Genomic DNA, 230,686 nt, shown 5'->3' on the forward strand with positions numbered 1-230,686 from the left:
GGTAAGCCAACTTGTTGTTTTACCCAGTTTTCCAAGAACGGCTTGGCGGTTTTCCATAAATCAAGTTGCGGATAGAGTTGTCGGCCTAAACCTTCAATATAAAGTAAGGTTTTTTGAAGTAGTACTAGCTGTGGTTGCACTTGCATGTCGAAGCGTCGCGCGGTATTAAACAAATTAAGTAACACATGACCAAAAGATATTTCTGCCAAAGGTTTTTGAAATATTGGCTCGCAAACTGTACGAATTGCACTTTCAAACTCTTCTACTTTGGTATGCGCCGGTACCCAGCCAGAGTCGACGTGTAGTTGTGCTACTTTTTTGTAGTCTCGATTAAAAAACGCGACGAAGTTTTCAGCTAAATAGCGTTTATCTTCCGCATTTAAAGTGCCAACAATGCCGCAGTCGATACCAATATATTGCGGGTTTTCTGGCGTGTTTCGCGAAACAAAAATATTACCTGGATGCATGTCGGCATGAAAAAAGCTGTCGCGAAATACTTGTGTAAAAAACACTTCTACACCGCGCTTTGCCAGTAGTTCCATATCGGTACCTTGAGCTTGCAGCGCTGCAATGTCCGATACTGGAATGCCATAAATCCGCTCCATAACCATAACGTTGGGACGACTGTAAGCACTGTAGACAAAAGGAATATACAGTGATTCAGAGCCTTCAAAGTTACGTTTTAGCTGAATAGCGTTAGCCGCTTCGCGTTGTAAATCCAGTTCATCTAAAATAGTTCTGCGATATTCAGATACCACTTCACGTGGCCGCAGCCGTTTGCCATCGGGTAAAAAACGCGCCGCCGCTTCGGCTAGAGTATCCATGAGTGCTAAGTCAGCTAAAATTTGCTGCTTAATATCAGGGCGTATTACCTTGATAACGATATCTGCAAGACTACCATCATCTTGTTGCAATTTAGCACAATGCACTTGGGCGATAGATGCGGAGGCGAGCGGTGTTTGCTCAAAGTCGATGAACAGCTGGTCAATGCTAGTCAGTTCTAACGCTTGTTCAATGAGGTATTGCGCCTGCGCACCATCAAACGGCGGTACTTTATCTTGCAGTTTGGCAAGTTCATCGGCTAAATGCGCTGGGAAAAGGTCGCGTCTAGTTGAGAGCATTTGGCCAAATTTTATCCAAACAGGCCCTAAGCTTTGTAGCGCTAGGCGCAAACGTACACCTATTGGCTGGTCTGGATGACGATTGCGTAACCAAAATAAACTGCGGCGAAATAACCTAGCGTACCAAGGCTGCCATTGCGCAGGAATTAACTCATCTAAGCCGAATTGCAGTAAGGTTTTCTGAATATGATAAAAGCGACTAATACGCACTAGGACTCCTGAAATGTATGCAGTTTTTGCTGCAATACATCAACTTTAGCGGCAAGTTGGCTAACGTCGTTACTAAATTGTGCCATTTCTACTGAGCACGGCGTTAGCTTTAGTTCGTCTTGGGCAAGTTCAGTGTTCATTTGACTTAGTGTGGCGCTTTTTTCATTAAAATATTGTAGAGCTTGCTGTAGGCCTATGGCTATTTTGTGCGCGGTGCTATCACCAACATAATTTGATAAAGTTTGTTGCCAATCAGGGCTTAACTGCTCAAAGAAGTGACTGTATTGTTGTGCTACTTGAATGTCACCGTCAATTTGTAACACATCGGCCTTAATTAACTTGGTTAGTTGGCTTGGCTCTCGTAGTAAACGTAAACTGGCAATATTGGTTTGAATTGCGCAGTCTACTGGCTCATCGTGCTGGTTAAATAATATAGCATCGCTGCTTGCGCTAATTACCAACGTGGTTGGCCACTCTTTAAGCCGAAACGATAATTGCTTACCGCGCAGACGTGCCAGCCTTGATTCAGCTTCTGGGTCCATAGCAATAAGTTTTGCCAGCACTTTCTCTGCAACAGCACAAAACAGTTGAGGCAGTAGTGGAAACATCAAAATTTATAGCCTCGATGCAGCGCGACAATACCACCGGTGAGGTTATGGTAACTAACTTCAGCAAAGCCCGCGCTTTGCATCATGGTTTTTAAGGTTTCTTGATCCGGATGCATGCGAATAGATTCAGCTAAATATTGGTAGCTTTCTTTATCGTTAGCGACAAGTTGCCCCATCATTGGCAGCAGTTTAAATGAATAGAGATCATATACTTTGCTTAGCCATTCTTGTTCTGGTTTTGAAAATTCTAGCACTAGCAGCCGACCACCCGGTTTTAGCACGCGAAATATAGAACGTAGTGCAGCATCTTTATCGGTAACGTTGCGTAAGCCAAAACCAATACTAACAATATCAAAACTATTATCAGCAAAGGGTAGAGCCTCAGCGTTGGCTTGCACGTATTCAATATTGTTAACCAGCCCTAGATCTCGCAGTTTATCGCGGCCAACATTCAGCATTGAGGCATTAATATCAGCTAACACTACCTTACCGGTGCTACCAACCCGCTTAGAAAATAGCGCGGTAATGTCGCCGGTGCCACCTGCAAGATCGAGTACCTGCTGACCCGGACGCACACCACTGCAGTCAATGGTGAACCGTTTCCATAGTCGGTGTACGCCCAATGACATTAAATCGTTCATTAAGTCATATTTAGCTGCAACCGAATGAAATACGTTAGCTACCATAGATACTTTTTGTTCGGCGGCAACCGTTTTGTAGCCAAAATGCGTGGTGTTTGAATTTTGATCAGTCATACAGCGGGCCCGTTGGCAAGAAAATATGCTTAGTGTAAAAGATAACAGCGCTCAGGCCAACTTATCTGTTGGCTTTATCCATCGAGTTAGATTGCGAGCATGGTTTCGTTAGCGACTTGGTTACGGCCGCGCTGTTTAGCCAGTAGCAGTACTTCAGCCGTTCTACCTAAAAACTGATACCAATTTTCTGTTTGCTGATAGAGGGACACGCCCAACGAGATGGTTACCTTAGGTAGCGTTTTTTTGGTGCGAGAGGAGACAAAACGCAGCTTTTCAACGCCGCGGCGCACTTGTTCGGCAATTTCGCTGGCGCTACGTAGGTCAACATCCGGCAGTAGAATCAGAAACTCTTCGCCACCCGATCGCACAGGCAGGCCGCTATTTTGCACGTAACTGCTAACTTTACGCGCCACTTTAGATAAAATAACATCACCGATAGTGTTGCCATACTCTAAGTTAAAACGGCTAAAATGATCAAGATCTACGGCAATAGCGGCAATACGACGGCCCGGCTGCTCACTAAACCAAATATCCAACTGATTTTGCATCGCAAGTCGATTATATAAACCAGTAAGTGGGTCGAGTAGGCGTTGCTGCTTAAGTTGTTCTAATTCATGGCGTAATTGATGGCTTTGCTGATTAGCTAATAATAGCTGTTGTTGCATCTGCTGTTGGCTAAGCCGAAACTCTGTAGTGGAATGTTGTAACTGGTTCACAATATTTAGTAATGGCGTATCAGTACCTAAGTTTTTTATCTGCAGCATACTGCTATCTAATTGCTGGATATAGCTATCTAACTGCTCCGCAGCGACATCAGAGTATGCAGCCATGCGGCTAACCATGCTTGATGCTTCTTGTAGTAATTGTTCCTGTTGTGGATTTGCCGCTGCTAAAAAACGAATATATAGCTCAGCCATAACAAAATCATCAAGCGGTGCTTTAGCTAATAATTTATGTTCAATAATGTGACAAAGCTCAGAATTATAGCCACTTATATATTCATAGCTGACCGCATAATTAACTGGGTGTGCCGCAAGATTAGTGCGTTGAAGGAATAATTTAACCTGAGCTGCCTTATCACTGGCTTGTTGTAGTGAATCCTGATATTTCATAAGGCCACACAAAACTCCGGTTATGTTGCGGTTTGGATTTATCTTAACGAATGTTAATGCTTTAAATGCAATGTAATAGTACGCGAATATAAGCAACAGACAACAGCAGTAAGGAAATCGTTAATTAGTAAATATAAAATTACCGCATATCGACGAATATATAAGCATCAGTATTACTTTACTACAAAGCGACTAACAGTAAGTGTTGTCAGTTGGGCTTACTGTATTCTGTGTATGAATTGATTACAATCGACTAGTCTTTTTATTTGTGGAAATAATTAAAATGAAAATAATGCCTAACACTAAATTAACCATATTGAAGATTAGTGTAATTATATTGTTATCAGGCTGTGCGGTAAGTAATAATAACGCTGACCAAGGTTTTACCAAATTAGCCGAACAGTTATGGCAAGCAGAGCAAAAAATAAGTAGGGCCGGGCCTGGGCAGCTTACTGATATGTCGCCAGCAGCGTTAGAGCAGCGTCAGCAGCAGCGTTTGAGTTGGCAACAACGGTTACAGCAAGTTAATGTTAACGCTTTATCAGAGCAAAACCAGATTAACCACGCCATTTTAAGTTATCGCTTAGCCGATGATATTGATGAATACCGCTTTGGTGCTCACTATATGCCGCTAACGTCAGAATCTGGTTTTCACGCTAATTTAGGCTTTTTACCACAACGAGCGCAATATCGTAGTGCAAATGACTATCAGCTTTATATTCAGCAATTAGCCGCAATACCGCGCTATATGCAACAACAAACGGATTGGATGAAACAAGGTATAGCAAAAGGTGTAACTCAACCTAAAGCCGTATTAACGGGTTTTGAGCAGGGCATTATTTCGTATGTCATAAATGATCCGCGTCAAAGTGTATTTTTTCAGCCTTTCCTATCACAGCCGTCGTTTGTCAGCACCGCGGATTGGCAGCAATTAAGCGATGAAGCCGCAGAGAAAATTAGCAATTTAGTTAACCCTGCTTACCAAGCCTTTTATGATTTTATGGTAAAAGAATATCTGCCAGCCGCGCGCGATACCATTGCAGCCAGTGCGCTACCTCAGGGTGCTGAATACTATCAAAATCGGCTGCAACACTATACAACGCTGAAGCTAACACCCGCCGAAGTGCATCAGATAGGTTTAGATGAAGTAAAGCGGATCCGAGCTGAAATGCAGCAAGTTATCCAAGCGACAGGCTTTAACGGTAGCTTTGCTGATTTCATTCAGTTTTTGCGTACCGATCCGCAATTTTACGCCAAAACCCCAGATCAGCTAATGCATTATGCTGCCTTTTTAGCCAAGAAATCAGATGCGCAATTACCCAAGTTATTTAAAACCCTACCGCGCACACCTTATGGCGTAATACCAGTGCCATTAGAAATAGCGCCGAAGTACACTACCGGCAGATATTCAGGCCCATCGCGTGATGATCAAGCTGGCTTTTATTGGGTTAACACTTATCGATTAGATAGACGGCCCTTATATGAAATGGAAGCCTTGACGTTACACGAAGCGGTACCCGGGCACCATTTACAGGTTGCGTTAGCACGTGAACAGAGCGCATTGCCAGATTATCGCCGTAGCTTTTACACGTCAGCATTTGGTGAAGGTTGGGGCTTGTATTCAGAGTATTTAGGGTTAGAAATGGGTTTCTATCAAGACCCTTACAGCAACTTTGGCCGGTTAACTTACGAAATGTGGCGTGCTGCTCGCTTAGTCGTGGATACCGGCATGCACAGCATGGGCTGGAGCCGACAGCAGGCGATAGATTTTCTTGCCAGCAACACCGCATTGTCAATGCATAACGTTACTACTGAAATAGACCGTTACATTAGCTGGCCGGCACAGGCGTTGTCATACAAACTGGGTGAAATTACCATTAAGCGGTTGCGTGTTGAAGCAGAGCAGGCATTGGGTGATCGCTTTAATGTACGAGAATTTCATGACGTAGTATTGGGCAATGGCAGTTTGCCGCTAGCGGTGTTAGAGCAACAAGTGCGTCGTTATATTGCTGAAAAAAGTACCACTGAAAAAAATAGTAAAATATAAGCACAAATAAAAAAACAGCAGCCAATTGGCTGCTGTTAATGTCTTATCGTTACTCTAGGTTCAGTATTAATTTGGCCTTCAATATCTATTGCTGCCATTTTGCTACCCGAACACAGTACGGCCAAACTGCCGTTGGCAATATGGCGTACAAAAAGTAGGTCGTACCCAAAGCGTTGCAGCTCAGCAACTGAAAATTTTTGGGCTAGATTCAAATCATCCCAGAAAAAATGTATATCCTTATCCAACTGGCGCCTTTCGTTTGACATAACTGGCTCCAACCACAAGGGATCACAGGCTTTTATTTCATCAGCTATGTTAGTTATGCAACCCGTTCTCGCTCTGCATATTGTTACAGACATAACCAATATTTAATTACTGCACTATAAAATAATGCCCGTAAAGCTTAGTTGAACTTTTAAATTTGTCTAGTGTAATTATCTTTGTCAGCCTTAAACGCACAGTATCAAATTAACAGTCGCGCAAACTCCCGCTTTGAACACCAAAAGCTACTTTGCTGATCGCGGTTGTTTGCGGCAGAATATCGTTGTACTTTAGGCAAGCGCAATATAAGGAGCTGCAATGAGTCAGGTATTACAAAATTTGCTCGCGTTATTAAAATTAGAGACTATCGAGCAGGGCCTGTATCGCGGCCAAAGCCAGGATTTGGGCTTTAAATCGGTATTTGGTGGCCAAGTAATGGGACAGGCGCTATCGGCTGCGAAAGAAACCCTGGCTGAAGATCGTAAAATTCATTCTTTTCACTCTTATTTTTTACGGCCTGGCGATGCAGATAAAGCCATCGTCTATGAAGTGGAAAATATCCGCGATGGTAAAAGCTTTAGCACGCGCCGTGTAAGCGCAATACAGTTTGGTAAGCCTATTTTTTATATGACAGCATCTTTTCAAGCTGACGAGCAAGGTTTCGAGCACCAAGACATTATGCCAGATGTGCCTGCGCCAGAAGATTTAGTCTCAGATTTAGAATTTTATCAGCAGCACGCTGATTTAATACCCGAGAGCTTACGCAGCAAGTTTATCTGCGAAAAAGCTATTGAAATGCGCGCTGTTGATTTTCAAAACCCGTTTAAAGCAGAAGTTAGCCCAGCAAAACGTTATGTTTGGTTTAAAGCTAACGGGCCAATGCCGGACGACTTACGTGTGCATAAATACATGTTAGCTTATGCGTCTGATTTTAACTTTCTACCAACAGCATTGCAGCCACATGGCCAGTCGTTTATGGCGCCTAATATGCAAGTTGCGACTATTGACCATGCCATGTGGTTTCATCAAGACTTTCGTTTTGATGATTGGTTGCTATATGCCGTTGATAGCCCAAGTGCGTCAGGTGGCCGCGGGCTCGTTCGTGGGCAGTTTTTCAATCGAGCGGGTAAACTGGTTGCGTCTACCATGCAAGAAGGTGTTATTCGCGCTTACCCTACCAGCCGCTAAAGCGTGCTGGTAGGAACAATATTATGGATACTTTGTAATACATCATTACGCAATAGCATACTTATGGTGGTATTGAGTTCAGATAGTTGTGGTGTAGTAAGAACGCGATTAGTCTCGTCAGTGCGAATATAAGCACTGTCTTTCAGTGCGTTTACTAAGGTGGCAAACAGCTGCTTGTCATTATATTCTGGTGCGGTTATGCCGTGTAAATTGAGCATTCTCTGTGCCAGCTCGTGGCTTTGCTTTTCTAAGTCAACCCGGCTTTGTGGCCCTTGGCTTTCTATTAGTTGTAATAGCATGGCATAGCGTTGCAGTGTGTGTTCGGCGTTATGAGCCAACAGGCTTAACATAAAATAGCCTTGGCTGCGCTGAGTGGCTGAGCGATAGTTTTCGCCATACTGCTCGGCAAGGCCGGTATCAACAAAATAGTTTAGCAAACTGGCGCAGTGCGCGTCTAAATCGGCAACAGCTAAAAATAACTCTTGTTGTAGCAACGGATAAAGCTGCCGCACTATGCTGATTAGCTGAGCTTGGTTTATTTCACGTTGATGTAGCAGTGCACTAGCAACAATGGCGGGCAAAATAAATAAATGTAGTATGTTATTGCGATAATAACTGAGCAAAATAGCGTTATCATCGGTTAGGCTAACTAGTTGACCAAAGGCATCGGTTTGCTGCTGCACTTTTTGTAATGTAAGCGCATGTTCAATTAGCTGCTCAGCACTTTCGTTAGGTAACGTTACTTGCGCATGGTAGGGCACACTTTGCTGCAGGCCAAGATACAACTCGATTTGTTGTGTTAACTCGGTACGCGTTAGGGCTTTTTTATCGGTCGCTAACAAGCATAAGGCGATAAGATTAATGCTATTAATGGCAGCCGCTTGGTTGATGCGCTGCATCATAGTGTCTGCCAATGTAGCAACAACAGGATTAAGCCACTGCGGTTTTTGCACTTCTATTGGATCAATGTCTTGTTTCCAATCGGGCACGTGCTGATTCAAATAGCTGTTCAACGTAATGGGCTCGCCAAAGTTCACATGGCCATAACCATAATCACGTAAATTACGAATCGCTTTTAACACGCCAAGCGCCGATTCTTTTTGTTTGCCAGAACCTTTTAACTCGCGCAGGTAAGTGTTCACTTCCATTACATGCTCATAACCTAGATAAACGGGTACTAAGGTTACTGGACGATCAATGCCTCGCAGCATCGATTGCAAGGTCATGGCTAGCATACCGGTTTTAGGTTGTAGCAGCCGGCCGGTGCGACTTCGTCCACCTTCTGTATAGTATTTAATTGAGTAGCCTTTACTAAATAACTGACATAAATACTCACGAAATACCGCGGAATAAAGCTTGTTACCACTAAAGCTACGCCGAATAAAAAAGGCACCGCCGCGGCGAAAAATTGGCCCAGCGGGCCAAAAGTTTAGGTTAATACCCGCAGCAATATGTGGCGGAGCTAAGCCTTGTTGATAGATAACATAGCTTAGTAGCAGGTAATCCATATGGCTGCGATGACAGGGTATGTAAACAACCTCATGGCCTTTTTGTGCAAGCTCGCGCAGCATATCTGCATTATTTACTTTAATGCCGGTATAAAGTTTGTTCCATAACCAACGTAGAACCCTGTCGCCGACGCGTAATGTAGATGCGCGGTAATCTGCTGCTATTTCAAGTAACAGTTTCTTAGCTTCTTGCCGAGCTGAAGCGACCGAAATACGTTTCGCTTTGGCTTCATCTTCTATTACTTTTTTTAACGCGGGCGAGGCGAGTAATGAGTTAAACAGTTGCGCCCGATTCGCTAGTTTAGGGCCAGTAGCTGCCAAACGTTGTCGGTAAAAGTGAAAGCGCGACATACGCAATAACTTGTGTGCGGTTTCTGCCTCAGCACCAAATTGTGCGGCCATTTGTCGTAGTTCGACCGCACGACTAAAGCGTACTAATGTATGGCGGCCAGAAATTAATACTATAAGCAGCTTGGCCAACCAATTTGGTGCATGAGCTTCACCTAGCAGCCATCTGATACTGTTTTCTTTTCCCGGTGCGCGGCCCCACAACAATGCTATAGGTACTAGTTGTGCATCTAGTTGCGGGTTATCTAAATGCGCTTGTAGTAACGCTCTACCTTGAGCTAATGCTTGGGTTTTGCCACGTTTAAACACTAAGGTATGTGGCTTTTCCAGAAAGAGCGTACGTAGGTACGTCTTACCGTTTAGGTTAACGTCATCTGCCGGATCAGGCAGGCCTAATTTTTTACAGGCACGGCGAATGGCGGCGAAATCGGCAGGTGATTCGGTAGCGCAAATATAAAAAAAAGGCCGGTTTTTATCTAACCCAAGCTCAGTAACCGGTTGCTCAGGGACAATTTTGTACTTCAACAGTGGCAACATTGGCCATTTTAATAAGGCTGCAAATAATTTTATCGGCCGAAACATCGCCATCTCACCCTAAGCAAAAAAGGGGCATAGCATAACATGGCAACGCAGTGCAGAAAATTGCGTATAACCAGAAACTTGCAATTGCAATACGCCTGTATATACTCACAGTATTCACTGTACAGGTAACCAGCACTATGAGACCACTAACGCCAAGACAAGCAGAAATCCTGCAACTGATAAAAACCTATCAACAAGATAGCGGAATGCCACCAACACGCGCCGAGATAGCGCAGCAGTTAGGTTTTAAATCAGCAAATGCGGCTGAAGAGCATTTAAAAGCACTGGCAAAAAAAGGCGCGATAGAAATGATGCCTGGCACGTCGCGAGGTATTCGCTTAATTGACACTAATGAACCTGAACAGTTAGGTTTACCTTTAATAGGTAAGGTAGCCGCCGGCCAACCTATTTTAGCTGCTGAGCACGTGCAGGAGCATTATCAGGTTGATGCTAACCTGTTTAAGCCGCACGCCGATTTTTTATTGCGGGTGCAGGGCATGAGTATGCAGGATATTGGTATATTAGATGGTGACTTACTGGCAGTACATAAAACTAATCAAGCCCAGCCGGGGCAAGTAATTGTAGCTCGTGTTGACGAAGAGGTAACGGTAAAGCGTTTCCAACGTGATGGCAGTACTGTGTTGCTACAGCCAGAAAATAAAGATTTCGACGTAATTAAAGTAGACTTGCGTGCACAGCATTTTGCCGTTGAAGGTTTGGCTGTAGGCGTTATCCGCAATGGCTCTTGGCTATAATTTATACTAGAGTCAAAAGGTTATTTTCAAAGATGCGCTGGTATGACCTCATTGGTTTGCCAGCGTTTTTTTGTTTTTGGGGTTTACACTTCGCGTAATTTGGACAATTCTTAAGCTGAAACTGATTAAAAAATAACAATAGGGTCAGTTTTGGTTTCGACGACAATCGTCAAACCCATAATAACAATAATTAGCTGATGAAACTTAACGCATAGATTCGGTGTGGGTGTTTAGGAACCGTGAATTACTGTGTACTTAGTTTCTGCAGTTTGCTTTGCAAAATGACAGAGGAGAAGTCCAGTGACGAAAACGCGTAGTCTTCGTTGGTCGCTGCCAACCCTGCTTTCAGCTGTTTCCCTTAGCGCTAAAGAAATGCCCCTTAATATGACACAAGGGGCTACAGAAATAAGTCAGAAGGTTTATACCCTACACATGACAATTTTCTGGATTTGTTGTGCTATTGGAGCAGTGGTGTTCGGGATCATGTTTTGGTCTATCGTTCGCCATCGAAAAGCACGTGGTGTGCAGCCGGCTCAATTTCATGAAAGCACCAAAGTAGAAGTAGTCTGGACCGCAATACCTGTAGTCTTGCTCATTCTTATGGCCATTCCGGCCACGAAAACATTAATTGCCATGGAAGATACCTCTGAAGCGGATATCACTGTGGTGGTTACTGGTTCGCAGTGGAAGTGGCATTACAAATACCTTGAACATGACGTTGAGTTTTATTCTTTGCTGGCAACGCCCAAAGAACAAATTTCAAACCGCTGGCAAAAAGGCGACAACTACCTATTGGAAGTTGATCGTCCATTAGTGCTGCCGACTGGCAAAAAAGTACGCTTTTTAATGACCTCCGATGATGTTATCCATTCTTGGTGGCTGCCTGCCTTTGCGATAAAAAAAGATGCTAACCCGGGTTTTATTAATGAAACTTGGGCACGTATTGATGAACCCGGAGTTTATCGTGGCCAGTGCGCTGAGCTTTGCGGTAAAGATCACGGTTTTATGCCAATTGTAGTGATTGCCAAAACGCCGGCCGAATTTGACATCTGGCTTAATGCTGAAGCTGAACGCATTGCTAAAGCTAAGGCAGAAGAACAAGAACTTTTGGCCATGAATATGAGTTTAGAAGAGCTGATGAGTGTGGGCGAACGCACCTATGTTGGCCATTGCGCAGCTTGTCATCAACCGAATGGTGAAGGTCTGCCTGGTATATTCCCAGCGTTAAGAGGCAGTGCCATCGCCTTAAATGATCAGCCTGCCCATATTAATATTGTACTTCATGGCAAGGCCGGTACTGCAATGCAAGCTTTTGCTAAGCAATTAAGTTTAAAAGAAATTGCAGCGGTAATTACTTATGAGCGTAATGCTTGGGGTAATAGTACCGGTGAGCTGGTACAGGCTGCGGACGTGTATGCGGTTATGCAAGGTAAAGGGGAATAACGGATGAGTGCAGTAGTGACAGATCACGAGCATGAGCATCATGACCATCGACCCAGTGGCATAAAGCGCTGGTTATATACCACAAACCATAAAGACATCGGCACCATGTACTTAGTATTTGCGCTGATTATGTTTTTTATCGGTGGCAGTATGGCAATGGTGATCCGCGCTGAATTGTTTCAGCCAGGGTTGCAGTTTGTAGAGCCGAATTTCTTTAATCAAATGACCACCGTGCATGGTTTAATTATGGTGTTTGGTGCGGTTATGCCCGCTTTTACTGGCCTAGCCAACTGGATGATCCCTATTATGATTGGCGCGCCAGATATGGCATTGCCACGGATGAATAACTGGAGCTTCTGGATTTTACCCTTTGCCTTTTTAATTCTACTTGGTTCGTTATTTATGCCAGGTGGCGGGCCAAACTTTGGTTGGACTTTTTACGCTCCACTATCTACCAAATTTAGTGGTGACAGCACCGCGTTGTTTGTGTTCTCAGTACATATTATGGGTATATCGTCCATTATGGGCGCCATAAACGTAATTGTTACTATCTTCAATATGCGTGCGCCCGGCATGACCTGGATGAAAATGCCAATGTTCGTCTGGACTTGGTTAATTACCGCATTCTTGCTAATTATGGTGATGCCAGTGTTAGCAGGTGCAGTAACTATGGTGCTGACTGATAAGTACTTCGCTACCAGCTTTTTTGACGCGGCAGGTGGTGGTGACCCTGTGCTATTTCAGCATATCTTTTGGTTTTTTGGTCACCCTGAAGTGTACATCATGATTTTACCGGCCTTTGGTATTGTTTCTAGCATAGTACCAACCTTTGCGCGTAAGCGGCTATTTGGCTATTCATCAATGGTTTATGCCACCGCCAGTATTGGCTTATTGTCATTTTTGGTTTGGGCGCACCATATGTTTACTACCGGTATGCCGGTGTTTGCTGAATTGTTCTTTATGTACTGCACCATGCTAATTTCGGTGCCAACTGGGGTAAAAGTATTCAACTGGGTTGCCACCATGTGGCGTGGTGCCATGACCTTTGAAGTACCTATGATGTTTGCGCTCGCCTTCGTGGTGTTGTTTACCATCGGCGGTTTTTCGGGATTAATGTTAGCGATTACACCTGCTGACTTTCAGTACCATGACACCTACTTTGTGGTAGCGCACTTTCACTATGTACTGGTAACAGGCGCCGTGTTTTCCATAATTGCCGCCGCTTACTACTGGTTGCCGAAATGGACCGGCTATATGTACGACGAAAAGCTAGGGCAGTGGCATTTTTGGTGCTCACTTATTTCAGTTAACTTACTGTTCTTTCCTATGCATTTTGTTGGCTTAGCCGGCATGCCTCGCCGAATTCCAGACTACGCACTGCAGTTTGCCGACTTTAACGCACTTATTAGCGTTGGTGGTTTCTTGTTTGGCGCATCGCAACTGATTTTTGTCTGGGTATTAGTGAAATGTGCTCGTGGTGGACAAAAAGCAACGGCACGGGTGTGGGAAGGCGCGGAAGGTTTGGAGTGGGAGATACCCTCACCGGCACCGTACCACACTTTTGATACACCGCCAGAGATTAAGTAGGAGCAACGTATGGCACTGAAGCACGCACCATTAACACTAAAACTGGCCATTGTTGCCTTGGGCATGTTTGGTTTTGGCTTCGCTTTGGTGCCGTTATACGACGTATTTTGTGATCTTACCGGTATTAACGGCAAAACCGCGACTACGGCGGCAACAGCTGAGGCTGCGGTGATTGATCTTAGCCGCGAAATTGTCATTGAGTTTATTGCTCGGCCGAATAAGCAAATGCCATGGCTGTTTAAGCCCGAAGTTACGCGGATGAAAGTGCACCCCGGTGAAATTCATATTATGAATTACTTAGCCGAGAACCCAACCCAAAGGTTGATTATCGGCCAAGCCGTACCGTCGGTTTCGCCAGGTCAGGCCGCGTTATATTTTCACAAAATAGAATGCTTCTGCTTTACCCAACAACACTTAGCTGGTGGTGAAAACATGTTGATGCCATTACAGTTTTATATCGACCCAGCACTGCCTAGTCAATTTTCGACTATTACGTTGTCGTACACTTTGTATGATGTCACTAGTGCTTGGGAAGGCACAGCGGCTTCAGCACAATTAGGGGAATAACATGAATAAAACCTATGAAAAATATTATGTTCCCGCGCAAAGCCCTTGGCCGATAGTCGGCGCCGTGGCCTTATTTTTAATCGCAGTGGGTGCTGGAAACTTTGTCAACGAGGTAACTAAACAACAGCCGGGTTTTGGTGGCTACATGCTTACTGCCGGCTTTGCTGTATTAATACTAATGCTGTTTGGTTGGTTTAAAAACATTATCGATGAGTCGATGAGTGGCATATATAGCGATCAAATGGACCGTTCGTTTCGCTATGGCATGAGCTGGTTTATTATGTCAGAAGTGATGTTTTTTATGGCGTTTTTTGGTGCTTTATTTTACGGTCGAGTTATCGCACTGAACTGGCTAAGTGGTGGCAGCAATAATGCCATGACCTTTGAGTTACTATGGCCAGAGTTTGAAGCGATGTGGCCGTTGTTAAAAACGCCAGGCGGCACTGAAACTCAAGCGATGCCGGCATTTGGTTTGCCGCTAATTAATACGGCAATACTGGTTATATCGTCTGTTACGTTGCACTTTGCGCATGTTGCACTGGAGCAAAGTAAACGCGGCACGCTAAAGCTGATGATGTTTGTCACTATCGTATTGGGTATTACCTTTCTTAGTTTACAAGTATATGAATATATTCATGCTTATACTGACTTAGGTCTAACCTTAGCTTCAGGTTTTTACGGTAGCACCTTTTTCTTACTGACTGGTTTCCATGGCATGCACGTTACGCTGGGCACAATTATCTTAATTTTTGTGTTTTTGCGGATATTAAAAGGACACTTTACGCCAGAAAAGCATTTTGCCTTTCGCGCCGGTGCTTGGTATTGGCACTTTGTTGATGTGGTGTGGTTGTGTTTGTATGTGTTTGTTTATGTACTGTGACGTTTAGTATGGTCTGGGGTTGGGCTCTATCAGCCCCATAGCCTGCGCAATAAAAAGTAACAACAACAAAAGGGCAGAAAACACGACTCGCCAACCAATAAAACGCGACATTTTAACATTGGGCTGATCCTGTTTAAGCATGGCCAGTCCAGCACGAACTAAATTAATAATAATAAAAAGTAGTAGCGCGATGATAATTAATTTAATCAACATAGGTTACAAACTCCAACGTGGTTGTCATGCAAGTTAAGCTGGCAAATCATTGCTTTACGCTTAATCCGCTGTGGTCTGGTCTCACTTTGACCGCTTTTGTTATTTTAATCAACCTGAGCTTGTGGCAGCTAAATCGCGCTGAAGAAAAAACCCAGCAGCTAGCAAGGTTGGCCGTGCTACAAACTGCAGGTGCACTGTCGCCATCACAACTTGAAACTATTAATAGTGCCGACCGAGATGGTATTCCGGTACAAGGATCAGTGCGTTGGCTAGCGCCAGCAATTTGGCTGCTAGATAACCAAATTGTTGATGGGCGGGTAGGTTACGACGTAATTATTCCGGTACAAGCGGATGGTTTAGCCCAACCTTTATTAGTTAATTTAGGTTGGCTGGCAGCAACAGCACAGCGTGATGAGTTCCCCCAACTGACGATCCGGCCGGAATTTACGCTATCGGCTTTGTTACGAACCAAAGTAGATGGCCTAATGCTGCTTGGCCAAAATGCAGAACAAACCGGCAGCTGGCCAATGCGTATTCAACAAGTTAATTATGAAGAGCTGTCTGCGATGAGCCATTTGTCGTTATATCCGGCGCTGTTATATCAGCAAAATAATACCGATTTTATACCGCATTATAAGCCGGTGGTATTACTACCAGAAAAGCACCGGGGTTATGCACTGCAATGGTTTTTGTTGGCAGTTGTCGTGCTGGGCGTGGCTCTAGCCGCTAGTCATCAAGGAAAAGCAAAACATGAATAAAAACAAATTTTTGCTATTATTTTTACTCTGTTGTGGCTTGCCATTATTAGCCGCTAAGGTGGTATTGGCAATGGGCTGGTATAACGGTGGCGCCTCTAGTAATGGGCAGTGGCAGCAGTCTGATGTGTTTTTGCTTGACGCCACCAAGGATCAAGCGCATTGGCGCTTGGCCGTTACATCAAAAGCGCAGTGCAACGAACATTGCTTGCAGGCACTATTTACATTAAAGCAGCTTTATATTGGTTTAGGCCGTAAGCAAGACCAAGTTCAGCCAGTGCTAATTAGCCAACAAGCTGTACCTGACGACTACGCGATGTTTGTATTAAGTGCGCCACGCCAAGCTGTACCTGCCGCACTTGAACAGCGTATTTTATTGATCGACCAACAAGGCTTGGTGCTACTTAGCTACCCGATGCCAGAGGCGGAGAGTGAAATGGCACTAACAGCCAAGGCCATTCGAAAAGACTTACTTAAATTACTTAATTACGACCGGACTAGCGCATGAGAACACAACAATGGCTGGCAGGTATCGCTATTTTTCTTACTATGGGTGTTATTTTATTAGGTGCATACACTCGGCTTACCGATGCGGGTTTAGGTTGCCCCGACTGGCCAGGTTGTTATGGTTTTTTAAAAGTCCCAGAGCTGCAGCATCATATTACTGCGGCTGAGCAGGCATTTCCTGAGCGACCGGTGGTAGCACATAAAGCTTGGAACGAAATGGTGCATCGTTATTTTGCTGGTAGCTTAGGTTTGCTGATCGCTGCTATTTTTTTCAGCAGTATATTTAGCAAGCATAGCGGCAAAGTAATACCCAGTGTGTTGCTGGCTTTGGTGGTGTTTCAAGCCGCGCTTGGCATGTGGACAGTTACGTTAAACCTGTTGCCATTAGTGGTGATGGGGCATTTATTGGGCGGCTTTAGTATTTTAAGCTTACTTGCCGTGCATTGGCTAAAATTGCATCCAGAATATCGCGTGTTTGAACCTAAGCTAATATCCCTACAGCCCTTTGCTTTGCTAGTAATAGCGATATTAATTTGCCAAATCGCTTTAGGTGGGTGGACTGCAGCAAACTACGCGGCTTTGGCTTGCATAGAGCTACCGGTATGTGAGCAAGGCTGGTTGCAACGCCTAAATGTCAGTGAAGCTTTTTCGTTACACCTTGGCCATGACGATTACGAATACGGTGTGATGTCAGCTGAAGCCCGGCAAACCGTGCATGTGTTTCACCGCTTTGGCGCAGTAATAACCTTGTTAGTGCTGGCCAGCTTTTTGCTACAGGTATGGCGCCGAGCGACAAGCAGCACTTTAAAACGCCTGACCTTAGCCGCAGCGCTATTATTGCTGCTACAGTTTAGTTTAGGTGTGTTGAACGTGGTATTGCATTTACCACTAGCTAACGCTGTAGCGCACAACTTTGTTGCGGCAAACCTGTTAATGCTGCTGGTGCTAATTTATATGCAATTGCGCCATAGTAATACCAACGTAGGCAAGGAGACACTATGACTGCAGTACTAAAAGCAAGAGCCGCCAATAACCGGCTACGTGACTATTTAGAAATAACTAAGCCTAAAGTTGTAGCGCTACTGGTATTAACCGCGTGGGTAGGCATGATGCTAGCCGTGCCTGGTTTACCTAGTGTGCAAACATTGTTTTTTGCTACCTTAGGCATAGGTTTGCTGTCGGCGGCGGCGGCGGCTATTAATCATGTGGTAGACCAGCGTATTGATGCCCAGATGGCGCGTACTTATAGCCGGCCAGTGGCAAAAGGGCGCATTAGTACTACTCAAGCAACCAGTTTTGCAATAGGTTTGGCGGTTGCTGGTTTTGTTGTGCTGTATGTTGTGGTTAATGCGTTAACTGCGTGGTTAACCCTAGCCAGCCTATTTGGTTATGCCGTGGTTTACACCATGTTTTTAAAGCGAGCTACACCACAAAATATTGTTATCGGTGGTTTGGCTGGCGCAATGCCACCATTATTAGGCTGGACTGCTGTGACCGGCGAAATTCATGGCCACGCATTATTGCTGGTGATGATAATTTTTGCTTGGACGCCGCCGCACTTTTGGGCTTTGGCTATTCATCGACGCGACGACTATGCCAAAGTAAATATGCCAATGTTACCGGTAACCCATGGTATCGACTTTACTAAAAGTGTGATTTGTCTTTATACCGTTATCTTATTCTTGGTATGTTTAATGCCATATTTAGTCGGTATGAGTGGTGCAATTTATCTAGTCGGCAGCGCTCTGCTAAATTTCCGCTTTATGCAATACGCATGGAAATTGAAGTTTAATGCTGATACCGGCACCGCAATGGCGACATTTAAGTTTTCAATTGTGCATCTAATGGTACTATTTCTGCTGTTGTTAGTTGACCATTACTTTAAGGTGTCGCCGATCTATGTTTCGTAACCTAACTTACGTTTTATTATCAGCTGCAGCGCTGGTTGTTGGTGTTATGTTGTACCAGCTGTCGCAGATGAATAACGAACCCAAGCTAGCATTAGTTTATCCGCAACCTAGGGCTTTAGCCGACTTTAATTTAACCGATCAGCATGGTGAGTTGGTTAATCGTGAGCGATTATACGGCCAGTGGACACTGGCTTTTGTTGGTTACACTTCCTGCCCCGATATTTGTCCGCTTACATTGGCAAAGCTTGCTGGTGCGCAACCAGAATTAGCGACTTTAGTAAAGCAGCCTTTAAAAATATGGTTTATTTCTGTTGATCCAAAACGTGATAATACTGAGCAGCTTAATCGTTATGTTAATTACTTTGACCAATCAAACGTACTAGGCATGACGGCAGGGCATGATCAGTTGTTTCCTTTTGTGCGTCAGTTAGGGCTTATGTATGCACTTAGTAGCACTACTGCAGAAGATTACTTGGTTGACCACAGTGCATCGGTTGCGCTTATTAACCCGCAGGGCCAGTTAGTGGCAATGTTTAAACCGCCAATGCAACAGGGCGAATTGCCGGTTATTAATGTTGAGCAGTTGCGGGCTGATTTCCCTCTGGTGTTAAACAAGCTTAACGCTAATTAAGCCAAGGTTGAGAGTACCAGTAGTAATAGCCCGGTTTACTTAATGCTGGCGCCGTGCAGTTATACCTGCTGCGGCCTTTTGCTAAGGTTTTTGTTGCGGTAACACTAAAGGTATTATCATTTAACCAGCTTGGTTTCATTAATTCACTACCGGAAAAACACTGCAATTGCTGTGGTTTAAAGTCTGCAGTATTCAAAGTAACAGTCAGTGTGGGCGGGTTTTGCTTATTAACTGGGTTAACGCCATGATAGTCGCTAATATGAAAAGGTAGCGTGCGTAGTTTCTGGCTAAGGTTAGTTAGCTCGGCGTACTGGCCTGCCGCTGGGTAGCGCGGAATACTGCTTAGTGTCGTATTATTACCAATTGCGCCAGAGTGTTGACCAATACCAATAAAACCAAGATCTAATACTAGTTTTTCCAATTCAGCACTGTATTCGCCGTAAGGATAAGCCAACCATTGATGACGTTGCCCGGTGTGCAGTTCAATGCTTGCTTCTGCACTTAAAATGCTTTGCTTCATTCGGTCAAGCCACTGTGCTTGGCTTTCGCCAGCGTCTGGTTTTGCCATATGTTCATGCCACATAGCGTGGTTGGCTACGAGTACGCCATCATCAGACATTTGCTTTACTTGTTGCCAGTTTAATAGCGGGCCATCACCCTTGTCGATGCTGCCAGGACTAATAAAAATGGTGTACGGGTAACCAAACTCTTGCAGTATTGGGTGTGCAGTGGTGAAGTTGTTCTCATAACTATCGTCAAACGTAATAACCACTGCATTATCGGCAATAGGCTGGTTGTTTTTCAATTGACTGATAAGTGTATCTAAGGCGACAACCTGAAATTTATTGTCTTTTAAGTGCTGTAGATGCTGGCGTAGCTCGGTTGGCGTAACGCTAGTAACTCGTGGCGTATCGGTAGCAACATGGTGATAAATTAACATTACAGCCGCCTGTGCCGGCAACAAGGTTAATAGCAACAAAGGCAGAATGAAACGTAGCATCACAACCTCAATATAACAAAAACCAGCTATTTATTATCCGTAAATAGCTGGCTCTTTTTAGTCAGGGTTACCGTTCGGCTTAGTAGTAAGAGTGCTCACCGCGTTCGTGTTCGGTAACGTCTTTTACGGCCGTTAGCTCACCAACAAAGCGATTGAGCAATTCTTTTTCAATGCCTTCTTTTAGTGTTAAATCAACTTGAGCACAGCCGTTACAACCACCACCAAACTGCAATACCGCAACACCTTCTGGTGTCAGCTCCATTACAGATACACGACCACCGTGGTTGGCTAGTTGTGGATTTATTTCACTATCGATAACGTATTGCACGCGCTCCATTAATGAGGCGTTGTCACTCACCTTGCGTACTTTGGCGTTCGGCGCTTTTAATGTAAGCTGAGAACCCATTTGATCGGTAACAAAGTCAATTTCCGCGTCAATTAAAAATGGTTTACTTTCGCTATCTACTACCGCATTAAACCCGTTAAAGTTTAAGGTTAAATCAGCTTCTTCCACAGCGTCTGGTGGGCAGTAAGATACGCCGCACTCCGCTTGGGCCGTGCCTGGGTTAACAACAAACACCCGAATATTGGTGCCAGCTGCTTGCTTAGATAACAGCTTGGCAAAATGCTCTTGCGCCTGTTCAGAAATCATAATCATAAGAGTACCTGACTAAATTACTAGGTTAATGGCTATGATACTCCTCCTGTTTCGGTGATGCCAGCCCCGCTTGAGTTTTGCGTCTGTTCTCGCTAATTTAGCCGCAGCTTAGAGGATATCAATTATGAAAAGTTACACCTTATTAGCGCTACTTGCGCTTAGTGCTTACAGTGTTGCAGATACTAAATATGTGCCCAGTGTTGAAAATTCAACCCTGCCATCACCAAACCAAGTGTTGGGCTATAACGTTGGCGACTGGCATGTGCGCCATGATCAAATTCAGCGTTATGCCGAGCAGCTTGCTGCCGCGTCAAAGCGAGTGCAGTTTGAAACTATTGGTTATACCCACGAACAGCGGCCGTTACTGCAGTTGATTATTTCTTCAGAACGAAATTTACAGCGCTTAGAACAAATTCGTAAACAGCATATTGATGCGGCACGCGGCGGCGAAGAAACCGCAGCCGATGCGCCGGTTATTATTTGGTTGGGTTATAGCATTCATGGTAACGAACCTAGTGGTGCTAATTCTTCGTTATTAGTCGCCCAATATTTAGCTGCGGCACAAAATGATGAGGTGCGTAATTGGCTAGATAATGCCGTTATTATTCTTAACCCGAGTTTAAACCCCGATGGTCTTGACCGCTTTGCGCATTGGGCAAATATGCACAAAGGTGCAGCTGCAGTTGCCGACACCCAGCATCGCGAACATAATGAGCCGTGGCCAAGTGGTCGCGCAAATCATTACTGGTTTGACTTAAACCGTGACTGGTTGTTATTGCAACATCCTGAAAGTCGTGCTCGCATTACGCAGTATCAAAAATGGTTGCCAAATATCGTTGCCGATTACCATGAAATGGGTACTAACAGCACGTTTTTCTTTCAGCCGGGCATTCCTAGCCGCAATTATCCGCTAACGCCAAAACGTAATTTTACGCTAACTCAGGAGCTGGCTAAATTTCATGCGGCAGCGTTTGATCAAGCTAAGCAGCTGTATTTTACCGAAGAAAGTTTTGATGATTTTTATGTCGGCAAAGGCTCAACTTACCCCGATGTTCAAGGTAGTGTAGGAATTTTGTTTGAGCAAGCAAGTAGCCGCGGCCATGCACAAGACTCAATTAATGGTTTATTGAACTTTAGCGACACAATTCAAAACCAACTGACAGCGTCTTTATCTACCATTCGCGGTGCGGTAGCTAAACGTGCGGATTTATTGTCATACCAGCACGATTTTTATAAGTCTGCTGCTAGCCAGGCAAAAAGCAGTAAAAACAAAGGTTACATACTGACCGAAACGGCTGATAAAAGCCGTATGGCATCGCTGTTAGAGTTGTTGCAGCGCCATAATGTAGAAATTTATCAACTAAGCCGCGACTGGCAAGAAGGTGATATTACCTATAGCGCTGGCAACAGCTACTATATTCCGTTGCAACAGCCGCAGTACCGGTTAATAAAGGCCATGTTTAGCACCGAGAAAAGCTTTAACGATAATACGTTTTATGACGTATCGGCTTGGACATTACCTTATGCCTTTAATATTCAGTTTGCTGCAGTTAACCGTGAACCTGCTAAAGCACAATTAAGTGCGTCGTGGCAGCTTAATGCTGAAAAAAGCAAGCCATTAACCGCCGGTGCTTATGCTTATGCCTTTAACTGGCAAGATCAACAGGCGCCGTTATTGCTGCAAGCGTTATTAGCAGAAAAACTGGTAGTGCGTGCCGCAATGGCCGATTTTGCCACGACTAGCAATGATAGTGAAATAAACCTAAAAGCTGGCGCCATGGTGTTGGCTGCGGGTTTACAAACAGAGTTAGATTGGTTTGCGCGGTTACAAAAAGTACAACAGCGGTTTGCGCTACCTATTTATGCTATTCGCACTGGCTTAACGGCTAAAGGCAGTGATTTAGGCAGTAGCCAGTTTGTTCCAGTGACTATGCCTACCGTACTATTGCTGGCGGGAAATGATGTTAACTCGATTGAGGCGGGTGAAACCTGGTACAACTTAGAGCGACTTGCGGGCATTTCACCGTCCTTAGCCGAACCGGAAAAGCTAAGATCTTTAGACTTGAGCCGTTATAGCCATATTGTGTTACCGGATGGCAATTATAATCAATGGCAAGACAAAGAAATAAACCAGCTAAAAATTTGGACCGAGCGTGGTGGTGTGCTGTGGGGCCATAAGCGCGGCGCAGCTTGGTTGGCAAAAGTAGGTTTATTGCAAGCTGGTGTGTGGCAAGGCGATGAAATGACAGGTTTAATACCGCGTAATGATCTTAGCTACCAAGATAAAGAGTTACTCGCGGGTAAACAGCGTATTGCTGGAGCAATTTATCAGGCTGAACTAGATTTAAGTCACCCACTTACGTTTGGTTTAACCCGCAATACGCTGCCGGTATTTAAAAATGGCACTATGTTATTACAACCTAGCGACACGCCGTTTGTTAACGTAGCTTTATACAGCAGTGCCCCGCAATTAGCCGGCTATACCGCAGCAGAATATGTGCCGCGCATTAGCCAAAGTGCAGTAATGTTGGCACATAATCTTGGTAAAGGCCGAGTAATAGCGATGAGTGATAACCCGGTATTTCGCGGTTACTTTTATGGTTCAAGCCGGTTGTTAGTTAATGCGATGTACCTAGGCACAGCGTTTAGTGCGTCAGCGCGTTAGGGCGCTGGCGTTACTGCTACTGTCCATAAGCTGATATGTTCTGCGCCATGGCGGCGCAGAATTTTACATAGTTCATTGGCAGTAGCTCCTGTAGTTATTACATCATCAACCAGCGCAATGCGCGCTGGTATCACTGAATTAGGCAGCAGCACAAAGGCATTGCGTAAATTTTGCTGGCGCTGCTTGCGGTCTAAACCTACTTGCGCTTGTTGACGTTTTGGCCGTGTAAGCAACGGTAAAAGTGGAATGTGTAATTGTGCCGCCGCGGCCTGAGCCAAAACCTGTGCTGGATTAAAACCCCGTTTGCGCTGCTTACTGGCGTGCATAGGCACAAACATTATCGCTTCCGGTAAGGTATTATTATGTTGTTGGTACTGCCTCATTAGCGCAGTAAATTGCTGTTGTAATAAATCACCCGCCGCATAGTCTTGACCAAATTTCCAACGCTGCAGCCAATGCTGGTAAGGTTGTTGATAATAACCAACACTAAGCAAAGCATTAAAACCGGGTTTTGCTAAACCGCGCGCTACACTGGGTAACCACAGTAAATTATAATGGCATAGCTGATAAGGTAATTCTGGCAAGGCGTGTTGGCAGGCGTTGCATAGCTGGCGCTTAAAATGCTGAACCGGTAAACTGCACCACAAACAAGGTGTCGGCAACAGCCAATGCCAGATTTTTTGCAGCCAAACAATAAAATGGTGCAATAAATTAAGTCCTTTTAATTTACAATTTAACAACTATGGCAGCAAGAATGAGTTCTGACAAACCAACACTGGTGCTTCTGCACGGCTGGGGGCTGAATCAAGGCGTGTGGCAAGGCATTACGCATCTGTTGGGTAATAAGCTACAGATACTTACCCCTGACTTACCTGGCTTTGGTTTAAATAGACCGTTTCCTAAACCGTATCAACTTGATGCTGTTGTTGAGCAATTAGCACAAGAAATACCGGCGGACAGCTATGTCTGCGGTTGGTCGCTAGGTGGCTTATTGGCTATTGGTTTGGCTAGCCGTTTCCCAGAGAAAGTACTGCAGCTAGGGCTCGTTGCTGCGTCACCGTGTTTTATGGCGCAGCCGTCGTCTATTGAGCTATCTGTGCCTTTTGAGCCACAATGGCCTGGAATGGCACAGTCGATTATGCAGCAGTTTGCTCAGTCTTTAAGTAACAACTTAACACTAACTATCGAGCGGTTTTTAGCGATACAAGCTATGGGCAGTAACACGGCACGGCAGGATATTAAAGCGTTAAAGCAAACGATAATGGCTTACCCAACACCGGAATTAGCAGCCATTGAGGGCGCGCTACAACTACTGAGAACTGATTTACGAGACGAATTTTCTGCACTGACTCAGCCTATTGTTGGTCTTTATGGTCGGCTTGATGCCTTGGTGCCTGCTAAGGTAGTTGAACGGCTGCAGCAACTGCAGCCGCAGGCGCAGTTTAGCGTGCTTGAGCATGTATCCCATGCGCCGTTTATTTCTGCGCCAACTGAGTTTGTAGCATGGCTTAATGGCTGGCTACAACTGGATAAATTAGCGGTTAACGGCGGTGAACACAGCTAAATTGCTGCTGCCCTTTCATTTAGTCTCATTATGGTTAATAATTAGACAGTATTGCTAAGGTTGCAGGAGTTGTAGTATGAACATTCAGTCGGCGTTATATTCTGGTATGCAAGGTTTCTCGCGCGCCAGTGCGGGCGTTACCGATGCAACCTTAAACATTAATCAACAAACTCAAGTTAATCGAGCAGTAGAAACTGACCAAGCGCTGACGCAAGCAGACGCACCAGATCAGGCACGTAGTTTGCGCGCGCAGCAACCAGTATCGCTAACCAATAGCTTAGTGCAGTTGGGCCAAGAAGAACGCAATGCGCAGGCAAACGTAAAAACCATCCAAGCAGCCGATGAAATGCTTGGCACTGTGATTGATATTCGAGTGTAGATAAATGCTGGTATCTAATTATCCTAACGTTAGCATTAACACCGCCAACCCGCCGACCGAAATGGCGCGGAGCGATTCGCTACGTCAGAATTTATTTACGCCAGTAAAACAAGTAGAGAAATCCGGCGCAGAAAAACCGGTAGTTAGTGATGACAAACCCCGTTCTAGCAGTAATAGTTCCTCTACCGGCGGCTTGTACGATGCTAAGGGTAAAGAAACAGAAACACAGCAAGCTATTGATGGTCGCGGTGAGCGTGAGCCAGACCCAGAACAACAGGGTGATGACGCCAAACGCGAAGAAGAGCAAGCAGCACAGCGCGATACACAACAGCAACAAGCAGAACAGCAAGAACAACAGAAAATTCAACAGCTAAAAAGCCGTGATCAAGAAGTGAAAATACATGAACAGGCTCACGCAGCTTTAGGCGGTAGCCATGCCGGTTCGCCAAGTTATTCTTACGAGCTTGGCCCTGATGGTAAGCGATATGCGGTAGATGGCGAAGTGCAAATAGACATTTCACCGATACCGGGTGATCCGCAAGCGACAATACAAAAAATGCAGCAAGTTAGAGCCGCCGCTCTAGCGCCAGGCGAGCCATCATCGGCCGACCGACGTATTGCTGTGCAAGCCGCGCAGCAACAAACTCAGGCACAGGCTGAACTTGTAAAGCAAACTAGCAGTATGGGCAAAGGCCTACCAGAAATCGAGCAAGACAGTGGTTCTGACTCGGCCGCTAATATGGCTGACGACGACGCTCAAAGTGACATTACGTTAAAAAGCCAGGTACGACAAACCTTGGCTATGCCTACGCAAATGCAAGTAAGAAATGGTGTTATCGCAAGTTTCTATCAGCGCGCAACTGAGCCCTTAGTGCGTCAATCACTACACCAAGTTTAAGCTTTAACCCGCCACGCTAAATATTCTTTCGCACTGCCCCTAATAGAGTGAAAAAAGATAATAAAACGGCCGAAAATAGTGCTGCCGCCACCGACTGTCGATTGTTCCTGCAGTAGTCTTGCTGCATGCTGCTTAAAACAGTCTCGCATTAACTGTTTGCAGTGCTCAGTTATTTTATTGACTATATAGGAAAAAACTATGCTTCAACCGTTAACCAATACGTTTATCGCTTTATCGGTGCTTATACTTAGTGGGTTGTTCAGTAGTCATCAGGTTATAGCTGATGACGGCCCTTACGTATTTTACAGCGATAATAAACAGCAATTGAAGGTGCAATGGGTGTGCACTGTTGAAAAAATTCAACCGATAAACCAGGTTATTAAACCGGTATGTGGTTATTCGAGAGATATTACACTTCGTCAGCATAAAGCGGTTGATCCCAAGGTGCAATTTACCGCTGATAGCCTGGCTGTACTTAGTGATATTCACGGCCAGTATGGTGTTATGACAACACTACTGCAGGCTAATGCGATAGTCGATGCCGATTTTAACTGGTCGTTCGGTAGTGGGCATTTGGTGGTAGTCGGTGACGTTATGGACCGAGGACCTCAGGTAACAGAAATTTTTTGGTGGTTGTATCAACTAGAGCAGCAGGCTGAAGCTGCTGGGGGTAAAGTGCATATGTTGCTGGGTAACCATGAAACGATGGTGCTATATAACGACTTGCGCTATGTAAATGAAAAATATACGAAGGTTGCGGAGCAGTTAGGCACTGATTATACCGGGCTGTATGCTGAAAACACTATTTTGGGACAATGGCTGCGCACTAAGCCTGTTTTGCTGCAAGTTAACGATATGCTGTTTATGCATGGTGGTATGCACCCTGATTACTTAGCTTTAGGCTTATCGTTGGCCGAGGTCAACGAACAGTTTAGACAATCTCTTGGTATGGCTAAAGATGCATTAAAACAGCAACCGATGCTTAATTTCTTGTATGGCTCTTTAGGCCCGCTGTGGTATCGCGGTTATTTTCGCGAAGAAAATAGTCTCACGGAGACTGAGTTAACACAACTGTTAGCCCGTTTGAATGTGAGTAAAATAGTTGTTGGACACACCTCGATGGACGGTGTGTTTTCGCATTATGGCGGCAAGGTTATCTCGGTTGATAGCAATATTAAGCGCGGTAAAGCTGGCGAGATTTTGTTATGGCAAAAGGGCGAGTTACGCCGCGGCACAATTTTAGGTGAAAAACTGCCTATGCGAACACTGCAATAAGTTAAGTTAGCCTTAATTAGCTAATTTTCTCACCAATAGAATTTTAATGTAAGTTGTTGATTGGTAGCCAATAGATATTAAATAGAGTTATAACTGGTTAAGAAAGGACTTAGTGGTGATTGTGCTGATGCACAGCAGAGAGATAAACCTAGTGCTGGTAAGTTAATAGCTTTCAGCTAACAGGGTGTGCTTGGTACTGCACGATAAATACTAACGATTAACTCAGCGATAATACTTGGGACTATAATAATGAATAAAAACACACCAGTGGCGCTGGCCATTAAGGCCGCAATATTAACAACAGCGTTTGGCAGCGCCGGTTTTACTGCCTCCATTTATGCACAAGATAATACCGTCGCCCCGCTTGAACGTATTGAAGTTACCGGCTCACGCATTAAACGCACCGACTTAGAAGGTGTTGCGCCTGTTACTGTTATTACGGCATAAGAAATAGAACTAAGTGGTTTTAGTAATGTAGAGGAAATATTACAAGCTTCTGTAGCCAATGCTGGCCGTACTATTGAAGGTAACGAAAGCAGCTGGACGCAGGGCGCAAGCACTATCAATTTACGCGGCATGGGGGCTAACCGTACCTTAGTATTAGTGAATGGTAAGCGGGTACCTCAGTATCCGGCAGCTACGGGCGGGTCTTCAAATTTCGTCGATACCTCAACCTTTCCTACCAGCGCGGTAGAGCGCATTGAAATATTAACTGGCGGTGCATCAGCTATTTATGGCTCAGACGCTATTGGTGGCGTAGTTAATATCATTTTAAAGAAAAGTTATGACGGTAGCACAATAAACGTACGACATGAAAACCCGCAGCACGGTGGCAGAGATAAAACCAAGGCATCATTAACCACGGGTTTTGAAACCAAGCTGGGTCAAACCATGGTTGTGTTCGAGTACAGTGATGCTGAGATTTTACGCGCTGGACAGCGTGACTTTACTACAGTAGGTGGCCCCGATGGCACTGAAAAACATAGCTCTACTTCTGCATTTATTCGTGATTACGGTAAAGTATTTCATAAGCAAGATTATGTTATGGCGAATCAGCAGCAATGTGATGAGTTATTTGGCGATAACGCCGTGTGGGATGGCAGCGAAAGTCGTTATAAATGTCGCTATGAACTATATAATCAAGATGGCCTACATACGGCAAAAACCGAATATAACCTTGTACTAAATCAGTCAGGTGATTTAAATGAAAACTGGCAATACAGTATGTTATTGCAAGGTAGTGATAAAAAAACGGTGAAGGGCAATAGTCAAAAGGGCGTGACACCAACCTTCTATATGAATGCGGATAACCCTGGCGAGTATAGTTATGACGCTACCGACTTTGCTAACACCAAAGAGTTTCGGATGTACCGCCGGTTAGATGATTATGGCCAAGTACGAGATTACGTTGGTGAAGAGAAAAATTTAAATATGTCACTTGGTGTTGCCGGTAACGTAGGTGATTACGGTTTAGAAATTAACTGGGCTTATGGTAAAAGTCGTTTTGAGCGTACCGGCGTTAACCAAATGCGTGCAGACCGTTTGTTAGATATTATCAGTTTTAACCCTGCTGATTCTGCTAATGCCGATAAATGGTATCCAATGGATAAGATGACAGCAGCACAAGCAGATTACTTGTATGCTGAAACACTAACCGATGCCGGCTCTGGCATGAACCAACTGCAAGCGGTACTAACCGGCGATTTAATTGATACGGCGAATGGCCCAGTGCAATTTGCACTGTCTGCAGAGTGGGCACGTGATTGGTTTTTCGACGTTAAAGATGAAGACACCCTAAGTGGCAACTTAATTGGCCAAGGTGGTACCCAAGGACGCGGAGAGCGTAAACGTTATGCTCTGGCTGGCGAGGCCGCTATTCCATTGCTAGAAGCGAGTTCTGGCTATGGCAAAATGGATGCAAGCATCGCGGTGCGTTACGATAAATATGATGATAAATCTGAAGTGGGTGGCGCGTTAACACCACAGATGGGAATTACCTATCAGCCGCATGAAGACATCCTATTAAGAGCCAACGCAGGTCGCAGTTTCCGTGCGCCAGATCTGCAGCGAATGTATGGTGGTGTTAGCCGCAGTTTCAGCAGTACGACGATAAAAGTTGATCCTAATTATCCAGATGGCATTGATGATAACTTTGAATCAATTAGTGCCGGTAATATCAAGCTAGCAGAAGAGAAAGGTAAGTTTTGGAACCTAGGTGTTGTTGCGCAAATAACCGAAGGTTTAAGCTCTAGTTTAGATTTTTGGCGTATTTCGTTAGAAGGTGCAGTTTACACTGAAACTGTTGATAGAATATTAGGCAACCCCGCCTATGATATGACAGGTCAAGCAAGTTCATGTAACGATTTAAACTCGATTGGTTACATTATGCAGCAGTTACCAGGGCAAGATTATAAAGATATTTTTTGTGTGCGCCGTGGCACCATTAATAGTGCGTATGAATCTTCGCAAGGGGTAGATGGTGAACTAACCTACAACTTGAATTTAGATCAGTTTGGTAAGTTTCGTTTAAAAACCAACTTATCTTATACCATGGAAAAAACCTACCAAGCTTTTGCTGGTGGTGAACGGTTAGAAGAAACAAAAGATGACTACTTGCCGATTTGGAAAAGCACCGTTTCGTTAAACTGGGCCTTTCATGGTGTTAGCACTAACTTAAGCTGGTATTACCTTGGCACCGGCGAAGGTAGCGATATTTGGAACCTAGTTGATGCAGCAGGTAAAAAATATCAAGAACGAGTATGGAGCAAGGTTGCTGCGCAGCAACGTTTAAATTTAAACAGCAGCTACCGTTTTGATTTTGGTACTAAGTTAACGCTGGGTATCAATAACTTAACGGATACGACGCCGCCATTGTTTACCGAGGGGCATCCAGATCGCAATAGCCATCCGTATTATCCGACCAATATGGGATACGACGTTATTGGCCGCACGTTCTATGTCGCTTTAGAGCACCGTTTCTAACTTGTAGATTAAATTAAGCTCCGATTTCGGAGCTTAATTTTTTGGGTAGCTTAATGTTTCGTTTAATTATTAGTATTATTTTATTATTGCCATGCTCTTTGCTGGCGTTGTCGTATCAACAACCCGATACCCGCTTGGCCCAGCTTGTTGCTAATAGTAGCCAACTACACTGGCAATTATCAGCCAATAACAACTGGTTAATACAAACTGAAAATGCCGACCGGCCAGATCTCGCCGAATTACGCTATGCCACAGCAGAGCTTGCGGGTTTACGTATTAACCTTGAGCAACTGAGTGTTGGTTTAGGCAATGGTTATAAAAAAATTAGCTTGCAGCACAATATTACTGCACAGCACCTTGAAATTAATGCGCTAGCTAAGCAACGCTTATATGCGCCTAAGCTTTCGCCAGATGAAAATTGGCTTAGTGTGGTAATGGCCGAGCCACGGGGCTTGTTTATTAAGTTTATAAATTTAAAAAATGGCAAGCAGCGCCAAGATAAGCAGCGCTTAAATGCCATTTTTGGTATTCAATATCAATGGTTAGCCGATAGTTCAGCAATCGTGATGCTGGCAGAACATCAAGCCGACACGAAGCTAATAGCCACTGCGTTACCCAGCGTGTACGAAAGTAACACAGACAAAGAACCGCAACGTACTTATCAAATGTTACTTAGCTCACCAAATGATAACATTCAGTTTTCTCAATTAATTCAATCACGTTTAGTGCAAGTGTCCACGAATTTACGCAGTAAAACGTTATTACAATTACCGCTATATCGCTTTGCCTTATCGCCCGATAATCAATATGTGTTAGTTGACCAAATACTGCAGCCATACTCTTATCTGGTGCAAGCGGATAATTTTAGCCGTAGCCAAGATATTTACAGTATTAGCGGAAATAAAATAGTTAATTTACAGCAACAAGGTGTACATGAGAGCCGTAAAACTCGGCCCGGATTAAAGCATATTGCCTGGCGCGCGGACCAGCCGGCAACTTTGTATTGGGTTGCCGCACATACCAATAAAGCTTTTAAAGAAGCGCTATGGCAATGGCCAGCGCCCTTTAAGGCTGAGCACGAGAAGCTTCATGATTTAGCTTGGCGGTTTAGCAAAGTACAGTGGTCAAGCAACCGGTTAGCCGTGCTGTATGAAGCCGATAGCAACACAAAGCAAGAGCGGGCTTGGTTTTTTCCTGACGGCCTTGCTGAGCCTGGCCGCATTTGGTATCAGCGACACACTAAAGACCAATCCGGTTTACCGGGCCGTCTACTGACAACAACTAACCAATATCATCGGCAAGTACTTAAACAAACTGCACGTGGCGAGATGTACTTGTTGTCAGATGATAATGAGCTGCAACCGCAAGAGCTTAATATCGTGTCATTAACCACCGACAGTAAAACCTTGTTATGGCGCGCCGCGTCAGATGCACAAGATAGCTTTATTGATCTTATTGATGATGGCAATATTTTTTATTCGCAACAAAAATTACAGCAACCAGCAGAGTTATATCAGCAACTCGCCAGTAACGTGGTTAAGCGAGTGAGTGTGGCTCATCCGGCACCGAGTTATCAGCACGTAACCCGACAACAGGTTAACTATCAGCGTGCCGATGGTGTAAAACTCAATGGCTGGTTATATTTGCCAGCAGGCTACAATAGCGCAATGGGGCCGTTACCTGTACTTATGTGGGCATACCCACGAGAGTACGATTCTGTTGCCATCGCCGAACAACAAACAGCGAACAGTCATAGGTTTATGGAGTTATCTGCTTCAGGAGCCCAGGCCTATGTCGCTTTAGGCTATGCGGTATTTGCGCAGGTTAGTATGCCAATTATTGCTGATGAAGACACCGCACCCAATGATACGTTTTTACCGCAGCTAATTGCTAATGCTGAGGCAGCGATTAATACCTTAGTTAAAATGGGCGTGGCTGAGCGCGGCAATATTGCCATAGGCGGGCATTCTTATGGCGCATTTATGGTAGCAAACTTATTGGCCCATACTGATTTATTTGCTGCAGGCATTGCGCGTAGTGGTGCCTATAACCGCAGTTTAACGCCTTTTGGTTTTCAATCAGAAAAGCGTAATTTTTGGCAGCAACCGCAAATATATACTGATATGTCGCCGTTTTTTCATGCTGATAAAATTAACGCCCCGTTATTAATGATCCACGGCCAAGCCGATGCAAATTCTGGTACTCATCCAGAGCAGTCATTACGCATGTTTAATGCATTAAAGGGGTTAGGTAAGGTATCAAGGCTCGTTATGCTGCCGCTAGAAGGGCATCATTATCAAGCTCGGGAATCGGCATTACGTTTGTTGTGGGAGCAACAACAGTGGTTGGCACAATATCTTAAAGCAACACCGGCTATGCAGCAAAATTCGACAGAATAGCCAGTAGCATGTGCTAATGCGCGTTATTAACTATTCACTATGGTAGTATTTGGTAACAGAGCCATAACTTGTTACAACCAATTGGTAGTTTTTAATTATGCAGCAGACATTTTCTTTAGCTGGGTTACTTATTAACCCAGCTGAATTAACCATTTCTAATTCAGAATTACAGGTTTCTGTGCAGTTAAAACCAATGGAAGTGCTGGTGTATTTAGCGCAGCACTATCCCACTTTGGTTAGTCGCGAACAGCTGATAGATAATGTCTGGTTAGGTAATAATTACGTTGGCGAAAAAGCCCTTACTAATGCAATCTGGCAGCTGCGTAATATCTTACAAAAGTTTAATGCTGCTGATTTAATTACTACGATCAGGAAAAAAGGCTATCGCCTAGCCGAAGCTCCGCAGTACAACGCGACAATTAGTGAAAACACTAACCAAGGCTCAACCAAGCAACGCTCATGGCGTAAAGTGTGGTTTGGATTAATGTTTATCATTGCAGCAATAGTCATTTTGGCCGGTCAGCATTGGGTTTTCTCTGAAAAAAGCCTAGCGGCGCCAGTTATTAGTAAAATAACCAATAGTGTTGGCCGAGCATTTTTTCCGGCATTATCACCTGATGGCCGCTATTTAGTTTTTACTTGGCGCAAGCTATCTACACCTTCTGATTTATATCTTATTGATTTACAAGACGCGAACTATACGCCTAAGCAGTTGACGTTTAGCAGTAACGACGAAAGTAGTGCGCTGTGGAGCAAAGACAACCGCACGATATTTTACTCAAGTAAAACCGAGGTGTATGGCGAATGCCATATCATGCGACTAGATACGCTAACTTTAGCTACCACAGAAATAGCAACCTGCGGCCGGCATAGTAAGGTATATATGGATGAGTCGGTAGATGGCAGATACTTGGTTTATAGCGGCAAGGTGGCGCCAGATGGTACAAACGTCTATTTGCTCGATTTACAAAACCCTGAGGCCGAGCCTAAACTGTTGCCTTGTCATGCCAATTGTCAGTATCGCGTGCGTGAAGTAGCCTTTTCGCCCGATGGCCAGTATTTAGCCCTAACGCGTCGCGCGCATCGTTTATCAGAAGATATTTATTTATTAAATTTGGCTACCAATGAAGAAGAAAAACTGACAGAAGATCAAGAAGATATTTTAGGTGTATCTTGGCACCCTGATAGCAAGCGATTAGTTTATGCCTCTGTGCTGCATGGTAAGCGCCAAGCCTTTATGTTTAATCTTACCGATAAACAACATTACAACTTAGATATTGATAACTTTGCCGAGCCAAGCAAAATAGCGGCAAATGGCGACGTGTATTTTTTCAGTAGCACTTATGTACCTCAGTTAGGTTATTTACCCGTGAACCAAGGCATACCAGCCGCTATAGTACGCTTAACAACGGCAGACGAACGTTATGAGCATCCTAACTACAGCCATGCAAAAAAAGCTATTGCTTATGTGAGTAACGAGTCGGGAAACATGGAAATATGGATGTCTGATCCTGACATGGTACAGCGAACTCAATTAACCCAGTTAAACGGTATGGTTAAGTATCCGCAGTGGTCTTATGATGGCCGCTTTATTGCTTTTGTTGGTCGTTTACCTGAACAGCAAAATGATAAGCTAATGCTGTTAGAAGTGGCAACGGGTAAATTAAGTCAACTAGCAACGGGGGTAAGTTGGCATGGCCAGCTTAGTTGGTGGTATGACGACAGCGCTATTATTTATAGTTATAACAACAATTTATTTAAGTTTGAGCTGAAAACTAACGCTGTTAGCCAGCTAACCACTAATGGTGGTGTCTGGGCACAAATGCCTGCAAAAGATCAGTTTTATTTTAGTAAAGGTCGTAATCGTGGTTTGTGGCAGTTGCTACCAGACCAAACCGAGAAAATGTTACTACCTAGTCATATTTTTAGTGCCAGAATCGCTTGGGCTTATGCGAATAACGGTATTTATTTTTTGCAGCAACAGTCACAAAAAATGCTGTTGAGTTTTTATAATATAAAAACATCGACCACACAGGACATGATGCTGTTGCCAATTGATATGCTGAGCTTACTAACGGTAATGAGCTATGACCCTGATAATAATCGGTTATTTTTAGAATTACCCATGCAGCCGCGAGCAGATATTTATAAGTTAAGCCACCCATTATTACAATAAAACGCCAGTTACTAACGGTAATAACTGGCGTGGACGGGTAGTTTATTTTTTCAATTTAGCAAAAGCATCGGCAAAGGCATTACCCATAGCCGCGTTGTTATCTACCGGCTTTGCTGGCCGTGGTGCCGCGGCTCTGGCGCTTTGATGACGTTGGGTTGGCGCTTTGTCTTGCGATTTAGGCTCTGGTTGTTCATCCATACGCATCGTTAGTGCAATACGTTTACGCTCAACTTCAACGTCGAGTACCTTCACTTTTACTACGTCACCGGCTTTTACTAACTGATGTGGATCACTAACAAACTTATCGGTTAATGATGAAATATGTACCAAGCCGTCCTGGTGTACGCCAATATCAACAAAGGCACCAAAGTTGGTTACGTTAGTTACTACGCCCTCAAGCAGCATACCTGGCTTCAAATCTTTTAAGGTTTCTACACCGTCTTTAAAGCTGGCTGTTTTAAATTCAGGCCGTGGGTCGCGGCCCGGCTTATCTAACTCTTTTAAAATATCGGTAATAGTAGGTACACCAAAATGCTCATCGGCAAATGCTTTTGCATCAATATCTTTTAAAAAGCTGCTATTACCAATAATTTGCTCAACCGTTTTTTGGTGTGCGCTCAGAATTTTTTCAACTAGTGGGTAAGCTTCTGGGTGCACCGACGAGGCATCTAGCGGGTTAGTACCATTGTTAATTTTCAGAAAACCCGCTGCTTGTTCATACGCCTTTGGCCCTAGTCTTGGTACTTTTAATAGTTGTTTGCGTTCGTTAAAGCGGCCATTGGTGTCGCGATAAACCACAATATTCTGTGCCAGTGTTTTGTTTAAGCCTGCCACTCGTGCTAATAGCGGTGCTGATGCGGTATTTAAATCAACACCGACGGCGTTTACGCAATCTTCTACCACGCCGTCTAATGACTTGGTTAGCAAGCTTTGGTTAACGTCGTGCTGATACTGGCCAACACCTATGGCTTTAGGTTCGATTTTTACTAGCTCTGCTAGTGGGTCTTGTAAGCGACGGCCGATAGATACGGCACCGCGTAATGACACATCTAAATTTGGGAACTCTAGCGCGGCAAGCTCGGATGCGGAATACACTGATGCACCGGCTTCTGACACCATCACTTTTTGAATTTTATGCTGCTCAGGTAATAACTTCATCACCTCAGCGGCCAGCTTGTCAGTTTCGCGTGAAGCAGTGCCATTACCGATAGCGATTAGCTCAATTTTATGTTGTTGGCATAGTGCGGCCAGCACTCGTACCGACTTATCCCATAAGTTTTGTGGCGCGTGCGGAAATATCGTGGTTTGGCTTAATAGCTTACCGGTTTCATCAATTGCCGTTACTTTAACACCCGTTCTAAGGCCAGGATCGAGCGCCAATGTATTACGCATGCCGGCTGGTGCCGCCATTAATAAATCTTTTAAATTACGCGCAAACACTTTAATAGCTTCTTGTTCCGCCTTTTCGCGCAGCTCGCCTAGTAAGTCGTTTTCTAAATGTAAATGTAGTTTAACTTTCCACGTCCATTGCACTGCAGTGCGTAAAAACCCATCGGCGGCACGACCTTCGTCTTTTATTTGAAAATGGCTAGCGACCATTTGCTCGCACAAACTATGTGCAGTTTCTTCATTAGCATCAGGAATAAGTTGTAACTGCAGTACGCCTTCATTACGACCACGAAACATAGCCAATGCGCGGTGCGATGGAATGTTTTTCCAACTTTCGGTATGGGAAAAGTAATCGCGGAACTTCGCGCCTTCTTGCTCTTTACCTGCTACTAGCGTGCTTTTTAGTACCGCATGCTGGGCTAAATGCTGGCGCAAACGGGCTAGCAAATTGGCATCTTCGGCAAAGCGTTCCATTAAAATGTACTTAGCACCATCTAGTACGGCTTTTTCATCAGCAAAACCAGCATCAACGTTGATATAGGCCAGTGCTGCTTGTTGAGGGTTGAGTGTGGGCTGTTGCAGTAGCGCATCGGCTAATGGTGCAATGCCGGCTTCAATAGCAATTTGGCCTTTGGTACGGCGCTTAGCTTTGTAGGGCAGGTATAAGTCTTCTAGTCGGGTTTTATTATCTGCTGCTAGTATGTCTTGTTTTAATTCAGGGCTTAGTTTGCCTTGCTCGTCAATGGTTTTTAATATTACCTGACGACGGTCTTCAAGCTCGCGTAAGTAGGTTAAACGCTGTTCAAGATGGCGTAGTTGCGTATCGTCTAGGCCGCCAGTAATTTCTTTACGGTACCGAGCAATAAAGGGTACGGTTGAGCCCTCTTCTAACAATTTAATAGTTGCAGATACCTGCTCGGGACGCGCGGCAATTTCTGCTGCGATCTGGTTAACAATCATAGACATAAAAAGAAAATTCCTGAATTAAAAAGTACCCGTAGGCGAGAAACGTCAGACTAAAAGCAATAATATAAGCCGATTGTCACCTTTGTGCGGCAAAAAATCCAATTTGTTGTCGTTTAGCTTGCCGTATTGTTGTAGCGGATGCTGGTAATAAACCAGAGTTTATTGCCGGTAGGCGTGGGCACTATAGCTTCGTCGTCTACCGATTTTTTCAGCAGCGCACGTGCCATGGGTGAATCTATCGAGATGTAATCATTACGACCATATATTTCATCTGGGCCAACAATACGGAAGCTTAGCTGCTCATCTTGCTCGTTTTCAACGTCGACCCAAGCGCCAAAAAACACTCGACCGTCTTGTTGCGGCGAGTATTCAACAATTTTAACGGCTTCAATACGCTTACGCAGAAAACGTATACGTGAATCTATCTGGCGTAATAAGCGTTTGTTCTCTTTGTAATCTGCGTTTTCACTACGGTCACCAAGGCTAGCCGCCCAAGCGACTTTAGCCGTAACGTCGGGGCGCTGTTCACGCCATAAATAGTTAAGTTCGTGCTGTAGAGCGTCATAGCCCTCGCGGGTAATTAAATTGGTGCGCATAGTTCATTAAAGCTAAATAAATTTGCTGCTGATGGTAGCAGCTTTTGCCAAGGTGCAGTAACAAATGACATAAATACCGAGCTGATTTTGCCGAAGCTGTATTTTTGTTTATAGTACAGCGATATAGTAACACGATAGAACATATCAAAGAGTATGGAAGCTTTATTATGGCAAGTTTAGAAACCCCGAAAATTCTCGTTGTTGACGATGATGTGCGTTTGCGTAACTTACTTGAACGCTACTTAGTTGAGCAGGGCTATATTGTGCGCAGTGTCGGTAATTATGAGCAAATGCAGCGCTTAATGGAGCGAGAGAATTTTCATTTGCTAGTATTAGATTTAATGTTACCCGGCGAAGATGGCTTATCGATTTGCCGTAAGCTGCGCCAGCAAGAAAATGAAATACCTATTATTATGCTTACGGCAAAAGGCGATGAGGTTGACCGTATTATTGGCCTAGAAATGGGCGCCGATGATTACCTACCAAAACCGTTTAATCCGCGCGAGCTGTTAGCACGAATTCGTGCAGTAATGCGCCGTAAAAGCAAAGAGTTACCGGGTGCACCTAGCCAATTAGAAAGCACGATTGAATTTGGCCCGTTTAAGTTTAATTTAGCCACCCGCGAGATGCGTAAAGGTGATGAGCTATTGCCACTTACTAGCGGCGAGTATGCGGTACTAAAGGTGTTGGTTAGTCATCCACGGGAGCCATTATCTCGGGATAAATTAATGAACCAGGCTCGCGGCCGCGACTATTCTGCGATGGAACGCAGTATCGACGTACAGGTATCACGCTTGCGACGTATGCTAGAAGATGACGCCGCCAGCCCACGCTATATTCAAACGGTGTGGGGTTTAGGTTATGTGTTTGTACCCGATGGTAACGTTACCTAAATGCGCTTGTTGCCCCGCAGCGCCTTTGGTCAAACGGTTTTTTTAATTGGCTTTTTGTTGCTAATTAACCAACTAATGTCGTATTTGTCGGTAGCATTCTACGTTATTAAACCCAGCACCCAACAAATTAACCACTTAATTGCCAAGCAAATTAAAGTAGTATTTATTGATAGTAACCAAACCGAGCCACTGCTTTCTTCCGAGCTTACCGAGCGCTTTCAACACGTTACTGGTATTGAAGTGTATTCTGAGGCGCAAGCACTACAGAAAGGTTTGGCGCAGGCAATTTATTACAAATACTTTTCTGACTTAATGTCGCGCGAGCTAGGTGGCGCGGCAGAGGTGCGGGTAGCGCAAGGTGACTCTTATGCCTTTTGGGTGCAGCCACCGCAAGCGCCAAACTATTGGATAAAAGTGCCATTAACCGGACTAGACGAAACTGATTTTTCACCGCTAACTTTTTATTTATTGATAATAGGCGTGCTAAGTGTGGTTGGTGGTTGGCTGTTTGCTCGGCAGTTAAACCGACCTTTAAAGAGCTTACAGCAGGCGGCTTTACAAGTTGGGCGTGGTGATTTTCCACCGCCGCTGGCGGAAAATAAAGGCTCAACCGAAGTTATTGCCGTAACCAAGGCGTTTAACTATATGGCGCGTGGCATTCAGCAGCTAGAACAAGATCGCGCCTTGTTAATGGCGGGTGTGTCACACGACTTGCGCACGCCGTTAACGCGTATTCGCCTAGCGTCAGAAATGATGCAAGAACCGGATAACTGGATCCGCGATGGCATTGTTAGCGATATTGAAGATATGAATGCCATTATTGACCAGTTTATTGATTATTTGCGCCATCACAAAGAAGAACCCGGACAAAAAGAAAGCCTAAATACGCTAGTGCATGAACTAGTGCAGGCTGAACACTTGCAGCAGCGTAGCATTACCACCGAGTTAATGGATGACTTGCCTAAAGTAACCTTGCGACGTGTGGCAATGAAGCGAGTGCTAAATAACCTGCTAGAAAATGGGCTGCGTTATAGCGATGGTGATATCACTATTAGCACTGGTTTTGAACGCAACCGTAAGCGTGTGTACTTACAAGTGCGTGATCACGGGCCTGGTATTCCTGAGGAGCAAATGAAGGCGATGTTTGAACCCTTTACTCAAGGCGATGTAGCCCGAGGTAGTGGCGGTTCTGGTTTAGGTTTAGCGATTATTAAAAAGATTGTTGATATGCATCATGGCGATATAACCTTGCATAATCATGCCTTTGGCGGCCTAGTGGTCACGGTATATTTACCTCTGCGTTAGCGCATGATTATTTAGATTTAATTAATAGTCGTAATCGAGAAACAATAGCTTCGAGCATAGTTTTATCTTGCCAGTATTGATTATGCGATAGCGGGTTCCAACTTGCTGATAGCCACCCCCAAAAGCCCGCACTGGCATTTATTTCAATATCGGTTACCAAGTTGGCATACTCGGCCGACAACTCAGCAAGCGGCCAACCGAGCACATCATCTTTATCATAGTAATTGTGCCAACTAAAGCTGGGGTTAGGCTTGGTAAAGGGGATAATTTGCTCCATTGCATGCGCGGCAACAAAAATAGGAATATTGCAGCCGGTAGTAATAAGTGCCACCATTGCATCACCGCGTATAAAGGCAATATCTTCATCTGTTAATGGCGTGTCACCACTAATACCTGCTTGGTAACGCTTTATATCACGCCAGATCCCCGCTGCAGGTTTGCTGCCGGCCTTAGCTTGTTGAGCGTCCCATAAATAGCATGACAGCACATGCCCACCTAGCGAATGCGCTAGCATTACCAGCTTACCGTCGTTTGTTAGCTGTTGCTTGGCTCGGTACAGCGCTCGAGCAATTTTAAGCTGGGCATAGTGATACAAACTATGTGGCTGCTCTTTTCTATGTTCTAACGCTGCGGCATCGGCAAAACCAAACAACATAAAGCGACGCAGCACACGCCAACGTAAACGCGAACCTACTGCTTGCCATACCCGTTGTTCGTTATATTGCAATAAGTCTTGGTAATACACATTGTTGTAATACAGCTGTTCTGCGGTCGTGCCGAGTGTGCGTTGTAATTGAGCAAATAATCTATCTGCATAATCGGGTGTAGTTTCACCCATACCATGAATAGTGACTAAAGCTAATGCCTTCATTGTTTTGCTCTTTTTGACCTAGGTTTACGTAAGTTTCAATAGCTTAACGTTAACATTGTATAGCTGAAACCGTGTAATTTGTCACACTTGAAACGTGATTGCAGCTTTTAAGTGCGCTGGCGCACCGACAGCTTAGTTACAGTCGCCTAAAGTGTGTGGGTAGCCAATGCAGTGTTGCAACGGCCTTACTAGCAACGAGGTTTATATGAACAAGTATAACGAACCACAAAAAGCTGACCATACCGATAAAGCGGATACGAAAATAAAAGCTGACGCCAACATGCAACAGGATGGCCATGCTAAGACTGATGTAACCGCAAATAAAACCAGTATGGATGTAAAAGCCGATAAGGCAACACAACCGGCTGCTGGCCAAAAAAAATGGCCACAACAAGTTAAAGCTGCAAAAACGCAGTGGGGTAAACTTAGCGAAGCAGAGATTTTAGGCAGCGACGGCAATCCGTCACAACTGTCTGGCTTAGTGCAAAAGCACTACCACATTGCTAGCGATGCGGCCGACAAACAGGTAAAAACCTTTTTAGATAGTTGCCGCCACACAGCATAGCCATAAAGGGTTGCCGGCACGACAATACTTGTTACCGGTGTACGCTGTTTCTTCATTAAAGGACTATAAAATGAATACGTTAAATGCAAAGTTACTGCTAGCAGCGGCGGTGTCGTTAGCTCTTAGCAGCGGTGCAGTGTATGCCGATGATAAGGATCAAGCTGGGCCGGTGGTTAATGCGCGGCAAGAGGCACAAATTTGGACGACATATGCACTTAGCCCTTATTTACGGGCTACCGATCTTAGTATTAGTGTTGTAGACGGCAAAGCTACGCTAACAGGTAACGTGGCAGAAGATGTGCAAAAAGATTTGGCTGAAGCCATTGCCGAGGGCGTTAACGGCATAAAAAAAGTAGATAACCAAATTAAAGTCGAAGCCGACTATAAGGCACCAAACCGCAGTAATACGCGCGGTTATGCTGATGTTGTTGATGACGCCACCATTACGTCAGCGGTTAAGTCGAAACTGCTATGGAGTAAGTATACCGAAGGTATGGATACCAAAGTAAGCACTAACAATGGCAAGGTAGAGCTAACGGGCAGTGTTACTTCGGCAGAGGCTAAAAAACATGCAGAAACTTTAGCAAAGAATACCAAAGGTGTACGGTCAGTTGATAATCGAATCGTAATTAGTGATAAAGCGGCCAACGGTAAAAGTTACAGCAAAACCAGTGCTGAAGGCGGTTCAGTCATTGCCGATAGTTGGATCACAACTAAGGTAAAATCGACTTTTATGTATTCGAGCAACGTTAATAGCTCCGATATTTCAGTTAATACCGATAAAGGTATAGTTACCTTAGCGGGCAACGTTGATAGTGGTGCAGAGCAAGCATTAGCCATTGAGTTAGCTCAGAATATTAGAGGTGTTAAAAGTGTTAATGCTAAACAGCTGATATTTTAAGCGCCGTATTATCTATTACTGATAATAGGTATTGATATGGGTTATTCGGGCTAGGTGTTCATTATTTACTTAGCCCGATTTCTAGTTATAGCCGTGTAAATGTGAAGAGTGCATTATGATTGAATCACAGCAAGCTAAGCCACATTCGTATTACTTGGCGCAGCAATTACACGTTGAAGCGCTCAGTGCTGATATGGTGCAGTTGCGCTGTAATACCTTATTACAGCAGAATATATGGCAGCAACAACGACGTCAGTTACAGCACTATAATCAACATTTACTGCTCAATTTGTGGCATGCCGCTATGCAACATGCCAGCATGCACGCTGAGTTACAGCAACTTAAGCTTGATAGCCAATGTGATGGCTTAACGCAAACTGATCTGTACCAGCAACAGTGGACACTTCACTAAGCACTGTTCTTCAATTCAAAATTCTCTGGGCTAAGATAGCCAAGGGCACTATGCCTTCTGGTCTTATTGTAATCAACTTCAATGTATTCAAAAACGTGTTGGCGCATTGTTTCACGATCCATTATCGGCTCATCCTGGATTGCTTCAACCTTCAATGAGTGGAAGAAGCTTTCCGCACAGGCATTGTCCCAGCACCAGGCTTTACGGCTCATGCTTTGCACCAGTTGGTGCTTGGTAATCAAGTCACGGTAATCATGCGAGCAATATTGGCTGCCGCGATCACTATGAACGATCACCTTTTTCGGGAAGCCGCGACGGAACAAAGCCATGTTCAATGCGCTGCACACCAGATCTGCTGTCATACGGTTGCTCATCGACCAGCCAATTACTGCACGCGAATACAGATCAATGATTACCGCCAGATACAGCCAGCCCTCGCTGGTCATCAGGTACGTGATGTCACCGACCCATTTCTGGTTCGGGCCTGTTGCGCTAAAGTCCTGCTCAAGCAAGTTTGGGGCGACTGGCAGCGAATGCTTGCTGTCGGTCGTCACTTTAAACTTGCGGGCAGCTTTAGCCACTAAACCCTGGCGCTCCATGCTGTTCAGTATGGTTTTGATATCCGGTTTCTTGCCATGCTCAGCAAGGTCAACCTGAATGCGCCTGGAACCATTACGCGCTTTGGAAGCGTCAAACGCTTCCTTTATCAGCACATCACGCTCGGCACGTTTCACCGCCCTTGGACGCGGCGTCAGGCCGCTTTTACGCCAGGCATAATACCCACTACGCGATACCTGAAGCACCGCCACCATTCTGATTAACGAGAGCAGGTGCTGATGCTCCAGAATAAACTCAAACCGGGCTACTTTTGGTTTTTCGCGAAGTAGGTGGCCGCCTTTTTTAAGATGGCCAAGTCCTCTGCCTGCTCGGCTAATTGGCGCTTCAGACGGGCAACTTCAGCAGCAAGCTCCGACTCTCGTTCACTGGTGGTAGACTTTTTCTCCGCCGCAGTACGCCAGTTATATAACTGAGATTCATGCAGTTTTAATTTTCTGGCGGTGGCTGCAACACCAATCTTATCTGCCAGTTTCAGGGCTTCAGCTTTAAATTCAGCGGTATGTGTTTTGCGGATTTTCTTTGTTGACATTATTCACCTCGTTAAGCGATTGTACTCGCTTAGCAAAGTGTCCAAAAGTGTTGGTACGGATCACTACTTTATAGCGATAACTGGAGGCATTATTTTGACATAATGCCTTTGCCTACTCTGATACGTGGTGGCATCGCTAACGCAAAAACCGTTGCACGTAAGAGCAGCTGGCATGTACCTGATATTGTTGTGTGTTGGCCCAGGCCAAACCGTGACGCACAAGCTTTTCGGCTAAGCCTTTGCCACGAAATTCGGGTGGTACAAAGGTGTGATGAAAATTAATACTGCTGCCATTTAGTGTGTAGTCCAGCACGGCTTCAGCGTTGCCTTGGGTTAGCACAAAGCGTTGTTGTTCCGGCTGGTGGCTAATTGTAAGATCGGTCATGCGTCATCTCCAAGCCATGGGGTTTCTGGTAGTAATGCTAAATGAGCAACATAGCGCTCTAGGTTAAAGTCTTGTTGGTGCTCTATTACATCAATCATTTCTGGCGCCAAAGCGCAGGCAATTAGCTCTATGGCTTGCTCTCTGCTGTGGCTTTTCATTCTTAACCGCATTAGTGTTTCAGTTACTTGTTTTGGGTAATTGTCGGCTAATTGGTTTTCTACCACTTCAAATAGCATTGCTTGGTCGAGTAGCTCTTCGCTCATGCGAGCCTCCTAATTATAGTGCGTGCACCAGTATGGAATATCTGGCTGAACTTGCCAATGCTGAACAGAAAAAACCGGCGCTGGATAGTATTTAGCTAAGGCTTTCGCTAAGCTGGGGCACAATAGAAATACTCTTTTAGTGATAACCCGATGCAAGCAGCAATACCAGTTTGGCGCAGCCGCATTCAAGCACTTGGCCCTGGCATTTTAATGGCAACCGCCGCTATTGGTGGCTCGCATTTAGTGGCATCTACTCAAGCTGGCGCGTTGTTTGGCTGGCAGTTGGCGTGGCTAATTTTATTAGTTAATGTGCTTAAATACCCGTTTTTTCGCTTTGGTGTTGAATACACGCTAACGCGGCAAGAAAGCCTATTAATGGGTTATCAGCGCAAAGGCCGGGGCTATTTTTATAGTTTTATTGTGTTAAATATTATTGCCGCGGTGGTTAATACTGCCGGCGTGTTACTGCTTACCGCGAGCTTGTTGCAATATGCGCTGCCGGGTAATTTATCAGTGGTTTTATTATGCTGGTTAATCTTAGGCAGTTGCTTATTTATTTTGCTGCTGGGCCATTACAAAGCACTAGATAACGTGGCCAAGGTTATTATGCTGCTGTTAACGGTTAGCACCGTTATTGCTGCCATTATTGCGGTATTAAATGGCGCGCAAGCACCGGTTGGTTATATTGGCCCGTCGCCATGGACATTAGCTGGTTTAGGCTTCTTAGTTGCACTAATGGGGTGGATGCCTGCGCCAATCGAGATTTCTGCTATTAGCTCGTTATGGTTACAAGCCAAACAACGAGATATGCCTATTAGCCGTAAACAGGGGTTGCTCGACTTTAACTTAGGCTATTGGCTTACCGCTGGATTGGCGTTGGTATTTTTATCGCTGGGTGCGCTGGTGCAATATGGTAACGAGCAAAGTATTGCCTTGGCGGGTGGTGCTTTTGCCCAGCAACTTATAGATATGTATGCCAGTACCATTGGTGACTGGGCACGGCCATTAGTTGCGTTGATCGCTTTCTTATGTATGTTTGGTACTACTATTACCGTATTAGATGGTTATGCGCGCACCTTACATGCGTCGTTTTCGCAGCTAGGTTGGATAACGCATAAGGCAGCATTACACTATTGGTTACTGGCACAGGCGGCTTGTGGTATGGCGGTGATACTATTTTTTAAAGCTGCGCTGGCACCAATGCTAACCTTTGCTATGACTTTAGCTTTTTTAACCACGCCGATATTTGCCTGGCTAAATTACAGTTTAATGCGTGGCAACGGCGCAATAACGCTGAGCTGGCCACTTAGGTTGCTCAGCTGGGCGGGCTTATTGTACCTAAGTGGCTTTGCGCTGCTATTTTTACTGTGGTTTAGCGGTGTAATTTAGCTAGCCAATATGCTGAACTAAAGCGCTAGCGTTTTCTCACCCCGAGTAATACCAGAGGCAGAGTTACCACGACTTTACATCAGGTTTAATAAGGGTTGCAAAGGTGCACTTAAGCCCACATATTGCTAAGTAATAGGTTTATTAGCTACTCAGTACAGGATTTGTTTTATGTCACAATTTATTGTTGATGTGTCGCTTAATAATGCTCGCGAAGTGCTAGATATTTCTATGCAAAAGTTGGTGTTATTTCAGTTTTGGTCAACGCGTAGTGAGGGCTGCTTGCAGCTAAGCCCAGTACTAGAGCGAATAGTGCAGCAGTATCCGCAACAGCTGTTATTAGCCAGAGTCGACTGTGATAAAGAGCCTGATTTAGCCATGCAGTTTGGCGTGCAATCGTTACCAACAGTAATGATGATTAAAGACGGCAAACCAGTTGATGGCTTTGCTGGCGTAGAAACTGAGCAAGCTATTCGTGCTAAGTTGGCCGCGTATTTACCCAAACCAGAAGATAACTTGCTGGCTCAAGCTGAGCAGCTATTGGCGGCTCAAGATTATGCTGGCGCTTATCCGTTACTAAAAGAAGCATTAGCTCTGGCACCAGAACGGGTTGAAATAAAGCTGTGGCTAGCTGACACCTCAATTAGTTTGGGTCAACTAACGCAAGCTGAAAACTTATTAGGTGAAATTAAATTAGCCCAGCAAGATAGCTTATATAAGTCGGTTGTTGCCAAGTTAGAGCTAGCAAAAGAAGCGGCAGATACGCCAGAAATTCAAGCGTTAGAAGCAGCGTTGGCGGCCACGCCAGATAGTAATGAAGTAAAAGAACAATTAGCCGTGCAGTATCAGGCGGTGCAGCGTAGTGAAGAGGCGCTGGCATTATTGCTGAGTATATTGCTACAGGACCTTAATTTTGGTGCCAGTAAAAAACTGTATTTAGATATTTTAGCGGCGTTGCCCAAAGGGGATGCTGTAGCTAGCCAATATCGTCGTAAGTTATACAGTTTGTTGTATTAACCGAGTTAGTGGTGAAAGTCGGCCCAAATCTGGCGAATTTGGTCTGACAATGTCATTGGGTCAAATGGTTTTACTAGCACAGCTACCGCTCCAAGCATTTTATACGATGCTATTTCAGCGTCTTGCACTTTTGCCGTCATAAATATTGCTGGTACTTTGCTTAAATCATATTGCTGTTGCAATTTTTGTAAGGTAGTAGGGCCATCCATGCCAGGCATCATTACGTCTAGCAAAAGAAGTTGTGGCGTGATTAATGGATATTCGGCTAATGCTTGCTGGCCGCTGCTACAAGTAAAAACGGTAAAGCCGCCAACGGCTTCTAAAGCAATTTTTGCTACCTGCTGAATGGAAAGGTCGTCCTCTACGTGCATAATACGTTCTAATTTTGTCATGTGTATTCCTGAGTACGAGCAGCGGTAATAAATTGCTGGTGTGGCTGGCGGTATAAACTATCATAGCACTGTTACAAACGGCCTTACTATAAAACTCAAGCTTGGCGTTAACAAAATGGTGACAGTTATTTATGGCTAATTCTTTAGTGCAGCAGTTTCAGCAATTAAGCGCTGTGCTACAACAATATAAGCCTTATTGGCAGCTGCTACCTTTTACTTGTGACGTCTTACCATGGCAGCAGCCAGACTTAATACAGCGCTTGTTGTCACTTAATGCCGAGCAAGTTAACGCAATTGATCAAAGTAGCCAATTACAACAGCAATACTTTGCTGATCTCTTTCCACAGTTGTATCAGTTAGCTAAGTTGCCTAGCTTACCAAGTAATGATACTGCACTAAGCGCAATGCCTTTTTGGTTAGAAAATGGTATTGCTGGGCGCAAGCTAGAGCAAATTGATGCCGTGTGTCGGCAATGGCGTCCTAGCCAATTACCTGTGCTGGAGTGGTGCGCAGGTAAAGGGCATTTAGGCCGTATGCTGGCACATCGCTTTGGCCAAGCAGTTACTAGCATTGAGTGGCAACAACAGCTCTGTGATGACGGTGCCGCGCTGGCAGAAAAACACCACATAGCGCAGCAATTTGTTTGTGCGGATGTACTAACAGCGCCGCTGAATAACGTACTACATAGCCAGCAGCACATTGTTGCGCTGCATGCTTGTGGCCAGTTACATATTTCCATGCTGCAACAAGCAGTACAGCATGGTTGCCAACAACTGCAATTAGTACCTTGTTGTTATCACTTGATTAGCGAAGTGCAGTACCAGCCAATGTCCAATATTGGTACGCAGCTTAATTTGCAGCTAAGTAAAGATGATTTAAAGCTGGTAGTACAAGGCCAAGTAACGGCGGGTGAACGGATTGAAAAGTTAAGGTTTACCGAGGTGCTGTGGCGCCTAGCTTATGACGAGTTACGCGCCGATATTAGCGCTGATAAAAAGTATCGCCCGCTAGCGTCAGTGGCTAAGCATTGGTTTAGTGGCGAGTTTGCCAATTTTGCCGCATGGGCGGCGCAGCAGCATCAATTGCGGTTGCCAGCAGAGGTTGATTGGGCACTATATTTACAGCGTGGCACAAAACGCGCTGCGTTGGTGCTGCGCATAGAATTAGTAAGGCATTTGTTTCGCCGCCCATTAGAACTTTGGCTGGTATTAGATAGAGCCTTATATTTGCAGCAACATGGCTATGATGTCAGCGTGACCCAGTTATGTAACTACCAGATCACGCCGCGTAACTTGCTGCTTAGCGCTACAAAGCAGCGTTAATGCCTTACTACCATTTCTTGCCGTGAGCTAATGCGTTGGAATACCGCTAAATCAAATACCGGCAAAATAGCAAATAACCGATCAAAGATATCGGCTTGAATGCCCTCATAGTTTGCCCATTGCTTATCAGCACTAAAACAATATATCTCTACCGGCAAGCCTACTTCTGTTGGTTGTAACTGGCGTACTATTAAAGTCATTTCTTGGTTAATGTTTTTATTTAAGGTTAAACGCCAACGCACATAATGCCGGAATAAGGCAATGTTAGTTACGTCGTTGCTGTGTAGCAAAGTTTTAATATCGGGCAGCTGAAAAAAATCTTTCAGTTGTTGCTGTTGGCCTAGTTTTTCTAGCTCTTCGGCATTAATAAAGCGAATGGTATTAATATCAATGTTAATTGCTCGCTTAATCCGTCGGCCACCTGATTGTTGCATGCCGCGCCAGTTTTTGAACGAGTCAGAAATAAGTGCATAAGTAGGCACGGTAGTGATGGTTTTATCCCAGTTTCTAATTTTTACAGTGGTTAAGGCAATTTCCACTACGTCACCGTCGGCACCGTATTTAGGCATTTCAATCCAGTCGCCCACATTTACCATGTTATTAACCGCAATTTGAATACTGGCTACAAAGCCGAGAATGGCGTCTTTAAATACCAATAACAGCACTGCAGTTAACGCGCCTAAACCGCTTAACAATAAAGTAGGCGACTTATTTAAGGCGGTACTAACAATTAAGATACCAAACAGCATAACGCTTAATAATTTTAATAACTGGGCGATGCCTTGATAAGGAATAGTGGGATTAGTTGCTAATAATGAGTAGGTTTTGGCAATAAAGTCGATTACAGCAGCAACTACTAAACCAATAAACACATACAAGTACAACCAGATTAGTACACTTAGCCCAGCAGATAATTGTGGATACTGGGTAAAGAGTAACGGCATTAGCATTTGCAATACCAATGGTGGCAGCAAGTGTGCGATATAACTGGATAGCTTGCGTCGCTCTTCTGCGGTTTCATGCGTTAAACGACCGTCTAGTTTATCTAAAACGTGTGCCAGTATCGGTTTTATCCACATACGGCCGAGTATAAAACTAAGAAAAACGACAGTAATGGCAATAATAATATTACAGCTAAAAATAAAGGTGTTATGCCACTGCTCAGGCAGCATAAGCAGCTGTGCTAGTGTAATTAAGAAATCGTTTAACATGGTAATTGCTCCGAAGGTTCCCTTGTGCTATTAGCTTGATAATAATGCGTGATCCACAGCTCTTTGCGCTGCCAGCGCTGATTAAGCCAGAGTTGAAAACGTTGACGAAACGATTCGTCGTTAAAATAGTCACCAATAACATTTTCATCTATTGGTAACGTATCTACATGCACCACAATGCGTTTTAGCTTGCCCATTAGCATGTCCAGTGCAGCGTGCTGCTGATTATCGGGGTAAAGGATAGTGAAATCTAACAGAGCATCGAACTGTTCGCCCATACTTGCCAAGGTAAAAGCAATACCGCCAGCTTTAGGCGGCAGTAAAAATTGAAACGGGCTGCGTTTGTGTAATTTCTTATGCTCGGTAAAACGGGTGCCTTCAACAAAGTTGATAATAGTTGTAGGTACTGTTTTAAATTTTTGACACGACCGTCGCGTGGTTTCTATGTCTTTACCTTTTAACTGCGGTTTTTTTGCCAATTGCGCTGCGCTGTAGCGTTTCATAAATGGCATATCGAGCGCCCAACAGCCTGTGCCTAAAAAGGGCAACCATTTAAGCTCGTCTTTTAAAAAGAATTTTGGTTCAGGGATCCGTCGATGTGCAACGCGACTCACTACTGGAATATCTAACCAACTTTTATGATTAGAAATAAGCAAATACCAGCTGTGCTGATCTAAGGCTTGAGCGCCCTGTATTTGCCAACTAACGTTGTTAAATACATTAATTAAAGCAGTGTTAAATAGCGTCCAGCCGCGGTAGCAGCCTTTGCCACCAAACGCAGTTAGGCGGCGCACTATTTTAAATGGTAGCACGAGTTTAATAATACCCAGAGGTGTAACTAACAGTCCCCATAAGGCTAAATTTAAAGCGAATAAACTTAAGCTAAAAGGTAGTAATAACCAACTAGGTAAAAAACTTAACATTACCGCTTAACTCCCGGTTTTAATTCTTGTAGTTGCTGATCTTTACGCTGCCATAGTTGGTTGATCCACTGCTGAAACCGTTCTCGGTACTGGCTGTCATTGTAATCACCTAATAGCTCTGGAGTAATGGGAATAATATTAATTTGGACAGTGATATCGCGAACTTTGCCGGAGATGTAATCCCAAAAACTGGGCGTACCTTTAGGATAACAAATAGTAATATCAAGAATTTTATGCAATTGCTCACCCATTGCACCCAGCACAAAGGCTGCTCCGCCGGCCTTAGGTTTTAGTAAATTTGTATAAGGTGATTGTTGCTGTTGATGCTTTTGTGGCGTGTAGCGAGTACCTTCGACAAAATTCATAATCGCTGCAGGCTTAAAGGCAAATTTACGACAAGCGTTACGAGTAGTTTCAATATCTTTGCCATGCAAATGGGGGTTACGCTGTAAAAAGGCTTTGCTGTAGCGTTTCATAAATGGGAAATCTAACGCCCACCAGCACAGGCCTAAGAAAGGCACGTAAATTAATTCTTTTTTCAAAAAAAATTTAATAAATGGAATTTTACGATTAAACACATTTTGTAATACTAAAATGTCAGCCCATGATTGATGGTTTGCCAACACCAAATACCAGTCTTTTCGTGACAGTTTTTCTAGCCCAGATACCTGCCAATGAATTCGTGTAAATAGGCGAGTAGTAAAGTTATTAACACTGATCCACGCGACTGCACAGGCATCTAATAGATAGGTCATCCAGCTTTGCCAGCGAGTAATAGGTGGCAATTTTAATAGAGCTAACAGCATAATTGGTACAAACCAAAATAAAGTATTAGCAATGTAAAGCAGTAATGACAGCGTACCCGTAACAGGGTGGGGTAAGAAATTCAGCATAATAATACCTGATATGTGTAACCGCTATAAATTACGGTACCGTAAAAATAATAACAGCAGGCAAGCCTGCTGTTAACACATCGGATCAGTAATTAGTTTACCTTAATCTTCAAAATAGGTGTAACCATAAACGCCAGCTTTTAATTCATCTAACAGTTCATCTTTTTTGCTGTCGGCCATATCTAACTTAGCTAGCTGGTTAGTGTACGATGCAATCAGTTTTAAAGCGTCAAATTGCACATAGCGCAGTACATCTGCTACGGTATCACCTTTAATACTATTAGTAAGCTTATAGCCACCGTCTTCGGTTAGTTCAACGTGCACTGAGTCAGTGTCGCCAAATAAGTTATGTAGATCACCTAAAATTTCTTGGTACGCGCCCACCATAAACATACCAAGCAAATATTGCTCGTCTTCTTTATATAGTGGTAGTGGCAAACTAGGTTCTATACCGTTGCCATCGGCATAACTTTTAAGCTGCCCGTCTGAGTCACAAGTAATGTCTTGAATAATGGCGCGATGATCAAGCGGCTCGTTCATGCGCTCTAATGGCATGACTGGAAACAGCTGATCAATACCCCACGCATCTGGCATTGACTGAAATAGTGAGAAGTTAACGAACAACTTGTCCGCTAACTTTTCATTCAGTTCATCATGAATTGAGCGATGTGACCGTGCGGTCATATCTAGGTTAGCTTTTACTTTGTTAATAGTGGCAAAGTAAATTTGCTCTAGTAGCGACCAATCTTTTAACGTAAGTAAACCATGTACATACTGCGCATGGGCGTCGGTAAAGTAATGCACTGCATCATGATAAGCTTCTATCGCGGTGCGCGGTGTTACATTTTGGTAAGCTTCCCACAAACCTAAAATTACCATTGGCGAGTCTTCGCTTGGCTCAGGTAAATTTACTAAGCCGGGTGCACGTTCAATATCAATCGCATCCGTTACTAATACGGCATGGTGTGCTGTCATGGCGCGGCCAGACTCAGTAATAATATTCGGGTGTGGTAAGTCGTACTCGTCGCACACTTCTTTTAAACCATTCACTACGTTACGAGCATATTCGTACATCGTGTAGTTCATTGAACAAGCTGAACGCGATTTCGACCCTTCGTAATCAACACCTAAACCACCACCAACGTCCACCGTTGTAATAGGCACGCCTAAGGTACGCAATTCGGCATAATGGCGAGCGCACTCACGAATAGCATTATGAATATCGCGGATATTGGCAATTTGTGAGCCAATATGAAAATGCACTAACTGCAATAAATCCAACTTATTGGCATCGCGCAGTATATCAATAGCTTGCAGTACTTGCGTGGCAGTTAAACCAAATTTACCTTTTTCACCACCGGTATTTTGCCATTTACCTTTACCAACTGAATTGAGGCGAATACGAATACCAATGCGTGGTGCAGTGCCTAGGTTATCAATTTCGCGTAGTAAAGTTTTTAGTTCTGACAGTTTTTCTACTACCACATAGACAGTGTGCCCCATCATTTGACCAATGGTTGCTAAGCGTAAAAACTCACTGTCTTTATAGCCGTTACAAACAATTTGTAGTGGGGTTTCGGTCACGCCCAAAATAGCCATTAGTTCCGGTTTACTGCCAGCTTCAAGGCCTACTTTGCCGCTCTCGTGGCTAATTAAACGTTTTACTACAGAAAACTGTTGGTTAACTTTAATGGGGTAAACCGCCGTATACTCGCCTTGATACTCTTTTTCGGCTTTCGCCAGTTGAAAAGACTTAATTAATGTATCTACACGGTGCTGCAGAATATCAGTAAAGCGTACTAGCACCGGCAGAGTTAAGCCTTCTTCTTTAAAGCGCGCGGTAAGCTCAGGAAAGCTGATGCCTTTTTTGCTATGATCCATATCTGGATAAGCAACCAAATCACCATCGGTGTTGACGTCAAAATACCCTTCACTCCATACCGCTACGTTATAGATAGAGCGTGCTTTTTCAGTACCCCAGTCAGCCATTGTTGTTCCTTAAAAATTAATATGGGTATAGTTTAAAGTTTATATAGCTAAGATACAGCAAAAAACACGAAATATTTGAGTGTCACCGCAGTAAAAGGCACAATACGCGCCCTGTAACCGTAGGGGTAAGAAATATGTCTGGTTTTAATAACAATTGGTACACTGAAATTTTTGCTGCCAGTGGCAGTGCTTTTGGCCTGCAAGTCACTAAAAAGCTTGATGAAGTGCAGTCACCATTTCAAAAAATTGAAATGTATGAAACCACACATTTCGGTAATCTTATGGTTATTGATGACGTAATAATGTTAAGTAGCCGAGATAATTTTTTATACCACGAAATGCTTAGCCACCCTGTGTTGTTTACCCACGCCAAGCCAAAAAATGTGGTTATTATTGGTGGTGGTGACTGCGGCACCTTGCGCGAAGTGTTAAAACACCCAGACATCGAACAAGTAACGCAAATTGATATTGATGAGCAAGTTACGCGCATGGCAGAAAAGTATTTTCCTGAGCTATGCCAATCTAATAACGACCCACGTGCAACCTTGGCTTTTGCTGACGGCATTAAGTTTATGCGTGAAGCTGCGCCTGAATCTATCGATGTCATTATTGTTGACTCTACTGATCCTATTGGCCCCGGCGAAGGTCTATTTAACTGCGCATTTTATGATAGCTGCCGTAAAGCCTTGCGTCAGGGTGGTATTTTAGTGCAGCAAAGTGAGTCACCGCTTATTCATATGCCACTGCTTAAAGCGATGCGCGATGCCATGCAAGACGCTGGTTTTGCAGCCTTACAAACCTTACTGTTTCCGCAAATGGTGTATCCATCGGGTTGGTGGACGTGCACTTTAGCGCGTAAAGATGGTGAATTTACTGGGTTTCGCGAAGCGGATGCTGCCGACGCGCCATTTAGCACCGAATATTACAACGTAGATATACACAAGGCCGCGTCAGCCTGGCCTAACTTTATGAAAACGGCTTTACATAAATAGCCGGTAAAGCAATAAGATTAAGCTAAAGTTCAAAATAAGTGCGATGGTTGGCTTGCGAAGCCGGCAAGCTTTCTGTACATTTACTGTTCATTAGTGGGGTAGTAAATGATGAAATTTAGTTACTTATTGTTATTTGGTGTGTTTTCGGCTCAAGCAGCGGTGTATAAGTGTGAACAAAATGGCGTAGTCGAATTTAGCCAGTTTCCTTGTGCCGATGAAGCTGAGCAGGTAGATATGCGCCCAATTGGCACCGCGATGAGTGGTACGCGCGGTGAATTTAAGCAACAAGTTGACGCCATTAAACGCCAAAGCCGCTTCGTTGAGTTTCAAATAACTAAGCTTGAACAAGAAAAACAAGAACGATTAGAAGAGCTTAAAGTAGATTTGTATAAACTGCGTCGCAGCTTTCCCAAATCTGAAGAGTTGGTTGCACTGCAGCAAAAAATCGATCGGTTAACGGAACACTATGATGAGAAAATTGGTGCTGAACGGTTAAGTTTGGCGAGCCTAAAATCAAAAGCTGTTACGCTTGAGCGCCAATACGCGCAAAATTAATAAATTTGTATAAAAAAAAGCCCCGCATAGCGGGGCTTTTTTGTTTAATTCAGTTTAAAGTAACTTTTAGGTTATCGTTGTGATAACTTTAAAACCGAACATGTTAAAAATAAGAAATGGTGCTACAGATACACTGTAGAAAACAGTGAGTAGCAAATACATAACAAGAAAGGATGATTATGAATAAGTCATTTAAATATTCTCTTTGTGCGCTAGCAGTAAGCTCGCTGTGTTACAGCCAACTAACATTGGCTCAGCAAAGTGATGACCAGGCAAAAGCACAGCAAGTTGAACGAATTGAAGTTACCGGCTCGCGTATTAAGCGTAACGATTTAGAAGGCGCTGCGCCTATTGATGTTATTAGTCGTGAAGACATCGCTAAGTCAGGCTTTTCTAATTTACAGCAGTTATTAGAGCGCACTCCGGTTGCAGGTACAGGCACATTTTCTACACGAGGTAATAATCAAGACTCAACCGCTAACGGTGGTGCGGCGATCAGTCTGCGTGGTTTTGGTTCAGACGCAACGTTAGTGCTAATTAACGGCCGCCGTGTTGCGGTAAGTGCGTTTGCGGAAAATATCGCTAATTCCTTTGTTGATATTAACTCGATTCCGGTTGCGGCTATTGAGCGCATTGAAATTTTAAAAGACGGCGCGTCGGCAGTGTATGGTTCTGATGCTGTAGCTGGTGTTGTTAATATTATTATGCGTAAAGACTTCGAGGGCGCAGAAGTTAGCCTAAGTCATGGTGGCACCACAGGACCAAGCTATGATGAAACCGCAGGTAGCTTTGTTTGGGGCACCCAGGGTAAAGATTCGAATGTTACTCTAATTTTGGATTATTTTAAAAACACCTCAATAACGGCAGGTGAGATGGGCCGTTTTGGCACGGCGAACCAAGAACCCTATGGTGGTGATGACAACCGTTCATCACGCGGGTTTCCGGGTAACTTTGTGGTTAACGGTGTAACAACGATAGATCCAGGTTGCCCTGCCGGTAGCGCAGCCGGCATTAACTGTTTGTTTGATTATGGACCTTACGGTTATGCCGTTCCGGCAGCAGAACGTTTAGGCGCAATGTTGCAAGCTAGCCAGAATTTTAGCAATGATATGCAAGGTTATATCGAGTTGGCGGTGCAGCATAACCGTTCTGAAGCTATGGGCGCACCCACACCTCTAGATGCTGATGCCGGTCTCACTGTGCCTGCGGCACACCCTAATAATCCGTTTGGTGTCGACGTTGGTATTAATCGTTTCCGTACCGTTGATGCTGGAGCGCGACAATGGAGTATTGAGTCTGACACCTTGCGACTGGTAGTTGGCTTGCGTGGTACAGTCAATGATTGGGATTGGGACATTTCTGCGCAAAAAGGCCGCAGTGAATCAATGCAAACGGGTAGCAAGCAGCAAGGCTGGGTGCGGACAGATTTTCTGCAAGAACAAATTAACCTAGGTAATTATAACCCCTTTGGTGGCGCTTATAACTCTCCGGAGGTGATTGATGCAATTACGACGTCGTTAGTGCGTCGGGGCGCGTCGCATTTAACCTCATATGATGCGAGCATTAGTGGCGAAGCCTTTGCACTAGGTAGTCAGATGGTATCGATGGCTGCGGGTGTGGAATACCGAAAAGAAGATGCTTTCGACCAACCCGATGACCAATTTCAACGCGGCTTAATTTTTGGTACTGAATCAGTATCAGCGCAGGCGGAGCGCGATCAGTATGCCGCTTATGTTGAGTTCTTGGTGCCCATATCAGATGCGCTTGAATTCACAGTGGCCGGTCGTTATGACCATTACAGTGATTTTGGCTCAACACTTAACCCGCAATTAACGATGCAGTGGCGTCCGCTAGATAACTTTACGCTACGCGCGTCATTTGGCCAGGGTTTCCGCGCTCCGTCGTTGGCGCAAATTGGCTTAGGCCCATCACAAGAGTCGTTGTTCTTTGTTGACACTTATCGTTGTCCAACTCCGGATGCAACTAATCCAGGTTGTGCCTCTACTGACTACACCATAGTGTTTGTCGGCGGCGAAGGCTTACAGCCAGAAGAATCTGAAACCTATAACTTAGGCGCGGTGTGGCAAGTAACCGAAGATTTTGACATTACTGCGGATATCTGGAGCATCACCCAAGATAATAAAATCGATAAAAACGATTATCAAAATGTCTATAACGCAGAGTGTAATAACCAAAATAGCACGATTTGTGTGCGCTTACCTGCACTGCCTGGCCAAGCTTTAGGCGATTTGTCGCGTTTGTACAACAGCTATGTGAACATTAGCTCGCAAGAAGCGACCGGCTTAGACTTATCGACATCGTATCGCTTAACGCTGCAAGATATGGGCTTGGTTCGGTTTAGCTTAGACTGGTCTTATATCAATAAATTTGAAAAAAATGGCATAGACTACGCTGGTGAGTATAACTATCCGAAAAACCGTTGGTTAGCATCAGCTGATTGGAGTTACGGGGATTGGGGCGTTACGACAAGTTTGAGTTATGTTGGACAGTTCGAAGACTATGCTCCGCCTAGCGAGGTTGAGTCAACTAAAACGCGTAGCATTGATGCACAAGTATTGTTAGATATTCAAGGACGTTACAATGTCAGTGAAAAACTACAATTAGTATTGGGTATGAACAACGCATTGGATGAAGACCCACCGTTTGTTATTGGTGATGGTGATGCCGATTTGTACGGTTATGCGTCAAAAGTGCATAATACCCGCGGTCAATATATTTACGGTAAAGTAACTTACCGTTTCTAATCGCTAGCCGATAAAAAACAGCGCCTAAAGGCGCTGTTTTTGTTTGAGCTTTGCAGTCACAACTTTAGTTAACAACAGGCTCAATATGAATTTCTACGCGGCGGTTTAATGCACGGTTGCCCTCTGATGTATTCGGCACTATTGGGTAATTAGGGCCGTAGCCTTGAGTTTCGACCCGGACTTCTTGCACACCTTGCGCCAGTAAATACTGTTTTACGCTATTGGCACGAGCCTGCGATAAATTCATATTGTACTGATAGGCGCCGGTATCATCTGTGTGACCGGCTATAACCAGCATGGTTTTTTCGTAATCGCGCAATACTTTGGCAATATCGTTAAGTACGGGGAACAGGTTAGAGCGAATATCTGAACGATTAATATCAAACGTTAGCTGTGCAGGAATGTCTAAACGTAATTTATCACCGTCACGAACAACTTTAACACCAGTGCCGCTAAGCTCATCATTTAAGGCTTTTTCTTGCTTATCCATATAGCTACCGACAGCGGCCCCGGCTAAAGCACCTACTGCGGCACCAATAGCTAAGCGCTTGTTTTTATGATTGCCTGTAGCCTTACCTGCTACCGCACCGGCAACAGCACCAATGGCTGCACCCTTACTGGTATTTGAGTATTCGGTTGAGGCACAACCCGAAAGAACAAGGCCTGCTGAAACTAATGAAACGAGTAAAATTGAGCTGCGCATATATGTAACTCCTAGCAATATTTAGACACTACTTTAGTAAAGTCTACTGAATTTGCGCTGAACTATATCAGCAAGTGACTTTGTCGCTGTTAATCTTTGTTTATTTCTAATGCTTTCGTTCACTTTTTAACGGTTTTTCAGTATTGTACATGAGTTTAGTTATCTGTCAGTGCTGCCAAGGTGGGAAAAGGATTTAGCAATGAACAAGTTTTTAGGCTTAGGCATCGCCTTAAGTGTAATTTTTATGACCAAGCCAGTTTTGGCCGACGTCTATAAGTGTACCGACGCAGCTGGCGAGGTTGTGTTTCAAGGTGAGCCGTGCCGCGAAGGTGACGAAGTAAAACTAGATATCCGTTTTGCTGAGAACTCGAAAGGCGCTGTCGATAACTTGATTTCAGGAAGTTGGTGCGAAGTAGGCACGTCCAACGTTGCAGATGGACTAGTGCAACAAGACAATGCCCTACGTAAAACCTGGATTTTTAGCGATCGACAGATGGTGCAGCATATTACCCAAGGTCAGCGTTTAGATACCTTTAAATATCAAATCAGGCAATCACCCGGCTCTTTTGTTATTGATCATCCGGCTTTTGGTAGTGGCCAAGTAAGTTGGCAGGTGAAAAAATTAACCGAAGATAAGCTAGTTATTGCCGCTTATGGTGGTTTTACTCATTTAACCGCGGGCAATTGTGAAATTGCTATGGCAAGTACAACGAATTAAATAGACACACCTAAAACTACGCTCTAAGCTGCTGCTACAAGGGTAGCATTTAGGTGTGTTATGTTAAATTCTGGCTGGCGGCGTATTGTTATTAAAGTTGGCAGTGCGCTAATTTCTCCTACCGCAAAAGGCTGTTCGACTCGTTATTTATTAGCTATTGCTCGCTTTATTAGTGAATGCCGCCAGCAAGGCATCGAAGTAGTGCTGGTGTCATCAGGTAGTGTTGCCGCTGGTCGGGGCGCAATAGCATTTCCACATCAACCGTTGCCGATTAATATTAAGCAAGCTATGGCCGCGGTTGGCCAAACAGAAATGATGGCAACTTGGAGCCATTTATTTGATTTTCGCTGCGCGCAAATTTTGCTTACCCATGATGATCTTGCTAACCGTCGACGTTACCTAAATATTGATAATACCTTGCGTACTTTGCTTGCTAACGAAGTGCTGCCGATTGTTAATGAAAACGACAGCGTGGCAACGGCTGAACTAAAAGTGGGTGATAACGATAATTTGGCTGCGATGGTAGCGATAGTTGTTGATGCTGATGCATTGATTATTTGTTCTGATATTGACGGCCTATATTCGGCAAACCCGCGTACCACGCCAGATGCACGTTTTATCGCCCAAGTAGCCCAAATTAATGCCGATATATATGCCATGGCAGGAGGTAGCCACCATGCTATTGGCACTGGCGGCATGCTAACAAAAATTCAAGCGGCCGACAAAGCGACGCGCCAGGGTATCGATACGTTAATAGTAAACGGGCAAAAGGCAGATAGTTTTGATGCGTTGTTGCATGGCAAACCAGCCGGCACCTTGTTTATGCGACAACAGGACCGGCTAAGCGCGAAAAAACACTGGCTATTACACAGCCTTAAAAGCCAAGGCAGTATTATGCTTGATACTGGCGCAACCCAAGCACTATTGCATAAAGGTGCCTCATTGCTGGCTAAAGGCGTAGTGAGCATTGATGGGCAGTTTGATAAGGGTGATGCAATTTGGTTATGCGACAATGCCGGTAAGCAATTAGCCAAAGGCATCAGCCAATATAGCGCCACTGAACTGCAGTTAATTAAAGGTCTGCACAGCCAAAGAATTGCAGACGTTTTAGGTTTTTGTCCCAGCGAAGCCGTGGTGCATCGAGATGATATCGCGTTAGCTAATTAAGGTGGGTTGCCAATGAAAATTGCAGTTGTAGGTGGCGGTATCAATGGTTTAAGCAGTGCGTGGCAACTGGCTTTGGCAGGGCATGACGTTAGCCTATTTGAACGAGACAAGTTAATGCAGGCCACTAGCCGAGCCTCGTCTAAATTATTGCACGGCGGTTTGCGCTATTTAGAGCAGGGAGAGTTTCGTTTAGTGCGTGAAGCGCTGCAAGAGCGGCGCTGGTGGCTAAAAAAAGCGCCACAGCTTACCCGCAGGCTGCCAATCTTATATCCGTTATATCAAGATTCTCGTCGTGCCCGTTGGCAACTAAAAATAGGTTTATGGTTATACGACAGTTTTGCTGGGCGCAAAGGTATTGGTCGGCATCGTTGGTTAACGCCGCAACAAGCACTGCGCTGTTCACCGCAGTTACAGCCTGAGGGGTTGAAGGGTGCCTACTTATTTTTTGATGGTCAGATGGATGACGCCAAGCTAGGTTTGTGGATGGCGGAACAATGCACTAAAGCGGGCGCAATGTTATTTGAACATAGCCCAGTACTGCAGGTAACAACAGAGGCAAAAATTCTGCTAGCAACCGGCTGGCAGCAGTTTGATCGCGTAGTAAATGTGGCTGGCCCTTGGAGCCAGCAGTTATTACAGCAATCTTCGTTACCGCAACAGCCTTTAGACTTGGTGCGCGGCAGTCATCTGCTACTACCCGCAATAAGCCGTTACGGCCATATGCTTGAAGTGCCAGGAGAGGCGCGCATTGTGTTTGTGTTACCTTATCAAGGTAAAACCTTATTAGGTACTACTGAAGTGCGTCAACAGCTAAATGAGCCGATACAGTGCTCTGCAGCAGAGCGAGATTACTTACTGAAGGTATATAACCACTACTTTCAACCCCAGCAACAGACTGAAGCGGTATTGGACGATTTTGCTGGTGTGCGGCCTTTACTTGGTGGTAGTGCCGACGCAAGCAGAGCCAGCCGTGAATACCAACTAAACTGGCAAGGCCAATTATTAACCGTATCGGGTGGCAAATGGACTACAGCACGGGCACTGGGTAAAAATGTCGCCGTGCAGGTAGCTAAAACGCTGACTAAATAACTACAGGGTAATTGCTAAAATTTTTGAACGGCGTTGATAGTTATACAGCTGCTTTTTTTGTGCGGGTAAATCTTCTACTGTTAGCAATTCAAAACCCTGCTCTAAAAACCAGTGAATACTGCGCGTGGTAAGAGCAAATAATTTCTCATACTTGCGTTGGCGCGCTTGCTGAATAATGCTTTTTAGTAACAAACTACCACGATCGGCATCACGGTAATCTGGGTGCACGGCTAAGCAGGCAAATTCGCCGACATTATCATCTGTAAAGGGATACAGTGCGGCACAACCAATAACTAAGCCATCACGTTCAATCAAGGTAAATTGATCAATCTCCATTTCTAGTTGCTCACGAGAGCGGCGCACTAACAGGCCTTGCTGCTCTAGAGGGCGAATTAAATCTAAAATACCGCCAATATCGGAAATAGTAGCGGCGCGTAACTTTTCTGCCGACTCAGTGACAATTTGTGTGCCGATACCGTCGCGAGAAAATAGTTCTTGCAGTAAGGCACCATCTTCGTCGTAACTTACTAAGTGACAGCGCGGCACACCAGCGCGGCAAGCGGTAATAGCGGCATGTAAAAATGCCATAGTGCTAGGGCAATCAATCGGTTGCTGCTGCATATTTTGTAATATACGCTCAGCGGCATTTGGCATTAGTTCAGCCGTTATTTTTTCATTTTCATCTAAAATACCGCCAATTTCACTAAAGCCAATCATCTTCTCGGCTTTTAGTTTTATTGCGACATGGGTGGCAATATCTTCGGCTGTAAGGTTAAAGCTTTCGCCGGTTACGGACGCTACTATTGGCCCCATTAACACTATGCCGTTATTGTCCAGCTGGCGGCGAATACCTGCCGCATCAATCCGGCGTACCTTGCCGCTATGATAGTAATCTACCCCTTCATCTACTCCTAACGGCTGGGCAATGACAAAGTTGCCGCTAACCACGTTTATTTGTGCGCCCTGCATCGGTGTGTTGCTTAAACTCATAGATAGCCGTGCGGTTATATCAAGCTGCAAAGCGCCGGCAACCTGTTTTATTAGCTTAAACGAGTCGTCATCAGTAATTCGTATCCGATTATGGTAAGCCGGCTCAAGCCCCGCTTGTAGTAACGCGGCATTAATTTGTGGCCTTGCGCCGTAAACCAGGACTATTTTTATACCTAAACTGTTTAGTAGGGCAATGTCGTTAATAATGCTGCGAAAGCCAGGTTGAGTAATGGCTTCACCACCCAACATAACGACGAAGGTTTTGCCGCGATGCGCGTTAACATAGGGGGCGGATTGCCGAAAACCGGAAACAAGTTCAGTAGTTCGCACGGGTAGCAGGTGTCCTTTTAGCAAAGAGAGTTGGTTTGTAAGATATAAAGATGGCAGCTTGAAGCAAAAACGCCAACGTTAACACCAGTATAGTTTTTGCATTTTAAAATACGGTTGGTTTTATATCCATGCTTTTCGCATAAATATGCTGTTTTAAGTTGTAGGGAAATAAGAAAAGTTATCGTGGTTAGCCGTAAACAGCAGGTTAAAACAACCTGCTGTCTCAGATAGTTAAGGTTAATCGAGAATAATATGTGGTAAAAACCGCGAACTGTCTTTGGTAATTAAGCTGTTATCTTCGCGAATGCAAATGCCGGCGGCACTGTCGCCAACTACCCAGCTGCCAATTAGCGCATAACTATCAGCAAACTTTGGTAAAGGCGCTAACTCTTGGCGAATATAGCCGCTATCGGTATAAGGCCCGTCTTGTTTGAATAATTTTCCACTGTTGGTTACTAATTCGATATTGGCCCCTTCGCGTGAGAACAAAGGCTTGCGCACCCAGCCATGTTTTAATGTGCTGCCGTCATCGAAAAATGTTGGTAATAAATTAGGGTGGCCTTGATACTTTTGCCACAACATTGGCAGTATGCCTTTATTTGACAACAAGCATTTCCATAGCGGTTCTATAAACTGGGTTTGGCTGCTGATAACCGTGCTGGCAAACTCTTCTTGCAGCATAAATTCCCATGGGTACAGCTTAAACAAACCTTGAATAGGAAAGCCGTCTAAATCGACCAATTGGCCGTCAATGTCGCCTAGTTGTTCCAGCTGAATGTAGCGGCAATTTACGCCAGCTTGTAGCGCAATATCCATTAAGTAATCAACAGTGCCTCTATCTTCGGTACTGTCGGCGACGCTAGCAAAGTAAAAGGGTTGTGCCAGATTAAGCTCGGCAAAGGCCTGCTGTAGCTTGTCTTGTAATGAATTAAACTGATCTGCACCCTGAGGTAGCGCGCCGCGCATTAATTGATCTTCTAGCCATACCCACTGAAAAAAGCCCGTTTCGTATAACGATGTTGGCGTGTCGTAGTTTAGCTCTAGCAACTTAGCTGGGCCGTTGCCATTGTAGCTAAGGTCCATGCGGCCGTATAAATGCGGTTGCTGATTTTGCCAACTGTCACGCACTGCCTGCCAAAATTGTTCAGGTATAGCGAGCTGTTGTAGCTGTTGCTCGCTAGTAACAATGTCGGCAACCAGATCAAGCGCCATCTGATGTAGCTCTTCAGTTGGCTGTTCTAAATCGTGCTCTATTTGTTGCAAACTAAACTGATAGTAAGCACTTTCATCCCAGTATGGCTCACCGTCAAAAGTATGGAAATTAAAGCCAACACTTTCGGCAAACGCCTGCCAGCCAGGGCGTGGGGTGCTGTTTACTCGTTTCATCGCTAATTAACCACCTGTGCTACTAGCACTGCGCTTGGCTGCTTGAGAGCCAAAACCACCACGTTTTGCCAGTGTTGCCGGTTTAGGTTGTACCGCAGATGGGCGCACACTAGTGGCACCGGGTTTTGACGCTACAGCAGTATTACTTGCGGTGCGAAAGGTATTGCGGTCGTCACGAGATTTATATAGCGGCTGTGTTGCGACAGCGCTGCGTGCTGCACTGGCTGTTGGTTGCGCTGGTGCGCTTGCCATTCCGCCACGGCTTAACATTTGCCCAGCCATAAAGCCCATCATCATCGGCATAAAGAAACCGCTGCTTTGCTGACTTTGTGACCGCTGCTCAGTATTGTTTGCCGCCAGTACGGGGGCATTTTCACATTGGCCAGTGCCAAAATCTGTTTCGCATTCTTGCTGGCTGGCGTAACGCGGTGCGACCTGCGGGTGCAGAGTTTGTGCTTCGTCAAAAGCGGCTTTACATTCTGCCGGCGGATTATAATAGGCTGCACATTCGTCAGGGCTATTAAATACCTGCACTTCTACCTGCTTTTCACTGCAACCGGCTAATACTAAACCGGCTGCCGGTACCATCATAATTAAGCGGGCTGCTTTACTGCGTTTAAATATGTTGCTCATCAAAGACTCCTTAATAGCTTGGTGGGATCCTGCGCAAAAGGCGACAGTAATACAAGTGAATTAGTGCAATATTATGGAGTTTATTTAATACTTTGTTTTGGCGTAAGTTATTGGGTTTGGTGCTTGGTTCCATAAATTTTGATGTGTGCTTTGGCTAAAAAACTGCTGTGGTTGCCAGCAGCGCGGTAAAAACCGTCGAATCTGGCCGGGCTCCCAGTCGGCGCTAAGCTGCATTAAAATTTCTTTTAAACGCGCAGTGGGAATAACTGATAGCCGATCACGTGCGGGTTTAAAATATAAATTATGCGCAAGGCTAACCTGACAATTATGGCCGCCGCGGCGATATTGTAAGTTGCGGCTGACAATGCGGCATAAGGGTTCAGCTAATTTGGCTGGGTATAGCTGGTTTACTATTGCTAGCTCGTATTTTTCTGCGTAGCCGCTGTCATGCTGAGTAGGTATAAAAGCAATACCATAACCTTGCGGAAAGATACCGACGATATTAATCAGCTGCTGAACCCAGTTAGCTGGAAATTGGCCACGATTGACCCCATCTTTTAATAATAAGCTGGCTTTAGGTAGCGCTTCATATTGGTAGCGGTCTCTACCTGGCAGCACAATAGAGCTGTACACCTGAGGGAGACTAAGTAAAGGGGCTAGTGGGCCATCCGAGTTAATGCTCTGGCTTAATAACTGTTTAATAAATTTTATATTATTTTGTTGTTGCAGCTGATGCAGTTGTTGTTCTCGCTTACTGTTACCGCGATAGGGCACAAGTTGTAAAGCCTCATCCAGTAATCGAGCCATTGCCACCTTACTCGTTGCAAGGTAGCGCTGTCGTTCTTGGTGTTGCATGCTGCGGTTAGCGTCATATTGTCCAGCATAGCCAGTAAGTAGCGTAATAGCATCAATATCCAGTTGGCCACAATCTAGTAGCATCACCGCTATTATTAGTGGTAGCTGCACGTTTACACGAAAGGGGCAGGTATCGTCGGCAAAGCGGCGAGCAGTATAATGGTGCAATAACGTGTTATCGGTTAGTAGTTTATGCTCAAGCGCATGCTCAAGTAAACGCAGTGTTAGCGCCGCACGGTATAGTAGTTTGTAACCAAATTGCAGTTCGCGCCAACGTCTCGGTGAGTCTGGAGCGGTTAATTGCAGACTACCTAATAAACGTGCCGAGCGCACTAAGGTGTCAGCTTGGTTATTACCTTCGCTTAAGCGCAACACCTTTTCAGCTAAAAAAGTTAATTGCGGCATTAGTTCTGGTTTTGCGATCACGGCATCACTAACCGGCATATTATTAGTCATGCGAATAAAGTGATGCATATCATTAATTAGGCTGACTAAGCTATCCGCGTCAGCTACCGAAGTAAGTGCCTGTAGCAAGCGTTTTAATTCGCGCATAAAACTGCTGTCAGCAGACAAAGTTGATGAACGCAAGCAGGCGTCTCCGCGATAAGTTAGGTGCTTACAATACCTGATCTTAGTAGTTGAATAAAGCGACCTGTGTTTTAGCTAAGCGGTGGCTGTCGTTGCGCATTATTGTCGGGGCAATAACAAAAAAAGCCAGCAAGCTGGCTTTTTTTGAGCTAATTAGATTAGCCGAAAATTTTACGACGGCTAAGGCCTAATAAACCTGCACCTAATAATAATAAACTCGCCGGTGCTGGCACTTGAGTTGGGCGATTAGACGTGCCAACTACAATGTTATCAAATTCAGCAGCGACGCCGGTTGAAGTGAAACGGAAACTGGTAAAACCCGTGCCGGTAAAATCGATATTTACATACACGTTTGAACCCGGTGCGATCTGATTACCACTGACACCACCGTTATTGCCTAAAATTTGTGGGCCAGTCAGCGTATCCATTAAATCGCCATTACCATCAAAAAATTCTAAATAGTTATAAACGTCGATAGAACCAAAGTACACGCCTAGGTAATTAATACCTGCGCCAGAGGCAAGAATGCTGCTGTAATCAATAGTAATTGATGACGGTAAGCTGCCACCTTCGGCTGGTGTATAGCCAAAACAGGTGTTGTCGTTAGCTGGTGCAGCAGCATAACCGGCAGAACCCTGGCGAGTGTTAAAGGCATCTGAACCCGACATTGACACTTGAATTGCTGAGCCAGCAAATAATGAGTTGACCGCACAGCCGCTTTGGCCGCTTTGTTTAACGTCATTATAGGCGGTGCTGCCTGCACCAAAACCTACCATTTGCGTAGCGCTGTCAAAGGTTTCAATAAAGAAGCCATTAGCAGGATCTAATAAATTACTTGGGTCGATATAGTTGCTGGTTAAGCCAGAGCCATCAGTAGCGGCTTGGCCACCGTAGGTAACCATTAATGTGGCTTGCGATGAAAAGCAGGCTAAGGCAGCTGTTGTTAGTAAAATCCGTTTAAAGCTTTTCATATAAACCTCGGTATAAATTGTGATGCGTTGTGTATTCTAAGCGTGATAGAGCATAATTAATGCCAGAGTTTTAACTGGCTGTATTTTCTGGTTTTGCTTAACTTTCGTGCCTTACATTTAAATACAATTGTAAACAAAGTCGACAGTGTAAAGTTGGTGCTGGCGTAATGGTTACTCGCAGTGTTCGCACATTTACTGTAAGATACGCGCCCTCTGTTTTAGAGACAACTGCAGCTGCGGCAGATATATTTCGCAGCAATAACTGCGGGATATCGCATGCAATTTACTGATTTAAACCTAGCACCAGCACTGTTAAAGGCCATTGCTGAAAAAGGCTACACTACACCTTCTCCTATTCAGCAGCAGGCTATTCCTGCGGTGTTAGCTGGCCGAGACTTAATGGCTGCCGCGCAAACCGGTACTGGCAAAACTGCTGGCTTTACATTGCCATTATTACACTTATTAAATGACGGCCCTAAAGTGCAGCCGAACCAAGTACGGGCATTAATTTTAACGCCAACGCGTGAGCTTGCCGCGCAGGTTGCAGAAAGTGTCGCTGTATACGGTAAATATATGCCGTTAAAAAGTACGGTAGTATTTGGTGGTGTAAAAATTAACCCGCAAATGATGGCGCTGCGCCGTGGCGTTGATATTTTAGTGGCAACACCAGGCCGTTTATTAGACTTGTATCAGCAAAATGCAGTGCGTTTTACGCAACTGGAAGTGCTGGTATTAGATGAAGCCGACCGTATGTTAGATATGGGCTTTATTAATGATATTAAAAAAGTGCTGGCTTTGTTACCAAAGAAGCGACAAAACCTGCTGTTTTCGGCCACGTTCTCTGCGGACATTCGTAAATTAGCCAAAGGTTTAGTAAATGATCCGCTGGAAGTATCAGTTAGCCCAGAAAACACCACGGCGGAGCGCGTAGAGCAGCTTATTTATCCGGTTGATAAAAACCGTAAAGCGGCATTAGTAACCAAGTTAATTCTGGATAATAACTGGCAACAGGTGCTTATTTTTACCAAAACTAAGCATATGGCGAATAAACTTAGCCTGCATTTAGAAACTGCCGGCATTAATGCTGCGCCTATTCATGGCAATAAAAGCCAGAATGCGCGCACCAAAGCCTTAGCTGATTTTAAAGCTGGGAAAGTGCGTGCCTTGGTTGCGACTGATATTGCTGCGCGCGGCTTAGATATTGATCAGCTGCCGCAGGTTGTAAATTATGAATTACCTAACGTGGCAGAAGACTATGTACATCGTATTGGTCGCACTGGTCGTGCTGGTGCAGCCGGGCATGCTATTTCGCTAGTGTGCGCCGATGAAACCAAAGAGCTGGTAGGTATCGAGCGCTTAATTAAGCAACATATTCCACGCGCGCTGTTAGAAGGTTTTGCGCCGGTAAATACCGTGCCTGAAATAAAGCTTAATACCAAGCCGTATAAACCGAAGAAACCCAAGGTAGCCAAACCGGGCCATCGCGACGGACAGCGGCCGCTGGCACGTTCAAGCTAATACACATACAGCATCGGTTAGCTGGCTCTGGTATAGTAATATTTTACGCAGCCAAGGAGCCAGTATTAATGCAGTTGCAGGTATTAACCTTTAACGAATTAAACATTTACACGCTATATAGCTTATTGCAACTACGGGTAGATGTGTTTGTGGTAGAGCAAAATTGCCCTTACCCCGAGCTGGATGACAAAGACGTACATCCACAAACCCAGCATATTATTTTGCAAAAAGGCGATAAAGTTCTCGCCTATTCTCGCGTATTAGCACCCGATATTGGTTTTGCTGATTTTCCTGCTATCGGCCGTGTCTGTGTTGCGCAAACCGCGCGTCGTTTAGGTTTGGGCCAAGTGCTAATGAGTGAAAGCCTAAAGGTGGTAAATTCTTTATGGCCCAATACCGATATTCATATTTCTGCGCAGTGTTACCTGCAACAGTTTTACCAAGAATTGGGCTTTAAGCCTGCCGGCGAGCCTTATTTAGAAGACGATATTCCGCATTTAAAAATGATAAAACCGGTTAACATTAGCTAACCGGTTTTGTTGTGCTGCTATTTCTGAATTAAAACTTATAACTTAATGCTAACCACAGGCTGCGTGCTTTTTCTGTTGTATTGTAATCGGCGGTGCAGTTATAAGTGTCTTGGGTGTCGGCCAATAAACAGGTACGGCTAGATAAATCATCGTCTAACAGATTATTAATACGCGCGCTAAAGCTTAACTGATCTGAATACTGATACTTAGCACCTAGGTGCAGTAATTCATAAGATTTGTAATACAGGCTTATGGTTTCAGGGCCAGTAGGGCCGCTGATATTAGCGGTGCCGCGAAAACGCTCACCACGCACTTCAGCAATCAGTTGCATGCTGAACTCGTCCAGCAACTGCCAGTTAACTGTAGCGTTAAGCATGTTTTTTGGTGTGCTAACTAAGGGCAAGCCAGCATCACGGCCACTTTTAACTTCACTGTCGGTGTAGGTGTAATTGGCCGTTAGGCTAATACTGTCGGTAACGTTAAGCTTACCTGATAGCTCAACGCCGCGCGTTTCTGCTTTGTCCACGTTAGCCGCTTGAGTAAAGCTGTTGTAACCAAGCTCTGCCCAGCCTGGGCCTATATCCACGCAAGGTGTACCTGCTGCGGCCGTTTCGCAGTTTGGCAGGTTGTCTTGATTAATAATTTTGTCGCTAAAATCGTTATAGAACAGCGTAATATTACCGCTAAACATATCATTGCTGTAGTAAGCGGCTAGCTCATAGTTTACGCTGGTTTCAGGTTGTAAATCGGGCGTACCAACAAAAGGGCTAACGCCTTGGCCACCAAAACCGGTAATACCAGAGAATAGCTGGTTAGGCTTAGGTGCTTTATAACCGGTACTTACGCCACCTTTAACCGTCCATTGTTCAGTTGGTCGGTAGTTTAAGTAAGCACGCGGGCTAAATTGATCACCAAAGATATTATGGTTATCAAAGCGAGCACCTAGGGTAGCGGTAAACTCAGGATCAAACTCCCAGCTATCTTCAGCAAAAACGGCTACTTGACGATGGGTTTGGCTGGTACCATCGCGAAAACCGTCGCCATACATACCAAATACACCATCTTCCATTTCGGCGTTAAAGTACTGCGCGCCTAGCACAAAGTAATGATCTTGGTATTGCGACTCCAGTTTGGTATCAATAATTAAGTTATCAATTTGCAGGGTACGGGTAGGGCGCGGTAAAAATTGCGTCTGTAATTGCTCGGCTAATGCTGGCGTTAAAGCGGGTTTACTCTTACCTTGAGCAATAACTTGCTGGTTCCATATTGTTTGCAGCTCACCGCGCTCTTCTACGGTAAGCGGTAAAGAGCGGCCAAAGTTTTCACTGCGGCTTTGTGTAATGCTGCTGGTTAGTGTACCAAAATCAAACCGGCCAACGTGTGCCAGTATCCATTGCTCTCGCTCTACGCGCTGGTATGGCGTGTAGCCCACCCGAGGTTGGATCACACCTGCACCGCTAGCACGCCATAAACTAGTTGCACTGTCTAAGGTGCCGGTTTGACCTTCAGTGTTATCGTAACGTTGTTTGGCAATATCGTATTCAAGGCTAATAAATTGTTGTTCGCTAAGGGCGTAGTTTAACGTGCCGCCTAGGTTCCAGTTTTTTGCTGCAACAATTTTTTTATCGCCAAAGCTACCTTCATCTACCCAAGTAGAGCCATCAGGCAAAGGCAAGTTTGCACTATAGGTTGGCGCACTTTCATCGCGGTCGTAAATACTACCACGCAGTGCATAGGTTAAGCTGCTCGCGCCAGTTGGGCCAGTTAGATAAAGGTCAGCTTTTTTGTCATCACCGTATTGGCTATCTTGCTGTAGGTTGCTACTAACGGTAATACTGCCGTGGGTGCTATCTAGCTGTTTACGCGTAATAATATTAATAACGCCACCAATAGCATCAGCACCATACAGTGTAGACATTGGCCCACGTACTACTTCAATACGTTCAATTGCTTCAAGCGGTGGCATATACATAAACTGACTGTTGCCAAAGTTATTTGGCCCAATATCACCTACGTCGCTTTGCCGGCGGCCATCAATTAATACCAGCGTATAATCAGACGGTAAACCGCGCATAGTAATACTAATGTTGCCGTTTTTATCTTGGCCACTGCCGACGTCTATCCCTTCAATATCGCGTAGCGCATCAGCTAAGCTGGTAAAGGATTTATTTTGTAAATCTTCACGTGTTACTACTGACACACTGGCAGGGGCATCAACCAACTTTTGTTCATAACCTGACGCTGTTACTACAATAACTTCTATATTGTGATCCGCTGCTGCCGCGCTGGCTGCAGTTACGCTTTCTGCTTGGGCAAAGGGTAACGAAAAAGCTGCAGCAATGGCACAAGCAACTGTGGTTAAACGAAACAACATGGAAACTCCTTGAGGGAAAGGTTTAGCTTAAAGCTGAAATAAATCGCTATGTAAACAATGTGGCGAATGATAATTATTACCATTGAGTAAAGCAACAACAATTGGAATTAATCGTTGAATAAGTAGTGAATTACAGTGGGTAGTTAATTTACTGAAAAATAGGTAGGAATTAAAAGGCTGGCTGTTAAGTGGCCAGCCGCCGCTTTAGGCTGTTGCTGCGCCGTAAATTTGCTCGGCGTGGTTAAATAGAATCCAGCTGGTAAGAATGTACTTATCGTTTGATATGGGAATGCAGCCACGGTGGGTGTGGGTGAAGTAGGCCGGCGCAATTACCATGCGGCCTGCTTTAGGCTTAATCGACTTTTGCTGGTAATAAAATTCGGTTTCGCCACCTTCGGCCACGTCGTTTAAATAAAACATAAACAATAGGGCACGATGCAATGGCTCGGTGCTGCCTTGTTGCGGGTAAACTTCGCTGTGCCAGTAACCATAGTTGCCAACACCGGCTTGGTATTTTTGTGCCTGTATTGGCCCTAACCGATACAGTGCGCGCATAAAATCAACCGCTTTATTTGCCCCCAGCTCTGCATAATTATCTTGAGTAATAGCCACTGGTTTTCCGGTTTGCGGATGACTAATGGTTAAGCCGACCGGGCCTATTAAGGCAAAATGGTATTTCTTGAAATATTCAGCGGCGTAATGGGTAGTGGCCTGCAAAACAATCTGTAGTAATGACTGATATTCGGCATGCTGAAACAGGTATAAGTCGGTGCTGTTTTTTTTTGTTAAATCTACACCGCCACCGGTACGACCTTGGGTGGTATGTGGGCTGGTATCAAAGGTGTTGATCAGTTGCTGACAAAAATCAGTTGATAGGGCGTTGTCATAAATTTCAATAAAGTCGGTCATTGCAGTTACTCAGGACTGATTTTTAGCAAGCTAGAGCGCAGAATAACATAAAAGTATAAAGCGCAGTGTGCGTTAATGGCCTGTTACCATACTGCATTCTGCGCTTGGGTGAAAGTGGCCTAACTTGCTATTTAATCTCGTTTTAACTTTGTTGCCGCACCAGTTGCTGCAAACTACGAATGTTGTCAGCAATGTCTTGGCGTTGTGGGGCTAATTGTCGTACCTGTTGTAATAAGCGCAGCGCAATTTGATATTGTTGCCGATTAATTTCCAGTTGCGCTTGCCGTTGTAATGCTGACAATTTTACTTCGCTAATGGTAGCGGCACGGCTGTAGTTAATGCTGGCTAATTCAATATTGCCCTGAGTTTCGTACCACTGGGCTAAAGCCAATATGGCATCACCGGCTAGTGGGTCTAACGCTACCGCTTGCTGTAAGGCCTTTAGCGCTTGTTTAGGTTGTTTATCTGCCGTTGCTAGCTGTGCTTGTACCAAGGCTAATTGTGACTGTTGTTTTACCGTTAAGCGTTCAGCAGGTAACGCTGGTTTTTGTAGCAAGCGCCGTAGGGCAGGCCATTGTTGTTGGTAAGCTAGATACTGTACGGCCTGCAATAATGGCGTATGCCACGCATCGCTTTTGTTACCACCAGCGATAATGGCGCGTTGTAATAAGCTAACACCATGCTCGGCGCTACCGTGGGCAAGGTGTAGTTGCGCCGCTAATAGCAGGTTTTCTGCGCTGTTTTCACCTAAACGCAGCGCCACTTCAATACTGCTTAAAGCTTGGTTTGAATTACCCTGGCTGAGCGCCAGTTGGCTACGCTGCAACCATAGCGTTTTATTGTCAGGCTGTTGCTGCAAGAGTTGTTCAAGCATCGCTTGTGCTTGTGGCCACGCTTGGCTTTGAATTAGCGCATACAGTAAACCTTGCTGCCATTGGTTGTTATCGGGTTCAAGCATTAGTGCTTGTTGATAGCCCGCGACGGCGCTGGCCGGCTGGGCGGTTTGTAGGTTAATAAACGCCAACTGGCCATACACTTGGGCATCGGCAACGCCTAAATTAATGGCCGCGACTAAATGTGGTCGGGCTTGGGTATATTGCTGCTGTTGCATAAACACTAAGCTAATGGCTTGATGTGCTAGCGCTAAATCTGGCTGCTGCTTTAGTGCGGCTTGCAGGGCCGTTACGGCGTCGTCATAACGCTGTAGCGACAGCAGTACTTGGCCACGAAGCACTTGCAGTGCGGCGCTATCAGTTTGTAGCGGGCGCTGGTTAAATAGCTCGGCAATGGCTTTATAATCTTTTTGCTGTAATAACGGTTGTAGTTGGCGCGAAAAACCAAGTTCCACTGGGCTAACTGCGGCAGTGCGTTGAGCAATAGCGGTATTATTTAGCATAAGCTGCCAAACCGGCTCGGCCAGTTTCACTTGTAAAGTGTTAGCCCAGCTTGAACTGGCAAATATAACCAAACCCACTACTGCTGTTTTTAATACTTTTGTATTGAATACGGCGATTTTATAAAAAGATGTCATCGTTTAACCATTCCGCAGTTAAGGTTTAAATTCTACTGGCCAAATAAACCGAGCGCTTACCGCTTCGTTAGCTTTAGTTGGCATACTAAAACGGCTATTGCGTACAATGCGTTCAATTTCAGGTTTAAGTTCAGGGTACGGGTTTTCGACAATATCAAGCAGGGTGATCTTGCCGTGCTCATCAATCAGTATATCTAGTTTTACGCGAGCGTTTTTTACGCCCTGTCGGCTTAAACTACGTGGAAATACGGCATTAAGCGGCGTTTGTAGCACAGGCAGTGCATCTAGTTGATCAAGGCTAAAGGCATTTATTTCCATCTGTAACGATTGCCATTGCAGCTGCTGCACCTGTGGTTTGGGTGCGTTGAGCTCTAATTGCGGTTTCGTTAGCGTAATATCCGGTGTGGGTATTTGCACGGCGCTATGGGTATTTACTTGCACATCCAGTACTGGCGAAGTGGTAACCGGTTGTGGCGGGCTGGGTGGCGGCGGTGGTGGTGGTACCGGTAGGCTAGCAAGATCAATTGGCCGCACCAGTAACTTTTGTTCGGCTAATGGCTGAAATTGGCGGGAATACCACATCATGCCGAGCGCGGCTGTTAGTAATAAAATACTTAAACCAAAGGCGATTAAACGTATACGCGAGTGCATCTTACTCGGCTACCGTGGCTAGGCTTACTTGGCTGGCACCGGCAAGTTTGGCGGCATCAAGTACTTTCACTAATAAGTCAGCGGGTACGGTTTTGTCTACTTGCAGCACTACGGGGCGGGTACGTTCACGTAACAGCTGCTCAACGGTAGGTTGTACGCCGTCTACACCAATATTGCTGCCGTCATAATATACTGCGCCCTGATCGGTAATGGCGATCAGTATGACCAATTGCTCAAGTTGACTGGCTGATACGGCTTGTGGCTTATCAACGTCTACACCGGTTTCACGCACAAACACCGTAGTAACAATAAAGAAAATAAGCAGAATAAACACCACATCCAGCAACGGCGACATATCAATGCCCTGCTGCTGTTGCTCTAAACGCTGGCCTAATCGCTGCTGCATTAGGCCTCCTGCAGGCACAGATGATTAATGCGCGCGCGGTTTAATTTGCTATTAACCGATGACTGCAATAGCCAAGCTGGAATGGCGCAAGTTAAACCCAGTTGCGTGGTAAATAGTGCCTCGCCAATGCCTGCACTTAAATCAGCGGCACCGCTGCCACCCGATGCCATACCAGCAAATACACTTAGCAAACCAACAATGGTGCCAAGCAAACCGCATAACGGCATACTCGCAATAAGTACGGTATTAAATTGTTGCCATTGCCCGCACTGTTGCCAGTTACCTTGGCGCAGCAATAGCCATTCTTGTAATAACAGCTGATAGCTGCCTAGCGCTGCGGCTAAAATTAGCCAACAAACAAGGTTGTCGAATAACATTGAGATCATGCTGCGTGCTCCTGAGTAATGGCGGACTGAGGTAACGGCTGTTGCGATAGGCTTAAGGCTAAAGCTTCAAGCTGGTGGTAATAGCTGCGGGCTTTGCGTGACAGCAGCGCATGTAATACCAGCGCCGGTATGGCTACTACTAAGCCGAGTTCGGTAGTAATAAGCGCTTGGGCAATACCACCCGATACTACTTGCGGGTCGCCAGAGCCAAACAACGTCATCATATTAAAGGTTTCAATCATGCCGCTAACCGTACCGAGTAAGCCTAATAACGGTGCCACAGCCGCGGTTACGGCAATAGCACCCAACCTCGCATCTAACGTTAACCGGCTGTGTTGCAACACGGCAAATAGCGCGTCGTCACGTTGCTGGCCAATCGCATGTTTTTCGCTACAACTGGCTAATTGCTGGGCAAAACCACTGCTGTGCTGTACGCGAGCATTAGGTAGGCTTGCGCTTTGTACAGGTGGTAAGCGCCAAAGTTGCCACGCTTTATGCAGCGCAATAACTAAGGCCACCAAGGCAAAAGCTAAAATAGGCAGCGCCCAAACGCCGCCTTTACTAATATGACTAACCGCTGATTCATGCTGAGTGCTTTTCAGTAACGCCTTGTTTAAACTGGGATCAAACATCAGCTCGGCGCGTGATTGCTGTTGTAATTGCGCTAGCGCCGAGTTATCGCTAAATGGCAGCGCAACGGTAGGTACTTCTGCATCATTACTGCGATGAGCTAATAAACCGCCCTGCTGTTGTTGTGCTAACCAGTACCAACTAATGGGCCCAGCGCTAAGCACCTTGGCATTAATTAATTCACCATTTGGCTGAATAATATCGCGGCTTTGCCATTGTGGATAAAGGCTATGTTGTAACTGTGCCGCATAAGCGCTGGCAGCTTGTAACTGGTTATTCAGATTAGTATCGGTAACGGCTAAATGATGCTGACGAATAAAGCTGGCCAGCTGATTTTTCTGATACTGCTGCTGATCTTGCCAACCTTTTAAGCGCTCAGTTAGCTGGTTTAAGCCTAACGTGCTTTCATCTTCAGCCCGTCGCGCCACTGCGGTTTTTTCTCTAAGTTGCTGCACTTGCTGCTGCAACGCTTGATATTGCGTAGTGAGCTGCTGTTGTTGCTGACTAATTTGTTTTTCTGTGCTGCTTAATGTTTGTTGGGCTTTTTGAATATCGGCTAGTACTGAGGCATTCACATCGGCTGCCGCTGCAGTTAGCGTTGTTGTTGCCAGTAACGCCATACCGGTAAGGGTAATAATCTGTTTTATACTAAGCAGAAAACGGCTTGGTTTCATGGCGTTTTCTCCTGTTCGGCCGCGCTGGTAGGAGCAGATGTTTCGCCAGAAAGCTGAATAGGTAGGCTAATAAGCTCAGCTTGGGCACGCTTTTCTAGTATGGCAATGGCACTAAGTATTGGTGCGCTATCTATGCTGTTATCAAACTGCCAGGTCCAGCCGGTGCTGGCTGGGAAACCTATGCCGGTGTAGCTGCCATCAGCGCTACTAAACCAAGCTTGGCTGGCGCCTAAATACAGCTGGCGCACCCGTACTTGTTGGCCCTCTGCGGTAGTTAGCGTCATATCATCTAGGCTAAGCCGCTGTTGAAACTCGGCTAGCTTACCCAGTAAAAATAATGCCCGTTGTAATTTAATTGAGCTGTCAGCGCTATCTGACAAGCTATCTAGCTCTTGCTGCCATAACTGTTGTAACGGTGGCGGTAATTGCGGTTGCATTACTTGTACTTGTTGTAATAACGCCGCAATTTTTTTTGTGCCTTGCTGTTGCTGCTGTTCTAGTTGCTGCTGCTGGGCGAGCAGTTCGTTGCGCTTTTCGTCAACGGCATTGTTTTGCTTGTTGTTACGCTCAAGTACTTGTTGCAACTGCTTTTGTTCTGCCTGCAGTAAACTGATGCCCTGTTGCAGGCTTTGCTTACGCTGCTGGCCGTCTTGTTGAATTTGTAGCTGTTGCTGCTCTAAGGCTAACCATTGCTGCACCAACGCATCTAATTGCTGAACAGCTTGCGGTGTAGTCGCGGCGCTAGAGAGTGGATATATAAGAAAAATAGCTAATAAACAATGCTTTAAGGCGATATTTTTCGAGTTTTGATAAAGTTTTTGCATGTTTTGCCAGCGTTTGGGTCGTGACCACAAGGTTAACAGATGGTGCATTATGTCAAAACCGTGCATTGAATGCAACTGATAATCTTTCTCATTTACATTGCATTATCGCAGTGCTAGCATATTCGCCGATAAATAAATGCCGGCATACAACCGTCCGGATTGATGCGCTATTCGAGCGCTAGAACGACAAAAACATGGAGCAAAACATGACATTAAAGGCTGATTCTGCCAATAACGGTACCAAGTTTAATAAGGCGCCTCTGGCCCTAGCCGTTACGCTAGCCTGTGCTGTACTAGCTGCGCAAGCTCATGCGCAACAAACCGAACCGGTACAAGAGCTGGCCGTAGCTGAAGCAAAAACCAGTACTGAAGGCGACGTAAAAGTTGAACGTTCGGCTAATTTCAAACTTACTCAGCCATTACTAGACACTGCAAAAACCATTACCGTTATACCTCAAGCGGTTATGAAAGATCGTTCAGTTGATAGCTTGCGTGATGCGCTGCGTAACGTGTCGGGTATTTCACTAGCGGCTGGTGAAGGTGGCGCGCCAAGCGGCGATAGCATGTCAATTCGTGGTTTTAGTGCTAGCACCGATATTTTTGTTGATGGTATTCGTGATATTGCCGGTTATAGCCGTGACACCTACAACTTAGAAAGCATTGAAGTAGCAAAAGGCCCAGGTTCTGCGGTGTCTGGCCGTGGCGCGACAGGCGGTAGCATCAACTTACAATCAAAAACTGCTAAATTAGACCAATTTACCGATGTTAGCCTGCGTTTAGGCACAGAGTCTGATTATCGCGCGATGCTTGATAGTAATATTGCTGTGGGCGAAACCACGGCCCTGCGGCTTAACTTATTATCGGACGATATTGACGTTGCTGGTCGCAACGAAGTGTTTAATAGTAAAAATGCTGCGGCATTGTCATTGGCAACCGGTATTGGTACCGAGCAGCGTTTTAGTATTAATGCTGAATATCAAAAACAAGATAACTTATCTGACTATGGCTTACCTTGGGTGTCGGATGCGGCAGCAATACCTGCGTTGGCGCCCTATATTAATAAAGCACCACCGGTAAGTTTTGATAATTTTTACGGTAACGTATTTCGTGATTACGAAGATATAAAAGGGCAATCGCTAACCGCGCGGTTTGAACAAGATATAAGCAATACAACAACCTTGCGGGTTCAAGCACGGGTAGGCTCAGTCGCGCGTGAAAGCATTGTTACCGCACCGCGTTTTATTAATCAGAAAACCAGTACTGACGTGCGGCAAAGCGATGAAAAAACTCGTGATACGAAAAATTCATTATCGGCAGTGCAGTTTGATCTAATTGGTGAATACCAAACCGGCAGCGTAAAACATAACCTAGTCACTGGTGTCGAGTGGGCTAGTGAAACCTTTAAGCGCTGGAATATGGTTGATTTAGTGGACGACAATTTAGATAGCACACCGGTATTAGTCGATTTATATAACCCAGACCCACGTAAAGCCTACACCGGCGTTTATGGCCGTGACGGCACTAGTACCAAAGCTAAAGGCAAAAGTACGGCATTATATGTGTTCGATACCATGACACTAGATCCGCAATGGGAGCTGACCTTAGGTGCGCGTTGGGACAACTTTAAAACTGATTATCAGTATAACTACGCAGATCCTACGTTAACGGTTGATACGAAAGATTCTATTTTAAGTTGGAACGCCGGCGTAGTGTACAAACCTGCAGCTAACGGCAGCATTTACTTTGCCTACGGTAATTCGTTTAACCCATCGGCTGAAGGCTTAACGGTATCAGCTACTGGCAATATGTCGGAATTAGACCCAGAGGAAACCCGTAGTATTGAACTTGGTACTAAATGGGACTTGCTAGATGGACGCCTATTAACTAGCGTGGCCCTATTTAGAACCGATAAAAACCATGCGCGCACACCAGATCCAGACTTTAGCGGTGAATATACGCTAAATGGCGAGCAGCGAGTGCAAGGCCTTGAGCTAAGTGCAGTAGGTTATTTACAGCCTAACTGGACAGTTATTGGTTCTTACACCTATCAAGACAGCGAAGTAATTAGCGCAGAAGGCAGTGCTGCCAACCAAGTGGGAATGGAGTTGGCTCGCACGCCTAAACATTCGTTAAGTGTTTGGAGCCGTTACGACTTTAACGACCAACTGGCATTTGGTGGTGGTGCGCAATACGTGGGCGAGCGTTATAACGGTTCTACCGCAACGCGCAAAGTTGCCCCAGGTTACACCAGCTACGATATTATGTTGTCGTACCAAGCCACAGAAAAGTTAGGCCTACAGCTAAACGGTGTTAACTTAACCGATAAACGTTATATCGAGCAGTTAGGTGGCGGGCACTTTATTCCTGGTGCTGGGCGTTATGTTAGTGTAACCGCAAGTTACAGTTTCTAAATACACGCGAGTGTTAAGCCCCGCTAGCAGCAATGTGTGCGGGGTTTTCTCCGTTAAATACCACGTTAATTTTCACCGGAGTTGAAATGCTGTTAAAAATTCCACAGGTATTAAATAAAGCGCAGGTAGCTGCTGGCAAAGAGTTATTGCTAGCAGCTGATTGGGCTGATGGTAATGTTACTGCCGGTTATCAGTCGGCGCAGGCCAAACATAACTTACAACTGCCAGAAAGTAGCCGTGAAGCTAAGCAATTAGGCGATATGGTGCTTCAGGCGCTGGCGGTAAATAAACTATTTATGTCCGCCGCATTACCGCTAAAAATATTTCCGCCATTGTTTAACTGTTACCAAGGTGGCCAGTCGTTTGGCGTGCATGTTGATAATGCTATTCGGCAAGTGCTGGGCACACCGGTAAAAGTACGCACCGATTTATCAATGACGTTGTTTTTCTCTGAACCGGATGAGTACGACGGTGGTGAATTAGTTATTGAAGATACCTTTGGCGCGCACAAAGTAAAACTGGCCGCCGGTGATATGGTGTTGTACCCGTCAACCAGCTTACACAAGGTGACACCGGTAACGCGAGGGCGACGTTTAGCCTCGTTTTTTTGGTTACAAAGTATGGTAGCCAGTGATGAAAAGCGTAGCTTGTTATTTGATATGGATATGGCCATTCAGTCGTTACGCCAACAAGTAGCCGATAGCCAAGAAATAGTGCAGCTTACCGGTGTTTACCATAACTTGCTGCGGCAGTGGGCTCAAACCTAGCAATATTATTTGTCTAACCGGGTTACTTGTATCGAGTTTAATGCTGGCGCATGATAATCGTCGAATTTATATCTAGCGATTTATAGGACGATATTATGTTTAGTGAAGTACTACAGCCACGTTTTTCTGATACCGATGCCTTAGGCCATATTAATAACACGGTATTTGCCGTGTGGTTTGAAGGTGCGCGCCAAGGCGTATTTAAAATTTTTACGCCAGAGCTAAACCTGCAGCAATGGCCGCTTATTATTGCCAGTATTAAGCTTGATTATCACGCCCAAACCCAATACGGCGAGGAGGTTGAAGTACGCACCTATATTAGCCGTATTGGCGGCAGCTCGTTCGATGTGTACCAAGAAGCCTGGCAAGACGGGGTAAAAACCGTATCGGGTACAGCAGTGATGGTGCAGTTCGATTATGTTGCCAATACAGCAAAACCGCTCTCAGTTGAGCAAAAACGTTTACTTAATCAGCATTTACTGTCGGTATAACTACCGCAATTAGCCATTATTTGGTCGTAAAGTGATGGCGGCTTTGCCACTTGCCACGTAGTGTCATTAACACACTCATGTTAGGAACCCTGCTATGAAAAGCCTTATTGTTGCTGTTGCTGCCAGTGTTGGCTTGGCTGTTGCTGGCCAAGCGCACGGTTATGACCGAATAACCGGTGCTGATTTTGCTAGCCGCTCTGAAGTTATCGCCCCTACTGCCATGGCGGCAACCAGCCAGCCACTTGCGACACAAATTGCCTTAGACGTAATGAAACGTGGCGGTAATGCTATTGATGCCGCTATTGCTGCCAACGCGGCATTAGGCTTAATGGAACCCACAGGTAACGGCATTGGTGGCGACCTATACGCCATTGTTTGGGATGCTAAAACGCAAAAATTACACGGCTTAAATGCGTCTGGCCGCTCGCCACTTAGTTTAAGTTACGACATGCTGGCACATGAGCTTAAAACGCTAAACCGTACCAGCTTGCCGCCACATGGTATGTTACCTATTAGTGTGCCGGGTGCGGTAGATGGTTGGTTTGCGCTGCATAAAAAGTTTGGCAGCCTGCCAATGAGCGATATTTTACAACCGGCTATTAGCTATGCTGAGCAAGGTTTTCCGGTGAGTGAGCTCATTGCCTATTACTGGGATCGCAGTGTGCCAGTGCTTAGTAAACAACCGGGTGACTTTAGCGGCACTTTTACCATTAATGGTAAAGCACCGGCTAAAGGCGAAATGTTTAAAAACCCTGCGCTAGCCAGTACGTTAAAAAAATTAGCAAAAGAGGGCCGTGATGCGTTTTACAAAGGCGATATTGCGGTAGAAATAGACCGCTTTATGCGCGCTAACGGCGGTTATTTACGCTTTGCCGATTTTGCTAACCACCACTCCGATTGGGTAGAGCCCGTGGGTGTTGACTACAAAGGTTATACGTTATGGGAATTGCCGCCTAATGGCCAAGGCATTGCTGCGCTGCAAATGCTACAAATATTAAAGAATTTTGATTTAAAGGCGGCAGGCTTTAATACCGTAGAAAGTTTACATTTATTAGTTGAAGCAAAAAAACTGGCGTTTGAAGACCGCGCCAAGTTTTATGCCGATCAAGACTTTAATAAAGCGCCTATAGCCGGCTTAATTTCTGCAGAATATGGCCGCGAACGCGCAAAATTAATTGGCGACAAAGCCGCAAAACGAGTAGACGCCGGTAACCCTGCGTTGTATCAAGGTGATACTATTTATATGACCACCGCCGATAAACACGGCAATATGGTGTCGCTCATTCAAAGTAACTACCGTGGTATGGGTTCAGGTGTAGTAGTGCCGGGCTTAGGTTTTGTCTTTCAAGACCGCGGTGAAATGTTCTCGATGGATAAAAAGCACGCCAACGTATACCAACCGGGTAAGCGGCCATTTCAAACTATTATTCCGGCCTTTGTGACTAAAGATAACAAACCCCTTATCAGCTTTGGCGTAATGGGTGGCGCAATGCAGCCGCAAGGCCATGTGCAAATTTTAGTGAATATGGCCGATTATGGCATGAACTTACAAGAGGCCGGAGACGCTGCACGTTGGCAACATTTGGGTAATACCGAGCCAACCGATAACGCCGATATGTACTTAGACAATGGCGGTTATATTGAAGTGGAGCGCGGTGTGCCCTATGAAGCAGTGCGCGGCCTAATGCAAAAAGGCCATGATGTTCGCTACGGTTTAGGCGGTTATGGTGGTTATCAGGCCATTATGCGCGATCATAAAAATGGCGTATGGCTAGGTGCATCAGAATCACGTAAAGATGGTCAAGCAGCCGGTTACTAACAGTAAGTAGGCAAAACAGCACGGATAGTGGCCGCCCCGTGCTGTTTTAGGGTTAATTTTGCGGGTAGCTATTAAGGCAGCTGCACCTGAGCGCCAAAATCTTGGGTAATTTTGTCTATGGCTTGTTGCATGTCGCCATCAAAATCGGTGCAAAGTTCAGCATAGCTTTGACGTAGTTTTAAACGCTGCGTGGTTTTTACAAAGCGCAGCACTTCTTCTTTGCTGTTTAAAATTAGCCGGGGCACTCGCGCATTGTTGCCCTGTTCGTCTTTGGCGATCATGGTGAAATATGAGGAGTTACAATGCTTTACCTTGCCGGTTTGAATATTTTGCGCTTCTACGCGAATACCCACCACCATAGAGCTATTACCGACAAAAATAACCATGGCTTTTAGCGTGACCAGTTCACCCACTTCAATGGGGTTAAGAAAATCTACCCGATCAACTGAGGCAGTAACGCAGTATTTACCACTATATTTAGAGCCACAAGCAAAGGCAATTTGGTCCATTAGCGACAGCAAATAGCCACCATGAATTTTACCGCTAAAATTAGAGTGTGATGGCAGCATTAACTGCGACAAGGTAACCCGCGAACTACTGCTTTTTTTATAGATATCGCTCATGTTGTTATACTGCTCTGCTAGGCGTTAATTTAAGGTGTTAGCTAACGGCTTATCTTGCACTAATATCCACGGTGATACCACAGCAGCCCATAGCTCGGTTTGTTGTTGATACCACATATTGGCATGTTGCTCTGAAGTGCGCTCGACTAAACCGCTTGCTAACCAATTCGCCACGGCATTTTTATCATCACGGTTAAAGGCAAAAGCCACTTCAACTAAATCTAAGTTTGGCGCTACGGTAATAACCGAACCTGCAGCATAAAACTTTTGCAGTTCTCGCCAGTTAATGCGTGCGGTTTCGCTAATAATTTTCGCTTTTATTAGCTCTGGGTTGTGTTCGTCATCAATTAGATGTGCGTCAGATGGGGTAATAGCAGTCATCAATATTACTCAGCTTCATCGTTTTGTTCAGTTATTTGCGCGGCACTAAGCTCATGCTTTTTCAATAACTTATAAAAATCGGTACGGTTGCGCCCAGCCAGTTCTGCGGCCCGGGTTACGTTACCTTCGGTCATCTGCAAAACCCGAACTAGATATTGGCGTTCAAATTGGTCACGCGCTTCGGTTAGCGTAGGCCAAAAGCTACTGTTTTGCGATAACGCTTGTTCTACCTGCGCCGCTGCAATAACGGGGCTATGGGTTAAGGCCACACATTGTTCGACGACGTTGACCAGTTGGCGCACATTACCTGGCCATTTTGCAGTGGCAAGCAATTGCATGGCATCGTCGGAAAAACGGGTAACATCGACCTTATGCCGGCGTACGCTTTGCTGTAATACGTGGCGCGCCAGCAGTGGAATGTCTTCTGGTCGTTTTTCTAATGACGGTAGCTGTAAATTAACCACATTTAAGCGGTAGTATAAGTCTTCACGAAAGCTGCCATCTTGCATAGCTTGTTGTAAATCGCGGTGGGTGGCCGACAGCACACGCACGTTAATAGGAATGGTTTTTGCGCTGCCAACCGGCCGAATTTGTCGCTCTTGCAAGGCGCGTAATAATTTAACTTGTAATGATACCGGCATGTCGCCAATTTCATCTAAAAACAGTGTGCCGCCATCGGCTTCACGAAATAACCCGCCATGCTCGGTAACGGCACCGGTAAAAGCGCCCTTGGTATGACCAAACAGTTCAGACTCGAGTAAATGCTCTGGTAAGGCGCCGCAATTTATCGCAACAAAAGCATTAGCCGCACGCGGGCTAGCTTTATGAATGGCCTTAGCGAGCAATTCTTTACCGGTACCGCTGGCACCGGTGATCAATATGCTAACGTCGCGTTGAGCTACGCGGTAGCTTTGCTCTAATACCTCTTCCATTAAGCGCGAGCGCGTAATAATTTCTGCACGCCACTCGGCTTGTTCTGGCACCGATAAGTGCACCGCATTTTGCAAAATGTCGCGCAGCTCTGCGGTATTAAGTGGCTTAGTTAAGAAGCCAAATACGCCGCGTTGGGTTGCGGCAACAGCCTCTGGTATCGAGCCGTGTGCCGTCATTAATACCACAGGTAAACCGGGGTAACGCTTGGCAATTTCATCAAATAGGCTCATGCCGTCTAACCCAGGCATGCGTAAATCGCTTAGCACCACATCTACACTGTGCTTAGTCAGCAGCGGCAAGGCCGCTTCAGCACTGTCGGCGCTAATTACCTGATAACCTTCGCCTTCTAGGCGCAATGTTAACAACCGCAGCAGGCTGGGGTCGTCGTCTACAAGCAATAAGCGGGGCTTAGGGCTGGCCATTATGGTCCTCTTGCAGTTTGGTTGACTGGTTTAGCTGGGCTTCAATTTGCGTTAGCGCATCTATTTTCTTTTGTAGCTCTTTATTGGTTTTTTGTAAGCGTTCAATATTGTCGTGCTGCTGCGCATTTAGCCGAGTAAGAGCACTAACGGCAGACTCTGCTTCTAGCAGCTTTTGGTTAAAAGCCAGATCCCAGCTTAGTAATGCGGCTAAAGGTGCGGGCAAGGCGGCTAGTTGTTCGGCCAATTGCATTTGTATGCGTAACCGAGTTAAGTAGGGCGTATCAGGGTGTAGTTGCAATATAGTGCGCTTTAACTGCCATACGTCGTCTTGCACGCTGTCATTTGCCAGCAGTTCTCGCTCTTCGTTCATTTGGTTTAGTATGCTGGCGCGGTAATTTATCCAAGCTTGTAGTGTCAAAGCGTCGTCGTGCAAGCTAAGCGGCGTATCAACCGGCACGAGTTCTGGTGGATGGCTTACGGTTGGTTCTATTTGTGGCAGAGCTTGTGGTGCTGTTTCAGGTGCCAAGGGTGGAGTTAGCTGACAGCCGGCTAACGTTAGGCTGAACAGGATGATGAGTCCGGTTTTCATGCTGATTTTTCCTCTAACAGCGGTAATTTTACCCGAATACAAACGTCGGCATAAATTACATCAACAATGTCGGCATGGCCACCTAGTAAGCGGGCGCAGTCGGCGACAATAGATAAACCTAAGCCTGAGCCTTGCACTGCGTCAAACCTAGGTGTGGTGCCACGTTGAAATGGCTCAAATAGCTTTTCCCGCAACGCGGTAGGTATCGGGTTACCATTATTAGCAACATCCAAAATTAATTGGTGTTCTTGCTGATACAACTTAACCCATACCGGGCTGCCTTGGCTACCGTAGGCTTGGGCATTGTTTATCAGGTTATCTAGTATACGCCGGAATAGCGTCGCGTCGGTGTAAATTGTGCTTAGTGGGCAATTTAGCTCAATAGCCTGACCACGTTGCTGTAACGACAGGGCGTGGTCGTTAAAGCAATCGCTTAACATCTGCTGTGGCGAATGCCAGTCAGGCTCAGGCTTAGCTTGCTGTAACAGTCGGTTGTAATCGAGTAACTGCTCGGTTAGCACGCTTAGGCGATCGGCACTGCCATTTAATAAACCGACCACTTCGAGCTGCTGCGCATTAAGCGGGCCAACTAACTGCTCGCTTAATAGCGAACAACCTTCACGAATGCTGGATAACGGTGTTTTTAATTCATGCGAAGCATGGCGCAGCAAAATAAGCCTTAGGGCCTCTAATTGCTGTAAGCGCGAGCTAAGCCAGCGTAATTGTTCACCAAGTTCTGTAAGCTCGCGCGGGCCAGTAAGCTTTTCATCAGGAAACTGATGCTGCTGACCTATAGCCCGGATCATTTTATCAAGTTTGCGCACTGGCGCGGTAATGCGGCCCGATGCCCACAATACTAATAGCAAAGTTAAAACCACTAACACAACCGTTTGCCAAGCTAATAGCTGCTGGCTTTCAACCACAAACTGCTGCTGATGCTGTAAATTTTGTTCTAGCCTTAACCAAATTTGCTGGGTTAATTGCTGCTGCTGTAAACGAAACTGCTGCATTATCGGCTCGAGTTCTTTGCTGTTAAGCGCACTAAAGGTGTCGAGTAAAATACTTAATTGATATTGCTGCTGTTGGCATAATTGTGGTTGGCCGACGTTGTCACACACTTGCTGTAGTAAGGCTTGGTAGTTATTTAGATGCGAACGCGCTACTCGGGCCAGCGCATCAGTTTTGACAACGGCGTGCTGGCGCACTGCACGTTCAATATCGACCACGAGATTTTGCATGTTTTCTGCACGACGCACTGCGGCAATAGACGATTCTGCCTCGGTTACGGCATTTTGGCTGACACCGTTTAACGCGCGGTGGCTTTGCCACATTAATACCGCCACTGGGATCAGTGCCAGAAAAAAGCTTAATAAAACCAATTGACGCAACGATGCAGTTTGTATTGAAAAGCGCATAAATATCTGTCGTAAACACTGGGCCAGTAAGCATAACCCATTTTGCTGATTAAAAAAAAAGGCCAGTGGGGTACTGGCCTATAAAATCAGCACAAAGGCTGAGTTAACGGGAATATGTAACGAGTGCTAAGCAGCCTTAGCTAAATAAGTGGCTTGATAAGCGTGTGCTGCTAGCTCGATAGTTACTGGTTGAGCAGTAACGGCAAACTGAGCGTGCTCCCAAGCTAATACGCTATCGTTGTTCAGGTTTACCCGGCGTAACATGCTAACTACAACAGCAACGTTGGCTAGCAAAAACAGCATTGTACCCAGTAAGAAAAAGTCCATAACAACCTCCGATAAGTGCAGCCTGCTTACTTTAATGCGCTGCGTTAAGACAGTTCAAAGGAGAATGTGGCAAAGGCACCTGAGCTTAAAACTCTGAGACTTGCACTTGCGACATTCTCCTGTAACGTCGCTTATCTTTACTAATGCAAAGCGCAGGCCAACTCTGAAATTTATTTTTAAGTTGTTTAATTACATTGGGTTATGTTTTGTTGTTGCTAGGCTGGGTTAAGATAAGCAGATTAACTGTTGCTGATTTGCGACAGTTAATCTGGCTTGTAAATATATGCTATATATTTCAGATGGTTACAGTGTATGCTTTTTGCGACACTGTGTTTAAGTTGTTGTTTTTATTAGGTAAGATTGTGTCGCTTTGCAACGAGATCAAAATATTCTAAACAGCGTTTAGCATATTCACGCTTTTCTACATAGCTGCCAGGGAAAAAGCTTTTTTTAAAACCGTAAGCAACAATATCTTTTAGACGCTTAAGTGGAATATCAAAGTTATCTAACGCCAGTTGGTATTCTTTGCAAACTGTAGTATTCGAGACTAGTCGGTTGTCGGTACAAATAACGGTGGCAATGCGATGCTCAAGCATATCTTTAAATTTATGCTTTTTGATATCGTCAAGCGCGGGGTTGGTTTGTAGGTTACTGGTTAAGCACACCTCAACCGCGATACGCTTGTCGGCAAGATAGGACGCTAGGTTACGGATATACGCTGCTTTATCGGTAATACTTGGCTCGGTAATCATCTCTGGAATAAACATAGAATAACCATGGCCAATGCGATCGGCGTAGCATTCAGTCAGCGCTTCAAATACGCTTTCTGCACCGTAAGCCTCACCGGCATGCAGGGTTTTTAGTAAAAAGTGTTGATGAGCATATTCATAAACTTCTTTAAATTTGCTAGCGGGATAGCCCGATTCTTGTCCAGCTAAGTCTAAGCCAACAATTGGAATACCCTCAGTGTCGCGTAAGCGTACACTGGCACGTACTAATTCCATGGCCGCTAGCTTAATCACGTCCATAGGCGCAAAGTCATGCATTAATTGAAACAAATTAGTGTAATAAGGTGAAAAGCCTTTATCAGCAAACATGCGCATAGCGCAGTTAATAATGCCATAAGCAAATGGCGGCTTGTGGCCGTTTTTAACGTCAGCGCTTTGGTTATATTCTTGCATTGCGCGTTTTAAGCCATTATTTACCGCATGCATTACCTTGTCTAAGTTAATACCCTTGGCAAGGTCAATCAGCAGCTGTGGTGCAAAGCGCACTTCAATATAGTTAACGCCTTCTAGCTGGTTATCAATAGCGAGCTCGTAAGCGGCACGCTCTAAATTATCCATATCGCGCAGCACCGCGCAGGTATATTGGAAGCAATGTAAGTATTCGCCAAGGTTTTGATATTTATCTTTAAATACCAATTTTTTTAAACCGGCGACAGTATCGGCAGGTAATTGCACACCACTGCGTTTTGCCATTTCAATAAGGCTTTCTAAGCGCAAACTGCCATCTAAGTGCAGATGTAAATCCGACTTAGGCATGTCTTTGATAAATTCAGCAGAATAATGTGGCATAAGCGCTCCTTTTTCGTTGTGCAGTGAATAGTGTATCGCAAATATGCTGGCTTTCGTCGGCTAAAAATAATAATCACCTAGTAAGTGGCTTATGTGTTAAAAAATACTGAAACAGAGGCACCAAAAGGCTTACGTGATGCTTTAGCTACCGGTAATCGTTGGCTGGCATTTAGTGCGCTAACGGTTAGTCGTGCTGCGTTTATACGTTAACAGGCACAGCTATTAGCCCAACACTACAGGCACCTTATGAAAGCCACCTACAGGCGCAGTTTCTCGCTCTACTGGCTGGTTAAGCGCAAAGCTAATACTTTGCGTGCTATCCAGTAGTGCTTGTAGCGCAATGCGCAGCTCCCAAGTAGCAAGTAGTCGCCCTGGGCAAACGTGTTTGCCTATACCGTAAACAAGGTTGGCGTCGGCATTGCCAGACGGATCAAATTTGTTGTTATTAAAAATAGACTCATCGCGATTGGCTGACGTCCAATTTAATTTAACCTTAGCACCACTGGGAATAGTTTGACCGCCAATATCAACGGGGCAGGTAGTAATGCGTCGGTTTGAGACAAAGGGGTCGTCAAGGCGTAATATTTCATCAATAAACGCATCTATCTGGCTATTTGTTGCTGTGCGAAGAGTAGGAATGCATTCGGGGTTCTGAGCAATATGCGCGACAATAACCCCAACACACAGCGCAATAGAGCCCAGATCGCCACCGGTCCAATTGCGTAAAATAGACACTAGTTCAGGCTCGCTTAATAGGCGGCCATCAATGCGTTCTTGACATAGTTTGCTGGTTACGTCGTCGTGCTGGTGGTTCGCTAGCTCACGCCTTGGCATAATGACTGAGCGAATAATATTATCAAACTCATGGGCAACATCAGCCATCTTATTGTGATCGGCTGAGCGGGTAGCGGCATGGTTTTTCGCCATCCAGCCCAATAATTGCGGTTCTAGCTCTGCTGGCCAACCCAACCACGCACATTGCGCACGCACCGCAAATACCGCGCCAATATCTTGTACTGCATCTAGCACTACACCTTTAGGCAGTTCTGAAACTAATGTGGCGGCCACCTGTTTAAACACGGGTATAAAGGGGGCTAAAGCCTCATGACTTAGATGGCGGTCAATTATGGCTCTATATTGGGTATGCTTGTCGCCATCTAAACCATTAGGTATTTGGAGAAAACGCGACGCATTGCTAGAAAAGCGCTGATGATCTAACGCCGCAGTAACGACGTCGGCATGCCGCAGCAGCACCCACTCGCCATACGCATTTCGCACCACGGGATGTTTAGGGCGCAATTCATCGGTATAGGCGCGTAAGTCACGGCCCATAATAGATAAATCATCAGGCATATGGTCGGTCATCGGGGCTCCTACAGTGGGGTGGCGCAATTCAGCTTACAGCTGGTCTATTTTGCCGTATCGCTTTGCCGCTGGGCAATACTGCAAAATAAGTAGCCTTACCTACTCTGTAGTGCTAATAATGAGGACAAAAATCGACAATGTGTTGCTTAATTGTACAATTGGCGTTAGCTTTAATTTGTTAACGCGGCCTAGGTTAAAGGTAATAACCAGCAGATGAACTTAAGAATCATGCTACTCACTTTTTTAGTGTGTTTGCCAGCCCAAGCAGAGCTATTAAAGTTATGCCAAGAATCTGCCGCAGAAGACCCCTTTCTTGCCGAGTTCAAAGTAGATAACCAATCTTATTTTGGCCAGCATTCAGCGATAACAGCACACGCGTTACAACAGCAGGGCATCTCGTTTTCTCTTGTTCGTTTACCTTGGCGTCGGTGTGTGTCGGCGACAATGAATGGCGAATACGATGGCGTAATTGGTATGGGCTGGGACGAAGAGCGTAGTCAAAACCTCATTTTTCCAACCGCAGATGACAATAGCGTCAATGCGTCTTTAAGGCTGTATTTTGTCAATTATCCAATTTATACCCTGAGAACCAGCGCTTTGACCTGGGACGGCGTTAAGTTTGACAATGTAAAATATGGCTTGGCCGCACCCAAAGGTTTTGTCATAGAAAGCAAACTAAAGACGTTAGGGGTATTACAACCGATACAAGATGGTGTTAATGCCAGCGTATCGTTACTTGGCAGTGGTAGAGTAGACGGTGTGGTGTTAGCCGAAGAAGTCGGTGATAAAATGCTCGCGCAGCAAAGTCAGGCAAATATAAAGAAGTTAGATATTATGTTCTACAGTCAGCCAATATTTTTCGCTATAAATCGTAAGCAAAATAAGCTAACCACAGCACAGGTTCAGGCGGTATGGGAACAGATCCCAAGCTCGCGCTTAGCCATTCTAGGTAGTACTGATTTATAAAGAGTTTGATTTGTTGTTACATGGAAGATAAATGGTGCCCGGGGCCGGACTTGAACCGGCATGCCCTTTCGAGCGAGGGATTTTAAATCCCTTGTGTCTACCGATTTCACCACCCGGGCAGAGTCGCTGTCGCGTAAATACGCTTGGTAAGACGGCGCGCATCTTATGCAACCTTTTCATATTATGCAAGCACTTTTCGTCAAAAGCTGCAGTTTTTGTTCTGGTGCTGTTTATTTTGTTGCAATGTATCAAGGTGTTATTCGTTATTTTTTACTGTAACCATTGCTTAATCTGCGCGTAATGCTACAACTTAATTTTGCTGTCTGCATAAAATGGAGCTGTAATGCAAAAGTTTAAGCTACGTACCGTATTTATTGCTTTTGTTGGTTTGGCACTGGTGTTACTTACCTTGGTTTCAACCTTAATTAATATTAACCAATTTTCTGGCTTGTATTACGAGCAAACCGCCAACGAATATTTACCCAACAGCGTAGGCCGTATTGCTGAGCAAACTCGTGCTGAGCTGATGCCATCAATAAACCTATCTGAAAATTTAGCGGCAAATAGTATGCTACATAATTGGATGAAAGAGGGTGAAACCACCGCGGCAAATCATGCTCAGGTTATGGCATATTTTAGACAGTTACAGCAAGATTCTGGCGCATCAACCTTATTTTGGGTATCAGATTTCAGTAAAAACTACTATACCGATGCCGGCTTATTTAAAACGGTGTCTGCTACTGAACCGCGTGATGATTGGTTTTTCTCGATGCTAAAAGGCAATACTAAACGCTCATTAAGTTTAGACCCCGACGAGCGTAGCGGTAAGTTAACTTTGTTTGTTAACGTGAAAGTTATTGTTGATGGTAAAGCCGTTGCCGTAGCCGGTTTAGGCTATGACGTATCCACCATGGCTAGCCTTATTACTAGCTATAAATTGGGTGAAAATGGCTTTTTATTTTTAGTTGATGCTAACGGCATGATTGTTGTGCATCGCGATTTATCACTAGCAGAAAAAAATATTCAGCAGTTACCGCAGTATCAAGCTGTGGCGCAGCAAATGCAAAAGCACAGCACCGGTTTTAGCTTACAGCAGACCGAGGTGTCAGGCCAAGATATGTATATTGGTATTCAAGATATTCGCGATACTGGGCTTAAGTTAGTCGCCGTGTTGCCGTCGGCGGAAATAAGTGGTGCCATTAATAGCGTTATTTTATTTTCTGTCATTGCCAGCCTTTTACTTACGTTAGTCTTTATAGGCTTAACGGTAGTGTTTGCTAATTCGCTGAGTAATTCTATTCGCCAAGTGGGCGATAATTTACTTGAGATGTCGGGCGACGGTGGTGACCTAACTAAGCGTTTAGATCAAAGCCACGACAACGAGCTGGGACACTTGGCTAAAGGTTTTAATGCCATTATTGGTAAAATTCGCGAAATGGTTGCTGAAATTCAACAAACCGAAGTAGCCATTAAGGTGCAGATAGAACAGCTTGTACAGCTGGCAAATGACACCTTTAAATCTACTGAATTACAGCGCGCACAAACGGATCAGGTTGCCACTGCTATTACTGAAATGGGCCAAACTATTTCAGAAGTATCGGGTATTGCGCATAACACCGCCGAAGACACTGAACTTGCGGTACAAGATACGCATAAAACTAACGATAACATGGCGTTAACGTCGCGTACTATGCAGCAGTTAACCAGTATTATGGGTGATATAGAGCGCACTATTGTTGATTTCGCTAATCAGGCGTCGTCGATTAACTCGGTAGTTGAAGTGATAAACGCTATTTCTGAACAAACTAACTTACTGGCGCTTAATGCTGCGATTGAAGCGGCTAGAGCGGGTGAACAAGGGCGTGGTTTTGCCGTAGTTGCTGATGAAGTACGAAACCTAGCAAAACGCACGCAGGAGTCTACCTTAGAAATACGCGACCAAATTACCCGCTTACAACAAACTGCGAATCAATCTACGGCAGCAATACAACAGGGCACGGCCAGTAGCCGGCAAGTTGCCGATAGCACCGAGCTCTCGGTCGCGGCGCTAATTAATATTAAGCAGAAGTTTGAAGCCATTAGTGCAGGTAACCATCAGGTTGCGGCAGCCACAGAAGAGCAGGGCACAGTAGTAGAGCACATTAATGAATCGGCACATTTAATTTCTGACAGCGCATCTAGCATTCATAGTAATGCAGAACAACAGCTTAAGGCGATTAGTGTGTTGCAGCAACGCGCAGAGCAACTGCGTCGGCTTGTTACTCAATTTAAGGTATAAGCCATGCGGTCATTGTTAGTTATAAGCACAATGCTGTTGGTGTCGGCGCAAGCGCAAGCGGATATGTTATGGCAAGACGCTAGCCTAACCTATTTAAATGGCAGTAACTATCGCGTAGACGGTGCCAAGCAGCAGGTGCTTACATTTGAACATGCCGCTGGTGCGAGTTGGGGTGATAGCTTCTTCTTTCTTGATCATTTACGCGGTAAAAACGGTGAGCGTACCAACTATGCAGAATGGTCGCCGCGGCTAAGTTTTAGCAAATTTAGTAGCAACGACTGGCAATTTGGCCTGATAAAAGATGTGCTGTTTACCAGCACTATAGAGATGTCGGCACTGCAAACTAATGTTTTGTATGGTATTGCCACCGATCTCAACCTACCGGGTTTTAGTTATTTAAACCTAAATTTTTATCGGCGTAATAATGACGGCGTGGCCGATAACTGGCAACTTACTACCACTTGGGCGTTGCCTTTTGCTATTGGTACCCAGCAATTTGTTTACGACGGCTTTATTGATTGGGCTAGCAGCAGCGTTGACCAACGGGCAAATCTTAACTTTACCTCACAGCTAAAGTGGGCGCTGCACCCGGTTTTAGGTTTAAAAAATAAACTCTATCTTGGTGTTGAGTACGTGTATTGGCTGAATAAATACGGTATTGCCGACACCCCAGGGTTTCGTACCAACGAGTCAAATGTGAATTTATTGCTAAAGGGTCATTTTTAGTGTTTTAGCCATCTGTACTGTTGCAGATAAAAATTAGCCATGTTATTACTATTAGCGCTTTGCTAACTCGGCTGCAATTGATCAAACCTATTTGCAGCATTAAACCATAAGAGCAATAAATGAATTTAACGCGTCGCATTTTTACTATTAACCTCCTCGTGCTCCAAAGCGGTGCGCGGGGCTGTGCTTATTGGTAAAAATGTAACCAAACCGATACAGCAAAACCCCGTGCCATTGGCCGGGGTTTTTTGCATTTAAGCCCCGCCACCATTGTCAGCTGCAACCACACCGAATTAACGGAACAGGATACACAAGATGAGCGGCGATAATAGAATTTGGATTTTCGATACCACCTTACGCGACGGCGAGCAGGCATTGCGTGCCAGTTTAAGCCAGAAGGAAAAAATCCAGCTGGCACAGGCCATAGCTAGGCTTAATGTTGACGTTATGGAAGTGGGTTTTCCGGTATCTAGCCCGGGTGATTTCGATTCAGTGCAGCGTATAGCTCGCGAAGTTAAAGGGCCAATTATTTGTGGCTTAGCCCGCGCAGTTGCCGCAGATATTGAAGCCTGTGGCGAAGCCTTAAAAGCGGCCGAGCGGCGGCGTATTCATACCTTTATTGCCACTTCACCTCTGCATTTACAGTATAAGTTACGTAAAACGCTGGCCCAGGCCACAGAGCAAGCGGTTGCGGCTATTAAATTAGCCAGCCGTTATACCGATGATATTGAGTTTTCTTGTGAAGACGCTGGGCGCACCTCGATTGATGATTTGTGCTGGATTGTCGAGCGCGTCATAGCCGCGGGTGCCACCACAATAAATATTCCCGATACGGTCGGTTACACCATTCCTAATGAGTTTGCCGCCATTATTACTGCGTTACGGCTTAAGGTGCCCAATATCGACAAGGCGCGCTTAAGTGTGCATTGCCATAACGATTTAGGCTTAGCCGTGGCCAATAGCATTAGTGCCATTCAGGCCGGTGCACGGCAAATAGAATGCACCGTAAACGGCATTGGCGAGCGTGCCGGTAACTGCTCGTTAGAAGAAGTAGCGATGATTATTAATACGCGAAAAGATGTTATGGCGCCGTTGTTTACCGACATAAAAACCAGCGAAATATACCGCAGCTCTCACTTGGTTAGCCAAATTTGCAATATGCCTATTCAGCCGAATAAAGCTATTGTCGGTGAAAACGCCTTTGCTCATAGCTCAGGCATTCACCAAGACGGCATGTTAAAAGCGCAAAATACCTATGAAATTATGTCGCCAGAACAAGTGGGTATTCGCCAAAGTGAGCTGAATTTAACTTCGCGCTCAGGCCGGCATGTTATTCAACATCGCTTGGCCGAGCTGGGCTATAGCCAGCACGATTACGATTTAGAAGCGGTATACAAAAGCTTTGTTGCGCTGGCCGATGAAAAAGGCCGCGTATTTGATTACGACTTAGAAGCCTTGGTATTTTTTCAAAACTTAAAAGAAGCTGACGATTATTATCAGCTAGAGTTTTTAAGCTCATCTACCCATACCGGCCATGTTGCCAGCGCCACTGTCGGCTTAATGTGTAACGGCGAATTGCTAACCGAGGCGGCAACCGGCAATGGCCCCGTTGAAGCGGCATTTAATGCCATAACCCGTATTAGCAAGTTACAGATAAAAATGGTCGATTTTAACTTACAAGCCAAAGGCAGTGGTGAAGACGCCTTAGGCCAAGTAGACATTACCGCCGAGCATGAAGGCCAGCGTTTTCATGGCGCGGGTTTAGCTACCGATATAGTACGTAGCTCGGTACTGGCTTATGTGCATGTGCTAAATATGATTCAGCGGGCACAGCGCATCTTTGTTCATAAGCAAGCGCATAAACAAGTACATAAACAACAGCAGCAACCCGCTTCGCCGGCACCATTAACTAGCGCAGCAGGAGGCGTGTAATGACTAAACACTACAATATTGCCGTGTTAGCGGGCGATGGTATTGGCCCAGAAGTAATGGCCGAAGCCGTAAAGATATTAACGGCGGTAGCCGAAAAATGTGGTTTTAGCTTAAACCTAAACACGGCCTTAGTGGGTGGTGCAGCAATAGATGCGAGCGGTGAGCCATTGCCCGCAACCACCTTAGCACTGTGTAAAACCAGTGATGCCATTTTGTTTGGTTCGGTTGGCGGGCCAAAATGGACCGGCTTAGCGCCTGATCAGCAACCTGAGCGCGGTTCATTGTTGCCGCTGCGTAAAACCTTCGACTTATTTTGTAATTTACGCCCCGGGCATATTTACCCAGAGTTTGCCGAATTATCGCCATTGCACCCGCGCATTAGCAGCAAAGGCATGAATATCTTGTGCGTGCGCGAGCTAACGGGCGGCATATATTTTGGTGAAAAAGGCCGCACTAGCACTGATGCCTTTGATACTCAGCGTTACAGCGTAACCGAAATTGAACGCATTGCCCGAGTTGCGTTTGAAGCGGCAATAAAACGTAATAACAAGGTTACCTCAATCGACAAAGCTAATGTGTTGCAAACCAGCGTGCTATGGCGCGAAACGGTGCAGCGCGTGGCTCAGCACTACCCTAGCGTAACCTTAGAGCACATGTATATTGATAATGCAGCAATGCAGCTAATTCGTAGCCCGCAACAGTTTGACGTATTGCTGTGCGATAACTTATTTGGCGACATTTTATCTGACGAAATTGCCGCCATTGCCGGCTCGTTAGGTTTATTACCTTCTGCCAGCTTAAACGACAGTGGTTTTGGTTTGTATGAGCCCGCCGGTGGCAGTGCACCCGATATTGCCGGTAAAGGCATTGCTAACCCGATAGCGCAAATATTAAGCGCAGCGTTAATGTTGCGCTTTAGTTTTGGCCAAGAACAGGCCGCACAATTAATTGAACAAGCAGTGCAGCAGTGCCTAAACCAGCGCATTGTAACACCAGATATAGAGCCAAATTCTAGCTACAGCACCGTCGCCGTAGGTGATGCGGTAGTTGCCGCCATACACTATTTGTCAGTAAACAACATGCCAGTGCCAACCGTAGGATCACACTAATATGAGTCAAGCTAACATGGGTAAAACGTTGTTTCAAAAAATTTATGCCAGCCACATAGTAGGCAAAATAAACCCCAGTACCGACTTACTGTATGTTGACCGGCATTTAATTCATGAGGTTACCTCACCACAGGCATTTTCGGGTTTAAAGCTGGCTAAGCGCAACGTGCGCCGGCCCGACTTAACCTTCGCCACTATGGACCACAATGTTTCTACGCAAATACGCACTTTAGAAGCCGCAGGCGACATTGCCCGGCAGCAACTAGAAGCGTTAGCAAAAAACTGTGATGAAAACCTAATTGAACTGTTCGACCTTACTCACCCAGATCAAGGCATAGTGCACGTTATTGGCCCAGAGCAAGGCTTAACTCAACCGGGTATGATTATTGTGTGTGGCGATTCACATACCTCAACTCACGGCGCTTTTGGTGCCTTAGCCTTTGGTATTGGCACCTCAGAAGTTGAGCATGTATTAGCTACGCAAACTTTGCCGCAACAACAGGCAAAAACGCTAAAAATTGAAATTAACGGCAAATTAAGCGCCCATGTTACGCCGAAAGACATTATTTTAGCGGTTATTGGTAAGCTAGGCACCGCTGGCGGTAATGGTTATGTTGCCGAGTTTTGTGGCACAGCCATTAGCAGCATGAGCATGGAAGGGCGCATGACACTGTGCAATATGAGCATAGAAATGGGCGCCAAAGCCGGTTTAATTGCCCCGGATCAAATAACCTTTACTTATCTAAAAGGTAAACCACATGCGCCCAAAGCCGAACACTGGCCAAGTGCAGTGCAGTATTGGCAAAGCCTGTATTCAGACGACAACGCCGTGTTTGATAAAGCTATCACCTTAGACGCTGCTAGCGTTTCGCCACAAATTACTTGGGGCACTAACCCCGAGCAGGTTATTGCCGTAGACCAAGCCGTGCCAGCACCAAGCAGCTTTGCCGACGCCAGCAAGCGCGACGCGGCCGAACGCGCGTTAGCTTATATGGGGCTAAAGGCAGGACAAAAATTAACCGACTGCCAGGTCGATGTGGTGTTTATCGGTAGTTGTACTAATAGCCGCATTGAAGACTTACGCGCTGCCGCCAGCGTAGTGCAGGGCAAAACCGTTGCCGCCGGGGTGCGGGCATTAGTGGTGCCGGGTTCTGGCGTAGTAAAGCGCCAAGCTGAGCAAGAAGGCTTAGCCCGCATTTTTCAACAGGCGGGTTTTGAATGGCGCGAACCCGGTTGCAGCATGTGCTTGGGTATGAATGACGATCGCGTTGGCGCAGGCCAGCGCTGCGCTTCTACAAGCAACCGTAACTTTGAAGGCCGCCAAGGGCGGGGTTCACGCACGCATTTAGTTAGCCCAGCTATGGCCGCCGCTGCCGCTATTGCCGGTAAGTTTGTCAACATTGCCGCCATTGAACAACCACAAGGAGAGCCAGCATGAGCCACTTTTTCGCCCAAGGCTTAGTCTGCCCATTAGATAAAAACAACGTCGACACCGACCAAATTATACCTAAGCAGTTTTTAACTAGTGTCAGCCGCGACGGCTTTGCCAAGGCGCTATTCTATGACTGGCGCTACCTAGCCGACGGCAGCGCCAACCCTAGCTTTGTTGTTAACCAACCCGAATATAACGCGGCCTCTATTTTGCTAACTCGTGCTAATTTCGGCTGTGGTTCTAGCCGAGAACACGCGCCGTGGGCTATTCAGCAATTTGGCTTTAACGTTATTATTGCACAAAGCTTTGCCGATATTTTCTTTAATAACTGCGTAAACAACGGCATGTTATTAATTCAATTAAGTAAAGCCGATATTGAACTGCTATTTAACCGCTGCGAACAAGGGCCACAACAGTGGCAAGTTGACTTAGAAAACCAAGAAATACTGTTCGGTAACAATGCCGCTATGGGCTTTAATATCGACCCCGATATTAAACAGCGCTTGTTATCAGGGCTAGATTTTATCGGCAGCAGCGAGCAGTTAAACCCACAAATAGCCAGTTACGAGCAACAGCGTAAAGCCAATCAGCCGTGGTTAGGCTAATACCTACTTTTTAACGTTTTTTCTTATATACAAAAACCAGCTGGTGTAAATGCTAGTTGGTTTTATTTCTTACTGCTTACATGTTAAAGCGTTAATTGCGACAACGGGCTTTTCACCGCATTGCCGCCTTGCTTTAGTACATGAGTATAAATTTGTGTGGTTTTAACATCAGAATGGCCAAGCTGCTCTTGCACAGTGCGAATATCCATACCTGCTTCTAAAAGATGCGTGGCAAAGCTATGGCGCAAAGTGTGGCAGGTTACGTTTTTGGCTATGGCAGCTTTTTTCGCAGCAGTGCGTACGGCCTTTTGTAAACCTGACTCATCAATATGATGCCGCCGCAAACAGGTTGATTGCGGTTCAATACTTAAGCGCGCTGACGGAAACAAGTATTGCCAGCCTAATTCTTTTGGTGCGGCGGGGTACTTACGCGCCAACGCAAACGGTAACCATACCCCTGCAAAGCTATCCGTTTGCATATCCTGTTGATAAAAGGCGTCGACCAGACTAATTTGCCGGCGTAGCGGTTCTATTAATTCTGGCGCTAGCGTAACCCTGCGGTGTTTACCGCCTTTACCATGCCATACCATTAACGATAAATAGTCAAAATCAATGGCATTTACTCGCAATCTAATAGCCTCCATTAACCGCAAGCCACTGCCGTATAGTAGCTGCGTTAATAGCAAATACTGCGGATCAATAGTAGCCAATAACCGCTTAACTTCGGTTTGGGTTAACACCACGGGTAATTTTCGGGCTTTGGTAGACTGATTAAAATTAAGGTTCAACGCCAGCGGCCGTTTCAATATCTCTTTATAAAGAAAACTTAACGCATTAAGTGCTAAAGCTTGAGTTTGCACCGCAACGTGTCGCGTTACGGTCAAATGAGTTAAAAATTGCTCTACATGCTCATTAGACAGATCTTTGGGGTGCTGCTTTTTATGGAATAAAATAAAAAATTTAATCCAATACAAGTAAGTTTCTATAGTGCGTTTCGCATAACGACGAGTATGCATTTCTTCTGCAATATATTGTAAGAATGGTGACGACGCAGGCATAACTTCCCTCCTAAGATATACTGTTTAAATAAACAGTATAGTTGAAAGTGTTACTTGTGCCTTGTTAGATGGAAATTTCCGTATTTCACACCAAACAAAGTTATTCTAAGCATTTAATCTATTGTAAATTCGTAAATTATTACGTAATGTTCCACACAATAAATTTACAAAAACGGAAAAGTCCGTGTTTAAATACGGATATTTCCGCCCAATAAGCGTTAGGGCAATAAGGACGTTCAGTGAATAAATCAAATCTACTAGTAGTTTCGGCGCTCTTTGCGCTAAGTGCCTGTTCAACAGTAAATCAAACAGTTGTAACGGAATCTCTAGATTTAGTTGGTAACAAAGAAGCCGTTGAAAAGTATTGGGTAGTTGAGCGTAAAGTTGCTCCAGAATATCCGCTGGCGGCTGGCAAAAATGGTATATCGGGTTGCGTGGAATTTAAGCTTTTAATTGATGGTGACGGTAAGCCTCAAAATTTGACGGTAATTAAAAGTTTCCCTGGTTCAACCTTCAACAAAAAGGCCTATGAAGCAATGAGAAAATGGCAGTGGACACCCGCTGCTAGCAATACTCAAAAGCAGCCAGTTCTGACAACGATACAATTAGACTTCACTACTCAAAAGTCAGTTAATCATGCTGAGGCCTATGCAGCATGCAAAATTTAAATTGCCCTAACAAACAAATTTTATCGCCAGCAAAAAGCGCTGGCTGCGACGTCAACCCGCTGCGCGGCTTTCCGCGCTAAATTTGGGCGTTATGTTTTAAAGGAAATGACATGGATGTAATCTTCGACTTAGAAAAAGAAAATGCTGATTGGGCTTCTGAAATAAACAACGAGCTTCAATCGTCATTCCCTGAATTTTTTACGGAACACCCTCACATTGGCACCTCTGAATGGTGGGCTTCATTGTCGCCGGATATCTCAAAGGGCAAAATTACGCATGTTGGCCCATTCGTCGAAGATGGCCAGCTTTACGACATTGTTTCAATCGAGCCTTTGGATGACGATCTAAATGGGGCTCAACCTGGCGCTATCGGACAACCTGAGTTTTCTTTGGCAAGAGAAGATTATTGGCTTTCTGATAGTGTTCGTGAAGGTAAGTTTGTTCAGATTGAGTCAGTCACTTTGCTGCCTACTGGTGAGCTGGATGAGCATTCAATCTACATCGAGACAAAGGTATCGGTGTGGTAAAACATAACAATCCGCGTCATTCGGGGCCTGCGTCCCCTGCGACGCTCACACGTTCGCGCGCATGCGCGGGGCGTTATGCCTAAGGAAGTCAGTTGAATCGTCGAGAAAGGATTTTCAGAGTCGTCTTAACGTTAATATTCGTTGCAGCGGGGCTGCTTTGCCTGAATCAAAGTATGGCCTCGTTTTGGGTTGCGGGCGGGCCGCCAACCGACTTTCCAAATGCTTGGTATCAAAACGGCATCATTTGGGGCTGGCGTGGGTTAGCGTTACTGGTTTTCGGTATATTTTTGCAGTTTAAATGGCACAGCTTACGCTCCAGTTGGTTAGCCAAATTAATAACAGCAATTGTAATTTTGGGTATGCTGTATCCCTATGCAAGGGAGCAGCTTTTAATCGATTCGTGTCTTGATGGTGGTGGTGCATGGTCAACACAGCACTTCGATTGCAAAAAGTAAGGCATAACAAGGCGCTGTTGTCGCCACTGTCGTGGCTGGGACGGCTTACGCTACGCTCCAGCCGCCCCAAAGCTTTGCGTTAGGTGCACATGGGAGCTTAGGTGAAATTATCGATTATATTTATATTTTCATTCTTGTGTTTATTTGTAGTTAAAGCTGAAGATAAGCATGGGTTGGTTAATCTTTCAGAAAAACTGCCAAAGATTACAGTACGCCCTCTTGAACTCTCTGAAAATAAAGAATTCAGCCTTTATCATCACCCCTTTAATTCTGAGGTATATTGGGTTGTAAATGATTCTCTGTTTGACTCATCACTAGATCAAGTTACAACATATGGCTTTAGTATTTCTTTACCTTCCGCGCAAACAATTAAGTCGGTGTTTGATGGTTTAGACAAATCAATAAGATTCACAACGCATTCTTTTGGTAAAAATAAGTACTGCAAATTTGGCTACATAAACGAATCCAAGTCTAAAGTTATTATCAAGTTGTACTTTAATAATCAATTGCTTGTTGTTTCTGGTAATGAATTTTTTGTTAAACAAAACGTAGATCTAGCTTATTATTGCAACAGGTGAATAGTGCACCTAACAAACCACTGTAGTCGCCCGCAAGCGGGCTGGGACAAATACACGTAGGCTCAGTCGCTTCGCTCCCATTTTAGCCTACGTGTATTTGCCCCTAAGTGGGGCGTTATGTGACTCTCAGCATCAAGCTGATCTTTAAAAAAGGGTATCTAAATGGATTTATATTTTAATAGTTTAAACTCAGGCCAAGTAATGGCGTTTGGCTTTATGTGGAATATATTGCCAATTATAGGTGCTATCTTAGTTCATCTTGCTTTCAGTGCTGCAGTATTTAACGACGCCAACAAATTACAAAGAGAGCATGGATCTCTAGCATTTGTAAATTCTTGGTTGTGGTCTTTGGCTGTTTTAGTTGGTGGTGTATTTGTTGCTTTAGCTTATTGGGTTATGCACCATTCAACAATTGCTAAACATTAAATGTCACATAACAAATTACTAAATTGCGTTCCGGCCACAAAAAGCGTGGCCTCCACGGGACTGCCTACGCTGCGCTGCGGCAGCCCATTAGTAATGCGTTAGCAGGTTTTCGGGTTTTAACGGTTTTAGTTTGTAGTTCTATTTTGGCTTTGCTCGTGTTTAGTTTTCTTAGCGGCAGCGCCAAAAGTTAACGTGCGCCAGTTTGTTGGTTTGGTGCAATCTTTGTTGGCACAGCGGCGTTGTTCTTTGTGGCTTCGCTTAAATTGTTTTACAGGTTCCAGTTGGCGCACCGTTTCGCAGCTTACTGGTTTAGTTTTAATTAAAAGCAGTTTGCCATTGTTTAGGTTTGCCAGTGCGGCAAGCCGCGCAAGTTTGGTGCAGGCTGCTAACAAACAAAGGCACGGCGACGCGTACCGCGCGCTTGCTTTGGGCGTTATATTTTTTGAGTAGTCATGAGCACGATAATTAGAACTGTATCAACGTCACTACTTTTATTTATGTTGCCGATAACCGCTTATCAGGCATACAAAATATTGCTTATTGGTAGCTGTGATCCAAAATTTGGCTGTTGGGGCACCTTCGAACTTAGCTTGTTAATTGGCTCAGCGTACGGTTTTATATCTTTAGTTGCACTAATCACGGTTCAGTTGGTATCCAAAGTAAACATGCTCAACGGACTAGCTGTGCTGGTAACACTGCTACTCGGAGCAGCACATTGGTTTGTGCTTTCGATTGAGCTTTTAGATTCACTAACCATGCAAGTGCTATTTTGGCTGGCGTTGTCAGGTGTGTTTTATTCACTTGCAGCTGTAATTTCAAAAAAATATAACAAGCAAAGCCAGCCGACGCGTACCGCGCAGCTGCTTTGAGCGTTATGCATGAGTAAGACCGTGGCATCAATGGATATAGCTAGAAGAGTACAGATCGCAATGCTAGGCGAGGTTCCTCATACACTTCGCTTTCTTTACGTGTCGCTAATTGATAACAAGTTGAGTTTCCATGCGGTTTTTACTGATGATGCAACAGACGATCATCTTGAATCAGCAAGTTGCGTGTTAACGGAAATAATTGCTAGTTGTCCACGTAATGTAGTTCTCAATGAAATTATTGAACGAGATAGTAAAAAGCGATGGAAAATAGGTGGCGGTGACAATCTTATGTATTTAAGGTACGGAGAGTTAAGTCATGCATAACAAGGCGCTGTTGTCGCCACTGACGTGGCTGGGACGGCTTACGCTGCGCTCCAGCCGCCCCAAAGCTTTGCGTTAAGTGTCATGGAGAACATGAGATGGATATGAAAGTAATCGACGGTATTATTGTCGGCGCTTTTGGCGGCGCAGCAGCAGGAGTTGTTGTTTATGCTGTCCAATATTTTCATCAGAAAATAGTTTTCTTCGTTGAATGTCGTCGAGTCCATAAGTGGTTGGCGGAGCACACAACATTGGAACTAGGGAAAGAATTTAGGTCTACTAGAACAATTGCCAGTTGGAATAACATTACAGAAGACCGCGCTCGTTTTATCTGTAGTGCCCACAAAAAAATATACCTTTCGACTGGCCCAAAAGAAGACATGTGGGGCATTCATTTAAAACAGTTTCCGCGGAAAGATTTTGGCAATGACACTTAACAAGTTGCTTAATTTCGTTCCGGCCACAAACAGCGTGGCCTCCACTGGACTGCCTACGCTGCGCTGCGGCAGCCAATTAGCAAAGCGTTCTGTCTCGCCGGAAGCACGGTTAGATTCAAATGTAATTTAAAGGTTAATTGTTAATAACGAAATCGGATTGAAGAGTTTGTACTTTTATGCAACGCTTGAAGCGCTTGCGTCGCAGCTGATGCTAGCATGCAGTCGGACAAAGCCAGCCAGCTTCAAGTAAGGTTCAAACTGTCACGTCCCCGGCGAGTCGTTCCCAAGAGAACGATCTATTCGCAAAACAACAAGGAAAGTTGCAGTATGTTGTTCCGAAACGAATTAACACAGAACAAGACGCTACAACGGACGCGCCAAGCCGCGCCGTTGAGCTAAGCGTTATGCGTAAGTAATTATGAAGCAAATCTATAAAATCACTTACTTAGCTACGAATAAGATTTATATCGGCAAAGTTGCTTACGAAAGCTTTCGTTATTTTGGTAGCCCGGATATTGAAGTCGTAAATGAGGACTTCAGTAAATTGCCAATAGAACAACAAAAAGATTACACCGTTAGAAAGCAAATATTATGGGAATCTGATAGCTGCACAGATGCAGAGCTAGCTGAGAAAGAAATTGAATTCATAAGACTGTACCAGTCAAACAACCCTGAGATTGGCTATAACAGGTGGCCTAAGTTTAATGTAGGTAGCGCATAACAAACGCCACCAAAACGCCGCTTCGCGGCTCGACTCGCAACAAGTTGCTCGCGTTTGTGGCGGGCGTTATGTTGTTAGAGAGAGTAGCGAAATATGCAACATTTGAGAGACTTAAAATATTGGTCGAAAGGATTAGCAATATTTCTATGGTCACTTTATTTGACAGTTTATTTATTTCTTTTTAAGCAAATTGAACCTGAAGAAACTAATAACTTAAAGACCTTCATAGGTCTTGCAATATCAGTTTTGATTGGTGGTACGTGGTGGAACTTTATAACCAACTTGTATAACACACCACGAAACTATTATGACCATAAGTATTTTTTTGCTGCATTATCGGCATTGCTAATTCTGGGAAGCGCAATTTGGGTTTTAAGCTTATTTCCGCTTTATAACGGCTCAGATAAAGAGCTTTATACAAAATTTACAGCGGCGTTTGTATTAGTGCATATGGCATGTATATTTATTGTGCCAACTTGGATGATGACTAGAAAATAATATGTACAACCACATAACAAGTTGCTTAATTTCGTTCCGGCCACGAAAAGCGTGGCCTCCACTGGACTGCCTACGCTGCGCTGCGGCAGCCAATTAGCAAAGCGTTAGCCATTCACAAGGAGAAATGCAATGAAGAAGTTCATTTTACATTCAGTGGTATTGATAACAGGAATTTCCATAGGCTATGCCCTTAATTACATTGGCGATAGTGGCTCTAAATTAAACAGTTTAGAGCAAAAGGATATTTCCTTTTATGTCTACGAAATAAAGTCTCAGCTATCTGAGGATTTTGAAAGTTTTAACGAAAGTGCCGCAAGGACATATCAGCTTTCAGATGGGAAAGAGGTTGATGTCAAATTTAGTACATCAATTGATGACAAGACCAAGATGCCAATCGTAAAGGTCTATGTTGACGATGAAGCAATCAATATTGACCGCAATGGAACAGCTGTAATCGATAACGTCTTAGTAAGTCTGATAGATTTAGATGCTTACTCCAAAATAAATAAAGAGTACATCGCTGGTGCAAATAATGGCTAACAATACGCATCACTCGCGGCCTATGGCCGCTGGGATGCCAACCCGCTTCGCGGCTCGCCGCCCGTGTGCTTAGCGTTAGCAGGTGTTCGGGTTTTAACGGTTTTAGTCAGTGGTTTTGTTCGGGCATTGCTCGCGTTTGGCTTACCAAACGGCACTGGCAAATAGTCAAAGCTCGCCCGTTTGTGGGTTGGCTGCAAAAGGTTAGTAAGTTTGCGTTGTTCTTCGTGGCTTCGCTTAACAGTTTTACAGGTTCCGGTTGGCTCGCTGCATCGCAGCTGGCTGGTTTAGTTTTTAATTAATAGCAGCTTGCCGTTGTTCAGGTTTGCCAGTGCGGCAAGCCGCGCAAGTCCGGTGTAGGCTGCTAACAAGGCCAGTCAAGCGACGCCAAACAGCGTCGCGCTTGCTGGCAGCGTTATATGACTCGATAAGATGAAATTACCAACAAAGAGTGAAGTCATTGTAGGGTTTATATTTATATCCGTTGGTGTTCTGACGCTGAGTTTCTTTCCAGCGTTTGTAACATCCGGCTGGTATGCGATACTTTTTGGTGTAGGCTTTTTTCTTTTTCCTGGGCCTCAACTCAGAGAAAAATACAAACAAACTGAAGAAACAAAAGAGCGTTGGCGGCAGAGTGCCAAAGTTGAAAGTTCAAAAAGCTTAAGTTGGTGGGCGTCTCCGTTTCCGTGGGCTTTATTCGTCTGTTTAGTAGTGGTGGTTGTTTTTGCAATCGTCACATAACAAACAAATATTAACGCCAGCAAAAAGCGCTGGCTGCGACGTCAACCCGCTGCGCGGCTTTCCGCGCTAAATTTGGGCGTTAGCAGGTTTTCGAGTGTTAATGGCTTTAGTTTATCGTTTTGTTGCGGCTTTGCTCGTGTTTCGTTTTCTATAGCAGCAAAACCAAGCCATTAAAGTTCGCCAGTTTGTTGGTTTGGTGCAATCTTTGTTGGCACAGTGGCGTTGTTCTTTGTGGCTTCGCTTTACATATTTTTAAGTTCCGGTTAGTGCGTTGTTTCGCAGTTAACTGGTTTAGTTTTAATTAAAAGCAGTCTGCCGTTGTTTAGGTTTGCCAGTGCGGCAAGCCGCGCAAGTATGGTGCAGGCTGCTAACAAACAAAGGCACGGCGACGCGTACCGCGCGCTTGCTTTGGGCGTTATGTGCTGGGAGGCATTTTTGCGCAACAAAATTAAATATTTTACTTTTGCATTCTTTATTTTATCTGCATTATTCCAATCCACAGTACACGGCAAGGAAGAGCGCATGTCAGGGCCAGCGCAAAACGGTGTTCTTATCTACTCTGGCGATTTGAGCAACCTATCAGAGTTTTATGAAAAACTTTTTGGTATGCGAGTTGTTCGCAAAACCAATGATTTTATTAGCTTAGAAACGAATGGCTTCAACTTAATCATTCATGTGCCACCATTCGATATTCCGACTAAAGCCTTCAGCTCCATTAAGCTTTTCCTCACGGTAGATGATATGGCTATGTCGCGTGAGGAGGCTGTTAAATTAGGTGGTCAAGCATTTGAGGGCGAGTGGAGCAATCCAATATTTAAAGTATCAAACATCGCAGATCGTGATGGTAACCACATTCAACTTCGTCAATTTAATAAATGATAAAAAGTACGTTATTGGCAATAGTAATGGTTAAAGCACATAACAATGCGCTGTTGTCGCCGCTATCGCGGCTGGGACGGCTTACGCTGCGCTTCAGCCGCCCCAAAGCTTTGCGTTAGCAGGTTTCCGGTGTTATCGGTTTTAGTTTATCGTTTTGTTGCGGCATTGCTCACGTTTGGTTTTCTTAGCGGCAGCGCCAAAAGTTAACGTGCGCCAGTTTGTTGGTTTGGTGCAATCTTTGTTGGCACAATGGCGTTGCTCTTTGTGGCTTCGCTTAAACAGTTTTACAAGTTCCAGTTGGCGCGTTGTTTCGCAGTTAACTGGCTTAGTTTTAATTAAAAGCAGCCTGCCATTGTTTAGGTTTGCTAGTGCGGCAAGCCGCGCAAGTTTGGTGCAGGCTGCTAACAAACAAAGGCACGGCGACGCGTACCGCGCGCATGCTTTGGGCGTTAGCAATCATAGGGAATGCGAAATATTATGGTAAAAGTGGCGGCAGTATGGGTGGCTCTATTGCTATCTTCGTGCGGGTATGCGCAAGACGATACGACACGTTGGCAAGAGGATGTTGACGTTTACGCAAAAAAACTGATCGAAGGGCATATAGATCCTTTTCACACACTTTCACAAGAACGCTTTGATGATGAGATCGTAAGGATTAGCGAAAACATACCTCATAAAACAGAAAACGAAATACTGATAGAGCTCATGAGGCTAACCCGGAAAATTAACGATGGGCACACCTCTTTTCCGCTATGGGGGCTGGAGTATGACAGCTTCCCTCTAGAGCTGAAATTATTTGGCAATGACTTATATGTACTAAGCACAACAAGCCAACATAAAGACCTTCTGGGATCGAAGCTTGTCTCCATCAACGGCGTGCCTTCTCTCGATGTTATCCGTCTCTTGTCAGAAATAACGCCTTTCTCTGAAAACGAATTCTCCACTGCCGTAAGATCTGCTAGCTATTTCCCCAATGCTGCCATTCTAAGTGGGCTTGGAATAGTTGAGAATGAAGACGATGTAAAATTCGTATTCGATGTTCAAGGAGAAAAAAGGGAGACTAACCTTGAATCCAGCCGTTCACCAAAGCTTAATGCTCGAATATCACACTTCAACGACGCAATATTCTCTGCTGATGAGAAGGTGGATAATAATCTTTGGTATGGATCTTCATCAGATAATAAAACCGTATACGTTAAATTTAGAAGATACACATCCATTCCCAAAATGGAACATTTTTCGAGGGAGCTGCTTGGCTTTATTAACAAAAACAAATCTGAGAACCTCGTTATCGACCTTAGAGACAATTATGGTGGAGATTTCTTCGTAGGCCTGAAATTAGCACAACAGCTGGTACTCGCAGATACCATCAACTGGAAATCGGGAGTTTACACACTAATCGACAATGTTACATTTTCCGCAGCAATGAGCAATGCGGCTCAATTTTCACAAATTTTAAACAGCAAGCTGGTGGGATCACCAACGGGTGCCAGACCCTCTGGGTATCAAGACATGGGGCAGTTTACACTTCCGAATTCTGGACTTGAAGTCACCTTTTCGAAGCGGCTGTATAGCTTCAAAGACACTCAACGAGACGCGCTGTACCCTGATGTCCACATCGAAACATCAATTGAAGATTACAAAAATGCATACGACAGGCAGTTGAGGTGGGTGTTGAGCGATATAAAAGATAGAGGTAGCCATGATAACAAAACATTGCAGCGGACAAGCCGCTGAATGCGACGTTAGCAGGTGTTCGGCTTTTAACGGTTTTAGTCAGTAGTTTTGTTCGGGCATTGCTCGCGTTTGGTCTTCTTAGCGGCAGCGCCAAAAGGTTAAGTTCGCCAGTTTGTGGGTTTGCTGCAAACGGTGGTGGCGGTGGCGTTGTTCTTTGTGGCTTCGCTTAAATCAGTTTTACAGGTTCCGGTTGGCTCGCCGTATCGCAGTTGGCTGGTTAAGTTTTTAATAAAAGCAGCCTTGCCGTTGTTTGGGTTTGCCAGTGCGGCAAGCCGCGCAAGTTCGGTGTAGGCTGCTAACAAACAAAGGCACGGCGACGCGTACCGCGCGCTTGCTTTGGGCGTTAGCAGTGCAATTAACCTCAACCTTAAAAGGAAGTAAAAAATGAAGAAATTACTACTCAGTGCAGTTGTTTTAGGAATGAGTCTAGCTGTTTCAGCGGAAACCTATGACGTTTCCGCTTCTTACAGTGCCGGTACAGAATACTCCGGCGAGCTAGTTTTCCGTGTTGATGAAGGCAAAAGTGCATCTTTTTCAAACGAGCAAGTGCAGAGTTTTGCGGTTGTAGTGAGTAAAAAAACAGATAGTCAGGTTCTAGTTAACTTTGATTTTGCAGGTGGGGCTTACAAAAGCGAAGCAGAGGTTGTCTTAGAGCTTGACCAACCAACAGAATTTAATTTTAACGATCAAAAATTTACTTTTTTAGTTAAAAAGCATTCCAGTTAAATATTTGTGGCAGCACACGCACTGCTAACAAGGCGCATCACTCGCGGCCTTCGGCCGCTGGGATGCCAACCGCTACGCGGTCGTCACCCGTGTGCTTTGCGTTATGTGAATCTTTAAGAAAGGAGTTTTTGTGAAAAAATTATTTATCTGTTTGGCTGGTTTTACGTTTTTCAGTGCAAGTACTTTAGCTGATGATTTTGACTATGATGCCTTCGTTAAAGCGTATTACCATGCAGAAGTGATGACTCAGCAACCGAGCGCAACAAAGGAAGACCTTGAACACTATTTGTCTTTTCTGACGGAGGATATTGGATATCAGCATTTTCCCAATGCACCTGATGATTCGCGTGAACCAGATGGCAAAGCCATGATGCGTAAAGGCATGAGCTACTACCTTGGTGTTCACACAGAATACAAATCGGAACTCATCGACTATCAATATGGTTACAATGCAGTTTCTATCAAGCACAAATTCTCAGCAAAAGGTAAGCGGTCAGATGGTTCAGACTTTAGCTACAGCAAAGTCGCTCTGGATGTTCTTGAACTTGAAAATGGCAAAGTTTCTGTTATCCGTCGGTACAGTGAATAATTCACATAACAAAAAAAGCCAGCCGACACCAAACAGCGGCGCGGCTGCTTTTGGCGTTATGCCAAATAAGGGTATATTCGAGCAATGAATTACAGATTGGTCGCAGTGGAAGTGGGGGACTTGCTTAAATACGATACGTCTGTGAATCAGATTAATCGAATTGGGCAGGCTCTATTTCGGTTTCAGCGGGAGAACTTTCCGAATGATTCGATTACTTCTGTAAGGGCTCAAGCTATCCACGATTGGATTCTTTCGCTTGCTAAGCAGCAAATGGAGAACGACAAGAGGAATGATCTTCTTGTGACATTCTGCAGGCAAATATGTCCTGATCAGTTCTCCCGCGAAATTGAAAATATTCTTGATAAAGCAGGCATAAACTCGGCTTCTGTAAACAAAGAGGCATTAGCAGAATTCATGGGGCGGTCTTATCATTCTGAGATAACTAAGCACTGCAAGACGCTATTCCTACAGTCACATTATTTTCATGCAGTGTTCGAGGCGTGCAAGGTATATAACAAGCTTGTTCAGTCAAAATCACTTTCCCATAAGGACGGGCAAGCATTAATGCTTGAAGTTTGGGGTGCCGATAATGGCGTTCTTAAAATTACTCCTTGTCAAACCGACACAGACAAAAACACTCAAAATGGTATAAAGTTTTTATCTGCTGGTCTAATGCAGGCAATTCGAAATCCTACTGCACATGAGCCAGCCATTGACTGGCCTGTAAGCAAGCAAGATTGTCTTGACCTATTGGGCTTTTTGTCTTTTTTGTTTAGGCAGCTAGATAAAGCCGTGTATTTCAAGGCATAACAAGTCGTTCAAGCCGACAGCGCTCCGCGCTGCGGCTTAACTCCGGCGTTATGTTGAAAAAGGAATTTAGATGGTATTTCCATCACTAGAAACTGATCGGCTATTACTTACAGAACTTTGTGTTGATGATGAAGCTGATCTATTCAATTTGTTTTCCAACCCATCTGTGGTCGAATACTACGATTTAGATGTGTTTCGCGAACATAGCCAAGCAGCAAATTTGATTAGTCTTTTTAAATCAAGATATGAGGAGCAGCAAGGTATCAGGTGGGCTATCCGGTTAAAGTCATCAGGTCGATTGATAGGCACCTGCGGCTTTAATTCGTGGAGCAGCAAAATGAGTAATGCCGTTATTGGTTATGATCTGCTGCCTGAGTTTTGGCGGAAAGGGTATTCCTCAGAAGCTGTTCGCGCCATTATTAGTGCTGGATTTGCAGGGATTCTTCCCTGTGGTGAATTGCATCGAGTCCAAGCTGATACAGTTCCAGGCAATCGTGCCTCTGAATCATTGCTGCGTCGGCTTGGATTTAAAGAAGAAGGGCTTCGGCGTGAGTGTGGTTATTGGAAGAATAAGTTTCATGATCTCAAATGTTTCGGTTTGCTCCGTTCAGAGTTCAGTGCAACATAACAATCCGCGTCATTCAGGGCCTGTGGCCCTTGCGACGCTCACAAGTTCGCGCGCATGCGCGGGGCGTTAGCAGGTGTTCGGGTTTTAACGGTTTTAGTCAGTAGTTTTATTCCGGCTTTGCTCTCGTTTGGTTTTCTTAGCGGCAGCGCCAAAAGGTTTAGCTCGCCAGTTTATGGGTTTGCTGCAAACGGTGGTGGCGGTAGCGTTGCTCTTTGTGGCTTCGCTTAAATCAGTTTTACAGGTTCCGGTTGGCTCGCCGTATCGCAGTTGGCTGGTTAAGTTTTTAAATTTGCACAGTGGTGCATTTGTTCAGCTTCGCCAGTGCGGCAGTGCCGCGCGGGTTTTAATTTAAGCTGCTAACAAGGCGCATCACTCGCGGCCTGCGGCCGCTGGGATGCCAACCGCTACGCGGTCGTCACCCGTGTGCTTTGCGTTATATGCAAAGGATGTTCATGCTCAGGTTCTTAGTTTCTAGTTTTATTCTGGTGGCCTCAATTTTTTCCGCTCAGGCCAAAGGTGACTGCGATATTTCGGGTATTTGGAATCATTCAGATAAGCCTGCAAAACTATTAATCGACTTAAACAAAGCTGAAGCCACAGTCTATTCCCATGACAACCATATGAAAGCCGTTGGATTAGTTGTTTTGAAAGCTGTAAAGCCAGCATCACATGCTTCGTTATGGGATGCGCAGATGTATAGTGCAGAAGACGATTCATTTGTTGATGTTCAAATAACTTCGAAAGACTGTAATCAGTTAAATGTTGTTTATCAGGGCGACAAGGTTCTAAATCTTGTTAGGTAAATTTGCATATAACAATCGCCATCAAAAGCGCGCCCGTTGGGCGCTCGACTCGCAACAAGTTGCTCGCGTTTGTGGCGGGCGTTAGAGCTAAGGAAAGTCATGAGTATCACACTGGAAGAAGTTACTAGTTCAAATTATGAAGCGGTTTGCGACTTGGATGTCACAGATGAGCAGCAGGAGTATGTTGCCAGCAATATGTGGTCGCTAGTTGAATCACATTATTGCCAAGGCCATACCTGCAGAGCAATATACCAGAACGACATCCCTGTAGGTTTTTTTATGTGGGTATCTGAAACGCCTGAGAAAGTATCTATCTGGCGTTTTATGGTTGATCAGCGCTATCAAAAAGCAGGGATTGGTAGAGCGGCTTTAAATTTGGCTTTAAATGAAATCAAAGCTTGCGACAAAGTAAAAGAAATAGAAATTTGCTATGACCCTGAAAACCCAGTGGCCAAAGATTTTTACTCAAGTTTTGGCTTTCAGGAAGTGGGTTTGGATGAAGATGGTGAAGATATGTTGGCAATAATCAAGCTGTGAGCTCTAACAATCGCCAGCACAACGCGCCTGCGGCGCTCGACTCGCAACAAGTTGCTCGCGTGTGTGGCGGGCGTTAGGCTTAATGGAGTATTTAGAAAGTAATGGATTTATTTCTGGCTAATGTAATCACCGTATTTTTCTTTGTTTCAGCGTATTTGCTGGTGAAAAAGTGTCGCTTAATCAGGCAGCGTACTTCATATCTTTCCGCATTTTCTGTTGCTGCTGGACTTGCTGTAGCGCTCTTATTGGTAAGCTTCTGTTTCGCTTTAATTTTAGGTGCGGCGCTACCTGATATTTATGTAAAAACCTTTGCTTATAAAGCTGTATTTGTTTGGCTTATTCTGGCAATAAACTGGTTTTGGCAAATGGTTAAGCAGCAATCGGGTAGTAATTATGCCTAACAAGCGCCATCAAAAACGCGCCCCTTGGGCGCTCGACTCGCAACAAGTTGCTCGCGTTTGTGGCAGGCGTTAGCAGGCATTCGGGGTTTTAACAGTTTTAGTCAGTGGTTTTGTTCGGGCATTGCTCGCGCTTGGTTTTCTTAGCAGCAAAGCCAAAAGGTTTAGTTCGCCAGTTTGTGGGTTCACTGCAAACGGTTGTGGCGGTAGCGTTGTTCTTCCGGGCTTCGCTTAACAGTTTTACAGGTTCCGGTTGGCTCGCCGTATCGCAGCTGGCCGGTGTAGCTTTAAATTTGCACAGTGGTGCACTTGTTCAGCTTCGCCAGTGCGGCAGTGCCGCGCGGGTCTTAACAAGGCGCATCACTCGCGGCCTGCGTCCGCTGGGATGCCAACCGCTACGCGGTCGTCACCCGTGTGCTTTGCGTTAGCATTCTCCTATTAAGAGGATCGTGATGAACACTAAACCTCAAATATTATTTTTGTCTCATGGCGGCGGGCCGATGCCACTTCTAGGTGATGTTGGGCATAAAGAAATGATTGATTGCTTGCAAAAAATCTCATCTATTTTGCGTAAGCCATCAGCCATTTTAGTGGTAAGTGCGCACTGGGAAGAAAAAATCCCAACCATTACTTCGGGCGCCAACCCTTCCCTTATTTACGATTACTATGGATTTCCAGAAAAGTCTTATAGTATTACCTATCCTTGTCAGGGAGAGCCATCACTGGCGGAGCAGACCTATAAGCGGCTGGAGCATTCAGGTATTTCCGCAAAACTTGATGAGCAGCGCGGTTTTGACCACGGTCTATTTATTCCTCTGAAAATCATGTACCCGGAGGCAGATATTCCGTGCATTCAGCTCTCTCTTGTCGATAATCTCAGTCCAGCAGCTCATGTCGGGATAGGGCGAGCAATCCAAGACTTGGAGTATGAAAATTTACTTATAATTGGTTCTGGTTTCTCCTTTCATAATATGAAAGCATTTTTTTCATCTGAAACCAGTGAATCAAAAACTTTAAATGAATCTTTTGAAGCGTGGCTGCTAGAGACTTGCACTAACAGTAGTATTACTGAAGAAGAAAGAGAACAAAGATTTATCCAATGGGAAAAAGCCCCCGGTGCTCGTTACTGTCACCCAAGAGAAGAGCATTTATTGCCGTTGCACGTTTGCTATGGAATAGCTAATAGTGTTTGCACTAAGTCGTTTGAGCTAAAGATTCTAAATAAAAAATCGAGCATGTACATCTGGTCATAAAATGCTAACAAACGCGTCAATTAGGACGCTCGCAAGCTCTCGCCTATTACCCGGGCGTTAGGCATATAAAAAGGTTTCTGAGTGTTATTCGAAAAATCATCAAAAAATAAGAAAAAAAGGTATGAACTCGTATTTGATTTTTTTGCTTACGGGTATATTGCTCTTATTTTTATTATATTGTTCTCTTTAGCTTTAACAGCAATAGCTTCGATAACTGGTGATAAAATTAAAGGTATAGATGTTTTAAATTCTTTAGCGCAAATAGCAACTGCGGCTGCATTCATTTTTGCCGTATACCAATACAGAAAAAATGGGGATAAAGAGCGTCAAAATATTATTGCGGCTGAAGCAAAATTACTCACAACAAGAATGGCAACGGTAGCTGACAAATCTAAAGAAAACACAAAATACACAATTGAAGATATCAACGATTTCATAGCTTTAATGTCGAACTTAGGTACTGATTTTATGGCTCTTTATGAGGCTTTGACTGATGATATTCATAAAGCGATGGTTAGGATGAGGTGGCAAGATATGCACTACAATCATCTTTCTAAAGCCTTACAAGTATTCACCATCGATCAGCTTTTTGAAAACTTGAGTCTCGAAAAAGACTTTAGGGGGTATTCTTTTTATAATTCACGTTTTGATCATTCAATCACTTCAAAGCATAAAATTTTTCAAGAGTATTTTTTCTCATTAAAAGTGTTAAATGAGATGAGTATAGGTGAGGAAATCACGCCAAAATTTGAAGGTTTATTATTATTTGAAACATATTTCTTTGACGCTAAAGAAACAAATGATCTTATGTATGGCTTACTTTCGCAATTAGATTTAAGAGCTACAGCTCCTTTACTTGCAGCCATTAAAGAAAAGCAGAAAGTGTATAATATGCCTAACAAGCCAATTAAGCGGGACTAAAAACAGTTTGCTCGGTTTCGCTTCGCTACACATTTTAGCAAACAATTTTTAGCCCCTTATTGGGGCGTTAGGCGTCCTCCGTGCTAACCATATAAAGATATTCGAGTACACCATGATCTTTGTCGAACCTGTCACTCTCACTGCGCGCGGCTTAAGGCTCGTGCCGCTCGAACTCAATCATGAAGCCGGCCTGCGATCCGCCGCCGCGGATGGAGAGTTGTGGAACCTACGCATCACATCGGTGCCAGCCCCCGATGAGACACGCGGATACATTGATACTGCCCTGCAAGCCAGAGAGGAGGGCCATCGTATGGCATTCGCTGTTATCGAAGAGGCTAGCGGTGCGGTGCTTGGATCCACGAGCTACCACGATATTCTGCCTGCCGTAAAACGAGTGGAAATTGGCTACACTTGGTATGCAAAGCGTGTTCAGCGCACCCATGTCAATACCACCTGCAAGCTATTGCTCTTGACACACGCTTTCGACACGTTGGGCTGTAACGTGGTCGGCTGGCGAACCGACAACTTCAACTACGTCAGCCAGCGTGCGATCGAGCGTCTAGGCGCGAAGAAGGACGGTGTGATACGGGGCAACGTACTTCGCCGCGACGGCACCATTCGGGACACGGTGATGTACAGTCTGCACAAGGGCGAATGGCCTGAGGTTCGCGCACAACTCAATTATTTGTTAAGCCGGCCAGGCGTTCAATGAGGGAGATTATGCGCTTGGTTGGCAAAACGCCTAACAAGGCGCTCAAGACGGACGCAATAGACTCCGCGCCGGTTGCGCATGGCTTCGCCATTTTATGCACAACCGGTGCTCCGCTATTGCGCCGCTTAGCTTGGCGTTAGGCATTTTGGAGAGTTCATTGGCAGTTTATGAAGTTAAGTGGAAAGAATTAGCAAAGTATATGACGCGTCAATTGTCTATTACTTTGGCGGTTGGTTTTGTCGTTCTAATGCTTATCAGGTACGTATCTACGGGTTTTAGCATCGAAACAACATTTGAGCACATACATTTGAATCACATACCTTTCGTATTTTTAGGTATTTTCCTTTTTAGTCTCACGTTTGCTTTCTTAATAAGTGCCTTATTGCGATGCGCTCGAGTTACCATTAGTAATGAAACTATTTCGGGTAGAAACTACTGGCTTTTTAAAAAAGAATTCAAATTGGAAGATATTGAAAAATCTTTTCTTTTTTCGAGTAATGGCATGCCTGTTGTAGTAGTTGATGCTGGTAAGAACGGGGATATTTATATACCTATTCATATTGAGAATTCTGAAGAGCTATTTTCTATCTTGGATAAATATCAGAAAAGTGCCTAACAATCGCCATCAAAAACGCGCCCGTTGGGCGCTCGACTCGCAACAAGTTGCTCGCGTTTGTGGCGGGCGTTATAAATGTTTAAAGGTTAAACGTCAGCTTCGGATAGATTGCGGTATTTACTTTTGAATTATGTGCTAGCTTTCAAAAGCCCGTAGCGTTGTTCCGGTGCCGTTAGGAAGTTTTGTAAAAACCCACTTCGCATTGTGGGTTGCTAATAAGAAAGGTCGTTGCCATCATCGGCAGCAGTAATTTAAACGGGTGCAACGGAATAGCATTTGTATTCTTAGTAAATTCATTTCGTGCATTTATAACAAATCGCAGCAGGTTCGCACGCTTCGCGTGCTGGACAGTTTGTAAGTCGCGTCTTTGCGGTTTTGCTACGCAAAAGTAATCCGCAAAGCCACAACTTACAAACTGCCCCCTGTGCTCAGCGTTATATGACTCAGGAAGAACCTAGTGCTTAAATTCTTAGCAGGTGTTTTGTTTATACCTTATGTAACTTTTGCTGACACGACAGTAAGCCCAGATAGGCTGGAAATTATCAGTAACCTGAAGCAAGAAATTGCTAAACAATATGTCCTCGAGGACAAAAACCCTGCGATATTAGATTCATTAAAAATATTATCTTCATCTGAAGAGCTACAGCTTGTTTCGGGTGATAAAGAATTTGCAGAAGTAATTGATAGTAATCTAAAAAAGTTTGATAAGCACTTTAGCTTTTCATGGAAAGCTAATGAAAAAACAGGCACCAATCAATCGTCAGAAAGTTATTGGGAAAAACTTGAGCGTAAAAACTCTGGATTTAGTAAAGTTGAAATACTGGCAGGTAATGTTGGTTATATTGATTTTTGGGGTTTTGATAAAGTAAACAGTAATTCAACAGAGCGTGTAGCCAATGTAATGGCGATGGTTTCTGATGCTAGCGCTGTTATTTTCGATCTCAGGAATAACGGTGGCGGACATCCAGAGATGTCACAGCTAATTAGTAGTTATCTATTTAAAAATAGGACTCATCTGAACAGTATTTATTGGCGTTATTCTGGTGAAGTTGATGAGTTTTGGACCTTCAGAAAGGTTAAAGGAAAAAAGCTTGTCGATGTTCCCATATACATTTTAACAAGCAACAAGACGTTTTCCGCCGCTGAAGATTTTGCTTATAGTCTACAGAGCTTAAAACGAGCTGTAGTTGTTGGTGAAGTTACTGGCGGCGGTGCTCACCCTATGCGCTTTTTAGACTTTGGCAATGGTTTTGTTGCAGGTATCCCATACGGAAAAGCAATCAATCCGGTAACTAAAACAAATTGGGAATGGGTTGGTGTAAAACCTGACTTAATTTCATCGAAAGAAGACGCTTTTAATCTCGCATATTTCACGGTGCTGGAAAACTTAGTAAAAGCAGAATTGAGCTTTGCCGCGAAGAATGAAATAGAGAATAAAGTAGAAGAGTTGGCTATGGCTCTGCGAGATTGAGCGATGAGGTTTAAACCGTCATATAACAATCGCCATCAAAAACGCGCCCGTTGGGCGCTCGACTCGCAACAAGTTGCTCGCGTTTGTGGCGGGCGTTATGTGCTTGGAGGCATCTATGCGCAACAAGTTTAGTTATTTTGCTTTTGTATTATTTGTTTTATCTGCATTATTTCAATCCACAGCACACGGCAAGGAAAAGCACATGTCAGGGCCAGCGCAAAATGGTGTTCTTATCTACTCTGGCGATTTGAGCAACTTATCAGAGTTTTATGAAAAACTTTTCGGGATGCGAGTTGTTCGTAAGACCAATGATTTTATTAGTTTGGAAACGAATGGTTTCAATTTAATCATTCATGTTCCACCATTCGATATGCCGACCAAAGCGTTCAGTCCTATTAAACTTTTCCTTACGGTAGAAGATATGGCCATGTCGAGAGAAGAAGCTGTTAAATTAGGTGGCCAATCATTCAAGGGTGAGTGGAGTAATCCAATATTTAAAGTGTCAAACATCGCTGATCGTGATGGTAACCATATCCAACTCCGTCAATTCAGCAAGTAAAGGCATATTAAATTACGACAATGGTTAAGGCACATAACAATACGCTGTTGTCGCCACTATCATGGCTGGGACGGCTTACGCTGCGCTCCAGCCGCCCCAAAGCTTTGCGTTAGCAGGTTTTCGGGTTTTAACGGATTCAGTTTGTAGTTTTATTTTGGCTTTGCTCGTGTTTCGTTTTCTATAGCAGCAAAACCAAGCCATTAAAGTACGCCAGTTTGTGGGTTTAGTGCAATCTTTGTTGGCACAGTGACGTTGTTCTTTGTGGCTTCGTTTAAACAGTTTTACAAGTTCCGGTTGGCGCGCTGTTTCGCAGTTAACTGGTTTAGTTTTAATTAAAGCAGTCTGACGTTGTTAAGGTTTGCTAGTGCGGCAAGCCGCGCAAGTTTTGGTGTAGGCTGCTAACAAACAAAGGCACGGCGACGCTTACCGCGCGCTTGCTTTGGGCGTTATATTTCAAGGAGGATTGGTGAAGCATTTAGTTTTAGTTTTTTCTTTTCTGGTCGTTGGTTGTACTAGTTTAAATAATGCTGGTGAAAGTAGCCAAAATGCTGAAATTTATGTTGGTATCAAAAACGGAAATCTCATTTATCAGGGCAAAATAACTGAGGCTTCAAATAACGCAATTTTTTCATTACTTAATGATGCTGAATTAAAACCAAGTCGTCTTGTTATAACCAGCAATGGCGGTGAGATAGGTGCGGGGATGGATTTAGGGCGTTGGGTCAAAGATAACAAGTTGGATGTTGAAGTTAATGGCGTATGTGCATCATCTTGTGCAAACTACGTATTTCCAGCTGCTCATACAAAGTACTTAAGAAAAGACTCGGTTTTGGTATGGCATGGGAGCGCTTGGCAATCCGATTGGGATGTTGAAGAAGAATTTGTCGACATGTTTAATACTCACATAACTTTAATGCGGAAGCAGGAAACTAAATTTTATTCAGATATCGGCATTGATAATCTAGTTACCATCTATGGTCAGACCAAATTTAATTTCTGGGATTATATTCAGAATTTTTTGGGCAAGGGAGCGGTTGGGTATGACTACTCGTTGGCTGACTTGCAGAAATTTGGACTTACTAATATCGTACTCTTAGATGGCGAATGGGATTGGAGAAAATATCGGCCTGATAGAGCAAATCTGGTTAAGCGTATCAAGGTTGACGATAATTTTGAGTTTGAGCTCCGTAGATTTGAAATATAACAAAAAAATTTTATCGCCAGCAAAAAGCGCTAGCTGCGACGTCAACCCGCTGCGCGGCTTTCCGCGCTTGCTTTGGGCGTTATACATTTTGGAGAGTTTAGCGTGAGCAATATAGCACCCGCTCAGAATCCAGCTCTTGCAGTTATTTGGCTTGTACTCGGGCTTGCTGTTGTTTCTGCTGCAATTGCAGCGCTAATGGGTAACGGGCCTTTTATTGCTCCGGCGCTACTTGTGATGTCAGTAATACTATTTATGTTAAGCGCGCAGCGGACACAGCGTTTTGCGATGGAGCCAACTAAATTTCAAAGGCGTATGCGGTTTGTCGCATTTGCTACGGTTATTCTGAGTAGCCTTTCAATTGTGTTTAATTCAGCGGTGCAGTAAATGTATAACAAGTCGCATCACTCGTGGCCTGCGGCCACTGTGACGTCAAACGCTAACGCGTTTTTCCGCCCGTGTGCTTTGCGTTAGCTGGAATTGCCTTACCTGCAAAGTGATACTATAGTGTCACTTGAAATTTAGAACAGGGTGAACCCATGAAAGTTGAGCTAGTTACGAACCTCAAGCGCCAAGCTACAAAGATTCTCGCAGATCTGCACTTGTCGAAAGAGCCCGTATTGATTACGGAGCATGGCCAGCCATCTGCATACCTTGTTGATGTGCAAGATTATGAATTCATGCAGCGTCGGCTTGAGCTGCTTGAGGGGCTCTCTCGGGGAGAGCGTGCTGTACTTGAGGGAAGAACGTATAGCCAAAGTGAGGCCAGAGAGAAAATGAGTAAATGGCTGAAGTAATCTGGACAGAGCCAGCCCTCCAAGAACTTGATGCTATTGCTGAGTATATTGCTTTGGACAATCCTGCTGCCGCAAGCGATCTCGTTAAGGAAGTTTTCGGTAAGGCAGAGCGTTTGGAAAATTTCCCCAAATCGGGGCGAATTCCTCCAGAGCTCCCGGATTCGGTATACAGGGAGGTAGTGGTTCCACCGTGTCGCATTTTTTATCGTGAGGATGAGCAGCGGGTTCTCGTCCTCTATGTCATGCGAGAGGAGCGGCAACTTCGTGCGTTCATGCTTGGAAACAGCTAACAATCCGCGTCATTCGGGGTCTTCGACCCCTGCGACGCTCACAAGTTCGCGCGCATGCGCGGGGCGTTATAGATTAAGAGCGCAGGGAAAAATATATGCTTTTATGGTTAATCATAGGTTGTGAAATTGGCTTCTGGCTATTTCTCTTTTTGGGTTTATTCGTTCGCTATATCCTTGGCTCGCCTAAAACTGGAAAAGTAGTTCTATTGTGTGTTCCTTTGCTTGATCTTACTCTTCTACTCGCAACTGCAATTGATCTTCATAATGGAGCTGTAGCTGAATTTGCACATGGACTCGCTGCCGTGTATTTGGGTTTCACCGTTGTTTATGGCCCAGAAGTAATTAAATGGCTAGACCGTTTAGCAGCTCAAAGATTTAACAATACGGAAAGGGTTGTGGACGTCGAACGTTATGGCTGGGATCACGCCCTTTACGAGTGGCGCCAATGGTTAAAGGCTGTTTTGGCTGGTGTCATATCATCTTTTTTGCTTTATGCAGCCATACTATACGTTGGAAACTCAGTGAGAACCGCTCAGCTTAGTGAGTGGTTAAGCTATATTTTTTGGGTTCTTTTAATTTGGCTGGCATGCTGGCCGTTGTGGCATACGGTATTTCCAAAGAAACAAGCAAAACTATAACAAGTTGCTCGCGTTTGTGGCGGGCGTTAAATTGCTTTGCGAGCCCTTGTTAACTACAATGTATTACATTGTTTTTGTTTGAGAGGGGTGTCATCATGAGTGTTACCACAGTTCGCTTACAGGCAGAGGTTGAGCAACAGTTAGAAGCTATTGCGAGCAGGCTTGAACGGAGCAAAGGATGGGTGATCAATCAAGCCTTATCGGAATATATTGAAAAACAGCATTTACAGCAAGAGCGCTGGAAACAAACCTTGGATGCGATGGAGTCAGCTGCTCAAGGAAAAGTGGTTGACGCTAGTGAAGTGCACAACTGGTTAAACAGTTGGGGTGCAGAAAAAGAGCAGGATGCTCCGAGGTCTGGTAAGTGAAGCTAGTGTATACCAATGATGCAATCGAAGATTTAAAGCGTTTGCGAGAGTTTATTGCAGTTCATAATCCAACCGCAGCTAGAAGAATAGCAGCAGAATTGATCGCAAAAATGGAGTTGTTGCCAGAATTTCCAAGGCTGGGCACGCCGGTTCAGATGGCTCCTGTTCCAGATGTCATCCGTGATATGGTTTTTGGAAAATACGTTGTTCGCTACTCTATTCACACCAGTGCAGTCATTGTTCTTCGAGTATGGCATGAGCTTGAAAGTGCGCGATAGCTGTGCCAGTTACCTGTTAGGGGATGATCAACATTTTTGGATGGTAGAGTTTCACCGCGTTATTCAGGGCCTGTGTTATCCATATTAGGCGAGTAGCATGAACATAAAAAATAAAATTCCCCCACCTGCTGTCGCGTTATTTTTTGGCGTGGTGATGTGGCTTATATCCGCTGGCATACCAGATTCAGTTAGTACGACGAGAATTTTTGGCGTTGCTGTGTGTTTGCTTGTAGGCGCATTTTTTTCATTGGCTGGCATTGCTTCATTTCGCAAAGCCAAGACAACGGTTAATCCCTTAAAACCTAATCTTGCTACAACATTGGTAGTGTCCGGGATATTCAGCGTGTCACGCAACCCTATGTATGTAGGTATAACCTTTATTTTGTTAGCATGGTCTATATATTTAGGGGTAGTGTGGGCGCTGTTGGGTGTTATTGGTTTTGTTATTTTTATTAACCAATTTCAAGTGATCCCAGAAGAAAAGGTAATGTTGGCTTTGTTCGGTGAAGAATACGTCAGCTATTCAAAGAGAGTGAGACGTTGGCTATGACGCGCAGCTTGTGCTGCAAATTGTTGTTATTTAGGATGCTTTTATGAGGGCAACATGCAGGCCTATGATTAGAAAGATGAGAATTTCGTTTCTACCCATGGTTTCACTACTTTTTATGAATACTCTTATGGCATGTGCGCACCACCAGCGTACCAAAATTGGGGATCCTGAAAGTTTCTTCAGAAAATGATTTAAAAGATTCAAAACAAGATAATATCGTGCGCACCCCAGACCGATAGCCGGCATGCACGAATTGTTCGCTCGGTTGCTAAGCGTTAGGCAGATATAATGGATCAGAAAGGTTTAAGGCCAATCGCAATATTTGAGGCATTAAAAGGCGTGCTGGCACTATTGGTTGGCCTGGGCATGCATGAGATGTCGAACGCCAGCATTCAGCAAGGTGCTGAATATTTGGTTTCACACTTACATTTAAATCCTGCAAGTCACTATCCCAGTATATTCATAAGCTCAGTTGGTAAGCTTGACAGCTCAAATATGGAAGTTAAGTTTTCAGAAAATAATGCTGGTTATGTCGCGGTATTTGACGATGTGAAAAGTACCTAACCAAGAGATATAAGCTGAGGATAGCTTGGCTTAATTTATTGGTTAGATGTTTCGCTGGTAATATAGCCTTGTTACTCTAGTATAAGAATTTAATGCGAAAAATAGGAATAATAATGAATTTCAGAACCGTTTTTGTGCTGTTAGGTTTGGTGTTTCTGGCGTCGTGTAGCGCGTTAATCAGTGATAATACCGGCAAGAGAACGCAATCTAGTAGCCTTATCGATTTTCTCTACCCTAATTCACAAAGCCGTGCTGAGCATAAGCCTGAAATACCGTTATTAACCTTGCCGGTTAAAGTTGGCGTGGCCTTTGTGCCGAATAATAATAAATATAACACCGGCATTAACAACAAAGATCAGCTTGAATTGCTGGAAAAGGTGAAGAAAGCATTTGTTAAGTATGATTATATTGACCGTATTGAAATAATACCCAGCACTTATTTAGCTGGTGGCGATGGTTTTGCAACGTTAGAGCAAGTAGGGCGGTTGTATGATGTTGATATTATGGCGTTGGTGTCGTATGACCAAGTAAGCCAATCGCTGGAAAATAATGCCGCGTTACTTTATTGGACCATCGTGGGCATGTATCTTATTCCGGGTAACGACAACTCGGTGCAAACCTTTGTTGATACTGCGGTGTTTGATATAAAAAGTAAAAAGCTGCTGTTTAGGGCTCCGGGTATTAGTAAGCTTGAAAAAAGAACAACCGCAGTAAGTATTGATAGTGTGTTGTCGGAAAAGTCGCTGGAGGGCTTTAGTTTGGCTGTTGCTGATATGACCACAAATTTAGATGCTGAACTGGCGCAATTTAAGCGAAGAGTAAAAGAAGAAAATATTGCCAAAGTAGAGCAACGTGACGGTTATAGTGGTGGTTCAAGTGGCCAATACTTTTTAACGTTGCTCCTAATTATGTTTTTTGCCAAGTTAGGCTTAGGCAATAGTCGCCGAGTATAGCCAGTAGGTTGCAGGTTTTATTTCACTTTAAAAGGACGTTTTAGTGTCGGCATTGCATGATGATTATTTAGTTTATGTGAAAGAACATGAATTAAGCGCATTTTCAAAAATTAAAAAACTGGTTTGGCTGTTAACTAAAACGACATTTCCAATTGTACTGTTTTATCGGCTTGCGCATCATAACGTAAGTCTAGTCAGATATTTATCTATTCCTGTGTATAAAATTGTGCGAATTATATCGGGTGTACAAATTCCTCGCGGCACGATTATTGGTAAGGGCCTGTTTTTACCTCATTTCGGTATGATAGTGCTAAATAAAAAAGCCGTGTATGGTGAATTTTTAACGATTTATCACGGCGTAACCGTTGGTGCCAAAGGCGGTGCTAGCGGCGATGTTAAAAGCCCGGTTATTGGCAATAACGTGCGACTATCAACCGGTTCTATCATTCTTGGTGATGTAACCATTGGCGATAATGCAACAATAGGCGCCGGTGCAGTTGTGGTTAAAAGTATTCCGGCAAATTGCGTTGCAGTTGGCAACCCAGCAAAACCCTTAGTGGTAAATAGTTAATGTTGCGAGCGGTAGCGTTGGTCTAGTTACACTAAGCTGTGCAGAATATAAAAGCACACTGTGATCAACACACCGCGAAAAACTAGGCTTAGCATGTTATTAATACTAATGTTTTTACGTTAACCAACTTAACGTATTAGAAACCGAGATGCCTTACAGCGGTAAATGCGGAATCTGCAGAACGGGATGCCGAGTTGATTGTTGCGGCACAAAGTATTGCTGACGGTTTAAGATGGTGTTGAGTAAATGGATAATCCTCTAGGGGTTTATTTTAGATCTGCTAAGCCGTTTAGGCATTGTTAGGCGCAAATAGTATGACTGAAGTGAAGGGCTTAACTGTAGGTGAGGCGTATTTATGCACCCGATTTTAATTTCTATTGGGCTACTTATTATCAGCAATGTGTTTATGACCTTTGCTTGGTATGCGCATTTAAAAGAGCTGAATAATAAACCCTGGATTATTGCTGCCTTTGTTAGCTGGGGTATTGCGCTGTTGGAATACCTGTTCCAAGTGCCGGCCAATCGTATTGGCTTTACCGTACTATCGGTTGGACAATTAAAGATTATTCAAGAGGTTATTACACTATCGGTGTTTATCCCATTTTCGGTTATGTACCTTAAAGAACCATTAAAACTCGATTATTTGTGGGCAGGTATTTGCTTGTGTGGTGCAGTGTATTTTATGTTTCGTGGCAATTAATGCTAGGTAGCAATGTTTTCGCCGTGTTTGGTACGGCTGCTAGTATTAGCACTGAACAACATCAGTTAAATAGAGGGCACGATGACGCAGGCTACTAAGCTACTTAACGAGGTACGCGATTGCACACTATGCGCCAAATTTTTACCGCTTGAGCCAAAACCTATTTTACAGTGGCAGCCACAAGCGCGTATTTTAATTGCTGGGCAAGCGCCAGGGCGTAAAGCGCATGATGCTGGCGTGCCATTTCATGATGCAAGCGGTGCTAGGTTACGAGCTTGGTTAGGTATATCGGCAGAGGTGTTTTATAACCCCCAATGCGTGGCTATTTTACCTATGGGTTTTTGCTTTCCTGGCACGGGAAAATCGGGTGACTTACCGCCACGGCCAGAATGCGCGCCGGCATGGCGTGAACAGTTATTACAGCCACTAACGCAATTAAAGTTAACCTTAGTGATTGGTGGGTATGCACAGGCCTATCATTTACCTAATGCGGCAAAGACGGTGACTGAACGGGTAGAAGCGTGGCAAGAGAGTTGGCCAGAAATAGTGCCATTACCACACCCAAGCCCACGGAATAATATTTGGTTACGGCGTAACCCTTGGTTTGAACAAGAGTTACTGCCGAAGCTGCAAGCGAGGGTTGCAGCAGTCTTGAGTAGCAAAAACTAAAACTGCCTAAAGCTTATAACGAACCAATTAGTTCGTTAGTTTGCTTTAAGTTGTAAGTTAGCAAATTCAATAAAGGCTTCTGGCGAGCTTAACTGCAACATTAACTCACCGTTTTGCACTTTGGCAAACTCTAGCGGCTTTTCAAAGCTAAAGCTTAATTTTAGTTTTTCTGGTTTGGTGACAAACTCAGCCAAGGCATCTTTCATCTGCTGAGGTAAGGGTTCTAACATTGAAATATTCAGCAGTGCCATGCCTTTTATTGCTTCTAAATCAGGCGTTTGGCCTTGTTTAGCGGTCATGGCTAAGGTGCGTTCTATAAAACCATTGTTTTCAATCGATAGCTCGCCATTACTTAGTGCCGCAGTAATGAGTTTAGCCATAATTTGTTCGGCATAACCTTCGTCGTTTACTATTGCCTGTTGTTGTTCTGGCGACAATGCAGAGAACTCGCGCATGTACTGCCAAAATTGCTGCATTTGAGCAAAAGTAAAGTCGTAGCCAAGACTAAACTCATCGTTAATGCGGGTTTGTTGCTTAAACAATAACGTGCCGTTATCTTTATATTCGTAGCTGTAGTCGCCGTGCAACGCTAAACTTTTTACAAATTCACTCGCATCTGGTGGTAACATTTGCAGTGCTGCGTCTGTCGCTTTTGCGCCACTAAAGTGCATACTGCCTTTGTCAGACAGTTTGCGCGGGTTAACATCTTTGGCGGTTATAAGCTCGATCGTAGCAACACTGCCTAGTTCTGCTACTGAGACATCTAAACCGCTAATGCTATAGGTGGACGTAAGCACGTTAGCTGAAACAGCTTGATAAGACATAGAAATTAATGGCATTTCGCCATTAGCAGCCATATTGCGATAGCTTTGATTTGCTTGTTCTAATTGTTGTTTAATGGCATTTTCGGCCTGAGTATTGGCATAATATACGCCACCCGCGGCAACTGCGGCTATTACGACCAATGCTATCACTGACTTATTCATACTAATCCTTTATCGGTAACTGTTAAAAAAAACGCTAAATGTTAACATAAGCGGCCTAAAGGTAACAGTAAACTACGCTGATTTTTAACCGCTGTTGTAAGTGTGGGTGCACATAATATGGAACTGTATTTTCATTGGTTTGATTTACTAGGTATTGCGGTGTTTGCCGTTTCAGGCACCCTCGCGGCATGGCGTAATCAAATGGACGGGTTTGGCGTTATTGTACTGGCCAGTGTAACTGCCATTGGTGGCGGCACTTTGCGCGATGTTATTTTAGACCTACCGGTTATCTGGATAAATGATAACTCGTATTTTTATGCCATTGTGGTGGCCGCAGTTGCAACTATTTTATTGGTGCGCAACCGCTTAACTATTCCGCATAATACCTTGCAGTTTTTTGATGCACTGGGCTTAGCCTTTTTTGTCATAATGGGCACACAAAAGGCATTAGATCACGGCACATCCACTATGGTAGCGATATTGTTAGGTACAATGAGTGGTGTGTGCGGTGGTATGATCCGTGACGTGCTGTGCCGAGAAATACCGATGGTGTTTCGTGGTGAACTGTACGCGGTAACCTGCATTGTTGGTGGTGTAGTGTATACCAGTTTATTAGCGTTTGGCGTTAGCCAGCTGGTGGCTATGCTTTGTGGCATGGTGTCGTTGCTACTGATGCGCCTTGCGGCACTTAAATGGCAAATTACCGTGCCGGTATTTGTAAAACACCATAATGAATTAAATGAGCCTTAAGACAGGACACGCTATGTCACAACTTCTTCGTATTGTGTTAATACATACTCATTTGCCGGGTGTGGTAGAGCTACAGTTAGATCAGCATACTAATATTTGTGGCACCAATGCTTCAGGCAAAACTACATTGCAGCGTTTAGTGCCAGTATTTTTTGGTGAGCAGCCCAATCGTGTAGTACCTAAAACCCGTAAAAAGTTTGATGAGTTTTACCTACCGTTTTCTAATAGTTATATTATTTATGAATATCAGCGTGACAGCGGTGAGCTGTGCCAAGTCGTGTTAACTCGCAAAAGCGAGGGCGGGGTAGATTACCGTTTTATTAGCGCACCCTATGTCAGCGAGCACTATTTACAGCATACCGAAGAGGGCGTTAAAGCCTATAGCTACCATGACTGGGCCGCTGCTATGCGTAGCATACCCGAAGTGCAGGTATCAGCTAAAATTGGTGCCACTAGCGAGTATCGCAGTATTATTCAAAACGATGCTGGCGCACTGCGCGGTAACAGCGCGGACAACGTTAAGCTACGTCGGTTAGCGGCTGGTTTTAGCTTGGTAGGCAGTGGCCATAAATTACGACATATAGAAAAGCTGGTTAGTGCCGTGCATGCCAAAGAAGGCAAAATGGATACGCTAAAGGCTATGCTGGCAGCTATTTTTGAAGAAGACGGCGTTACTTTACCTACCACCAAAGTTAAAAATACCAAAGCGCGCGAATGGATCCAGCAAATGCGCCAGTCAATGCGCTTAGATAAACTGCAACAAGATTTTGACCGTCTAAAACAATTGGCAGTGCAGCTTGATGGCAGCGAAGCAACATTAGCCGCGCTGTTACCTTTGTTACAACAAGATGAGCAGCAGCAAAGCCAGAAAAAGGCCGATAGCGAACAGCAAGTGCATGCGCTACGCGGCCAGTTGCAACAGCTTAAGCAGCAGTTTGAACAACAACAAATGCAGCACAATAGTACGTTAAGTAAAACTGAAGCCGATTTAAACGAAACCAGCGCTAGGCTAGATCAGTTACAGCAACAATACGATAGCTTTGAAAGCCGTGATTTAAGCAAGCTACAGCGCGATTCAGATGCTTTGCCATTATGGCGCGATACGCTACAAGACGTGGTTGAGCAGTACCAGTTAATGGTAGAACAGCATGGCGACATGGAGCGCCAACTTGAACAGCGCAAAATTAAACTGGCCGAAGCCTTTAACCGCTTAAGCGAGCAGCAGCGGGTTAAGGCTAAGCAACTACAGCAGCAAAAAGACAGCACCCGCGAGCAGCAAGATAACAAACTGGCTGCGTTAGAAACTGCGTTTCAGCAGCGTTTGCAGCAACAACAGCAGCGATTTGCCGAGCAGCTAACCTTAGGCAGCAGCACTATTGCAGTATTACAAAGCCAAATTAATGCGTCGGCGTTAACCGATGGTGAGCATGATGAAATGCGCCAAGCTACGCTTAGGTTAGAGCAAGCGCAGCAACAGGCGCAACAACAAGCAAAACAAGTTCAGCAAGTGCAGCAGGAATGGCAACAAGCTAGGCAGCAACGCGAGCAAGCCGATAGCCAGCTAGAACAGGCACGTAAAGCACAGCACCAAGCCGAACAGCATTTGCAACAGCTACACCGCCAACTTACGCCAGAACAAGGCAGCCTGCGCCATTATTTACGCTTGCATTACAGCGGTTGGGAGCAAAAGCTAGGCAAGGTACTAGATGAACGCTTGTTAGAGCGCCATGATTTACAGCCGCATATTAGCGATTTAACGCAGAATTTATATGGCCTACAGCTAGATCTCGCGGCGATAGACACGCCTTATTACGCGCAAGACGAAGCCGCTATTCGCCATAATATTCACAGTAGTGAGCAGCAGTTAGAGCAAGCAACACAGCATAAGCTGCAGGCAGAGAGGCAGCTGCAAGATGCGCATCAGCAAGCTGAACTAGTGCGTGCGCGGCTAGAGCAAGCACAGTGGCAATATACCCAACTAGAACAAAATATTGATTACGCCCGTGATGCAAGTAGCCGTTTAGAGGCTGCGCAGCGCGAACTAACGCAACAGCGCCAAGCCAGTGCGCGTGCTGAGCTTAGTTTGCAACAGCAGCAGTTAGAGTTATTAAATCAGCAACAAACGCAAGATGTACAGGCGTTAACCGCCGATCATCAAGCGCAGAAACTAGAGCTAAAAGCTGACTGGCAAGCTGAGCTACAAATATTTGATGAGCAAATAGATGAGCTAGACCGGCAACTTGAACACAAACGTGACGATAATAAAAATCAGATTAAAGAATTACAGCAAGCGTTTAATGACGAGCTATCAGCCAAGGGCATTGATCCACGGCGTTTAACCGATTTAAAACAGCGCCAAGAGCAGCTGAAAACTGAAATTAAAGCAGTAGAAAATCGTCAAGATGAATTAACGCAATGGCAGCGTTTTATGCAGCTCGATTGGCAACAGCGCCGTCCGCAGTTGCTTGAGCAAGAAACCGCACTAAAGCAGCAACAGCGTGAATTGACGCAACAGCTTAGCCAATTAAAAACCGACTTTAATAGCAAACAAAAACAGTTAGATGAGCAAAGGCGACAGTGGCAAGACAGTATGCAGCAAGCCGAGCAGGCGCTAAGTCAGTTAAAACAGGCGTTAAGTAAACTGGCTGATATACATTTAGCCACAGTAACGCCGACAGTGCTAAGTGGCTCGGCAGATTTAACCGAACGTTTAGCGCGTAGCCATGAAGCACTAGAGCAGCGCAGTAAGCTAGATCAGCAATTAAAACAGCAGTTAGAGCAGTTTGAAGCCAGCTTAAGTAAAGATGCTGGCACGGAGTTTCTGGATCGCTTAGAACATGAAAAGCGTAAGTTGCCAGACTATGCAGGCAAACGGCAGCAACTGCCTATTTTAGTAGATTTACTGCATATTTTGCATGACCAGCAACAACAGTTATTGGAAATGGGCGAAAATATCGGCGGCGATTTAAAGAAATTCTTTACCGTGTTTAGCGATATAAACCGCCGTATTGCCGCGCAAAGCAAACGTTTAAGCGAAGCGGTGGCAGATGATCTGGTGCTAGATGGCATTAGTAAATCAGAAGTGCGTATTTTATCAACCATTGATGAGCTAGGCTTTTGGTTGCCGTTAAAGCAATTTGCCAAGTTATACGATGATTGGCGCGCATCGGGTAAGGCGTTGCCATCAGAGCACTATCTTAATGCGTTAGCTGATGTGGTAGAGCTGCTGCGTGCTGATGAACAATACAGTATTGAATCATTGCTGCGTTTAGAGCTGCATTTAAGTGAAGGCGGCTCGGAGCTAGTGATTAAAAATGACCGTCAGTTATTAGAGTCGTCTAGTCACGGCATGGCTTACCTTATTTTATGTAAATACTTACTGGCGTTCACCCGATTATTGCGCGGCGATGCTAAGGTAGCTATTCACTGGCCAATAGATGAAATTGGCACTTTAGCCTATCACAACGTTGAAAAACTGTTTGCTGCCTGTAGTGCCAATAATATTATTGTTGTTGGTGCCTTTCCTAACCCAGAATCTGATGTATTAATGCTGTTTAAACATCGTTATTTAATTGAAGCCAGCCAACAACACCCGAACCAGCGCCAGTTAAAACGCATTCAACCTAAAGTAAGCCGACTCGCCGAACGGCTAGCACAACGTCAGCAGGAGGTAAGCTAATGTTGCAACACGGCGCCTTACTAGAACGGCTATTAGCCGGCAGCTTTATTTGCCAAATTACCGATGAAGACGGTTTTCGGCATTTAAGTAATGAACAAACCCAGCAAGATATTAACCATTACTTACGGCCGTTAAACCGGCGTTTGGTGTGTAATGATGATAACAGCGTGTATTTCTTGGCGTATCACGAGCTAAACAAAACTGCGCGCGAGCACTTAAGCAGTCAGTTTACGCTAACGGCACAGTCGTTATTGCCGCTACTAGAATGGTTGCAATTAGTGCAAGAAACGCTGGGTCGTGACAGTGCGCTAACTGCGGGTGACACCATTAAGTTACAAGAATTTGTACTGCGCACTGAAGATAACCAAAGCCTACGTCAGCGTTTAAACCAACTAGCGGCAGACAGGTTTTTTAATAGCCAAAGCGATGCGTTAGATAATCAGGTAAAGCTGATTTTTCGCCGTTTAAAAGAGCATGGTTATTTACTGCAACCACACACCGATCGGCAGTACTATATTGTTACTGGCAAAATTGACCACCTAATTGACGTGATCCGCTTTATTCGTGATGAAGAACACTTGCCAGTAGAAGATACGCCAATGCAGGATGAGCTAATTTAATGGCGGCGTTTGATAGCAAAACTGGGTCTAACTTATTTAGTATTGGTAGCGAGCGGCTTGCCTTACTCGGTAAGCACCATAAAGCGCTAATGCAAGGCTACCTGGATGGCTTTGTTGATGAAACTGCGTTCAGTGATATTGCGTTAAAAAAACTGATTAACGCGCGCATTTTATGGCGACCAGACGAGCAGCAACCATTAGCACTAAGGCCGCTAGTCAGCGAATTAATTGCTAGTATGGTTGCCGATGAAAATCGTCGGCAAATTAATGCTGACGTAGCCGAAAAGCTCGAGCAAATTCGTAATCGCGTACAGGCCTACCGTGATTCACAGTTTAAAGGTGATTACAGCGTAGCTGAACTGCAATTGCAGCGCCTTACTGAGCATGTGCATGATTTAAGCGGCCAGTTTGAAGAGGCGATTGATAGCCTGTGGCATCGATTAAATAGCGATTTTGGTTTTGTGAGCAGCTTAGACGATAAAATTCGTGAAAATGAGCGCGCACAAAAGCAATTACGGCGTTTACTTGATGGCTTAGATTTACTCGATTTTACCGAGCTAATTGAACTAGCCGAGGGTAATAGCCATTTACGCAAGCTGTTGGTTAGCCAGTTGCAAAGCCAACTTAGCTCGCACCATAGCAGCTTGCTAGAAGTGCAAAAGCGTTTAATTGAGTTATTAGCTAAGTTTCGTCAGCAGCAATCACGCTCAATGTTAATTGCCAATATGGCGGCTTTTTTACGTCAGCACCCAAAGTATCACCCAGCAGATTATGCCAACCGCTCTGAGGTGCCAAACTTACTTAACCAAGCTGTGGCTATAGTGCCGCAAGCGGCTATAGCGCTAGATCGCAGCAGCGAACGGCAGCTATTAGCGGAATTAGTGCTAAGTTTGCCGCGATCGGTAAATAGTAGTTTGCCTGATCAACACAGCGCCAGTTTTGCTGCACCGTTTGTAGATGATGCAGTAGCCGCAAGGCAACAAGCATTACAACTTGATGTAGAAAATTTTTACTTGCGCGTAATTGATCACGGCAGCAGCCTAAGCGCACTTGATTATTTAGCGCAGCAGCAACTCGCGTGGGATGGGGAAATTTGGCTGTATCAAATTATCGCGGAATACCAAGCGCTGCCGGTAGATGAAAAGCAGATGTTTGTTATGCTACGCGACGAAGCCCCAGCTAGTGCAATGAATAGCTTACTGCTAATACAGGATATTAGTATTAGCTTGCAGGCAGCTTAATGTTACATTTATTAGCTAAATTTCTTTTGCCAGTTAATTACGTAACACTTGATATTCAAATAATATAAGCCATAGGTTTATTTTTCATATAACAGTTTTCATAGGCGAATCAGTATGAGTAATCAATTTAAAGAGTACAAAGTTTTGCATATTGTTGAAGGTGGCTGTGGCACTATTTTTCTTGGTTCATCAGGGTTGCCATTGAAAAAAATAGAAGCAGAGCTTAACAGCCAAGCTGCGCAAGGGTGGCAAGTAGTTTTTCAGGTTATTGAACAAAAACGTTTCTTTTTATTTTGGCAGCGTGAAGCGATGATTGTCACTTTAGGGCGTTAATATGCAGCGTTTTCTGCTGTATATGATTGAATTATATCGTGCAGCTGGTGGCAGTAAACGTTGGTTTGGTATTGAATGCAATTTTGAACCAACGTGCTCGATGTATACGGCAGAAGCAATTCGCCAATATGGTGTAACTAAAGGCTGTGGGATGGGTTGGAAACGGATTCGAGCTTGTAATCAGCCGGATGCTATTTGTAAGTGCATTGATCCCGTGTTAGCTCGGAGTGAGAATGTTAAAACAAGAACACGTTGATGCTGAAGAGGAACGCATACGGGCATGTGTCGCCGAGCTACCTGATGCGGCTAGAGTAATTTTTTACCAGAAATTAACCCGAGAGTTGAAAGATCCCGACACTTATGCCGTATTGAACTGGTGCTTTCTAATCGGCTTTCATCACTTCTATTTAAAACAGTGGTTACGTGGCTTGCTAAATATTGCCGTGGCTATAGTTGGCATTAGTATACTATTTACATCGAGCTGGTTGCTTGGTGTAATCTTGTTAGTGATCATTGCGATATTTGAAATGGCCGGTTTATTTCGTTCACAAATTATTATTCAAGATTATAATAACCAATTAATGCAAGCGCTGTTAAATGAGAATTTGGGTCTACTTTAAAACTTTCTGCTGATATTCACCATTTGCTAAGCTATCAAAATAGCGTTTATAACGACCGCTTCGTTTAAACCGTAACAAGTGCTTATTAAATGCCGCCATTAATTGCGCGCTGTTTGCGCTGTGTTTTGGTAGCATTAAAAAACTTTTATTAATTAATAATGGTGTGGGGTGATGAGTTACTTTGTCGGTAAGCTCAGGTAGATGTTGCCGTAACGTATAATAGCCAACGCTTATTTCTTCAGCGAACACGTCAATACGCCCAGCCGCCAGCAAGCGGAAGTTATCCTCGGTGGTAACGGCGCGCGATACTTTAAATAGGCCGCTTTTTAGCGCGTTGTCAAATGCTGGGCCGTAGCTATAACCAACACCAGCGCCTATAACTAGGCCGCGTAAATCACTGAGTTGTTGCCAGTTAAATGTGCGCTTTTTTTGATGAAAAAATACAAACTTCTCATCTAGCACTGGCTCGCTAAATATGAAATCAGCAATTCTATCGTCGCTGAACATCCAAACCGCGGTAGCGTCATATTTGCCATGTGCGGTGTCTCTGTATGCTCGGCCCCAAGGTAAAAAAGTAAAGTTAACTTTGTAACCTGCCTCAAGAAAAATATCATGAATAAGATGCGCTATTACGCCTTGCTTGGGTAGCTCGGCACTGAGAAAGGGTGGCCATTCGCCAGCGCTAATTTTCAGCTCGGTTAATGGCTCGTTTTGAGTGGTTGGCGTTGCATGGGCGAAGCTATAGCTATTCAGTAGTAATGCAAAGCTAGTTAGCAATATATGACGTAATAACTGAGCTACTAACATAATGTATCTCCAATATTGCCGTCATCAAAGGCAGGCAACGCCGGGCAAGCATTTGTTAAGGTTAGCTTAGTTTTACCGCAACGTCCGCTGAGAATCCAGCCGTTTAATTAACCAACAATGGTTAGGCTTGCGTGATTTCTGGATAACAATTTTCTGTACCAACAAACTAAGTCGTTTGTTTTACTATTGACGGGCTTTAATCGTCTTGTTCTGCCGCGCGCTCTTTTCGTGCTTCAGCTTCAGCAAATGCGGCTTTAATCTGCTCTAATACTGAATCTACGTCGGCTTCATGGGTATCGGCAACAAACTCGCCGGTTAATTCTGAATCTGGGGTTAACTCGCCAGCTTCGTAGAGTGCCCATATTTCGGCGGCGTATTGTGTGCTGAGCAATTCTGGCGCGTATTGGCCGTAGTAATCACGCATATTATTTACATCGCGCTCAAACATCCATTTGGCATTATTGTTCGCCGCAGCGTCTACGGCTTGTGGTAAATCAATAATTACCGGGCCGTGATCGTCGACTAAAACATTAAACTCTGATAAATCGCCATGCACCAAACCCTCACATAGCATAAGCACAATGTAGTGCAGCATAGTAGAGTGATCGGCTATGGCAAGCTCAGCGTCCATTGCTACATCGGCTAAACGTGGCGCAACCATGCCCTCGTCATCGCAAATGAGCTCCATCAGTAATACGCCTTCGTAACAACCAAAAGGTTGTGGTACGCGCACACCGGCTTTGGCCAACTTAAATAAGGCGTCTACTTCCGCATTTTGCCAACTTTCTTCTTGTTGTTTACGGCCGAATTTAGAGCCTTTTTCCATAGCGCGCGCACGTCGAGTACTGCGCACTTTTCTGCCTTCTTGGTATAGCACCGCTTGCTTAAAGCTGCGTTTATCGGCTTCTTTATATACTTTGGCGCAGCGAATGTCCTCGCCGCAGCGCACGATATAAACAGAGGCTTCTTTACCGCTCATTAGCGAGCGCATGACTTCATCCACTAAGCCCTCATCGACCAGTGGCTGAATACGTTTTGGTGTTTTCATTGCGCCGTTATACCTTAGTTGGCGGCGGTTATAAATAGCTGTAAGTTCGTACAGAATGAAAATAATCTGCAAATGCAGCCGTAAGACAAGAAATACTGTGTTTTGCCGAAAAAGTGTGCAATATCGGTACTTGTCAGGTATGTTGGTAAAAAAATATTAAATGCAAAATTAGGTATAACGCTACATGGCTTATTTTCGTCTAGCTTGGTTCTATAGCGTCATTTTTACCAGTATTTTACTGTGCTTGCCCGTAACTGCGACTGACGTTGATACTAAGCTAGAACAAGCACTGGATCGTTATATTCAACTTACTGATAAAGATGATGAAAAAGCTGCACATACCTTATTACAGCAGTTAGCTGAAACTAATAGTGATACCCCGGCAATAAAAAGCCGTGTAAGACTATTAAGCTATTTACTTACTGAGGCCTTTGATCTTAATGACAATACAAAGATAAACGTATTGTTGCAACAGTTGTTACAGCTGAGTGAAGTAACCGAAAACGCAAACGCTTTAGCAGAAATTTATGCTACGGAGCTGGAGTTATTATTACTGCAGAATAAGCTTGATGATGCCATTATTAAAGCGGATTTGCTTGAGCGCGTACTGCTAAGTGCAACAGATTTGCGCCAGCGTTACTACGGCCATAATGTATTAGGTCGGTTATACAAAGCTGATAGTCAATATGAACAAGCCTTGCAGCATTTTATTAGTGCTATGGATATTGTGGCACAAACTGACGATAGTTTTACGCTGCGTCGCCGAGCTTTTCTTAATTTCAACATCACACTCGTACACGCCGAGCTAAAAAACTGGCCGCAGGCTGCGCAGTTAGCTGAAGAGTTAGTAAATGATGCGATTAAATATCAAAATGTTAACTTTCTTCCAGAACTCTATTTATTACAGGGTTATATTGCTGGTTCAGCGGGCAAATATGACGATGCCATTAGCATTAACAAAAGAGGCTTAGCCGCTGCGTTAGAAATTGGTCGTGAAGGAACGGCTCTAACATTTGAAAATAATATGGGCGCCGGTTATATCGAGCTTAAGAGATACGACGAAGCGAAAGTGGTTTTACTGCAAGCACAGCAACGCGCGGTTAAATTAAAGGATGAATCTAGCCAACAGCTTATTAAATTAAATTTGGGCTTTATTCTTGTCATGGAAGGACAGCATAAGTTGGGATTAGAGCAGATGCAGGCTAGCATGCTTTATTTTAGTAAGCATGCAGCAAAAGTAGAATACGAGCCCAATTATACGGTATTGGCCAGAGCTTACGCTGCCGCGGGCTTATATCAACAGCAAGCTGAAACACTGGTTGAGCAAATGGCGTTGCGTGAAGAGATCCGTTCAACCGATAGAGAAGCTCGCCTGAACGAACTGCAAAATCGTTATGATACTAAAGCCAAAAGCCAGCAAATAACCATTTTAGAACAAGAAAATAGCTTAAAAGCGCAACTGATTGAAAATAAGCAGTTACAGCAAAAACTCATGTTTCTATTGGTGCTGCTAATTCTCTTTGCTGCGGTTGCGCTATTGATGTTGTATCGCAAGGTGCGCCGGTCAAATCAAAAATTATATGAAACCAATAAGCAGTTGGCATTTCAGTCGCAGCGCGACCCGCTTACTGGGCTATATAATCGGCGTGCGTTGCAGCAGCACATGCAGCTGCGCAGCCAAAAGCGGCGAGACCAAGATGCTAGCTTAACAGGCTTGCTGTTACTGGATATCGATTTTTTTAAGCGTATCAATGACCATTATGGTCATAGTGTTGGCGATGCAGTGTTAATTGAGTTAAGCCAGCGCTTGCTAAAAATATGCCGAGAGCATGATCTCGTTGTGCGCTGGGGTGGTGAAGAGATTTTACTGGTATTAGAACACTTAGTACCTGATCAATTATCGAGTTTTATTGAGCGTATCTTACAAATAATCACAGCGCAGCCAGTAATATTTGAACAGCACAGTATTAGTGTGACCGCTAGTGGTGGTTTTATTCATTTACCCTTTGCTGGGGTAAGTGAAGAGCAGCTGGGTTGGGAAAAGGTAATGCAGATTGTTGATATGGCACTTTACTTGAGCAAGGCGAATGGCCGTAATCAGGTGTGCATGATAAATGGTTTAAAGGTGAGCTTTAGCCAAGCCGAAGCCTTGTTAAGTAGCGATTTAGGCGGAGCTATTCGAGCCGATATGTTAGATATAACTAGAGTTTCAGGCCCTGGCGGTGCGGTAAATTAGTTATGCCATTGTTTTATATCTATTATATTCAGCTCTAACCAATGCTATTGCTGCAGTAATGGCTTTCTGCTAAATTTGCCGTCGAATTAAAACTTAACAAATAATTATTATATTAATTTCTTATTTGCAATTTGGAGTGGCGAAGGTGTTTTTAGCAAATAAAGCCATATTAACTGCGGCAATACTGAGCCTGCTACTTGCTGGATGTGGTGGCGGTGGTGGGCTCAATAATGATATTAACAACGGTTCTGGTAGTACGGGTAAAGTTACTTATGTCCCCGGAGTGTATGGCCCAGAAGCTGATTTTAAGAATTTTTGTGCGATACCAAGAAAAGGTATAGATCCCTATACCAATGCGGCATACCCAGATAAAGCCGGCTCTAAGTTACACGAGCAGTTATGGCTGCGCTCATGGAGTAATCGCACCTATTTGTGGTACCGGGAGTTGAGCGATGTTAACCCTGCGGGTTATGGCGTTATTGAATACTTTGCTCAATTAAAAACCAGCGGTTTAACCGACTCTGGCGCACAAAAAGATAAATTTCACTTTGCAGAAAATACGGCTGACTACTTACAACAAACTGAAAGCGGGGTGGAATCAGGTTATGGTATTAGTTGGTCTTTAACCAGTAACGTACCGCCACGTAAACTGACAGTCGCCTATATTGAGCCCAATTCGCCAGCAGCGGTTGCAGGCGTAAGCCGTGGTGATGAAGTGCGCTTTATTGATGGCGTGAGCTTTGTTAATGAAAATTCGACAGACGCACTCAATAAGTTGATTGCGGGCTTATACCCTATGTCTGCCGGTGAGCCACATCAATTCGTCATGGAAAAAGTTAATGGTGCCAATGTTACGTACAATATGGTGTCGGCTGATGTTGAAATTATGCCGGTACGAAATGTTTCTGTATTAAATACCGATATAGGTAAGGTGGGCTATTTGGTATTTAATAGCCATATTGCCTTAGCCCAACAACAATTGATTAGTGCGGTTAAGCAATTTAGTGAAGAGAACATTGCCGAGTTAGTTATAGATTTACGCTACAACGGCGGAGGTTTGTTAGCGCTCGCCTCGCAGCTTGGCTATATGGTTGCCGGTGATAACGTTATTCAAAACCGGTTTTTTGAAACAATGCAATTTAATGATAAATACCCAAATACTGATCCTATTACGGGGGCAAGATTACAGCCAGTACCGTTTTACGACGTAGTTATTGACTATGACCGAGGTGTAACTACGCCTCAAGCACTGCCAACGTTAGGTTTAAGTCGAGTATTTGTTATTACTGGTGACGGCACCTGTTCTGCCAGCGAAGCCTTTATGAATGCGTTACGCGGCGTCGATTTAGAGGTTATTCAAATTGGTGAAAATACCTGTGGTAAACCCTATGGCTTTTACCCAGTAGATAACTGCGGCACAACATTTTTTACCGTACAGTTTTCTGGTATTAATGCCAAAGGCTTTGGTGACTACGCTGATGGCTTTACACCAACTGAAACTCCCTTGTACGAGTCGGATATTAAAGGCTGCGCGGTAGCTGATGATTTTAGCCATGACTTAGGCTCGCAAAGCGAAGCGCGTTTAAATACAGCGCTGTATTATGCTAAACATGAAAAGTGTCCCGTCGTTGCGTCAGTTACCCAGCTGAACCGCAGTGGCGCTTATCGTCTGTTAGCCACATCAAGTGCAGAGCCCGTGGTCGAATTTAAATTAAAGCCGCGTAATCAATTATTAGATAATCGTATTAACATGCCAATTAAGCCTTTGGAGTAATGATGAAAAAAATCGCATTAGTCAGTGGTGCTATGGTAATACTAGGCTGTCAGCATCTGAGCTTACAGGCAGAGCCTGCGGTGCTAAGTGCGGTGAATGCTGATGTGAAATTGCAATTACAGCAACGCATTATTGAGCTAATTGGCGGCGCACCGGTTAAGTTGTCTGATACCGTACTAACGCGTAATAACATATTAATTATTGAGCAAGCCGTACTGCGCGATAATGCTGGTTTGCCCATTATGGGACGGCATCACCAGCTGTCTAACCGCTTTAGCTTGTGGTTAGATGCTGACGGCTGTTGGTTGCAACACGATAGCAGTGAAAAAAGGGTAGTATTAACTGGTGTAAGCTGCACGGCGCTGCAGAGTAAATCTTAATACTAGTCATTGCCGATGTTAATCGGCAATGACTACACCATAACCGCTATTTTGATAACCTAGATACCATTCTTTCTCGCCGCTAACAAAGGGATTGTTATGCTGCATATCTTTAGCAATGCGTTGGTTTAATTGGGATTCTTCAGCAGTTACTGGGTCTAGTTTATGCCAGGCTAACATTAGTTTTTGCTGGCTATGTGATAACGATAAGTTATATTTATCGGCCATATAAAAATAGATGCGGGCAATATCACCGCGAATATTGGCACTGGGCTCAAACACTTTTTGCTTAAAATCAACTTTAATAGGGCAAGCGCCGTGCTGTGCCGCCGCGCTAGGTAACATGCTAAAGCGGTAGTTGCTGCGGTCGCCATTTACTTCGCCAATTGCTGGTTTTAGGTTATATAAGTCGGCTTCCATCGCGCGAAATACGCTATCCGTTTTCACGCAATTTTTACGGCCACCATTTTGCCAGCATTGGCGCTGGTGGCCAAAGTGGTAAGCGGGCATCACATGCTCCCATTCAACCCGATTTGCACGGTCAGTATTTTTACGTACTTGATAACCACAACTGGTTAAATCGAGCACCGCCTTTTTACTCTGCCAGCTAATATCACAGCCGCAATAAAAGCTTTTGGTGGTAGGGGAGTAAATTAATGAGGCTAATTTCTTGGCCTGAGCAAAATTTATTGGCGCACCAATGCTGGCGCTAACAAAAAACAGCATTAAGCTGCTAAATAACAACGATAATAATTTCATTCACTACCACTTACGTCAGTGAAAATACCTTTCGATAATGTACAGGCTAACGCTGAACAAACGCTGATTTAATGCATTTTTCCGGCTATGTTTTCAATATCTTGCTGCAATGCTTTACGTAAACCGAGTTCGAAGCCTAGCTCTGCTACGATAAATAATGGGCCAACAATAAGGCCAACGGCGTCATCTACAAAAGCAGGCTTTTTGCCTTCATAGTAATGACCAATAAATTGCAATATCCAGCCAATGGCAAACAGGCTAATGGCACTGATAAGCCAACTATTAAACGGCTGAGCTGAAATATAATACGCGATGGCTAAACAGAGGCTATTAAATAGCAACATGGCGAGGCCAAAGCGCAAATCGAGGCGAAAATAAAATAAACTAGTGGCTAGATATAAAAGTAATGCCGGTGTAATAACAACGCTAGCGAGAGTTAGTAACGGGATACTAATAAAGCTGTAAATCGCCACCACAATTAAGGGAATACCAATATAGTGGGTAAGTAGGTTGCGCTTATCGCGATGATAACGCGCATATTGGCCTAAATGTTCAGTTAAATTTTTCATCAATTACCACCTGCAACGTTAGCCCAATTAAGCATAATATAGAGCCTAAGGTGTGTGTGGCTGGCGGTCAATGAGACACTTTGTTGCTGGTGTATATAAAATGTAGCTTATTCTGCGCTAAATAATGCCAGTAGATCTTCTGCTTTACCCTGCCATGGTTGGCCTTGGCCTCCAGCAAACAGCTGATCGGCCAGTTGTTGCTTATGTTGCTGTAGTAATTGCACTTTTTGTTCTACAGTATTGCTGGCAATTAATTTGTAAACAAACACATTTTTCTGTTGGCCAATACGATGTGCGCGGTCGGTAGCTTGCGCTTCTGCTGCTGGGTTCCACCACGGATCATAATGAATAACCGTGTCGGCGGCGGTGAGGTTTAAACCTGTTCCACCGGCTTTTAAGCTAATTAAAAATACCCGAGTCTCACCATTTTGAAAGGCATCAATCTGCTGCTGGCGGTGTTTAGTTTGGCCGGTTAGTTTGCTGTAGGAAATACCCAGTGCGTTTAACTCGTCTTCTATTAACGTTAGCATGCTAGCAAACTGGCTAAATAATAGTATGTTGCGACCTTCTTCTAGCATTTCTGGCAAGGTGTCGCGTAGCCATTGCAGCTTGGCATTGCTGCGTACTGAACGTGCATGTTCAACTGGCACTAGGCGGGCATCGCAGCACGCTTGGCGTAGCTTTAATAAGGCGTCAAGAAACAGAATTTGGCTAGCGGCAACACCTTTTTGAATAAATAATTCGCGTACTTTAGTTTCCATAACTAAGCGGATGCTTTCATACAGGTTACGCTGATCGCTTTCTAGTTCTAATAGCTGAATAATTTCGGTTTTATCTGGTAATTCAGCTGCAACTTGGGCTTTAGTGCGGCGAAGCATGAACGGCGCTATTCTTGCTTTTAGCGCGTTTGCTCGTTCGGTGTCGCCGTGTTTTTCTATCGGTTTGCGATATACCTGATTAAAGTGGGTATCGTTGCCGAGCAAACCTGGTAATACGAAATCAAAAATCGATTTTAGTTCGCCTAAATGGTTTTCTAGTGGTGTGCCTGATAACGCCAGTTTAAATTGGGCTTTTAATTGGCGCACCGCTTTGGCCGCTAAGCTACCGGCATTTTTAATATGCTGAGCTTCATCAAGAATAATCGCGCTAAGTGGCTGACTTTGATAATACTTTTGATCGCGGACTACTAGTGGATAACTGGTAACAATAACGTCGTAATCACCAAGTTGATTAAACAGCGGCTGGCGTTTATTGCCATGTACTTGCAATACTCGTAGCTGTGGCGTAAAGCGTGCCGCTTCTACTAACCAGTTACCTAGTACACTGGTTGGGCAAATAATTAAGGCGGGTTGCGTGAGCTCGCCGCGTTGCTTTAATGACAACAATAAACTTAATGTTTGTAGCGTCTTGCCCAGCCCCATATCGTCGGCCAGAATGCCTCCAAGACCAAATTCACGCAAAAAGCTAAGCCAACTTAAACCTTGTAGCTGATAATCACGTAACGATGCTTGTAAACCATCGGGCACATTACATGGCGTAATGCCGTTAAAGTTATGTAATGAAGCACTTAAACGCTGCACCCGTTGAGCATTTAAATATTGAATATCTTTTGCTGATTCTGGCGGTAATAAAGCGGCTTTAAATGCCGGCAAATCTAAACTGAATTGTGGTTTGTTCGGGTTTAATAGCTCAACAATGGTATCAATAAACGGTTGAATAAGTTTTAGCGGTAACGCAAGTTTGCCCTGTGGCAAAGATAGCCAAATAGGCTTGTTTGCATCCGGTAGGCCATGCTGGCGCAGCCATTGGCTGATCAGTGGCAACAACGGTACCTGAGTGCCATCAATATCTACTTGTATTGCTAGGGCAAAGCCACCAACCGCGTTGTCTTGTACTTGCAAGTACGGGTTATGGCTAAGAATATCGAGGTTAAAGTTGTCATCTTTCGCAATATGCCAGCCTTGCTGCTCTAAAGTTGGTAAAGCGTCTAGCAGCGGCTGCCACAGGGTTGGGTTATCTGGGCCTTCTCCTACGCCAAAACCACTATGCTCGCTATAAGGTGGGGCTAATTGCGGCAACTGTATTAGCTGCAATGCTAATAGGTGCTCTAATGCCGTTACTTCAGTGGTGCGGTTACGTTTTACAAATACCGTAATACCGTCTTGCTGCAGTTCGGTTTGTGCTGCGGTTAAATTTAGCGGCAGCAAATAACTTTCATATTGAAACTGCAAGATAGCGGTGGGCTCGCTGCGCCCACGCACTTTATGCGGGAGCATTTTTAACTGTAGAACTGGTCTCGGCTTGGTTTTAACTTGCTTTAAGCCAGCGGCTGCTGGCAATGGCAGACTAGTTTGGTTAAACAGCTGTTGTAAACGGCTAATACTTGGCATTAATGCTTGCTGTGGTATTGGCGGCATTTTATTCAATAGCTTAAGCTGTTTGCTGCTAAGGTTGGTGTCTAGCTCGCCGAGTTCGTAATAACTGGTATCTAGATAATATGGCGGGTCGGTATACACCAGCTCAAACTCGCGCTCGCTATCATCTAGTTGCCAAATTAACTGTTGGCCTGCTTTGCTTTCTTGCCAAGCAAATTGCAGGGCTCGTTTGGGCCCCTGCTTTACCGGATAGCGCGCTTCAGAAAAAAAGCAGCGCCCGCTAGCGAGTAATTGTTGCAGTAATTGATGGCCCCAATCACCCTCTAATAGTGGCAAATCGCGTAAGCTTTGTGCGCGAAAATAGCTGAGTAAGCGGTAGTCTTGTTGTTCTATCCAGTGCGGAATAACCGGCGATACTAAGTCGTATTTGCCGATACTAACGCCCTTGGTGTAGCCGCCTTTTTTGCTATTTCGTACTCGGCGAGGGCTAAGTTGTAAGCCTGCCTGACCATAAGACAGCAGATAGAGTACGACATCTTTTTCGTCCTGTTCTGGTGTCATGGCTTGCTGAACTTGATCAAACCATTGGTTTAACTGCCGCACGGGTTGTTGTTCTAGTTGTAGTTTATTTTGCTGATAGTCGCGCTGCAGGCGCAATAATACGGCGAGTACGTGTTTACATAGCGCGCCAACTGGGCAGGTGCAGCGATTTTGTAGCTGCCAACCATCATTGCTGGGTTTAAGGCTAATAAACTGGCGGTATGGCGTAAAAGCAGCGCCCCAAACTTGAGCACTGATCTCAGATAAATCACTGTTATATTCTAACTTAACCACTTTGCCGGCTTGTAAATAAGCCTGTGCACGATGAAAGGTTACAGCGTCAAACCAATGTTCAAGCTGTTGCTGGCTAAGTGGAAACGCAGTATCGATAGTCATAACGCCTAGATGCTAAACACAAAGGCGTAATGCTACCGTAGTTTTGCCTTAAGCTATATGCACAGCGCTAAAATAAGCTGATTTTCTGTAATTAATTGACGGATCGACTCTTACTCGCGGTAATTAAAAATAATAGTCGATACTAAGCTGCAGGTAGTCGTCGTGCCGAATAAAGTAAAGTGCCTCTGTGGGCTGTTGGCTTTGAAATAGCCAAGCATCAAACCTTAGTCTAAGGTTGCTAGTTAGACGCATTGCAGCTTCAATTTTCGCACTTCTACTGTCGCTATTATCTAAGTCTTGTACTAAGCCAAGTAGAATTTCGCTACCCGCTACGTCGTTTGCAGCAAGGCGGGCACCTAAAAACAGATCGTTTTGTCCCAATACCGGTGACAGTGTATTTCGGCTGTCATATTGGTATTCAGCTATCCAGCCAACATCCCAGCTACTCTCAAATAAACCAACTTGTGTGTATTCAAAGCCAAGCGTACTGGCGATAAAATCTTGCTGTCGTGTTTTACGGTATATAGCTTCAAGCTTCCAAATCCAGCTACCGCTAATCAGCTGAGTTTCCAGCCCTAACTGTTGCATTTGCAAGTATAAAGGCTGCAGCTGGCCTTGCGCTGTGGGTGTAAATAAGGGCTCGCGGTTATTGCCCTCAAAGTAACTTAACGCAATATCTAACTCGTCAAATTGTCTGGTCCAGCGCAGGGCAAAATCGAGATTTTTCTCGGCTTGCGCTGACTCGTATTCTGTATGCTCAGTAGCAAAAGGCAACGGCGGCCTTAGGCGACCGTCAACACCGGCTAAGGTGCGCTCACGAAAATAAGGCAATAGGTAGAACGACAGCGTGCCAGCGTCACCATATAGGTTCCAATTTAGCATCGGCTGACCTAGCTTGGTTTCGCCATCAATAGTCGCGACTAGGTCAGTTTGGTTAATAACATCAACTAGATGCTGAGATTCCGTGACACCCCAAAACACAATATCGACACCGGCTTTAACATCGAAACCGTCGCCAGCGTATTGCCAATAAGCTTGGCGTACATCAATTAAATTGCGCTTATTGTCAGTTTGATCCCAGCGCAAAAAAGGCTCTAGTACTAGCTGATGCGCGCGGTCATTACTTTGCCAAACCCATTCTGCACTTAGGGCCACGCTGGTATTCGTGTTACGTTGCCCTTGTTCGCCTGATGTGGGGTAAAAGCGCTGTTCTAGGCTTAGCGTGTAAGCTTGGTTTAATGCGCTAAGCCAATGCTCTGGTGCAGGTTTAGTCTCTGGTGTGTTTAAGACTGGCGAGATAGGGTATATCTTGTTAGCTAAGCTTTCAGTTTGGGGTTTTGTTGATGAAGTCGCGGCTGTAGCGGTTGTTTGCTCGTGAGCTGGTGCCGGCAAAATTGCTGCGGTATCAGGATTTTTTGTTGTGTAGTTATTTGCCTGAGCTAATGTTTTAATGCTTCTGCCTGGTTTAGCAGCAATGGCTTGATGGTACCACTGCCTAGCTTTAGCCTCAGATATTGCCAGCATTTGGCTGCGCTCTGGCACTGTTAGCTGGTTACCAAGGCGCAGTGCATTAATATTTTTATCAGTAAAAGCGTCGGGGTTAGCCTGCCACAGTGCATACACTACCTGCACCATAGCCACTTGCTCATCGGGCCTGGCTTGAGTGGCAAGCTTCCACAACGTGTCTGCAGTTTGCACTGGTGCTAACTGTTGCGGTGCGGCATTAGTTAGCGCGGTAATAAAAGCCAGACTAGAAATGAGTAAACGCATAAGTTAATCGTCCCGAAACTAGCGTGCCCGCTGCAGTGCGTTAGTATCAAAATCGGCAGCGGTGCGGCCTGTGTTAAAGCTGATTTTATGAATGATTAAATCAGTACTTTTAGCGGTTTGATGATTAACCATTCTCAGTTTATGCGGCCGCCAGTATTTATCTAGATAGAGTTGGTAATCTTGTAGCGTTAGGGTTTTTAGCAGGCTATGCTTTTTATCATAAAATTCAATTTTTTCCGGCTGATAATATTGCTGATTTAGCCATACTACACTTTTGCTATAGCCCGAGTATTCGTCAGCGGGCGTTTGTTCGATGACAAGGCAGGTACTATCGCCGCACGCTTCGTCACGCAAATAGTTAAAATGAAACTTAGCTATTTCAAACGAGCTTAAATCTTCATAAGCAAACTCACTGCCCATAAAGGGGCCAGATTTATTGCGTGACGCAATGCGTTTTACTCGTTTTAATGCGGGTAAGTATAACCATTGATCATCTTCGCTTGAGGGATGTGAATGGTTTAAAAATGCCGTACCGCGCACATCGCGCGGCTCATCAAAAATAGTTAAGCCTTTATCACCATCGTCTGGCATTTCTAACGCCGCAGTGCGCATTTCTCGCTTACTTTCTGCACCGGCGGCATTGCGTAGCACCATAGTAGTAAGGCTTTCACTGTCGCCCCAACCGGCGTCGCGGCTTTTGCGCTCTTTGGCAATAGCGAGTCCTTTACCATCGTCGGCGCTAGCCAACGGCGTGAGTAAACTTAGCGCTAAACTTAGTAGCACCAGAGGTGTAATAATGGCATTACGCATAGTTTTTACTTTCCTTAGTATCAAATTTGAGTAAAAAGGCCGGCAGAAATAAGAAGTCGACTACCAGCGCAGCAAAAATAATAATGGCCGTTAATAAGCCCATATCGGAATTTAGATGAAAGCTAGATAACATTAGCACACTAAAGCCGATTACCAGCACAGCGGTGGTGATCCACAGTGCGCGGCCGACGGTGTTAAAGGCATAACGCACCGCTTGTTCTGCGTTTTGACCTTCTTTGCGCGCATATTGGTACTTGGCAAGAAAATGTACGGTATCGTCAACTACAATACCCAAGCTTAAGCTGGCGACGATAGATAAGCCTAAGTTAACCTCACCGGAATACCAACCCCAAATACCAAAACCAATAGCGGCAGGCGCAATATTCGGCAGTAAACTAATAAAGCCCATACGCCAAGAGCGCATACTAAATACGAGCAACAACGAAATAAGCACTAATGCCAGCGGCAGGGTTTGCAGCATTGAGGCCATATTGCGCTCGCCAATATGACCAAATATCAGTGCGGTACTGGCGGCGCTAGCTGAATATGCTGGATAATGCTCTGCTAGGTAGGTGAGTGCATGCTGCTCAAAGGCAGTAATTTCTTTACTACCGATATTTTTTAATGCCACCGTAATGCGAGTGGCGCTTTTATCCACATTCAGCTGGTTGTTTAAATCTAGCCCATACGGTAGCGACATTTCATACATAAGCAGGTATTGCGCGGCTTCGTCTTGGGCGGTTGGCACCCTATAATAGGCGGGGTCGCCGCCATGCATATTTTGATTTAAGCGTTTAAAAGTATCGCTAATACTATTAACGTGCGCCACTTCCGGTTGTTGCATTAACCACTGGCCAAATTGGTCTATTGCGTTAATAAATTCGGGCTGATTAACGCCGCTGCTTTGCCCGCTATTGATCACAAAATCGATTGGCATAGACGCCGCGAGGTGCTGATCAAGAAAGTCGATGGACTGACGAAATTCAGTTCGTGTAGAAAAGTACTTTACGGCTTCGTCATTTACGGTATTTAGGCTAATTAGGCTGGCAAAACCGGCCATTATTAGCAACATGCCGGGGAAAAGTACATTTTTTCGACGAATAACAAAGCTGGCTAAAGCGTTCATGACAGTGTCTTGCTGTACTGTTATTTTTCCGGCTTTAATTGGTAGTACGTATAGCAGTGCCGGTAATGTCACAATACTAAATAAGCAAGCCAGCATCACACCAACCGCGGTCATGTTGCCAAGGTCGGCCAGTATTGGCACTTCAGAAAAATTTAGCGTTAAAAAACCAATAGCGGTAGTCGCGCTAGTAATAAAAACCGGCCCTAAATTACGCTGCATGCTAAAGCTAATGGCGTCTTTTTTACTGTCACCACGACCAAGTGCAAACTGCATTGAGGCAATAACGTGTACACAATCGGCCACCGCCAAGGTCATTAAAATAGTAGGTACGTTAACGGTTGCCGTACTTAAAAATATACCCGCCCAACCGGCTAAGCCCAAGGTGCTGGTAATGGCGATAACAATAACAATAACGGTAGCCAGCGCGCCTAACGCCGAACGCAGTAACGCTGCCAGCATAATAACAATAACAATAAACATAATGGGAATTAGCGTTTTGGCATCATGCTCAGCTTCATGGGCAAAGGCATAATTCATGGCAATAACGCCAGATAAGTGAAAGTTTATCTGTGGATAGCGCGCACTAAAGTCAGCCTTTAGCTGCTCGGCAAACTTATAGGTATCAAATACTTCTTTATTTTTGTCTAACTCTGGTAGCTGCACGGTAATGTTAATTGCCGCAAGCTGGCCATCTTTGGCAATTAGGCGGTTAACTAAAGTAATTTCGTTTAAGGCAACGTGGCGAATAGTGGCGATTTTAGCAGCATCGAGCTGGTTGGTGTTTAGTAGCAAATCTTCTACTAGTAAGTCGTCTTCATCTGCTTGGGTGTGTTGAAAATTAGTTATGGAGTCAACACGAATAGAATAGGGGGTTTGCCATGCTGCATCGGTCATTTGTTTGATGAGAGTTAACACCTCTTTATTAAACATCGAACCTTCAGCAGGTGCGATGCCTATTAGGATGTTGTCAGTTTTATTAAACTCGTCTTGCATCCGCTCAAAAGCCAACAGCTGCGGGTTATCGTCGGCAAAAAATATGCGAAAGTCACCGCGAAAATACAGTTGGCTTATACCGCTGCTCATTAGCACGACGAGTAATAGCGTGCTAAGTAATACCCACCACGGGTGCTTTAGCACCAAGCCTAACCAACGTTCTCGCATAGGTTACTCCAAAACTTATTTTCATTAGCCAGACCAGTAGCTTAGCTTAAGCTAACGGCAACCATATACTGTGTTATCCAGTGTAGTCTATCTATTTAATAGTCGATAAAACAATTATCTAACCTTGCCAATAATTAACATTATGCTAAACATTAGTTATTATTTTTCATCTTTACCGGAGGCAGGATGTCATTAGCTGTTGTGTTTAGCCGTGCCCGGCATGGTTTAGAGGCACCTTTAGTTACTGTTGAGGTACATATTAGCAATGGTTTGCCGGCGTTTCAGTTAGTGGGCTTACCAGAAACCTCGGTTAAAGAATCGCGTGACCGTGTGCGTAGTGCCATGGTTAACAGCGGCTTTGCTTTTCCCGATCGAAAAATAACCGTAAATTTAGCGCCTGCCGATTTACCTAAAGAAGGTGGCCGGTTTGATTTACCCATAGCGCTAGGCATTATTGTCGCATCGGGGCAGTTGGCGGAAAAAAGTCTGCAGGGTTATGAGTTTTGTGGCGAGCTGGCACTGTCGGGTGAAATTCGCGTGATAGTAGGTGAAATACCGGTGGCCATTGCTTGTCGTGACGCCGGCCGCGAGATGGTACTACCTATGCTTAATGCGCAGCAGGCCCAGCAAGTACCTAATGTAGCAGTGCATGGCGCTGATCACTTATTGCAAGTGCACAGCTTTTTACTGGCGCAACAAGCGTTACCCGCTATACCGCCTTTACCGCAACGCGAAGTTAAACAACAACCTGATTTGGCCGATGTAAAAGGCCAAGCGCATGCCAAACGAGTATTAGAAATTGCTGCTGCCGGCGAGCACAATTTATTAATGCTGGGCCCTGCGGGTACCGGCAAGTCGATGTTAGCGCAACGCTTGCAAGGTATTATGCCGCCATTAACCGAGCAAGAAGCCTTAGCTACAGCGGCTATTTATTCTATCGCCGGTTTACAACGTAATTTAACCGATTGGCAGCAACGGCCGTTTCGTAGCCCGCACCATACCAGCTCCGCCGTGGCATTAGTGGGCGGCGGCTCAGTTCCACGGCCGGGTGAAATTTCCCTGTCGCATCACGGCATTTTATTCTTGGACGAGTTGCCAGAGTTTCCGCGAAAAGTGCTAGACGTGTTAAGAGAGCCTTTAGAAACTGGTGTGGTGCATATTTCTCGTGCCGCCAGGCAAGCCGAATTTCCAGCGCAATTTCAGCTGGTGGCGGCATTAAACCCCAGTCCGACTGGTCATCATCAAGATGGTCGCGCTACACCAGAGCAAGTTATGCGCTATTTAAACCGCTTATCAGGGCCGTTTATTGACCGTATAGAGCTACAAATTGAAGTGCCGTTACTACCCAAAGGCATGTTAAGCCAGCCCACCCAAGAAGAAAGCAGTGCCATTGTGCGAGAGCGAGTGCTAGCAGCAAGACAGCTGCAGTTGGCGCGTCAAGGCAAAGCCAATGCGCGTTTAACCGGTTCAGAGCTAGCTGAGTTTTGCCCCTTGCAGCAAGCGGATGCGCAGTTTTTAGAAGATACCATCCATCGCTTTAAACTGTCGGCACGAACCTATCATAAAATTATTAAGGTAGCACGCAGCATTGCTGATCTGCAGCAACAGCGGCAGATCAGCCGCGCGCATTTAATGGAGGCACTCAGCTACCGCGCCTTAGAACGGCTGCTGAGTTATTTGAAAAACTAAACGAGTTTCCAGTTTAAGGTTTCGCCAGCATAAAACGGTACTATGGGTTTACCGTTAGGTAGCGTAATGTCAGTTGGTACCTGCCATTGTTGTTTTTGCAGCGTGATAGTGCCTGTGTTGCGTGGTAAACCGTAAAAGTCAGCGCCGTAGTGGCTAGCGAAGCCTTCTAGCTTATCTAGACAACCTAAGTCATCAAATACCTGCGCGTACAGCTCAATTGCACTATGGGCACTGTAACAACCCGCACAGCCACAGGCTGATTCTTTACGATGTTGCTCATGGGGTGCAGAGTCGGTGCCTAAGAAAAACTTAGTTGAGCCAGACGCTACTGCAGCGCGCAAGGCTTCTTGATGGCTGCGACGCTTTAATACCGGTAAGCAATAGTTGTGTGGTCTAATTCCACCCACTAACAAATCATTGCGATTAAGTAATAAATGCTGTGGCGTAATGGTGGCGGCGACATTGCCTGAACTACTAGCAACAAAACTAGCGGCATCAGCGGTAGTAATATGTTCAAACACGACCTTTAGTGTAGGTAAGCGCGAGACGATATGCTGTAAATAACGGTCGATAAATATTTTTTCGCGATCAAATATATCGATATCGTGATCGGTTACTTCGCCGTGCACTAACAGCAACATGCCGTGTTCTGCCATTGCCTCAAACACCGGATACAAGCTGTCTAACGCACTGACTGCGTCGTTAGAATTGGTAGTAGCGCCTGCAGGATATAACTTAGCGGCAACTACGCCTGCCGTTTTGGCGGCAATAATATCGGCTTCACTGGTTTTGTCGGTTAAAAATAGTGTAATTAACGGCTGAAATTGGCTGTTGGCTGGGCGCGCGGCTAAAATTCGCTCGCGGTAAGCCACGGCCATAGCTGCATTAGTTACTGGCGGTACTAAATTGGGCATAACAATAGCCCGGGCAAACTGGCGAGCAGTGGCCGGCACGGTTTCTAATAGCATATTGCCATCACGAAAATGTAAGTGCCAATCGTCTGGAGTCTGAAGGGTTAGGCTGGTCATGCATAGGCTCCTGCGGGCTATTAAAAATAAAGTTAATAAACAAACGTATTGTAGCAATTAACTGCAGCGGGCGAAATTGGCGCGTGATGTATTCGTGAGTTTTGCTACACTGTGTAGCGACTAATTAAAAGCATACAACTTAGGAGTGTAAGATGAGCGATTTCGATTTTGACCTTGAGCATTTAGATTTTGCCGCCGCCGAGCAAAATGTAGAACGCCAACAACAAGCCGAATTTGAACGCGTCGACGCACCACAGTTTGGTGACGAAGACGACGAGTGTAGTGGCGGTGCTTGTAAAATTTAGCTCGCGGCGTTGGCTTGTGCTTTTACGATAGCTTTTTGCCAGAACTGACTTACCGCAATGCATAGCACGCCTACTAGCATAAGTAATGAAAAAGGTAGTGCTGTACCGTTGTCAAATAACGCCAACAGTGGTCCTGCTAAGGCGCCAATACCAAAGCGTAAGGTGCCAATAACTGCAGTAGCCGTGCCGCTATTTTGCGGGAATTTCATGATGATCATCGCATCAGCATTAGTGGCAATTAAGCTTAAGCTTGCCATCAGTGGCGCGATTGATAGCACAGTATAAACCAGCGAGAATTGCCAAAAATTAAACAAGGTTAAAGCGCTTGCACTAATAATGGCTATCACTAGGCCAATACGCAGCATATGTTGTGGCCCGCGCCGAGTAACTAGCCTGCTGTTAATGAAATTAGCTAACATTAGCATGGCCACGTTAAAGCCAAAAAGTAGGCTAAACTCTTGTTCGTTTACGCCAAAAAATTTGATGTAAACAAAGGGTACAGCGGTAAGAAAGCAAAAAAATGAGAATGACGCAAACATAGAAGTGGCAATGTCTGGCCGTGCAGATTTATTGGAAAATACTACTTTATAACCAGACAAAAAGGTCGGCTTTGCCACCGTTTTGTCGCGCGGAATTTCTGGCAAATAACGCCAGCTCATTAGCAATACTATTACACCATAACCGGCAAGTGTGACAAAAATCATCTGCCAGTTTGCCACCCATAGTATACCGCTACCTATGGCCGGTGCTAATAGTGGTGCTAACATCATAATCATCGACACGTAGGACATACCTTTGGCGGTATGTTCTTGGTAGATATGCCGAACTATGCCGGGCACAACCACGGTTGCTGCTGCGCCGCATAAAGCTTGCACCGCACGTAAGGCTAAAAACCATTCGATAGAATTGACTAAACTTAGTGCGATACTGGCTAATACAAAGCCGGTTAGGCCGAATATAGCCAGAGGCCGACGGCCTAAGCTATCTGCCAGCGGGCCGCACACCAGCATGCTAACACCAAAAAACGCGAGAAAAATGCTGAGCGACTGCTGCACCATACCGATGTTGGTATTTAACTGTTCGGCCATAATTGGCATAGCAGGTAGGTACATGTCTATTGCTAGCGGCGTGGTAGCAACAACGGCGGCTAATAATATAATAATCCAGCCAGCGGGTTTGTTGGGCATTGTCATAGTCTCTTGAGTTGCTGGCGCGTCATGATACGCGGTTTTATCTATCGCTGCTAACTAGTAGCGGTAAAATGTAGGCAAAATAGCGTTAACATGCGGATTGCGCGTATACTAAGCTTAATCAGGAAGTTGGAAACCGATCATGAAAAAAACCAAAGTTATAACCACCGACGAAATATTGCTTACGCTGTGTCAGTCGGTAAGTAGGGTGCTGTCTGGAGCCGGTAATAGTAACGTTGCTTACTCGCCAATGGTTCAGAAAATACAAAAAACTTGTTTACGGCCTGATCTGGGTTGCTTCGTATTATTTGATGGCGGCTTTTCAGGCTTAGTCATTATCAATTTTACGGCACAAGCCGCGATGGAAATTTATAAAAAATACCTAATGAGCATGGGTATGCCAGAACATGAGCTAGCCCAGTTTCATACATCGGACGAAGTTGGCAACGTGATGGGTGAGTTGATGAACCAGATTGTTGGTGATTTTACTAATACCGTTCGTTACGAATTGCAAACGTCTATTAATCAAAGTCAGCCCAAAATGATGGCGATTAATAAGCAGGTACAAATTTTAATTAATACTCAGCTCGATCAGCCACAGGCAAGACGAGTAACCTTTAGTACGCCCGAGCACAATATTTTTTATTTAGAACTTGCTATGGATAAAACTGAGTTTATTCAGTTACATGAATTCGACAAAGTTGAACAAGAACATCCCGATGATATTTTGGCGAATGCGCAGCAATATACCCCAGCAAATACGGTGACGGCGGATGCTGAAGTGGATGATGATTTTCTTAAAACCTTAGGTTTATAATTAATGACTAATATGGCGCTGCGGCAGCAGTAACACAAAACGTGCGCCGCCCAGTGTCGAGTTGGTAATGCTAATTTTACCCAGATGCCACTGCGTTACTCGCGCAACTATGGCTAAGCCTAAACCAAAACCACCCGCTTGTTTATTACGACTAGCATCAATACGAAAAAATGGTTTAAGAATATCTTGGCGCAGTTGCTCGGGTATTCCTGGGCCGTCGTCTTCTACTTCAATTTGCCAATACTGCTTATGTTGGCTTAGTGTTAAACTAATGTGCTGCACAGCATATTTTTTGGCATTAACTAGCAGATTTTGCAACGCGCGCTCAATATAATGACCATCACCATGCAACATAGCTTGGGCTGGCAGCGTTAAATAAATGGGTGCGCCGGGTAATGGGGTGAGCTTTTCTTGCACGTTAGTAATTAATTCGGTTAAATTAATTTGTTGCATCTGTAGCGGTAACTGTCCGGTTTCTAAACGCGCATAGTCTAAGATCTCATCGACTAAATGTTGTAACTCTTTAACATCTTGCAGCATGAGCTGCTTTTCTTGTGCGGGTAACTGCTGTGCCATTTCTAGTGCAAAGCTTAACCGTGCAATCGGTGTTCTAAGCTCATGTGACACCGCTTGTGTCATTTCTCGTTGTAGTTTTAATAAGTCGCGAATTTGCCCACTCATATACTGAAAACTATCGGCAATGGGCGCAATAAAAGACCGTGCCGGTAAATATAAGTTGGTATCAGTGTTAGTGCTAAATTGCTGTAGGCTATGCTGTAAGCGCCGAATATCGCGTGCTACCGGCCATAGCCACAGTGCTATAGCGACGGCAAGTAGTATAAAAAATAGTAGAGTAAACCAGGTAGCACCATCGTTTTGTATCAGCGGCAATGGGCCAAGCCGCCATAACTGATTATTAGCAAGATAATAAAAATACACTTGTTCTTCTTCAAACAAGCTCACTACTTTACCCTGTTGTAATAGGCTTAACTCTGCTGGTAGCCAGCTAATACTGTCAGTTGGCAATGCGATGATATTTAGCGAAACTGTGCTTGGCCAAGTAGCAACCGGTTGCTGTAACTGCTGCTGCAATAGCGAGGTATAGCTTGTTAACCAAGGCGGCTCGGCTGCAGGTTGCCATTGTTGCCACAGTTGTTCTACGGCCCAACCCGCTGCCAGCAGCACGATAAAAATAAATAGATAAAAATGCCAGAATAGGCGCTGCATAATTAGCTGATCTTACCAAGCATCAGCGACAAACAAGTAGCCTTTGCCCCACACGGTTTTAATGCGAAACGGTGTTTCTGCATTATCATTTAACTTACGGCGTAAATGTGAAATGCGTACATCTACCGTACGGTCGAGACCATCGTATTCCCGACCAATTATTTGTTGGTGAATAGCTTCGCGTTTTACCGTTTGCCCAGCGTGCTTGGCTAGCATCCAAATTAAGTCAAATTCGTAGCTCGTTAAATCTACCCGCTCATGATCTAACCACGCCTCACGTGAGCGTTGCTTTAGTAGTAAGCGATTAAACTGTAGTTCTTGTTGGTCGGTTTTAGTGTTGCTTTGGGTGCGGCGTAATAGCGCATTAATGCGGGCAACTAGCACTCTTGGCTCTACTGGTTTTACTACGTAGTCATCGGCACCCAGTTCAAGCCCTAATACTTGGTCAATATCGCTTTGTTTGGCCGTTAATATTAACACTGGGCCTTTGTACCAAGGGCGAATTTGCCGACAGACGCCAAAGCCATCTAAGCCAGGCAGCATTAAATCGAGCACGATAAGATCGGGTTGAAACTGGCGACAATGCTCAGCTACAGCGTCACCATGGCTTTGCAGCTGCACAATAAAGCCGTGTTGCGCGAGATAACTCTGCACCAGAGTCGCTAGACGAATATCATCTTCGACCAGTAATATTTTAGCCATCAGAATATACTCCATGCACTGTTTAAACGGCGTCTAGCCGGTTTTCGGCTTTGTACCTGTAACTCGGTTTGCAATAAAATAGTATTATCGCTGCTGCGCAACGTCAAATCGGTATTTTGCCAGCTAAGTTGTTGTTGCCAGTGGCCCTGATTGGCGTCTTGCCAACAATACAGCTTTTCTTCAGCAATAAATAAGCAGGTATTTTGCGTGGTGTTACTACGCCAATGTAATTTTAGCTTGGCTTGGCAATGTTGGTTTTGTTGCTCGGTAACGCAAATTTTTGGGCTGACGTCCCAGCACAGCTGTGCTGCACAGTGTTCGGGCAGGTTTGGTTGTGCAACTAGCGTATTTAAAGCCAGTAATAGCCAGAGCTCATGCATTAAAATAGCCGATAACTTACGCCAAAGAACCAGGTTACAATATTGTCGGTTCGCACCAGAGGGCTGTTAGTCATTGCATCATCCAGATGTAAGTAACGCAAGAATGCCAGTAACGCGAAGTCTTCTGACAACGGCTGCTGCCAGCCTAGGCGCAGTTCCGGTTGCCAACTTGCTTTACCATTATAACGGCTTATATAAAACGGCTCATTATTATCAATACCGTAATAAGTATCAATAAGTTTGGCGCTTTTCCAATACAACGTAGTATTTAATTGCCAGTTACCAAAGGACGTTTGCCAATGGCGACCTGCGCTGATGCTGGCGTGCTGTCCGTTATAGGCGTTACTGATGTCTTGCCAGAATAGCGTTTGTAGGTGCCAGTCGTTATCAAACCAGTCTAGCTGCAAGCCCAGATCAACCGCAGTGGGGCGTTTGCTAACTTCACCAAGTGATAACTGCCGTGGTGAGTTAAGATCGTTAAAAATTGAGGAGTGGCTATAGCTTTGATTAAGCTGAAAAACATTACCGCCAAACCATTTTTGAAAATAGCCTTTTTCGGGGTTTAGCCGACTAATGAGACTTAGCTGCCACTGGTCATTTAGCTGCCAGCTACTACCTAGCTTGCCGTTATCAAAAAACCAATTTTCGCCGTAATAGTAAATATCAGGCAGCAGCACTAACGGCAGTTTTTCACCGTCGTATAATGGATTACTGCGCTGACCGTAGCCTATGGCAAGGCTTAAATGAAATTTTTGCTCGGTAATGCAGGACGTTTCATCGGCACAGGATAACGCGGCTTCAGCATTCGCTGCTATGTTAAGCAAAAAAATTAGCAGTAGGCCGTATCGCAAGTTACACCTTTATTTTTGATAGAGTCAGACTACATTAGTCTAACAAGTTGCTGTGCTACGCATAAGGTGGCATAACAATGTTTCACAATTTACTGCGATTAATAACAGTAAGCCTAGAATGCTGCCGCTAGACTAACAAAAATAGCATGGGGTAGCTTATGAAATTTAGCGCCAAAATAGTCATAGTAACATCGCTTTGTTTGTTAATTGGCTGTGTAGAAAACCTGACCGCCGATGATGCTGCAGCATATCGCTACCTGGCCCGGGGTGATACTGCGCAGAATGATGATAAATTAATTCAAATTATTAGTAATCAGAGTAGTTTTGATCAGGTGTTTTATCAGCTACTTAATCGCAGCAGCACACCAGAAACCATTAACTTTTCTGAATACCAAGTACTGCTAGTAATGGCGGGAGCACAGCAGAACACACTAAAACTGGAAGTAGAAAAGTTTAGCGGCCAGCCAGACCAAGTACATATTATACTCAGTAGTGAATACGCTGGCGCGAATTGCCCAGCACCAGCAGTAGTGCGCCAACCATGGATGCTGGTGGTGTTTCCTCGCGTTGCGCAGCCCTTAGCTATTCAAGAGCAAATAAAAGTTACTAAGTGTTAGTCACTGTTAAGAGCGGGCTGTTGTAATAGTTCTAAAGCTTCACGCAAGGTTGGATAAAAGCTAAGTTGGCCTTCTATCGGTTGCACGCCCGCTTTGGCTAGCGTTCTTAGTGGCTGAAACTGCAATTCGGCAATCATTAAGCTGGTTTTGCTTTTGGCACATTTACTAATTAGTTTATTAAGTGCCGATAAACCACCCGCATCCAGTAACGGCACGCCATCCATATACAAAATAATGCCTTTGCTATGTTCGCTCAAACGGGCAATATCAGAAAAAATACGATCGGCAGCAGCAAAAAATAATGGGCCACTAATTTTTAATACTTGCCAGCCGTTGGGTACGGGGTGCTCAACTTGTTTACGGTTGCTACTAATGTCGGTTACCTTGCTCATTGCGGCAATTTCTTTAACAAACAGCAACGCCGCTAACAAAATGCCAGCAGTAATGGCAATAACCATATCGAACAGCACAGTAAGTGAAAAGCAGGTAATAAATACCCATATATCGCTGCGCGGTGCAGTTTTTAACAGCAGTACTGCTTTGTGGGCTTCGCTCATATTCCAAGCGACAATAATCAGTAGTGATGCTAACGCTGCCATGGGTACATAAGATAGCAGCGGTGCTAGCAGTACCAAGCCGAGCAGCAACACTATAGCGTGGATAATTGAGGCGATAGGTGATTGTGCGCCGGCTTTAAGGTTAGCCGCGGAACGCGCCAGCGCCGCCGTTGCGGTAATGCCGCCAAAAAATGGTGTAATAATGTTACCAATACCCTGACCCATTAATTCACTATTTGCACTGTGACGCCGGCCAGACATACCATCTAATACTACTGCGCAAAGTAACGATTCGATAGCTCCGAGCATGGCCATGGCAAAGGCGGCGGTTAGTAAGTCTTTGACCAGTTGCCAGCTAAAATTGAGTAGCTCACCATCCGGACCAGGGCGCAGCCATGGCCAATCAAAGTAGGGTAAATAGGGCGGAATGCCATTGCCCAAGCTGCCATCGTGATCAAGATAACTAAAACGTGAACCGATAGTGTCAACTTCAATACCTTGTTGCAGCAGTACTAAGGCCAATGCAGTACCGACAAACAGCGCCGGCAAATGCGCCGGAATAATGGTTTTAAACTTCGGCCAAACCAGCATTACCGCTAAGGTAACTGAGGCTACCAATAAACTTGGCCAAGTTAATTGCGGCAGATGTTGTGCCAGAACCGCAATTTTATCGATGTAATGCTCGGGTAGATCATTAATGGGTAGGCCAAAAAAATCTTTTAGTTGCAAGGTAGCAATAACTACGGCAATGCCACCAGTAAAACCTAGGGTTACTGACTCAGGAATATACTCAATTAATCGACCAAGGCGCATTATTGCCATGAATATTAGCAGTACACCAGATAGTGCAGTGGCAATAAGCAAGCCGCTTAAACCATATTTAATGGCAACTGGATATAAGATAACGACAAAGGCTGCGGTGGGGCCAGAAATGCTATAACGAGAGCCGCCAGTAAGCGCAATAACAAAACCAGCAATAATGGCGGTATAAAGCCCATATTGCGGTGCAACACCACTGGCTATTGCCAACGCCATGGCTAGCGGTATAGCAATAATGCCTACGGTAATACCGGCCAGTATATCTTTGCCAAATTTTTTGCGGTTATAGCCTTCGGCCAATACTTCACGCAGGGCGTGGCCTAGGCGTAAAGAAAACAGATGGGCACGGTCTGGCACGTTAACCTCACTTTGGCAAAATATAGCCGTTAGTTTAGCAAACTGAGCATACTATTACTTTATAAGCTTTTCGTTGGCGGTAAAGCAACGTTAGCAAAAATAAGCCCAGCAATTAATGACATAAAAATTAAAAAAGTTTGTTGACCAATACCGGTAGACACGACAAATTCTTGACCTGAGATTAGCGAATTTAAGCCAATATAGGTTTTACTGCCGGGCACTAATACAATAAGCCCATGCATAGCAACAATAACCGCTGGTGCCTTAGCTAACCGAGTAAAGAGGTTACTGTATATACCCACGGCAAAGGCACCAAGAAAAGCGCCTAATGTATAATCAAATAAGTTTGCGCCAGCAATACTGACGCCATAGGCAATAAAACCTGAAGCCAGTGACCACAGTGTGTATTTACCTCGGCTATTAAATAGAATAATTAGCGATACACCTAAAATACCTACGGCTAGCCAAGCGAAACTTTGAGGAATAGGCGGAGGTTTGATGAAGTCGACAGTGCCGAATAAACGAAACCCTACTGCGATACCTAAAAATGCACCAAAATACAGCTTAAACAACAGCATCATGGCGTCCATAATTCTGGCATTACCCGATACTAAATGGCGCGCCGCCAGCTCGGCTAGGCCTAGCGTTAATGCTAAGCCGGGTATAAAGGCAATAATGGCAGATAACACGGCTAGACGAATGTTAATGCCCGGGTCAATATAGCGACTAATGGCACAGGCAGCCACGGCAGCCACTAGCGCGACTAAGGGCTCGAGCATATAAGCGATACGGGCAGAACGTGCTGCCCATAACATAAATAGGTATACCAGTAGCGATAACAAGCACGACCAAAGCACGTCATTCCAGCTGGTTGCCATTAACATGGCAAAAGCGCCACCCGATAGCATCATGGCAACACCACAAGCTAACTTACTGTACGAGCTAGGTCGCATATCGATAGCATCTAATAAGGCATCAGCTTCGTTTAGGCTAACTTGGCCTTGCAGTACTTGATCTGCCAACTCATCGGTACGCGATAGCGCACCTAAATCCATACCGCCGGGGTCAACGCGGGCAGCGTGGGTATATTCTTGTTCATGGCCTTCGCTCCAAATAACAAAGGTCATTGCCGTTGGCGAAATAATAAATGAAGCATTCAAGCCCAAATGCCTTGATAGTTGACTAAGGTGAGCCTCTAATCGAGACGCTGGCGTGCCGTACTTATGTAGCATTTTGCCAAGCTTAACAATAAACTTTCGTTTTTGGGTAAAATCACCGCTATACACACCCGCTTCCCATTAGTGCACTTTAACTTGCTTATTGTAATGTAAAACCGTGCTTTGGCATAAATACTATTATTGCGCCTTCTTTTAACTATAATTTGCGAGCCGCACAGGCATTTGGAGTTATAAATTATGGCCTTATAGCGCTTTCTTTTATTAGTGGCTGCACTATGATGTAACAATATCAACATTGTTTATGTTGTCATCTGGAGTGTCGTTATGTTCAAGTTGTCGCTTAAAAATAAAATGTTACTACTAGCCGTATTACCTATGATGGCAATAGTATTGGCATTAATGTTACTGATTTACAGCCAGATGCGCGCCATGGGCACAGAACAAATTAATCAGTTTCGTGTTGATATGCTGCAAGAAAAGCAAGATGCCTTAAAGAATCACGTTGCTATTGCCGCCAGTGCAATCGCACCTTATTTTACGACGAATAATCCTAGTGTTGAGCAGTTAAATGCCGCAAAAGCAATGATTCGCGCGATGCGCTTCGGTGATGATGGCTACATGTTTGTTTATGATTTAGACGGCGTAAATATAGTACATGGCTCTAATTCTAGCTTAGAAGGTCGTAACCTAATTGATTTAAAAGATCCTAACGGTGTGCCACTGATCCGTGAGTTAATTGACGCGGCTAAAAAAGGCAGTGGTTTTGTTACCTATATGTGGGATGAAAAAACGCGTGGCGGCTTAACACCCAAACTAAGCTATGCCGCAACGATGAACAGCAACCGCTGGGTTATAGGTTCGGGTTTCTATATTGACGACATTGACCGGCGCGTAGCGCAAAAACAACTGCAAATTGATGGGCTTATTCTTAACACCTTATTGCTGGTCCTAGGCGGTGCGGTGCTAATGTTGGTAATCGTGGTTTTACTGGCATTGTTTGTTGCTAACTTAGTGGTTCAGCCACTACAAAAAGCCTCAGCAGCACTAATTAATATAGGACAGGGGGAAGGCGATTTAACCCAACGATTACAAGTAGAAACCGCGGATGAAGTAGGTGAAGTTGCGCGAGGTTTTAACGAATTTGCCCAGAAAATACAACAGCTTGTGACTGAAGTAAAGCAAGCTGTACAAGCCCTTAGCCATAGCGCTAGCGCGATGCAAAAAATAGTTAACCTAACTGACCAAGATGCTAATACGCAAAAGGCTGAAACGACTCAGGTAGCGGCAGCGGTATACCAAATGTCGGCTGCGGTGCAAGAAGTAGCAAGTAGCGCAGGCTTAGCCGCTAGCGCCGCGCAAGAGGCAGATAAAGAGGCGGTAGGCGGCCAGCAAAGTGTGGCGCAAACCATAAACTCAATAAACAAACTGGCTGAAGAAGTAAACACGGCAGGCGATACTATTGAAAAACTAGGTGCCGACGCCGACCAAATAGGCCAAGTGGTCAACGTTATTCGTGGAATTGCTGAGCAAACCAATTTACTGGCGTTAAACGCGGCGATAGAGGCGGCAAGAGCCGGCGAACAAGGCCGTGGTTTTGCTGTGGTTGCTGACGAGGTGCGTACTTTAGCTACCCGTACTCAGCAAAGTACCAATGAAATTCAGCAAATGATTAACCTATTTCAACAGGGTACCAATGATGCGGTGCAAGTCATGCAACGCGGACGTGAGCAGTCAATACAAACGGTAGCCCAGGCCGACCGCGCCAGTGAGTCTTTGCAAACTATTACTAAATCCGTAAGTACTATTACCCAAATGAATATTCAAATAGCGACCGCCGCCGAGCAACAAACGGCAGTAGCCGCCGATATTAGTCGCAGTATTCATGAAATAGCGCATTTGGCAGACCAAGCCGCAAATAATGCGGCTGAATTAGCGTCTTCCACTAACGGGTTAACCGAGCTAGAGCGCCGGCTTAGTGCATTAGTGCAGCGCTTTAGAGTTTAAGGCGCAGCTATAGGCGTATTGGGTAAAACCGACAATGGCCGACGGACAAACCAACGGCCTAAGTGCCACAATAGCCAAAGTGATAGCAGAGGAAAAACCAATGTTTGCAGGCTGTATACCACAATAAGTTGGATTAGCTTTTCTACCATCGTATCGGAGAAGCTTTTTACAGCAGCAAACATATCGTTAGCTTTTCCTGCCAGCTGGCGCAGCCAGGCAAATGAGCCTTCATCGGCACTTTGCAGCGGCTGATCAACCAGCTGCAGCGCCTGAGTTTCGCCACTTAACGCGGCCTCTGCTGCTATGCGTTGCGGCTCTAGTACCCAGTCAGATAGCTCGGCAACACCAAACGCCGCAAGCGGCACACCAATACGGATTACCAATAACAAAGCAACAAAAGCGCGCAATACATAGGTGCTATTAGTGCGCCAGCTGACAGGGCCGACGAGCAGTATAATAGCGGATAGCACAATACCTGTACCAAATAGAGGTAGTGCAGCCAGTTTGCCGAACTCGAGTAAAAATAGCTGTAAACCAATTGACGTCATAGCAATAACCATCAAATCTGAATAGCGCACCGCCATATCTTGTAGTGGCTTTAGTAATTGCCCCGGTTTAACACTAGCCACGCCAACACCGACTTCGGCTTCGGAAACAAAGGCAATGCCACGGTCAATTAAGCGTGCGGTTGCAAACGATGCACTACTGAGTAGTAGGCTATGTTGCAGGGCTGAGTGCGCTTTATCATCTAGTGGTGCCAGTGCTGGGTTAACTATGCGCTGCTGCAATAACCCGCTGTATATACCTGTTGCTAGTGCAATAACACAAAGTAATAACACCAACAGACGTTTTATTGGGCTAAGTTTGACAAGTTGTAGCTTGGTACGTTGTTTCATTGCAGCCTCCACAGAACAGCATCGCTTGTTTAGCTGAAGCCAGTATTAATGATAAAGCTTGTGCTGTCAGTCTTTTAGCAAGATTAATATAGTTCCTAATAGCGTAAGTAGCGCACCAAGCCAAGCACCAACGGCAGGGCTGCGCTTATATACCAGCCACAATAACGGCAAGATCATTACTGGACTCACGGATGACAAAATAGCCACTATTCCGGCATCGCCATATTTTAATGCTTGCAGTATTAACGTCATACCTAACACCATAGATAACGCCGCATTAACTAACACCAGCATAAATACTTTAGCTGTTAATGGCCGATAGGCTTTAGCCACTTTAAAGCCAAGCATAAAAATAAGCTGGTGCAGTACAAAAGCGCTAGTCATACGCACCGCAGAAGCGGCAACGGGGTCAATGTTGGTTGTCATTACCGGTTTTAACATCAAAGTAGATATTGCTTGGCATAGTGCTGCCAGCAAACCTAAGGCAATGCCGCTGCGTAATTGAGTTTGGTTAGTTTCCCATGCGTGCAATTCAGTTTTGCGTTTACCAAATAAGATGGCAATCATTACGCCGCTTATGAGTAAACTGCTGCCGATTAAAGTCCAGCCCCACTGGGTTTCACCGAGAAAAAAATACGCTAGTATTACAGAAAATGACGCATGTGTAGCAAATAATACTCCTGCTCGACGTGGGCCAAGCCGGTTCATCGCGGCAAATAATGCAGTATCGCCAATAAAGATGCCAATAACACCCGATAGTACTAAAACAGTGCTGCTCGCTAGTGCCAAACTATGCCAGCCACCGGTTATAAACACTATGAGCCAAAGCATTACAGCGGCACACAGCATGCGCCAACGGGTAAAGCTAAAGGCACCTAAGTGAGTAGAGGCTTGAGCCGATAATAAACTGCCAATAGCCCAGCATGCGGCTGCGGCCAGGGCGAGATATTCGTATGACAAGGTACGTTCTGCAAGGACGAAAACAGGCAGTATATACTGTGCCGGAGTAACAGCAAGCTAGCGGTTAATCCAATTAGCTATTACTTAACCGCAGTAAATTATCACAAATTATGGCTGCGGCTATGCCAACGTTTAATGATTCGGCGTTGCCAAAGGCGGGTATGGTAATTTTGCGGTTGATATATGCACTAAGCTCTGCACTAATGCCATTGGCTTCATTACCTAGCACAATAAAACCGCCTGGCTGTTTAAGCTGCAGTTGATGCACCGACTCACCACCAAGATAAGCGCCGTACACCGGAAGCGGGCTGTGCTTAAATAGCTCGGGTAAGCTTTGGTAATGTAAATTAACGCGTAAAAAGGAACCTTTAGCGGCGGCAATAACTTTGGGGTTAAAGCAATCAGCAGTATCTGGCGAGCAAACAATATCAGTAATACCGTACCAGTCGGCGATACGAATAATAGTGCCAAGATTGCCAGGGTCGTTAATTTGGTCCAGCACTAATACCCAAAGCGCAGGCAGTTGCTGCGAAGCCAAACCTACTGAAAATAGCTGTTGCTCCGGTATTTTCACTACGGCTAATGCGGCATCGTTACTGGCAAAAGTACCTACTTTTACTAGCTCGTCGCTGCTGCATTGCTGTATTAAATCGGCCTTTTTTACATCATTAACATAACGCTGTAAAAAAGGCTCGGTAGCAAATACGGCTGTTACCTGCCAGTTAGAGGCTAATACTTCTAGTACGGCTTTTTCGCCTTCAACAATAAATAGTTGTTCGACTTTGCGATATTTTTTTTGCTGGAGTGAGCGAATTAGCTTACCCCATTTTTGGCTAATCATTTACTAAAGGCCTGTTTACCATTTACAAAGGTTTTTTCTACCGTAACTTGCCATAACTGCTCTGGTGGAATTTGATAAATGTCGCGGTCTACCAGAATAAAGTCGGCCCAGCTACCCGGCGCTAATGTACCCATGCTGTTTTCTTGAAAGGCACCATAAGCCGCATCTATTGTAAACGAGCGCAGTGCTTCGGTTAGTGTTAAACGTTGCTCCGGTAGCCACCCGCCTTTAGGTTGATTCTCATGATCTTGTCGAGTAACTGACGCGTGAATACCATGAAACGGCTCGGCCAGTTCTACCGGAAAGTCAGAGCCGCCAACAATAATGCTGCCTTGGTCAATAAAGCTGCGCCAAGCATAAGCACCACGCAATCTAGCAACGCCTAAGCGATCGCCGGCCATATTTTTATCTGAAGTAGCATGCAACGCTTGCATGGCGGGTATAACATGCAAACTAGCAAAACGTGGAATATCTTTTGGTGAAACAATTTGCGCATGTTCAATACGATGGCGGCTTGATTCACGTTTATCTTTGGGAACAAATTTCTCAAACCGGTCAAGCACTAAGCGATTAGCGAGATCACCAATAGCGTGCACGTTGGTTTGAAAACCCGCATCAATGGTCATTTTCATAATTTGGCTTAATAGATCCGGTTGCGTAACCAATAAGCCGCTTTGGCTTGGTTGGTCGCTATACGGTTCTATTAACGCTGCGCCGCGGCTACCCAAGGCACCATCGCCATATATTTTTACCGAACGAATATCTAAATAATCAGTTGGGTCATCAATAATGCCCGCTGCCAGCCATTTCGGTAATTGTGAATCATCGGCCGATAACATCGGGTACACACGCATAGGCAGTTTGTGCTCTGCTGCCAATTGTTGGTAAAGCTTAACTGTGCTTGTGTCCACGCCAGCGTCATGCACGCTGGTAATGCCTAGCGCTAATAAGTGCTCAAAAGCAGCATTTAGTGCATGTAGTTGGTCGGCATCGGTGGCGGATGGAATATGTTGCTGCACCAACCCCATCGCGTTATCAACTAAAACGCCAGTAGGATTGCCTTTGGCATCGCGAATAATTTCGCCGCCTGCTGGGTCTAGAGTTTCACGGGTAATGCCAGCCAAAGCGAGGGCTTTACTGTTTGCCCAGCCAGCATGGCCGTCTACCCGAGTTAACCATACCGGCTTATTATTAACGGCTTCATCTAAAAGCGCCGTCGTGGGGAAGTTTTTTTCTGGCCATAACACTTGGTTCCAGCCGCGGCCGCGTAGCCATGGTAAATCGGGGTGTTGTTTTGAAAACTCAGCGACACGTTGCACGGCGTCTAGCTCGCTACTGCTACCACGCAGTTCTATTAGCGATAAATTTTGGCCTAAGCCTAGTACATGGCCGTGGCCATCAATTAAACCCGGTAATAGGGTTTTACCTTTACCGTCTAGTTTGCTGGCTTCTGGATATTGTGTGCTAACTGAAGCGTCGCCACGAGCCAGTACTTTGCCACTGCTGTCGTCAAACACTAGAACGTTAAATTGTTGCAACTGACGATTGTTGTCAAAACCATAACCTTGCACATTAGATAAAACCACTGGTGCGGCACTGAGGCTGGTTACGAATAAAGCCGAAACAAGGCTGGTTAAACGAAACATAGAGTAGGGTCCTAGTGTGATGTTGTCGGCCACTATAACAACAAAATAGTGCCAGAGGAATCTGGCGCTCTAATGTAATTAGTCGCTAATATTACCGCCCTTACACAAGCGGGCAGGGTTTAGCAGTTGTTCAAGTTCGGCTTGGCTGTAGTTAGTTTGCTCTAATGCAATGTCGAGTATTGGTCGCTTTTCGTGATACGCCTGTTTGGCTATTTCAGCTGCTTTAGTGTAGCCAATTAGTGGATTAAGCGCTGTCACTAGTATTGGGTTTAATGCTAAGGCTTTACTAATATTGTCTTCGCGCACAGTAAAACCGGTAATAGCGTTTTGAGCCAAGGTGTTGCAAGCATTGCTTAGTAGGCTAATGCTTTGTAGTAAGTTATGCGCTATTAACGGCAGCATTACATTAAGTTCGAAGTTACCTGACTGCCCAGCTAGGGTAATACTGGCATCGTTACCTATTACCTGAGCGCAGATCATGGCAACAGCTTCTGGGATCACCGGATTAACCTTGCCTGGCATAATAGATGAACCGGGTTGTAATGCGGGTAATTCAATTTCACCTAAACCCGCTAGCGGGCCTGAGTTCATCCAGCGTAGGTCATTGCTGATTTTCATTAAGCTAACGGCTAACATTTTCAAGGCGCCCGATGCGGCAACCGCAGTATCTTGCGAGCCTATAACACTAAAAAAGTTAGCGGCGGGGCGAAACACCAAACCGGTATTTTGATTTAACTGTTGGCAAAACTTGTGTGCAAAGGCGGGGGCGGCATTAATGCCAGTGCCAACTGCTGTACCGCCTTGGGCTAGCGCTTGTAAATGATGTAGCTGCATCTGTAGTTGCTGCTCAGCTAAATTAAACTGAGCTTGCCAACCGCCTAATACTTGGCCAAAACTCACTGGCATGGCGTCCATTAAATGAGTGCGCCCGGTTTTGACCAAGTGACCGATTTGTTCTGCTTTGGTGGCTAGCTGTTGTTGCAATTGTTGTAGTGCCGGTAGTAGTTGCTGTTGTAAAGCTAGGGCGGCACTAACATGAATAGCGCTGGGAATAGTGTCATTACTGCTTTGGCCTAAATTAACATGGTCGTTAGGGTTAACGCTTTGCTTTAGGGTACGACTTGCTAAAGTCGCCAGCACTTCATTTACATTCATATTGGTGCTAGTGCCTGAGCCGGTTTGAAAAATATCAAGCGGATATTGCTGCATATCGGTATTGGCAAGTTGGCTATCTGCGGCCTGACAAATAGCTTGGCTAATACTTGCATCAAGCAAGTTTAGCTGCTGATTAGTTTGTGCAGCGGCTTTTTTAATCTGTAACAACGCACGTATAAAATTAGCGGGTAAGGTGAGACCGCTTAGCTGAAAATTTTGCACGGCACGCTGTGTTTGTGCTTGATATAGCGCTTTAAGGGGTACTTGTAATTCGCCCATACTGTCGCGTTCGGTACGTGTTGCCATGTGCTCTCCAATAAATTGTTGGTAGTCGCTTGCTGTGTTTAGTTTAGACGCTAAACGCGGTGGCTAAAAAATTAGTCTAATATCTTGCGATAGAACTTGGTTTTCCTGCGGCAAAAACGCAATGTAATCACAGCATTACCGATTGTCATTTATAGACTTTTCGCACATATAACGGTATAAACAATGCCATTAATAGCGAAAATACGGTTCACTTTATGAAGGACGCGTGCCAGCCATGACACTACTGTGGATCTTACTTCTGCCGATGTTAGGAAGCTTAATACCAATAATAACAGCTAAACGGCAGCGTAGTGCCTGTGCGTTAGCAACAGCGGTAGCACCAGCGGTAGCTTTGGTGTTGTTGGTGCTGAATGCAAAGCCAATATTTGCTGGTGAAACGCTGCGTTTCTTTTATGCCTGGGTGCCGTTGTTGGGGCTGGATATTACTATTCACTTAGATGGTTTGGCGTTTTTATTCTCGTTATTGATTTTAGGCATTGGTTTACTCATTATTTTATATGCGCGGTATTATTTGTCCGAGCGCGATTCAATGCCACGTTTTTATGCCTACCTAATGCTATTTATGACTGCGATGTTAGGGATAGTGCTATCGGGCAATCTATTACAACTTTGGTTGTTTTGGGAGCTAACCAGTATAAGTTCGTTTTTACTGATTAGTTTTTGGTGGCATAAACCCGAAGCGCGGCGTGGTGCGCGCATGGCGCTAACGGTAACTGCAGCAGGTGGTTTGGCGTTATTGGCGGCATTTTTACTGATAGGCGAAATAGTTGGTAGTTACGATTTACAACAGGTGCTATTGAGTGTTGATTTGATTAAGCAGCATAGTTGGTACCCAATATTGTTAGTGTTGTTTTTATTAGGTTGTTTTACGAAATCTGCACAGTTTCCGTTTCACTTTTGGCTGCCTAATGCCATGACAGCACCAACACCGGTAAGTGCTTACTTACACTCGGCTACTATGGTAAAGGCCGGTATCTTTTTATTAGCACGGTTTTATCCAGTGCTGTCGGGTAGCGAATTATGGTTTGTATTGGTAAGTGTTACCGGCTTAATAACCTTACTCGTTGGCGCATACCTAGCATTATTTAAGCATGATTTAAAAGGCTTACTTGCTTATTCTACTATTAGCCATTTGGGCTTAATTACCCTGCTATTTGGCATGGGTACCGACCTAGCTGCGGTTGCAGGTATCTTTCACATTATTAACCACGCCACGTTTAAAGCCTCGTTGTTTATGGCCGCGGGTATCATTGACCACGAGTCTGGCTCGCGAGATATGCGTAAATTAAATGGTTTATGGCAATTTATGCCGATTACCGCCACCTTAGCGATGGTAGCTGCTGCGGCAATGGCGGGTGTGCCTTTACTCAATGGTTTTCTATCCAAAGAAATGTTTTTTGGTGAAACACTAAATCAACAGTTATTAGGGTCGTTATCCTGGGTTATTCCGGTGTTGGCAACCTTAGCGGGCGTGTTTTCAGTAGCCTACTCGTTGCGCTTTATTCATGATGTGTTTTTTAATGGTCAACCCAAAGGTTTAAGCAAAACGCCGAAAGAGCCACCACGTTATATGCGCGTGCCAGTAGAGTTTTTAGTGGCGCTCTGTATTTTAGTGGGTATTTTTCCAGTATACCTAATTGGTGATTTACTCGACGCGGCCGCTTTAGCTGTGCTTGCCGGTGACGTGCCCGAGTACAGTTTAGCTATTTGGCATGGCTTTAATTTACCGTTACTGATGAGTGCACTGGCGCTATTGGGCGGTACACTGATTTATGTATACCGTAAGCATTTGTTTGAATTTCAAAACACGCTGCCAGATGTGGACGCACTAAATAGCTTTGAACGAGGTGTAAAACAATTTGCAGCGCGCTGCCATCGGTTTTATCAATGGCTAGATAATGGCTCGTTACAACGTTATATGACCTTGGTATTACTTAGTTTTGTGGTATTAGCTGGTTTGCCGCTACTTGATTTGGCAACCCTATGGGGGGGGCGACAAGAATTACCGATAGATGCGGTAAACGCTACTGGCGCCGCTATGCTGTTAATTGCCGCTTTTGCTACCGTATTGTGGCATCGTAAACGGTTAATTGCGCTGTTGATGATTTCGGTAGTGGGGCTAATGGTATCTATTGCCTTTACTCGGTTTTCAGCCCCGGATTTAGCACTTACTCAGTTATCCGTAGAGGTTGTGACTATTATTCTGCTTATGCTGGCGCTATTCTTTCTGCCGCATAAAACACCTAAACAGTCAGAATCGTCGAGGGTGGTGCGTGATCTGAGTATAGCTAGCATGGTCGGCGTCGTTGTTGGTAGTTTAAGTTATGCGTTAATGACGCGACCATTTACCAGCATTTCAGATTTCTTTATTGCTAATGCCAAAACGGGCGGTGGTGGTACTAACGTCGTTAACGTTATTTTGGTCGATTTTCGTGGTTTTGATACCTTAGGCGAAATTACGGTGTTGGGTATAGCATCATTGGGGATCTTTAAGTTGTTAACTCGCATTCCGTTATTTAAACCCAGTAGTGACGGTGAAGGCCGGCCTTGGGCGCTGCAGCGTAATTCATTATTGCTGTCAACGGTTGCACAGAGTTTGCTGCCACTAGCTATTATGGTGTCAATTTATATTTTCTTCCGTGGCCATAATATGCCTGGCGGTGGCTTTATTGCCGGCTTGATAACTGCGGTGGCGATTATTCTGCAATACATTGCTCAGGGTGTAGATTGGGTAAAAGAACGGATGAACGTTGAATATCAGCGTGTTGTTGCCATTGGTTTAATGATTGCGCTACTTACCGGGGCCGGTAGTTGGCTGTTTAATCGGCCGTTTTTAACCTCGTGGTTTGCACATTTTAATGTGCCTTTACTGGGTGACATTGAGTTAGCCAGTGCTATAGCCTTTGATTTGGGGGTTTATATTACGGTTGTTGGCTCAACACTGCTTATCTTGGCTAATTTAGGCAAGATGACCACATCGCATCGTCCAGTGCATAAGGAAGCTATTTAATGGAAACCCTGTTCGCCAGTTGTATTGGTTTTCTTACTTTTTGTGGCGTTTTTTTAATGCTACGCGGCCGGACTTTCCCAGTAATGTTGGGATTAACCATGCTGTCTTACGCAGTAAATCTGTTTATTTTTGCTTCTGGCCGCTTAACACTGCGCGGTGCTGTGGTGCTTGGCACTACAGAGCACTATGCTGACCCGCTACCACAAGCGCTGGTATTAACCGCGATTGTAATAGGTTTTGCTATGACCGCGTTTTTAGTGATCCTCGCGATTCGCGCCCGAGCTGATTTAGGCAACGACCACGTAGATGGTAAATTACCCGATGCAGATGGTATGAAAAGGGAGAGTCGTTGATGTGGCATTTAATTACGGCGCCTATACTGCTGCCAATGCTTACGGCTTTGCTTATTATGCTGCCGCCAATACATTACTCACCGGTACGGCGACGTTGGCTAAGTATTATTTCCAGTGCAATACAGCTGGTTTTGGTAGCAACTTTATTACTAAAAGTACAACAAGATGGCGCAGTACATTACGCTGTTGGTAACTGGCAGGCGCCGTTTGGTATTATTTTAGTAGCTGATACCTTGTCTATGGTAATGGTGTGCTTAACGTCATTTTTGGCGTTCGGGGCTATTTGCTATGGTAGCGCTGGCGATGACGAAAAAGGTTCGTTTTTTCATCCGTTATTTCAGTTTCAAGTAATGGGTATTAATGGCGCGTTTTTAACCGGCGACCTCTTCAATATGTTTGTGTTTTTTGAGGTATTGCTTATTGCTTCCTATGCCTTACTTATTCACGCCGGTGGTAAAAATAAAACTAAAGCAGCGCTGCACTACGTCATATTAAATTTAACCGGCTCAGCAATATTTTTATTTGCCTTAGCAGTATTGTACGGCACGCTGGGTACGCTAAATATTGTTGATATGGCCGCTAAGGTGGCGTTATTGCCAGCAGCAGATGTGATGCTGGTCAAGTCAGGCGGCTTAATGCTAATTATTGTCTTTGCGCTTAAAGCCGCGGTGTTGCCGCTACAATTTTGGCTGCCTGCAACCTATTCATCAGCTTCTGCGCCAGTGGCTGCATTATTTGCGGTAATGACCAAGATAGGGGTATATGCACTGTTGCGAGTTTATACCACTATATTTGGTGCTGAGGCTGGTGCCTTAAGTGGTATGGCCGGTAGTTGGTTGTTGCCAGTCGGCTTGGCTACCATAGTTCTGGGGTCGATAGGTGTGATCGCCAGTAACGATTTTCGTAAACTCGTGGCCAACTTAGTGTTGGTATCGGTTGGTACTTTGGTAAGTTTAGTGGCGCTACAAACTGAGCTGACCGCCGCCGCCGCAATTTATTACACAGTGCATTCAACCTTAGTTGCAGCGGCACTGTTTTTAATTGCCGATTTAATTGCCAATCAACGCGGTAAGGCGGGCGACCGTTTGGTATCTGGGCGTCGAGTTTCTCAGCCGGTGTTATTGGGTATTATGTTTATGGTGGGCGCGATGACCGTTGCCGGCTTGCCACCATTTTCGGGTTTTATTGGCAAGCTAATGTTGTTACAAGCGGTGGCCGAACCAAGCAGTAAATTGCTGCTCTGGAGCATAGTACTAGTATGTAGTTTACTGGTTATTGTTGGCTTGTCGCGCGCAGGAAGCACCTTATTTTGGCGAGTAAGTGGCAGTGATGCTGGTGAGGGTAAGGCGGCGCCGTTACAAGTGTTTGCCGTGTGTTGGCTGCTAATAGCTAGCCCATTGCTAGTGATATTTGCGGGACCTTTTACTGAGCTATCACAGCACGCTGCGGCACAGTTATACCCTAGCGGTGCCAACGCGGTGTCCAGGCACGCGCTTGCTCCTGAGTTGGAGGTAGTGCCATGAGATTTAAACCCAAATATCGCTGGCTGCCAGCACCTTATCGTAGCGTAACCTTATTTATTGTTTGGTTGCTATTAAACCAAAGTGTGGAAGTTGCGCAACTCTGTTTCGCTTTGGTGTTAGCAATACTACTGCCATTATTAACGTCACGGTTTCGTGAACCGCAGCCATTAATTTTAAAACCGGTATTAGCGATACGTTATATGTTGTTGGTACTGGCCGATATTATTACTGCTAACGCGCAAGTTGCAGTACTTATTTTGGGACCGAAACGGCGTTTAAATCCGGCATTTGTAAGAGTACCGCTAGACTTGAAACATGATTTGCCGATTACTATTTTGGCAAGCACGGTGTCGATGACGCCCGGTACGGTAAGTGCGGAGATTTATCCAGATATTACGCTAATTGAGTCGGGAGCGCCGATGCCGCAGCGCTGGCTGCTAATCCATGTGCTGAACATGACTGATGAAGCTGAGCTTATAGCATCAATAAAACAACGCTATGAAGCACCGCTAAAGGAGATTTTTCAATGCTAGATAACGTGATTATGCTGGTGTTTGTTATGATCAGTATCGCGCTGCTATTAAACGTGTGGAGTTTACTACGAGGACCAAGCTTACCCGACCGCATTCTAGCGTTAGACACCATGTATATTAATAGCATTGCGCTAATCATTTTATATGGTTTGCTGATGGCGTCGCCGTTATATTTTGAGGCGGCGTTGTTAATTGCCATGCTAGGTTTTGTTAGCACGGTTGCTGTGTGTAAATTTTTATTGCGCGGCGATATTATAGAGTAGGGGCAACTATGCAGCATTGGCTTGAGTGGGTTATTGCGTTTTTTTTATTATTAGGTGGTAGCTTTGTTTTAATTGGCTCTATTGGTTTAGCGCGGATGCCTGATTTTTTTATGCGCCTGCATGGGCCTACTAAAGCCACAACTTTGGGGATGGGGGGGATTTTACTTGGCTCGATATTGTTTTTTAGCTTAACTGGCGTAGTAAGCTTGCACGAGCTATTAATAACAATATTTTTGCTAATTACGGCGCCTATTAGCGCACACATGCTAATTAAGGCAGCATTACATCACAAGTTAGCGGCGATTGAAAAAACTCAAGGAATGAACAATATTCCACCGGCGCAAACTAAAACTCACGACCGTAATTCTCAGTAATAGCTTAGTTTTCGTCAAAGCCGTTGTTAATCAGATCAACCACCGCGCAAAGTGCTTGCGCGGCATCTTTACCTTCTGTGTGTACTTCTAGGGTTTTACCTTTGCTGCTTGCCAGCATTAGCAATGCCAGCACACTGCTGGCATTGGCAGTTTTATCGTCTTGCACCAACTCAATACTTGATACAAATTGCTGGCAAAGCTGTACTAGCTTTGTCGCAGCTCGAGCGTGTAAGCCTAACTGATTAACAATGGTAACGGTTTGGCTGCATTTCATGAATTACCGTTTTTGTTATGGTGCCTTACTAATTCACGGTGCCGCAGTTGCACATCGTCTCGTAAACTACGGAAGCTCTCGGCCAAACATTCAACCATATACACAGAGCGATGTTGGCCACCGGTGCAACCAATAGCAATAGTAAGGTAGCTACGATTATTGCGCTCTAGGTGCGGTAACCATGTGCTAATAAAGCTATTAATTTGCCAGATATATTTACCAACGATGGGCTGCGCGGAAAGGTAATCCTTTACTGGCTGGTCTTGTCCGGTTAAGGGTTTTAAATTGGGCTCCCAGTGTGGGTTAGGTAAAAACCGAGCATCAAACATAAAATCGGCGTCTTTGGGTATGCCGTATTTAAAACCAAAAGATTCAAACAAAATAACTAATCTACCGGTTTTTTGGCCTAAAATTCGCTCTCGTAGCTGCTCCGCCAACTGATGGATATTTAGCTCTGTGGTATCTATATATAAATCAGCGCGGCTAGAAATAGGGTCGAGTAAATGCTGTTCACGAGAAATGGCTTCATCTAACGACATTGCTTGATGCGACAGTGGATGCAAGCGACGCGTTTCGCTAAAGCGTTTAATTAGGCTGGAATGATCGGCGTCTAAATATAAAATCGTTAGATCAAGTTTACGCGGTAAATATGACAGTATTTCGGCTAATTCATCTGGGTCTTCTGGTAGGTTACGCACGTCAATACTTACGGCAACGCGCTCATATTGCCCCATTACTGTGGTAGCTAATGTTGGTAATAAATTTACCGGAATATTATCAACACAGTAGTAGCCTAAGTCTTCCATTACGCGCAGTGCAACTGACTTCCCTGAACCGGAACGACCGCTGACAACTAGTAATTTCATTTCGCTATTTCCGTTGCACTATAATCGAGTAATAATTGATACAGCTGCTGATTAGTTTCTGCATGCCGTATTTTGCGGGTAAAGTCTTTTTGGCTAAACATTTTTGCCATGCTAGCTAGCGTACTTAGGTGCGCTTGGCATTGATCTTCTGGTATTAGCATGGCGCAAAATATATCTACCGGTTGATTATCAATAGCGTCAAACGCGATGGCTTCTTTGCTTACGACAAACACTAAAATGGGCTTAGTGACTACTTTTAGTTTGCCGTGTGGAATGGCAATGCCGCCGCCTATACCCGTAGAGCCGAGCTTTTCTCGTGTCATTAGCGCTTCAAGAATGCTGTATTCTGATATATCAGGTAACTGCTGATGTGCCAGCTCGGCGATGTATTCAAGAATACGTTTTTTGCTGTTAAAAAGAACTGCACTTTTAGTGCAGTTCTCGGTAAGCATTGAAGTTAAGTTCATCATCTTCTAATTAATGTCGTGCAGTCTTTTCTTTATGCTTAATTACCTGGCGATCTAATTTGTCGATCAACAGGTCAATTGCAGCATACATATTCTCGTCTTCTGCTACTGCAAATACTTCAGCGCCATTTAGCAGTAACTTAGATTCGGCGATATGTTTCAATTTTTCCACGTTTAGAGTCACGTGTACATTGTTTATCTGGTCAAAATGCCGTTCTAGCTTTGCAAATTTAGTATCAACGTATTGTTTTATAGCTGTTGTAATTTCAACATGACGACCAGTTAACGTGATTTGCATAGACATGTTCCTTCTTTTGGGCTTAATTTACAGCAACGTTTTGCGTTGATTTGATGGAGGTATATACAGTGATTCGCGGTACTTTGCAATTGTACGGCGGGCCACATTAATACCCTGTTCTAACAGAATGTCCGCCATTTTGCTATCGCTAAGTGGCTTAGTTGGGTTTTCTGCAGCGACTAACTTTTTGATAAAGGCTCGAATGGCTGTAGATGAACATTCACCTCCCGTTTCTGTGCTTACATGGCTAGAAAAAAAGAATTTTAGTTCAAAAATGCCTCTAGGTGTGTGCATATACTTTTGGGTGGTTACGCGCGAAATTGTTGATTCATGCATACCTACCATTTCAGCAACATCATTTAACACCATAGGTTTCATTGCCTCTTCGCCGTGCTCAAAAAACGCTTGTTGCTGCTGTACAATACAGTTTGATACCTTTAATAAGGTTTCGTTACGACTTTCTAAACTTTTTAAAAACCACTTGGCTTCTTGTAAATGCGAGCGAATAAATTGAGTATCGGCGCTATTTTTTGCAGTACGCGACATTGACGCATATTGTTGATTGATACGTACTTTGGGCATTGCATCTGGATTAAGTTCAACTTGCCAGCGGCCTTTAACCTTAGTTACGCTAACATCAGGAATAACATACTGTTGTTCTTCACGAATGACATCAGCACCTGGCCTAGGGTTTAAACTTTGTATCAGCTGCATAACCTCTTTTAATTCGTCCTCTTTGAGTTTAGTCACTCGCATTAAAGAACGAAAGTCGCGATTGGCTAAAAACTCAGTATGCTCTCGAATCATACTTTGCGCTTCGGCTAAATAGGGCGTGTCTGCTGAAAATTGGCGCAGTTGCACCAGTAAACATTCTTGCACTGAGCGTGCGCCAACACCGATAGGGTCAAATAACTGAATACGTTTTATCACCGCTTCAACTTCGTCAGCTTCAACGTAGTCTAAGCCAAGCGACTCAAGAATGTCGTCACAACTAATGGTTAATAAGCCATTGCCATCGATAGCTTCAATAATAACTTCGGCAATAATGCGATCGGTCGCGGAAAATGGGGTTAACTGCATTTGCCAGCGCAGATAGTCTTGCAGTGTTTCAGTGGTTTCGCCTTGATAAGCTAGGTCTTCTTCACCACTATTGTTACCTGCCGTAACTGGCGCAGCACTTACTAGGTCATCCCAATTATTGTCGAGCGGTAAATCTTCCTGAATATTTTGTTCAGTCATTGATTCGCTGCTGTCGGGCTCTGATGGCTCATAGTTTTCATCAGACGCGTGCTCAGCTTCGTAGTTACTTTGCTCTGAGGTGTCTGATGCGTCTTTGGGATCGGCAGAAAAACTGTCGTACTCGTCTTCTGCTTCTAGCAGTGGGTTAGCATCCAGCGCTTCCTGAATTTCTTGTTGCAACTCAATGGTCGACAACTGTAACAAGCGTATAGCTTGCTGTAGCTGCGGCGTCATGGTGAGTTGCTGTCCTAAGCGAAGTTGCAAAGAGGGCTTCATCTACTTCTACCGTTATCCTGAATGATCCGCTGCAATGGTTTTTTATTTACTATAGCCTGAATTGCTCGCCGAGGTATACATCGCGTACCTTCTGATTTGCTAGTACGTCTTGTGGTGAGCCTGACGCTATCAGTTCTCCATGACTAACAATATAGGCAATTTCACAGACATCAAGGGTTTCGCGAACATTATGGTCGGTGATAAGTACTCCGATACCGCGTTGGCCAAGATGCTGAATAATCTTTTTGATATCTAACACGGATATTGGGTCAACACCAGCAAAGGGCTCGTCAAGTAAAATAAATGCTGGGTTAGCAGCAAGTGCTCTGGCAATTTCTACCCGTCGGCGTTCACCGCCAGACAAGCTCATACCTAGGCTATGTTTAATATGGCCAATGTGAAATTCTTCTAATAAATCGTCTGCGATTTCCGCTCTTTTAGCATTATTTAGCTCTTTTCGGGTTTGTAGAATTGCCAGTAAGTTGTCATACACCGATAGTTTGCGAAAAATAGAACTTTCTTGGGGTAAATAACCAATACCTTGGCGAGCACGAGCATGCATAGGGTCAAAGGTTATGTCCTTATCGTTTAGGATAATATGGCCTTTATCTGATGGCACCAGACCAACAATCATATAAAATGTTGTGGTTTTACCTGCACCATTTGGCCCCAATAAACCAACAATTTGGCCCGCACTTACTTCTAAGCTAACATCTTTTACGACCTGTCGACCCTTGTAGCTTTTGGCTAGATGTGATGCAACTAACTTCATGGGTTATTTTTTTCCTCAGGGGTAAAAATAGTGGTAACACGCTTAGTCTTATCACTTTCTGCGCTTAATTGCTGTTTTTCGACGTTATATTTAATACTAGAGGCTTTAACAACGCTGCCGCTTTGTGTCAGCTCGGCGTCTCCGGTTAGCGTTAGTGTGCGGCTTAAGGGTTCATAGCGCATTTCAAGAGCTTGTGCGGTTACGGTTTTCCCATCTGCCAGCATCTGTGAATAAGTTACCGGTTTACCTGTGGCCAGATAAATTTCCTTACCTTTACCGGCTCGGGCATTAATTTCTAGCTGGTCGGCCTTCATCTGCATCGAACCTTGAGTAATAACAACGTTACTACGATAGGTAAGTACGTTTTCTTCAACTGATACCAGGTTATCTGCGTCTATTTGAATTTTTTGTGTGTAATCGGGTGCGGCGGCCATTAAGCTTGAGCTGCATAGCAGTAAAACAAACATAAAATTAGTCTTCATTGTCATATACCGTTTGCTCATGTTGTACCAATTGGAATGTTTTTGTTGTTAAGTCAGCTTTAATGCCGCTGCCTTTGATATAGAAACCCTTACCACTAATTAATACTGGCTGATTATTTTGTAATCGATTATCAGGAAACAGCATTTCTAAGCTCTCGGTTTCGATATGCTCGATTAATTCATCGTGCTGTAGGCTGTCAATTTTTACTTGTTGTTCTAAAATGATTTTATCCTGAGGGAACCACACTGCATACTGGCTACTGCCTTGCCATATTGGCTGATGTTGTTCGTTATACAGGGTATATACTGGCTTTTCAAATTGGGTGAAACCTAGTAGCTCAAAATGCTCTAAGCGCTTTGCACTAATACTATCAACCAAATAACCGTCGCTGTTAAAAATACGCCGAGTAACATTTTGTGCTACGTAATCGGGTAGTAATTCCTGATCCGTTTGTAACGCATTGTTGTTGTCAGCAGGCTCAAACCATAAATAGGCTGCGGTACCTGTGAGTATAATAATTAGTAAAGTAAATAACTTTCTCATGCGCTGCTACCATCAAACAGGCCAAATTTGTGCTGACTAATAAGTAATAGATCGCATAACTCACGCACTGCACCGTAACCACCATTAAGGCTGGTAACAAAATGTGATTGTTGCACTAAGTACGGGTGTGCATCTTTTACTGATACCGCTAAGCCACAGTGTTGCATTACCATCCAATCTGCTAAGTCGTCTCCGATGTAGGCAATTTGCGTTGGTATAAGTTGCAGTTGTTGTTGTAATTGAGTAAATGCGGCGAGTTTATTTTCTTGGCCTTGATAAATGTAGGGCACAGTTAATGAGGTCATACGCTGTTGCACTATGATTGAATTACGGCCAGTAATAACGGCCACTTCAATACCTGCTTGGCGCAGTGCTTTAATGCCATAACCGTCGCGGGTATGAAACGCTTTTAGCTCTTCGCCGTTATTGCCAAGGTAAATGCGACCATCAGAGAAAACCCCGTCGACGTCACAAATAAGCAGTTTAATTGCGCTTGCCTTGGTTAATATATCTGCGGAAACAGGCTGGTAGAGCTGGCTAAATAAACTCATTTATAGCACTCCGGCACGCAGTAAGTCGTGCATATTCATGGCGCCAACCGGTTTGCCATCGGCATCAACAATAATTAAGCCGTTCACTTTCTTTTGTTGCATAATTTGTAGTGCTTCAGCGGCGAGCTGCTGCGCGGTGGCGGTAATGCAGCGAGCTGTCATTACTTCGGCTATTAAGCTGCTATGAATGTCGTAGCGTTGGTCCAGAATGCGACGCAAGTCACCATCCGTAAACACGCCAGCCATTTTCCCGTGCTCGTCAATAATGGCGGTCATACCCAGACCTTTTTTCGATATTTCCAGTAATGCGTCTTTTATCGTTGCTGTTTTCGCCACTACCGGCATTAGCTCGCCGCTGTGCATAATGTCTTCTAAACGCAGCAGTAACTTACGGCCCAAACTACCGCCGGGATGCGATAGCGCAAAATCGTCAGCGGAAAAACCTCTGGCATCAAGCAAGGCAACAGCAAGCGCATCGCCCATAACTAAGGTTGCGGTAGTGCTCGCGGTAGGCGCTAAACCCAGCGGGCAAGCCTCTTGCTCTACTTTTACACAAAGATGCGCATCAGCTAGCTTTGCCAACGTTGAGTTGGGGTTGCCGGTCATGGCAATAAGCTTAATGCCTAGCCGTTTGATTACAGGAATGATGGTTAATACTTCGCCAGTTTCGCCAGAGTTTGAAATAGCAATGACGATATCGTCTTTAGACAACATACCCAGATCACCATGGCTAGCTTCCCCTGGGTGAACAAAAAAAGCGGGTGTTCCTGTAGAGGCCAAGGTCGCCGCAATTTTACTGCCAATATGGCCAGATTTTCCCATACCGGTGACAATGATTTTACCCTTGCTGTCGAAAATAAGCTGGCACGCCAAGTTAAAGTTAGTGTCTAAGTATTGGCTTAATTGCTCTATTGCTGCAGCTTCAATTCTAATTACTTCGGCTGCGCGCGTACGAAAATCAATGCTCATATCTATATCCTAACAGTCAGAGTGTGGGTGAGGTAAAAAGCATATATTGATAGGCAATAAACCCGCACAGTAACAATACACCTTCAATTCGGTTAATACGTTGCACTTTTCCTAATCGTAACGACATTAACAGCATTACAACCGTAGCACCGATCATGACGTAGCTGTCTCGGCTGCCGGCCATTGGATCTAAGGTGCCTGGGCCAATTACGGCACCAAGCCCCAATACGGCTAGAATATTAAAGATATTTGAACCAATAATATTACCCAGTGCTAAATCATCTTCACCTTTTAAAATAGCAATTACACTAGCCGCAAGCTCAGGCAAGCTGGTGCCCACAGCGATAATAGTTAAACCAATAACTAAATCGCTTAAACCAGCATAGCGGGCAATAGTCACTGCCCCGTGTACTAATAGCTGTGAGCTAGCGAGTAACAGTATCAGGCCAACGCCAACCCACACTAACGCCCGAACTAATGAAACGGGTTCATGTTCAGCTGCGTCATTATTAATTTCTGCAATAAGAGGGTCGTCAGTTTTTGCATTTTTACCCCAATAAACTAATAAAGCTAAAAATCCGATAAAAGCGACGAGTAAAATTACACCTTCGGTGCGCGTTAAGTCGCTATCGCTAATAAAGTAATAGCCCAATAACAGGCATGCTAATAACAGTGGGTATTCGCGTTTTAATGTGGTTGATGATACGGCAATAGGTTTTAACAATGCGGCGACACCAATAACAAGCAAAATATTAGTAATATTAGAGCCAAGCGCATTGCCTACGGAGGTATCAAGCATACCCTGCCAAGCTGCGCTGGCTGAAACGAGCATTTCTGGCGCCGACGAGCCCATTGCAACAATAGTTAGGCCAATAATCATTGGCGAAATGCCAGCGGAACGTGCGACGGACGACGCGCCGAAAACAAAACGGTCTGCGCTCCAGATCAATAACACGAGGCCAACCAGAACGAAAAAAATGGCTAATAACAACGGTGACAAAATTTTTCCTTAGCAGAAAATAGATAACAGCAATTATTTTCCAGCTTATTGGCAACAAATGCAAAAAAAAGCTGCCACTTTGGCAAAGTATCTATTTTTTCGCACAGTTAGTTAGGGTTTTTGCTAACGACTTTAATGGTAAAGCCGTTTACAATAATACAACTTTATACGCAGTATAATTGAAAACATACAAATATGTATGTATATTGCGAACCGGTTTCAGTAATGCCTTTAGGTGGGCAAAGAGAGCTAATTTGTCAGAGATATTAATAGACATACAGCAGCTGAGTTTCAGTCGCGGTGAACGTGTTATTTATCATGATATGAATATGCAGTTTGCCCGCGGCAAGGTTACCGCCATTATGGGGCCAAGCGGCATTGGTAAAACTACGCTGTTGCGCTTAATTGGTGGCCAGTTAAAACCCGATAGCGGTAAAATATTATTTGATGGCGCCAATATACCTACACTATCACGCAGTGCGCTGTACCAAGAACGTAAACGCATGAGTATGCTGTTTCAAAGTGGTGCACTGTTCACTGATATGACGGTATTTGATAATATTGCCTTTCCAATCCGAGAGCACACGCGCCTACCGGAATCTCTTATTCGACTTATTGTTTTAATGAAATTAGAAGCCGTTGGTTTGCGTGGTGCACGAGATATGATGCCAGCCGAATTGTCTGGCGGTATGGCACGACGAGCCGCATTAGCCAGAGCCATTGCGTTAGACCCAGAATTAATTCTGTACGACGAGCCGTTTGCCGGGCAAGACCCCATATCCATGGGGGTAATTGTACGGCTAATACGCTCTTTAAATGATGCGCTTGGCTTAACCTCGATTGTGGTATCGCACGATGTTAATGAAATAATGAGCATTGCTGATTACGTTTATGTGATCGCCGAAAAAACCGTAATTGGCCATGGAACACCGCAGCAATTACGTGAAAGCGCTTCGGCATTAGTGCAACAGTTTTTAAAAGGCGAGGCAGATGGTCCGGTACCGTTTCATTATAAAGCTGCACCTTATGAGCAAGAGTTATTGGAGTTGGCCCGGTGATAGCAGATAAATTACAGCAACTAGGGGCGGCAACATTTAAAAGCATTACAGGGTTTGGTCGGGCCGGCATTATGTTGTTTGGTGCCTTGGTTGGTAAACCTAATTTTCGTAAAGGTTTTCCGCTACTGATTAAACAACTATATGTTATTGGTGTTTTGTCATTGTTAATTATTTTGGTATCAGGGCTGTTTATCGGCATGGTGCTATCGTTGCAAGGCTACACGGTATTAATTAAATTTGGCGCTGAACAAATGCTTGGCCCTTTAGTGGCTTTAAGCTTGTTACGCGAACTTGGGCCAGTAGTTGCGGCGCTGCTGTTTGCCGGTAGAGCCGGTAGTGCGCTTACTGCTGAAATTGGCTTGATGAAAGCGACTGAGCAGTTGTCTAGCTTAGAGATGATGGCGGTTGACCCTTTACGCCGCATTATCGCACCGCGCTTTTGGGCTGGTGTAATTAGCTTGCCCTTACTGGCACTTATTTTTACTGCGGTGGGTATTTTAGGTGGTCACTTAGTAGGTGTTGATTGGCTAGGTGTCGATGGCGGTGGTTTTTGGGCGGCAATGCAAGCCAACGTTGATTTATATGAAGATGTATTTAACGGTATGATTAAAAGTGTGGTATTTGCTTTTATTGTGATTTGGATTGCTTTACACAAAGGCTATGACGCCGTGCCAACCTCTGAGGGTATTAGCACAGCAACAACGCAAACTGTAGTAACTGCATCTTTAGCTGTACTAGGGTTTGACTTTATTTTAACTGCAATAATGTTTGGTGGATAGCATGCCAGGGCGCAAAATTGAAATTCTAGTTGGTGGTTTTATCGTATTAGCCTTAGCAGCATTTTTAATGTTGGCGTTAAAGGTAGCGAATAGTGGCGTTGGGGTAAGTAGTGAAACCTATACTCTAAAAGCTAAATTTGAAAACGTTGGTGGTTTAAAAGTGCGATCGCCAGTGAAGGTAGGTGGTGTGGTTGTTGGTCGGGTTACTGCGATTGAATTAGACACAACGTATTACACGCCAGTTGTCAGCTTGGCCATTAACGCTAGCTACAATAATTTTCCAGAAACCAGCAGTTTGGCAATTCTAACCTCAGGTTTGTTAGGTGAGCAATACTTAGGGTTACAGCCAGGTTTTGTTGATGAAACTGTTGAAATTTTAGGTAACGGCGACTATATCGAAGATACCAAATCAGCTTTGGTGTTAGAAGAATTGATTGGTCAGTTTTTATTTAACCGCGGGAATTAATTATGAAATTATCTACTTTTCTTCTAGCCGCCTTATTAATATTCAGTTTTTCGCTAAAAGCGGCTACTGAAACTGCAACCTATACTGACCCGTATAAAATGATGGAAGTACTGGCTGATAATACGTTTAGCCGTATTGCCAAAGAGCAGAGCAATATTGCTGCAGACCCAGAGGTGTTGCGAGTTATTGTTAACGATGAATTAGTGCCTTACATTGACAGTCGTTATGCCGCGCTGCGCGTTATTGGTAATAGCGCCGATCTGAAAAAAGTTCCTCGTGAAGATATACTCGCCTTTGTTGACGCATTCCAAAATTACATGGTGGCCACCTACGCTGGTGTTTTTACGCAGTATCGTGACCAAAAAGTGATTATAGAGCCTGGCGCTGGCGGTTTAGAAGAACAGAAAATTATTACGGTCAGAACGCGAGTTATTGACCCTGGCAAGCCAGATATAAAAATTGATTTTAAATTACGTCGAGGCAAAGATTCAGAGACTTGGTTGGTGTTTGATATGGTAGCTGAAGGCATTTCTCTTCTTGATAGTAAAAGGGCAGAGTTAGGTAACCTGATCCGCCAGCAGGGCTTAGTTAGTGTAACTAATCTGTTGCGAGAAAAAGCCAAAGCGCCAATCACCTTGCCGGAGGCGAAGTGATACTAAGTATCGAGCTACGCGGTGACACTTTACATTTTACCGGTATGTTAAATCGTGATACGTTAATGCTGTATTCACCGTTTAAGTTATTAAATAACGTTTCTGGTGCGATAAATTTTGATTTTACAGCACTGGAGAATATAGATACTGCGGGTTTAGCGTGGTTACTACAGCAGTTAACTAGGGCTAAAGAGCGCGGGTTGTCGATAGCATTATGTAATGTGCCAAAGCAACTGTTATCATTAGCCGAAGTTACGGCGGTGCGGCCGCTATTGCCAATTAGTAATTAAGGTTTCATTTTGGATATCAAGCAAATAGAGCAGCTGCTGTTAGAGCAATTGCAATTAACAGAAGTTAGAGTTGGTATGGACGGTACGCACTACGCTGTTACAGCGGTTGGTGACTGTTTTGCCGGTGCTAGCCGAGTTAAGCAACAACAAATGATTTATGCGCCACTTATGAGCGCTATTGCCGATGGCTCAATTCATGCCGTCAGCATTAAGACCTTTACGCCTGAACAATGGCGTAGAGAAAAACTTTTTAATCCTCCGATGTAGTATTTTATGCAGCAATTTCTTGTTACAGGTGGCAAGCCGTTACATGGTGATGTAATTATCTCCGGGGCTAAAAATGCTGCTCTTCCTATATTATTTGCTAGTTTGCTGTCGGAAAAGCCGACCGTAATTAGCAATGTTCCGCAATTAAAAGACATAGAAACCACACTTAAGCTGTTAGAGCTGTTTGGTGCGCAAGTAAGTTTTACGGATAACGTAGTGCAGGTGGATGCAGGTAAGGTATCTAACCAGTTTGCGCCCTACGAACTAGTAAAAACTATGCGCGCTTCTATTTTGGCGTTAGGCCCGTTATTAAGCCGGTTTGGTCAGGCTGAGGTATCGTTGCCTGGTGGTTGTGCTATTGGTGCTCGGCCAGTTAATTTACATATTGATGGTTTGCGCAAAATGGGCGCAGAAATAGTTGTCGAAAATGGCTACATTAAAGCCAAAGCCTCACGGCTTAAAGGCGCACATATCATTATGGATATGGTAAGTGTAACCGGCACAGAAAATTTGATGATGGCGGCAGTGCTAGCCGATGGCATTACCACTATCGACAATGCTGCTCGTGAACCTGAAGTGGTCGACTTAGCTATTTATCTTAATACCATGGGCGCGAACATTACTGGTGCTGGTACCGACAGTATTGTTATTGAAGGTGTATTGGCGCTGAAAGGTGGTAATCATAACGTTCTACCCGACAGAATAGAAACGGGTACGTTTTTAGTAGCCGCCGCAGTGAGTGGCGGTGATGTAACTTGCCGTAATACGGATCCGGCTGAGCTTGAAGCTGTGCTAGAAAAGTTACGTGAAGCGGGTGTTGATGTTACTACTGGTCCAGATTGGATCCGAGCGAACATGGTAGGCCGCCAGCTAAAAGCGGTAAAAGTAAAAACAGTGCCACATCCGGGTTTTCCAACGGACATGCAAGCTCAGTTCACGGTATTAAACGTGGTAGCTGAAGGTGTGGGTTTTGTTACTGAAACCATTTTCGAAAACCGTTTTATGCACGTACCAGAGCTACAGCGTATGGGGGCAAAAATAAGTTTAGAAGGCAACACCGCCGTATGCCAACACACTGAACAGCTTATGGCTGCACAGGTAATGGCTACAGATTTGCGCGCATCGGCAAGTTTGGTTATTGCTGGGCTTGTGGCAACGGGTGTTACAGTAGTAGACCGTATATACCATATTGATCGTGGTTATGAACGTATAGAAGATAAGCTGAAACGGCTTGGTGCAAATATAGAACGTATTGACGCGGTGTAAGCCGCGTTTTTTATCGTCTTAGTTCTTTAGTTATTGCATCTACGATTAGCTGTTGCCCATTGCGGTTAATCGTAAGAGCTAACGTACTATTGGGTTCTGTTTCTGCAATCATATTTAGTGCTTGTTGTATGCTATCAAAATGCTTACCGTTTATTTCAAGTAAGATATCACCTACTTTTAAGCCTGCATCTGCAGCTGGGCCATTAGCATTTACTGCACTTATGCTTAGGCCATACAGTGGTTGGCCCGTTGAGATTAATCGCTCACCAGCCGCATTAACTACCGCATCTCCAGCAACACCAAGATGACTGCGGGTAACCTTGCCATGCTTAATGAGTTTTTGCATTACGTTAAGCGCTAGCTGATAAGGTATGGCAAAAAATATCCCTTGAATATCTTGGTTCTCTAGTTGGAATGCTGCGGCGTTAATGCCAACCAGTGTGCCATTACTGTTAACCAGTGCACCGCCAGAATTACCTTGGTTTATAGCAGCGTCCATCCGCATAAAATCAATATAGCCCCGTGAACTTAGCCCAGTGTTACCGTTAGCGCTAATAATACCTTGAGTGATAGTTTGGCCTAAGTTAAGAGGGTTACCTATGGCAAGTACAACATCACCCACTTGAGGTTCTAACTGCGGATCTTGTGGGATCACCGGTAAATTGTCGGCTTGCACATACAATACCGCAAGATCAGTTAGTTCATCTTGGCCGATTAACAGCGCTTCTAAGGTACGACCATCTTGCAGAGCGACTTCGATATAGTCAGCACCATACACAACATGAAAATTAGTTAAAATGTAGCCGTGTGCGCTCATAATAACGCCGGAGCCGAGCTCTTGTCTTTCAATAGTGCGCGGGCGAAGTGAACGCGGGTCAACCAAGGTACTGCGTGTATACACATTGACTACTGCTGGTGCTGCACGTCGCACGGCTTTGGCGTAACTTACAGGTTGATGCTCATTACCTGCTTCAGCACTACTAAACAGCGGAGCAGATAGATGACTTATCGAAGGAAAAAAGAACATTAGCATAAAAGCTAATGCCAAGCCGTAGATAATACTTTTAAGTAGGAAATACAGAAATTTAGCCACGGGTTTTGAAAGGTCTACAAAATACGGATTGTGCAAGCATAGCACTAATATAAGCTAAGCAGTAGCGCTAGGGCACTGCTTAGCTTAGTGTTATTAACGAATTAGTACGTATAAACTTGCATTACCGCGGCGGATATTTAATGCAGCAACACCCTCGCGGTTTTCCAGCATTTTGCGCAGCTCTGCCAAATTGGTTACCCGCTGCCGATTAATGCCGATAATAATATCGTCAGGCATTAAGCCAATTTGCGCTGCAGCAGAATTGTTAGCAACAGACTCAATTTTAACCCCACCGCCCTCGGCGTTAGACAGCTCTGCACCATCAAGCATTGGATGCATTTGGCTGGCAGCAACCTGAGTTGTTGATAGCTCTTTAAGTTTGATGGTTAGCGTACGTTCCTTGCCGTCACGTAATATACCAAACTTAGCTTCTCGGCCTGCGCCTAGTGTACCAACCTTTGCACGAAGCTCTTGAAACGAGCTGATTTTATTACCATTCATACTGATAATAACGTCACCCGACTCTAAGCCTCCTTCAGCCGCCGCGCTGTCGGCAATAACTTCGTTAACAAAGGCACCACGACTCACATTTAAGTGCATAGCTTCGGTTAGGTCGGAAGTAACATCTTGGCCGCGAATACCCAAACTGCCACGGCGAACTTCACCATGCTCAATAATTTGGTCAACTAGGTTTTTCATCATATTGGCTGGAATAGCAAAGCCAATACCGATATTGCCGCCATTTGGGCCCAAAATGGCCGTGTTAATACCTATCAGCTCGCCGTGAAGATTGACCAAAGCACCACCAGAGTTACCACTGTTAATGGCTGCGTCGGTTTGAATAAAGTCTTCAAAGCCTTCGATACCAAGGCCGCCACGACCTAAAGCGCTGATAATGCCTGAGGTAACGGTTTGCTCTAAGCCAAAGGGGTTACCAATTGCTACGGCAAAGTCGCCAACACGGGTTTTATCTGAGTCGGCAAGTTGGATCTGAGTTAGTTTTTTCGCTTCAATTCTTAGTAATGCAATATCAGTTTCTGGATCGGCACCAAGCTTGGTCGCTTTAAACGTGCGGCCATCTTTTAAGCGAACTTCAATGTCGGTTGCATCCTGGATAACGTGGTTATTGGTGACGATATAGCCTTTATCAGCGTCAATTATTACGCCCGAGCCTAAACCTTTAAACGGCCTTTCTTCACGGTATTCAGGTTGACCGCGTTGGCCAAAAAACTGACGAAACGCGTCAGGTAGGCGCTGGCGAACCTCGCGGCTACCTGCTACTGAAATGTGCACTACCGCTGGTGTGGTTTGCTCCAGCATAGGTGCTAGAGTAGGTATTTCTTGGGTATTGGAAAAGAATGGGATTCGAGCCTCTGCTGGAGCGGGTTGAGCTAGCAATAAACCCGCAGCAACAGCAGTAGCAAGCAATGATAACCTTTTGTTCATAGCATCTAAGTCTCCTGTTACAAGTTGCGCTTAAGAGTCGTAGATTAAAAAAAAAGTTCAGTACTTTTGTTCAGTTAATTAACCAAATTATTCAGTTTCTTTTATTGGCTTACTGGCTTTGATTAGGCCGCTAGCTCCGTCTGAGTAATCACGAGGCTGTTGTTCTGTTGCCGAGTGCACTCGACGTTTTTCATCTATTTGGTGAATAGACTGTCGAATATAAGCCGCAGCATCGCCAGTTAAATAGTTAATGTCAGGCCGAACTGATTCTGTTGGTCGCTCGACTAGTTGCATTTTAGAATCAGAAATATGGCGAGCAATACGGGCATAGTTATCTTGTAACTGCGTCATAAGGTGGTTTGTTGTTTCAAGATGGCTAGAAACGTCTTGCCGATACTGAACCAACTGCGCTTTGCTTTCGTTTAACTCAAGCTGCAGCTTGTGCTGGTTTAGCTGCTTTAAGGTTATTAGGCGAGCAACAACAGCACCAATAACTAAACCAGCGCCCAGCCAGGCGGCGGCATACATATAGTCCATAACAACTCCTGAGGGTAATATCTGTTGATAGTGTAACCTAACTTCTTATCCAGAGTGGTAAGGCATGTTACTATTATTACCGATATTAAAGCTTTAATTAACCCCCTTTCAAGTAAGATGCAAATGACGCCATTACAAAAGTATCAACAAGATTTAACCAGAGATGATTTTCAGTACGACGTTGCACAAGAATTTGCCGTTAAGCAGTTACAGCGTTTGTTTGACGATTTTGTTGCAAACCAACCTAGTAAACCAACTCTGTGGCAGAAATTGCTCGGTAATGCTGATACTTCGCGACCATTAACGGGGCTATATTTTTGGGGTGGGGTAGGCAGAGGTAAAACCTATTTGGTTGACACTTTTTATGATTGCTTGCCTACAACAAGAAAATTAAGAATTCACTTTCATCGTTTTATGCATCGGGTGCATGAAGAGCTAAAGCAATTAAAGGGAATCAGTGATCCGTTAGAAAAAGTGGCCGACTCTTTTAAACAAGAGGCCGACATTCTGTGTTTTGATGAGTTTTTTGTCTCAGATATTACTGATGCAATGATCTTAGGCACCTTGATGCAGGCTTTGTTTGCTCGTGGTATTACGTTGGTAGCAACCTCAAACATTGAACCTGATGGCTTATATCGTAATGGCTTACAGCGCGCTCGATTTTTACCGGCAATAGCCTTAATTAAAAAACATACGCAGGTCGTTAACGTCGACAGCGGTATTGACTATCGGTTACGAACATTAGAAAAAGCCGAGATTTATCATTTCCCGCTAGATGCACAAGCAGAAACTAATTTAAGCCAATACTTTAATGCATTATCGGCCGAGCCGCGCCGACAAGATGTGCAGATAGATGTTGCCAACAGAAAGCTAAACGCACGTTATGATGCCGATGGTATTGTTTGGTTTAACTTTGCTGAGCTTTGTGAGACGGCACGTAGCCAATATGATTACATGGAGCTAAGTCGCTGTTACCACACGGTTTTGCTATCGGGAGTTAAAGTAATGGGCCGCACTAACGACGACGTCGCTAGGCGTTTTATTGCGTTGGTTGATGAGTTTTATGAGCGTAATGTAACACTGATTATTTCTGCGCAAGTTGCGTTAGAAGCTTTATACACAGATGGCATTTTAAGTTTTGAATTTAAGCGTTGTATCAGTAGGTTACAAGAAATGCAGTCGCGTGAATATTTGGCGAAAGCACATTTGCCATAATTATTTGCTAAATAAGACAAATTTTATGCGTAGGGTGCTGATTTTTAAAGTTGGTTAATATATAATCCGCGCCCGGCCTACGTTACAGCCTAATACTGCCGTTAGCCCGGTGGTTTTTGTACTCGAAGGGGTACGCTAACGACACAAGTTGCAACAGCCCTGCACTGTGTCAGGTGTAACTAAGTTATTTTTGGATAAATGAATGAAAACTTTTACCGCTAAGCCAGAAAGCGTAACACGCGACTGGTACGTTGTTGATGCGACAGACAAAACACTGGGCCGTATCGCAACAGAAATCGCTTCCCGTTTACGTGGCAAGCACAAGCCAGAGTACACTCCGCACGTTGATACCGGTGATTACATCATCGTTGTAAACGCAGAGAAAGTAGCTGTTACAGGTGCTAAAGCGCAGAACAAAATGTATTACTCTCACACTGGCTTCCCAGGCGGCATCAAGGAAATCAGCTTTGAGAAATTGATCGCGAAGAAACCAGAAATGGTTCTGGAACTTGCTGTTAAAGGCATGTTACCAAAAGGCCCACTGGGCCGCGCTATGTTCCGTAAGTTGAAAGTTTACGCAGGCGCCGAGCATCAGCATGCTGCTCAGCAACCGCAAGTATTAGATATTTAATCGGAGCATATCATGGCACAGAATCAATATTACGGAACTGGTCGTCGTAAAAGCTCAACGGCCCGTGTATTCATTAAAGCTGGTACTGGTAAGATTACTGTTAACCAACGCGAATTAGCCGAGTATTTCGGTCGCGAGACAGCTTGTATGATTGTTAAACAGCCATTAGAGCTAGTTGAAATGGTTGAAAAGTTTGACTTATACATCACTGTTAAAGGTGGTGGTATCAGCGGTCAAGCTGGCGCTATCCGTCACGGTATTACTCGTGCACTGATGGAGTTTGACGAATCATTGCGTCCTGCACTGCGTAAAGCAGGCTTTGTAACGCGTGATGCACGTAAAGTTGAACGTAAGAAAGTGGGTCTGCGTAAAGCACGTAAGCGTCCACAGTACTCAAAACGTTAATCGTTTTATTACAGTACAGAAACCCGGCACATGTTGCCGGGTTTTTTATTTGCAGCACCAGAGCTAAACAGCGAGTAAACTAACGGTTATACCCTGTTATACAACGCAAACAGTTAAGATAATAGCTATTCACATTGCCTTAATCCTTGTGTAAAGCAAGGCTTTTCATTATGATCTACCTCATTTTACAGTTATAATAATTGCTGAAATTCAGCCGCTTAAATTTTGTTTAAGTGTTAACGTGGAGACGAGTGGATGAGCAACGCGCCCGTAGATCAAGGTCGCCGCCGCTTCCTTACCATTGCAACCTCGGTCGTAGGGGGTGTAGGTGCTGTCGGAGCTGCTGTACCTTTTATAGCTTCGTGGAACCCAAGTGAGAGAGCTAAGCAAGCTGGTGCAGCAGTAACTGCTGATATCAGCAAATTAGAAGAAGGCCAGCTAATACGTGTTGAATGGCGCGGTAAGCCAGTTTGGTTAGTAAAACGCAGCCAAGTATCACTAGATCAATTACCTCAGCTAAATAGCATGTTACGTGATCCTGAATCAGCAGATGAGCAACAACCTGCTTACGCGCAAAATATTTATCGTTCGAAAAAGCCGGAGATTTTTGTTGCTGTAGGTATTTGTACTCACCTTGGTTGTTCACCAACCTATATCCCTACCGACTTTGACGCCCACGTTGAGGGTGTACACTCTGGTTTCTTCTGTCCATGTCATGGTTCTACTTATGACTTAGCGGGCCGCGTGTTCTCTGGTGTACCAGCGCCGAAAAATCTACAAATTCCACCTTATATGTTTATTGACGACAATACTTTAGTAATTGGCGAAGATGAGGGGACAGTCTGATGTTTAAAAATCTGATGAACTGGATTGAATACCGTCTGCCATTTATGGAAAAGATGAACCTGCATGTTATGCAGTATCCAGCACCAAAAAACTTTAACTTCTGGTACTTCTTTGGCTCATTAGCCATGCTGGTATTAGTTAACCAAATTCTGACCGGTGTTTGGTTAACCATGAACTATGAACCCAGTGCTGAAGGCGCTTTTGCATCCGTTGAGTACATTATGCGTGATGTGGATTACGGCTGGTTGTTACGCTATATGCATTCTACTGGCGCGTCAGCGTTCTTTGTTGTGGTTTATCTGCACATGTTGCGCGGTATGATGTACGGCTCTTACCAGAAACCACGCGAACTGCTGTGGATTTTCGGTATGCTAATTTTCTTAGTATTAATGGCTGAAGCCTTTATGGGTTACTTGCTACCATGGGGACAAATGTCTTTCTGGGGCGCTCAGGTTATTATCTCCATATTCGGTGTAATACCGGGTATAGGTGACGACCTGACATTATGGATCCGCGGCGATTATGTTATCTCTGGCGCAACCCTAAACCGTTTCTTCGCCTTACACGTTATTGCGTTACCATTGGTGTTGGTTATATTGGTGTTTTTACACATTATGGCATTACACGAAGTGGGCTCGAATAACCCAGACGGTATAGACGTAAAACGTGATAACGATGGTTCAGTTGAACAAACTGAAGCAGACAAGAAGTTTACTTTCCACGAGTACTTCACCAAAGGTGGCAAGAAAATCATTGTTGATGCTATTCCATTCCACCCATATTACACGGTTAAAGATTTAGTCGGTGTAGCTGGCTTCTTATTAATATTTGCTTGGATAATTTTCTTTATGCCAGAAGGCGGCGGTTTCTTCCTTGAACCACCAAACTTTGAAGCAGCAAACCCAATGAAAACACCAGAGCATATTGCACCAGTTTGGTATTTCACTCCATTTTATGCAATTTTGCGTGCGGTGCCTGATCAATTATTTGGCGCAATTTTTATGTTCTTAGCCATTATTGCATTGGCATTATTACCGTGGATAGACCGTGGTTCGGTGCGCTCAGTGCGCTATCGTAGCGGTTTACATAAAGCTAACTTAATCTTGTTTTGTATTAGCTTTATCGCACTAATGGTATTAGGTGTGCTACCGGCAACACCTACGTACACCATATTGGCCCGCATCTTCTCGTTTACATATTTTGCTTACTTTATTTTACTGTGGATATACAGTAAAAATGAGACAACCAAACCGTTACCAGTGAGGTTAAGTTAATGATTAAGCATATTTTCTCAGCAGCCTTACTATGCATATCAGCTAGCGTGTTTGCCTCTGGTGGCGGCGTACATTTAGATAAAGCACCGATTGACCTGACCGATAAAGCGTCGCTGCAAAACGGCGCTCGTATGTTCCAAAACTATTGCTTGGGTTGTCACCAGATGCAATATCAGCGCTATGCCAGAACCTTCCGCGATTTGGATATTCCAGAAGACGTTGGTATGGAAAACCTGATGTTTACTGGTAAAAAAGTGGGTGACCATATAAAAAACAATATGGCAACTAAGGACGCAGAAAAATGGTTTGGTGCAGCGCCACCTGACCTAACTAACGTTGCTAGGGTACGTGGGCCAGATTGGCTATATACCTACTTACGCAGTTTTTATGCTGACCCATCACGTCCGTTTGGCGTGAATAATGAAGTATTTCCATTGGTAGGTATGCCGCACGTACTGCAAGAGTTACAAGGCACACCTTATAAAGCATACGAAACACGCTTAGTTGATGGTGAGTCAAAGGACGTTTATGCTGGCATTAAAACTGACGGCAAAGGCGAACTTACTACTGAAGAGTATGATAGAGCCGTCGCAGATCTGGTAAACTACTTAGAATATGTTGGCGAGCCGTCAAAATTAGAAGCAAAAGCACTTGGAATTAAAGTAATGGTATTTCTGCTTATCTTCTTTGTCGTTGCTTACCTACTGAAGAAAGAATATTGGAAAGATGTACATTAACTAGTTAAATCAACTAGATATGTTTATGGGGGCCTTAGCGCCCCTTTGCTGTTTTTTATTTTACTGGAGGAAGACATGGCTATCACTGCCAATAAACGCCCTGTAATGACGTTGTTCTCAGCAGCTGATGATATGTTCAGCCATCAAGTACGTATTGTACTTGCTGAAAAAGGCGTAACTGTCGATATTCTTCAGGTCGCACAAGATAATTTGCCGGAAGATTTATATGAAGTAAATCCTTACGGCAGCCTGCCGACATTGCTTGACCGTGAATTGGCTTTGTATCAAGCCAATATCATTATGGAATATCTGGACGAGCGTTTTCCTCATCCTCCGTTGATGCCTGTGTATCCAGTTGCACGTGGCCAAGCACGGTTAATGATGTACCGTATTGAAAAAGATTGGTATCGTTTAGCCGCTTCAGTTTTAAATGGCGATGAGAACGCAGCAACTGCCAGACAAGAACTAAAAGAAGGTTTATTGTCAATTGCTCCGTTGTTTAATGAAACGCCGTATTTTATGAGTGAAGAATTTGGTTTAGTTGACTGTTATATGTCAGCTCTACTTTGGCGCTTACCAGCATTAGGTATTGAGCTAATTGGCCCAGGTAGCAAAGAACTGAAAAACTATATGACACGTATTTTTGAACGTGACGCATTTCAGGCATCTTTAACTGATGTTGAGCGCGAGATGCGCAGAGGAACGAAGCTGTAATGAAGATGACACCAAACCGCCCCTATTTGCTTAGGGCGTTTTACGAGTGGATTGTAGATAACAACTGTACGCCATATTTAGTGGTAGACGCGACCGTAGATGACGTGAAAGTACCAACCCAATTTATCCAGAACGGACAAATTGTGCTAAACACCGCACCGTCAGCCGTGGGTAATCTGCAGTTAGGTAACGATGCTGTTACCTTTAGCGCTCGGTTTGGTGGACAACCGTTTGCGTTGTATATTCCGGTAACCGCCGTTTTAGCTATTTATGCTCGCGAAAATGGCGCTGGCACCGTATTTACACTGGAAGAAGAGGAAGATGAAGCAGAGATTTTTGATGAAGATCTGAATCATGAACCAGAACCGCCAGAACCAACCAAACCTAAACGCGCTTCGCACCTGAAAGTAGTTAAGTAACATTAGCTACCGCTAACTTAATTTTTAGCGGTAGCAACTTGCCAAAATGCTTGAATAAGTGGCTCATGCAGTCGCTTGTTTAGCATACAAACGCCAAGATCAAATGGCTCAAACCGATAATCCAATTCTATATTCCGTACTCTATCTTTTACAGGGCTGTTAACTACTACCGCATCTGCAACTAATGCAATGCCCGTTCCCAACGCTACCATTGATACCATAGCTTCGTGGCCATCTACTTTGGCAACAACTTGAGGTACAACCGCCATTTGCTGTAGCCAGTTGTCAAAGCGACTACGTGCAGGGCCATGCTCAGGCAAAATCATTGGGATTTTCTGCCAAGGAACGGGCGTTTGTTGTAGTAAATCATTCACTTTGCAGGGAATGTTAGGTGCGATTAGCTGCACCGGAAGGCTAGCAATACTGCGAAAGGCTAAATTAGTGGGTAACTGCAATGGGTGAGCAGCTAGCGCAATATCAACTTCGCCTAAGCGCACTTTTTCAATAGCCGATGCTGCGTCACCTGTTGTTAGTTTTAGTTCTGCCTTTGGGCATATTAACCTGAAACGATCTAAGATCGTTGGTAAGTGACTATAACTTGCGGTAACGGTGCAAAATAGCCGAATTTCACCAGTAAGCTCGGCACTGGCCAGTTGTAAATCTACCTGTAACTGATGCCATTCATCTAACCATAATCTTACGAACTGTTGAAAACGCAGGCCAGCAGCCGTCAATTTTACCGAGCGTTTATCACGAAAAAATAATTCGGTTGCTAACTCTGCCTCTAACCGCTGGATCACGCGAGTTAATGTCGGTGGGCTAACATACATTTGTTCGCTGGTTTTACTAAAATTTAAACTGCTAGCAAGGTGCAGAAATAGCTGAGCGCTGCGTGTATCCATAATAAGTGTATTGCAAAAAGTGAAATATAGACTTGTTAATATATCACTTCACGCAATTAAAACCAGTAGGTAGTATCAACCTATTCAAGCAAGCCTTAGCTGGCAGCTGTTAATACCCATTTTAGGATAAGTTGTATGGCTAATTACTTTAATACACTGAATTTACGCCAACAGTTGGCTCAACTGGGCCAATGCCGTTTTATGGATAAAGCTGAGTTTATAGAAGGCTGCGAACTAATAAAAGGTTGGAATATCGTCATTGTTGGTTGCGGTGCTCAAGGCTTAAACCAAGGTTTAAATATGCGTGATTCCGGCTTAACAATTCGCTATGCGCTGCGGGCTGAAGCGATTACCGAACAGCGTGCATCCTTTATTAAAGCGACGAGCAATAATTTTGCTGTGGGTACCTACGAGCAGTTAATTCCTAGCGCAGATTTAGTCCTGAACTTAACACCAGATAAGCAACATAGCGCAGTAGTTGAAGCCATTATGCCATTAATGAAGCAGGGCGCGACGCTAGCCTATTCACATGGTTTTAATATAGTGGAGGAGGGTAAGCAAATTCGACCGGATATCACGGTAATAATGGTAGCACCTAAGTGCCCAGGTACCGAAGTGCGCGAAGAATATAAACGCGGCTTTGGCGTACCAACATTAATAGCCGTGCATCCAGAAAATGACCCCAATGGGCAGGGATTGGCTATTGCTAAGGCTTATGCTTCTGCTACAGGCGGCGACCGTGCCGGTGTATTACAGTCGTCATTTATCGCTGAAGTTAAGTCAGACTTAATGGGCGAGCAAACGATTTTATGCGGCATGTTGCAAACGGGGGCAATTTTAGCCTTTGATAAAATGATTGCTGATGGCATTGAAGCCGGTTACGCGGCCAAACTTATACAATACGGTTGGGAAACAGTAACCGAAGCATTAAAGCACGGCGGTATTACTAACATGATGGACCGTTTAAGTAACCCCGCAAAAGTTAAAGCCTTTGAGTTAGCAGAACAACTTAAGCAGACATTGCGGCCGTTATTTGAAAAACATATGGACGATATTATTAGCGGCGAATTTTCGCGTACCATGATGATCGATTGGGCTAATGACGATAAAAACCTATTAACATGGCGAGAGCAAACCCGAAGTAGCGGTTTTGAGCAAGCGCCGGTGTCTGCAGAAACTATTGCTGAGCAAGAATATTTTGATCATGGCACCTTGCTTGTTGCCATGGTGAAAGCCGGCGTTGAGTTGGCATTTGAAATTATGGTTGATGCCGGTATTGTAGCTGAATCCGCCTACTACGAATCGTTGCATGAAACACCTTTGATTGCTAATACCATTGCGCGTAAGCGGTTGTATGAGATGAATGTTGTTATTTCGGATACCGCAGAATATGGTAACTACTTATTTTCGCATGCGGCAGTGCCATTATTAAAAGATACGATTAATAACTTAACTAGCGACTACATAGGCCAAGGTTTAGTCGGCCGATACGGTGTTGATAACCTAAAGTTGATTGCAGTAAATGAGGCAATTAGGCAGCATCCTGTTGAAGTTGTAGGTAAAAAATTGCGAGGTTATATGACTGCTATGAAGCGTATCGTCGAGCTGCAGCAATAGAGTGATGAATGAAGTGGTTAGTAGCCTAGCAAGTATAGCAAAGCTGCTATGCCAATAACGGTGTTACACGTGGACCTTGGTTGTTTTGCCCTGCTATGCGGGGCTTTTTTTAGCAAGTAACTTAAACCGAGCATAAAATGTAACTCGTACAAGTTAAGTTAGTTATTGACGTGAATTACCGAAAAATATTGAAGTTAGTGTGCTGAAGGAGTTGGCCGCAAACTGCGCGGCCTCTCTAATATTCTTTCGTCATCCTGACGATACTGTCCGTAGTAGCTCTTCCTTGGCCCCATCCTAGGGTGTTCCTAAAGCGTCTTGCTTGTCCTGCTATCCTTAAGCATCGTCATCCTGACAATGCGCTCTCATCCTAAGAGTTCCTTTATCTTTCTCGCTACTTCCAGCGCCAGTGATGAAACTGAAAAAAGCATACTCTTCCTGAGCGTGTCCTGTTATTCATCCTTGTGCTATCCTAGCAATCTACTGCATCCTGCAGCTGTACCCTACATCCTGTTGGGTCTATCCGTTGACAAAGCTATTATCAACTTTTCAGCTTTGTTAAAGCAGTGGTTTTTTTGAATTAACTTGCTGTAAGAATAATGTAATTTGTGAAATTTAATTTTTAATTGTTTAATTTCATTATGTTACGGTGTTTACTGCTATTTCATCTTAATGTGAATAGCGCTTAAACTCAGTCATTTGTGAGATATATCTCACAAAGTGGCAGGCTTAAAGGTTGTTTTATCTTACAGAAGAATTGGACTTAGTGATTTAAAGGAATAGATGTGGCAAGAGAACAGTTGGGAATATGTGCTGAAGCAAATTTACATGGTACTTATCTGCTATTAAATGCTTTTGAGGGCCATGAAAAGGTATTGCGTTATAAGTTAGCACGTATCTCGCAGTTGTTTGATCGTTTGGCGGGGCATTTTTCTGAGGCGATGTTAACGGGCATGGTTGCTGTAGGCAGTAATTATTGGGATGTGCTTTATCCTGATGCCAGGCCCGCCGCCTTAAAAACCTTTCCAGAGATAGATGCGAATGATATTGGTATGGCGCCAGTACCTATAGATCTATTGATCCAAATTCGTTCAGACCGGCTTGATGTTAATATTATTGCTTGTCAGCAAGTATTACAGCTATTGCAAAGCCACGTTGAAGTGCAAGAACAGCTGCAAGGTTTTCGTTATTTAGATGGCCGTAACCTTACTGGTTTTATTGATGCACCTTATAATCCTGGAACACGAACTAGACGGCCGGTTGCGTTAATAAATACTGAGCAACAACCTGTTTTTGCTGCAGGTAGTTATTTATACCTACAATATTTATGTTTTGATCAGCAAGCATGGCAACAATTAGCGGTAGTAGACCAAGAAGAAATTATGGGCTGTTATAAAGTATCTGGTAAGCCCTTACCGGCAGAATTGTTGCTTGCAGATAGCCATTTTGCCGTTATGCAAAAACACGGCGAACAAAATACCATGGTACTACAACAAAATATGCCGTTTTATCAGCTAAAACGTCAGGGCTTAATTCAAATGAGTTTTGCCGCTAGTCCTGAAGCATTGAATGAGCAACTATATCAACGTTTAGGTATAGCAGAGCATGCGGTGGGGGCAGACTTACTGCTGGCTTATCATCATATTGAATTGAGTGCAGCGTTCTTCGCACCCTCTATCAGTTTTCTTGAGTTATCAGCCACAGATTAAATTTAAGCTTTAATTACACTTTCTCAAATAATTCAGTAACCTTAGTAAGCGTAAAATCTATATTTTTTACGCTTATAGGAGCAATGAAAATCGTATCATCACCCGCGATAGTTCCCAGTACGCCTTCCGCTTTGCCTACCGAGTCAAGTAATCGTGCAATAAGCTGTGCTGCACCAGGGCTAGTACGAATAATGATCATCACGTCGTTATGCTCAATATCTAATACTAGCTGTCGCAATGGGCTTTTAGTGGTTGGTACGCCTAATTCTGATGGCAGGGTGTAAACCATATCTTGTCTGGCGTTACGCGTGCGAACGGCACCGTATTTACTTAACATGCGTGATACTTTTGACTGGCTAATATTGTCAAAGCCATCGTTTTTTAACGCGTCAACAATTTCACCTTGAGAACCAAAGCTTTCAGTTTTTAATATTGATTTAAAAGCCTGAATTAACGCTTCTTGCTTAGCTTGTTTAGTCATACCGTGCTCATTTTTGTAATTTATTGCCACTATCTTAACAAAGTTCGTCGCTGGCGACACTTTGTGAAGTAAACTAGATTAAAATTCGCTAAAATGCCTAAACTTTAAGCTTAAGCTATTTGTGTTTTTTACGCGGTTTCAGTATTGTTGGCGCGTTTTTCATTCAATCGTTATCGAGGGAAATAATCATGAAAGTAGCCGTTTTAGGTGCCGCCGGTGGTATTGGTCAGGCATTATCATTATTACTGAAGCTAGACTTGCCAGCAGGTACAGATCTCGCATTGTACGATCTAGCGCCAGTAACACCGGGTGTTGCGGTTGATTTAAGTCATATCCCTACCGCGGTTAAAGTAACTGGTTATGGTAAAGAAGATTTAAACACGGCGTTAGCCGGTGCAGATATTGTTATGATCCCTGCTGGTATGCCACGTAAGCCTGGCATGGACCGTTCAGATTTATTTAATATTAACGCCGGTGTAGTAAAAACGCTTGCTGAAGCTATTGTACAGCAATGCCCTAAAGCACTAGTGGGTGTAATTACCAACCCAGTAAATACTACGGTAGCAATTGCTGCTGATGTATTTAAAAAAGCGGGTACTTATGATGCGCGTCGCTTATTTGGTGTAACCACGCTTGATGTTATTCGTGCTGAAACCTTTGTTGGTGAGTTAAAAGCTAAAAACCCAACTGAAATAGCTGTGCCAGTAATTGGTGGCCATAGCGGTACTACTATTTTACCTCTGTTATCTCAGGTTGCAGGCGTAAGCTTTAGCGATGACGAAGTTGCGTCATTAACGCATCGTATTCAAAATGCCGGTACTGAAGTGGTAGAAGCTAAAGCGGGTGGCGGTTCAGCGACGTTATCAATGGGCCAAGCTGCAGCGCGTTTTTGTCTATCTTTAGTGAAAGGTTTACAAGGCGAAAAAGTAACTGAGTATGCTTATGTTGAAGGCAACGGCGAACACGCTCGTTTCTTTGCTCAGCCAATAACCTTAGGTAAAAATGGTGTGGAAGCGTTGTTGCCGATAGGCACATTAAGTGCTTTTGAGCAAAAAGCGATGAACGATATGCTAGGTACCTTGCAAGCAGATATTACGCTTGGCGAAGAATATGTAAAAAATAATTAAGTTGGTTTTTGCATAAAAAAAGGCGCTGATGCGCCTTTTCTATTATATACACTTAACTGCGATTAGTGCGTTCTGGATACGGCAATATCGGCTAGTGCCAGTAGAGCTTGTTTGTAAGCAGATTCCGGCAGCGTTGCCAGCGCTTGACGCGCTTTCTCTGCTTCTTGTTCAGCAAGGTTGCGCGTGTAGTGAAACGCTTTGGTGTCGTGCAGTGCTGTCATAATGGCATCAAGATGCAGCATGCCATTACCTTGCTCTATCGCTTCACTAATTAGCGCTTTTTGCTGTGCCGTGCCGTGTTTTAGTGCATGAATAAGCGGTAAGGTAGGTTTGCCTTCAGCTAGATCATCACCGATATTTTTACCTAGCTCTAAGGCGTCAGCTTGATAATCTAAAACGTCATCAATTAACTGAAAAGCAGTACCAAGGTGCATACCGTATAATTTCATACTGTTCACTACAGCTTCAGGTTGCTGTGTAATAATGGCGGCTAATTGCGTAGCAGCTTCAAACAGTTTTGCTGTTTTGCAGTAAATAACCTGCATATAGCTTTGTTCAGTGGTATCTGGATCGTTAACGTTCATCAGCTGTAGCACTTCGCCTTCAGCGATGATGTTAGTTGCGTCAGCTAGCACATGCATAATACGCATGTCATTTAATGACACCATCATTTGGAATGAACGGCTATACAGAAAGTCACCAACTAGTACGCTAGCTTGGTTACCAAACACTGCGTTAGCTGTTTGTTTACCTCTTCGCAGCGTAGATTCATCTACGACATCGTCATGCAGTAAAGTTGAGGTATGAATAAACTCAATAATGGCCGCAACGGTAATGTGGGCGCTGCCTTCATAGCCAAGAGCTCTAGCCGCTAATACCGCAAGTAATGGCCGTAAGCGTTTACCACCACTATTAACGATGTAGATGCCTAATTGATTGATCAAGGCAACATCGGAGTTTAGTTGTGAAAAAATATGTTTATTAACCGCAGCCATATCGGCAGATGATAACTGCTGGATCTGTTCGAGCGTCATGAAAAACAACTGCTTAAGCCAAAGAATGGCTGCAATTCTACACCATCAGGCACAGAGTCCCAACTCAAAACTAGATCCTTTTCTAACATCAGTGATCTTTTTTATATTACTACTTGCGGGGGTATAGGAAATTGCGTACAATTCGCGCCCTGTGAATTGAATTAACACGCCCCTTAAAAAAGCGATGGCGTGCTTTGTACGGAGTTAACTATGTACGCGGTTTTCCAAAGTGGTGGCAAACAGCACCGTGTGACGGAAGGTCAGACTCTACGTCTTGAAAAATTAGACTTAGAAACCGGCGCAACAATCGAATTTACACCAATGATGGTCGCTAATGGCGAACAAATCAGCATCGGTGCACCTTTAGTTGAAGGTGGTAAAGTAGTAGCGGAAGTGGTCACTCATGGCCGTGGCGATAAAATTAAAATCGTTAAATTCCGTCGTCGTAAGCATTCACGTAATCAGATGGGCCACCGTCAGTGGTTTACTGAAGTGAAAATTACCAGTATCAGCGCGTAACAGGAGTATCGACACATGGCAAGCAAAAAAGGTGTAGGTAGCACTCGTAACGGTCGTGATTCAGAAGCTAAACGCTTAGGTGTTAAACGTTTTGGCGGTGAGTCTGTATTAGCTGGTAGCATCATCGTGCGTCAACGTGGTACTAAATTCCACGCTGGCACTAACGTTGGTATCGGTAAAGACCATACTTTATTCGCTTTAACCGAAGGTAAAGTGAAATTTGAAGTTAAAGGTGAGCACAATCGCAAGTTTGTGAGCATCGTCAGCGAATAAGCTGAAAATCTTCAAAGAAACCCCGCCTCGTGCGGGGTTTTTTATTAAATAAACTGTGATATAGGTGTCGAAATGTGTTTTTCGGCATGTTTTAATAACCTAAGTTATACTTGTTCTAGTTAGCAATTGGCTAGAATTAAACTGATTAATCAGGACGCACCCAATGAAGTTTGTAGATGAAGCGATAATTCGAGTTGAAGCCGGTGATGGTGGCAATGGCATTATCAGTTTTTTACGTGAAAAATTTGTATCAAAGGGTGGTCCTAACGGCGGCGACGGCGGCGACGGCGGCGATGTCTATCTGGTTGCAGACGAGAACCTGAATACCCTAGTTGATTTTCAATTTGAAAAATTTCATCGCGCCGAGCGCGGTGAAAATGGCGCTAGTGTTAACTGTACGGGGAAGCGCGGCAAAGATTTAACCTTACGTGTACCTGTAGGTACTCGCGCAGTAGACGTTGATACCGACGAAATATTAGGTGATTTAACCCATATTGGTCAACGCCTGTTGGTGGCAAAAGGTGGTTGGCATGGTTTGGGTAATACCCGTTTTGCTAGCAGTACTAACCGAGCGCCGCGGAAAAAAACCAATGGTACGCCCGGTGAAATTCGTAATTTACGTTTAGAATTATTGTTATTAGCTGATGTAGGCTTGCTCGGTTTACCTAATGCTGGTAAATCGACACTTATTCGCGCTGTCTCATCGGCAAAACCCAAAGTTGCTGATTACCCGTTTACTACTTTGGTGCCTAATTTGGGTGTGGTTCGTGTTGAAGCGCACCGTTCTTTCGTTATCGCTGACATACCTGGTTTAATTGAAGGTGCGGCTGAGGGCGCAGGTTTAGGTATACAGTTTTTAAAACATCTCGAAAGATGCCGTTTATTGTTACATGTAGTTGACGTACTACCTGCGGATGGTTCAGATCCTGCAGAAAATGCAGTTACAATAGTGCATGAGTTGGCAAAATATAGTCAAAAGTTAGCCGGAAAACCGCGTTGGTTAGTTTTTAATAAACTTGATCTCGTGATGGCTGATGAGCTAGAAGAAATTATTGCCAAGGTGACGTCTGCGCTTGAGTGGGACGGGCCAGTATTTAAAATTGCTGCCGCAGGGCGGACAAACACCGATAGGCTAGCTGCAGATATTCTTAATTATATAGAACTATTACCTGTAGAAGAGCCAGCAGACCCAATAGCTGATCCTGTAACATTTAAATGGGATGATAGTCCAGTTGATATTCAGCCTGTTGCCGAAGATGAAGACGACGACGATGATGACTTTGATGAAGACGACTACGATGTAGAAGTAATTTATCAACGTTAAGGTATCTGTAAATGATAATTTCGATGATAGCAGCTATGGCAGACAACCGGGTAATTGGTAAAGATAACCAAATGCCGTGGCATCTGCCCGCAGATTTAAAGCATTTTAAGCGCCTTACTCTAGGTAAGCCTGTGGTAATGGGGCGGAAAACTTTTGAATCTATAGGTAAGCCCTTGCCAGGTCGACGAAACGTTGTCATCAGCCGTACTGCGCCATTGGATAATCGTGGCGCCGAGTGGGTAACCAGTTTGGCGCAAGCGTTCGAATTATTAGCAGGGCAAGCTGAGGTAGTGGTTATCGGTGGTGCCGAAATTTATAAGCAATGCTTACCAGTAGCACAGATTTTATACCTGACTAAGATTGATTTAAATGTAAGCGGCGATGCATTTTTTCCGGATTATCAATCGAGTAGTGCAGGGGCTTGGCAAGTAATAGATGAATATGAGCAGCCTGCTGATTCTGCTAACCCTTATGCATGTCGTTTTGTTACGTTACAACGAGTAATTTGATTTTGGCTTAATTTGCACCAGCACAAACATGTTGTTAATATAATTCATGTGATGTTCAGCGAGGAGTAGTGAATGAGATTATTGCCAACTATAGTTTGTGGTGCTGCGGTAACACTGTCGTTATTAATTGCACCGGTTGCAGTAGCCGATGATCAGTTAGCTGTGTCAATGTGTGACTATGTAACTGCAGATGATAAAAACCGTTTACGTAAGGTACTGAGTGATTATCGACTGCGGCTACGCAATATTTATGATGGTGTGCTGTGCAATGGCGATAGCTTGCTGCGTCATGCGTTTAAAAGTAACGCAGTAGACGTTGGTGAGTTTATTGCTAAGCAGTTACCAGGTACGGCTATCGCAAACGCTGGAGATATAGCTTGGGCCGAAGCCAATGGGTATTCTGCGTCGCCATTGTTAGCGGTATTAAAAGCTCGCGCCGGTGAAGGTGATTAAGTTAGACGTTTATATTACTGACAACCTCATTTTAACTGAGCAATAAAAAAACCGCGTATTCGCGGTTTTTTATTGCTGTTACAAATTACATTATACTTTAAATTGCTCAACTGATACGCGCAGCTCTTCTGCTAAACGTGCTACTTCATGACTAGATTCAGAGGTTTGTTCTGCGCCTGATGCAGTTTCTTCAGCGATAGATACAATAGATTCCAATAGTTTACTGATCTCATGCGATACATGGTTTTGCTCTTTAGCAGCATCAGATATTTGCTCACTCATATCGTGGGCTAAATGTACCGCTTGAGTAATTGAGTCAAGTGCCAACGTTGCTACTTCAGTTTTATCTACGCACTCTTCTGCTTGTTTTTTACCTTTATTCATTGCTTCTACTGCCGCCTGAGCGCCACTTTGCAATACTTGGATCATTGCTTGAATTTCTTGGGTAGAGGCCTGAGTTTTACTGGCTAATGAACGGACTTCATCTGCAACTACCGCAAAGCCTCGGCCTTGTTCGCCTGCGCGCGCAGCTTCAATTGCTGCGTTTAATGCCAGTAAGTTAGTTTGCTCTGCTATGCCACGAATAACGTCTAAAATGCTACCAATTGATGCACTATCTTTATGCAGTTTATTGATCACCACTGAGGCTTGGTCAACTTCGCGTGATAGTTGAATAATAATTGCTTTGTTCTCAAGAGAAATACCTCTAACACGTTCAGCTTCGTTGTCGGCATTTTTAATTTCAGCCAATGCGTCGTTAGAACTTTGCAGCACGCCTTGAGAGGTACTGCTCATTTCGGTGGTTGCAGTTGCCGCTTGGGTAACCTGAGATTTCTGTTCGCGAATGGCTTGAGTTGTTTGCACGGTAATGGCTGATGTCTGCTCTGATGCTGCAGCAAGCTGAGTTGAGCGAGAAATAATACCTTGTATTAGCTGTTGCAAATTGCCAATTACGGTATTGCAGTTACGTGCTAAGTCACCAAACTCGTCTTGTGCGCTATCATCGAGTTTTTGTGTCATATCGCCCGATGCCACCACGCTTAAAATCTGGTTAACTTTGGTCAACGGTATTGAAATGCTGCGCACCGTTAATGTAGCAATAATAATAGAAAATATAATTGAAAGTAGTACCACTATGAATATAGTAGTAATAGCATTTGATACGCCAGTGGCAGAATCGTTTTGAATCATTTCTGCAGCTTTACTGGCTTGATTTAATAGCCGAGCAAGGCTTGCCATACCATTGGTGGCTTGCTCTTCAGCAGAGGCCAGTAAAGCGGTTGCATCGGCAGTGCTTTGCAAACGCTTAAGCTTAATATTGGGGATGCCATTATTTTCATTTAATAGTGTGTTTATTTGGCTTATTTTTTCTTGTAATTCATTTACTAGATTAACCTTACCGTTAGTCTCGGTTTGTATTACTGCAAATTGCTCATTTAATTCTTTTAAACGAAAAGCAATTTCATTGTTGATGGTATTCGCGGTGGCATCAGATGCCGTACGGTTTAAATCAACTACGTTACTGATCAGGGTATTAATACCGGTTTCAATACTGGTAGCGGCTTGATAAGAGCGAGGAAAACGTTTTTGTACATCCCGGGTGTCGGTGAAATCTAGAATAAGTGAAGCCATATCATCGGCGTGTGTTTCTAAGTCTACCAACTTATTATCAATGTCATCACGTAAGCGAAGGCTATTATTTAGTTGCTCAAATAAACGTGTTGCTGCTGGCGTAAAGTTGCTATATGACTCATTGACTGCAGCTGCGGCTGATTTCAGTGTTGCTTCATCTTGCACTGCTGTTGCTAGTCGTTTAGCCGCTTGCTGATAGCGTTCTTGTTCGGCATCAAATTGGCGCCGTAGCTGCTCAATTTCAGATAGTGTAGTGGCGTTAAAGGCTTGTAAGTTAAGTTTGCTCATTACTACAAACTCACTTTGCATTGCGGCACTGTTCTCTAATGCAGGGATAGATACTTTATTTACTTCAGCGGTTGAGGTACTGATACTGCTTAAACTGCCGTAAGCAGTTATACCAATAAGTAATAGCAGTAGCGAGATAATACCAAATCCGCCTTTAACTTTTAATGCAACGGTTAACTTCATAACAACTCCCACTTTTTGCATTAGTAATGCACCTTAATTTAAGATGCTAAGCTGAACAAGTTTGCACAACGCAATTAATTATACTGTGTCGGTTTAAAACCTACGACACTATAACGTTGTTGGGTTTCAATACAATATGCGGTGAGAGTATTTCCCCAAACACAGCCAGTATCCAGTGCATGTATATTAGTAACGGGACTATAACCATTTAACGACGCCCAGTGGCCAAAAAATAGCTCAGGTTGCAGTTTACTGCGCCAGAATTCATACCAAGGTATTAACTTTAACTGATTTCGCGGATGGCCCTTTTCTTTTAACTGTAACGAACCGTTGGGTCGGCAAAAACGCATTCGGGTGCAGCTATTAATAGTGAATCGCCAACGCTCTTGCTCCGTTGTGATATCTGCAAGGCTATTAGGTTTATTTCCATACATATGCTGCAATAGAAGCAAAGGTGCAGTACGAAGTTGATGCTGTACTTCCTGTGTCATTTCAATGGCCTGTTTAACTGACCATTGCGGTGATAAGCCGGCATGCACTAGCATATAACGCTGATCTTCACTGATGTGAAGCAGCGGCTGTTGGCATAGCCAGTGAATCAGATCGTCCAGTTCTGGGCTAGCAAATACTGGCTGGAGTAAGTCCTGTGCTTTTACTTCACCGACACCATAGTAACAAGCAATTAGATGGAGATCATGATTGCCTAATACAGTAACAGCAGAGCTGCCGAGACTTTTAACAAACTGTAGACATTCTAAGGATTGCGGACCTCTTGCTACTAAATCACCACAAAACCAAAGTTTATCTTGCTGTGGCTGGTAATTAATATGCTGTAGCAACCGTTGAAGGGCATCATAGCAACCTTGCAAATCGCCAATGACGTAGGTAGCCATTAATTAAGAATATTAGGCATGGCTAGTCTAAACAAGGGTATGGCGGCATGAAACCGCTCCATTTGTTCGGTGGCCATTTCATAATGCCCTTGCATGGTGCCAACCGGTGTTTCTAGTATTGCGCCGCTGGTATAACGGTAGCTGCTACCTGGTGCTAAGTTAGGTTGTTCACCAACAACGCCGTCGCCTTCTACTTCAGTTTGCTTGCCATTGGCATCGGTAATAAGCCAGTAGCGGCGCAACAGCTGAAGAGGCTGGTCGCTATGATTACGAATGGTAATTGTGTAGGCAAAAACAAAACGCTCTGCTGCCGGATCAGATTGCGCAGCAATATATAATGTTTCTACTTCTACTGGCACATTAAAATGAGACGTCATAAACCAGACTCTTGTTGCTGCAGCCATTGTGCAATGTGTATAAAATCATTCACGCTTAGTTGTTCAGGTCGTAATCCGGGGTTTAAGCCAAGCTGCTCTATCTGCTCCGCCGTCGCAAAGTTGCTAAAACAATTGCGCAGTGTTTTACGGCGTTGATTAAACGCTTCTAGGCAAACACGGTTTAATACTTCTGCCGCCACTGGAGCTCGGCTTGCAATGGCCCTAGGAATTAAGCGTACGACTGCAGAATCTACTTTTGGCGCAGGTTTAAAGGCGCCGGGGCCGACTTGAACTACGGGGATAGCCTCACAGTAGTACTGTGTCATTACACTTAAGCGCCCAAAAGCTTTACTACCATGAGTGGCGGTCATGCGCTGCACAACTTCCTTTTGTAACATAAAATGCATATTTTCAATTAAATCAGCATATTGAAAAAGGTGGAACAATAAAGGAGTGGAGATATTGTAAGGCAGATTGCCAAACACTTTCATTTTTTGGCCATTTTTTACCAAGCTGGTGAAATCAAACTTCATTGCGTCAGCTTGGTAAATCGTCAGTTTGTCTGCTAATTGTGGGTGTTGTTGTAACCGCTCGGCTAAATCTCTATCCAGTTCAACTACAGTTAAGTGCCTAGCTATTTCGGCGACAGGCTCTGTTAGCGCGCCAAGGCCTGGGCCAATTTCAACTAAAACATCGTTAGGTTTAGGCGCTATGGCTTTAACAATACGGCCTATAACCTGAGGGTCATGTAAAAAGTTTTGGCCAAAGCGCTTACGGGCGCGGTGCCCTTGGTGTACGTTATCAGTCATTTATCGTCATCGTTTTAGTGGCCATTATAATTGCTTGGTTCACAGCATGAAATAAGCTACCGGCGTCGGCTTTGCCTGTCCCCGCTAAGTCCAGAGCAGTACCATGATCTACAGACGTTCTTAGTAAGGGCAGGCCTAAACTAATATTTACTGAACGACCAAAACCCATGTGTTTTAGTACGGGTAAGCCTTGATCATGGTACATAGCAAGTACGGCGTCGGCGTCGTTCAAGTATTTGGGTTGAAACAAGGTATCGGCGGGTAGAGGACCAATTAAATTCATACCTGTCGCGCGCAGCTTATCTAGGGTAGGAATAATAATATCGAGTTCTTCACGGCCAAGATGGCCATCTTCACCCGCATGTGGGTTTAAACCGCAAACATAAATTTTTGGTTGCGCTATAGCAAATTTCTGTTGTAAATCATGATGCAAAATACCAATAACCTTGGTTAGGCGTTCAGCGGTAATAGCTTTGGCCACATAAGCTAGAGGAATATGGGTTGTTGCCAAAGCTACTCGTAGTCCTTCTGTAGCCAACATCATTACAACATAGGGGGTATTAGACTGTAACGCGAAGAATTCAGTATGGCCGCTAAAGGGAATTCCCGCCTTATTGATAATACCTTTGTGTACTGGGCCAGTGACAATAGCGTCAAATTCACCACTTATAGCTTTTTCGCCGGCAAAGGTTAGGGTTTGTATGACGTAGCCACCGTTGGCCGCATTAAGCTGCCCAGTGATCACTGGTTCTTCTAGTGCGAAATCAACTATCGTTAGGCTACCTGCTTGCTGTGCTTTAGGGCTGATTGTTGCATTGTAAGGTAGCAACCGTAACGGCAGTTGTAGCTGCGCAGCGCGCTCAATTAAAAGTTCGGCATTGGCACAAACCACCAGTTCAACCGGCCAATCTTGCTGCGCCAGTTTTATTACCAGATCAGGGCCTATGCCTGCAGGTTCTCCCGGAGTAATGCCAATGCGTAGTGTCATTTATTTCTCCGACATGACTTCAATATGCGCTTCAGCACGTAATTCGCGTAGCCAGTTACTCGCTTCTTCGTTGTAGCGGCGATTAAAAATCATTCGGTACACTTGTTCGCGCTTTTTATCAGCTGTAGCGTCTACGGTGCGTTTATCTAATACTTGGGCGATATGCCAACCATGTTCAGTGCGAAATGGCTCACTAATCTCATTTATTGCTAATCTGTTTAGAGTGTCTCGAAATGCTGGTACAAAAATACTGGGCTCACTCCAGCCTAAATCACCGCCGTTTAATTTAGAACCCGGGTCTTCAGAGTGCTGCTTTGCTAACTCTGCAAAATCTGCCTCGCCAGAGCGAACTTTTGCGGCAAACTCTGCCAACATGCTGCGGGCACGGTCTTCGCTAACGATAATTGACGGCTTAATAAGTATATGACGAGATTTTATTTCGTTGATGTCGGCTACGTTTTCACCGCGAATATCAAAAATTGTGAGGATGTGAAAACCAGCACCAGAACGCAGTGGCCCAATAATATCAGTTTTTTTACGGCCGCGAATAGCTTCAGAGAACAAGGTTGGCATTTCGTTAATATTCATCCAACCAAGGTCACCACCTTCGAGGGCGTTAGAACCTGAAGACGATGCTATTGCAATGCGCTTAAAGTCACTGCCGTCGCGTAAAAGTTGCATAACTTTATCTGCACGATCTTTGGTCTCAGTAATATCTTCTGCGGTTGCTTGGCTTGGAATAGCAATAAGAATATGACCGATATTGTACTGCTCGTTACTCGCGCCCTGATCTTCCATCAGCTTTATTAAGCTATCGATTTCTTGAGGGCTAATATAAATACGCCGTTGCACGTTAGCACGCACCACTTCGCCGGTAATCATTTCATCGCGAAGCCGCTCACGAAACCGCTCGTAATTACCTTCTTCGTTAATAACTTGTTGACGAAAAGCATCTAACGATAACTTTTCATTTTGGGCGATATTACGGATAGTATCGTCCAACTGTGCATCACTTATTTGCATGCCCATACGCTGAGCCATTTGCAATTGTAAGCTGGTAAGAATTAAACGTTCGGTTGCCTGAGTGCGCAGAGCAGCGTCAGACGGTAACGTTTGGTTTTGTGCGGCGGCATTGCGTTTAACCCGCTCAACAATGTCTGCAATATCACTTTCTAACACCACACTGTTATCCACTATGGCGGCAACGCTGTCTATTTCACGTTCAGTAGCGAAACTGCTAATACTGACACAACACAGCAGTGTTGCAGTGATAAGTCGAAATAACTTCATAAATTCCTACATCAATTAGTTAGTAAGTACGGTCGGCGATAATTAAAAATGCCGTTTGAAAGCATATCTGTCACACCAAAACCGGCGCTGTCGCCAAAACCTTTGAGAACAAACTGTATGCCTACACTACTGTCCAGTTGGCTTGCTTGGGCAAAATTACCAACTGGCAGATTAAGATCGGTCATAACCTGCCGCTTTGCAACCAGTCGCACGGCCCAGCAACAGGATTCATACTGCATACCAAAGCTCAGATCTATCATACGACGATTTGTCAGATCACGATAGTAACTACCGACCAGCTGCCAGTTATCGGTTACTGGCATCGTGCCAAGCACACCGAGTTGTCGAATTTCCACTCCTGAGACTGCACGGCTGAACCTATGGTTCAACTGGAAAAGACTTTTATCACTTGCTCGGTAGTCTAGCGACGCACTGCTTTTCATCACTTCGTTGCTATCAACATCATACTGTACTGCTGAGCTAAAGTACCATTTACGATACCAATGCCAAATAAGCTCTGCTGCCAGCATAGATTCAGATGAGCTAAAATCTTCCAGCAGGTCTGCGGACATGCTCGGTTGTTTTAAAAAGAAGATTTGGCCTAAACTAAAGCGAAATAACTCGTTATCAACATTATCATAAAATCGGCTGGTCCAGCCAACAGTTAGCTGGTTGGCTTCGTTAATTCGATCTAAACCAGAATACCGGTTGATACGAAACAGGCCATAATAATCGTCTTGCAAGCGGGTGGTATCGTACAAGCCAATCGGGCTTTGTTCACGATACGGAATATATAGATATTGAATTTGTGGCTCGAATGTTTGTAAGGCCGGTGCACCAAACCAATCATATTCACGCTCAAAATTTAATCGAGAGTGTAAACGAATTTTAGGTACTGTACGTGTCACTGATGGATCAATCTCTAAGCTATTGTCGCTAGTATGCTGCTGATAATAGGTATAAAGCAGACTCGCTTCGGCAGTAAACTCGAATGCCGGAGTCACAAAGGGTAGGCTGATACTAGGTTCAAGGTGCAGACGATTAGCACGATCTATGGCAGCTTCGTCATTGTAAAAATGCGCATACTGCGCTTGCCAAGCAAAATTAATACCAGGAAACAGGGCTACTGGTTTTGCCGAGGTGAGACTTAGCTCTGGTAATGAGCTGTAAGCCTTGTTGTAATTACCCAAGATCTCGAAGCTTTGTACTCTAAGCTGCGAATGTACTTGTTCGCCGTAATAGTTTAATGCTGCTTCGCGTAAAAGTTGTGTGTCACTTTGGTTGCTATAATCTGAGCCCAGCTCACTAATATAAGCATCATCACTTACGTCGGTAACATCAATAAAAGCCCGGAGCCTTGGCGTTAGATCACTTAAGTGGCTAAAGTGGCTAAGATAACGCGCGCCAAAATCATTATCTTTCTCGTTGTCAGAGTTCAAGTACTCAAGTTGCAAACTGCCTTGATGGGCTTCAGTTAGGTAACGAAACTCAGATTTTAGCTGTGCGCCGCGTTTACTCATGTAGCGCGGTGTTAACGTTAGGTCATAATTAGGTGCCAAATTTAGATAATATGGCAGTTCAAAATCAACGCCTAATTTTTGTGAGCTGCCAATCTTCGGCAATAATAGGCCGCTACGTCGCTGTTCGTTTACTGGAAATGTAATATAGGGCAGATATAAAACAGGAATATCTTTAATTCTAAATATGGCGTGGTGAGCTTCCCCCCAGCCTTCATCAGCTTCAATGTTAATTTCTTTGGCGTGTAGTGCCCAACTATTATCGTTGCTGGGACAAGTAGTAAATAAAGCCTGCTCAAGTACTAGCTGGTCTTCAGATGCGGTTAATTGTTTTGCATAACCTCGGCCAGCCTGGGCGGCAAATTGATAATTTGCGTCGTCTAAACTAGCTTGGTTGTGCGCTAAGTCGGCAGTAAAACGGCTGGCACTGACCTGCAGTACTTTATTGAAATAAGTTAAACCGCCATCAGCAGTCATATTCTGTGCGGTGCTACTAAAATTAGCTCGAGGTGCTAACAACAAAGTATCACGATAGGTTATTTCAACATTGCCAATAAAATGCGCCTGCTGATTATCTGTAAGGGTAACGTTATCTGATGAAATACTGATCGTTGGGTCGGCGGCATTTAACTGGGCAAGAATTTTCGGTTGCTCAACTGGCAGATAACATACCTCAGAAGAAACGGTGTCAGCATGCGCTACAGATAAGGTTTTGAAAACCAATAGAAAAAAAACCACCGCTAACCCATGTTTCATGCAGTTACTCTTGCCTTACTTGTATTTAAATAGCGTCATTGTATTGCGAGCTTGCTATGATAAATCAATTTTAGAAATCCTGCTAATCCGATATAGTATTAGCGGCATGTAGCGGCGTTATTATTGCGTTTGTATTGGTTGTTGGTTTAAAAATAAGGGTGTGATGTGTGGGGTAAAATTCTTGGTGCATTATTCGGTTTGGCGTTACTGAGGCTACCAGGATTAATTATTGGCCTTTTGCTCGGGCACTGGTTTGATAAGGCGTTTCGGCAGCAGTTTGAGCAAGGTGGCGGCTTTAGCGGTTTATTTAGAGACAGTGCTGATGAACAAGGATTATTTCATTACACTACATTTTCTACAATGGGGCACATTGCTAAGGCCACAGGTACGGTAACCTCGGTGCATATTCAACATGCAACCGCCTATATGAACCAGTTAGGTTTAAATAACCTTCAACAAAAAGAGGCTCAAGCTGCGTTTCGTGATGGTAAAGCGGCAAGTTTTCCGCTAAGGCAACAGCTACAGCAGTTTTATTATGCTTATCGACGACATAAGGATGTGCTGCAGTTATTTCTTGAAATTCAATTAAGTATTGCTTGTATTGACGGTAATATGACGGCCAGCCAATATGGCTTACTGCAACAGGTTGCGGGTTACCTTAACTACAGTGCTGCGCAGTTAGAGCGATTATTGCAGGCACATCAGGCACAAAGCCGTTTTTCTTCACGTACTAATTTTAGCCGTGGCCAAACCGCGAAAGATACGTTGGCAGATGCCTATCAGCTATTGGGTGTATCCGCGGATGTTAGCGATAGCGTATTAAAGAAAGCATACCGTAAATTGATGATTCAGCATCATCCTGACAAGTTGATGGCCAAAGGGGTACCTGCAGAAATGTTAGATGTTGCTAAACGCAAAACTCAGGACATTCAGTCTGCCTATGAACTTATTAAACAGCAGCGACATAATAGATAAACTACAAACCGACTGAGCCAAGCCAGCCGTATATTTCTTGAAACACCCATTGTTGCACATCCGCATTATAGCCAGAGCCATTAACTAAACGCTGTCGGTATAATGCTTTTAAATGTTTATTTGCTAACTGACGCCTAAGCTTTAATTGGCTTGTTACCATAACGTTATCTTGTTGGCTGCTAATATCTAGTGTGGGCACCTGATGTGTTGCTAGTGCTTTAGCGATGTTACGATTTAATGTTGCCTCAGGAAGAAAAGCGCCAAGCATAATAAAGGCGGCGGGTTCAGCTAGCTGATTTGTGGAAAAAAGTTGGTTGAGTAGCGCTGCGCTAGTGCCTTGGGCAATAATAATGGTAACACCACTATGCAATTGAGCTTGTTTTTGAGCTGCATTCAATCGTTGTAATAGCGCTTGTTGGTAGCTATCTAGGCTTTTTTCATTTAATTCAACGGGTAATGTAGGCGGCATTATTGCTAGCGTGTACCAGCCGTAACTGTTTAGCTGCTGGCGCAGTAGATCTATGTGCTTGGGGCTTGCTGCATGCTCATTACCATCAGGTAATAAAATTGCAGTGCCCTTAGTATAGCTGGTTAAGGTTTCACGCTGCAGCGACATAAAGGTTTGTTGCTCATCTATGTTTAATGCTACAACTTCATCTGCTGGCAACTGACGTATTATGTCTGCAGCATAGTTTTGTTCAGTAGACGGTACCGCTAAAATGATTGATGACATTGTCAAACAATACATTATGAGTAAATAGCTAATAACGTTTTGTCGCATACTGATGATCCATAGCTCGGCTTAACAGGCTATCGGCAGCGCAGCGGTTTACTTTAACTGTTATTAGCAGCTACGGTTGTTGTGATAATGTATTTTCGAAAGGTGTATAGAACTTGGGATTTATAGTCAAATTTAATATAGTTTGGCTGCTGCTCGAGAATTGTTACATCAGCTGAGTCGGGCAGAATAAAACAAAATTTGGTAGGTTTAAATTCAACTAGTGCTTTAGCCATTTCCTGTAAATGTTCATTTTCAGCTAAACGCGCTACTTCTGATTCGGCATTGCAAACATGAGAGTTTGCGCTCAACGACACCAGTGGTGTTTGCTCAGCTGATACCGAAAAAAGCGCAAATAAACTTGCTACATTTAGCAGATAATGGCATTTAGACATTGTAAACTCCAAGCACGCTATTAGATCAAACTACATTATTGTAATACTACATAAGGTTAGCGGCGAGCGATGATGCTAGCATAATTAGATTATGCAGAGTTAGCAAAAATATTAATTACCATTAATTTAGGCTAAAAAAAAGCCGCTGTTTGACAGCGGCTTTGAGTTAAAACAATTGCTTAGCGTAATACTGGCTCTTTAATTTTAGCCGTTACTTTAGCTTCAATGCGCTGGTTAGCTGCGTGTGCTGCACGAGTCGAACCTTCAACGCGAGGACGTGTAACACCGTAGCCTACTGCGCTGATACGTGATGAGTCGATGTTGAAGTTTTTCTTCAGCATGTCTGCAACTGCATTAGCACGACGCTCTGATAAACGCATGTTATATGCTGGATTACCAATGTTTGACGCGTGACCTTCAATTTTTACTGTTGATTCAGGGAAGCGCTGCATAAACGCACCTAAGTTTTCAACATCAACGCGCTGGCTTTGTGGTACTACTGCTGAGTCGAATGGGAAACGAACTTCAATATCAATATCGCCTACTGATGCCATCTTCTCTTGGTAAATAGTACAGCCTGTTGCGTCTACTTTATGGTTCGCCGGTGTATTAGCACATTTATCTACGTTATCTAATACGCCGTCAGCGTCTGAATCTAGTTGTGCAACTGGTGCTGGAGCAACTGGAGTAGGCGCTGGTGCTGGTGCTGGAGCGGCTGCTGCCGTACCAAACACATAAGTCATACCCAATTTTATTCCCGCGTCAGCATAAGACTTATCGATACCTTGGAAACGATTAGCTTCAGCAAACAGTGCGAAGTTTTGATTAAAGAAATGCTTGTAACCAACACCTAGGTTTAATGCCGTTGTGTTTCTTACTGCATCAATGCGATTTAAACCACCTACGATATAAACTGACGGCAGTTGAGCTAAATGGTACATTGCGGCGATACCCAGACGTTTACCATCAGCATCTGAACCATCTAACTTTGAGCTTAAGTCTAACTTGGCATACTCAGCACGTAATGCCCACTGTTCCGTTAGGTAGTAACCTAACTCTAAACCGTAGCCCCAGTCTTTTTCCATGTAATTCCACGCAGCAGATTCAGTTTTATCTGTATCTGGCATGTAGTATTCTGCGAAAATTGAACCAAATACGCGTTCTTTTAAATCTGCAGAACTTACAGCGTCGGCCATTACTGCACTACTAAATAATGGCACTGCTGCCGCTACTGCTAAAAACGTTTTATTAAGTTTCATCCATTTCTCCTTAGGCTCATCTTGCACTAAAGTGCATTATCAAATGCGCTTCGTACATATCATTTAAATAATTTAAAAACATTATTGAACTTATTATACATCGATTATATGAACGGTGGGTTAATGTTGTAGTACTTTTTTAAATTAAAAAGGGCAAGCAGCAAAACATATTAAGGGCTGTCCCGTATCTGGGTGGTAAAATGTCAACTTTTCAGCATGCAACAATAAGCGACTGGCGGCTTGATAAGAGATGTCATCGGCGTAAAATTTATCACCGAGGATTGCGTGACCTAACCACTGCAAATGCACTCTTAGTTGATGTGAGCGCCCAGTAACTGGCGTTAATTTAAGTCGTGTTGAACTTTGATCACGCTGCAGTACCTGATAATGCGTTAATGAAGGCTTGCCATATTGATAGCATATTTTTTGTTTTGGTCTATTTGGCCAATCACAAATTAATGGCAAATCAATACTGCCTGTATCTGCTTCTACGCTACCTTTTACTCGAGCTATATAATGCTTTTCGGTTTCGCGTTGCTGAAATTGGCGATTAAGTTCGCGCTGGCTAGCAGCGGTTAACGCCATTAATACTACGCCTGAGGTGGCCATATCTAACCGATGAACAATACGAATGCCAGGCCAAACTAACCGAGCACGATATTCTAGACTGTCTTTATGTTCGGGCGCTTTGCCAGGCACAGTAAGTAAGCCACTGGGTTTATTAAACACCACCAGCACATCATCCTGATATAAAATATCTAAATAAGGCGACATTGGTGGTGCATAATGCAGCAACATAATTAATCGTGGCTTACAACAATTAGCCGAATAGCATCTAGCTTTAACCGTGCTTTGCTAATGTAATCGGCTATTTGTAGTTGTTGATTGTGTAATGCGTTAATTTCATCTTGGCGCACTGATGGATTAAATTTTTTTAGCGTAACTAAACGCTGTTGTTGCTCATACAATGTTTGCTGCGCGTGTTGTTGTGCTTTACCGACAATAGTATCTAACTTGGTTTGCGCTAAGCTGGTTGCCTTGGCAATTAAGGGGTGCACTGTAGTTTGTAATGCGCTGGCTAGCTTGCTCGCATTTTGTCGGCCAATTGGCTTTAGCTGCTTATTTAATTGCTCAAAGCTAACGTTTTCAGAAAGATTATTGCCATTTTTATCTAGCAGTAAGCGTAGTGGGGTTGCAGGTAAGTAACGATTCAGTTGTAACGTAGCTGGAGCACTGGCTTCAACAATAAAGTTTAATTCTAATAAATAACTGCCAACGGGTAGCGCTTTGTTTACTAGAATAGCAACAGAGCTACTGCCATGGGGCTCGGTGGTCAAAATATCTAACGTACCGCGAACCATTGGATGGTCCCAGCTTAATAATTGAATATCTTCTTCTGCTAGTGCGGTTGCTCTATCAAAAGTAACAGTTACACCATCATCACCTAACCCAGGATAGCTGGTGCAGTGCATGTGTTCAGAGTGTGAAAGAATGATGCTAGTATCATTGCGGTCATCTTGATTAATACCCAGCATATCCCAGGCTTTAAACATTAACATAGGCAGAGCGGTGTCATTATCTTGTGTTGCCAGCTGTTCTGCCAATGCTTTTGCTGCGGCGCCACCACCAGAGTTTATTTCCAGCAGTTGATCTCGGCCTTGCTCTAATTTTTGTTTTAATGCAGCGTTGAGTTGCTGAGTTTGCTCAATAATATTGGCAAGTAGTTGTGTGTCGATATTTGGTTGAGTTAATAGCGACAATAATTGGGGGGAAAAATGTTCAAATACGACACGGCCAGTTTGGCACGTATGTTCTATGGCATTTAACCCGTGCTGATACCATTCCAACAATACCTGCTGACTATGATTAGTAAAATACGGTAAATGAATTTGAATATCTTCACGTTGGCCAATTCGGTCAAGACGGCCAATTCGCTGCTCTAATAAATCTGGATTGAGCGGCAAATCAAATAATACTAAATGATGCGCAAACTGGAAATTACGGCCTTCACTACCTATTTCCGAGCAGACTAATAACTGTGCACTATATTCTTCTTGAGCAAAATAAGCGGCGGCTTTATCGCGTTCCAGTATTGTCATCCCTTCGTGAAACACAGCGGCACGAATACCTTCACGCACGCGCACGGCTTCTTCTAACGCAATTGCGGTTTCGGCATGAGCGCAGATAAGTAAAAACTTATCATGCTTGTGTTGTTTCAATAGGTTTAATAAGTAGTCAACACGTGGGTCGAATTGCCACCAATTACTGTTGGTATCAAGCTGTTGTAATACTTGCTCAGGAAATAAGTTGGCCCGAATTCGCTGGGCTTCTGTCAGTGACGGATTAAGGCTAAAGTGCACTTTTAATGCGTTTTGATATTGTTCTGGTAATACAAGCGGGGTCAGATGAGCATGACGCTGAGGAAAACCTTTCACACTGGCACGACTATTACGAAATAGTATACGGCCAGTGCCGTGATGATCTAACAGCTGAGACAATAATCGTTGACGAGCTTGAGCTTGCAGTTCTGCGCTAGCATCCACATCGTTTATTTGTTTAAGCTCACTACTAATATCGCTTTCAGTTAACGCTTGACGCAGTGCGGCAGCTTCTGCAGTAGTTAAAATACGCTGCTCTAATAGCGGAATAGCTACAGTAGCAATATGCTGGTAGCGCTGCTCCTCCTGCAAAAATGCGTCGTAGCTATGAAAACGAGCAGGGTCTAGCAGCTTTAATCTGGCAAAATGGCTTTCATGGCCTAACTGATCGGGTGTGGCCGTTAACAGAATAAGCCCTGCCGTATTTTGCGCTAAGTCGCTAATGCGTTGATATTCTTCACTTGGGTTATCCTCGCTCCACTGTAAGTGGTGCGCTTCATCCACAACCAATAAGTCCCACTGGCTTTGTGTTGCTAATTGGTGCCAACGAGGTTGGTTTTTTAAGAATGATAAACTACATAATACCAGCTGTTCAGTATCAAACGGATTGGGGTTATCCAAGGCTGACTGTTCACAGCGTTCTTGATCAAATACCGAAAAGTGCAAGTTAAAACGGCGTAGCATTTCTACTAGCCACTGATGTTGCAATGAATCGGGTACCACAATCATTACTCGGCTAGCAAGGCCGCTAATCAGTTGCTGATGTATAATAAAACCAGCTTCAATAGTCTTGCCTAAGCCTACTTCATCGGCAAGCAATACACGCGGCGCATGGCGCTGTGCCACTTCGTTAGCAATATGCAACTGATGTGGAATTAAGCTAACACGAGGCCCAGATAAACCCCGTAGTGGGTTTTGTTGTTGTTGATGCACATGCTGCCAAGCTTGATAACGTAAGCTAAACCAATCAAAGCGGTCTATTTGGCCGGCAAATAAACGATCTTGTGGCTGATTAAAGCTAATAAAGTGATCAAGAAATGTTTCTCTTAGCTCAATATAGCTGCCATCGTCTAAACGCGTACCGCAATATACTAAGGTGTCGTGTTGTTCTTTAATGGCACTGACGAGTATTTTAAAATCATCAGCGCTTGCCACTTCGTCGCCAACGTTAAATTGTACCCGAGTTAATGGGGCTTCTGCTTGGGCGTAAAGGCGGGTTTCGCCACTGGCTGGAAATAAAAGTGTTAAATGACGGCCTTCCAGCGCAACTATAGTGCCTAAACCTAAATCGGATTCTGTATCGCTAATCCAGCGTTGTCCCAGAGCAAACTTCATTCTGTACTCAATCAGTTAAAATGGCGCGCTATGGTACTAGGAATCAGGTTGGGCTGCATCTGAATTTGCAATTAATAACACTGCTGATTTTTAGTTTTTTATGAAAAATGTTTAATAGTGCTATGAGTGTATGAAATTACGTTAGATTTTGCTTTTGCTCAGGCAAAAAAACGCGTGTTGCACTATGCTTGTTTTATGGCACAACTCATAAACTTGTTTCAGTTAAGGGGATAGCCGTATGGCGCGAAAAAAAGATAATGAAAAAAAAATCTACGTTCTCGACACTAATATTCTGCTACATGAACCCTTTGCCTTCCTAAACTTTCAAGAGCATGACGTTATCATTCCAATGACCGTATTAGAGGAATTGGATCATATTAAAGATCGTAACAAAGACGTTAGCCGCGATGCCAGAGTAGCAATACGCGCACTAGAAGATGTGTTAAAAGATGCTTCGCCCGATCAAATGCTACAAGGTGTCGCCATACCTAGGCAAAGTGAACAAAACCAAGGTGGTCACTTGTTTATTATTAATGACCATCATATTTCTGATGAAATACCCGGTCTGCCCGGTGGAGAAAATGATCATCTCATCATTAATACTGCACTTTATCTGCAGCGGGAGAAAAGCCCAACTAAAGTTATTCTTGTAACCAAAGATATTAATATGCGGCTAAAAGCCAAGGGCGCTGGGCTTAAGCTGGTTGAAGATTATCGCACTGACCAGTTAATTGACGATGTTCGTTTTTTGTATAAAGGTTATTACGTTTTTTCTGGCGAATTTTGGCGCCAGGTTGGTGAGTGTCGCAGTGAAAATGCCGGCAGAAGCACCTATCATTATGTGAGTTGCAGCTTGTTACCCAATGCTTATGTTAATGAATACCTAATTGATGAGGCTGAAAGCTTTGCCGGCAAAGTGGTATCAATTACTGAGACAGAAATTTGTATTCAGGATTTTGGCTACGAACAGTTAATGCATCGTCAAGCTTGGGGTATCAGGCCGAAAAATATTTATCAGGCAATGGCGATGCAGGCTTTGTTAGATCCTCACTTAGACTTAGTTATTCTAACTGGCCCTGCAGGTTGTGGTAAAACACTTATTGCGTTGGCAGCTGCGCTTGAACTGGTAATTGAAAAAGGCATGTACGACAAAGTAATTGTTACTAGAAATACGCCAGAAATTGCTGAATCTATTGGCTTTTTACCTGGTACAGAAGCAGAAAAAATGGCGCCTTGGTTGGCGGCGATTACCGACTCATTAGAGGTACTTCATAAAACTGATGAGCATCCGCACGCTAGCGTGAATTACATTATGGAAAAAGCGAACATTCAATTTAAATCGGTTAATTTTATGCGTGGTAGAAGTATTCAAAATGCGATTGTAATTTTAGATGAGTGCCAAAATTTAAGCGCCGCACAGTTGAAAACTATTATTACGCGCTGCGGCGAGGGCACTAAACTCATTTGCTCGGGTAATTTGTCGCAGATTGATAGTAACTATTTAACTGCGGTTACGTCAGGGTTAACCTATATTGTAGAGCGATTTAAAAACTTTGAAGGCAGTGCAACTATTAATTTAAATGGCGTGGTGCGTAGCCGCTTAGCGTCTTTTGCGGAAGTAAATTTATAAGCAAATAAGTTGAAATGCTAGCCTAGTTAACTAATGATGCCGTTCAACTGAGCTGGTTATGGTTATAATAGCCGCGAAATTAGGTCTAACAATGCAAGGAAGCTGCATGAAAAACCCTGTCTACATCGAATATCGTCGTAGCACTAAGCTCGGCATCATACTATTACTGCTATTGTCCACTTTTGGTGCTTTAGTGCATTACTTTCGCAGTGTTGACGATAAGGTATTACAAACCAAGTTACGTTTAGCTGCAGCTAGTAATCAGGTTGATAGCGAATTTGTACCTATACTGGCGTTTATGGAAGCGGTACGGCGGGCTTCATTATTAAAGCTATCTATACCTGCAGAGCCAACAGAGGATATGTTGCCTTTGCTGCAACTAGACAGTGGTGTAACTGAGCAAGCGTCGCTGATGCAACTGGATGGCACTGTAAACGCTGAATTAATGATGTTACAGCGGTTACAACCTTACTTTGAATTAGCGAAAGAAACTCAACCCTATCTGGTTGGTATGTACTACTTATCAGAGCAAGGCTTTGCTTACAATGGCCAGCTTAAATGGTCCGATTATATTGCCGATTATTTGGTGCAATGGCAAAAAGATAGTAAACCTGAGCCGAACTATGAACGTGGGCAGATATTTTTTTCTAGTTTTTTGCAGCAACAGGCCGCAGTTATGTTGCCACTTTACGCTGACGATAAAAAACTTGGTCGATTTGTATTTGCCATTGAATTGGCGCCGCTATTAGCGCCAATTTATCAGCAGCACAAGGATGCTGAGTTTATGCTGTTAGATCAGTTTGGTCAGCTAATAAGTAATTCAATGACGATGCCTGTGCAGAATATTGATCAACATATGTTGCAAGTGCAGCGTCTAAGTTCTATGCCATGGTCATTAGGTTTGTTAGAACATAAAGCTAATGTATTTGCCGCCGGAGTTAAAGAGTTTGTCTGGCATTGGTTGAGCTATGCGGTGTTATTCGGCGTTTTCTTATACGCACTACAGTATCGTTATCGGCTGCGTATTTTATCGCCATCTAAGCGTTTGCTGGTGCATATAGAGCGTCTATCTAAAGGCAGCAGCCAAGGCGTGCAGCGTATACCTTATGGTTGGCATGACATATTTGAACGTATTAGTCGGTTAAGGCAAAATCCGCCGTCATAATAGCTGGTATCCGAAATGGTCATTTCGGGTATATATTTCATACTGTGGTGCAATCTGTCCGGGCGCTAATTGTGCCGGGCCAGTTGCATCGACTAGCAGGTAATCTCGTCCTTCGATACGCACACTCATATCATCGGTAGTGGGGGTTAACTGCACAGCTAGAAGTGCGTGTTCAGGCAAATAAACCATGGCCAGACGCACATCAGGCAAAAGCATCCGTAGTAATGCCGCCAATAAAACGGCTTTACTGTCACAATCGCCACGGTTTTCTTTTAGTAACTTTAAGGGTGGGTTAAAGCTCTCGCCAGACGACTGTGCTCTATTAGATAAATCCTGATAGGGAATTTGCTGTATCCAGCTGGTTAGCATAGCTAAGGATTGGCGAGTGGGCATGTTAACTAACGTATCGTGCCAAGCGGTAGCTAACGGCAGTAGATCTTGCAGGCTATCCTGCATCAATCGTTGATGATCCGGAATAATAACCAGCTCGCCCCACGGCAGTTCTAGTTGGTGATAGTATTGTTGATGCAAATAAAATGCGGTGCGTTCCTTTGTCAGTTGCGCCAGTTCGGCATTCAACTGCTGCCGTAATGTGGTGTCAGCAGTTTGTAGCTGGTAATTCAATAGGTCGGCAGGGGGGAGTTTACGCAGCTTTGCGCCCGGATATTGCGCAACATGGGCGCGTAAATCGCGCCAGAGATAGTGCTGCAGCATAACCGGTTTAAACGCGCGAAACTGCCGAAAGTGATTAGTTAGATTCTTGTTTTCAATAGCAAAACGTAACTGCTGTGCTTGCCCCATGCTGGCATAGCGGTAAGTAAACTGCGTGTGTTCAGGCAATTGTTGCATATTCAATTGCATTGGCGCCGCTATAGTTAATGGCGCCGCAAGCAACATGCACAGTAAAAGTTGTTTCATTTAACGCTGACACCTCTTAAAGCCTACTCTCGAATAGAACATTAAGCATAATACTAGCAGTGAAAAGATACCAGTTGTGCCGCCAGATACTACAACTGTGGTGTCAGTTATATAGCTGTCGCGGTCGTAATCTTCTAACGGAAGATAATCGAGGTTGCTATCGTCAAAGCCTGAAATTTCGGCTAGCAGATAGCCGGTGTTCGCATCGAACAAGCGAATGGTTAGTAGATATTCATCGGCTGGAAAACGACGTTCTAAAACCGTATCTACGGCTAACCAATCATTATTGCTTTGGCGAAATAGCTCAAAAACGCTACTGGTATAATATATTTTTTCACCACCGTAGGTCGGCAGTAACGAAAATTCGGCGAATACTTGTTGGTAAGGCATAGAGGTATCTGCATCAAACTCCACTTCTAGCTGATGAAAATAGCCGTTGTTATTAATATCGCCGCTGATCAATATATCAACACTATTAAACCAAACATGGCTTTGATAAGACTGCGTGGTAATGGCAAGTTTTTTTGGTGACGAGCTTGATTTTGCCGTGCTGTGGCGTTCGCTGCTGCTACTCAACGTTTCAGTCGCATTAACCGGTAGAGCTAAAGCTAGCAGCAAACAACTTAATAACTGTAGGTTGATATTTTTCATAACCAAATCTCCTTTTGCTTTGTTACTATTACAGGCTGCGCCGATGAATTTTGGCTGAACTTCAACGTAAAGGATGTGTAAAGCAATGAAACTGATACGCACTGTTGTTGCACCAAGCAGCGTTAATGCAATTGATTTACTCGTACAGCAAGTGCCTGAGCTGTCTAAAGGGCGGTTGAAGGATGCGATGGCTAAAGGTGCGGTGTTATTAAATAGCAAGCCGCAAAAGCGCTTACGCCGAGCCCAAACTAACCTGCAAGCCGGACAGCAGTTACAAATTCATTATGATGACGATATTTTGCAGCGTAGTTGCACCGCACCAACACTGATAAGTGATCAGCAACAGTATAGTGTGTGGTTTAAACCTGCTGGCATGTTGTCGCAGGGCAATGAGTGGGGCGATCATGTATCGCTATTACGTAGTGTTGAGCAACATTTCTCCGCTAAGCGGCCGGTGTTTTTATTACATCGACTGGACCGTGAAGCCAGTGGTTTGGTGTTAATTGCGCATAGTAAACCTTCAGCTGCAGCGTTTAGTAAATTAATTGCCGAGCATAAAATAAGTAAGCGCTACTTAATAAAAGTAAAAGGTGTGTTGGCAGATAATGTATTGCAGCCGGGCAAAATAGAATTAGCGCTAGATGGAAAAGCTTGTTTAACCCAGTTTTCTTTATACCAGGTTGACTTTGAAGCTCAGCAAAGCTGGTTAGAAGTAGATTTAATCAGTGGGCGTAAACACCAAATTCGTCGTCATTTTGCCGCACTGGGTCACCCGGTTATGGGCGATCCAGAGTACGGTGAAAATAATAAAAATAGCACAGGATTGGCATTGCAAGCGGTTAGTTTAAGCTTTGTTTGCCCGAAAGCTCGTCACAGCGTCAGCTACACTTTACCTGAGCGT

At 44.4% G+C, this 230,686-nt stretch carries 232 protein-coding genes and 1 tRNA gene (2 of these 233 only partly in view); 135 read left to right on the forward strand and 98 right to left on the reverse strand.

Annotated elements, in window-relative coordinates; genetic code table 11:
- The 4 genes from ubiB to E0Z06_RS00560 form a co-directional block, all read right to left on the reverse strand.
- Positions 1-1,331: the 5' portion of a ubiquinone biosynthesis regulatory protein kinase UbiB gene (gene ubiB / locus E0Z06_RS00545; protein ID WP_132580911.1), read on the reverse strand. The gene continues 295 nt to the left of window position 1, outside the view; only the first 1,331 of its 1,626 coding nucleotides appear in the window; its start codon is at positions 1,329-1,331; its stop codon lies beyond the left edge, outside the window.
- Positions 1,331-1,939, reverse strand: coding sequence for an SCP2 sterol-binding domain-containing protein (locus E0Z06_RS00550; RefSeq protein ID WP_132586614.1), 609 nt, complete (start codon positions 1,937-1,939; stop codon positions 1,331-1,333). Before E0Z06_RS00550 ends, ubiB begins: the two co-directional genes overlap by 1 nt.
- A complete protein-coding gene (gene ubiE / locus E0Z06_RS00555; protein WP_132580913.1) occupies positions 1,939-2,694 on the reverse strand; it encodes a bifunctional demethylmenaquinone methyltransferase/2-methoxy-6-polyprenyl-1,4-benzoquinol methylase UbiE in 756 nt (251 codons plus the stop codon). Before ubiE ends, E0Z06_RS00550 begins: the two co-directional genes overlap by 1 nt.
- An 86-nt stretch (positions 2,695-2,780) precedes the next feature.
- Entirely contained in the window at positions 2,781-3,806 is a 1,026-nt protein-coding gene (locus E0Z06_RS00560; protein WP_132580915.1) for a GGDEF domain-containing protein, read from the reverse strand.
- A gap of 283 nt (positions 3,807-4,089) precedes the next feature.
- Here E0Z06_RS00560 and E0Z06_RS00565 point away from each other — a divergent pair, with 283 nt between their 5' ends.
- Complete coding sequence (locus E0Z06_RS00565; protein ID WP_132580917.1) at positions 4,090-5,853, forward strand: DUF885 domain-containing protein; 1,764 nt, start codon at positions 4,090-4,092, stop codon at positions 5,851-5,853.
- Between the two features lie 35 nt (positions 5,854-5,888).
- Here E0Z06_RS00565 and E0Z06_RS00570 read toward each other — a convergent pair whose 3' ends face one another.
- Positions 5,889-6,119 carry a hypothetical protein gene (locus tag E0Z06_RS00570; RefSeq protein WP_132580919.1) on the reverse strand — a complete coding sequence of 77 codons (231 nt, stop codon included), beginning with the start codon at positions 6,117-6,119 and terminating at the stop codon, positions 5,889-5,891.
- A 313-nt stretch (positions 6,120-6,432) separates the two neighbouring features.
- Here E0Z06_RS00570 and tesB point away from each other — a divergent pair, with 313 nt between their 5' ends.
- The gene (gene tesB / locus E0Z06_RS00575) at positions 6,433-7,302 is read left to right on the forward strand and encodes an acyl-CoA thioesterase II (protein ID WP_132580921.1); all 870 of its coding nucleotides are present in this window, start codon (positions 6,433-6,435) and stop codon (positions 7,300-7,302) included.
- Here the strand turns inward: tesB and plsB are convergent.
- Positions 7,299-9,746, reverse strand: coding sequence for a glycerol-3-phosphate 1-O-acyltransferase PlsB (plsB, locus tag E0Z06_RS00580; protein ID WP_243695531.1), 2,448 nt, complete (start codon positions 9,744-9,746; stop codon positions 7,299-7,301). The two genes, tesB and plsB, sit on opposite strands and share 4 nt — an antisense overlap.
- Positions 9,747-9,877: 131 nt before the next feature.
- On the opposite strand from plsB, the gene lexA reads away from it, so the two are divergent.
- The 5 genes from lexA to E0Z06_RS00605 all read left to right on the forward strand — a co-directional run bounded on the left by lexA (position 9,878) and on the right by E0Z06_RS00605 (position 14,972).
- On the forward strand, positions 9,878-10,495 hold the full coding sequence (gene lexA, locus E0Z06_RS00585; RefSeq protein WP_132580923.1) for a transcriptional repressor LexA: 618 nt from the start codon (positions 9,878-9,880) through the stop codon (positions 10,493-10,495).
- Positions 10,496-10,867: 372 nt separating this feature from the next.
- Positions 10,868-11,938, forward strand: coding sequence for a cytochrome c oxidase subunit II (gene coxB, locus E0Z06_RS00590; protein WP_132586618.1), 1,071 nt, complete (start codon positions 10,868-10,870; stop codon positions 11,936-11,938).
- Between the two features lie 3 nt (positions 11,939-11,941).
- Positions 11,942-13,525: a cytochrome c oxidase subunit I gene (gene ctaD / locus E0Z06_RS00595; RefSeq protein WP_132580925.1), complete on the forward strand. Its 1,584-nt coding sequence runs from the start codon at positions 11,942-11,944 to the stop codon at positions 13,523-13,525.
- Positions 13,526-13,534: 9 nt separating this feature from the next.
- Positions 13,535-14,092, forward strand: a complete 558-nt coding sequence (locus E0Z06_RS00600) for a cytochrome c oxidase assembly protein (RefSeq protein ID WP_132580927.1) — start codon at positions 13,535-13,537, stop codon at positions 14,090-14,092.
- Position 14,093: 1 nt separating this feature from the next.
- Positions 14,094-14,972 carry a cytochrome c oxidase subunit 3 gene (locus tag E0Z06_RS00605; RefSeq protein ID WP_132580929.1) on the forward strand — a complete coding sequence of 293 codons (879 nt, stop codon included), beginning with the start codon at positions 14,094-14,096 and terminating at the stop codon, positions 14,970-14,972.
- A gap of 3 nt (positions 14,973-14,975) precedes the next feature.
- On the opposite strand, the gene E0Z06_RS00610 is transcribed toward E0Z06_RS00605, so the two are convergent.
- Positions 14,976-15,185, reverse strand: coding sequence for a DUF2909 family protein (locus E0Z06_RS00610; RefSeq protein ID WP_132580931.1), 210 nt, complete (start codon positions 15,183-15,185; stop codon positions 14,976-14,978).
- Between the two features lie 26 nt (positions 15,186-15,211).
- Between E0Z06_RS00610 and E0Z06_RS00615 the strand changes: the two genes are divergently transcribed.
- The 5 genes from E0Z06_RS00615 to E0Z06_RS00635 are packed head-to-tail and all read left to right on the forward strand — an operon-like array spanning position 15,212 to position 18,988.
- Complete coding sequence (locus tag E0Z06_RS00615; RefSeq protein ID WP_132580933.1) at positions 15,212-15,943, forward strand: SURF1 family protein; 732 nt, start codon at positions 15,212-15,214, stop codon at positions 15,941-15,943.
- Positions 15,936-16,448, forward strand: a complete 513-nt coding sequence (locus E0Z06_RS00620; protein ID WP_132580935.1) for a hypothetical protein — start codon at positions 15,936-15,938, stop codon at positions 16,446-16,448. The genes E0Z06_RS00615 and E0Z06_RS00620 overlap by 8 nt, the downstream gene beginning before the upstream one ends.
- The gene (locus E0Z06_RS00625; protein ID WP_132580937.1) at positions 16,445-17,449 is read left to right on the forward strand and encodes a COX15/CtaA family protein; all 1,005 of its coding nucleotides are present in this window, start codon (positions 16,445-16,447) and stop codon (positions 17,447-17,449) included. Before E0Z06_RS00620 ends, E0Z06_RS00625 begins: the two co-directional genes overlap by 4 nt.
- Positions 17,446-18,357, forward strand: coding sequence for a heme o synthase (gene cyoE, locus E0Z06_RS00630; RefSeq protein ID WP_132580939.1), 912 nt, complete (start codon positions 17,446-17,448; stop codon positions 18,355-18,357). The genes E0Z06_RS00625 and cyoE overlap by 4 nt, the downstream gene beginning before the upstream one ends.
- Positions 18,347-18,988 (forward strand): SCO family protein, encoded by a 642-nt coding sequence (locus E0Z06_RS00635; protein WP_132580941.1) that lies wholly within the window; start codon positions 18,347-18,349, stop codon positions 18,986-18,988. The genes cyoE and E0Z06_RS00635 overlap by 11 nt, the downstream gene beginning before the upstream one ends.
- On the opposite strand, the gene E0Z06_RS00640 is transcribed toward E0Z06_RS00635, so the two are convergent.
- Positions 18,981-19,988 (reverse strand): polysaccharide deacetylase family protein, encoded by a 1,008-nt coding sequence (locus E0Z06_RS00640; RefSeq protein ID WP_132580943.1) that lies wholly within the window; start codon positions 19,986-19,988, stop codon positions 18,981-18,983. The two genes, E0Z06_RS00635 and E0Z06_RS00640, sit on opposite strands and share 8 nt — an antisense overlap.
- Before the next feature lie 79 nt (positions 19,989-20,067).
- Entirely contained in the window at positions 20,068-20,646 is a 579-nt protein-coding gene (gene nfuA, locus E0Z06_RS00645; protein ID WP_132580945.1) for a Fe-S biogenesis protein NfuA, read from the reverse strand.
- Between the two features lie 124 nt (positions 20,647-20,770).
- Between nfuA and E0Z06_RS00650 the strand changes: the two genes are divergently transcribed.
- The gene (locus E0Z06_RS00650) at positions 20,771-23,311 is read left to right on the forward strand and encodes a M14 metallopeptidase family protein (protein WP_132580947.1); all 2,541 of its coding nucleotides are present in this window, start codon (positions 20,771-20,773) and stop codon (positions 23,309-23,311) included.
- Here E0Z06_RS00650 and E0Z06_RS00655 read toward each other — a convergent pair.
- Complete coding sequence (locus tag E0Z06_RS00655) at positions 23,308-24,018, reverse strand: ComF family protein (RefSeq protein ID WP_243695532.1); 711 nt, start codon at positions 24,016-24,018, stop codon at positions 23,308-23,310. The genes E0Z06_RS00650 and E0Z06_RS00655 overlap by 4 nt on opposite strands.
- Positions 24,019-24,065: 47 nt before the next feature.
- On the opposite strand from E0Z06_RS00655, the gene bioH reads away from it, so the two are divergent.
- From bioH to E0Z06_RS00695, 8 genes are all read left to right on the forward strand, one after another.
- Positions 24,066-24,875, forward strand: a complete 810-nt coding sequence (bioH, locus tag E0Z06_RS00660; RefSeq protein ID WP_243695533.1) for a pimeloyl-ACP methyl ester esterase BioH — start codon at positions 24,066-24,068, stop codon at positions 24,873-24,875.
- A 76-nt stretch (positions 24,876-24,951) separates the two neighbouring features.
- The gene (locus E0Z06_RS00665) at positions 24,952-25,254 is read left to right on the forward strand and encodes an excinuclease ATPase subunit (protein WP_132580951.1); all 303 of its coding nucleotides are present in this window, start codon (positions 24,952-24,954) and stop codon (positions 25,252-25,254) included.
- A gap of 4 nt (positions 25,255-25,258) precedes the next feature.
- Positions 25,259-26,152 carry a putative metalloprotease CJM1_0395 family protein gene (locus E0Z06_RS00670; RefSeq protein ID WP_132580953.1) on the forward strand — a complete coding sequence of 298 codons (894 nt, stop codon included), beginning with the start codon at positions 25,259-25,261 and terminating at the stop codon, positions 26,150-26,152.
- Between the two features lie 198 nt (positions 26,153-26,350).
- Positions 26,351-27,427 carry a metallophosphoesterase gene (locus E0Z06_RS00675; RefSeq protein WP_132580955.1) on the forward strand — a complete coding sequence of 359 codons (1,077 nt, stop codon included), beginning with the start codon at positions 26,351-26,353 and terminating at the stop codon, positions 27,425-27,427.
- Between the two features lie 249 nt (positions 27,428-27,676).
- Positions 27,677-27,874, forward strand: a complete 198-nt coding sequence (locus tag E0Z06_RS00680) for a hypothetical protein (protein ID WP_132580957.1) — start codon at positions 27,677-27,679, stop codon at positions 27,872-27,874.
- 3 nt (positions 27,875-27,877) lie between these two features.
- The gene (locus tag E0Z06_RS00685; protein ID WP_279432810.1) at positions 27,878-30,409 is read left to right on the forward strand and encodes a TonB-dependent receptor; all 2,532 of its coding nucleotides are present in this window, start codon (positions 27,878-27,880) and stop codon (positions 30,407-30,409) included.
- A gap of 53 nt (positions 30,410-30,462) precedes the next feature.
- Positions 30,463-32,808 (forward strand): prolyl oligopeptidase family serine peptidase, encoded by a 2,346-nt coding sequence (locus E0Z06_RS00690; RefSeq protein WP_132580961.1) that lies wholly within the window; start codon positions 30,463-30,465, stop codon positions 32,806-32,808.
- A 97-nt stretch (positions 32,809-32,905) separates the two neighbouring features.
- Positions 32,906-34,984, forward strand: a complete 2,079-nt coding sequence (locus E0Z06_RS00695) for a winged helix-turn-helix domain-containing protein (RefSeq protein ID WP_132580963.1) — start codon at positions 32,906-32,908, stop codon at positions 34,982-34,984.
- Between the two features lie 42 nt (positions 34,985-35,026).
- Here the strand turns inward: E0Z06_RS00695 and E0Z06_RS00700 are convergent, their stop codons facing one another.
- Together E0Z06_RS00700 and greB are read right to left on the reverse strand one after the other, a co-directional pair.
- A complete protein-coding gene (locus E0Z06_RS00700; RefSeq protein WP_132580965.1) occupies positions 35,027-37,339 on the reverse strand; it encodes a Tex family protein in 2,313 nt (770 codons plus the stop codon).
- 113 nt (positions 37,340-37,452) lie between these two features.
- Positions 37,453-37,935 carry a transcription elongation factor GreB gene (gene greB, locus E0Z06_RS00705; RefSeq protein WP_132580967.1) on the reverse strand — a complete coding sequence of 161 codons (483 nt, stop codon included), beginning with the start codon at positions 37,933-37,935 and terminating at the stop codon, positions 37,453-37,455.
- A gap of 167 nt (positions 37,936-38,102) precedes the next feature.
- Here greB and ompR point away from each other — a divergent pair, with 167 nt between their 5' ends.
- Together ompR and envZ are read left to right on the forward strand one after the other, a co-directional pair.
- Complete coding sequence (ompR, locus tag E0Z06_RS00710; protein WP_132580969.1) at positions 38,103-38,828, forward strand: two-component system response regulator OmpR; 726 nt, start codon at positions 38,103-38,105, stop codon at positions 38,826-38,828.
- Positions 38,829-40,133 carry a two-component system sensor histidine kinase EnvZ gene (gene envZ / locus E0Z06_RS00715; protein WP_132580971.1) on the forward strand — a complete coding sequence of 435 codons (1,305 nt, stop codon included), beginning with the start codon at positions 38,829-38,831 and terminating at the stop codon, positions 40,131-40,133.
- A gap of 7 nt (positions 40,134-40,140) precedes the next feature.
- Here envZ and E0Z06_RS00720 read toward each other — a convergent pair whose 3' ends face one another.
- A complete protein-coding gene (locus E0Z06_RS00720) occupies positions 40,141-41,004 on the reverse strand; it encodes a hypothetical protein (RefSeq protein WP_132580973.1) in 864 nt (287 codons plus the stop codon).
- A gap of 205 nt (positions 41,005-41,209) precedes the next feature.
- On the opposite strand from E0Z06_RS00720, the gene E0Z06_RS00725 reads away from it, so the two are divergent.
- The 3 genes from E0Z06_RS00725 (at position 41,210) to E0Z06_RS00735 (ending at position 42,882) form a co-directional block, all read left to right on the forward strand.
- Positions 41,210-41,569 (forward strand): hypothetical protein, encoded by a 360-nt coding sequence (locus E0Z06_RS00725; RefSeq protein WP_132580975.1) that lies wholly within the window; start codon positions 41,210-41,212, stop codon positions 41,567-41,569.
- 70 nt (positions 41,570-41,639) lie between these two features.
- Entirely contained in the window at positions 41,640-42,470 is an 831-nt protein-coding gene (locus E0Z06_RS00730; protein ID WP_132580977.1) for a BON domain-containing protein, read from the forward strand.
- Positions 42,471-42,585: 115 nt separating this feature from the next.
- Positions 42,586-42,882: a hypothetical protein gene (locus E0Z06_RS00735; protein WP_132580979.1), complete on the forward strand. Its 297-nt coding sequence runs from the start codon at positions 42,586-42,588 to the stop codon at positions 42,880-42,882.
- On the opposite strand, the gene E0Z06_RS00740 is transcribed toward E0Z06_RS00735, so the two are convergent.
- The 3 genes from E0Z06_RS00740 to E0Z06_RS00750 form a co-directional block, all read right to left on the reverse strand.
- A protein-coding gene (locus E0Z06_RS00740; RefSeq protein ID WP_132580981.1) for an IS3 family transposase occupies positions 42,879-44,029 on the reverse strand; the annotation gives its coding sequence in 2 pieces (ribosomal slippage) (positions 42,879-43,789 and positions 43,789-44,029; 1,152 coding nt in all). The two genes, E0Z06_RS00735 and E0Z06_RS00740, sit on opposite strands and share 4 nt — an antisense overlap.
- 136 nt (positions 44,030-44,165) lie before the next feature.
- A complete protein-coding gene (locus tag E0Z06_RS00745) occupies positions 44,166-44,414 on the reverse strand; it encodes a GNAT family N-acetyltransferase (protein WP_132580983.1) in 249 nt (82 codons plus the stop codon).
- The gene (locus tag E0Z06_RS00750) at positions 44,411-44,677 is read right to left on the reverse strand and encodes a hypothetical protein (RefSeq protein WP_132580985.1); all 267 of its coding nucleotides are present in this window, start codon (positions 44,675-44,677) and stop codon (positions 44,411-44,413) included. Before E0Z06_RS00750 ends, E0Z06_RS00745 begins: the two co-directional genes overlap by 4 nt.
- A gap of 150 nt (positions 44,678-44,827) precedes the next feature.
- Here E0Z06_RS00750 and E0Z06_RS00755 point away from each other — a divergent pair, with 150 nt between their 5' ends.
- Entirely contained in the window at positions 44,828-46,066 is a 1,239-nt protein-coding gene (locus E0Z06_RS00755; RefSeq protein ID WP_132580987.1) for a divalent metal cation transporter, read from the forward strand.
- Positions 46,067-46,234: 168 nt separating this feature from the next.
- Complete coding sequence (locus E0Z06_RS00760) at positions 46,235-47,080, forward strand: tetratricopeptide repeat protein (RefSeq protein WP_132580989.1); 846 nt, start codon at positions 46,235-46,237, stop codon at positions 47,078-47,080.
- Positions 47,081-47,085: 5 nt separating this feature from the next.
- Here the strand turns inward: E0Z06_RS00760 and E0Z06_RS00765 are convergent, their stop codons facing one another.
- Positions 47,086-47,472 carry a response regulator gene (locus E0Z06_RS00765; protein WP_132580991.1) on the reverse strand — a complete coding sequence of 129 codons (387 nt, stop codon included), beginning with the start codon at positions 47,470-47,472 and terminating at the stop codon, positions 47,086-47,088.
- Positions 47,473-47,603: 131 nt separating this feature from the next.
- Here E0Z06_RS00765 and E0Z06_RS00770 point away from each other — a divergent pair, with 131 nt between their 5' ends.
- Positions 47,604-48,794, forward strand: a complete 1,191-nt coding sequence (locus E0Z06_RS00770; protein ID WP_132580993.1) for a methyltransferase — start codon at positions 47,604-47,606, stop codon at positions 48,792-48,794.
- Here the strand turns inward: E0Z06_RS00770 and E0Z06_RS00775 are convergent.
- The 4 genes from E0Z06_RS00775 to speA form a co-directional block, all read right to left on the reverse strand.
- Positions 48,791-50,005 carry a mechanosensitive ion channel domain-containing protein gene (locus E0Z06_RS00775; RefSeq protein WP_132580995.1) on the reverse strand — a complete coding sequence of 405 codons (1,215 nt, stop codon included), beginning with the start codon at positions 50,003-50,005 and terminating at the stop codon, positions 48,791-48,793. The genes E0Z06_RS00770 and E0Z06_RS00775 overlap by 4 nt on opposite strands.
- Positions 49,999-50,928, reverse strand: coding sequence for an acyltransferase (locus E0Z06_RS00780; RefSeq protein ID WP_132580997.1), 930 nt, complete (start codon positions 50,926-50,928; stop codon positions 49,999-50,001). The genes E0Z06_RS00775 and E0Z06_RS00780 overlap by 7 nt, the downstream gene beginning before the upstream one ends.
- Positions 50,928-51,821, reverse strand: coding sequence for an acyltransferase (locus E0Z06_RS00785; RefSeq protein ID WP_132580999.1), 894 nt, complete (start codon positions 51,819-51,821; stop codon positions 50,928-50,930). The genes E0Z06_RS00780 and E0Z06_RS00785 overlap by 1 nt, the downstream gene beginning before the upstream one ends.
- A 102-nt stretch (positions 51,822-51,923) precedes the next feature.
- Positions 51,924-53,810 (reverse strand): biosynthetic arginine decarboxylase, encoded by a 1,887-nt coding sequence (gene speA / locus E0Z06_RS00790; protein ID WP_132581001.1) that lies wholly within the window; start codon positions 53,808-53,810, stop codon positions 51,924-51,926.
- Between the two features lie 134 nt (positions 53,811-53,944).
- Between speA and speE the strand changes: the two genes are divergently transcribed.
- The 3 genes from speE to E0Z06_RS00805 all read left to right on the forward strand — a co-directional run bounded on the left by speE (position 53,945) and on the right by E0Z06_RS00805 (position 58,122).
- Complete coding sequence (speE, locus tag E0Z06_RS00795) at positions 53,945-54,802, forward strand: polyamine aminopropyltransferase (RefSeq protein WP_132581003.1); 858 nt, start codon at positions 53,945-53,947, stop codon at positions 54,800-54,802.
- Positions 54,803-54,907: 105 nt separating this feature from the next.
- Positions 54,908-55,357, forward strand: coding sequence for a DUF4124 domain-containing protein (locus tag E0Z06_RS00800; protein WP_132581005.1), 450 nt, complete (start codon positions 54,908-54,910; stop codon positions 55,355-55,357).
- Positions 55,358-55,536: 179 nt separating this feature from the next.
- A complete protein-coding gene (locus E0Z06_RS00805) occupies positions 55,537-58,122 on the forward strand; it encodes a TonB-dependent receptor (protein WP_132581007.1) in 2,586 nt (861 codons plus the stop codon).
- Positions 58,123-58,186: 64 nt separating this feature from the next.
- Here E0Z06_RS00805 and E0Z06_RS00810 read toward each other — a convergent pair whose 3' ends face one another.
- On the reverse strand, positions 58,187-58,825 hold the full coding sequence (locus E0Z06_RS00810; RefSeq protein ID WP_132581009.1) for an OmpA family protein: 639 nt from the start codon (positions 58,823-58,825) through the stop codon (positions 58,187-58,189).
- A gap of 199 nt (positions 58,826-59,024) precedes the next feature.
- Between E0Z06_RS00810 and E0Z06_RS00815 the strand changes: the two genes are divergently transcribed.
- Genes E0Z06_RS00815 through E0Z06_RS00825 form a run of 3 tightly spaced genes read left to right on the forward strand, consistent with a single transcriptional unit; the run spans position 59,025 to position 61,799 of the window.
- Entirely contained in the window at positions 59,025-59,543 is a 519-nt protein-coding gene (locus E0Z06_RS00815; RefSeq protein ID WP_132581011.1) for a DUF4124 domain-containing protein, read from the forward strand.
- Positions 59,544-59,603: 60 nt separating this feature from the next.
- Positions 59,604-60,710: a glutamate 5-kinase gene (gene proB / locus E0Z06_RS00820; RefSeq protein ID WP_132581013.1), complete on the forward strand. Its 1,107-nt coding sequence runs from the start codon at positions 59,604-59,606 to the stop codon at positions 60,708-60,710.
- Between the two features lie 12 nt (positions 60,711-60,722).
- Positions 60,723-61,799 carry a glycerol-3-phosphate dehydrogenase/oxidase gene (locus E0Z06_RS00825; RefSeq protein WP_132581014.1) on the forward strand — a complete coding sequence of 359 codons (1,077 nt, stop codon included), beginning with the start codon at positions 60,723-60,725 and terminating at the stop codon, positions 61,797-61,799.
- On the opposite strand, the gene argA is transcribed toward E0Z06_RS00825, so the two are convergent.
- From argA to E0Z06_RS00850, 5 genes are all read right to left on the reverse strand, one after another.
- Complete coding sequence (gene argA, locus E0Z06_RS00830; RefSeq protein WP_132581016.1) at positions 61,800-63,119, reverse strand: amino-acid N-acetyltransferase; 1,320 nt, start codon at positions 63,117-63,119, stop codon at positions 61,800-61,802.
- A gap of 237 nt (positions 63,120-63,356) precedes the next feature.
- Positions 63,357-64,505: a glutathionylspermidine synthase family protein gene (locus tag E0Z06_RS00835; protein WP_132581018.1), complete on the reverse strand. Its 1,149-nt coding sequence runs from the start codon at positions 64,503-64,505 to the stop codon at positions 63,357-63,359.
- Positions 64,506-64,511: 6 nt separating this feature from the next.
- Positions 64,512-65,138, reverse strand: a complete 627-nt coding sequence (locus tag E0Z06_RS00840; protein ID WP_207903114.1) for a DUF1190 domain-containing protein — start codon at positions 65,136-65,138, stop codon at positions 64,512-64,514.
- An 84-nt stretch (positions 65,139-65,222) separates the two neighbouring features.
- Complete coding sequence (locus E0Z06_RS00845) at positions 65,223-66,581, reverse strand: hypothetical protein (RefSeq protein WP_132581022.1); 1,359 nt, start codon at positions 66,579-66,581, stop codon at positions 65,223-65,225.
- Positions 66,582-66,739: 158 nt separating this feature from the next.
- Positions 66,740-67,552 carry a PEP-CTERM sorting domain-containing protein gene (locus E0Z06_RS00850; RefSeq protein ID WP_132581024.1) on the reverse strand — a complete coding sequence of 271 codons (813 nt, stop codon included), beginning with the start codon at positions 67,550-67,552 and terminating at the stop codon, positions 66,740-66,742.
- Between the two features lie 276 nt (positions 67,553-67,828).
- On the opposite strand from E0Z06_RS00850, the gene E0Z06_RS00855 reads away from it, so the two are divergent.
- Entirely contained in the window at positions 67,829-69,070 is a 1,242-nt protein-coding gene (locus E0Z06_RS00855; RefSeq protein ID WP_132581026.1) for a DEAD/DEAH box helicase, read from the forward strand.
- Positions 69,071-69,138: 68 nt separating this feature from the next.
- Positions 69,139-69,600: a GNAT family N-acetyltransferase gene (locus E0Z06_RS00860; RefSeq protein ID WP_132581028.1), complete on the forward strand. Its 462-nt coding sequence runs from the start codon at positions 69,139-69,141 to the stop codon at positions 69,598-69,600.
- Between the two features lie 28 nt (positions 69,601-69,628).
- Here E0Z06_RS00860 and E0Z06_RS00865 read toward each other — a convergent pair whose 3' ends face one another.
- The 8 genes from E0Z06_RS00865 to E0Z06_RS00900 all read right to left on the reverse strand — a co-directional run bounded on the left by E0Z06_RS00865 (position 69,629) and on the right by E0Z06_RS00900 (position 78,033).
- Positions 69,629-71,974, reverse strand: a complete 2,346-nt coding sequence (locus E0Z06_RS00865; RefSeq protein WP_132581030.1) for a TonB-dependent receptor — start codon at positions 71,972-71,974, stop codon at positions 69,629-69,631.
- Between the two features lie 204 nt (positions 71,975-72,178).
- A complete protein-coding gene (locus tag E0Z06_RS00870) occupies positions 72,179-72,883 on the reverse strand; it encodes a 2OG-Fe(II) oxygenase (RefSeq protein WP_132581032.1) in 705 nt (234 codons plus the stop codon).
- A gap of 142 nt (positions 72,884-73,025) precedes the next feature.
- Entirely contained in the window at positions 73,026-74,414 is a 1,389-nt protein-coding gene (locus E0Z06_RS00875; RefSeq protein ID WP_132581034.1) for a tetratricopeptide repeat protein, read from the reverse strand.
- Positions 74,415-74,432: 18 nt separating this feature from the next.
- Entirely contained in the window at positions 74,433-75,065 is a 633-nt protein-coding gene (locus E0Z06_RS00880; protein WP_132581037.1) for an energy transducer TonB, read from the reverse strand.
- A 1-nt stretch (position 75,066) separates the two neighbouring features.
- Positions 75,067-75,471, reverse strand: coding sequence for a biopolymer transporter ExbD (locus tag E0Z06_RS00885; RefSeq protein WP_132581039.1), 405 nt, complete (start codon positions 75,469-75,471; stop codon positions 75,067-75,069).
- Complete coding sequence (locus tag E0Z06_RS00890; RefSeq protein WP_132581041.1) at positions 75,471-75,857, reverse strand: MotA/TolQ/ExbB proton channel family protein; 387 nt, start codon at positions 75,855-75,857, stop codon at positions 75,471-75,473. The genes E0Z06_RS00885 and E0Z06_RS00890 overlap by 1 nt, the downstream gene beginning before the upstream one ends.
- Complete coding sequence (locus E0Z06_RS00895) at positions 75,854-77,161, reverse strand: MotA/TolQ/ExbB proton channel family protein (RefSeq protein ID WP_132581043.1); 1,308 nt, start codon at positions 77,159-77,161, stop codon at positions 75,854-75,856. The genes E0Z06_RS00890 and E0Z06_RS00895 overlap by 4 nt, the downstream gene beginning before the upstream one ends.
- On the reverse strand, positions 77,158-78,033 hold the full coding sequence (locus E0Z06_RS00900; RefSeq protein WP_165907359.1) for a DUF3450 family protein: 876 nt from the start codon (positions 78,031-78,033) through the stop codon (positions 77,158-77,160). The genes E0Z06_RS00895 and E0Z06_RS00900 overlap by 4 nt, the downstream gene beginning before the upstream one ends.
- 158 nt (positions 78,034-78,191) lie before the next feature.
- On the opposite strand from E0Z06_RS00900, the gene E0Z06_RS00905 reads away from it, so the two are divergent.
- The 4 genes from E0Z06_RS00905 (at position 78,192) to ggt (ending at position 83,473) form a co-directional block, all read left to right on the forward strand.
- Entirely contained in the window at positions 78,192-80,396 is a 2,205-nt protein-coding gene (locus E0Z06_RS00905; protein ID WP_132581047.1) for a TonB-dependent siderophore receptor, read from the forward strand.
- A gap of 86 nt (positions 80,397-80,482) precedes the next feature.
- Positions 80,483-81,163, forward strand: a complete 681-nt coding sequence (locus E0Z06_RS00910; protein ID WP_132581049.1) for a Fe2+-dependent dioxygenase — start codon at positions 80,483-80,485, stop codon at positions 81,161-81,163.
- A gap of 95 nt (positions 81,164-81,258) precedes the next feature.
- A complete protein-coding gene (locus E0Z06_RS00915; protein WP_132581051.1) occupies positions 81,259-81,654 on the forward strand; it encodes a thioesterase family protein in 396 nt (131 codons plus the stop codon).
- A gap of 94 nt (positions 81,655-81,748) precedes the next feature.
- Positions 81,749-83,473, forward strand: a complete 1,725-nt coding sequence (gene ggt, locus E0Z06_RS00920) for a gamma-glutamyltransferase (protein WP_132581053.1) — start codon at positions 81,749-81,751, stop codon at positions 83,471-83,473.
- A gap of 71 nt (positions 83,474-83,544) precedes the next feature.
- Here the strand turns inward: ggt and E0Z06_RS00925 are convergent, their stop codons facing one another.
- From E0Z06_RS00925 to E0Z06_RS00960, 8 genes are all read right to left on the reverse strand, one after another.
- Complete coding sequence (locus E0Z06_RS00925; protein ID WP_132581055.1) at positions 83,545-84,096, reverse strand: acyl-CoA thioesterase; 552 nt, start codon at positions 84,094-84,096, stop codon at positions 83,545-83,547.
- Between the two features lie 24 nt (positions 84,097-84,120).
- Positions 84,121-84,477: a DUF2288 domain-containing protein gene (locus E0Z06_RS00930; protein WP_132581057.1), complete on the reverse strand. Its 357-nt coding sequence runs from the start codon at positions 84,475-84,477 to the stop codon at positions 84,121-84,123.
- A gap of 5 nt (positions 84,478-84,482) precedes the next feature.
- Entirely contained in the window at positions 84,483-85,832 is a 1,350-nt protein-coding gene (locus tag E0Z06_RS00935) for a sigma 54-interacting transcriptional regulator (RefSeq protein ID WP_132581059.1), read from the reverse strand.
- Entirely contained in the window at positions 85,819-86,421 is a 603-nt protein-coding gene (locus E0Z06_RS00940; RefSeq protein ID WP_132581061.1) for a hypothetical protein, read from the reverse strand. The genes E0Z06_RS00935 and E0Z06_RS00940 overlap by 14 nt, the downstream gene beginning before the upstream one ends.
- Positions 86,418-87,836, reverse strand: coding sequence for a HAMP domain-containing sensor histidine kinase (locus E0Z06_RS00945; RefSeq protein WP_132581063.1), 1,419 nt, complete (start codon positions 87,834-87,836; stop codon positions 86,418-86,420). Before E0Z06_RS00945 ends, E0Z06_RS00940 begins: the two co-directional genes overlap by 4 nt.
- A 126-nt stretch (positions 87,837-87,962) precedes the next feature.
- Positions 87,963-88,163, reverse strand: a complete 201-nt coding sequence (locus tag E0Z06_RS00950) for a hypothetical protein (RefSeq protein ID WP_132581065.1) — start codon at positions 88,161-88,163, stop codon at positions 87,963-87,965.
- A 350-nt stretch (positions 88,164-88,513) separates the two neighbouring features.
- Entirely contained in the window at positions 88,514-89,740 is a 1,227-nt protein-coding gene (locus tag E0Z06_RS00955; protein WP_132581067.1) for an adenosine deaminase family protein, read from the reverse strand.
- Positions 89,741-89,962: 222 nt separating this feature from the next.
- Complete coding sequence (locus E0Z06_RS00960) at positions 89,963-91,105, reverse strand: cytochrome P450 (protein ID WP_132581069.1); 1,143 nt, start codon at positions 91,103-91,105, stop codon at positions 89,963-89,965.
- A 213-nt stretch (positions 91,106-91,318) separates the two neighbouring features.
- Between E0Z06_RS00960 and E0Z06_RS00965 the strand changes: the two genes are divergently transcribed.
- Positions 91,319-92,071, forward strand: coding sequence for a transporter substrate-binding domain-containing protein (locus E0Z06_RS00965; protein WP_132581071.1), 753 nt, complete (start codon positions 91,319-91,321; stop codon positions 92,069-92,071).
- A gap of 32 nt (positions 92,072-92,103) precedes the next feature.
- Here E0Z06_RS00965 and E0Z06_RS00970 read toward each other — a convergent pair.
- Positions 92,104-92,190 (reverse strand) — tRNA-Leu (locus tag E0Z06_RS00970).
- A gap of 224 nt (positions 92,191-92,414) precedes the next feature.
- Here E0Z06_RS00970 and E0Z06_RS00975 point away from each other — a divergent pair.
- The 6 genes from E0Z06_RS00975 (at position 92,415) to leuD (ending at position 100,153) form a co-directional block, all read left to right on the forward strand.
- Positions 92,415-94,349: a methyl-accepting chemotaxis protein gene (locus E0Z06_RS00975; RefSeq protein ID WP_132581073.1), complete on the forward strand. Its 1,935-nt coding sequence runs from the start codon at positions 92,415-92,417 to the stop codon at positions 94,347-94,349.
- A 3-nt stretch (positions 94,350-94,352) separates the two neighbouring features.
- Positions 94,353-95,075 carry an outer membrane protein OmpK gene (locus E0Z06_RS00980; RefSeq protein ID WP_132581075.1) on the forward strand — a complete coding sequence of 241 codons (723 nt, stop codon included), beginning with the start codon at positions 94,353-94,355 and terminating at the stop codon, positions 95,073-95,075.
- 315 nt (positions 95,076-95,390) lie between these two features.
- Positions 95,391-97,007 carry a 2-isopropylmalate synthase gene (leuA, locus tag E0Z06_RS00985; RefSeq protein ID WP_132581077.1) on the forward strand — a complete coding sequence of 539 codons (1,617 nt, stop codon included), beginning with the start codon at positions 95,391-95,393 and terminating at the stop codon, positions 97,005-97,007.
- On the forward strand, positions 97,007-98,116 hold the full coding sequence (leuB, locus tag E0Z06_RS00990; protein WP_132581079.1) for a 3-isopropylmalate dehydrogenase: 1,110 nt from the start codon (positions 97,007-97,009) through the stop codon (positions 98,114-98,116). Before leuA ends, leuB begins: the two co-directional genes overlap by 1 nt.
- A 16-nt stretch (positions 98,117-98,132) precedes the next feature.
- A complete protein-coding gene (leuC, locus tag E0Z06_RS00995) occupies positions 98,133-99,554 on the forward strand; it encodes a 3-isopropylmalate dehydratase large subunit (protein ID WP_132586622.1) in 1,422 nt (473 codons plus the stop codon).
- A complete protein-coding gene (leuD, locus tag E0Z06_RS01000; RefSeq protein WP_132581081.1) occupies positions 99,551-100,153 on the forward strand; it encodes a 3-isopropylmalate dehydratase small subunit in 603 nt (200 codons plus the stop codon). Before leuC ends, leuD begins: the two co-directional genes overlap by 4 nt.
- Positions 100,154-100,236: 83 nt before the next feature.
- Here leuD and E0Z06_RS01005 read toward each other — a convergent pair whose 3' ends face one another.
- Complete coding sequence (locus E0Z06_RS01005) at positions 100,237-101,211, reverse strand: integron integrase (RefSeq protein ID WP_132581083.1); 975 nt, start codon at positions 101,209-101,211, stop codon at positions 100,237-100,239.
- A 239-nt stretch (positions 101,212-101,450) separates the two neighbouring features.
- Between E0Z06_RS01005 and E0Z06_RS01010 the strand changes: the two genes are divergently transcribed.
- From E0Z06_RS01010 to E0Z06_RS01220, 39 genes are all read left to right on the forward strand, one after another.
- The gene (locus E0Z06_RS01010; protein WP_132581085.1) at positions 101,451-101,879 is read left to right on the forward strand and encodes an energy transducer TonB; all 429 of its coding nucleotides are present in this window, start codon (positions 101,451-101,453) and stop codon (positions 101,877-101,879) included.
- Positions 101,880-101,989: 110 nt separating this feature from the next.
- On the forward strand, positions 101,990-102,406 hold the full coding sequence (locus tag E0Z06_RS01015; protein WP_132581087.1) for a hypothetical protein: 417 nt from the start codon (positions 101,990-101,992) through the stop codon (positions 102,404-102,406).
- A 556-nt stretch (positions 102,407-102,962) separates the two neighbouring features.
- Positions 102,963-103,439 carry a hypothetical protein gene (locus E0Z06_RS01020; RefSeq protein WP_132581089.1) on the forward strand — a complete coding sequence of 159 codons (477 nt, stop codon included), beginning with the start codon at positions 102,963-102,965 and terminating at the stop codon, positions 103,437-103,439.
- Between the two features lie 162 nt (positions 103,440-103,601).
- On the forward strand, positions 103,602-103,865 hold the full coding sequence (locus tag E0Z06_RS01025) for a hypothetical protein (protein ID WP_008983320.1): 264 nt from the start codon (positions 103,602-103,604) through the stop codon (positions 103,863-103,865).
- Positions 103,866-104,317: 452 nt separating this feature from the next.
- Complete coding sequence (locus tag E0Z06_RS01035) at positions 104,318-104,734, forward strand: hypothetical protein (RefSeq protein ID WP_132581091.1); 417 nt, start codon at positions 104,318-104,320, stop codon at positions 104,732-104,734.
- 9 nt (positions 104,735-104,743) lie between these two features.
- Positions 104,744-105,058, forward strand: coding sequence for a hypothetical protein (locus tag E0Z06_RS01040; protein ID WP_207903115.1), 315 nt, complete (start codon positions 104,744-104,746; stop codon positions 105,056-105,058).
- Between the two features lie 95 nt (positions 105,059-105,153).
- Positions 105,154-105,492, forward strand: a complete 339-nt coding sequence (locus E0Z06_RS01045) for a hypothetical protein (RefSeq protein ID WP_132581093.1) — start codon at positions 105,154-105,156, stop codon at positions 105,490-105,492.
- 418 nt (positions 105,493-105,910) lie between these two features.
- On the forward strand, positions 105,911-106,213 hold the full coding sequence (locus tag E0Z06_RS01050; protein WP_132581095.1) for a GIY-YIG nuclease family protein: 303 nt from the start codon (positions 105,911-105,913) through the stop codon (positions 106,211-106,213).
- Positions 106,214-106,306: 93 nt separating this feature from the next.
- Complete coding sequence (locus E0Z06_RS01055; protein WP_132581097.1) at positions 106,307-106,711, forward strand: hypothetical protein; 405 nt, start codon at positions 106,307-106,309, stop codon at positions 106,709-106,711.
- A gap of 129 nt (positions 106,712-106,840) precedes the next feature.
- Positions 106,841-107,251: a hypothetical protein gene (locus tag E0Z06_RS01060; protein WP_132581099.1), complete on the forward strand. Its 411-nt coding sequence runs from the start codon at positions 106,841-106,843 to the stop codon at positions 107,249-107,251.
- 429 nt (positions 107,252-107,680) lie between these two features.
- Positions 107,681-107,989 (forward strand): hypothetical protein, encoded by a 309-nt coding sequence (locus E0Z06_RS01065; protein ID WP_132581102.1) that lies wholly within the window; start codon positions 107,681-107,683, stop codon positions 107,987-107,989.
- Positions 107,990-108,343: 354 nt separating this feature from the next.
- The gene (locus E0Z06_RS01075; protein ID WP_207903116.1) at positions 108,344-108,868 is read left to right on the forward strand and encodes a VOC family protein; all 525 of its coding nucleotides are present in this window, start codon (positions 108,344-108,346) and stop codon (positions 108,866-108,868) included.
- Between the two features lie 465 nt (positions 108,869-109,333).
- Positions 109,334-110,605, forward strand: coding sequence for a peptidase S41 (locus E0Z06_RS01085; protein ID WP_165907360.1), 1,272 nt, complete (start codon positions 109,334-109,336; stop codon positions 110,603-110,605).
- 384 nt (positions 110,606-110,989) lie between these two features.
- Positions 110,990-111,331 (forward strand): hypothetical protein, encoded by a 342-nt coding sequence (locus E0Z06_RS01090; protein WP_132581108.1) that lies wholly within the window; start codon positions 110,990-110,992, stop codon positions 111,329-111,331.
- 130 nt (positions 111,332-111,461) lie between these two features.
- Complete coding sequence (locus tag E0Z06_RS01095) at positions 111,462-111,920, forward strand: nuclear transport factor 2 family protein (RefSeq protein ID WP_132581110.1); 459 nt, start codon at positions 111,462-111,464, stop codon at positions 111,918-111,920.
- Positions 111,921-112,004: 84 nt separating this feature from the next.
- Positions 112,005-112,730, forward strand: a complete 726-nt coding sequence (locus E0Z06_RS01100; RefSeq protein WP_132581112.1) for a TIGR02391 family protein — start codon at positions 112,005-112,007, stop codon at positions 112,728-112,730.
- Positions 112,731-112,800: 70 nt separating this feature from the next.
- Complete coding sequence (locus tag E0Z06_RS01105; RefSeq protein WP_132581114.1) at positions 112,801-113,358, forward strand: GNAT family protein; 558 nt, start codon at positions 112,801-112,803, stop codon at positions 113,356-113,358.
- A 452-nt stretch (positions 113,359-113,810) separates the two neighbouring features.
- On the forward strand, positions 113,811-114,161 hold the full coding sequence (locus tag E0Z06_RS01110) for a hypothetical protein (RefSeq protein WP_132581116.1): 351 nt from the start codon (positions 113,811-113,813) through the stop codon (positions 114,159-114,161).
- A gap of 99 nt (positions 114,162-114,260) precedes the next feature.
- Complete coding sequence (locus E0Z06_RS01115) at positions 114,261-114,698, forward strand: GNAT family N-acetyltransferase (protein ID WP_132581118.1); 438 nt, start codon at positions 114,261-114,263, stop codon at positions 114,696-114,698.
- A gap of 101 nt (positions 114,699-114,799) precedes the next feature.
- Positions 114,800-115,099, forward strand: coding sequence for a hypothetical protein (locus E0Z06_RS01120; protein ID WP_132581120.1), 300 nt, complete (start codon positions 114,800-114,802; stop codon positions 115,097-115,099).
- Positions 115,100-115,548: 449 nt separating this feature from the next.
- Positions 115,549-116,349 carry a class III extradiol ring-cleavage dioxygenase gene (locus tag E0Z06_RS01130; protein WP_086994183.1) on the forward strand — a complete coding sequence of 267 codons (801 nt, stop codon included), beginning with the start codon at positions 115,549-115,551 and terminating at the stop codon, positions 116,347-116,349.
- Positions 116,350-116,430: 81 nt separating this feature from the next.
- Positions 116,431-117,270, forward strand: coding sequence for a hypothetical protein (locus E0Z06_RS01135; protein WP_132581122.1), 840 nt, complete (start codon positions 116,431-116,433; stop codon positions 117,268-117,270).
- A 112-nt stretch (positions 117,271-117,382) separates the two neighbouring features.
- Complete coding sequence (locus tag E0Z06_RS01140; protein ID WP_125864831.1) at positions 117,383-117,982, forward strand: GNAT family protein; 600 nt, start codon at positions 117,383-117,385, stop codon at positions 117,980-117,982.
- A gap of 157 nt (positions 117,983-118,139) precedes the next feature.
- Positions 118,140-118,598 carry a hypothetical protein gene (locus E0Z06_RS01145; protein WP_132581124.1) on the forward strand — a complete coding sequence of 153 codons (459 nt, stop codon included), beginning with the start codon at positions 118,140-118,142 and terminating at the stop codon, positions 118,596-118,598.
- A gap of 457 nt (positions 118,599-119,055) precedes the next feature.
- Complete coding sequence (locus E0Z06_RS01150) at positions 119,056-120,069, forward strand: S41 family peptidase (protein ID WP_132581125.1); 1,014 nt, start codon at positions 119,056-119,058, stop codon at positions 120,067-120,069.
- Between the two features lie 115 nt (positions 120,070-120,184).
- On the forward strand, positions 120,185-120,628 hold the full coding sequence (locus tag E0Z06_RS01155) for a VOC family protein (RefSeq protein WP_132581126.1): 444 nt from the start codon (positions 120,185-120,187) through the stop codon (positions 120,626-120,628).
- A gap of 466 nt (positions 120,629-121,094) precedes the next feature.
- The gene (locus tag E0Z06_RS01160) at positions 121,095-121,832 is read left to right on the forward strand and encodes a hypothetical protein (RefSeq protein WP_132581127.1); all 738 of its coding nucleotides are present in this window, start codon (positions 121,095-121,097) and stop codon (positions 121,830-121,832) included.
- 102 nt (positions 121,833-121,934) lie between these two features.
- The gene (locus E0Z06_RS01165; RefSeq protein WP_132581128.1) at positions 121,935-122,216 is read left to right on the forward strand and encodes a hypothetical protein; all 282 of its coding nucleotides are present in this window, start codon (positions 121,935-121,937) and stop codon (positions 122,214-122,216) included.
- A gap of 152 nt (positions 122,217-122,368) precedes the next feature.
- The gene (locus E0Z06_RS01170) at positions 122,369-122,626 is read left to right on the forward strand and encodes a type II toxin-antitoxin system Phd/YefM family antitoxin (protein ID WP_022990189.1); all 258 of its coding nucleotides are present in this window, start codon (positions 122,369-122,371) and stop codon (positions 122,624-122,626) included.
- Positions 122,614-122,916 (forward strand): type II toxin-antitoxin system RelE/ParE family toxin, encoded by a 303-nt coding sequence (locus E0Z06_RS01175; RefSeq protein ID WP_113905686.1) that lies wholly within the window; start codon positions 122,614-122,616, stop codon positions 122,914-122,916. Before E0Z06_RS01170 ends, E0Z06_RS01175 begins: the two co-directional genes overlap by 13 nt.
- Positions 122,917-123,011: 95 nt before the next feature.
- Positions 123,012-123,554 (forward strand): hypothetical protein, encoded by a 543-nt coding sequence (locus E0Z06_RS01180; RefSeq protein WP_132581129.1) that lies wholly within the window; start codon positions 123,012-123,014, stop codon positions 123,552-123,554.
- Between the two features lie 95 nt (positions 123,555-123,649).
- Positions 123,650-123,922, forward strand: coding sequence for a ribbon-helix-helix protein, CopG family (locus E0Z06_RS01185; RefSeq protein ID WP_132581130.1), 273 nt, complete (start codon positions 123,650-123,652; stop codon positions 123,920-123,922).
- Between the two features lie 5 nt (positions 123,923-123,927).
- Positions 123,928-124,200, forward strand: a complete 273-nt coding sequence (locus E0Z06_RS01190; RefSeq protein ID WP_243695535.1) for a type II toxin-antitoxin system RelE/ParE family toxin — start codon at positions 123,928-123,930, stop codon at positions 124,198-124,200.
- A gap of 97 nt (positions 124,201-124,297) precedes the next feature.
- Positions 124,298-124,750, forward strand: coding sequence for an isoprenylcysteine carboxylmethyltransferase family protein (locus tag E0Z06_RS01195; protein WP_132581132.1), 453 nt, complete (start codon positions 124,298-124,300; stop codon positions 124,748-124,750).
- A gap of 288 nt (positions 124,751-125,038) precedes the next feature.
- Entirely contained in the window at positions 125,039-125,314 is a 276-nt protein-coding gene (locus E0Z06_RS01200) for a DUF2127 domain-containing protein (RefSeq protein ID WP_132581133.1), read from the forward strand.
- 113 nt (positions 125,315-125,427) lie between these two features.
- Complete coding sequence (rhlP, locus tag E0Z06_RS01205) at positions 125,428-126,267, forward strand: rhombotarget lipoprotein (protein ID WP_132581134.1); 840 nt, start codon at positions 125,428-125,430, stop codon at positions 126,265-126,267.
- Between the two features lie 43 nt (positions 126,268-126,310).
- A complete protein-coding gene (locus E0Z06_RS15840) occupies positions 126,311-126,838 on the forward strand; it encodes a hypothetical protein (protein ID WP_279432804.1) in 528 nt (175 codons plus the stop codon).
- A 355-nt stretch (positions 126,839-127,193) separates the two neighbouring features.
- Positions 127,194-127,538 (forward strand): DMT family protein, encoded by a 345-nt coding sequence (locus tag E0Z06_RS01215; protein WP_132581136.1) that lies wholly within the window; start codon positions 127,194-127,196, stop codon positions 127,536-127,538.
- Positions 127,539-127,619: 81 nt separating this feature from the next.
- Complete coding sequence (locus tag E0Z06_RS01220; protein WP_132581138.1) at positions 127,620-128,207, forward strand: uracil-DNA glycosylase family protein; 588 nt, start codon at positions 127,620-127,622, stop codon at positions 128,205-128,207.
- Positions 128,208-128,242: 35 nt separating this feature from the next.
- Here the strand turns inward: E0Z06_RS01220 and E0Z06_RS01225 are convergent, their stop codons facing one another.
- Complete coding sequence (locus E0Z06_RS01225; protein WP_132581140.1) at positions 128,243-129,193, reverse strand: DUF945 family protein; 951 nt, start codon at positions 129,191-129,193, stop codon at positions 128,243-128,245.
- 117 nt (positions 129,194-129,310) lie between these two features.
- Here E0Z06_RS01225 and E0Z06_RS01230 point away from each other — a divergent pair, with 117 nt between their 5' ends.
- The 7 genes from E0Z06_RS01230 (at position 129,311) to E0Z06_RS01260 (ending at position 136,436) form a co-directional block, all read left to right on the forward strand.
- Complete coding sequence (locus tag E0Z06_RS01230; protein WP_132581142.1) at positions 129,311-129,943, forward strand: trimeric intracellular cation channel family protein; 633 nt, start codon at positions 129,311-129,313, stop codon at positions 129,941-129,943.
- 13 nt (positions 129,944-129,956) lie between these two features.
- Positions 129,957-133,622 (forward strand): ATP-binding protein, encoded by a 3,666-nt coding sequence (locus tag E0Z06_RS01235; protein WP_132581144.1) that lies wholly within the window; start codon positions 129,957-129,959, stop codon positions 133,620-133,622.
- Positions 133,622-134,242 (forward strand): hypothetical protein, encoded by a 621-nt coding sequence (locus E0Z06_RS01240; RefSeq protein WP_132581146.1) that lies wholly within the window; start codon positions 133,622-133,624, stop codon positions 134,240-134,242. Before E0Z06_RS01235 ends, E0Z06_RS01240 begins: the two co-directional genes overlap by 1 nt.
- Positions 134,242-135,483, forward strand: a complete 1,242-nt coding sequence (locus E0Z06_RS01245) for a hypothetical protein (RefSeq protein ID WP_132581148.1) — start codon at positions 134,242-134,244, stop codon at positions 135,481-135,483. The genes E0Z06_RS01240 and E0Z06_RS01245 overlap by 1 nt, the downstream gene beginning before the upstream one ends.
- A 114-nt stretch (positions 135,484-135,597) precedes the next feature.
- On the forward strand, positions 135,598-135,816 hold the full coding sequence (locus E0Z06_RS01250; protein ID WP_132581150.1) for a DUF4177 domain-containing protein: 219 nt from the start codon (positions 135,598-135,600) through the stop codon (positions 135,814-135,816).
- 1 nt (position 135,817) lies between these two features.
- A complete protein-coding gene (gene yidD / locus E0Z06_RS01255; protein WP_132581152.1) occupies positions 135,818-136,072 on the forward strand; it encodes a membrane protein insertion efficiency factor YidD in 255 nt (84 codons plus the stop codon).
- The gene (locus E0Z06_RS01260) at positions 136,050-136,436 is read left to right on the forward strand and encodes a TM2 domain-containing protein (RefSeq protein WP_132581154.1); all 387 of its coding nucleotides are present in this window, start codon (positions 136,050-136,052) and stop codon (positions 136,434-136,436) included. Before yidD ends, E0Z06_RS01260 begins: the two co-directional genes overlap by 23 nt.
- Here the strand turns inward: E0Z06_RS01260 and E0Z06_RS01265 are convergent.
- Both E0Z06_RS01265 and E0Z06_RS01270 read right to left on the reverse strand, forming a co-directional pair.
- Positions 136,428-137,243, reverse strand: coding sequence for a transporter substrate-binding domain-containing protein (locus E0Z06_RS01265; protein WP_132581156.1), 816 nt, complete (start codon positions 137,241-137,243; stop codon positions 136,428-136,430). The two genes, E0Z06_RS01260 and E0Z06_RS01265, sit on opposite strands and share 9 nt — an antisense overlap.
- Before the next feature lie 196 nt (positions 137,244-137,439).
- Positions 137,440-138,291 carry a PA4780 family RIO1-like protein kinase gene (locus tag E0Z06_RS01270; protein ID WP_132581158.1) on the reverse strand — a complete coding sequence of 284 codons (852 nt, stop codon included), beginning with the start codon at positions 138,289-138,291 and terminating at the stop codon, positions 137,440-137,442.
- 184 nt (positions 138,292-138,475) lie between these two features.
- On the opposite strand from E0Z06_RS01270, the gene E0Z06_RS01275 reads away from it, so the two are divergent.
- The 3 genes from E0Z06_RS01275 (at position 138,476) to E0Z06_RS01285 (ending at position 142,681) form a co-directional block, all read left to right on the forward strand.
- Positions 138,476-140,527, forward strand: coding sequence for a GGDEF domain-containing protein (locus tag E0Z06_RS01275; RefSeq protein ID WP_132581160.1), 2,052 nt, complete (start codon positions 138,476-138,478; stop codon positions 140,525-140,527).
- A 145-nt stretch (positions 140,528-140,672) separates the two neighbouring features.
- Positions 140,673-142,301, forward strand: coding sequence for a S41 family peptidase (locus E0Z06_RS01280; protein ID WP_132581162.1), 1,629 nt, complete (start codon positions 140,673-140,675; stop codon positions 142,299-142,301).
- On the forward strand, positions 142,301-142,681 hold the full coding sequence (locus E0Z06_RS01285; RefSeq protein ID WP_132581164.1) for a hypothetical protein: 381 nt from the start codon (positions 142,301-142,303) through the stop codon (positions 142,679-142,681). Before E0Z06_RS01280 ends, E0Z06_RS01285 begins: the two co-directional genes overlap by 1 nt.
- 18 nt (positions 142,682-142,699) lie before the next feature.
- Here the strand turns inward: E0Z06_RS01285 and E0Z06_RS01290 are convergent, their stop codons facing one another.
- From E0Z06_RS01290 to E0Z06_RS01315, 6 genes are all read right to left on the reverse strand, one after another.
- Positions 142,700-143,440: an endonuclease gene (locus E0Z06_RS01290; protein WP_132581166.1), complete on the reverse strand. Its 741-nt coding sequence runs from the start codon at positions 143,438-143,440 to the stop codon at positions 142,700-142,702.
- A 68-nt stretch (positions 143,441-143,508) separates the two neighbouring features.
- Complete coding sequence (locus tag E0Z06_RS01295; RefSeq protein WP_132581168.1) at positions 143,509-144,009, reverse strand: Mpo1-like protein; 501 nt, start codon at positions 144,007-144,009, stop codon at positions 143,509-143,511.
- Between the two features lie 107 nt (positions 144,010-144,116).
- Positions 144,117-147,320, reverse strand: a complete 3,204-nt coding sequence (locus tag E0Z06_RS01300; protein WP_132581170.1) for a DEAD/DEAH box helicase — start codon at positions 147,318-147,320, stop codon at positions 144,117-144,119.
- A 123-nt stretch (positions 147,321-147,443) separates the two neighbouring features.
- Positions 147,444-149,090, reverse strand: coding sequence for a FimV/HubP family polar landmark protein (locus E0Z06_RS01305; protein ID WP_132581172.1), 1,647 nt, complete (start codon positions 149,088-149,090; stop codon positions 147,444-147,446).
- Positions 149,091-149,108: 18 nt separating this feature from the next.
- The gene (locus E0Z06_RS01310) at positions 149,109-149,900 is read right to left on the reverse strand and encodes an outer membrane lipoprotein-sorting protein (protein WP_132581174.1); all 792 of its coding nucleotides are present in this window, start codon (positions 149,898-149,900) and stop codon (positions 149,109-149,111) included.
- Entirely contained in the window at positions 149,893-152,187 is a 2,295-nt protein-coding gene (locus E0Z06_RS01315) for an MMPL family transporter (protein WP_132581176.1), read from the reverse strand. The genes E0Z06_RS01310 and E0Z06_RS01315 overlap by 8 nt, the downstream gene beginning before the upstream one ends.
- A gap of 186 nt (positions 152,188-152,373) precedes the next feature.
- Here E0Z06_RS01315 and E0Z06_RS01320 point away from each other — a divergent pair, with 186 nt between their 5' ends.
- Positions 152,374-153,876 carry a YifB family Mg chelatase-like AAA ATPase gene (locus E0Z06_RS01320; RefSeq protein WP_132581178.1) on the forward strand — a complete coding sequence of 501 codons (1,503 nt, stop codon included), beginning with the start codon at positions 152,374-152,376 and terminating at the stop codon, positions 153,874-153,876.
- On the opposite strand, the gene pyrC is transcribed toward E0Z06_RS01320, so the two are convergent.
- Positions 153,873-154,904, reverse strand: a complete 1,032-nt coding sequence (pyrC, locus tag E0Z06_RS01325; protein WP_132581180.1) for a dihydroorotase — start codon at positions 154,902-154,904, stop codon at positions 153,873-153,875. The genes E0Z06_RS01320 and pyrC overlap by 4 nt on opposite strands.
- 152 nt (positions 154,905-155,056) lie before the next feature.
- Between pyrC and E0Z06_RS15545 the strand changes: the two genes are divergently transcribed.
- Complete coding sequence (locus E0Z06_RS15545) at positions 155,057-155,209, forward strand: hypothetical protein (protein WP_165907361.1); 153 nt, start codon at positions 155,057-155,059, stop codon at positions 155,207-155,209.
- Here E0Z06_RS15545 and E0Z06_RS01330 read toward each other — a convergent pair.
- Positions 155,206-156,402, reverse strand: a complete 1,197-nt coding sequence (locus E0Z06_RS01330) for a multidrug effflux MFS transporter (RefSeq protein WP_132581182.1) — start codon at positions 156,400-156,402, stop codon at positions 155,206-155,208. The two genes, E0Z06_RS15545 and E0Z06_RS01330, sit on opposite strands and share 4 nt — an antisense overlap.
- A 139-nt stretch (positions 156,403-156,541) precedes the next feature.
- On the opposite strand from E0Z06_RS01330, the gene E0Z06_RS01335 reads away from it, so the two are divergent.
- Positions 156,542-157,216 carry a DUF3334 family protein gene (locus E0Z06_RS01335; RefSeq protein WP_132581184.1) on the forward strand — a complete coding sequence of 225 codons (675 nt, stop codon included), beginning with the start codon at positions 156,542-156,544 and terminating at the stop codon, positions 157,214-157,216.
- Here the strand turns inward: E0Z06_RS01335 and E0Z06_RS01340 are convergent, their stop codons facing one another.
- From E0Z06_RS01340 to E0Z06_RS01355, 4 genes are read right to left on the reverse strand one after another with little or no spacing between them, the layout of a single operon-like run.
- Positions 157,217-158,443: an ATP-binding protein gene (locus E0Z06_RS01340; RefSeq protein WP_132581186.1), complete on the reverse strand. Its 1,227-nt coding sequence runs from the start codon at positions 158,441-158,443 to the stop codon at positions 157,217-157,219.
- Between the two features lie 12 nt (positions 158,444-158,455).
- Entirely contained in the window at positions 158,456-159,145 is a 690-nt protein-coding gene (locus tag E0Z06_RS01345; protein ID WP_132581188.1) for a response regulator, read from the reverse strand.
- Positions 159,145-159,525: a DUF3019 domain-containing protein gene (locus E0Z06_RS01350; RefSeq protein ID WP_132581190.1), complete on the reverse strand. Its 381-nt coding sequence runs from the start codon at positions 159,523-159,525 to the stop codon at positions 159,145-159,147. The genes E0Z06_RS01345 and E0Z06_RS01350 overlap by 1 nt, the downstream gene beginning before the upstream one ends.
- A complete protein-coding gene (locus E0Z06_RS01355; protein WP_243695536.1) occupies positions 159,525-160,349 on the reverse strand; it encodes a MipA/OmpV family protein in 825 nt (274 codons plus the stop codon). The genes E0Z06_RS01350 and E0Z06_RS01355 overlap by 1 nt, the downstream gene beginning before the upstream one ends.
- A gap of 185 nt (positions 160,350-160,534) precedes the next feature.
- Here E0Z06_RS01355 and E0Z06_RS01360 point away from each other — a divergent pair, with 185 nt between their 5' ends.
- Complete coding sequence (locus tag E0Z06_RS01360) at positions 160,535-160,993, forward strand: hypothetical protein (RefSeq protein ID WP_132581194.1); 459 nt, start codon at positions 160,535-160,537, stop codon at positions 160,991-160,993.
- On the opposite strand, the gene dauA is transcribed toward E0Z06_RS01360, so the two are convergent.
- Entirely contained in the window at positions 160,990-162,726 is a 1,737-nt protein-coding gene (dauA, locus tag E0Z06_RS01365; RefSeq protein WP_132581196.1) for a C4-dicarboxylic acid transporter DauA, read from the reverse strand. The genes E0Z06_RS01360 and dauA overlap by 4 nt on opposite strands.
- A gap of 59 nt (positions 162,727-162,785) precedes the next feature.
- Positions 162,786-164,012 (reverse strand): threonine/serine exporter family protein, encoded by a 1,227-nt coding sequence (locus E0Z06_RS01370; protein WP_132581198.1) that lies wholly within the window; start codon positions 164,010-164,012, stop codon positions 162,786-162,788.
- Positions 164,013-164,228: 216 nt separating this feature from the next.
- Here E0Z06_RS01370 and E0Z06_RS01375 point away from each other — a divergent pair, with 216 nt between their 5' ends.
- Positions 164,229-165,908: a methyl-accepting chemotaxis protein gene (locus tag E0Z06_RS01375; protein ID WP_132581200.1), complete on the forward strand. Its 1,680-nt coding sequence runs from the start codon at positions 164,229-164,231 to the stop codon at positions 165,906-165,908.
- Here the strand turns inward: E0Z06_RS01375 and E0Z06_RS01380 are convergent.
- The 5 genes from E0Z06_RS01380 to E0Z06_RS01400 all read right to left on the reverse strand — a co-directional run bounded on the left by E0Z06_RS01380 (position 165,905) and on the right by E0Z06_RS01400 (position 171,712).
- On the reverse strand, positions 165,905-166,804 hold the full coding sequence (locus tag E0Z06_RS01380; RefSeq protein WP_132581202.1) for a hypothetical protein: 900 nt from the start codon (positions 166,802-166,804) through the stop codon (positions 165,905-165,907). The genes E0Z06_RS01375 and E0Z06_RS01380 overlap by 4 nt on opposite strands.
- A 66-nt stretch (positions 166,805-166,870) precedes the next feature.
- Positions 166,871-167,764 (reverse strand): DMT family transporter, encoded by an 894-nt coding sequence (locus tag E0Z06_RS01385; protein ID WP_132581204.1) that lies wholly within the window; start codon positions 167,762-167,764, stop codon positions 166,871-166,873.
- A gap of 73 nt (positions 167,765-167,837) precedes the next feature.
- Complete coding sequence (locus tag E0Z06_RS01390; protein ID WP_132581206.1) at positions 167,838-168,605, reverse strand: RNA methyltransferase; 768 nt, start codon at positions 168,603-168,605, stop codon at positions 167,838-167,840.
- On the reverse strand, positions 168,602-170,251 hold the full coding sequence (locus tag E0Z06_RS01395) for an amidohydrolase (protein WP_132581208.1): 1,650 nt from the start codon (positions 170,249-170,251) through the stop codon (positions 168,602-168,604). Before E0Z06_RS01395 ends, E0Z06_RS01390 begins: the two co-directional genes overlap by 4 nt.
- A 78-nt stretch (positions 170,252-170,329) precedes the next feature.
- Positions 170,330-171,712 (reverse strand): class II fumarate hydratase, encoded by a 1,383-nt coding sequence (locus E0Z06_RS01400; RefSeq protein WP_132581210.1) that lies wholly within the window; start codon positions 171,710-171,712, stop codon positions 170,330-170,332.
- A gap of 235 nt (positions 171,713-171,947) precedes the next feature.
- Between E0Z06_RS01400 and E0Z06_RS01405 the strand changes: the two genes are divergently transcribed.
- Genes E0Z06_RS01405 through E0Z06_RS01430 form a run of 6 tightly spaced genes read left to right on the forward strand, consistent with a single transcriptional unit; the run spans position 171,948 to position 177,789 of the window.
- Positions 171,948-174,743, forward strand: coding sequence for a monovalent cation/H+ antiporter subunit A (locus tag E0Z06_RS01405; protein WP_132581212.1), 2,796 nt, complete (start codon positions 171,948-171,950; stop codon positions 174,741-174,743).
- Positions 174,743-175,096, forward strand: coding sequence for a Na+/H+ antiporter subunit C (locus E0Z06_RS01410; RefSeq protein WP_132581214.1), 354 nt, complete (start codon positions 174,743-174,745; stop codon positions 175,094-175,096). The genes E0Z06_RS01405 and E0Z06_RS01410 overlap by 1 nt, the downstream gene beginning before the upstream one ends.
- Positions 175,096-176,619, forward strand: coding sequence for a monovalent cation/H+ antiporter subunit D (locus E0Z06_RS01415; protein WP_132581216.1), 1,524 nt, complete (start codon positions 175,096-175,098; stop codon positions 176,617-176,619). Before E0Z06_RS01410 ends, E0Z06_RS01415 begins: the two co-directional genes overlap by 1 nt.
- Entirely contained in the window at positions 176,616-177,152 is a 537-nt protein-coding gene (locus E0Z06_RS01420; RefSeq protein ID WP_132581218.1) for a Na+/H+ antiporter subunit E, read from the forward strand. Before E0Z06_RS01415 ends, E0Z06_RS01420 begins: the two co-directional genes overlap by 4 nt.
- Positions 177,146-177,415, forward strand: coding sequence for a K+/H+ antiporter subunit F (locus E0Z06_RS01425; protein WP_132581220.1), 270 nt, complete (start codon positions 177,146-177,148; stop codon positions 177,413-177,415). Before E0Z06_RS01420 ends, E0Z06_RS01425 begins: the two co-directional genes overlap by 7 nt.
- A gap of 8 nt (positions 177,416-177,423) precedes the next feature.
- Positions 177,424-177,789, forward strand: a complete 366-nt coding sequence (locus E0Z06_RS01430) for a Na+/H+ antiporter subunit G (RefSeq protein ID WP_132581222.1) — start codon at positions 177,424-177,426, stop codon at positions 177,787-177,789.
- 4 nt (positions 177,790-177,793) lie between these two features.
- Here the strand turns inward: E0Z06_RS01430 and E0Z06_RS01435 are convergent, their stop codons facing one another.
- The 11 genes from E0Z06_RS01435 to E0Z06_RS01485 are packed head-to-tail and all read right to left on the reverse strand — an operon-like array spanning position 177,794 to position 185,527.
- Positions 177,794-178,063, reverse strand: coding sequence for an HPr family phosphocarrier protein (locus E0Z06_RS01435; RefSeq protein WP_132581224.1), 270 nt, complete (start codon positions 178,061-178,063; stop codon positions 177,794-177,796).
- On the reverse strand, positions 178,060-178,929 hold the full coding sequence (gene rapZ / locus E0Z06_RS01440; protein ID WP_132581226.1) for an RNase adapter RapZ: 870 nt from the start codon (positions 178,927-178,929) through the stop codon (positions 178,060-178,062). The genes E0Z06_RS01435 and rapZ overlap by 4 nt, the downstream gene beginning before the upstream one ends.
- Positions 178,926-179,399 carry a PTS IIA-like nitrogen regulatory protein PtsN gene (ptsN, locus tag E0Z06_RS01445; protein ID WP_132581228.1) on the reverse strand — a complete coding sequence of 158 codons (474 nt, stop codon included), beginning with the start codon at positions 179,397-179,399 and terminating at the stop codon, positions 178,926-178,928. The genes rapZ and ptsN overlap by 4 nt, the downstream gene beginning before the upstream one ends.
- 7 nt (positions 179,400-179,406) lie before the next feature.
- On the reverse strand, positions 179,407-179,694 hold the full coding sequence (gene raiA, locus E0Z06_RS01450; protein WP_132581230.1) for a ribosome-associated translation inhibitor RaiA: 288 nt from the start codon (positions 179,692-179,694) through the stop codon (positions 179,407-179,409).
- A 27-nt stretch (positions 179,695-179,721) separates the two neighbouring features.
- On the reverse strand, positions 179,722-181,209 hold the full coding sequence (locus tag E0Z06_RS01455) for an RNA polymerase factor sigma-54 (protein ID WP_132581232.1): 1,488 nt from the start codon (positions 181,207-181,209) through the stop codon (positions 179,722-179,724).
- A gap of 49 nt (positions 181,210-181,258) precedes the next feature.
- Positions 181,259-181,981, reverse strand: coding sequence for an LPS export ABC transporter ATP-binding protein (gene lptB, locus E0Z06_RS01460; protein WP_132581234.1), 723 nt, complete (start codon positions 181,979-181,981; stop codon positions 181,259-181,261).
- The gene (lptA, locus tag E0Z06_RS01465; RefSeq protein WP_132581236.1) at positions 181,978-182,463 is read right to left on the reverse strand and encodes a lipopolysaccharide transport periplasmic protein LptA; all 486 of its coding nucleotides are present in this window, start codon (positions 182,461-182,463) and stop codon (positions 181,978-181,980) included. The genes lptB and lptA overlap by 4 nt, the downstream gene beginning before the upstream one ends.
- Positions 182,453-183,007, reverse strand: a complete 555-nt coding sequence (gene lptC, locus E0Z06_RS01470) for an LPS export ABC transporter periplasmic protein LptC (protein ID WP_132581238.1) — start codon at positions 183,005-183,007, stop codon at positions 182,453-182,455. The genes lptA and lptC overlap by 11 nt, the downstream gene beginning before the upstream one ends.
- The gene (gene kdsC, locus E0Z06_RS01475; protein ID WP_132581240.1) at positions 183,004-183,558 is read right to left on the reverse strand and encodes a 3-deoxy-manno-octulosonate-8-phosphatase KdsC; all 555 of its coding nucleotides are present in this window, start codon (positions 183,556-183,558) and stop codon (positions 183,004-183,006) included. Before kdsC ends, lptC begins: the two co-directional genes overlap by 4 nt.
- Positions 183,559-184,527: a KpsF/GutQ family sugar-phosphate isomerase gene (locus E0Z06_RS01480; protein ID WP_132581242.1), complete on the reverse strand. Its 969-nt coding sequence runs from the start codon at positions 184,525-184,527 to the stop codon at positions 183,559-183,561.
- A 16-nt stretch (positions 184,528-184,543) separates the two neighbouring features.
- Positions 184,544-185,527: a calcium/sodium antiporter gene (locus E0Z06_RS01485; protein WP_207903118.1), complete on the reverse strand. Its 984-nt coding sequence runs from the start codon at positions 185,525-185,527 to the stop codon at positions 184,544-184,546.
- A 254-nt stretch (positions 185,528-185,781) separates the two neighbouring features.
- Here E0Z06_RS01485 and mlaF point away from each other — a divergent pair, with 254 nt between their 5' ends.
- Genes mlaF through murA form a run of 7 tightly spaced genes read left to right on the forward strand, consistent with a single transcriptional unit; the run spans position 185,782 to position 190,306 of the window.
- The gene (mlaF, locus tag E0Z06_RS01490; protein WP_132581246.1) at positions 185,782-186,585 is read left to right on the forward strand and encodes a phospholipid ABC transporter ATP-binding protein MlaF; all 804 of its coding nucleotides are present in this window, start codon (positions 185,782-185,784) and stop codon (positions 186,583-186,585) included.
- Positions 186,582-187,364 (forward strand): lipid asymmetry maintenance ABC transporter permease subunit MlaE, encoded by a 783-nt coding sequence (gene mlaE / locus E0Z06_RS01495; protein WP_132581248.1) that lies wholly within the window; start codon positions 186,582-186,584, stop codon positions 187,362-187,364. The genes mlaF and mlaE overlap by 4 nt, the downstream gene beginning before the upstream one ends.
- A 1-nt stretch (position 187,365) precedes the next feature.
- Complete coding sequence (gene mlaD / locus E0Z06_RS01500) at positions 187,366-187,830, forward strand: outer membrane lipid asymmetry maintenance protein MlaD (protein WP_132581250.1); 465 nt, start codon at positions 187,366-187,368, stop codon at positions 187,828-187,830.
- Between the two features lie 2 nt (positions 187,831-187,832).
- Complete coding sequence (locus E0Z06_RS01505) at positions 187,833-188,483, forward strand: ABC transporter substrate-binding protein (protein ID WP_132581252.1); 651 nt, start codon at positions 187,833-187,835, stop codon at positions 188,481-188,483.
- Positions 188,480-188,773 (forward strand): STAS domain-containing protein, encoded by a 294-nt coding sequence (locus E0Z06_RS01510; RefSeq protein WP_132581254.1) that lies wholly within the window; start codon positions 188,480-188,482, stop codon positions 188,771-188,773. Before E0Z06_RS01505 ends, E0Z06_RS01510 begins: the two co-directional genes overlap by 4 nt.
- 9 nt (positions 188,774-188,782) lie before the next feature.
- Complete coding sequence (locus tag E0Z06_RS01515; RefSeq protein ID WP_132581256.1) at positions 188,783-189,040, forward strand: BolA/IbaG family iron-sulfur metabolism protein; 258 nt, start codon at positions 188,783-188,785, stop codon at positions 189,038-189,040.
- Between the two features lie 6 nt (positions 189,041-189,046).
- Entirely contained in the window at positions 189,047-190,306 is a 1,260-nt protein-coding gene (gene murA / locus E0Z06_RS01520; RefSeq protein WP_132581258.1) for a UDP-N-acetylglucosamine 1-carboxyvinyltransferase, read from the forward strand.
- Between the two features lie 10 nt (positions 190,307-190,316).
- On the opposite strand, the gene E0Z06_RS01525 is transcribed toward murA, so the two are convergent.
- The 3 genes from E0Z06_RS01525 to E0Z06_RS01535 form a co-directional block, all read right to left on the reverse strand.
- Positions 190,317-191,339 (reverse strand): trypsin-like peptidase domain-containing protein, encoded by a 1,023-nt coding sequence (locus E0Z06_RS01525; RefSeq protein ID WP_243695537.1) that lies wholly within the window; start codon positions 191,337-191,339, stop codon positions 190,317-190,319.
- Between the two features lie 153 nt (positions 191,340-191,492).
- On the reverse strand, positions 191,493-192,845 hold the full coding sequence (locus E0Z06_RS01530) for a DegQ family serine endoprotease (RefSeq protein WP_132581262.1): 1,353 nt from the start codon (positions 192,843-192,845) through the stop codon (positions 191,493-191,495).
- 87 nt (positions 192,846-192,932) lie between these two features.
- Positions 192,933-193,382 (reverse strand): YhcB family protein, encoded by a 450-nt coding sequence (locus E0Z06_RS01535; RefSeq protein ID WP_132581264.1) that lies wholly within the window; start codon positions 193,380-193,382, stop codon positions 192,933-192,935.
- A 123-nt stretch (positions 193,383-193,505) separates the two neighbouring features.
- On the opposite strand from E0Z06_RS01535, the gene zapE reads away from it, so the two are divergent.
- The 8 genes from zapE to E0Z06_RS01575 all read left to right on the forward strand — a co-directional run bounded on the left by zapE (position 193,506) and on the right by E0Z06_RS01575 (position 199,623).
- Positions 193,506-194,597 (forward strand): cell division protein ZapE, encoded by a 1,092-nt coding sequence (gene zapE / locus E0Z06_RS01540; protein ID WP_132581266.1) that lies wholly within the window; start codon positions 193,506-193,508, stop codon positions 194,595-194,597.
- A 202-nt stretch (positions 194,598-194,799) separates the two neighbouring features.
- Positions 194,800-195,228 carry a 50S ribosomal protein L13 gene (gene rplM / locus E0Z06_RS01545; protein WP_132581268.1) on the forward strand — a complete coding sequence of 143 codons (429 nt, stop codon included), beginning with the start codon at positions 194,800-194,802 and terminating at the stop codon, positions 195,226-195,228.
- Positions 195,229-195,240: 12 nt separating this feature from the next.
- Positions 195,241-195,633, forward strand: a complete 393-nt coding sequence (gene rpsI / locus E0Z06_RS01550; protein ID WP_132581270.1) for a 30S ribosomal protein S9 — start codon at positions 195,241-195,243, stop codon at positions 195,631-195,633.
- Positions 195,634-195,888: 255 nt separating this feature from the next.
- Positions 195,889-196,479, forward strand: coding sequence for a ubiquinol-cytochrome c reductase iron-sulfur subunit (gene petA / locus E0Z06_RS01555; protein WP_132581272.1), 591 nt, complete (start codon positions 195,889-195,891; stop codon positions 196,477-196,479).
- 14 nt (positions 196,480-196,493) lie between these two features.
- The gene (locus tag E0Z06_RS01560; RefSeq protein ID WP_243695591.1) at positions 196,494-197,753 is read left to right on the forward strand and encodes a cytochrome bc complex cytochrome b subunit; all 1,260 of its coding nucleotides are present in this window, start codon (positions 196,494-196,496) and stop codon (positions 197,751-197,753) included.
- Positions 197,753-198,490, forward strand: coding sequence for a cytochrome c1 (locus E0Z06_RS01565; RefSeq protein WP_132581276.1), 738 nt, complete (start codon positions 197,753-197,755; stop codon positions 198,488-198,490). The genes E0Z06_RS01560 and E0Z06_RS01565 overlap by 1 nt, the downstream gene beginning before the upstream one ends.
- Before the next feature lie 75 nt (positions 198,491-198,565).
- A complete protein-coding gene (sspA, locus tag E0Z06_RS01570) occupies positions 198,566-199,204 on the forward strand; it encodes a stringent starvation protein SspA (RefSeq protein WP_132581278.1) in 639 nt (212 codons plus the stop codon).
- Positions 199,205-199,209: 5 nt separating this feature from the next.
- A complete protein-coding gene (locus tag E0Z06_RS01575) occupies positions 199,210-199,623 on the forward strand; it encodes a ClpXP protease specificity-enhancing factor (RefSeq protein ID WP_132586628.1) in 414 nt (137 codons plus the stop codon).
- A 17-nt stretch (positions 199,624-199,640) separates the two neighbouring features.
- On the opposite strand, the gene ilvY is transcribed toward E0Z06_RS01575, so the two are convergent.
- Entirely contained in the window at positions 199,641-200,525 is an 885-nt protein-coding gene (gene ilvY / locus E0Z06_RS01580) for an HTH-type transcriptional activator IlvY (protein ID WP_132581280.1), read from the reverse strand.
- Between the two features lie 135 nt (positions 200,526-200,660).
- Here ilvY and ilvC point away from each other — a divergent pair, with 135 nt between their 5' ends.
- Together ilvC and E0Z06_RS01590 are read left to right on the forward strand one after the other, a co-directional pair.
- Positions 200,661-202,142: a ketol-acid reductoisomerase gene (gene ilvC / locus E0Z06_RS01585; RefSeq protein ID WP_132581282.1), complete on the forward strand. Its 1,482-nt coding sequence runs from the start codon at positions 200,661-200,663 to the stop codon at positions 202,140-202,142.
- Positions 202,143-202,924: 782 nt separating this feature from the next.
- Complete coding sequence (locus tag E0Z06_RS01590) at positions 202,925-203,848, forward strand: Dyp-type peroxidase (protein ID WP_132581284.1); 924 nt, start codon at positions 202,925-202,927, stop codon at positions 203,846-203,848.
- 13 nt (positions 203,849-203,861) lie between these two features.
- On the opposite strand, the gene argR is transcribed toward E0Z06_RS01590, so the two are convergent.
- Positions 203,862-204,329 (reverse strand): transcriptional regulator ArgR, encoded by a 468-nt coding sequence (argR, locus tag E0Z06_RS01595; RefSeq protein WP_132581286.1) that lies wholly within the window; start codon positions 204,327-204,329, stop codon positions 203,862-203,864.
- A 188-nt stretch (positions 204,330-204,517) separates the two neighbouring features.
- On the opposite strand from argR, the gene mdh reads away from it, so the two are divergent.
- The gene (mdh, locus tag E0Z06_RS01600; protein WP_132581288.1) at positions 204,518-205,456 is read left to right on the forward strand and encodes a malate dehydrogenase; all 939 of its coding nucleotides are present in this window, start codon (positions 204,518-204,520) and stop codon (positions 205,454-205,456) included.
- A gap of 62 nt (positions 205,457-205,518) precedes the next feature.
- Here the strand turns inward: mdh and ispB are convergent, their stop codons facing one another.
- The gene (ispB, locus tag E0Z06_RS01605; protein WP_132581290.1) at positions 205,519-206,490 is read right to left on the reverse strand and encodes an octaprenyl diphosphate synthase; all 972 of its coding nucleotides are present in this window, start codon (positions 206,488-206,490) and stop codon (positions 205,519-205,521) included.
- A gap of 210 nt (positions 206,491-206,700) precedes the next feature.
- Between ispB and rplU the strand changes: the two genes are divergently transcribed.
- From rplU to E0Z06_RS01630, 5 genes are all read left to right on the forward strand, one after another.
- On the forward strand, positions 206,701-207,009 hold the full coding sequence (gene rplU, locus E0Z06_RS01610) for a 50S ribosomal protein L21 (RefSeq protein WP_132581292.1): 309 nt from the start codon (positions 206,701-206,703) through the stop codon (positions 207,007-207,009).
- Between the two features lie 15 nt (positions 207,010-207,024).
- A complete protein-coding gene (rpmA, locus tag E0Z06_RS01615) occupies positions 207,025-207,282 on the forward strand; it encodes a 50S ribosomal protein L27 (RefSeq protein WP_008220951.1) in 258 nt (85 codons plus the stop codon).
- A 163-nt stretch (positions 207,283-207,445) separates the two neighbouring features.
- On the forward strand, positions 207,446-208,606 hold the full coding sequence (gene cgtA / locus E0Z06_RS01620; RefSeq protein WP_132581294.1) for an Obg family GTPase CgtA: 1,161 nt from the start codon (positions 207,446-207,448) through the stop codon (positions 208,604-208,606).
- A gap of 11 nt (positions 208,607-208,617) precedes the next feature.
- The gene (folA, locus tag E0Z06_RS01625; RefSeq protein ID WP_132581296.1) at positions 208,618-209,115 is read left to right on the forward strand and encodes a type 3 dihydrofolate reductase; all 498 of its coding nucleotides are present in this window, start codon (positions 208,618-208,620) and stop codon (positions 209,113-209,115) included.
- A 72-nt stretch (positions 209,116-209,187) separates the two neighbouring features.
- Positions 209,188-209,568, forward strand: a complete 381-nt coding sequence (locus tag E0Z06_RS01630) for a DUF3718 domain-containing protein (RefSeq protein ID WP_132581298.1) — start codon at positions 209,188-209,190, stop codon at positions 209,566-209,568.
- A 90-nt stretch (positions 209,569-209,658) separates the two neighbouring features.
- Here the strand turns inward: E0Z06_RS01630 and E0Z06_RS01635 are convergent, their stop codons facing one another.
- From E0Z06_RS01635 to lptD, 7 genes are all read right to left on the reverse strand, one after another.
- Positions 209,659-211,671 carry a methyl-accepting chemotaxis protein gene (locus tag E0Z06_RS01635; protein WP_132581300.1) on the reverse strand — a complete coding sequence of 671 codons (2,013 nt, stop codon included), beginning with the start codon at positions 211,669-211,671 and terminating at the stop codon, positions 209,659-209,661.
- A gap of 74 nt (positions 211,672-211,745) precedes the next feature.
- The gene (locus tag E0Z06_RS01640) at positions 211,746-212,564 is read right to left on the reverse strand and encodes a symmetrical bis(5'-nucleosyl)-tetraphosphatase (protein ID WP_132581302.1); all 819 of its coding nucleotides are present in this window, start codon (positions 212,562-212,564) and stop codon (positions 211,746-211,748) included.
- Positions 212,564-212,941 carry a Co2+/Mg2+ efflux protein ApaG gene (gene apaG / locus E0Z06_RS01645; protein WP_132581304.1) on the reverse strand — a complete coding sequence of 126 codons (378 nt, stop codon included), beginning with the start codon at positions 212,939-212,941 and terminating at the stop codon, positions 212,564-212,566. Before apaG ends, E0Z06_RS01640 begins: the two co-directional genes overlap by 1 nt.
- Entirely contained in the window at positions 212,938-213,750 is an 813-nt protein-coding gene (rsmA, locus tag E0Z06_RS01650) for a 16S rRNA (adenine(1518)-N(6)/adenine(1519)-N(6))-dimethyltransferase RsmA (protein ID WP_132581306.1), read from the reverse strand. Before rsmA ends, apaG begins: the two co-directional genes overlap by 4 nt.
- On the reverse strand, positions 213,743-214,738 hold the full coding sequence (gene pdxA / locus E0Z06_RS15610) for a 4-hydroxythreonine-4-phosphate dehydrogenase PdxA (protein WP_207903119.1): 996 nt from the start codon (positions 214,736-214,738) through the stop codon (positions 213,743-213,745). Before pdxA ends, rsmA begins: the two co-directional genes overlap by 8 nt.
- A complete protein-coding gene (surA, locus tag E0Z06_RS15615; protein WP_207903120.1) occupies positions 214,739-216,028 on the reverse strand; it encodes a peptidylprolyl isomerase SurA in 1,290 nt (429 codons plus the stop codon).
- A gap of 11 nt (positions 216,029-216,039) precedes the next feature.
- Entirely contained in the window at positions 216,040-218,301 is a 2,262-nt protein-coding gene (gene lptD / locus E0Z06_RS01660) for an LPS assembly protein LptD (protein WP_132581308.1), read from the reverse strand.
- A gap of 165 nt (positions 218,302-218,466) precedes the next feature.
- On the opposite strand from lptD, the gene djlA reads away from it, so the two are divergent.
- Positions 218,467-219,276: a co-chaperone DjlA gene (gene djlA / locus E0Z06_RS01665; protein WP_132581310.1), complete on the forward strand. Its 810-nt coding sequence runs from the start codon at positions 218,467-218,469 to the stop codon at positions 219,274-219,276.
- 1 nt (position 219,277) lies between these two features.
- Here the strand turns inward: djlA and E0Z06_RS01670 are convergent, their stop codons facing one another.
- The 5 genes from E0Z06_RS01670 to rapA all read right to left on the reverse strand — a co-directional run bounded on the left by E0Z06_RS01670 (position 219,278) and on the right by rapA (position 225,421).
- Entirely contained in the window at positions 219,278-220,009 is a 732-nt protein-coding gene (locus E0Z06_RS01670) for a DUF3530 family protein (RefSeq protein ID WP_243695538.1), read from the reverse strand.
- A 101-nt stretch (positions 220,010-220,110) separates the two neighbouring features.
- Positions 220,111-220,449, reverse strand: a complete 339-nt coding sequence (locus tag E0Z06_RS01675) for a hypothetical protein (protein ID WP_132581314.1) — start codon at positions 220,447-220,449, stop codon at positions 220,111-220,113.
- A 179-nt stretch (positions 220,450-220,628) separates the two neighbouring features.
- The gene (locus E0Z06_RS01680) at positions 220,629-221,708 is read right to left on the reverse strand and encodes an OmpA family protein (RefSeq protein WP_132581316.1); all 1,080 of its coding nucleotides are present in this window, start codon (positions 221,706-221,708) and stop codon (positions 220,629-220,631) included.
- A gap of 144 nt (positions 221,709-221,852) precedes the next feature.
- Entirely contained in the window at positions 221,853-222,506 is a 654-nt protein-coding gene (locus tag E0Z06_RS01685) for a pseudouridine synthase (protein ID WP_132581318.1), read from the reverse strand.
- Positions 222,507-222,508: 2 nt separating this feature from the next.
- A complete protein-coding gene (gene rapA, locus E0Z06_RS01690; RefSeq protein ID WP_132581320.1) occupies positions 222,509-225,421 on the reverse strand; it encodes an RNA polymerase-associated protein RapA in 2,913 nt (970 codons plus the stop codon).
- 238 nt (positions 225,422-225,659) lie between these two features.
- On the opposite strand from rapA, the gene E0Z06_RS01695 reads away from it, so the two are divergent.
- On the forward strand, positions 225,660-227,051 hold the full coding sequence (locus E0Z06_RS01695) for a PhoH family protein (RefSeq protein ID WP_132581322.1): 1,392 nt from the start codon (positions 225,660-225,662) through the stop codon (positions 227,049-227,051).
- A 106-nt stretch (positions 227,052-227,157) separates the two neighbouring features.
- A complete protein-coding gene (locus E0Z06_RS01700; RefSeq protein WP_132581324.1) occupies positions 227,158-228,216 on the forward strand; it encodes a cache domain-containing protein in 1,059 nt (352 codons plus the stop codon).
- Here the strand turns inward: E0Z06_RS01700 and E0Z06_RS01705 are convergent.
- A complete protein-coding gene (locus E0Z06_RS01705; protein ID WP_132581326.1) occupies positions 228,211-229,134 on the reverse strand; it encodes a transglutaminase domain-containing protein in 924 nt (307 codons plus the stop codon). The genes E0Z06_RS01700 and E0Z06_RS01705 overlap by 6 nt on opposite strands.
- On the reverse strand, positions 229,135-229,785 hold the full coding sequence (locus E0Z06_RS01710) for a choice-of-anchor H family protein (protein ID WP_132581328.1): 651 nt from the start codon (positions 229,783-229,785) through the stop codon (positions 229,135-229,137).
- An 85-nt stretch (positions 229,786-229,870) separates the two neighbouring features.
- On the opposite strand from E0Z06_RS01710, the gene E0Z06_RS01715 reads away from it, so the two are divergent.
- Positions 229,871-230,686, forward strand: partial view of an RluA family pseudouridine synthase gene (locus E0Z06_RS01715; protein WP_132581330.1) — the 5' portion only. The gene runs 27 nt beyond the window's last position; only the first 816 of its 843 coding nucleotides appear in the window; it begins with the start codon at positions 229,871-229,873; the stop codon falls past the right edge of the window.

This window comes from Rheinheimera sp. D18, from assembly GCF_004345025.1.
In the GTDB taxonomy this organism is placed as follows: domain Bacteria; phylum Pseudomonadota; class Gammaproteobacteria; order Enterobacterales; family Alteromonadaceae; genus Alishewanella; species Alishewanella metallidurans.

Bases quoted from the DNA above. Each gene is read 5' to 3' on its own strand.
- E0Z06_RS00930 (WP_132581057.1), bottom strand. From the start codon at position 84,477: ATGACTGCTATTACCCCATCTGACGCACATCTAATTGATGACGAACAC.
- E0Z06_RS00670 (WP_132580953.1), top strand. From the start codon at position 25,259: ATGCTGGTATCTAATTATCCTAACGTTAGCATTAACACCGCCAACCCG.
- E0Z06_RS01315 (WP_132581176.1), bottom strand. From the start codon at position 152,187: ATGCGAGAACGTTGGTTAGGCTTGGTGCTAAAGCACCCGTGGTGGGTA.
- E0Z06_RS01215 (WP_132581136.1), top strand. From the start codon at position 127,194: ATGCACCCGATTTTAATTTCTATTGGGCTACTTATTATCAGCAATGTG.
- E0Z06_RS01455 (WP_132581232.1), bottom strand. From the start codon at position 181,209: ATGAAGCCCTCTTTGCAACTTCGCTTAGGACAGCAACTCACCATGACG.
- raiA (WP_132581230.1), bottom strand. From the start codon at position 179,694: ATGCAAATCACGTTAACTGGTCGTCATGTTGAAATTACAACAGCTATA.
- E0Z06_RS00880 (WP_132581037.1), bottom strand. From the start codon at position 75,065: ATGCACTCGCGTATACGTTTAATCGCCTTTGGTTTAAGTATTTTATTA.
- E0Z06_RS00775 (WP_132580995.1), bottom strand. From the start codon at position 50,005: ATGTTAAACGATTTCTTAATTACACTAGCACAGCTGCTTATGCTGCCT.
- leuD (WP_132581081.1), top strand. From the start codon at position 99,551: ATGAGCCACTTTTTCGCCCAAGGCTTAGTCTGCCCATTAGATAAAAAC.
- E0Z06_RS01560 (WP_243695591.1), top strand. From the start codon at position 196,494: ATGAACTGGATTGAATACCGTCTGCCATTTATGGAAAAGATGAACCTG.
- E0Z06_RS01230 (WP_132581142.1), top strand. From the start codon at position 129,311: ATGGAACTGTATTTTCATTGGTTTGATTTACTAGGTATTGCGGTGTTT.
- E0Z06_RS01245 (WP_132581148.1), top strand. From the start codon at position 134,242: ATGGCGGCGTTTGATAGCAAAACTGGGTCTAACTTATTTAGTATTGGT.
- E0Z06_RS01265 (WP_132581156.1), bottom strand. From the start codon at position 137,243: ATGTTAGTAGCTCAGTTATTACGTCATATATTGCTAACTAGCTTTGCA.
- E0Z06_RS00910 (WP_132581049.1), top strand. From the start codon at position 80,483: ATGCTGTTAAAAATTCCACAGGTATTAAATAAAGCGCAGGTAGCTGCT.
- E0Z06_RS01220 (WP_132581138.1), top strand. From the start codon at position 127,620: ATGACGCAGGCTACTAAGCTACTTAACGAGGTACGCGATTGCACACTA.
- E0Z06_RS00960 (WP_132581069.1), bottom strand. From the start codon at position 91,105: ATGACCGACCATATGCCTGATGATTTATCTATTATGGGCCGTGACTTA.
- E0Z06_RS01185 (WP_132581130.1), top strand. From the start codon at position 123,650: ATGAGTGTTACCACAGTTCGCTTACAGGCAGAGGTTGAGCAACAGTTA.
- E0Z06_RS01375 (WP_132581200.1), top strand. From the start codon at position 164,229: ATGTTCAAGTTGTCGCTTAAAAATAAAATGTTACTACTAGCCGTATTA.
- E0Z06_RS01240 (WP_132581146.1), top strand. From the start codon at position 133,622: ATGTTGCAACACGGCGCCTTACTAGAACGGCTATTAGCCGGCAGCTTT.
- E0Z06_RS00945 (WP_132581063.1), bottom strand. From the start codon at position 87,836: ATGCGCTTTTCAATACAAACTGCATCGTTGCGTCAATTGGTTTTATTA.
- speA (WP_132581001.1), bottom strand. From the start codon at position 53,810: ATGGCTGACTGGGGTACTGAAAAAGCACGCTCTATCTATAACGTAGCG.
- ilvC (WP_132581282.1), top strand. From the start codon at position 200,661: ATGGCTAATTACTTTAATACACTGAATTTACGCCAACAGTTGGCTCAA.
- E0Z06_RS00700 (WP_132580965.1), bottom strand. From the start codon at position 37,339: ATGTCTATGATTGTTAACCAGATCGCAGCAGAAATTGCCGCGCGTCCC.
- E0Z06_RS00745 (WP_132580983.1), bottom strand. From the start codon at position 44,414: ATGACCGATCTTACAATTAGCCACCAGCCGGAACAACAACGCTTTGTG.
- E0Z06_RS00730 (WP_132580977.1), top strand. From the start codon at position 41,640: ATGAATACGTTAAATGCAAAGTTACTGCTAGCAGCGGCGGTGTCGTTA.
- surA (WP_207903120.1), bottom strand. From the start codon at position 216,028: ATGAAGTTATTTCGACTTATCACTGCAACACTGCTGTGTTGTGTCAGT.
- greB (WP_132580967.1), bottom strand. From the start codon at position 37,935: ATGCGCACCAATTTAATTACCCGCGAGGGCTATGACGCTCTACAGCAC.
- leuC (WP_132586622.1), top strand. From the start codon at position 98,133: ATGGGTAAAACGTTGTTTCAAAAAATTTATGCCAGCCACATAGTAGGC.
- lptB (WP_132581234.1), bottom strand. From the start codon at position 181,981: ATGAAGTTAGTTGCATCACATCTAGCCAAAAGCTACAAGGGTCGACAG.
- E0Z06_RS01345 (WP_132581188.1), bottom strand. From the start codon at position 159,145: ATGGCTAAAATATTACTGGTCGAAGATGATATTCGTCTAGCGACTCTG.
- E0Z06_RS01695 (WP_132581322.1), top strand. From the start codon at position 225,660: ATGGCGCGAAAAAAAGATAATGAAAAAAAAATCTACGTTCTCGACACT.
- mlaD (WP_132581250.1), top strand. From the start codon at position 187,366: ATGCCAGGGCGCAAAATTGAAATTCTAGTTGGTGGTTTTATCGTATTA.
- E0Z06_RS01420 (WP_132581218.1), top strand. From the start codon at position 176,616: ATGAGATTTAAACCCAAATATCGCTGGCTGCCAGCACCTTATCGTAGC.
- lptA (WP_132581236.1), bottom strand. From the start codon at position 182,463: ATGAAGACTAATTTTATGTTTGTTTTACTGCTATGCAGCTCAAGCTTA.
- E0Z06_RS00615 (WP_132580933.1), top strand. From the start codon at position 15,212: ATGCAAGTTAAGCTGGCAAATCATTGCTTTACGCTTAATCCGCTGTGG.
- E0Z06_RS00560 (WP_132580915.1), bottom strand. From the start codon at position 3,806: ATGAAATATCAGGATTCACTACAACAAGCCAGTGATAAGGCAGCTCAG.
- E0Z06_RS00735 (WP_132580979.1), top strand. From the start codon at position 42,586: ATGATTGAATCACAGCAAGCTAAGCCACATTCGTATTACTTGGCGCAG.
- pyrC (WP_132581180.1), bottom strand. From the start codon at position 154,904: ATGACCAGCCTAACCCTTCAGACTCCAGACGATTGGCACTTACATTTT.
- yidD (WP_132581152.1), top strand. From the start codon at position 135,818: ATGCAGCGTTTTCTGCTGTATATGATTGAATTATATCGTGCAGCTGGT.
- E0Z06_RS01330 (WP_132581182.1), bottom strand. From the start codon at position 156,402: ATGACAATGCCCAACAAACCCGCTGGCTGGATTATTATATTATTAGCC.
- E0Z06_RS01260 (WP_132581154.1), top strand. From the start codon at position 136,050: ATGTTAAAACAAGAACACGTTGATGCTGAAGAGGAACGCATACGGGCA.
- E0Z06_RS01405 (WP_132581212.1), top strand. From the start codon at position 171,948: ATGACACTACTGTGGATCTTACTTCTGCCGATGTTAGGAAGCTTAATA.
- E0Z06_RS01130 (WP_086994183.1), top strand. From the start codon at position 115,549: ATGAACACTAAACCTCAAATATTATTTTTGTCTCATGGCGGCGGGCCG.
- E0Z06_RS01075 (WP_207903116.1), top strand. From the start codon at position 108,344: ATGGTGCAGGCTGCTAACAAACAAAGGCACGGCGACGCGTACCGCGCG.
- E0Z06_RS01120 (WP_132581120.1), top strand. From the start codon at position 114,800: ATGGATTTATTTCTGGCTAATGTAATCACCGTATTTTTCTTTGTTTCA.
- E0Z06_RS00865 (WP_132581030.1), bottom strand. From the start codon at position 71,974: ATGTTGTTTCGTTTAACCACAGTTGCTTGTGCCATTGCTGCAGCTTTT.
- E0Z06_RS00750 (WP_132580985.1), bottom strand. From the start codon at position 44,677: ATGAGCGAAGAGCTACTCGACCAAGCAATGCTATTTGAAGTGGTAGAA.
- E0Z06_RS00690 (WP_132580961.1), top strand. From the start codon at position 30,463: ATGTTTCGTTTAATTATTAGTATTATTTTATTATTGCCATGCTCTTTG.
- E0Z06_RS01225 (WP_132581140.1), bottom strand. From the start codon at position 129,193: ATGAATAAGTCAGTGATAGCATTGGTCGTAATAGCCGCAGTTGCCGCG.
- lptC (WP_132581238.1), bottom strand. From the start codon at position 183,007: ATGAGAAAGTTATTTACTTTACTAATTATTATACTCACAGGTACCGCA.
- E0Z06_RS00565 (WP_132580917.1), top strand. From the start codon at position 4,090: ATGAAAATAATGCCTAACACTAAATTAACCATATTGAAGATTAGTGTA.
- E0Z06_RS00925 (WP_132581055.1), bottom strand. From the start codon at position 84,096: ATGAGCGATATCTATAAAAAAAGCAGTAGTTCGCGGGTTACCTTGTCG.
- sspA (WP_132581278.1), top strand. From the start codon at position 198,566: ATGGCTATCACTGCCAATAAACGCCCTGTAATGACGTTGTTCTCAGCA.
- E0Z06_RS01085 (WP_165907360.1), top strand. From the start codon at position 109,334: ATGCGAAATATTATGGTAAAAGTGGCGGCAGTATGGGTGGCTCTATTG.
- E0Z06_RS01320 (WP_132581178.1), top strand. From the start codon at position 152,374: ATGTCATTAGCTGTTGTGTTTAGCCGTGCCCGGCATGGTTTAGAGGCA.
- E0Z06_RS00675 (WP_132580955.1), top strand. From the start codon at position 26,351: ATGCTTCAACCGTTAACCAATACGTTTATCGCTTTATCGGTGCTTATA.
- E0Z06_RS00720 (WP_132580973.1), bottom strand. From the start codon at position 41,004: ATGAAGGCATTAGCTTTAGTCACTATTCATGGTATGGGTGAAACTACA.
- murA (WP_132581258.1), top strand. From the start codon at position 189,047: ATGCAGCAATTTCTTGTTACAGGTGGCAAGCCGTTACATGGTGATGTA.
- E0Z06_RS00905 (WP_132581047.1), top strand. From the start codon at position 78,192: ATGACATTAAAGGCTGATTCTGCCAATAACGGTACCAAGTTTAATAAG.
- E0Z06_RS01110 (WP_132581116.1), top strand. From the start codon at position 113,811: ATGCTCAGGTTCTTAGTTTCTAGTTTTATTCTGGTGGCCTCAATTTTT.
- E0Z06_RS01310 (WP_132581174.1), bottom strand. From the start codon at position 149,900: ATGCGTAATGCCATTATTACACCTCTGGTGCTACTAAGTTTAGCGCTA.
- E0Z06_RS01640 (WP_132581302.1), bottom strand. From the start codon at position 212,564: ATGGCTACCTACGTCATTGGCGATTTGCAAGGTTGCTATGATGCCCTT.
- E0Z06_RS00765 (WP_132580991.1), bottom strand. From the start codon at position 47,472: ATGACAAAATTAGAACGTATTATGCACGTAGAGGACGACCTTTCCATT.
- E0Z06_RS01035 (WP_132581091.1), top strand. From the start codon at position 104,318: ATGAGCACGATAATTAGAACTGTATCAACGTCACTACTTTTATTTATG.
- E0Z06_RS01175 (WP_113905686.1), top strand. From the start codon at position 122,614: ATGGCTGAAGTAATCTGGACAGAGCCAGCCCTCCAAGAACTTGATGCT.
- apaG (WP_132581304.1), bottom strand. From the start codon at position 212,941: ATGACGTCTCATTTTAATGTGCCAGTAGAAGTAGAAACATTATATATT.
- E0Z06_RS00650 (WP_132580947.1), top strand. From the start codon at position 20,771: ATGAAAAGTTACACCTTATTAGCGCTACTTGCGCTTAGTGCTTACAGT.
- E0Z06_RS01395 (WP_132581208.1), bottom strand. From the start codon at position 170,251: ATGTTTCGTTTAACCAGCCTTGTTTCGGCTTTATTCGTAACCAGCCTC.
- ilvY (WP_132581280.1), bottom strand. From the start codon at position 200,525: ATGGATACACGCAGCGCTCAGCTATTTCTGCACCTTGCTAGCAGTTTA.
- ompR (WP_132580969.1), top strand. From the start codon at position 38,103: ATGGCAAGTTTAGAAACCCCGAAAATTCTCGTTGTTGACGATGATGTG.
- E0Z06_RS01015 (WP_132581087.1), top strand. From the start codon at position 101,990: ATGGATGTAATCTTCGACTTAGAAAAAGAAAATGCTGATTGGGCTTCT.
- E0Z06_RS01505 (WP_132581252.1), top strand. From the start codon at position 187,833: ATGAAATTATCTACTTTTCTTCTAGCCGCCTTATTAATATTCAGTTTT.
- lptD (WP_132581308.1), bottom strand. From the start codon at position 218,301: ATGAAACATGGGTTAGCGGTGGTTTTTTTTCTATTGGTTTTCAAAACC.
- E0Z06_RS01300 (WP_132581170.1), bottom strand. From the start codon at position 147,320: ATGACTATCGATACTGCGTTTCCACTTAGCCAGCAACAGCTTGAACAT.
- E0Z06_RS01575 (WP_132586628.1), top strand. From the start codon at position 199,210: ATGACACCAAACCGCCCCTATTTGCTTAGGGCGTTTTACGAGTGGATT.
- E0Z06_RS00600 (WP_132580927.1), top strand. From the start codon at position 13,535: ATGGCACTGAAGCACGCACCATTAACACTAAAACTGGCCATTGTTGCC.
- E0Z06_RS01115 (WP_132581118.1), top strand. From the start codon at position 114,261: ATGAGTATCACACTGGAAGAAGTTACTAGTTCAAATTATGAAGCGGTT.
- coxB (WP_132586618.1), top strand. From the start codon at position 10,868: ATGCCCCTTAATATGACACAAGGGGCTACAGAAATAAGTCAGAAGGTT.
- rapZ (WP_132581226.1), bottom strand. From the start codon at position 178,929: ATGAAATTACTAGTTGTCAGCGGTCGTTCCGGTTCAGGGAAGTCAGTT.
- E0Z06_RS01380 (WP_132581202.1), bottom strand. From the start codon at position 166,804: ATGAAACAACGTACCAAGCTACAACTTGTCAAACTTAGCCCAATAAAA.
- E0Z06_RS00610 (WP_132580931.1), bottom strand. From the start codon at position 15,185: ATGTTGATTAAATTAATTATCATCGCGCTACTACTTTTTATTATTATT.
- E0Z06_RS00785 (WP_132580999.1), bottom strand. From the start codon at position 51,821: ATGCTGAATTTCTTACCCCACCCTGTTACGGGTACGCTGTCATTACTG.
- E0Z06_RS01100 (WP_132581112.1), top strand. From the start codon at position 112,005: ATGAATTACAGATTGGTCGCAGTGGAAGTGGGGGACTTGCTTAAATAC.
- E0Z06_RS01305 (WP_132581172.1), bottom strand. From the start codon at position 149,090: ATGCGTTTACTCATTTCTAGTCTGGCTTTTATTACCGCGCTAACTAAT.
- argR (WP_132581286.1), bottom strand. From the start codon at position 204,329: ATGACTAAACAAGCTAAGCAAGAAGCGTTAATTCAGGCTTTTAAATCA.
- E0Z06_RS00620 (WP_132580935.1), top strand. From the start codon at position 15,936: ATGAATAAAAACAAATTTTTGCTATTATTTTTACTCTGTTGTGGCTTG.
- E0Z06_RS01045 (WP_132581093.1), top strand. From the start codon at position 105,154: ATGGATATGAAAGTAATCGACGGTATTATTGTCGGCGCTTTTGGCGGC.
- E0Z06_RS00915 (WP_132581051.1), top strand. From the start codon at position 81,259: ATGTTTAGTGAAGTACTACAGCCACGTTTTTCTGATACCGATGCCTTA.
- E0Z06_RS01275 (WP_132581160.1), top strand. From the start codon at position 138,476: ATGGCTTATTTTCGTCTAGCTTGGTTCTATAGCGTCATTTTTACCAGT.
- E0Z06_RS01050 (WP_132581095.1), top strand. From the start codon at position 105,911: ATGAAGCAAATCTATAAAATCACTTACTTAGCTACGAATAAGATTTAT.
- ggt (WP_132581053.1), top strand. From the start codon at position 81,749: ATGAAAAGCCTTATTGTTGCTGTTGCTGCCAGTGTTGGCTTGGCTGTT.
- E0Z06_RS00640 (WP_132580943.1), bottom strand. From the start codon at position 19,988: ATGCTACGTTTCATTCTGCCTTTGTTGCTATTAACCTTGTTGCCGGCA.
- E0Z06_RS00875 (WP_132581034.1), bottom strand. From the start codon at position 74,414: ATGACATCTTTTTATAAAATCGCCGTATTCAATACAAAAGTATTAAAA.
- E0Z06_RS01105 (WP_132581114.1), top strand. From the start codon at position 112,801: ATGGTATTTCCATCACTAGAAACTGATCGGCTATTACTTACAGAACTT.
- E0Z06_RS00895 (WP_132581043.1), bottom strand. From the start codon at position 77,161: ATGAAACCAAGCCGTTTTCTGCTTAGTATAAAACAGATTATTACCCTT.
- E0Z06_RS01335 (WP_132581184.1), top strand. From the start codon at position 156,542: ATGAAAAAAACCAAAGTTATAACCACCGACGAAATATTGCTTACGCTG.
- bioH (WP_243695533.1), top strand. From the start codon at position 24,066: ATGAGTTCTGACAAACCAACACTGGTGCTTCTGCACGGCTGGGGGCTG.
- E0Z06_RS00755 (WP_132580987.1), top strand. From the start codon at position 44,828: ATGCAAGCAGCAATACCAGTTTGGCGCAGCCGCATTCAAGCACTTGGC.
- E0Z06_RS00635 (WP_132580941.1), top strand. From the start codon at position 18,347: ATGTTTCGTAACCTAACTTACGTTTTATTATCAGCTGCAGCGCTGGTT.
- E0Z06_RS01270 (WP_132581158.1), bottom strand. From the start codon at position 138,291: ATGAAAACACCAAAACGTATTCAGCCACTGGTCGATGAGGGCTTAGTG.
- nfuA (WP_132580945.1), bottom strand. From the start codon at position 20,646: ATGATTATGATTTCTGAACAGGCGCAAGAGCATTTTGCCAAGCTGTTA.
- E0Z06_RS00805 (WP_132581007.1), top strand. From the start codon at position 55,537: ATGAATAAGTCATTTAAATATTCTCTTTGTGCGCTAGCAGTAAGCTCG.
- E0Z06_RS01040 (WP_207903115.1), top strand. From the start codon at position 104,744: ATGAGTAAGACCGTGGCATCAATGGATATAGCTAGAAGAGTACAGATC.
- E0Z06_RS01025 (WP_008983320.1), top strand. From the start codon at position 103,602: ATGGATTTATATTTTAATAGTTTAAACTCAGGCCAAGTAATGGCGTTT.
- leuB (WP_132581079.1), top strand. From the start codon at position 97,007: ATGACTAAACACTACAATATTGCCGTGTTAGCGGGCGATGGTATTGGC.
- E0Z06_RS00800 (WP_132581005.1), top strand. From the start codon at position 54,908: ATGATGAAATTTAGTTACTTATTGTTATTTGGTGTGTTTTCGGCTCAA.
- envZ (WP_132580971.1), top strand. From the start codon at position 38,829: ATGCGCTTGTTGCCCCGCAGCGCCTTTGGTCAAACGGTTTTTTTAATT.
- E0Z06_RS00810 (WP_132581009.1), bottom strand. From the start codon at position 58,825: ATGCGCAGCTCAATTTTACTCGTTTCATTAGTTTCAGCAGGCCTTGTT.
- E0Z06_RS01670 (WP_243695538.1), bottom strand. From the start codon at position 220,009: ATGTCATCAATCATTTTAGCGGTACCGTCTACTGAACAAAACTATGCT.
- ctaD (WP_132580925.1), top strand. From the start codon at position 11,942: ATGAGTGCAGTAGTGACAGATCACGAGCATGAGCATCATGACCATCGA.
- E0Z06_RS01180 (WP_132581129.1), top strand. From the start codon at position 123,012: ATGCTTTTATGGTTAATCATAGGTTGTGAAATTGGCTTCTGGCTATTT.
- E0Z06_RS01140 (WP_125864831.1), top strand. From the start codon at position 117,383: ATGATCTTTGTCGAACCTGTCACTCTCACTGCGCGCGGCTTAAGGCTC.
- E0Z06_RS01200 (WP_132581133.1), top strand. From the start codon at position 125,039: ATGGATCAGAAAGGTTTAAGGCCAATCGCAATATTTGAGGCATTAAAA.
- cgtA (WP_132581294.1), top strand. From the start codon at position 207,446: ATGAAGTTTGTAGATGAAGCGATAATTCGAGTTGAAGCCGGTGATGGT.
- plsB (WP_243695531.1), bottom strand. From the start codon at position 9,746: ATGGCGATGTTTCGGCCGATAAAATTATTTGCAGCCTTATTAAAATGG.
- E0Z06_RS00625 (WP_132580937.1), top strand. From the start codon at position 16,445: ATGAGAACACAACAATGGCTGGCAGGTATCGCTATTTTTCTTACTATG.
- rplM (WP_132581268.1), top strand. From the start codon at position 194,800: ATGAAAACTTTTACCGCTAAGCCAGAAAGCGTAACACGCGACTGGTAC.
- E0Z06_RS00950 (WP_132581065.1), bottom strand. From the start codon at position 88,163: ATGGACTTTTTCTTACTGGGTACAATGCTGTTTTTGCTAGCCAACGTT.
- E0Z06_RS01055 (WP_132581097.1), top strand. From the start codon at position 106,307: ATGCAACATTTGAGAGACTTAAAATATTGGTCGAAAGGATTAGCAATA.
- folA (WP_132581296.1), top strand. From the start codon at position 208,618: ATGATAATTTCGATGATAGCAGCTATGGCAGACAACCGGGTAATTGGT.
- E0Z06_RS01155 (WP_132581126.1), top strand. From the start codon at position 120,185: ATGCGCAACAAGTTTAGTTATTTTGCTTTTGTATTATTTGTTTTATCT.
- E0Z06_RS01250 (WP_132581150.1), top strand. From the start codon at position 135,598: ATGAGTAATCAATTTAAAGAGTACAAAGTTTTGCATATTGTTGAAGGT.
- cyoE (WP_132580939.1), top strand. From the start codon at position 17,446: ATGACTGCAGTACTAAAAGCAAGAGCCGCCAATAACCGGCTACGTGAC.
- kdsC (WP_132581240.1), bottom strand. From the start codon at position 183,558: ATGAGTTTATTTAGCCAGCTCTACCAGCCTGTTTCCGCAGATATATTA.
- E0Z06_RS01295 (WP_132581168.1), bottom strand. From the start codon at position 144,009: ATGAAAAATTTAACTGAACATTTAGGCCAATATGCGCGTTATCATCGC.
- E0Z06_RS00980 (WP_132581075.1), top strand. From the start codon at position 94,353: ATGCGGTCATTGTTAGTTATAAGCACAATGCTGTTGGTGTCGGCGCAA.
- E0Z06_RS00885 (WP_132581039.1), bottom strand. From the start codon at position 75,471: ATGCAGCAGCGATTAGGCCAGCGTTTAGAGCAACAGCAGCAGGGCATT.
- E0Z06_RS00570 (WP_132580919.1), bottom strand. From the start codon at position 6,119: ATGTCAAACGAAAGGCGCCAGTTGGATAAGGATATACATTTTTTCTGG.
- rhlP (WP_132581134.1), top strand. From the start codon at position 125,428: ATGAATTTCAGAACCGTTTTTGTGCTGTTAGGTTTGGTGTTTCTGGCG.
- E0Z06_RS00860 (WP_132581028.1), top strand. From the start codon at position 69,139: ATGCAGTTGCAGGTATTAACCTTTAACGAATTAAACATTTACACGCTA.
- E0Z06_RS00760 (WP_132580989.1), top strand. From the start codon at position 46,235: ATGTCACAATTTATTGTTGATGTGTCGCTTAATAATGCTCGCGAAGTG.
- E0Z06_RS01170 (WP_022990189.1), top strand. From the start codon at position 122,369: ATGAAAGTTGAGCTAGTTACGAACCTCAAGCGCCAAGCTACAAAGATT.
- E0Z06_RS00900 (WP_165907359.1), bottom strand. From the start codon at position 78,033: ATGCACCATCTGTTAACCTTGTGGTCACGACCCAAACGCTGGCAAAAC.
- E0Z06_RS00695 (WP_132580963.1), top strand. From the start codon at position 32,906: ATGCAGCAGACATTTTCTTTAGCTGGGTTACTTATTAACCCAGCTGAA.
- E0Z06_RS00940 (WP_132581061.1), bottom strand. From the start codon at position 86,421: ATGAAAACCGGACTCATCATCCTGTTCAGCCTAACGTTAGCCGGCTGT.
- E0Z06_RS01425 (WP_132581220.1), top strand. From the start codon at position 177,146: ATGCTAGATAACGTGATTATGCTGGTGTTTGTTATGATCAGTATCGCG.
- E0Z06_RS00870 (WP_132581032.1), bottom strand. From the start codon at position 72,883: ATGACCGACTTTATTGAAATTTATGACAACGCCCTATCAACTGATTTT.
- E0Z06_RS00850 (WP_132581024.1), bottom strand. From the start codon at position 67,552: ATGAAAAGCTTTAAACGGATTTTACTAACAACAGCTGCCTTAGCCTGC.
- E0Z06_RS01390 (WP_132581206.1), bottom strand. From the start codon at position 168,605: ATGATTAGCCAAAAATGGGGTAAGCTAATTCGCTCACTCCAGCAAAAA.
- E0Z06_RS01360 (WP_132581194.1), top strand. From the start codon at position 160,535: ATGAAATTTAGCGCCAAAATAGTCATAGTAACATCGCTTTGTTTGTTA.
- leuA (WP_132581077.1), top strand. From the start codon at position 95,391: ATGAGCGGCGATAATAGAATTTGGATTTTCGATACCACCTTACGCGAC.
- E0Z06_RS00890 (WP_132581041.1), bottom strand. From the start codon at position 75,857: ATGATCTCAATGTTATTCGACAACCTTGTTTGTTGGCTAATTTTAGCC.
- E0Z06_RS15545 (WP_165907361.1), top strand. From the start codon at position 155,057: ATGAGCGATTTCGATTTTGACCTTGAGCATTTAGATTTTGCCGCCGCC.
- E0Z06_RS00975 (WP_132581073.1), top strand. From the start codon at position 92,415: ATGCAAAAGTTTAAGCTACGTACCGTATTTATTGCTTTTGTTGGTTTG.
- proB (WP_132581013.1), top strand. From the start codon at position 59,604: ATGTTAAATTCTGGCTGGCGGCGTATTGTTATTAAAGTTGGCAGTGCG.
- E0Z06_RS00605 (WP_132580929.1), top strand. From the start codon at position 14,094: ATGAATAAAACCTATGAAAAATATTATGTTCCCGCGCAAAGCCCTTGG.
- E0Z06_RS00725 (WP_132580975.1), top strand. From the start codon at position 41,210: ATGAACAAGTATAACGAACCACAAAAAGCTGACCATACCGATAAAGCG.
- E0Z06_RS01630 (WP_132581298.1), top strand. From the start codon at position 209,188: ATGAGATTATTGCCAACTATAGTTTGTGGTGCTGCGGTAACACTGTCG.
- E0Z06_RS00965 (WP_132581071.1), top strand. From the start codon at position 91,319: ATGAACTTAAGAATCATGCTACTCACTTTTTTAGTGTGTTTGCCAGCC.
- E0Z06_RS01530 (WP_132581262.1), bottom strand. From the start codon at position 192,845: ATGAACAAAAGGTTATCATTGCTTGCTACTGCTGTTGCTGCGGGTTTA.
- E0Z06_RS00665 (WP_132580951.1), top strand. From the start codon at position 24,952: ATGAACATTCAGTCGGCGTTATATTCTGGTATGCAAGGTTTCTCGCGC.
- E0Z06_RS00855 (WP_132581026.1), top strand. From the start codon at position 67,829: ATGCAATTTACTGATTTAAACCTAGCACCAGCACTGTTAAAGGCCATT.
- pdxA (WP_207903119.1), bottom strand. From the start codon at position 214,738: ATGACACTACGCATTGGCATTACTCCGGGAGAACCTGCAGGCATAGGC.
- rapA (WP_132581320.1), bottom strand. From the start codon at position 225,421: ATGAAGTTTGCTCTGGGACAACGCTGGATTAGCGATACAGAATCCGAT.
- rsmA (WP_132581306.1), bottom strand. From the start codon at position 213,750: ATGACTGATAACGTACACCAAGGGCACCGCGCCCGTAAGCGCTTTGGC.
- E0Z06_RS01700 (WP_132581324.1), top strand. From the start codon at position 227,158: ATGAAAAACCCTGTCTACATCGAATATCGTCGTAGCACTAAGCTCGGC.
- petA (WP_132581272.1), top strand. From the start codon at position 195,889: ATGAGCAACGCGCCCGTAGATCAAGGTCGCCGCCGCTTCCTTACCATT.
- E0Z06_RS01525 (WP_243695537.1), bottom strand. From the start codon at position 191,339: ATGCTAATGTTCTTTTTTCCTTCGATAAGTCATCTATCTGCTCCGCTG.
- E0Z06_RS00825 (WP_132581014.1), top strand. From the start codon at position 60,723: ATGAAAATTGCAGTTGTAGGTGGCGGTATCAATGGTTTAAGCAGTGCG.
- E0Z06_RS01195 (WP_132581132.1), top strand. From the start codon at position 124,298: ATGAACATAAAAAATAAAATTCCCCCACCTGCTGTCGCGTTATTTTTT.
- E0Z06_RS01060 (WP_132581099.1), top strand. From the start codon at position 106,841: ATGAAGAAGTTCATTTTACATTCAGTGGTATTGATAACAGGAATTTCC.
- E0Z06_RS00680 (WP_132580957.1), top strand. From the start codon at position 27,677: ATGAATAAAAACACACCAGTGGCGCTGGCCATTAAGGCCGCAATATTA.
- E0Z06_RS01400 (WP_132581210.1), bottom strand. From the start codon at position 171,712: ATGGCAACACGTACCGAACGCGACAGTATGGGCGAATTACAAGTACCC.
- rplU (WP_132581292.1), top strand. From the start codon at position 206,701: ATGTACGCGGTTTTCCAAAGTGGTGGCAAACAGCACCGTGTGACGGAA.
- E0Z06_RS01290 (WP_132581166.1), bottom strand. From the start codon at position 143,440: ATGAAATTATTATCGTTGTTATTTAGCAGCTTAATGCTGTTTTTTGTT.
- E0Z06_RS01635 (WP_132581300.1), bottom strand. From the start codon at position 211,671: ATGAAGTTAACCGTTGCATTAAAAGTTAAAGGCGGATTTGGTATTATC.
- E0Z06_RS01410 (WP_132581214.1), top strand. From the start codon at position 174,743: ATGGAAACCCTGTTCGCCAGTTGTATTGGTTTTCTTACTTTTTGTGGC.
- speE (WP_132581003.1), top strand. From the start codon at position 53,945: ATGTCTGGTTTTAATAACAATTGGTACACTGAAATTTTTGCTGCCAGT.
- E0Z06_RS00935 (WP_132581059.1), bottom strand. From the start codon at position 85,832: ATGGCCAGCCCTAAGCCCCGCTTATTGCTTGTAGACGACGACCCCAGC.
- E0Z06_RS01235 (WP_132581144.1), top strand. From the start codon at position 129,957: ATGTCACAACTTCTTCGTATTGTGTTAATACATACTCATTTGCCGGGT.
- E0Z06_RS00840 (WP_207903114.1), bottom strand. From the start codon at position 65,138: ATGAGCAACATATTTAAACGCAGTAAAGCAGCCCGCTTAATTATGATG.
- E0Z06_RS01340 (WP_132581186.1), bottom strand. From the start codon at position 158,443: ATGCAGCGCCTATTCTGGCATTTTTATCTATTTATTTTTATCGTGCTG.
- E0Z06_RS01480 (WP_132581242.1), bottom strand. From the start codon at position 184,527: ATGAGCATTGATTTTCGTACGCGCGCAGCCGAAGTAATTAGAATTGAA.
- tesB (WP_132580921.1), top strand. From the start codon at position 6,433: ATGAGTCAGGTATTACAAAATTTGCTCGCGTTATTAAAATTAGAGACT.
- zapE (WP_132581266.1), top strand. From the start codon at position 193,506: ATGACGCCATTACAAAAGTATCAACAAGATTTAACCAGAGATGATTTT.
- E0Z06_RS01535 (WP_132581264.1), bottom strand. From the start codon at position 193,382: ATGGACTATATGTATGCCGCCGCCTGGCTGGGCGCTGGTTTAGTTATT.
- E0Z06_RS00770 (WP_132580993.1), top strand. From the start codon at position 47,604: ATGGCTAATTCTTTAGTGCAGCAGTTTCAGCAATTAAGCGCTGTGCTA.
- E0Z06_RS01710 (WP_132581328.1), bottom strand. From the start codon at position 229,785: ATGAAAAATATCAACCTACAGTTATTAAGTTGTTTGCTGCTAGCTTTA.
- mdh (WP_132581288.1), top strand. From the start codon at position 204,518: ATGAAAGTAGCCGTTTTAGGTGCCGCCGGTGGTATTGGTCAGGCATTA.
- E0Z06_RS01350 (WP_132581190.1), bottom strand. From the start codon at position 159,525: ATGCATGAGCTCTGGCTATTACTGGCTTTAAATACGCTAGTTGCACAA.
- lexA (WP_132580923.1), top strand. From the start codon at position 9,878: ATGAGACCACTAACGCCAAGACAAGCAGAAATCCTGCAACTGATAAAA.
- E0Z06_RS00550 (WP_132586614.1), bottom strand. From the start codon at position 1,939: ATGTTTCCACTACTGCCTCAACTGTTTTGTGCTGTTGCAGAGAAAGTG.
- E0Z06_RS01090 (WP_132581108.1), top strand. From the start codon at position 110,990: ATGAAGAAATTACTACTCAGTGCAGTTGTTTTAGGAATGAGTCTAGCT.
- E0Z06_RS00815 (WP_132581011.1), top strand. From the start codon at position 59,025: ATGAACAAGTTTTTAGGCTTAGGCATCGCCTTAAGTGTAATTTTTATG.
- E0Z06_RS01285 (WP_132581164.1), top strand. From the start codon at position 142,301: ATGATGAAAAAAATCGCATTAGTCAGTGGTGCTATGGTAATACTAGGC.
- E0Z06_RS01565 (WP_132581276.1), top strand. From the start codon at position 197,753: ATGATTAAGCATATTTTCTCAGCAGCCTTACTATGCATATCAGCTAGC.
- ispB (WP_132581290.1), bottom strand. From the start codon at position 206,490: ATGACGCTCGAACAGATCCAGCAGTTATCATCTGCCGATATGGCTGCG.
- ubiE (WP_132580913.1), bottom strand. From the start codon at position 2,694: ATGACTGATCAAAATTCAAACACCACGCATTTTGGCTACAAAACGGTT.
- E0Z06_RS01435 (WP_132581224.1), bottom strand. From the start codon at position 178,063: ATGAAATGCAGCCAAACCGTTACCATTGTTAATCAGTTAGGCTTACAC.
- E0Z06_RS00955 (WP_132581067.1), bottom strand. From the start codon at position 89,740: ATGCCACATTATTCTGCTGAATTTATCAAAGACATGCCTAAGTCGGAT.
- rpmA (WP_008220951.1), top strand. From the start codon at position 207,025: ATGGCAAGCAAAAAAGGTGTAGGTAGCACTCGTAACGGTCGTGATTCA.
- E0Z06_RS00780 (WP_132580997.1), bottom strand. From the start codon at position 50,928: ATGTTAAGTTTTTTACCTAGTTGGTTATTACTACCTTTTAGCTTAAGT.
- E0Z06_RS01680 (WP_132581316.1), bottom strand. From the start codon at position 221,708: ATGAAACTTAATAAAACGTTTTTAGCAGTAGCGGCAGCAGTGCCATTA.
- E0Z06_RS01685 (WP_132581318.1), bottom strand. From the start codon at position 222,506: ATGTTGCTGCATTATGCACCACCAATGTCGCCTTATTTAGATATTTTA.
- ptsN (WP_132581228.1), bottom strand. From the start codon at position 179,399: ATGATGAACTTAACTTCAATGCTTACCGAGAACTGCACTAAAAGTGCA.
- rpsI (WP_132581270.1), top strand. From the start codon at position 195,241: ATGGCACAGAATCAATATTACGGAACTGGTCGTCGTAAAAGCTCAACG.
- E0Z06_RS01065 (WP_132581102.1), top strand. From the start codon at position 107,681: ATGAAATTACCAACAAAGAGTGAAGTCATTGTAGGGTTTATATTTATA.
- E0Z06_RS01675 (WP_132581314.1), bottom strand. From the start codon at position 220,449: ATGTCTAAATGCCATTATCTGCTAAATGTAGCAAGTTTATTTGCGCTT.
- E0Z06_RS01415 (WP_132581216.1), top strand. From the start codon at position 175,096: ATGTGGCATTTAATTACGGCGCCTATACTGCTGCCAATGCTTACGGCT.
- E0Z06_RS00835 (WP_132581018.1), bottom strand. From the start codon at position 64,505: ATGAAACGAGTAAACAGCACCCCACGCCCTGGCTGGCAGGCGTTTGCC.
- E0Z06_RS01705 (WP_132581326.1), bottom strand. From the start codon at position 229,134: ATGAAACAACTTTTACTGTGCATGTTGCTTGCGGCGCCATTAACTATA.
- E0Z06_RS01430 (WP_132581222.1), top strand. From the start codon at position 177,424: ATGCAGCATTGGCTTGAGTGGGTTATTGCGTTTTTTTTATTATTAGGT.
- E0Z06_RS01005 (WP_132581083.1), bottom strand. From the start codon at position 101,211: ATGCCTGCGTCGTCACCATTCTTACAATATATTGCAGAAGAAATGCAT.